Annotated in this window: 222 protein-coding genes, 3 tRNA genes and 1 pseudogene (2 of these 226 cut by a window edge); 113 read left to right on the top strand and 113 right to left on the bottom strand. The window is 65.4% G+C overall.

Annotated elements, in window-relative coordinates; all coding sequences use genetic code 11:
- Nucleotides 1–1,039: the 5' portion of an LPS-assembly protein LptD gene (locus tag SBA_RS07690; RefSeq protein ID WP_390902401.1), read on the bottom strand. It extends 1,244 nt beyond the left edge of the window; 1,039 of the gene's 2,283 nt are visible here — the first part of the coding sequence; the start codon lies at nt 1,037–1,039; its stop codon lies off the left edge, out of view.
- Between the two features lie 185 nt (nt 1,040–1,224).
- On the opposite strand from SBA_RS07690, the gene SBA_RS07695 reads away from it, so the two are divergent.
- The 3 genes from SBA_RS07695 (at nt 1,225) to ndk (ending at nt 3,644) form a co-directional block, all read left to right on the top strand.
- Complete coding sequence (locus tag SBA_RS07695) at nt 1,225–2,670, top strand: leucyl aminopeptidase (RefSeq protein WP_261936432.1); 1,446 nt, start codon at nt 1,225–1,227, stop codon at nt 2,668–2,670.
- Between the two features lie 23 nt (nt 2,671–2,693).
- On the top strand, nt 2,694–3,131 hold the full coding sequence (locus SBA_RS07700; RefSeq protein ID WP_224547191.1) for a DNA polymerase III subunit chi: 438 nt from the start codon (nt 2,694–2,696) through the stop codon (nt 3,129–3,131).
- A 90-nt stretch (nt 3,132–3,221) separates the two neighbouring features.
- Nucleotides 3,222–3,644 carry a nucleoside-diphosphate kinase gene (ndk, locus tag SBA_RS07705; RefSeq protein ID WP_224547189.1) on the top strand — a complete coding sequence of 141 codons (423 nt, stop codon included), beginning with the start codon at nt 3,222–3,224 and terminating at the stop codon, nt 3,642–3,644.
- 61 nt (nt 3,645–3,705) lie between these two features.
- Here ndk and SBA_RS07710 read toward each other — a convergent pair whose 3' ends face one another.
- The 19 genes from SBA_RS07710 to SBA_RS07800 form a co-directional block, all read right to left on the bottom strand.
- Nucleotides 3,706–4,551, bottom strand: a complete 846-nt coding sequence (locus SBA_RS07710) for a sulfite exporter TauE/SafE family protein (protein ID WP_224547414.1) — start codon at nt 4,549–4,551, stop codon at nt 3,706–3,708.
- Nucleotides 4,552–4,665: 114 nt separating this feature from the next.
- Nucleotides 4,666–5,316, bottom strand: coding sequence for a hypothetical protein (locus SBA_RS07715; protein ID WP_261936433.1), 651 nt, complete (start codon nt 5,314–5,316; stop codon nt 4,666–4,668).
- A 4-nt stretch (nt 5,317–5,320) separates the two neighbouring features.
- On the bottom strand, nt 5,321–5,995 hold the full coding sequence (locus SBA_RS07720) for a glutathione S-transferase family protein (protein WP_261936434.1): 675 nt from the start codon (nt 5,993–5,995) through the stop codon (nt 5,321–5,323).
- A 298-nt stretch (nt 5,996–6,293) separates the two neighbouring features.
- Nucleotides 6,294–7,625 (bottom strand): sensor histidine kinase, encoded by a 1,332-nt coding sequence (locus tag SBA_RS07725; protein WP_261936435.1) that lies wholly within the window; start codon nt 7,623–7,625, stop codon nt 6,294–6,296.
- Entirely contained in the window at nt 7,622–8,296 is a 675-nt protein-coding gene (locus SBA_RS07730; protein ID WP_224547184.1) for a response regulator transcription factor, read from the bottom strand. Before SBA_RS07730 ends, SBA_RS07725 begins: the two co-directional genes overlap by 4 nt.
- Before the next feature lie 8 nt (nt 8,297–8,304).
- Nucleotides 8,305–9,699, bottom strand: coding sequence for an efflux transporter outer membrane subunit (locus SBA_RS07735; RefSeq protein ID WP_261936436.1), 1,395 nt, complete (start codon nt 9,697–9,699; stop codon nt 8,305–8,307).
- On the bottom strand, nt 9,696–12,806 hold the full coding sequence (locus SBA_RS07740; protein WP_261936437.1) for an efflux RND transporter permease subunit: 3,111 nt from the start codon (nt 12,804–12,806) through the stop codon (nt 9,696–9,698). Before SBA_RS07740 ends, SBA_RS07735 begins: the two co-directional genes overlap by 4 nt.
- Nucleotides 12,806–13,783, bottom strand: a complete 978-nt coding sequence (locus tag SBA_RS07745; protein WP_261936438.1) for an efflux RND transporter periplasmic adaptor subunit — start codon at nt 13,781–13,783, stop codon at nt 12,806–12,808. Before SBA_RS07745 ends, SBA_RS07740 begins: the two co-directional genes overlap by 1 nt.
- Nucleotides 13,784–13,884: 101 nt before the next feature.
- Nucleotides 13,885–14,379, bottom strand: coding sequence for a phosphatase PAP2 family protein (locus SBA_RS07750; protein WP_261936439.1), 495 nt, complete (start codon nt 14,377–14,379; stop codon nt 13,885–13,887).
- Between the two features lie 145 nt (nt 14,380–14,524).
- Complete coding sequence (locus tag SBA_RS07755) at nt 14,525–17,560, bottom strand: efflux RND transporter permease subunit (protein ID WP_261936440.1); 3,036 nt, start codon at nt 17,558–17,560, stop codon at nt 14,525–14,527.
- Entirely contained in the window at nt 17,557–18,567 is a 1,011-nt protein-coding gene (locus tag SBA_RS07760; RefSeq protein ID WP_261936441.1) for an efflux RND transporter periplasmic adaptor subunit, read from the bottom strand. The genes SBA_RS07755 and SBA_RS07760 overlap by 4 nt, the downstream gene beginning before the upstream one ends.
- Entirely contained in the window at nt 18,564–19,997 is a 1,434-nt protein-coding gene (locus tag SBA_RS07765; protein ID WP_261936442.1) for a TolC family protein, read from the bottom strand. Before SBA_RS07765 ends, SBA_RS07760 begins: the two co-directional genes overlap by 4 nt.
- A 7-nt stretch (nt 19,998–20,004) precedes the next feature.
- Nucleotides 20,005–20,211, bottom strand: a complete 207-nt coding sequence (locus tag SBA_RS07770; RefSeq protein WP_261936443.1) for a hypothetical protein — start codon at nt 20,209–20,211, stop codon at nt 20,005–20,007.
- Nucleotides 20,201–21,376: a glycosyltransferase gene (locus SBA_RS07775; RefSeq protein ID WP_261936444.1), complete on the bottom strand. Its 1,176-nt coding sequence runs from the start codon at nt 21,374–21,376 to the stop codon at nt 20,201–20,203. The genes SBA_RS07770 and SBA_RS07775 overlap by 11 nt, the downstream gene beginning before the upstream one ends.
- A 4-nt stretch (nt 21,377–21,380) precedes the next feature.
- Nucleotides 21,381–21,890 carry a DUF2141 domain-containing protein gene (locus SBA_RS07780; RefSeq protein WP_261936445.1) on the bottom strand — a complete coding sequence of 170 codons (510 nt, stop codon included), beginning with the start codon at nt 21,888–21,890 and terminating at the stop codon, nt 21,381–21,383.
- Nucleotides 21,887–22,846: a hypothetical protein gene (locus tag SBA_RS07785; protein WP_261936446.1), complete on the bottom strand. Its 960-nt coding sequence runs from the start codon at nt 22,844–22,846 to the stop codon at nt 21,887–21,889. Before SBA_RS07785 ends, SBA_RS07780 begins: the two co-directional genes overlap by 4 nt.
- 55 nt (nt 22,847–22,901) lie before the next feature.
- Entirely contained in the window at nt 22,902–24,053 is a 1,152-nt protein-coding gene (locus tag SBA_RS07790) for a glycosyltransferase (RefSeq protein ID WP_261936447.1), read from the bottom strand.
- Nucleotides 24,041–24,805, bottom strand: a complete 765-nt coding sequence (locus SBA_RS07795) for a polysaccharide deacetylase family protein (protein WP_261936448.1) — start codon at nt 24,803–24,805, stop codon at nt 24,041–24,043. Before SBA_RS07795 ends, SBA_RS07790 begins: the two co-directional genes overlap by 13 nt.
- Nucleotides 24,802–25,587 carry a hypothetical protein gene (locus SBA_RS07800; RefSeq protein WP_261936449.1) on the bottom strand — a complete coding sequence of 262 codons (786 nt, stop codon included), beginning with the start codon at nt 25,585–25,587 and terminating at the stop codon, nt 24,802–24,804. The genes SBA_RS07795 and SBA_RS07800 overlap by 4 nt, the downstream gene beginning before the upstream one ends.
- A gap of 144 nt (nt 25,588–25,731) precedes the next feature.
- On the opposite strand from SBA_RS07800, the gene SBA_RS07805 reads away from it, so the two are divergent.
- Nucleotides 25,732–26,784, top strand: a complete 1,053-nt coding sequence (locus SBA_RS07805) for an endonuclease/exonuclease/phosphatase family protein (protein ID WP_261936450.1) — start codon at nt 25,732–25,734, stop codon at nt 26,782–26,784.
- Here the strand turns inward: SBA_RS07805 and SBA_RS07810 are convergent.
- From SBA_RS07810 to SBA_RS07820, 3 genes are read right to left on the bottom strand one after another with little or no spacing between them, the layout of a single operon-like run.
- Nucleotides 26,756–29,071 carry a TonB-dependent receptor gene (locus SBA_RS07810; protein ID WP_261936451.1) on the bottom strand — a complete coding sequence of 772 codons (2,316 nt, stop codon included), beginning with the start codon at nt 29,069–29,071 and terminating at the stop codon, nt 26,756–26,758. The two genes, SBA_RS07805 and SBA_RS07810, sit on opposite strands and share 29 nt — an antisense overlap.
- The gene (locus SBA_RS07815; RefSeq protein ID WP_261936452.1) at nt 29,055–30,008 is read right to left on the bottom strand and encodes a FecR family protein; all 954 of its coding nucleotides are present in this window, start codon (nt 30,006–30,008) and stop codon (nt 29,055–29,057) included. Before SBA_RS07815 ends, SBA_RS07810 begins: the two co-directional genes overlap by 17 nt.
- 57 nt (nt 30,009–30,065) lie before the next feature.
- The gene (locus tag SBA_RS07820) at nt 30,066–30,593 is read right to left on the bottom strand and encodes an RNA polymerase sigma factor (protein ID WP_261936453.1); all 528 of its coding nucleotides are present in this window, start codon (nt 30,591–30,593) and stop codon (nt 30,066–30,068) included.
- A gap of 179 nt (nt 30,594–30,772) precedes the next feature.
- Here SBA_RS07820 and SBA_RS07825 point away from each other — a divergent pair, with 179 nt between their 5' ends.
- The gene (locus SBA_RS07825; RefSeq protein ID WP_261936454.1) at nt 30,773–30,991 is read left to right on the top strand and encodes a hypothetical protein; all 219 of its coding nucleotides are present in this window, start codon (nt 30,773–30,775) and stop codon (nt 30,989–30,991) included.
- Nucleotides 30,992–31,081: 90 nt separating this feature from the next.
- On the opposite strand, the gene SBA_RS07830 is transcribed toward SBA_RS07825, so the two are convergent.
- Nucleotides 31,082–31,155 (bottom strand) — tRNA-Cys (locus tag SBA_RS07830).
- A gap of 191 nt (nt 31,156–31,346) precedes the next feature.
- Here SBA_RS07830 and SBA_RS07835 point away from each other — a divergent pair.
- The 6 genes from SBA_RS07835 to SBA_RS07860 all read left to right on the top strand — a co-directional run bounded on the left by SBA_RS07835 (nt 31,347) and on the right by SBA_RS07860 (nt 40,694).
- Nucleotides 31,347–31,979 (top strand): protein-L-isoaspartate O-methyltransferase family protein, encoded by a 633-nt coding sequence (locus tag SBA_RS07835; RefSeq protein ID WP_261936455.1) that lies wholly within the window; start codon nt 31,347–31,349, stop codon nt 31,977–31,979.
- A 19-nt stretch (nt 31,980–31,998) separates the two neighbouring features.
- A complete protein-coding gene (locus SBA_RS07840; protein WP_261936456.1) occupies nt 31,999–33,489 on the top strand; it encodes a TolC family outer membrane protein in 1,491 nt (496 codons plus the stop codon).
- A 70-nt stretch (nt 33,490–33,559) separates the two neighbouring features.
- Complete coding sequence (locus SBA_RS07845) at nt 33,560–34,027, top strand: DUF2497 domain-containing protein (RefSeq protein ID WP_261936457.1); 468 nt, start codon at nt 33,560–33,562, stop codon at nt 34,025–34,027.
- A gap of 103 nt (nt 34,028–34,130) precedes the next feature.
- Complete coding sequence (locus SBA_RS07850) at nt 34,131–36,185, top strand: S9 family peptidase (protein ID WP_261936458.1); 2,055 nt, start codon at nt 34,131–34,133, stop codon at nt 36,183–36,185.
- 43 nt (nt 36,186–36,228) lie between these two features.
- Nucleotides 36,229–39,084: a valine--tRNA ligase gene (locus tag SBA_RS07855; RefSeq protein ID WP_261936459.1), complete on the top strand. Its 2,856-nt coding sequence runs from the start codon at nt 36,229–36,231 to the stop codon at nt 39,082–39,084.
- A 158-nt stretch (nt 39,085–39,242) separates the two neighbouring features.
- Nucleotides 39,243–40,694, top strand: a complete 1,452-nt coding sequence (locus SBA_RS07860) for an MATE family efflux transporter (RefSeq protein ID WP_261936460.1) — start codon at nt 39,243–39,245, stop codon at nt 40,692–40,694.
- A 9-nt stretch (nt 40,695–40,703) separates the two neighbouring features.
- On the opposite strand, the gene SBA_RS07865 is transcribed toward SBA_RS07860, so the two are convergent.
- Nucleotides 40,704–42,359: an ATP-binding protein gene (locus SBA_RS07865; protein ID WP_224547754.1), complete on the bottom strand. Its 1,656-nt coding sequence runs from the start codon at nt 42,357–42,359 to the stop codon at nt 40,704–40,706.
- A 188-nt stretch (nt 42,360–42,547) separates the two neighbouring features.
- Between SBA_RS07865 and SBA_RS07870 the strand changes: the two genes are divergently transcribed.
- Nucleotides 42,548–43,723, top strand: coding sequence for an acyltransferase family protein (locus tag SBA_RS07870; protein WP_390902402.1), 1,176 nt, complete (start codon nt 42,548–42,550; stop codon nt 43,721–43,723).
- Here SBA_RS07870 and SBA_RS07875 read toward each other — a convergent pair.
- The 11 genes from SBA_RS07875 to SBA_RS07925 form a co-directional block, all read right to left on the bottom strand.
- A complete protein-coding gene (locus SBA_RS07875) occupies nt 43,693–44,697 on the bottom strand; it encodes an LLM class flavin-dependent oxidoreductase (protein WP_261936462.1) in 1,005 nt (334 codons plus the stop codon). The genes SBA_RS07870 and SBA_RS07875 overlap by 31 nt on opposite strands.
- Before the next feature lie 103 nt (nt 44,698–44,800).
- Entirely contained in the window at nt 44,801–45,241 is a 441-nt protein-coding gene (locus tag SBA_RS07880; RefSeq protein ID WP_261936463.1) for an Hpt domain-containing protein, read from the bottom strand.
- Between the two features lie 95 nt (nt 45,242–45,336).
- Nucleotides 45,337–45,513, bottom strand: coding sequence for a sulfurtransferase TusA family protein (locus SBA_RS07885; protein ID WP_390902403.1), 177 nt, complete (start codon nt 45,511–45,513; stop codon nt 45,337–45,339).
- 40 nt (nt 45,514–45,553) lie between these two features.
- Complete coding sequence (gene der / locus SBA_RS07890) at nt 45,554–46,921, bottom strand: ribosome biogenesis GTPase Der (protein WP_224547747.1); 1,368 nt, start codon at nt 46,919–46,921, stop codon at nt 45,554–45,556.
- Nucleotides 46,922–47,047: 126 nt separating this feature from the next.
- Nucleotides 47,048–48,415 (bottom strand): outer membrane protein assembly factor BamB family protein, encoded by a 1,368-nt coding sequence (locus SBA_RS07895; protein WP_390902404.1) that lies wholly within the window; start codon nt 48,413–48,415, stop codon nt 47,048–47,050.
- Nucleotides 48,412–49,110 carry a tetratricopeptide repeat protein gene (locus SBA_RS07900; protein ID WP_261936466.1) on the bottom strand — a complete coding sequence of 233 codons (699 nt, stop codon included), beginning with the start codon at nt 49,108–49,110 and terminating at the stop codon, nt 48,412–48,414. The genes SBA_RS07895 and SBA_RS07900 overlap by 4 nt, the downstream gene beginning before the upstream one ends.
- Nucleotides 49,111–49,200: 90 nt before the next feature.
- Nucleotides 49,201–50,073, bottom strand: coding sequence for a 3-methyl-2-oxobutanoate hydroxymethyltransferase (gene panB, locus SBA_RS07905; protein WP_261936467.1), 873 nt, complete (start codon nt 50,071–50,073; stop codon nt 49,201–49,203).
- 119 nt (nt 50,074–50,192) lie between these two features.
- Nucleotides 50,193–52,661: a TonB-dependent receptor gene (locus SBA_RS07910; RefSeq protein WP_261936468.1), complete on the bottom strand. Its 2,469-nt coding sequence runs from the start codon at nt 52,659–52,661 to the stop codon at nt 50,193–50,195.
- Nucleotides 52,662–52,834: 173 nt separating this feature from the next.
- Nucleotides 52,835–53,035: a YezD family protein gene (locus SBA_RS07915; RefSeq protein ID WP_224547743.1), complete on the bottom strand. Its 201-nt coding sequence runs from the start codon at nt 53,033–53,035 to the stop codon at nt 52,835–52,837.
- A 102-nt stretch (nt 53,036–53,137) separates the two neighbouring features.
- Entirely contained in the window at nt 53,138–53,806 is a 669-nt protein-coding gene (locus SBA_RS07920; protein WP_224547742.1) for an RBBP9/YdeN family alpha/beta hydrolase, read from the bottom strand.
- Between the two features lie 189 nt (nt 53,807–53,995).
- Nucleotides 53,996–54,361 (bottom strand): PRC-barrel domain-containing protein, encoded by a 366-nt coding sequence (locus SBA_RS07925; protein WP_224547741.1) that lies wholly within the window; start codon nt 54,359–54,361, stop codon nt 53,996–53,998.
- Nucleotides 54,362–54,449: 88 nt separating this feature from the next.
- On the opposite strand from SBA_RS07925, the gene SBA_RS07930 reads away from it, so the two are divergent.
- The gene (locus tag SBA_RS07930; RefSeq protein ID WP_224547739.1) at nt 54,450–54,884 is read left to right on the top strand and encodes an OsmC family protein; all 435 of its coding nucleotides are present in this window, start codon (nt 54,450–54,452) and stop codon (nt 54,882–54,884) included.
- On the opposite strand, the gene SBA_RS07935 is transcribed toward SBA_RS07930, so the two are convergent.
- The 12 genes from SBA_RS07935 to SBA_RS07990 all read right to left on the bottom strand — a co-directional run bounded on the left by SBA_RS07935 (nt 54,853) and on the right by SBA_RS07990 (nt 68,478).
- Complete coding sequence (locus SBA_RS07935; protein ID WP_390902437.1) at nt 54,853–55,692, bottom strand: DMT family transporter; 840 nt, start codon at nt 55,690–55,692, stop codon at nt 54,853–54,855. The two genes, SBA_RS07930 and SBA_RS07935, sit on opposite strands and share 32 nt — an antisense overlap.
- Before the next feature lie 133 nt (nt 55,693–55,825).
- Nucleotides 55,826–56,626 (bottom strand): class I SAM-dependent methyltransferase, encoded by an 801-nt coding sequence (locus tag SBA_RS07940; RefSeq protein WP_261936469.1) that lies wholly within the window; start codon nt 56,624–56,626, stop codon nt 55,826–55,828.
- Between the two features lie 112 nt (nt 56,627–56,738).
- Nucleotides 56,739–58,268 carry a CpaF family protein gene (locus SBA_RS07945; protein WP_224547733.1) on the bottom strand — a complete coding sequence of 510 codons (1,530 nt, stop codon included), beginning with the start codon at nt 58,266–58,268 and terminating at the stop codon, nt 56,739–56,741.
- A 97-nt stretch (nt 58,269–58,365) separates the two neighbouring features.
- The gene (locus SBA_RS07950) at nt 58,366–58,950 is read right to left on the bottom strand and encodes a hypothetical protein (protein WP_261936470.1); all 585 of its coding nucleotides are present in this window, start codon (nt 58,948–58,950) and stop codon (nt 58,366–58,368) included.
- Nucleotides 58,947–60,926: a hypothetical protein gene (locus SBA_RS07955; protein WP_261936471.1), complete on the bottom strand. Its 1,980-nt coding sequence runs from the start codon at nt 60,924–60,926 to the stop codon at nt 58,947–58,949. The genes SBA_RS07950 and SBA_RS07955 overlap by 4 nt, the downstream gene beginning before the upstream one ends.
- A gap of 286 nt (nt 60,927–61,212) precedes the next feature.
- On the bottom strand, nt 61,213–61,467 hold the full coding sequence (locus SBA_RS07960) for an ATP synthase F1 subunit epsilon (RefSeq protein WP_224547729.1): 255 nt from the start codon (nt 61,465–61,467) through the stop codon (nt 61,213–61,215).
- Nucleotides 61,468–61,647: 180 nt separating this feature from the next.
- Nucleotides 61,648–63,093, bottom strand: coding sequence for a F0F1 ATP synthase subunit beta (gene atpD / locus SBA_RS07965; protein WP_224547728.1), 1,446 nt, complete (start codon nt 63,091–63,093; stop codon nt 61,648–61,650).
- A gap of 24 nt (nt 63,094–63,117) precedes the next feature.
- Nucleotides 63,118–64,002 carry a F0F1 ATP synthase subunit gamma gene (locus SBA_RS07970; protein ID WP_169570857.1) on the bottom strand — a complete coding sequence of 295 codons (885 nt, stop codon included), beginning with the start codon at nt 64,000–64,002 and terminating at the stop codon, nt 63,118–63,120.
- A gap of 3 nt (nt 64,003–64,005) precedes the next feature.
- Entirely contained in the window at nt 64,006–64,629 is a 624-nt protein-coding gene (locus SBA_RS07975) for a LysE family translocator (protein ID WP_261936472.1), read from the bottom strand.
- A gap of 6 nt (nt 64,630–64,635) precedes the next feature.
- The gene (gene atpA, locus SBA_RS07980; RefSeq protein WP_261936473.1) at nt 64,636–66,165 is read right to left on the bottom strand and encodes a F0F1 ATP synthase subunit alpha; all 1,530 of its coding nucleotides are present in this window, start codon (nt 66,163–66,165) and stop codon (nt 64,636–64,638) included.
- A gap of 3 nt (nt 66,166–66,168) precedes the next feature.
- On the bottom strand, nt 66,169–66,723 hold the full coding sequence (locus SBA_RS07985; protein ID WP_261936474.1) for a F0F1 ATP synthase subunit delta: 555 nt from the start codon (nt 66,721–66,723) through the stop codon (nt 66,169–66,171).
- Nucleotides 66,724–66,906: 183 nt separating this feature from the next.
- Complete coding sequence (locus tag SBA_RS07990; protein WP_261936475.1) at nt 66,907–68,478, bottom strand: S1C family serine protease; 1,572 nt, start codon at nt 68,476–68,478, stop codon at nt 66,907–66,909.
- Nucleotides 68,479–68,589: 111 nt separating this feature from the next.
- Between SBA_RS07990 and ada the strand changes: the two are divergent.
- Nucleotides 68,590–69,662: pseudogene (gene ada / locus SBA_RS07995) on the top strand (bifunctional DNA-binding transcriptional regulator/O6-methylguanine-DNA methyltransferase Ada).
- A gap of 83 nt (nt 69,663–69,745) precedes the next feature.
- Nucleotides 69,746–71,263 carry a hypothetical protein gene (locus tag SBA_RS08000; protein ID WP_261936476.1) on the top strand — a complete coding sequence of 506 codons (1,518 nt, stop codon included), beginning with the start codon at nt 69,746–69,748 and terminating at the stop codon, nt 71,261–71,263.
- Here SBA_RS08000 and SBA_RS08005 read toward each other — a convergent pair.
- Nucleotides 71,184–71,390 (bottom strand): DUF1289 domain-containing protein, encoded by a 207-nt coding sequence (locus SBA_RS08005; RefSeq protein WP_315975802.1) that lies wholly within the window; start codon nt 71,388–71,390, stop codon nt 71,184–71,186. The genes SBA_RS08000 and SBA_RS08005 overlap by 80 nt on opposite strands.
- 223 nt (nt 71,391–71,613) lie before the next feature.
- Between SBA_RS08005 and SBA_RS08010 the strand changes: the two genes are divergently transcribed.
- Genes SBA_RS08010 through SBA_RS08020 form a run of 3 tightly spaced genes read left to right on the top strand, consistent with a single transcriptional unit; the run spans nt 71,614 to nt 73,816 of the window.
- The gene (locus SBA_RS08010) at nt 71,614–72,078 is read left to right on the top strand and encodes a YfiR family protein (RefSeq protein ID WP_224547717.1); all 465 of its coding nucleotides are present in this window, start codon (nt 71,614–71,616) and stop codon (nt 72,076–72,078) included.
- A 3-nt stretch (nt 72,079–72,081) separates the two neighbouring features.
- Nucleotides 72,082–73,308 (top strand): diguanylate cyclase domain-containing protein, encoded by a 1,227-nt coding sequence (locus SBA_RS08015; protein WP_261936477.1) that lies wholly within the window; start codon nt 72,082–72,084, stop codon nt 73,306–73,308.
- A 16-nt stretch (nt 73,309–73,324) separates the two neighbouring features.
- Nucleotides 73,325–73,816, top strand: coding sequence for an OmpA family protein (locus SBA_RS08020; protein WP_261936478.1), 492 nt, complete (start codon nt 73,325–73,327; stop codon nt 73,814–73,816).
- Between the two features lie 3 nt (nt 73,817–73,819).
- Here SBA_RS08020 and SBA_RS08025 read toward each other — a convergent pair whose 3' ends face one another.
- Both SBA_RS08025 and SBA_RS08030 read right to left on the bottom strand, forming a co-directional pair.
- The gene (locus SBA_RS08025; RefSeq protein WP_261936479.1) at nt 73,820–75,991 is read right to left on the bottom strand and encodes a primosomal protein N'; all 2,172 of its coding nucleotides are present in this window, start codon (nt 75,989–75,991) and stop codon (nt 73,820–73,822) included.
- Nucleotides 75,992–76,029: 38 nt separating this feature from the next.
- Nucleotides 76,030–76,683 carry a DUF2490 domain-containing protein gene (locus SBA_RS08030; RefSeq protein WP_261936480.1) on the bottom strand — a complete coding sequence of 218 codons (654 nt, stop codon included), beginning with the start codon at nt 76,681–76,683 and terminating at the stop codon, nt 76,030–76,032.
- Nucleotides 76,684–76,814: 131 nt separating this feature from the next.
- Between SBA_RS08030 and fsa the strand changes: the two genes are divergently transcribed.
- Both fsa and SBA_RS08040 read left to right on the top strand, forming a co-directional pair.
- Complete coding sequence (fsa, locus tag SBA_RS08035; RefSeq protein WP_224547708.1) at nt 76,815–77,468, top strand: fructose-6-phosphate aldolase; 654 nt, start codon at nt 76,815–76,817, stop codon at nt 77,466–77,468.
- A 67-nt stretch (nt 77,469–77,535) separates the two neighbouring features.
- Nucleotides 77,536–77,877 (top strand): antibiotic biosynthesis monooxygenase family protein, encoded by a 342-nt coding sequence (locus tag SBA_RS08040; RefSeq protein ID WP_261936481.1) that lies wholly within the window; start codon nt 77,536–77,538, stop codon nt 77,875–77,877.
- A 99-nt stretch (nt 77,878–77,976) separates the two neighbouring features.
- Here SBA_RS08040 and SBA_RS08045 read toward each other — a convergent pair.
- A tRNA-Arg gene (locus tag SBA_RS08045) sits at nt 77,977–78,053 on the bottom strand.
- A 112-nt stretch (nt 78,054–78,165) separates the two neighbouring features.
- On the opposite strand from SBA_RS08045, the gene SBA_RS08050 reads away from it, so the two are divergent.
- Together SBA_RS08050 and SBA_RS08055 are read left to right on the top strand one after the other, a co-directional pair.
- Nucleotides 78,166–78,885 carry a queuosine precursor transporter gene (locus SBA_RS08050; RefSeq protein ID WP_261936482.1) on the top strand — a complete coding sequence of 240 codons (720 nt, stop codon included), beginning with the start codon at nt 78,166–78,168 and terminating at the stop codon, nt 78,883–78,885.
- Between the two features lie 60 nt (nt 78,886–78,945).
- On the top strand, nt 78,946–79,929 hold the full coding sequence (locus SBA_RS08055) for a GGDEF domain-containing protein (RefSeq protein ID WP_261936483.1): 984 nt from the start codon (nt 78,946–78,948) through the stop codon (nt 79,927–79,929).
- Here the strand turns inward: SBA_RS08055 and truA are convergent.
- Both truA and fmt read right to left on the bottom strand, forming a co-directional pair.
- Nucleotides 79,922–80,677 carry a tRNA pseudouridine(38-40) synthase TruA gene (gene truA / locus SBA_RS08060; protein ID WP_261936484.1) on the bottom strand — a complete coding sequence of 252 codons (756 nt, stop codon included), beginning with the start codon at nt 80,675–80,677 and terminating at the stop codon, nt 79,922–79,924. The genes SBA_RS08055 and truA overlap by 8 nt on opposite strands.
- Before the next feature lie 72 nt (nt 80,678–80,749).
- A complete protein-coding gene (gene fmt, locus SBA_RS08065; protein WP_261936485.1) occupies nt 80,750–81,658 on the bottom strand; it encodes a methionyl-tRNA formyltransferase in 909 nt (302 codons plus the stop codon).
- 53 nt (nt 81,659–81,711) lie between these two features.
- Here fmt and recR point away from each other — a divergent pair, with 53 nt between their 5' ends.
- The 5 genes from recR (at nt 81,712) to SBA_RS08090 (ending at nt 85,428) form a co-directional block, all read left to right on the top strand.
- Nucleotides 81,712–82,308: a recombination mediator RecR gene (gene recR / locus SBA_RS08070; protein WP_224547702.1), complete on the top strand. Its 597-nt coding sequence runs from the start codon at nt 81,712–81,714 to the stop codon at nt 82,306–82,308.
- 229 nt (nt 82,309–82,537) lie between these two features.
- On the top strand, nt 82,538–83,068 hold the full coding sequence (gene def, locus SBA_RS08075; protein ID WP_224547701.1) for a peptide deformylase: 531 nt from the start codon (nt 82,538–82,540) through the stop codon (nt 83,066–83,068).
- A 93-nt stretch (nt 83,069–83,161) separates the two neighbouring features.
- Entirely contained in the window at nt 83,162–83,836 is a 675-nt protein-coding gene (locus SBA_RS08080) for a ferritin-like domain-containing protein (protein WP_261936486.1), read from the top strand.
- 2 nt (nt 83,837–83,838) lie between these two features.
- Entirely contained in the window at nt 83,839–84,297 is a 459-nt protein-coding gene (locus SBA_RS08085; protein WP_224547699.1) for a GtrA family protein, read from the top strand.
- A gap of 3 nt (nt 84,298–84,300) precedes the next feature.
- Nucleotides 84,301–85,428: a glycosyltransferase family 4 protein gene (locus tag SBA_RS08090; protein WP_261936487.1), complete on the top strand. Its 1,128-nt coding sequence runs from the start codon at nt 84,301–84,303 to the stop codon at nt 85,426–85,428.
- A gap of 81 nt (nt 85,429–85,509) precedes the next feature.
- Here SBA_RS08090 and phoB read toward each other — a convergent pair whose 3' ends face one another.
- The 7 genes from phoB to SBA_RS08125 all read right to left on the bottom strand — a co-directional run bounded on the left by phoB (nt 85,510) and on the right by SBA_RS08125 (nt 92,809).
- A complete protein-coding gene (phoB, locus tag SBA_RS08095) occupies nt 85,510–86,211 on the bottom strand; it encodes a phosphate regulon transcriptional regulator PhoB (protein ID WP_224547695.1) in 702 nt (233 codons plus the stop codon).
- A 3-nt stretch (nt 86,212–86,214) separates the two neighbouring features.
- On the bottom strand, nt 86,215–86,910 hold the full coding sequence (gene phoU, locus SBA_RS08100; protein WP_066600774.1) for a phosphate signaling complex protein PhoU: 696 nt from the start codon (nt 86,908–86,910) through the stop codon (nt 86,215–86,217).
- 17 nt (nt 86,911–86,927) lie between these two features.
- Nucleotides 86,928–87,725: a phosphate ABC transporter ATP-binding protein PstB gene (gene pstB / locus SBA_RS08105; protein WP_390902409.1), complete on the bottom strand. Its 798-nt coding sequence runs from the start codon at nt 87,723–87,725 to the stop codon at nt 86,928–86,930.
- Complete coding sequence (gene pstA / locus SBA_RS08110) at nt 87,725–88,969, bottom strand: phosphate ABC transporter permease PstA (RefSeq protein WP_261936489.1); 1,245 nt, start codon at nt 88,967–88,969, stop codon at nt 87,725–87,727. Before pstA ends, pstB begins: the two co-directional genes overlap by 1 nt.
- Complete coding sequence (pstC, locus tag SBA_RS08115) at nt 88,966–90,360, bottom strand: phosphate ABC transporter permease subunit PstC (RefSeq protein ID WP_224547691.1); 1,395 nt, start codon at nt 90,358–90,360, stop codon at nt 88,966–88,968. The genes pstA and pstC overlap by 4 nt, the downstream gene beginning before the upstream one ends.
- A gap of 7 nt (nt 90,361–90,367) precedes the next feature.
- Nucleotides 90,368–91,423: a substrate-binding domain-containing protein gene (locus tag SBA_RS08120; RefSeq protein ID WP_224547690.1), complete on the bottom strand. Its 1,056-nt coding sequence runs from the start codon at nt 91,421–91,423 to the stop codon at nt 90,368–90,370.
- A gap of 102 nt (nt 91,424–91,525) precedes the next feature.
- Entirely contained in the window at nt 91,526–92,809 is a 1,284-nt protein-coding gene (locus tag SBA_RS08125; RefSeq protein ID WP_261936490.1) for an ATP-binding protein, read from the bottom strand.
- Between the two features lie 100 nt (nt 92,810–92,909).
- On the opposite strand from SBA_RS08125, the gene SBA_RS08130 reads away from it, so the two are divergent.
- From SBA_RS08130 to SBA_RS08165, 8 genes are all read left to right on the top strand, one after another.
- A complete protein-coding gene (locus SBA_RS08130) occupies nt 92,910–93,335 on the top strand; it encodes a hypothetical protein (RefSeq protein ID WP_224547688.1) in 426 nt (141 codons plus the stop codon).
- Between the two features lie 95 nt (nt 93,336–93,430).
- On the top strand, nt 93,431–94,591 hold the full coding sequence (locus tag SBA_RS08135) for a glycosyltransferase (protein WP_261936491.1): 1,161 nt from the start codon (nt 93,431–93,433) through the stop codon (nt 94,589–94,591).
- A 66-nt stretch (nt 94,592–94,657) separates the two neighbouring features.
- A complete protein-coding gene (locus SBA_RS08140) occupies nt 94,658–94,945 on the top strand; it encodes an HPr-rel-A system PqqD family peptide chaperone (RefSeq protein ID WP_224547686.1) in 288 nt (95 codons plus the stop codon).
- A complete protein-coding gene (locus SBA_RS08145; protein WP_261936492.1) occupies nt 94,942–95,805 on the top strand; it encodes an HprK-related kinase A in 864 nt (287 codons plus the stop codon). Before SBA_RS08140 ends, SBA_RS08145 begins: the two co-directional genes overlap by 4 nt.
- On the top strand, nt 95,802–96,791 hold the full coding sequence (locus tag SBA_RS08150; RefSeq protein WP_261936493.1) for a nucleotidyltransferase domain-containing protein: 990 nt from the start codon (nt 95,802–95,804) through the stop codon (nt 96,789–96,791). The genes SBA_RS08145 and SBA_RS08150 overlap by 4 nt, the downstream gene beginning before the upstream one ends.
- Before the next feature lie 140 nt (nt 96,792–96,931).
- Nucleotides 96,932–98,011, top strand: a complete 1,080-nt coding sequence (locus SBA_RS08155) for an endonuclease/exonuclease/phosphatase family protein (protein WP_261936494.1) — start codon at nt 96,932–96,934, stop codon at nt 98,009–98,011.
- Nucleotides 98,011–99,177, top strand: coding sequence for a TonB-dependent receptor (locus SBA_RS08160; protein ID WP_261936495.1), 1,167 nt, complete (start codon nt 98,011–98,013; stop codon nt 99,175–99,177). The genes SBA_RS08155 and SBA_RS08160 overlap by 1 nt, the downstream gene beginning before the upstream one ends.
- A 58-nt stretch (nt 99,178–99,235) precedes the next feature.
- On the top strand, nt 99,236–100,057 hold the full coding sequence (locus SBA_RS08165; RefSeq protein ID WP_261936496.1) for a YncE family protein: 822 nt from the start codon (nt 99,236–99,238) through the stop codon (nt 100,055–100,057).
- Here the strand turns inward: SBA_RS08165 and SBA_RS08170 are convergent.
- The gene (locus SBA_RS08170; protein ID WP_261936497.1) at nt 100,054–100,647 is read right to left on the bottom strand and encodes a TetR/AcrR family transcriptional regulator; all 594 of its coding nucleotides are present in this window, start codon (nt 100,645–100,647) and stop codon (nt 100,054–100,056) included. The genes SBA_RS08165 and SBA_RS08170 overlap by 4 nt on opposite strands.
- A gap of 71 nt (nt 100,648–100,718) precedes the next feature.
- Between SBA_RS08170 and bdcA the strand changes: the two genes are divergently transcribed.
- Nucleotides 100,719–101,432 carry an SDR family oxidoreductase gene (gene bdcA / locus SBA_RS08175; protein ID WP_261936498.1) on the top strand — a complete coding sequence of 238 codons (714 nt, stop codon included), beginning with the start codon at nt 100,719–100,721 and terminating at the stop codon, nt 101,430–101,432.
- 10 nt (nt 101,433–101,442) lie between these two features.
- On the opposite strand, the gene SBA_RS08180 is transcribed toward bdcA, so the two are convergent.
- The gene (locus tag SBA_RS08180) at nt 101,443–101,832 is read right to left on the bottom strand and encodes a hypothetical protein (RefSeq protein ID WP_261936499.1); all 390 of its coding nucleotides are present in this window, start codon (nt 101,830–101,832) and stop codon (nt 101,443–101,445) included.
- 91 nt (nt 101,833–101,923) lie between these two features.
- Complete coding sequence (locus SBA_RS08185; RefSeq protein ID WP_261936500.1) at nt 101,924–103,267, bottom strand: amidohydrolase; 1,344 nt, start codon at nt 103,265–103,267, stop codon at nt 101,924–101,926.
- A 258-nt stretch (nt 103,268–103,525) separates the two neighbouring features.
- Here SBA_RS08185 and SBA_RS08190 point away from each other — a divergent pair, with 258 nt between their 5' ends.
- From SBA_RS08190 to SBA_RS08200, 3 genes are all read left to right on the top strand, one after another.
- Entirely contained in the window at nt 103,526–103,765 is a 240-nt protein-coding gene (locus SBA_RS08190; protein ID WP_224547674.1) for a hypothetical protein, read from the top strand.
- A gap of 103 nt (nt 103,766–103,868) precedes the next feature.
- Nucleotides 103,869–103,997: a hypothetical protein gene (locus tag SBA_RS08195; RefSeq protein WP_261936501.1), complete on the top strand. Its 129-nt coding sequence runs from the start codon at nt 103,869–103,871 to the stop codon at nt 103,995–103,997.
- A gap of 2 nt (nt 103,998–103,999) precedes the next feature.
- Nucleotides 104,000–104,287: a hypothetical protein gene (locus SBA_RS08200; protein WP_224547673.1), complete on the top strand. Its 288-nt coding sequence runs from the start codon at nt 104,000–104,002 to the stop codon at nt 104,285–104,287.
- A 45-nt stretch (nt 104,288–104,332) separates the two neighbouring features.
- Here SBA_RS08200 and SBA_RS08205 read toward each other — a convergent pair whose 3' ends face one another.
- Together SBA_RS08205 and SBA_RS08210 are read right to left on the bottom strand one after the other, a co-directional pair.
- On the bottom strand, nt 104,333–105,139 hold the full coding sequence (locus tag SBA_RS08205) for a 3-hydroxybutyrate dehydrogenase (RefSeq protein ID WP_261936502.1): 807 nt from the start codon (nt 105,137–105,139) through the stop codon (nt 104,333–104,335).
- Nucleotides 105,136–106,329: a DUF3734 domain-containing protein gene (locus tag SBA_RS08210; protein WP_261936503.1), complete on the bottom strand. Its 1,194-nt coding sequence runs from the start codon at nt 106,327–106,329 to the stop codon at nt 105,136–105,138. The genes SBA_RS08205 and SBA_RS08210 overlap by 4 nt, the downstream gene beginning before the upstream one ends.
- 146 nt (nt 106,330–106,475) lie before the next feature.
- Here SBA_RS08210 and ypfJ point away from each other — a divergent pair, with 146 nt between their 5' ends.
- Nucleotides 106,476–107,360, top strand: a complete 885-nt coding sequence (gene ypfJ / locus SBA_RS08215; protein WP_261936504.1) for a KPN_02809 family neutral zinc metallopeptidase — start codon at nt 106,476–106,478, stop codon at nt 107,358–107,360.
- 3 nt (nt 107,361–107,363) lie between these two features.
- On the opposite strand, the gene SBA_RS08220 is transcribed toward ypfJ, so the two are convergent.
- The gene (locus tag SBA_RS08220; RefSeq protein WP_224547668.1) at nt 107,364–107,738 is read right to left on the bottom strand and encodes a hypothetical protein; all 375 of its coding nucleotides are present in this window, start codon (nt 107,736–107,738) and stop codon (nt 107,364–107,366) included.
- 64 nt (nt 107,739–107,802) lie between these two features.
- Nucleotides 107,803–107,928 (bottom strand): hypothetical protein, encoded by a 126-nt coding sequence (locus SBA_RS08225; RefSeq protein ID WP_261936505.1) that lies wholly within the window; start codon nt 107,926–107,928, stop codon nt 107,803–107,805.
- Between the two features lie 151 nt (nt 107,929–108,079).
- On the opposite strand from SBA_RS08225, the gene SBA_RS08230 reads away from it, so the two are divergent.
- The 7 genes from SBA_RS08230 to SBA_RS08260 all read left to right on the top strand — a co-directional run bounded on the left by SBA_RS08230 (nt 108,080) and on the right by SBA_RS08260 (nt 114,759).
- Nucleotides 108,080–110,767 carry a bifunctional [glutamine synthetase] adenylyltransferase/[glutamine synthetase]-adenylyl-L-tyrosine phosphorylase gene (locus SBA_RS08230; RefSeq protein WP_261936506.1) on the top strand — a complete coding sequence of 896 codons (2,688 nt, stop codon included), beginning with the start codon at nt 108,080–108,082 and terminating at the stop codon, nt 110,765–110,767.
- On the top strand, nt 110,767–111,228 hold the full coding sequence (locus tag SBA_RS08235) for a peroxiredoxin (RefSeq protein ID WP_261936700.1): 462 nt from the start codon (nt 110,767–110,769) through the stop codon (nt 111,226–111,228). The genes SBA_RS08230 and SBA_RS08235 overlap by 1 nt, the downstream gene beginning before the upstream one ends.
- Nucleotides 111,225–112,034, top strand: coding sequence for a ferritin-like domain-containing protein (locus SBA_RS08240; RefSeq protein WP_261936507.1), 810 nt, complete (start codon nt 111,225–111,227; stop codon nt 112,032–112,034). The genes SBA_RS08235 and SBA_RS08240 overlap by 4 nt, the downstream gene beginning before the upstream one ends.
- A gap of 108 nt (nt 112,035–112,142) precedes the next feature.
- The gene (locus SBA_RS08245) at nt 112,143–112,868 is read left to right on the top strand and encodes a M23 family metallopeptidase (RefSeq protein WP_261936508.1); all 726 of its coding nucleotides are present in this window, start codon (nt 112,143–112,145) and stop codon (nt 112,866–112,868) included.
- A gap of 79 nt (nt 112,869–112,947) precedes the next feature.
- Nucleotides 112,948–113,274 (top strand): iron-sulfur cluster insertion protein ErpA, encoded by a 327-nt coding sequence (erpA, locus tag SBA_RS08250; protein ID WP_224547663.1) that lies wholly within the window; start codon nt 112,948–112,950, stop codon nt 113,272–113,274.
- A 113-nt stretch (nt 113,275–113,387) separates the two neighbouring features.
- On the top strand, nt 113,388–114,164 hold the full coding sequence (gene xth / locus SBA_RS08255; RefSeq protein ID WP_261936701.1) for an exodeoxyribonuclease III: 777 nt from the start codon (nt 113,388–113,390) through the stop codon (nt 114,162–114,164).
- A 64-nt stretch (nt 114,165–114,228) separates the two neighbouring features.
- Nucleotides 114,229–114,759, top strand: a complete 531-nt coding sequence (locus tag SBA_RS08260; protein ID WP_261936509.1) for a DUF2239 family protein — start codon at nt 114,229–114,231, stop codon at nt 114,757–114,759.
- Nucleotides 114,760–114,922: 163 nt separating this feature from the next.
- Here SBA_RS08260 and SBA_RS08265 read toward each other — a convergent pair whose 3' ends face one another.
- Nucleotides 114,923–115,891 (bottom strand): diacylglycerol/lipid kinase family protein, encoded by a 969-nt coding sequence (locus SBA_RS08265; protein ID WP_261936510.1) that lies wholly within the window; start codon nt 115,889–115,891, stop codon nt 114,923–114,925.
- 9 nt (nt 115,892–115,900) lie between these two features.
- Nucleotides 115,901–116,395, bottom strand: coding sequence for a DUF2141 domain-containing protein (locus SBA_RS08270; protein ID WP_261936511.1), 495 nt, complete (start codon nt 116,393–116,395; stop codon nt 115,901–115,903).
- A gap of 130 nt (nt 116,396–116,525) precedes the next feature.
- Here SBA_RS08270 and lptF point away from each other — a divergent pair, with 130 nt between their 5' ends.
- Complete coding sequence (gene lptF / locus SBA_RS08275; RefSeq protein ID WP_224547653.1) at nt 116,526–117,734, top strand: LPS export ABC transporter permease LptF; 1,209 nt, start codon at nt 116,526–116,528, stop codon at nt 117,732–117,734.
- Between the two features lie 3 nt (nt 117,735–117,737).
- Complete coding sequence (gene lptG / locus SBA_RS08280; RefSeq protein ID WP_224547651.1) at nt 117,738–118,838, top strand: LPS export ABC transporter permease LptG; 1,101 nt, start codon at nt 117,738–117,740, stop codon at nt 118,836–118,838.
- 181 nt (nt 118,839–119,019) lie between these two features.
- On the opposite strand, the gene SBA_RS08285 is transcribed toward lptG, so the two are convergent.
- A complete protein-coding gene (locus SBA_RS08285) occupies nt 119,020–120,087 on the bottom strand; it encodes a fatty acid desaturase family protein (protein ID WP_261936512.1) in 1,068 nt (355 codons plus the stop codon).
- 152 nt (nt 120,088–120,239) lie between these two features.
- On the opposite strand from SBA_RS08285, the gene SBA_RS08290 reads away from it, so the two are divergent.
- Nucleotides 120,240–121,397, top strand: coding sequence for an N-acetyltransferase (locus SBA_RS08290; protein WP_261936513.1), 1,158 nt, complete (start codon nt 120,240–120,242; stop codon nt 121,395–121,397).
- An 84-nt stretch (nt 121,398–121,481) separates the two neighbouring features.
- Nucleotides 121,482–121,664, top strand: a complete 183-nt coding sequence (locus SBA_RS08295) for a CsbD family protein (RefSeq protein WP_224547645.1) — start codon at nt 121,482–121,484, stop codon at nt 121,662–121,664.
- Nucleotides 121,665–121,767: 103 nt separating this feature from the next.
- On the opposite strand, the gene SBA_RS08300 is transcribed toward SBA_RS08295, so the two are convergent.
- A complete protein-coding gene (locus SBA_RS08300; protein ID WP_261936514.1) occupies nt 121,768–123,135 on the bottom strand; it encodes an alanine/glycine:cation symporter family protein in 1,368 nt (455 codons plus the stop codon).
- A gap of 100 nt (nt 123,136–123,235) precedes the next feature.
- On the opposite strand from SBA_RS08300, the gene glmM reads away from it, so the two are divergent.
- The 4 genes from glmM to SBA_RS08320 are packed head-to-tail and all read left to right on the top strand — an operon-like array spanning nt 123,236 to nt 126,276.
- Nucleotides 123,236–124,576 carry a phosphoglucosamine mutase gene (glmM, locus tag SBA_RS08305; protein ID WP_224547641.1) on the top strand — a complete coding sequence of 447 codons (1,341 nt, stop codon included), beginning with the start codon at nt 123,236–123,238 and terminating at the stop codon, nt 124,574–124,576.
- The gene (locus SBA_RS08310) at nt 124,576–124,800 is read left to right on the top strand and encodes a DUF1272 domain-containing protein (protein WP_224547639.1); all 225 of its coding nucleotides are present in this window, start codon (nt 124,576–124,578) and stop codon (nt 124,798–124,800) included. The genes glmM and SBA_RS08310 overlap by 1 nt, the downstream gene beginning before the upstream one ends.
- Nucleotides 124,797–125,684 (top strand): bifunctional hydroxymethylpyrimidine kinase/phosphomethylpyrimidine kinase, encoded by an 888-nt coding sequence (thiD, locus tag SBA_RS08315; protein ID WP_261936515.1) that lies wholly within the window; start codon nt 124,797–124,799, stop codon nt 125,682–125,684. The genes SBA_RS08310 and thiD overlap by 4 nt, the downstream gene beginning before the upstream one ends.
- Complete coding sequence (locus SBA_RS08320) at nt 125,677–126,276, top strand: ribonuclease HII (protein ID WP_261936516.1); 600 nt, start codon at nt 125,677–125,679, stop codon at nt 126,274–126,276. Before thiD ends, SBA_RS08320 begins: the two co-directional genes overlap by 8 nt.
- Here the strand turns inward: SBA_RS08320 and SBA_RS08325 are convergent.
- Nucleotides 126,273–127,688, bottom strand: a complete 1,416-nt coding sequence (locus SBA_RS08325) for an APC family permease (RefSeq protein ID WP_261936517.1) — start codon at nt 127,686–127,688, stop codon at nt 126,273–126,275. The genes SBA_RS08320 and SBA_RS08325 overlap by 4 nt on opposite strands.
- Nucleotides 127,685–128,728: an agmatinase gene (gene speB, locus SBA_RS08330; RefSeq protein WP_261936518.1), complete on the bottom strand. Its 1,044-nt coding sequence runs from the start codon at nt 128,726–128,728 to the stop codon at nt 127,685–127,687. Before speB ends, SBA_RS08325 begins: the two co-directional genes overlap by 4 nt.
- A 107-nt stretch (nt 128,729–128,835) precedes the next feature.
- On the opposite strand from speB, the gene SBA_RS08335 reads away from it, so the two are divergent.
- The gene (locus tag SBA_RS08335) at nt 128,836–129,891 is read left to right on the top strand and encodes an Ldh family oxidoreductase (RefSeq protein ID WP_261936519.1); all 1,056 of its coding nucleotides are present in this window, start codon (nt 128,836–128,838) and stop codon (nt 129,889–129,891) included.
- A 38-nt stretch (nt 129,892–129,929) separates the two neighbouring features.
- On the opposite strand, the gene SBA_RS08340 is transcribed toward SBA_RS08335, so the two are convergent.
- From SBA_RS08340 to SBA_RS08385, 10 genes are all read right to left on the bottom strand, one after another.
- A complete protein-coding gene (locus SBA_RS08340; RefSeq protein ID WP_261936520.1) occupies nt 129,930–130,850 on the bottom strand; it encodes a response regulator transcription factor in 921 nt (306 codons plus the stop codon).
- Complete coding sequence (locus SBA_RS08345) at nt 130,847–134,203, bottom strand: hybrid sensor histidine kinase/response regulator (RefSeq protein ID WP_261936521.1); 3,357 nt, start codon at nt 134,201–134,203, stop codon at nt 130,847–130,849. The genes SBA_RS08340 and SBA_RS08345 overlap by 4 nt, the downstream gene beginning before the upstream one ends.
- The gene (gene ureG, locus SBA_RS08350) at nt 134,203–134,844 is read right to left on the bottom strand and encodes an urease accessory protein UreG (protein WP_261936522.1); all 642 of its coding nucleotides are present in this window, start codon (nt 134,842–134,844) and stop codon (nt 134,203–134,205) included. Before ureG ends, SBA_RS08345 begins: the two co-directional genes overlap by 1 nt.
- Complete coding sequence (locus SBA_RS08355) at nt 134,841–135,548, bottom strand: urease accessory protein UreF (protein WP_261936523.1); 708 nt, start codon at nt 135,546–135,548, stop codon at nt 134,841–134,843. The genes ureG and SBA_RS08355 overlap by 4 nt, the downstream gene beginning before the upstream one ends.
- Nucleotides 135,511–136,008: an urease accessory protein UreE gene (gene ureE / locus SBA_RS08360; protein ID WP_261936524.1), complete on the bottom strand. Its 498-nt coding sequence runs from the start codon at nt 136,006–136,008 to the stop codon at nt 135,511–135,513. The genes SBA_RS08355 and ureE overlap by 38 nt, the downstream gene beginning before the upstream one ends.
- Before the next feature lie 13 nt (nt 136,009–136,021).
- Nucleotides 136,022–137,734 carry an urease subunit alpha gene (ureC, locus tag SBA_RS08365; protein ID WP_224547629.1) on the bottom strand — a complete coding sequence of 571 codons (1,713 nt, stop codon included), beginning with the start codon at nt 137,732–137,734 and terminating at the stop codon, nt 136,022–136,024.
- A gap of 1 nt (nt 137,735) precedes the next feature.
- Nucleotides 137,736–138,041, bottom strand: coding sequence for an urease subunit beta (locus SBA_RS08370; RefSeq protein ID WP_315975803.1), 306 nt, complete (start codon nt 138,039–138,041; stop codon nt 137,736–137,738).
- The gene (locus tag SBA_RS08375) at nt 138,038–138,340 is read right to left on the bottom strand and encodes an urease subunit gamma (RefSeq protein ID WP_066600864.1); all 303 of its coding nucleotides are present in this window, start codon (nt 138,338–138,340) and stop codon (nt 138,038–138,040) included. Before SBA_RS08375 ends, SBA_RS08370 begins: the two co-directional genes overlap by 4 nt.
- A gap of 4 nt (nt 138,341–138,344) precedes the next feature.
- Nucleotides 138,345–139,202, bottom strand: a complete 858-nt coding sequence (locus SBA_RS08380; protein ID WP_261936525.1) for an urease accessory protein UreD — start codon at nt 139,200–139,202, stop codon at nt 138,345–138,347.
- A 105-nt stretch (nt 139,203–139,307) separates the two neighbouring features.
- Nucleotides 139,308–140,801, bottom strand: a complete 1,494-nt coding sequence (locus tag SBA_RS08385; RefSeq protein ID WP_261936526.1) for an agmatinase family protein — start codon at nt 140,799–140,801, stop codon at nt 139,308–139,310.
- Between the two features lie 330 nt (nt 140,802–141,131).
- On the opposite strand from SBA_RS08385, the gene SBA_RS08390 reads away from it, so the two are divergent.
- The 6 genes from SBA_RS08390 (at nt 141,132) to SBA_RS08415 (ending at nt 148,023) form a co-directional block, all read left to right on the top strand.
- Nucleotides 141,132–141,713 (top strand): thioredoxin domain-containing protein, encoded by a 582-nt coding sequence (locus SBA_RS08390; protein ID WP_261936527.1) that lies wholly within the window; start codon nt 141,132–141,134, stop codon nt 141,711–141,713.
- A 60-nt stretch (nt 141,714–141,773) separates the two neighbouring features.
- A complete protein-coding gene (locus SBA_RS08395) occupies nt 141,774–142,244 on the top strand; it encodes a (2Fe-2S)-binding protein (protein ID WP_261936528.1) in 471 nt (156 codons plus the stop codon).
- The gene (locus SBA_RS08400) at nt 142,241–144,424 is read left to right on the top strand and encodes a xanthine dehydrogenase family protein molybdopterin-binding subunit (RefSeq protein ID WP_261936529.1); all 2,184 of its coding nucleotides are present in this window, start codon (nt 142,241–142,243) and stop codon (nt 144,422–144,424) included. The genes SBA_RS08395 and SBA_RS08400 overlap by 4 nt, the downstream gene beginning before the upstream one ends.
- A 232-nt stretch (nt 144,425–144,656) precedes the next feature.
- On the top strand, nt 144,657–145,460 hold the full coding sequence (locus SBA_RS08405) for a peptidyl-prolyl cis-trans isomerase (RefSeq protein WP_224547621.1): 804 nt from the start codon (nt 144,657–144,659) through the stop codon (nt 145,458–145,460).
- On the top strand, nt 145,457–146,461 hold the full coding sequence (locus SBA_RS08410; protein WP_224547619.1) for a HupE/UreJ family protein: 1,005 nt from the start codon (nt 145,457–145,459) through the stop codon (nt 146,459–146,461). Before SBA_RS08405 ends, SBA_RS08410 begins: the two co-directional genes overlap by 4 nt.
- A complete protein-coding gene (locus SBA_RS08415; RefSeq protein WP_261936530.1) occupies nt 146,458–148,023 on the top strand; it encodes a tetratricopeptide repeat-containing sulfotransferase family protein in 1,566 nt (521 codons plus the stop codon). The genes SBA_RS08410 and SBA_RS08415 overlap by 4 nt, the downstream gene beginning before the upstream one ends.
- 254 nt (nt 148,024–148,277) lie before the next feature.
- Here SBA_RS08415 and SBA_RS08420 read toward each other — a convergent pair whose 3' ends face one another.
- Complete coding sequence (locus SBA_RS08420; RefSeq protein ID WP_261936531.1) at nt 148,278–150,719, bottom strand: TonB-dependent receptor; 2,442 nt, start codon at nt 150,717–150,719, stop codon at nt 148,278–148,280.
- Between the two features lie 321 nt (nt 150,720–151,040).
- Here SBA_RS08420 and SBA_RS08425 point away from each other — a divergent pair, with 321 nt between their 5' ends.
- From SBA_RS08425 to qhpE, 10 genes are all read left to right on the top strand, one after another.
- Complete coding sequence (locus SBA_RS08425) at nt 151,041–152,525, top strand: agmatinase family protein (RefSeq protein WP_261936532.1); 1,485 nt, start codon at nt 151,041–151,043, stop codon at nt 152,523–152,525.
- Entirely contained in the window at nt 152,525–153,874 is a 1,350-nt protein-coding gene (locus SBA_RS08430; protein WP_261936533.1) for an agmatinase family protein, read from the top strand. The genes SBA_RS08425 and SBA_RS08430 overlap by 1 nt, the downstream gene beginning before the upstream one ends.
- A 16-nt stretch (nt 153,875–153,890) precedes the next feature.
- Nucleotides 153,891–155,363 (top strand): agmatinase family protein, encoded by a 1,473-nt coding sequence (locus SBA_RS08435; RefSeq protein WP_261936534.1) that lies wholly within the window; start codon nt 153,891–153,893, stop codon nt 155,361–155,363.
- Nucleotides 155,364–155,494: 131 nt separating this feature from the next.
- Complete coding sequence (gene peaA / locus SBA_RS08440; RefSeq protein ID WP_261936535.1) at nt 155,495–157,222, top strand: quinohemoprotein amine dehydrogenase subunit alpha; 1,728 nt, start codon at nt 155,495–155,497, stop codon at nt 157,220–157,222.
- Nucleotides 157,219–158,667, top strand: coding sequence for a quinohemoprotein amine dehydrogenase maturation protein (gene peaB / locus SBA_RS08445; protein WP_261936536.1), 1,449 nt, complete (start codon nt 157,219–157,221; stop codon nt 158,665–158,667). Before peaA ends, peaB begins: the two co-directional genes overlap by 4 nt.
- Nucleotides 158,664–159,026, top strand: coding sequence for a quinohemoprotein amine dehydrogenase subunit gamma (gene qhpC / locus SBA_RS08450; protein WP_261936537.1), 363 nt, complete (start codon nt 158,664–158,666; stop codon nt 159,024–159,026). Before peaB ends, qhpC begins: the two co-directional genes overlap by 4 nt.
- Nucleotides 159,027–159,034: 8 nt before the next feature.
- On the top strand, nt 159,035–160,126 hold the full coding sequence (locus SBA_RS08455; RefSeq protein WP_261936538.1) for a YncE family protein: 1,092 nt from the start codon (nt 159,035–159,037) through the stop codon (nt 160,124–160,126).
- A gap of 112 nt (nt 160,127–160,238) precedes the next feature.
- The gene (locus tag SBA_RS08460) at nt 160,239–161,222 is read left to right on the top strand and encodes an NAD(P)/FAD-dependent oxidoreductase (protein WP_261936539.1); all 984 of its coding nucleotides are present in this window, start codon (nt 160,239–160,241) and stop codon (nt 161,220–161,222) included.
- A complete protein-coding gene (locus SBA_RS08465; RefSeq protein ID WP_261936540.1) occupies nt 161,219–162,922 on the top strand; it encodes an ABC transporter ATP-binding protein in 1,704 nt (567 codons plus the stop codon). Before SBA_RS08460 ends, SBA_RS08465 begins: the two co-directional genes overlap by 4 nt.
- The gene (gene qhpE, locus SBA_RS08470; RefSeq protein WP_261936541.1) at nt 162,915–163,631 is read left to right on the top strand and encodes a subtilisin-like serine protease QhpE; all 717 of its coding nucleotides are present in this window, start codon (nt 162,915–162,917) and stop codon (nt 163,629–163,631) included. The genes SBA_RS08465 and qhpE overlap by 8 nt, the downstream gene beginning before the upstream one ends.
- Here the strand turns inward: qhpE and SBA_RS08475 are convergent.
- Together SBA_RS08475 and SBA_RS08480 are read right to left on the bottom strand one after the other, a co-directional pair.
- On the bottom strand, nt 163,565–164,563 hold the full coding sequence (locus SBA_RS08475; protein WP_261936542.1) for a HupE/UreJ family protein: 999 nt from the start codon (nt 164,561–164,563) through the stop codon (nt 163,565–163,567). The two genes, qhpE and SBA_RS08475, sit on opposite strands and share 67 nt — an antisense overlap.
- A complete protein-coding gene (locus SBA_RS08480) occupies nt 164,550–165,392 on the bottom strand; it encodes a peptidylprolyl isomerase (RefSeq protein WP_261936543.1) in 843 nt (280 codons plus the stop codon). The genes SBA_RS08475 and SBA_RS08480 overlap by 14 nt, the downstream gene beginning before the upstream one ends.
- A gap of 159 nt (nt 165,393–165,551) precedes the next feature.
- Here SBA_RS08480 and urtA point away from each other — a divergent pair, with 159 nt between their 5' ends.
- The 5 genes from urtA to urtE all read left to right on the top strand — a co-directional run bounded on the left by urtA (nt 165,552) and on the right by urtE (nt 170,267).
- Nucleotides 165,552–166,766 (top strand): urea ABC transporter substrate-binding protein, encoded by a 1,215-nt coding sequence (gene urtA, locus SBA_RS08485; RefSeq protein WP_261936544.1) that lies wholly within the window; start codon nt 165,552–165,554, stop codon nt 166,764–166,766.
- A 124-nt stretch (nt 166,767–166,890) separates the two neighbouring features.
- Complete coding sequence (gene urtB, locus SBA_RS08490; RefSeq protein ID WP_261936545.1) at nt 166,891–167,778, top strand: urea ABC transporter permease subunit UrtB; 888 nt, start codon at nt 166,891–166,893, stop codon at nt 167,776–167,778.
- Nucleotides 167,771–168,799 (top strand): urea ABC transporter permease subunit UrtC, encoded by a 1,029-nt coding sequence (gene urtC / locus SBA_RS08495; RefSeq protein ID WP_261936546.1) that lies wholly within the window; start codon nt 167,771–167,773, stop codon nt 168,797–168,799. Before urtB ends, urtC begins: the two co-directional genes overlap by 8 nt.
- On the top strand, nt 168,796–169,554 hold the full coding sequence (gene urtD / locus SBA_RS08500) for an urea ABC transporter ATP-binding protein UrtD (protein ID WP_261936547.1): 759 nt from the start codon (nt 168,796–168,798) through the stop codon (nt 169,552–169,554). Before urtC ends, urtD begins: the two co-directional genes overlap by 4 nt.
- Nucleotides 169,551–170,267 (top strand): urea ABC transporter ATP-binding subunit UrtE, encoded by a 717-nt coding sequence (urtE, locus tag SBA_RS08505; protein WP_261936548.1) that lies wholly within the window; start codon nt 169,551–169,553, stop codon nt 170,265–170,267. Before urtD ends, urtE begins: the two co-directional genes overlap by 4 nt.
- Here the strand turns inward: urtE and SBA_RS08510 are convergent.
- The 8 genes from SBA_RS08510 to SBA_RS08545 all read right to left on the bottom strand — a co-directional run bounded on the left by SBA_RS08510 (nt 170,264) and on the right by SBA_RS08545 (nt 177,871).
- A complete protein-coding gene (locus tag SBA_RS08510) occupies nt 170,264–170,686 on the bottom strand; it encodes a DUF2147 domain-containing protein (RefSeq protein WP_224547585.1) in 423 nt (140 codons plus the stop codon). The genes urtE and SBA_RS08510 overlap by 4 nt on opposite strands.
- Before the next feature lie 128 nt (nt 170,687–170,814).
- On the bottom strand, nt 170,815–171,804 hold the full coding sequence (locus SBA_RS08515) for a type II secretion system F family protein (RefSeq protein ID WP_224547584.1): 990 nt from the start codon (nt 171,802–171,804) through the stop codon (nt 170,815–170,817).
- A 19-nt stretch (nt 171,805–171,823) separates the two neighbouring features.
- Complete coding sequence (locus SBA_RS08520; RefSeq protein WP_224547772.1) at nt 171,824–172,822, bottom strand: type II secretion system F family protein; 999 nt, start codon at nt 172,820–172,822, stop codon at nt 171,824–171,826.
- 53 nt (nt 172,823–172,875) lie between these two features.
- Nucleotides 172,876–174,168 carry a pilus assembly protein CpaE gene (locus tag SBA_RS08525; protein ID WP_224547583.1) on the bottom strand — a complete coding sequence of 431 codons (1,293 nt, stop codon included), beginning with the start codon at nt 174,166–174,168 and terminating at the stop codon, nt 172,876–172,878.
- Between the two features lies 1 nt (nt 174,169).
- The gene (locus tag SBA_RS08530; protein ID WP_224547582.1) at nt 174,170–174,832 is read right to left on the bottom strand and encodes a CpaD family pilus assembly protein; all 663 of its coding nucleotides are present in this window, start codon (nt 174,830–174,832) and stop codon (nt 174,170–174,172) included.
- A 17-nt stretch (nt 174,833–174,849) separates the two neighbouring features.
- Nucleotides 174,850–176,331, bottom strand: a complete 1,482-nt coding sequence (locus SBA_RS08535) for a type II and III secretion system protein family protein (protein WP_261936549.1) — start codon at nt 176,329–176,331, stop codon at nt 174,850–174,852.
- 1 nt (nt 176,332) lies between these two features.
- Nucleotides 176,333–177,346, bottom strand: a complete 1,014-nt coding sequence (gene cpaB, locus SBA_RS08540) for a Flp pilus assembly protein CpaB (RefSeq protein WP_261936550.1) — start codon at nt 177,344–177,346, stop codon at nt 176,333–176,335.
- Between the two features lie 51 nt (nt 177,347–177,397).
- Nucleotides 177,398–177,871 carry an A24 family peptidase gene (locus SBA_RS08545; RefSeq protein ID WP_224547577.1) on the bottom strand — a complete coding sequence of 158 codons (474 nt, stop codon included), beginning with the start codon at nt 177,869–177,871 and terminating at the stop codon, nt 177,398–177,400.
- A 42-nt stretch (nt 177,872–177,913) separates the two neighbouring features.
- Here SBA_RS08545 and SBA_RS08550 point away from each other — a divergent pair, with 42 nt between their 5' ends.
- Genes SBA_RS08550 through SBA_RS08560 form a run of 3 tightly spaced genes read left to right on the top strand, consistent with a single transcriptional unit; the run spans nt 177,914 to nt 180,189 of the window.
- Nucleotides 177,914–178,876 carry an alpha/beta fold hydrolase gene (locus tag SBA_RS08550; RefSeq protein WP_261936551.1) on the top strand — a complete coding sequence of 321 codons (963 nt, stop codon included), beginning with the start codon at nt 177,914–177,916 and terminating at the stop codon, nt 178,874–178,876.
- Complete coding sequence (locus tag SBA_RS08555) at nt 178,873–179,976, top strand: NAD(P)/FAD-dependent oxidoreductase (protein ID WP_261936552.1); 1,104 nt, start codon at nt 178,873–178,875, stop codon at nt 179,974–179,976. The genes SBA_RS08550 and SBA_RS08555 overlap by 4 nt, the downstream gene beginning before the upstream one ends.
- 36 nt (nt 179,977–180,012) lie before the next feature.
- Nucleotides 180,013–180,189, top strand: a complete 177-nt coding sequence (locus SBA_RS08560; protein ID WP_224547574.1) for a YegP family protein — start codon at nt 180,013–180,015, stop codon at nt 180,187–180,189.
- A 9-nt stretch (nt 180,190–180,198) separates the two neighbouring features.
- Here SBA_RS08560 and SBA_RS08565 read toward each other — a convergent pair whose 3' ends face one another.
- Nucleotides 180,199–181,503 (bottom strand): lipopolysaccharide biosynthesis protein, encoded by a 1,305-nt coding sequence (locus SBA_RS08565; protein WP_261936553.1) that lies wholly within the window; start codon nt 181,501–181,503, stop codon nt 180,199–180,201.
- Nucleotides 181,504–181,674: 171 nt separating this feature from the next.
- On the opposite strand from SBA_RS08565, the gene SBA_RS08570 reads away from it, so the two are divergent.
- Nucleotides 181,675–182,445 carry a phosphocholine cytidylyltransferase family protein gene (locus SBA_RS08570; RefSeq protein WP_261936554.1) on the top strand — a complete coding sequence of 257 codons (771 nt, stop codon included), beginning with the start codon at nt 181,675–181,677 and terminating at the stop codon, nt 182,443–182,445.
- 12 nt (nt 182,446–182,457) lie between these two features.
- Here the strand turns inward: SBA_RS08570 and SBA_RS08575 are convergent, their stop codons facing one another.
- Both SBA_RS08575 and SBA_RS08580 read right to left on the bottom strand, forming a co-directional pair.
- Complete coding sequence (locus SBA_RS08575) at nt 182,458–184,071, bottom strand: bifunctional GNAT family N-acetyltransferase/carbon-nitrogen hydrolase family protein (RefSeq protein WP_224547571.1); 1,614 nt, start codon at nt 184,069–184,071, stop codon at nt 182,458–182,460.
- 159 nt (nt 184,072–184,230) lie between these two features.
- Entirely contained in the window at nt 184,231–185,451 is a 1,221-nt protein-coding gene (locus SBA_RS08580) for an NADP-dependent isocitrate dehydrogenase (RefSeq protein ID WP_224547570.1), read from the bottom strand.
- Between the two features lie 160 nt (nt 185,452–185,611).
- On the opposite strand from SBA_RS08580, the gene SBA_RS08585 reads away from it, so the two are divergent.
- Both SBA_RS08585 and SBA_RS08590 read left to right on the top strand, forming a co-directional pair.
- Nucleotides 185,612–186,346: a phosphatidylserine decarboxylase gene (locus SBA_RS08585; protein WP_261936555.1), complete on the top strand. Its 735-nt coding sequence runs from the start codon at nt 185,612–185,614 to the stop codon at nt 186,344–186,346.
- A gap of 53 nt (nt 186,347–186,399) precedes the next feature.
- The gene (locus tag SBA_RS08590; protein ID WP_261936703.1) at nt 186,400–187,128 is read left to right on the top strand and encodes a CDP-alcohol phosphatidyltransferase family protein; all 729 of its coding nucleotides are present in this window, start codon (nt 186,400–186,402) and stop codon (nt 187,126–187,128) included.
- A gap of 27 nt (nt 187,129–187,155) precedes the next feature.
- Here SBA_RS08590 and SBA_RS08595 read toward each other — a convergent pair whose 3' ends face one another.
- Nucleotides 187,156–187,383, bottom strand: coding sequence for a hypothetical protein (locus SBA_RS08595; protein WP_261936556.1), 228 nt, complete (start codon nt 187,381–187,383; stop codon nt 187,156–187,158).
- A 257-nt stretch (nt 187,384–187,640) separates the two neighbouring features.
- Here SBA_RS08595 and rpsB point away from each other — a divergent pair, with 257 nt between their 5' ends.
- The 12 genes from rpsB to rpmE all read left to right on the top strand — a co-directional run bounded on the left by rpsB (nt 187,641) and on the right by rpmE (nt 199,038).
- The gene (gene rpsB / locus SBA_RS08600) at nt 187,641–188,399 is read left to right on the top strand and encodes a 30S ribosomal protein S2 (protein WP_120250538.1); all 759 of its coding nucleotides are present in this window, start codon (nt 187,641–187,643) and stop codon (nt 188,397–188,399) included.
- A gap of 96 nt (nt 188,400–188,495) precedes the next feature.
- Nucleotides 188,496–189,422 carry a translation elongation factor Ts gene (tsf, locus tag SBA_RS08605; protein WP_224547565.1) on the top strand — a complete coding sequence of 309 codons (927 nt, stop codon included), beginning with the start codon at nt 188,496–188,498 and terminating at the stop codon, nt 189,420–189,422.
- Nucleotides 189,423–189,630: 208 nt separating this feature from the next.
- On the top strand, nt 189,631–190,356 hold the full coding sequence (pyrH, locus tag SBA_RS08610) for a UMP kinase (RefSeq protein WP_224547564.1): 726 nt from the start codon (nt 189,631–189,633) through the stop codon (nt 190,354–190,356).
- A gap of 2 nt (nt 190,357–190,358) precedes the next feature.
- Nucleotides 190,359–190,916, top strand: coding sequence for a ribosome recycling factor (gene frr / locus SBA_RS08615; RefSeq protein ID WP_224547561.1), 558 nt, complete (start codon nt 190,359–190,361; stop codon nt 190,914–190,916).
- A gap of 43 nt (nt 190,917–190,959) precedes the next feature.
- Nucleotides 190,960–191,700, top strand: coding sequence for a polyprenyl diphosphate synthase (gene uppS / locus SBA_RS08620; protein WP_261936557.1), 741 nt, complete (start codon nt 190,960–190,962; stop codon nt 191,698–191,700).
- A 6-nt stretch (nt 191,701–191,706) separates the two neighbouring features.
- A complete protein-coding gene (locus SBA_RS08625) occupies nt 191,707–192,486 on the top strand; it encodes a phosphatidate cytidylyltransferase (protein ID WP_261936558.1) in 780 nt (259 codons plus the stop codon).
- Nucleotides 192,483–193,640 (top strand): 1-deoxy-D-xylulose-5-phosphate reductoisomerase, encoded by a 1,158-nt coding sequence (locus SBA_RS08630; RefSeq protein ID WP_261936559.1) that lies wholly within the window; start codon nt 192,483–192,485, stop codon nt 193,638–193,640. The genes SBA_RS08625 and SBA_RS08630 overlap by 4 nt, the downstream gene beginning before the upstream one ends.
- A complete protein-coding gene (gene rseP, locus SBA_RS08635; protein WP_261936560.1) occupies nt 193,637–194,770 on the top strand; it encodes an RIP metalloprotease RseP in 1,134 nt (377 codons plus the stop codon). Before SBA_RS08630 ends, rseP begins: the two co-directional genes overlap by 4 nt.
- 88 nt (nt 194,771–194,858) lie before the next feature.
- Nucleotides 194,859–197,540, top strand: coding sequence for an outer membrane protein assembly factor BamA (gene bamA, locus SBA_RS08640; protein ID WP_261936561.1), 2,682 nt, complete (start codon nt 194,859–194,861; stop codon nt 197,538–197,540).
- A complete protein-coding gene (locus tag SBA_RS08645; protein ID WP_224547551.1) occupies nt 197,540–198,199 on the top strand; it encodes an OmpH family outer membrane protein in 660 nt (219 codons plus the stop codon). The genes bamA and SBA_RS08645 overlap by 1 nt, the downstream gene beginning before the upstream one ends.
- 5 nt (nt 198,200–198,204) lie before the next feature.
- Nucleotides 198,205–198,681 carry a 3-hydroxyacyl-ACP dehydratase FabZ gene (gene fabZ, locus SBA_RS08650; protein WP_066603792.1) on the top strand — a complete coding sequence of 159 codons (477 nt, stop codon included), beginning with the start codon at nt 198,205–198,207 and terminating at the stop codon, nt 198,679–198,681.
- A 132-nt stretch (nt 198,682–198,813) separates the two neighbouring features.
- Nucleotides 198,814–199,038: a 50S ribosomal protein L31 gene (gene rpmE / locus SBA_RS08655; protein WP_007709952.1), complete on the top strand. Its 225-nt coding sequence runs from the start codon at nt 198,814–198,816 to the stop codon at nt 199,036–199,038.
- Nucleotides 199,039–199,487: 449 nt separating this feature from the next.
- Here rpmE and aroB read toward each other — a convergent pair whose 3' ends face one another.
- Nucleotides 199,488–200,597, bottom strand: a complete 1,110-nt coding sequence (gene aroB / locus SBA_RS08660; protein ID WP_261936562.1) for a 3-dehydroquinate synthase — start codon at nt 200,595–200,597, stop codon at nt 199,488–199,490.
- Entirely contained in the window at nt 200,588–201,136 is a 549-nt protein-coding gene (locus SBA_RS08665; RefSeq protein WP_261936563.1) for a shikimate kinase, read from the bottom strand. The genes aroB and SBA_RS08665 overlap by 10 nt, the downstream gene beginning before the upstream one ends.
- A gap of 95 nt (nt 201,137–201,231) precedes the next feature.
- Between SBA_RS08665 and SBA_RS08670 the strand changes: the two genes are divergently transcribed.
- The 5 genes from SBA_RS08670 (at nt 201,232) to SBA_RS08690 (ending at nt 206,800) form a co-directional block, all read left to right on the top strand.
- A complete protein-coding gene (locus tag SBA_RS08670; protein WP_224547543.1) occupies nt 201,232–201,420 on the top strand; it encodes a hypothetical protein in 189 nt (62 codons plus the stop codon).
- 5 nt (nt 201,421–201,425) lie between these two features.
- Nucleotides 201,426–203,249, top strand: a complete 1,824-nt coding sequence (locus tag SBA_RS08675; protein ID WP_261936564.1) for a hypothetical protein — start codon at nt 201,426–201,428, stop codon at nt 203,247–203,249.
- A gap of 2 nt (nt 203,250–203,251) precedes the next feature.
- Complete coding sequence (locus tag SBA_RS08680; protein ID WP_390902411.1) at nt 203,252–204,199, top strand: tyrosine recombinase; 948 nt, start codon at nt 203,252–203,254, stop codon at nt 204,197–204,199.
- 10 nt (nt 204,200–204,209) lie between these two features.
- On the top strand, nt 204,210–205,154 hold the full coding sequence (locus SBA_RS08685) for an acetyl-CoA carboxylase carboxyltransferase subunit alpha (RefSeq protein WP_261936566.1): 945 nt from the start codon (nt 204,210–204,212) through the stop codon (nt 205,152–205,154).
- Nucleotides 205,155–205,315: 161 nt separating this feature from the next.
- Entirely contained in the window at nt 205,316–206,800 is a 1,485-nt protein-coding gene (locus SBA_RS08690) for a M48 family metalloprotease (RefSeq protein ID WP_261936567.1), read from the top strand.
- A gap of 65 nt (nt 206,801–206,865) precedes the next feature.
- On the opposite strand, the gene SBA_RS08695 is transcribed toward SBA_RS08690, so the two are convergent.
- Entirely contained in the window at nt 206,866–207,027 is a 162-nt protein-coding gene (locus SBA_RS08695; protein ID WP_056687935.1) for a Flp family type IVb pilin, read from the bottom strand.
- 141 nt (nt 207,028–207,168) lie between these two features.
- The gene (locus SBA_RS08700; RefSeq protein ID WP_224547533.1) at nt 207,169–207,354 is read right to left on the bottom strand and encodes a Flp family type IVb pilin; all 186 of its coding nucleotides are present in this window, start codon (nt 207,352–207,354) and stop codon (nt 207,169–207,171) included.
- A gap of 82 nt (nt 207,355–207,436) precedes the next feature.
- Between SBA_RS08700 and SBA_RS08705 the strand changes: the two genes are divergently transcribed.
- Nucleotides 207,437–207,844 (top strand): (deoxy)nucleoside triphosphate pyrophosphohydrolase, encoded by a 408-nt coding sequence (locus tag SBA_RS08705; protein WP_224547532.1) that lies wholly within the window; start codon nt 207,437–207,439, stop codon nt 207,842–207,844.
- Between the two features lie 61 nt (nt 207,845–207,905).
- Here the strand turns inward: SBA_RS08705 and bfr are convergent, their stop codons facing one another.
- The 3 genes from bfr to SBA_RS08720 all read right to left on the bottom strand — a co-directional run bounded on the left by bfr (nt 207,906) and on the right by SBA_RS08720 (nt 210,005).
- Nucleotides 207,906–208,385 (bottom strand): bacterioferritin, encoded by a 480-nt coding sequence (gene bfr, locus SBA_RS08710; RefSeq protein ID WP_224547531.1) that lies wholly within the window; start codon nt 208,383–208,385, stop codon nt 207,906–207,908.
- 148 nt (nt 208,386–208,533) lie between these two features.
- Entirely contained in the window at nt 208,534–208,704 is a 171-nt protein-coding gene (locus SBA_RS08715) for a (2Fe-2S)-binding protein (protein ID WP_066603762.1), read from the bottom strand.
- 59 nt (nt 208,705–208,763) lie between these two features.
- Complete coding sequence (locus SBA_RS08720; RefSeq protein ID WP_261936568.1) at nt 208,764–210,005, bottom strand: DUF418 domain-containing protein; 1,242 nt, start codon at nt 210,003–210,005, stop codon at nt 208,764–208,766.
- A gap of 60 nt (nt 210,006–210,065) precedes the next feature.
- Here SBA_RS08720 and SBA_RS08725 point away from each other — a divergent pair, with 60 nt between their 5' ends.
- The gene (locus SBA_RS08725; protein WP_224547529.1) at nt 210,066–210,845 is read left to right on the top strand and encodes a methyltransferase domain-containing protein; all 780 of its coding nucleotides are present in this window, start codon (nt 210,066–210,068) and stop codon (nt 210,843–210,845) included.
- A 37-nt stretch (nt 210,846–210,882) separates the two neighbouring features.
- Entirely contained in the window at nt 210,883–211,419 is a 537-nt protein-coding gene (locus SBA_RS08730; protein ID WP_261936569.1) for a GNAT family N-acetyltransferase, read from the top strand.
- A 33-nt stretch (nt 211,420–211,452) separates the two neighbouring features.
- Here the strand turns inward: SBA_RS08730 and purL are convergent, their stop codons facing one another.
- Entirely contained in the window at nt 211,453–213,675 is a 2,223-nt protein-coding gene (purL, locus tag SBA_RS08735) for a phosphoribosylformylglycinamidine synthase subunit PurL (RefSeq protein ID WP_261936570.1), read from the bottom strand.
- Nucleotides 213,676–213,994: 319 nt separating this feature from the next.
- On the opposite strand from purL, the gene SBA_RS08740 reads away from it, so the two are divergent.
- Entirely contained in the window at nt 213,995–214,150 is a 156-nt protein-coding gene (locus tag SBA_RS08740; RefSeq protein ID WP_261936571.1) for a hypothetical protein, read from the top strand.
- A 75-nt stretch (nt 214,151–214,225) separates the two neighbouring features.
- Here SBA_RS08740 and SBA_RS08745 read toward each other — a convergent pair whose 3' ends face one another.
- A complete protein-coding gene (locus tag SBA_RS08745; RefSeq protein ID WP_261936572.1) occupies nt 214,226–214,606 on the bottom strand; it encodes a hypothetical protein in 381 nt (126 codons plus the stop codon).
- 254 nt (nt 214,607–214,860) lie between these two features.
- On the opposite strand from SBA_RS08745, the gene SBA_RS08750 reads away from it, so the two are divergent.
- The 5 genes from SBA_RS08750 (at nt 214,861) to queA (ending at nt 218,441) form a co-directional block, all read left to right on the top strand.
- A complete protein-coding gene (locus SBA_RS08750; RefSeq protein WP_261936704.1) occupies nt 214,861–215,061 on the top strand; it encodes an exodeoxyribonuclease VII small subunit in 201 nt (66 codons plus the stop codon).
- A gap of 20 nt (nt 215,062–215,081) precedes the next feature.
- Nucleotides 215,082–215,996 carry a polyprenyl synthetase family protein gene (locus SBA_RS08755; protein ID WP_261936573.1) on the top strand — a complete coding sequence of 305 codons (915 nt, stop codon included), beginning with the start codon at nt 215,082–215,084 and terminating at the stop codon, nt 215,994–215,996.
- A 4-nt stretch (nt 215,997–216,000) separates the two neighbouring features.
- Complete coding sequence (coaD, locus tag SBA_RS08760) at nt 216,001–216,513, top strand: pantetheine-phosphate adenylyltransferase (protein WP_224547519.1); 513 nt, start codon at nt 216,001–216,003, stop codon at nt 216,511–216,513.
- Between the two features lie 95 nt (nt 216,514–216,608).
- Nucleotides 216,609–217,376, top strand: coding sequence for a peptidylprolyl isomerase (locus tag SBA_RS08765; protein WP_224547517.1), 768 nt, complete (start codon nt 216,609–216,611; stop codon nt 217,374–217,376).
- Between the two features lie 24 nt (nt 217,377–217,400).
- Nucleotides 217,401–218,441: a tRNA preQ1(34) S-adenosylmethionine ribosyltransferase-isomerase QueA gene (gene queA / locus SBA_RS08770; RefSeq protein ID WP_261936574.1), complete on the top strand. Its 1,041-nt coding sequence runs from the start codon at nt 217,401–217,403 to the stop codon at nt 218,439–218,441.
- Here queA and SBA_RS08775 read toward each other — a convergent pair.
- The 3 genes from SBA_RS08775 to SBA_RS08785 form a co-directional block, all read right to left on the bottom strand.
- The gene (locus SBA_RS08775) at nt 218,438–218,620 is read right to left on the bottom strand and encodes a hypothetical protein (RefSeq protein ID WP_261936575.1); all 183 of its coding nucleotides are present in this window, start codon (nt 218,618–218,620) and stop codon (nt 218,438–218,440) included. The genes queA and SBA_RS08775 overlap by 4 nt on opposite strands.
- Before the next feature lie 318 nt (nt 218,621–218,938).
- The gene (locus SBA_RS08780) at nt 218,939–219,277 is read right to left on the bottom strand and encodes a DMT family protein (protein WP_261936576.1); all 339 of its coding nucleotides are present in this window, start codon (nt 219,275–219,277) and stop codon (nt 218,939–218,941) included.
- A 117-nt stretch (nt 219,278–219,394) separates the two neighbouring features.
- Nucleotides 219,395–220,354 (bottom strand): DUF2171 domain-containing protein, encoded by a 960-nt coding sequence (locus SBA_RS08785; protein ID WP_261936577.1) that lies wholly within the window; start codon nt 220,352–220,354, stop codon nt 219,395–219,397.
- A 261-nt stretch (nt 220,355–220,615) separates the two neighbouring features.
- Between SBA_RS08785 and SBA_RS08790 the strand changes: the two genes are divergently transcribed.
- From SBA_RS08790 to SBA_RS08800, 3 genes are all read left to right on the top strand, one after another.
- Nucleotides 220,616–220,691 (top strand) — tRNA-Ala (locus SBA_RS08790).
- 66 nt (nt 220,692–220,757) lie between these two features.
- Nucleotides 220,758–221,543, top strand: coding sequence for an NUDIX hydrolase (locus SBA_RS08795; RefSeq protein ID WP_261936578.1), 786 nt, complete (start codon nt 220,758–220,760; stop codon nt 221,541–221,543).
- A gap of 3 nt (nt 221,544–221,546) precedes the next feature.
- Complete coding sequence (locus tag SBA_RS08800) at nt 221,547–222,272, top strand: extensin-like domain-containing protein (RefSeq protein WP_261936705.1); 726 nt, start codon at nt 221,547–221,549, stop codon at nt 222,270–222,272.
- Between the two features lie 34 nt (nt 222,273–222,306).
- Here the strand turns inward: SBA_RS08800 and trpE are convergent, their stop codons facing one another.
- Together trpE and SBA_RS08810 are read right to left on the bottom strand one after the other, a co-directional pair.
- Nucleotides 222,307–223,830, bottom strand: coding sequence for an anthranilate synthase component I (gene trpE, locus SBA_RS08805; RefSeq protein ID WP_261936579.1), 1,524 nt, complete (start codon nt 223,828–223,830; stop codon nt 222,307–222,309).
- Between the two features lies 1 nt (nt 223,831).
- Entirely contained in the window at nt 223,832–225,787 is a 1,956-nt protein-coding gene (locus tag SBA_RS08810; protein ID WP_261936580.1) for a peptidylprolyl isomerase, read from the bottom strand.
- A 215-nt stretch (nt 225,788–226,002) separates the two neighbouring features.
- Here SBA_RS08810 and tpiA point away from each other — a divergent pair, with 215 nt between their 5' ends.
- Nucleotides 226,003–226,466, top strand: the 5' portion of a protein-coding gene (gene tpiA / locus SBA_RS08815) for a triose-phosphate isomerase (protein ID WP_261936581.1). It continues 298 nt past the right edge of the window; the window shows 464 of its 762 coding nt (coding positions 1–464); the start codon lies at nt 226,003–226,005; its stop codon lies off the right edge, out of view.

Here is a 226,466-nt window from a genome sequence, read left to right on the forward strand (position 1 = left end):
CGGTGGCGAAGCGGAGCGACCCGTCGAGGCTCCATTCGGGCGACAGCTGCATCTTGCCGCTGGCGTCGAGATAGCCGCGAATATCCTTTTCGGCTGTCGCCGGGGTCGTCCCCGTGCTGCTGTCGCTGGTCGCGACGCGGCTGCCATGGGTGATGTAGCCGGTGACCTGATAGGCGCCGCGATCGTAGAGGTGGCGGTAATTGGCCTCCAGCATCGGCAACGTATCGGTATAGACATGCGGCGTGATGGTAATGTCGCGATTGGGCGCCAGCTTGAAATAATAGGGCAGCGCCACTTCGAAGCCGTTATTGCGGTCATAGCGCAGATTGGGCATCAACAGGCCGCTGCTGCCGCCATCGCCGACCGGATGCGACAGGCCGGGCAACGGGATCAGCGGCAGGCCGAACAGCTCGATATTGGCGTTCTTGTAGGTGACGCGCTGGCGCGTCGGGTCGTAGATGACCCGGATGGCGTTGATCTGCCAGGTAGGTTCCTTGGGACAGCCATGGCTGTCCTCCACCGCGCAGCCGGTATAGGTGGCGCGATTGAGCGTGTAGACCCCGTTGGCGCGCGTGCCCTTCACCGACGCCAGGCGGCCGCCCGACTGGAGCACCAGCAGCATATTGTCGACCGCGCCGTCCTTGAGCGTATCGGTGACGTCGAAGCGGTCGCCATAGGCGATATTGCCTTCGGGATCGATGACCGAGACATTGCCGATCGCCTCCACCTTGCCGCTGTTGCGGTCCCATATGACCTTGTCGGCGCGCAGGCGGTTGCCGTCGCGCAGCAACTGGACATTGCCGTTGGCGGTCACGACTTCGCTGTTGCTGTCATATTGCAGCGCGTCGGCGGCAAAGCCGATCTGGTCGTCATTCTCCGGCATCGGCGCGTCGGGCGCGCTGATGGGCGTAGCGGGCTCGTTGAGCTGCTGCGCCAGTGCCGCGGGCGCCAGCAGGAAAGCGGGCAGCGTCGCGCCAGCCAGCAGGGCATTGCGAACGGACGAAGGGAACGGGACGGTTTGCAAGCGGTGGGGCCTCATCAACGGGGCGCATCTTGCCGTCCCGCCTATCGCACTGATTGCCCGTCCGCAATCGCCCGTCGCGCATCTTTGCCCGGAAATCGGTCGAACGGCTTTGCCAGACGGAGAAAGCCGCACTATCTGGCAGATAAGAGAGCGGCCGGCTTGGCCCCCCGCCCCGAACGAACAAGAGGACAAGAACCCCGATGGATATCCAGTTCAGCCCGACCCGTCCCGATGCCGACACGCTGGTGTTCGCCGTGCCCAAGGGCGGTTTCGACGCGCTGCCCCTGTCGGCCGCGCCCATTTTGGCGGCGGGCGCCGCCGCATCGCGCTTCACCGGCGAGACGGGGACGAGCTTCGAAAGCTTCGTGTCCGAAGGCGGCAAGACGCTGCGCGTGCTGTTGCTGGGCATCGGCGCAGGTAGCGAACAGGACGTGGAAAAGGCCGGCGCGGCGCTGACCGCAAAGCTGTCGACCAGCGGCGCGATCCATGCTGCGGTGGAATTTTTCGGCGGCGCGAGCGGCGAACTGGCGGCGCATCTGGCGTTCGGCGCATTGCTGCGCGGCTGGCGGATCGACACCTATCGCACCCGTCAGCCCGAAAAGGCCAAGCCGACGCTGAAGACGATCACGCTGGTTGCGGCCGGCACGGACGCGGCGTGGGACCGGCTGGCTGCGGTCGCCGCAGGCGTCGCCTTCACCCGCGAACTGGTGTCGGAGCCGGCGAACATCCTCTATCCCGAAAGCTTCGTCGAGCGTTGCCAGCATATGGCCGAACTGGGCGTGAAGATCACCGTGCTCGACAAGGCGGCGATGGAAAAGCTGGGCATGGGCGCGCTGCTGGGCGTGGCGCAGGGGTCCGTGCGCGAGGCGCGGCTGCTGGCGCTGGAATGGGACGGCACCAATGGCGCTGTCGAAAAGCCGGTCGTCTTCGTCGGCAAGGGCGTGACCTTCGACACCGGCGGCATCTCCATCAAGCCGGCGGCCGGCATGGAAGACATGAAGTGGGACATGGGCGGCGCGGGCGCGGTCGCCGGCGCGATCAAGGCGCTGGCCGGGCGCAAGGCAAAGGCGCGCGTGGTCGGCATTTGCGGTCTGGTCGAAAATATGCCGGACGCCAATGCGCAGCGCCCCGGCGACATCGTGACGTCGATGTCCGGACAGACGATCGAGGTGCTGAATACTGACGCCGAGGGGCGGCTGGTGCTGTGTGATGCCATCACATGGGCGCAGAAGACTTACGCGCCCGAAGTCATGATCGACCTCGCCACACTGACCGGCGCGATGATTGTCGCGCTGGGCGATCAATATGGCGGCCTGTTCGCCAATGACGACGGACTGGCCGAAGACCTGACCGCAGCGGGCAAGGCGAGCGGCGACCAGTTGTGGCGCTTCCCGCTGTCGGACGCCTATAACAAAATGATCGACAGCCCGATCGCCGACATGAAGAATATCGGCGGGCGTTACGCTGGATCGATCACCGCGGCGCAGTTCATCAAGCGCTTCGTGGACGATGGCGTGAAGTGGGCGCATCTCGACATCGCCGGCATGGTCTGGTCCGACAAGCCGGGCGCGACCTGGGACAAGGGCGCCACCGGCTATGGCGTGCGCCTGATCGACCGGCTCGTTGCGGACAAGTTCGAGCATTGACCCCAATTCGCTAGAGGAAAGCCGTGCAGGTCGATTTCTACCAGCTCAGCCGCGATCCGGTGGACCAGGTGTTGCCCGCGATTGCGGTGCGCATCCTGGACCTGGGCGCGCGGCTGCTGGTGGTGGCGCAGGAACCGGAGCGGCTGGAGCGGATTTCGGCGGGGCTTTGGGCCGGTCCGCCTGAAAGCTTCCTGGCGCATGGCCGGGCGGGCGATGGCGGCGAGGCGCAGCAGCCGATCCTGCTGAGCGAGGCTTGCGAGGCGCTGAACGGCGCGGCGCATATCGCGCTGGCGGACGGTATCTGGCGCGACGCGGCGCTGGGGTTCGAGCGGGCCTTCTACTTTTTCGACGAGGATACGGTCGACGGGGCGCGCGCCAGTTGGCGGGTGCTGTCGAAGCGCGAGGAGACGATTTCGCGCTACTTCAAGCAGGACGGGCGCAAATGGGTGCAAATGGCCTGATGTTCGGTCAGGGTTAAGCCCCTTGCGGCCCGGCCCGGCCGCGTCTAAAGGCGCGCCCAGCATTCCCAACAATCTGGAGTTTCGAGGGCCATGGCCGTCACGCGCACCTTTTCGATCATCAAGCCCGACGCGACCCGTCGCAACCTGACCGGCGCCGTCACCAAGCTGCTGGAAGAAGCCGGGCTGCGCGTCGTCGCATCCAAGCGCATCCGCATGAGCCGCGAGCAGGCCGAAGGCTTCTACGGCGTTCACAAGGAACGGCCTTTCTTCGCCGACCTGGTCGCCTTCATGATTTCCGGCCCGGTCGTCGTCCAGGTGCTGGAAGGCGAGAATGCCGTGCAGCGCAACCGCGACATCATGGGCGCCACCAACCCCGCCAATGCCGACGCCGGCACGATCCGCAAGGAACTGGCCGAATCGATCGAAGCCAATTCGGTCCATGGTTCGGACAGCGAAGAAAATGCCGCGATCGAGATCGCCTATTTCTTCAAGCCGGAAGAAATCGTCGGCTAAAGCCGCGATCCTTCGATCTGAAAAGCCCGGTCCTCGTCCGCGAGGGCCGGGCTTTTTGATGTCAGTGCGATTTGGCCAGAGCGGGCGCCTCGACCTTCACCGGGTCGGGCGTGCGGGCCTTGACGAACAATTGCCAGGAGGACAGCGCCAGCACCGCGGCGAGCAGGGGTTGCAGCACCTTGTCGGGGGCATGGGACGACAGATAGCTGCCAACGATCACGCCGGGTATCGACCCGATCAACAGGTTCATCAGCAGTACGCCGTTGACGTCGCCCATCAGCCAGTGGCCCGTCCCGGCGATCAGCGCCAGCGGCACGGCATGGGCGATGTCCGACCCCACGATGCGGGCAACCGGCAGGCGGGGATAGAGGATGAGCAGCACCGTCACGCCGATCGCGCCCGCGCCGACCGAGGAGAGCGTGACCGCCGCGCCGATCAGCGCCCCGAGCGCCGTGGTGCCATAGAAGGTGGCGTCGGCCGAGTGGCCCGATCCCAGCTCGTCCCGATGGCGAAACAGCCATTTGCGGCCGATGACCGCGATCGACGTCAGCGCCAGCAGCGAGGCGAGCGACAGCAGGATGATATGTTCGGTCGTTTTGCCGACGTCGCCGATCCAGCCGAGCACCAGCAGCGTGACTAGCGCGGACGGCACGCTCCCCGCCGCCATGCGCCGCACGATCGGCCATTCGATCGTGTCGCGCTTGCCATGGACCGCCGATCCGACGATCTTGGTCAGGGCGGCGAAGAGCAGGTCGGTGCCCACCGCGGTCTTGGCGCTGACGCCGAACATCAGCACCAGCAGCGGCGTCATCAGCGAACCGCCGCCAACGCCGGTTACACCCACCAGCACGCCGACCAGCAGGCCGGCAATGGCGTGGAAGAGGTCGATCGATCCCATCAGGCTCATGGCGCCCGTCTTGTCCTTATCGTCATATTGCGCAACCCTGCGCGCGCCTTGCACCCGTTTCATCGCCGCAAGACAAGCGGCTTTCCTGTTTCAGGCGGAAAAGCAGGGCTTGGGCTATTTTTGACTGAGGCGCGCCCAGCGGGCGTCGACCCTCATCTGGGCGCTGTCGGCCTTGACCGTTTCGACCCGCGACAGGCCGCGCAGCGCCAGGCTGTGCCCGGCGATCCAGCGGCCTGCAATGCCATAGCCTATGTCGTAGAGCGCGACATTCTCATGCGCATCGCCACCCACCACAAAACGAGTGGTGATGACCACCGGCAACCGCTCGTCGCCCACGCTGTCGTCGGGCAGCTTCGCCCTGGCCCGCGCCTTCTTGAGCGCGCTGTCGAACCAGCCGGCCTCGATCCGCGGATCGCCGGTGGTATCGACCGCCGCGATGCCGAGCGCGCGGGGGAAGAGGATGGTCTGGCTCTGGATGATCTGGTCGGGATCGGCGGTCCTGAGCGCGATCCGGTCGTCCTTCACCGAATCGGCATTGAGCACCAGTACGGCGGCGCGGCCGGACGCCTTGCGGCTTTCCGCCGCCTTTTCGGCGCGTTCGTCCTTCTTGTCGGCCCAGTTGAGATAGAGGGTGAGCGCGGAGATACCCACCGCCAACACCGCCAGCACTTCGCCCAGGGTGATCCAGCGACGACGAATCGCGGCGGCTTCCGCTGCCCGCTCTTCCTTGGCTGCCTCTCTGGGCGTTTCGGGCGTGTCGCTCATGGCCTCACACCGACTGTGGCGGAACTTCGAATCGGTCGATCACCCAGTCCTCCGCCTGCGCGCCGCCGATCCATTCCTGCATCCAGGGATGGGCGATGATGGCTTGCATATAGGCTTGCGCAAAGCGGGCGACCGGCAGTTGATAGGTGATGAAGCGAGTGACGACGGGCGCGAACATGACATCCACCGCCCCGAAGGCACCGAACAGGAAGTCGCCTTCGCCGCCATGGCGGGCGCGGGCCTGCGCCCAGAGCTGCATGATTCGGGCGATATCCTGCGCCACTGGCTCGGATGGCGGCACGGCGGGATAGATCTGCCGGATGTTCATGCTGTGCTCGCGGCGGAGCGCGGCGAAGCTGCTGTGCATTTCCGCCGCCATCGACCGGGCCATGGCGCGCGCGGCGGGATCGACCGGCCAGAACAGGTCGCCACTGGTCTTTTCGTTCAGATATTCGACGATGGCCAGGCTGTCCCACACGACGACGTCATCGCCGTCCCACAGGATCGGCACCTTGCCGGAGGAGGGAGCGAACTCGTCGCCCTCACGCCGTTTCTCCCAGGCTTCCTCATAGAGGGGGACGACCACCTCCTCGAACGGGAGGGCGGACAATTTGCACGCCAGCCAGCCGCGCAGCGACCAGCTCGAATAGGCCTTGTTGCCAATGAACAGCTTCATCATATCGTCTTCTTAGACGGGAGCGACGGAACAAGTCGAGCGGGAAGACGTGTCGGAATCCCATTAAAGATGATCCCTTCCTCCTTCGGAATACTGTACTTTTTGCCGTTCGGATCATTTCCGCTTTTCCCCTGAAAACGAATGCAAATTCGAACATGGCGGTTGAGTTGATCGCAGGCCGAGGTCGGCCTGCGATAGTTCATCTCCCGGCATGGCGCGGTCGGTGCTCTTGGCGGGCAGATCCTCGCTCTGCTGGCGCGGCATGACATGGACCGATTGCACCATGTCGACCAGGGAAAGGTCAGCGCGCCAGACGCACCTCTACGCCAAAGCCGGGCGCGGGCAGGATCGACGCCGATCCGCCGTGTATCCTTGCGACAGCCGCGACGAGGGCGAGCCCCAGGCCGTGGCCGTCGGTGGACCGGCTGGCTTCGGAGCGGCTGAACCGGTCGAACAGGCGGGGGATATCCGCTTCGGGGACGCCCGGACCATCGTCGCGCACGCATAGCAGGAGGCAAGCGTCCTGCGAGGAAAGCGTCACCGAAACCCGAGTGCCGGGCGGAGTATGACGCAGGACGTTGTCGAGCAGATTGGCGACCAGTTGGCGCAACAGGCGGCGGTCGCCATGAAGATGGTGGCCGGGCGCGACAGCGGATGAAAGCCGATGCCCCGAAATCTCGAAATCGGGGTCGTAGGAATCGATCAGATCTTCGACGAGGTCGGTCATGGAAAGGTCGCGAAAATCGCGACGCAGCGTTCCGGCCTCGACCTCGGAAATGCGCAGGATCGCCCCGAACAGTTCCAGCAGTTCCTGCGATTCCATCGTCGCCGCTTCGATGGCGACCTTTCTCTCGTCCCCCTCGCGCGTCAGCGCCTCATGCAGTTGGTTGCGCAGGCGGGTCAGCGGCGTGCGCAGGTCGTGGGCGACGTCGCTCGACACCTGACGCAGATTTTCGACCAGCGCGGCATTGCGGTCGAGCATGTGATTGAGGGTTTGCGCGACCCGGTCGAACTCGCTGCCCGACCCGTCCAGCGGCATACGCTGGCGCGGGTCGCCCGCGATGATCGCCTGGGCGGCGTCGTCGAACCGGCGCAGCCGGCGCTGCGTGACGACGCCCACCGTCCAGGCGCCGCCGATTGCGAGCAACAACATGGTGGCGAACGCCGCCAGGAACAGCTTCAGGATCGTGATGTCCATCTCGTCGATCACTTGGCGGTCGACGGCGACCAGCAAGCGGCCACCATCGGGCAGGCGTGTCGTCAGCGACTGGGCGATGCCGCCTTCCCGGCCATAGGGGAGCAGTTCGACATAGCCCGACATTGCAGGCACCTGCGCATCGAAAGCACCCGCCAGTCGCCGTCCCTGCGGATCGAGCAGGATATAGCCCAGGCTGGCGGTGCTATGGGCGGCGTCGCGTTGATGGATCAGCGCTGCGAGCCGCGCCGTGCCGCCATCGCCCGTTCGGGCCAGCAACGAGCGGGTTTCGGTCGCAATACGCTGATCGAGTTGCACCTCCATCGCCTCATGCACCACGACATAGGCCAGCACGCCGATCACCAGCGTCGCCAGCGCGAAGACCAGGCTGACGAGCGCGGTGAGGCCGAATGTGGTGCGCCAGGGACGGCGCATCATTCGCTGCGGATCATATAGCCCGCGCCGCGCACGGTTTCGATCGCGTCGACATCGAACCCGGCGTTGAGCTTCGACCGCAGGCGGCTGAGATGGGTTTCGACGATGTTGGTCTTCGGCTCGAAATCAAAGTCCCAGACGCGTTCCAGCAGCATCGTGCGGGTCATGACGCGATGGCGGTTGCGCATCAGTTCGGCCAGCAGCGCAAATTCGCGCGGCTGGAGCGCCACTTTCCTGCCCGCGCGATGGACGGTGCGGCGATGCAGGTCGATCTCTATGTCGCCGACCGCCAGTTTCGCCGTCTCCATTTGCGGCGCCGGGCGGCGGCCGAGCGCGTTCACGCGCGCCACCAGCTCGGAAAAGGCGAAGGGCTTGACCAGATAGTCGTCGGCGCCCGCTTCCAGTCCCTCGACCCGGTCGGCGATCCGGCCGATCGCGGTCAGCATCAATATGGGGCTGCTGTTGCCCGCGGCGCGCAGCATCTTGACCAGCGACAGGCCGTCCAGTCCCGGCAGCATCCGGTCGACCACGACCGCGTCGAATCCGCCATCGGTCGCCTGGAACAGGCCATCGCGCCCGTCGGCGGCCACACTTACGGCATGGCCGATCTCCCGTAGACCCCGTGCGACGAAGTCGCGGGTTTCGCTATCGTCTTCGATGATGAGGATGCGCATGATGCGTCCTAACCGATCGGGCGGGCGGGATCGAGTGGCTGCGGCGCGTTCTGCCAGCCGCCGCCCAACGCCCGGAAGAGCGCGACATAGGATTGGCCAAGCAGCAGGTCGGATTGCGCACGGGCCAGTGCGGCGGTCGCCCGCGTGCGCTCCGCGTCGATGACGAGCAGCGGCGACACGTCGCCCAGCCGCGCGCGTGACGCCGTGCGGCGGGCATAGAGCGCGGCTTCCTCGGTCGCCCCGGTCAGGGCGACATTGCGCTGCGCTTCGGCCTGCGTGGCGGCCAGCGCGCTTTCCACGTCGCGCAGCGCCCGCAGGATGGCGCCGTCCCAACCGGCCAGTGCGCCGCGCTCCTTGGCCTGGGCCTGGGCGATCCTGGCGCGCGCTGGCCCCTGATTGGGGAAAGCCCAGGACAGGAGTGGCGATGCGGTCGCGGCAAAGCCGCCGGACAGCAGGCCGATCGCGCCGCCCAGATTGACCTTGGGATAGAGCTCCGCGCGGGCGACGCCGATTCCGGCGGTGGCGGATGCCAGCTTGCGTTCCGCCTCGCGAATGTCGGGGCGGCGCAGCAACAGCGCCGCGCCATCGCCGACCGGGGCGGCGTCCTTCAGCCGGGGCGGCGCCGCGCAGGTGATGGCGGCGATGCGCGGATCGGTCGGCGGCAGTCCCTGAAGCGTGGCGAGGCGATAGCGCGCGCCGTCGCGCGCGGCGTCGAAGGACGGCAGCATCGCGCGGGAAGAGGCGAGCAGGCTGGCCGCTTGCGAGACTTCCAGCGGAGACAGTTCTCCGGCGCGATATTGGTCCTGCACGCCCTGGAGGGCGCGCGCCTGCGCCGCGACGATCTCGCGCGCGATCCGGCCGTTTTGGATGGCGCCGCACAGGTCGACATAGGCCAGCACCGTGTCGGCCGCGACGGCGACGCGAACACCGTCCAGCGCGGCGGCCTGCGCGTCCGCATCGGCGCGCGCGGCGAGCGCACCGGACCGCAGCCGTCCGAACAGATCGATGTCCCAGCTGATCGTCGCGGCGGCGTCATAATCGCTGGCGGAGACATTGGCCGCGCTTGGCTGGCCGGATGGATTGTCGAGGCCCAGGCTGCTTTCGATGATCGGCTGGGGCAGCCGGGCGGCGTCGGCCTGCCGGATGGCGGCGCGGGCCGCGTCGAGATTGGCATAGGCGACGCGCAGATCGGCATTGGCGGCAAGGCTCGCCTGCACCAGCGCATCGAGCTGGGTATCGTCGAACAGGCGCCACCATTGGTCGGGCACCGGGGCGATCAACGTGGCGGCCCGGCTGGTGAACGGGGCGTTCGCCGTTGGCGGCGCGACGAGGGCAGGCGGGGGCGATGCGGCCATGCAGCCGCCAGCGAGCAGCGCGGCCAATGCGCTGAAACGGCGGATCATGCCGCGTCTCCCGTCGCTGCCGTGCCCGGTTCGTTCGGTCCCTGCGCATCCTCGCCGAAACGGGCATAAAGGGCGGGCATCAGAAACAGGTTGAGCAGGGTGGAGGACACCAGCCCGCCCAAGATCACGATCGCCATCGGATGTTCGATCTCATGCCCCGGTGCATTGCCCGCCACGATCAGCGGCACCAGCGCGAGGCCCGCGCAGGCGGCCGTCATCAGGATCGGCACCAGCCGCTCCTCCGCCCCGCGCAGGATCAGGGCGGGGCCGAACGGTTCGCCTTCATGCACCCGCAGATGATGATAATGGGACAGCAGCATGATGCCGTTGCGCGCGGCAATGCCGATAACGGTCACGAAACCCACCAGCGAGCCGAGCGACAACAGGCCGCCGGTGAGCGCCACTGCGATCACGCCGCCCACCAGCGCAAAGGGCAGGCTCACTGCGACGAGCGCGGTGATCCGGCCGGAACGGAACTCCAGCCAGACCAGGATCAATATGCCGATCAGGCACAGCAGGCCTGTCGTCCAGAGCCGCTGGCGCGATTCCTTCAATGCAGCATATTCGCCCAGCACCTTGGCATGATAGCCCTGCGCGAACGGCGTTTGCGCGACGGCCTGCTCCACGGCGCGGGCCACGGTGCCCAGGTCCGAACCGCTGACATTGAGCGTCACGTCCAGCCGGCGCTGGCCGTTCTCGCGCTTGACCTCATTAGGCGCGGGCTGGACGCGCACGTCGGCGACATCGCGCAGCCGCACCGGCGCGCCCGTCGGCGTCTGGATCATCAGCTCTTGCAGGGCATGGAGGTCGCCCCGGATCGCCGGTTCGCCCCAGATCGCGAGGTCGAACGCCTTCTGGTCGCGATAGATTTCGCCCAGCTTCTGTCCGGCGACCAGGCTTTGCGCCTGCCGACGGACCTCACCGGGCGTCAGCCCCAGCGTTGCCATGGCGGCGGGGCGGGGCCGGATCTGGATTTGCGGCACCAGCACCTGGGATTCGACCTTGAGGTCGGCCACGCCGTCTATGCCCGCGACCCTGGCCTTCAACCGGTCGGCCGCAGCGCGCAACTCGGTCTGGTCTGGGCCGAAGATGCGTATGACGACCGTCGCGCCCGCGCCCGACAGCACTTCCTTGATCCGTTCGCGCAGATAGGTGAGGACGTCGCGGAACAGGCCGGGATAGCCCTCGATGACTTCCTTGATCTTGGCCACGCTGCCGTCATAGTCGGCGCTTTCGTCCAGACTGATCCACAATTCGGTGAAGTTCGGTCCGACCACTTCGTCGGCGGCTTCGGCGCGGCCGATATGCGCGCCGAAATTGCGCACGCCGGGGATCGCCCGCAATTCTTTCGACACCTTGATGGTGATCCGGTCCATCGCCTCGATCGAGGCGCCGGGCTTTTCCAGCCAGTGCATCAGGAAATCGGTTTCGCGGAAATCGGGCAGGAACTGGTCCTTGAAGTTCGCATAGCCGATCCCCGCCAGCAGCAGCCCCCCGGCCACCACCGCCATCACCGCGCGCGGCGCGGCGATCAGGCGGGGCACGGCGGTCGCATAGCGGCGCTTGAGGGCGGCCACGAAGCGCGTATCCCGTTCCGCCTTGAGCGGTGCATTGGGCAGCAGGAACAGGCACATGGCGGGCGTCACCACCAGCGCCACCAGCAGCGATGCACCGATTGCCAGCACATAGGCGATCGCCAGCGGCTGGAAGAAGGTGCCGGCCACGCCGCCGAGGAAGAAGATCGGCAGGAACACCAGCATCACGATCAGCGAGGCGAAGACGACCGCCGACCGCACCTCCAGCGAAGCCCCCAGCACCACGTCGAAGGCGGAGCGGGGATGGTCCGCCTCCCGGTTCAGCCGCAGGCGGCGGGCGATATTCTCGACGTCGATGATCGCATCGTCCACCACTTCGCCCAGCGCGATGACGAGGCCGGCGATGACCATCGTGTTGATCGTCGCCCCGCTCCACAACAGGACGAGGCCCGCGCCGAGCAAGGACAAGGGGATCGCGACCAGGCTGATCGTCGCCTGCCGCCAGTCGCGGGTGAAGAGGAACAGCACGACCGCGACGAGGAAGCAGCCGATCGCCAGCGCACGGGTGAGATTGTCGATCGACCGTTCGATGAAGGTGGCGGGGCGGAAGATCGTGCTGTCAATCCTCACGTCCTTCAGGCCCGGCTTGATTTCTTCCAGCGCCGCCTCGACCGCGCGAGTCAGGTCCAGCGTGTTGCCGGTCGGCTGTTTTTCCACGATCAGCATGATGCCGGGGCCGTCGTCGATGATGGCGTTGCCGATCGGCGCGGCGAATCCTTCGGTCACGCGCGCGACATCGCCGATCCGCACCGGCGCGTCGCCCGCCAGCTTGATGACGGTGCGGGCCAGATCGTCGGGGGTCTGGATCGCGCCGGGCTGTTGCACCGCCATCCGCTGGTTGGCGGTGTCGACGAAGCCGCCGCCGCCGACCAGCACGGCGTCACCCGCCGCCGCGCGCAGTTCGTTCAGCGTCACGCCTGCGGCGCGGAGCTTGTCGGGATCGACCAGTATCTGCAACTGCCGGTCCCGCATCCCCCACATGGCCACATTGGCGACGCCCGGCACCGCCATCAGGCGCGGCCGGATGGTCCAGCGCACCAGTTCGGAGAGCTGCATCTGGTCCAGCTTTCTGGACGAAATGCCGATCTTCATCGCCCGGCTGGTGGAGGATAGCGGCGGCAGCATCACCGGCGGCCGGGCGGCGGTGGGCAGCCGTCCCTGCACCTGCGCAACCCGCTCCTGCACCATTTGCCGCGCGCGCATGACGTCGGCGCCGCGATCGAGGAGGATCACGACAGACGACAGGCCCAGCACCGACTTGGACCGCAGCGTGGCGAGGTGCGGGATACCGTTCACCTGCGTCTCGATCGGCACGGTGATCAGGCTTTCCACCTCCTCGGTGGACAGGCCAGGCGCTTCGGTCTGGATCTCCACCATCGGTGGCGCGAATTCGGGAAAAACGTCGAGCGGGACGCTGGTCGAGGCGCGCAGCCCCAGCACGACCAGCAGGGCCGCCAGCGCCAGCACCAGCACACGCTGGGTCAGCGCGGCGCGAACGAGCCATGCCAGCATCAGTGTGCGACCCCGAATTCGGTGCCGAACAATTCCATCGCGCCTGTGGTGACGACACGCATACCGGGTTCAAGCCCGCGCGCCAGGATCACGCCATCCGTTCCGGTCGATGCGATCTCCACCCGCTGGCGCACATAATGGTTGGGCGCGGTCTGGGCATAGACCCATTCCCCGCCATAAATGTCGCGCACGACCGCGGAAGCGGGCACCGTCAACCCTTGCTGCATCCGCCCCATTGGCAATTGCACGGCCACCCGCTGGCCCACGCGCCACCTGTGGTCGCGATTGTCGATGGCATAATAGAGGTCGATCGTACCGGCGGCGGCATTGGCCGAAGGCGGAGCTTGGACTGGTCGCGCTGGTTGGCCGGCGTCGGTCCCGCCCAAGGCGCGGACCGACGCCGGGGCCAACCGGCTGATCGCCGTCACGTCCGTGCCCGATACCGATGCCCGCACCCATAGCGTCGATTGGCGACCAAGCGTGGCGACAGAGGGGCCGAGCAATCGCCGTTGTTCAAGGGCGACATGCGCCTGCGCCTGCGCGGTGGCGAGCGCCGCGGCCGCCTCGTCGCGCGCGCGGACGCTGCCCGCTTCCTCCGCGACCAGTTGGCTCGCCCGGTCCAGCGCGATGCGCGCGAGGCGGGCCTGCGCGCGGGTTCGCGCGACCTCGCCATCGGCGGTCGCCTGCGCTGCGCCGATCTGGGCGAGGTTGCTGAGCGATCCGGTCGGCACGCCGCCCGAGCCATTGGGCACGACGATCTCGCCGCTCGTCTCGCGGATCATGCCGGTCCGGCCAGTGCCGACGGTTATCGTGGCGATGCCAAGACGCTGGACGGCTTGCGGCGTCAGCGTAAGTCCGAGCAGTTCGGTTTCATGGGCGATCACCTCTGTTTTGGCCGGAGCCGCAGCAGGCGTCTTACCCTTTTCACCGCACGCCGGGAGCAGCAGCAGGACGCAGAGAAAGGAAATGCGGTGCATGGAGACTCGCCATCAGGACAATATGGCCGTGTCTCTATCGGCCCACGCTGGAACCCTGCTTTCCGCAACTATACCATTTGTCCATCCCGGCCCGCAGCCGTTCAGAACCGGATCGCCATGGCGACGCCGCCACCCTTGCTGTCGCCCCAGGGCAGGATGCGGACATCGGTGTCGCGCCGCGTCGTGATGAGGAAACCCGACGCTTCGCCGATGGCCGCGCCGGCGACGACATCATACCAATGATGCTTGTCGGCCTTCACCCGGGCCAGGCCAACAAACGCCGCGACGAGTTGCGCGGGAACGCCGACCTTCCAGCCATAGCGGTTATGCAGGCTGGCCGCCGCGGCGAAGGACGTCGCGCTATGGGACGAGGGAAAGCTTTTCCGGTCGCTGCCGTCGGGGCGCATTTCCGGGAAGCGTTCCTTCAGGCCCAGCGACAGCAGGGTGGCGGCGCCGATGCTGCCGCCGGCTTGCAGCGTGCCGGTCCAGTCTTCCTGCACTGTCGGCAGGGCCAGCGCGCCGGCGACCAGCAGGTCGCGACCGATGTTGCTGGCGTTACGCCAGTCTTTGTCGGATGCATGAGCCGTTCCCGCCATCAGCGATGTGCATGTCATGGCGATCAAAGAAATGCAGTGCTTCACACATTGTCCCCCCGCGCGAGCGGGAGGCTCGCGGCAGGACGACGATGTTATTTCCGCCGCACCTCAGTCGGGTCGTGTCGCCTCCGGGAAAATCAGGAGATCAGACTTTGCCACGCGATGGCCAGCAGAGCAGGATTGCAGGCAGGAACAGCAGCACCAGCGGCACGGTGGCGACCAGTCCGAATATGATTGCGGTGGCCAGCGGTTGCTGGAGGCCAGCGCCCCGGCTGAGGCCCAGCGCCAGCGGACTGAGCGTCAGGATCGCGATCAATGCCGACATCAGGATCGGGCGCAGCCGCTTGGACCCTGCTTCACGCAGCGCGGCCAGCGTCACGCTTGCGCCACTTTCGATCTCCGCGAGGTAGAAGATGACCAGTTCGGTCACCATGCCGACGACCATGGTCAGGCCCATCAGCGCGGAGATGTTGAGTTCCGTGCCGGTGACCCACAATCCCAGCAGCGCAGCGCCCGCCACCAGCAGCACCGTCGCCATCGCCGACAGGGTCCAGGCCAGATTTTCGAACAAATAAGTCAGAAGCAGCGCGCTGAGCAGCAAGGCGGCCGCGAACACCATCGCCATGTCGGCAAAGCTCTTCTGCTGTTCGGCATAAAGGCCGCCATAATCGACGCGCACCGAACCGGGGAGGTGAAGCCCCGCGACCTTCGCCTGCACCGCCTGCATGGCCGATCCGAGGTCACGGCCCTCCAGCCGCGCGGTGACGGCGATGAAGGGGGCGAGATTCTCGCGCGTCAGTTGCTTCTGCCCGCCATCGATGCCGACCTGCGCGATCGATCCCAGCCGCACGCCATGCCCATCGGGTGCGGTCAATGGCAGGTCGGCGATCTGGTTCGCGCGGCTGCGCAGATCCTGCGCGCTACGAACCCGGACCGCGACCAGTTGTTCGCCGAAGCGGATGTTGGTGGCGATGCTGCCGCCGACCAGCGACTCGATCTGGCTGGCGACCTGGTCGGGGTCCAGCCCCTGTTGCGCGGCCAGGCCATTATCGATCTTGACCGAGATGGCGTCGCCGGTGACCCGCAGCCCGTCGACGATTTCGACAACGCCGGGGATGGTCGCCAGCGCTTTGCCCACACGCCCGGCGGACGCCTCCAGTGCGGTGGCATCGTCGCCGAACAGCTTGACCTCGATCGGCTGGGGCACCGCGGTCAGGTCGCCGATCAGGTCTTCCATCAGTTGCACCAGTTCGACCTGCAATCCGGGCACCTTCGCCTCGACCTGCCGGCGGATGTCGGCCATCACCGCGTCGATCGGGCGGCGCGAACCATCCTTGAGCCGTACGAAGAAATCGCCTTCATCGGCTTCGGTCAGTCCGCCGCCCAGTTGCACGCCCAGCCGGCGCGAATAGCTGGCGACCTCGGGCGTTGCAGACACGATCGCTTCCACCTGCTTCACCAGCCGGTCGGTATCGGCGAGGGATGAGCCGGGCTTGGCGGTATAGTCGAGGACGAAACCGCCTTCGTCCATCACCGGCATGAAGCCGGAGGGCAGGCGATACCAGGACAGGGCGCCGGCGATCAGGAAGACGCCGCCCATGATGGCGGCGGCCAGACGGGGGCGCGCAAACAGGCGGTCGCCTGCGCGGGTATAGACGCGGTCGAGCCGGTGCATGACGCGATCGGCCTTTTCCGCCGCCTCCGCATCGCTCTGCCGCAGCCAGCGTGCGGCGATCAGGGGAATGACGAAGCGGGAGAAGAGCAGCGAGAGGGTAAGAGCCGTGACGATGGTGATCGCCAGCGCCTTGAAGAAACCGCCGCTGACCCCGCTGATGAAGCTCAATGGCAGGAATACGACGATCGTCGCCAGGGTGGAGCCGACCAGCGGCCGGCCCATCTCGGCAGCGGCCGCGAGCCGGCTTTGCACGTCGGGCGCTGCCCCTTCCTGCATACGCCGCATGATATGTTCCAGCATGACGACCGCATCGTCCACCACCAGCCCTACCGCGGCGGCCATGCCGCCCAGCGTCATCATGTTGAAGCTGAGACCGAGCGGATAGAGCAGCAGGCAGGTGCCGGCGAGGACGGCGGGCAGCATCAGCCCGGTGATCAGCATCAGCCGCCCCGATCGCAGGAACAGGAACAGCACCAGGCCCGCCAGGACGGCCCCCAGCAGGATGGCGTCGCGCACGGCATTGGCTGCGCCCGTCACCAGTTCCGACTGGTCGTAGAAGGGCGTTACCGTCACGGTCGCGGGCAGCCCCAGGGCGTGCAGTCGCGCGTCGACGGCCTTGACGATCGCCACCGTATCGCCGGTCAGCGCCTGCCGGACGTTGATGAGGACGGCGCTGCGCCCGTCGGAAGCGATCCGGACATAGGCGGGTTCCGCCGCTGGATGCACGGTCGCCACCTGCCGCAGCGTGACGACCGCCGCGCCGTTTCCGGTCGCGGCGCGGATCGGCGTGGCGAGCAGGTCGGCGGCCGACGTCGCCGTGCTTTGCACCAGGACCAGATACAGGCGATGCCTGTCCTCGATCCGCCCCGCGCCGCGGATCGTGTTGGATTTGGTAAGCGCGTCGGTGACGTCGGTGATGCCGAGGCCGAAGGTGCGCAGCCGGGCCGGATCGATATCGACCGCCAGTTCGCGCGGCGTGCCGCCCAGCACATCGACCGCCGCGACGCCCTGGACGGCGGTCAGCGCAGGGCGGACCTTGAGTTCGGCCAGTTGCCGCAGGGACTGCTGGTCGAGCGAGGGGGAGGTCAGCGCGATGCCCAGAACCGGGAAAATGGTGGGATCGGACCGGCGCACATCGAATCGCGTGCCGGCGGGCAGGTCGGGCAGCAAGGTCGCCAGCGCCCCCTGTGCCGCCAGCGTCGCCGACACCATATCTTCGCCCCAGGCGAAATTGAGCGCGACATCGGCCGTACCCCGGCTGGTGGTCGACCGGACGCGGGTGACGCCGGGGACGCTGCGCAGCGCGATTTCGACCGGACGGCTGATTTCCGCCGCCATTTGCGCCGCATCGCGGTCGCCCGCGTCGATGGTGACGACCACGCGCGGATAGTCGATATGGGGGAACAGGCTGACCGGCATGGCCCGCGCGGCCAGCACGCCGCCCAGCGCCAGCAACAGGACAGCCAGCCAGATCGATCGGCTGTGCCGTTCCAGCAGGGCGGTCATCGCAGACGAACCTTCATCCCGTCGTCCAGCGCCGTCCCGCCCTCGATCACGACCTTGTCGCCGGGAGACAGGCCCTTCGTCACGACAATCGCCGCACCGTCGCTTGGCCCCGTCACGATGTCGCGGCGATGGGCCGTTCCCTTCACCACCACGAAGACGAAAGGCTGGCCGGCATCGTCGAGCAGCGCGGTATAGGGAATGGCCAGCGCGTCCCCGGCGCCTTGCATCGTCGCCTCGCCGGTCAGTGCCTCACCCGGCCGAAGCGCTGCGCCTGCGGGCAGGTCGGCATAGGCGGCGGCGAGCTTCGTTTGCGGGTCGACCATGGGATCGACGGCGGACAGACGGGCAGGGATGGTGTGACCGCTGCCCGCCGTCGAAATGGCTATTGCGGTGCCTGCGCGCAGATTGCGGACCAGCGCCGGATCGATGCCGAAGTGCGCCCTGATCGCGCCGGCGCCGCCGATCGCGACGATGGATGTGCCTGCCGGGATCAGATCGCCCGGCGTCCCGGTGATGGATTCGACATAGCCCGCGCGCGGCGCGCGCAGGATCAGGCTGCGGCCGGTCAGGCTGGCCAGGGTCGCGTCGGCGCTGGCCTTTGCGGCGCGTGCGGTTTCGACATCGGCGTCGCTCATCAGCCCGTCGCCGCGCATACGGACGGCGCGGGCATAGGCCGCATCGGCGGCCTGCGCATCGCTGCGCGCCTTGGCCATGTCGAGCATCGCGGTCGGGCCGGGGGCGAGGCGGATGATCGCCTGGCCCTGTCGCACGGCGGACCCGACCGGCGCATCGATGGCGACGAAACGCGCTTCGATCAGCGCGAACAGGTCTGCCCGCCCGCCGGGGCCGCTGTCGGCCACGCCATAGAGGCGGATGGTTTCGCCGACCGCCTGTCGCCGGACTGTGGCCAGCTTGACCAGAGCCTGCGGCTCCGTGCCGTCCTCCTGCGGGGCGGAGGAGCAGGCCGCCAGCAGCGCCAGCGCCATGACCGTCACGATCGTCTTCACTTCCATTGCTCCCGCGTTGCGCCTGTCAGTAATTCCAGGGCGATGGCCTGTTCCGCCATGTCCTGCGCGCTGTGCAGGCGCAACAGTTGGCGATCCCGCAATATCTGTTCCGCCGCGCGCGCTGTTGCATCGGGCAGATCGCCGCGTGTCGCCGCGCGACGGCTCGCCTCGGCCTGCCGCGTCGCTTCGGCAAGGCCGCCATCGAGATCGGTATATTGCCTACGGGCAATCGCCAGTGCGGCGACGGCCGCTGCGATTTCCGCCCGCGTCTTGAACAGGCGCGCCTCATATTCCGCTTTCAGGGCGGCGCGCGTCGCCTTTTCTATGGCGATTCCGCCCCGATTGCGGTTCCACAGCGGCAGGGTGAAGCCGATCGCCGGTCCCAGCGTGACGTTCCGGCCTGTGTCGCGCCCGCCATTGATGGTCAGGTCCAGCGTCGGAAACTGATCGAGGATCGCCTTGCGCAGCGCCGCTTCCTGGGCGTCATACCCCTCGCGCAAGGCGCGCAGGTCCGAGCGCTCCTGCCGCGCCAGCGCGAATAGCTGATCGGCGTCGGGTAACGGCGCAAAGGCGGCGACGGGCGCGATACGTAGCCGGTAGGTCGGCGGCAGGCCAAGCAGGCGATTGAGTTCGAGCCGCGCGGCGGCCAGGTCTTTTTCTGCCTGACGCGCGACCTGTTGCGCATCTAGGGCCGCGATCCGGGCGCCTTGCAGCGGATCGGCCGACACGTCGCCCCGGCCGGCGGCGGCGCCATAGCGGGCAAGAAGATGCTCCGCCGACGCAAGGCTGTCCCGCGCCACCACGCTCTGGGCTTCCAGCGCGGCGATGCGCACGGCCTGAAGCCGGGCCTGTCCCGCCGTCTGCCATTCGGCCCAGACGAGATCCATGCGCGCCTGCCGCCGCTGCGCCTGCGCCTGTTGCCGGGCGACGGCGCGAGTCCGCAGGGCATTGAGATCGAGGCCCAGCGCAGATGCAAGTCCAGCGACCGGATCGGCGCCTGACAGGATCGGATCGATGCCCAGCGAAACAGTCGGATCGGGCATCAATCCCGCGCTGAAGACCTGGGCGTCGTTGACGCCATTGCGCGCACGCAGCGCCTTGAGGTCGGGATTGGCCGTCACCGCCAAAGCGGCAATGGCATCTTCGTCGAGCGGCCCAGACAGATTGATGGCCTGTGTGGGGGGGCTGGATGCACGTCCATAGGGACGGACCAGCGATACGGCGGCAGGCGCGGCCAATATGTCTGGCGTATCGATCAGCGGCTCGGGCGCATAATGCGCGCAACCTGTCATCATCAACATTGTCGGCAGCAGCCTGAATCGACCGAGGGAGGGACGCGACACGAAACCGCCGTTCTGCAAGAGGAATGCCGCGACGATAAAGCCGATGGAGGCGATTGCCCAAGATATTTCCTGGATGGTGGCGGTCAAGGACGCTTCATGAACGCCGATCGCTCAGCGCCCACCAGATGATCCGCACCATCAGCGGCCAGCAACGGCAACTGCATTGACGGGTATAGCCTGCGCTGTTGTCGCGGCGGCGGCCCGCCTCCGCTATGCGCGCGCGCCGTTGCATCCGCTTTTGTGCCCAGGTGCCGGGCCGGATATGGGGCGGATCGATCGACAAGGTCGCGTCAGGCGGCATGACGACGCCTCCCGACGAGCCCGGCATAGGTGGCGAACAGACGATCGAAATGACGGTCCATCGTGCCGACCTGTGCGGCTGCATCGCTCGCCCGTCGCCGCCATAGCACCGGATCGGTCACGGCCAGATGATCGATCGCCTGCGCGAGGCTGGCGGGTTGCCCGGCATGATAGCGCAAACCGAGGCCGGGGGCGGCATGATCCGCGGCGCCGCCTTCGTCGGGGACGATGACGGGCAGACCGCTTGCCCGCGCTTCCGCTGCGACCATGCAGAAGGTTTCCGCCTCGCATCCATGGACGAGAGCATCGGCGCTGGCCAGCAGCGTCGCCAGCGTCGCGCGATCGCTCGTCGGCGCCAGCAGGTGGATGTGCGGATTATGCGCCGCGGCCCGGCGCACGCGCGCGCTGTCCCGCCCGTCGCCGATCAGGACCAGTCCCACCGACTGGCGACAGCCCGCCATCGTGACGGCCTGGATCACCTGCGGCCAGCGTTTCTCCGGCGCATGGCGGCCCGCGCCGATCAGCAACAGGCTGTCGGGACCAAGGCCGCAGCATTGCAGCAGATGGCGTCTCAGGGCTTCGTTGCGAAGGGTGGGAGAGAATATGCCCGGTTCCACGCCCATGGCTATGGTTCGTGCGCCGACGACGCCACCGTCGCGCAGTCTTGCCGACAGGCTGTCATTGGCGCTGACGATCAGGTCGAATGCGGCGTCGAGCCTGCGCAGGTGCCGCCAATACCAGTCGAAGCCGCGATCGATTGTCGCCCGTCGCGCGACCGGGCCGAACCAGCGATAGGCATAGGCCGACAGGGGATCGGCATGCATGATCAGCGCGCGGGGCGCATCGCCCCGCCAGCGACCGACCATCGCCGCGCTCGACCATGGGGAAGACGCCTCGACCAGATCAGGCTGCAAATCGTCCAGCATGGCGTGGAGCGAGGCTTCGTCATCGAAATAATGATAGCGGCGGTCCAGCGGGAAGCGCCGCGCGGGCAGCAGGACGATCCGTCCGTCGCCACCCGTCGGCAGGACCGCGCTGCGTTCGCCGGGCGCCAGGATGATGACCTCATGCCCGGCCTTCGCGCCAGCCTTCAGCTTGCGTTCGACATAGGTTTTCACCCCGCCGCCCTGCGGTGCGTAGAAGGCGCAGACATCGACTATACGCATGGCATCAACGCTCCAGGGGGCCGAAGGAAAACAGACTGCGGCGATAGTTGAGGGTGATGGCGATCGGCGTCGGCCCGGTGAGCGCGCGGGCGCTTGCGGCGCTGGCCGACGGCTTGCTCATGCCCAGTTTCGGATTGCCGGCAAAACCGATGCCGTCAACCGACAGCGCGAATTTGCGATTGGCGTCCCGGTCGTGCAGCAGGCTGAGCGCATAGACGCCCGGTCCCGGCGCACGGATGCAGAGCTGGATTGGCCCCGACGCCGGGACGGCTGTTTCGACGCGCCGGAATGGCTTGCCAGCGGCCACCAACATATTGTCGTCGGCCAGGAAATCGGCGTCGTTCGCCGGATACAGCTCCAGCTTGAGCCGGCCCTTGCGATCCTTGATGCCATTGACGGTGACGAGGAAGGACGGGCCATGCTCGTCCGCGCGGCACTGGCCTTCCGCCTTGCCCAGATCGGGCGAGGAAGGCAGCGACGTCGCCGCCGCCCAGAGGAGCAACGGCGCGATCATGCCCGGTTCCCGCGCCACAGGCCGCTGGCGCCCAGCGCGATGCCCACCACCAGATGGGCAGCCATGATGAGTGTTGCCATCAGCGCCATGGCCGACACGATCTCGCTGTCGCGCCCGATCAGGAACGCGGCCATGCCGGCAAAGACGACATCCTTGTTGGGCAATAGCGGCAGGCGGGAAATCAACTGACGCAAGGTGCCCAGCAATATCCAGGTCCCGACATCCACTGACGGCAGCAGGATATGCCACATGCCGGCCGCCAGCAGGGTCGTCGCGACGATGCGCAGCAGATGGACGGCCGACACGAACCAAAGGTCGGCGCGCGGCAGGGCAAAAAGCTTATGGCGCAGCAACATCGCCGCCAGCGAGGTGGCCAGCACGAAAAGGATGGACCCCGTGATTTCCCAGTGGGTGGCGCCGATGGGCAGCGCATCGAACAGGGGGATGGCGATCACCAGCATCGCCAGCGTGACGAGATTGCCGACCAGCGCGGACAGGATCGTCACATCCTTGAGCGCGCCGAAAGGGGCCGCCTTGATGGCGGCGCTGCGCCGCGCCCAGGCATAGAAATAGACCTCGCCCAGATAGCCGAGCAATATCTCGTTGCTGACCAGCTTGCGCAGCAATGCGCCGAACCCGCTGACGGGGATGGCCCATAAACGGCGGAAGATCGCCCATTCCGATACCGGCCCGGCGGTGTAATAAGCGACGAAGGCCAGCCAGAAGAGGGGCGATGTGGGCATGAGCGCCCAAAGGCTGGCCCGGTCGAGGTCGCGGAACTGATGGAGGGCGACCGCCAGGATCAGGATCGACACCAACGGCCCCGCCCATAGCGTCCAGTTGCGGCCTGAGCGGATCAGCGGCTGGGGATCGATGACGGTGGCGAGGGGAGCGGCAACCTCTTGATAGAGGGGATGGGATCGAAGGACTGAACCGGCGGATGTCTGGTCCGTCATAAATATCTCGTCATTGTTGCTTCGGACGCTCTGACGGCGCGTGGCGCACGGCACCTCAGTCGGAGGGGGCGAAATTATTCCGGCAGGCGGGGGCATGTCGTCGGATGGATTGGAAACGGGCGAGATAGGCGTGTGATGCCTGTTCGACGGTGAAACGTCGGGCCTGCGCCAGGCTGGCCGCGCGATCCTGACGCAGGCGGCCTGCATCGCGGATGGCCGCGCTGAATGCGTCCAGATCACCCGTGTCGACGAGATGGGCCAGAGCGCCGTGGCCGGTCAGGGCGGTCATGCTGACGCTGCACCGGGTGGCGATGATCGGCAGCCCGGCGGCCAGGGCTTCCACGACGACGGCGGGCACGCCTTCATAGTCCGACGACAGAAGGAACACGTCGAATTCCGGGAGGCGGCTTGCGGGGTCGGGCACATGTCCCGGCCATGTCACGCGATCCGCGATGCCCAGATCCTGGCACAAAGCCGTGAGCATGGCGCGTTCCGGGCCTTCGCCATATATGGTCAGGCTATCCAGCGCCGCAGCGCCGCGCGCAAAGCCGCGGAGCATCAGGGCGACATTCTTCTGGGTCGCCAGCCGTCCGACGCCGACGAAGCGCAGCCCCCCTGTCCGGGCTTTGCGCGCCGGCCGGGGGGCATGATGCAGCCGCATCACCTGCGCTTCGTCCAGCGCCGGGTCGGGAATGATCGATATGCGCCGGATTGCGGCCGGAATGGCGGCCTCAATTTCGCCCGCCATCGGCTCTTCCATCCCGATGAAATGATCGATGAAAATACCGTGCAGGCGCAGCCATCGGTGATAGAGCCAGCGTATCGGCGCGACCATGTCCCGGCGCTCCAGATCATTGCTGATCTTCGCCAGGATGGGCGGACAGCGACGCCCCAGCAGCAGCTTCATCGCCAGCGCGACGATCGTATAGCTGTTCCCAGCGCAGAAGAGCGCGTCGGGCCGGAGCCGGACGATGGCGCGCGGCAGCATCGCAATCATCCACAGCGTCTCGATCCAGCCCGTCGAAAAGGGTTGGCGGGGGACGTCATAGGCAAGGTGGGCGGCTATTTCCTCGCGCATCGCGCCGTCTGTCCGTCCCATGAAGAGCGGCGCATCGACGCCTTGCGCCCGCCACGCCCGCACGAGCCGCAACGCGACGCGCTCGACGCCGCCCGGTTCGAAACTGTGAAGGAAGGTCAATATGCGCATGGCGTGGGCGGCGCGGTCAGCAGGTCGCCATAGCGTGCCGGCGCATGGCTGCGCCGCACCCGTCGCAGCGCATCGTCGATGCTGCGCATCAGGGACGGAACATGGGCGTCGCCCGGATGCACCGCGATCCGAACCACTGGCGCAAAATGCAGCAGCGGCGGCAACAGGCGCGCGACGGCCAGCGACGATGCGATGCGCGCCCGGCTGCGGCTGGCCCAGGTAATCACCGGCCCGCGCGCCAGCGTGGCGCCGCTCTGGGGCGACCAGACCTTCATATGATCCTCCGCCAGCGCGAAGCCGGCCTGCCCCAGCGCCGCAAGCGCCGGCGCACCATAGAGCCATGCAGGCGCGACGAAGCCTGCAACGGGCTTGCCGCTGATATCCTCGATCAGCGCCCGGCCATCGGTCATGCGTTGCAGTGCGGTCCTATGGTCGAGACCCAGAAACTCGCCTTCGCCCGCCGTCATGTGGCGGGCCTTGAACCGTGAGGCTGCTCCGGCGTGGCGGCTGTCGTCGCGATGATACCAGCCATGGGCGAAGAGGCTGACACCCCGGTCGGACCAGTCGCGCAGGCGCGATGCGAAGGGCGACCCTGCGATCAGGGGATGGGCGCCCCAATGATTGGGCACCACCAGCATGGCCAGATGATCAGGAGCGACGTGGCGCGACACATGATCCACCAGCCGATCGACTTCGGTTTCGAAGCGGGGACCGACATCGTGAAGGGACAGCAGCAGGCGGCGCTTGGTCATAGGTGGAAGCGCAGGCTGGCCATGGCGCGCCGGTCGGTGTGGAGCGCCGTCTGGTCGACAAGGCCAAGATCGGCGGCGGGCCGCTGCATCGCACCCAGTGAAAGGCGCCAGTCGATTCCCCCCGTCGCCGCGGAGGCGGCGGTTGCGAAAGCGAGTTCCAGGCCATGGCCCGTCAGCGGCGCGCCGCCGATCGTTTCCGCCAGACGCGTCAGATCGTCGTGCCGCGCCGAGCGCGCGACCGAGAGATAGTCGAGCGACAGACGGCTTTCGTCGCCAAAGGCCAGGGCCATGCCGGCCCGCGCCATCCGGGTCGCCAGTCGACGCGAATTGACGTCGACAATCTGCAGCCGCCGGCTCATGCGGGCATAGTCGGCTCCGATAATCAGACCGAGGTCCGAAACGAGGGGGATGGCCGCCGAGAGGCCGATGCCCTTCGTCGACCAGCGATCGCTGTCGAGTCCGCGACTGCCTTGATCGGCGCCATTTGTGGCGCGGGTGGCTGACAGCGATAGCTCCAGCGCACCGACCGACAGACGGGAGACGCGGGACCGGACCTGGGCGAGATCGAAACGATCGGCGAGGCTGAGCATCGTTGCATAGGGGGGCTGCGAACGCGCTTCAGGCGCCGGCGGGGCAGCCGTGCGCGCCAGTCGGGCGGCGCTTGCGACCAGCAGGTCGGTCATCCGCATCGGCGGTCCGGCTGCCTGCGCCATTGCCGTCACCGGATAGCAAGCGGCCGTCGCCAGGAATATCGCTGCAATCTGTCGGTGATTTTGCATCATGCCCGCTTTCCTGTTTTCGCAGAGACGACGCCGCCCGCTGCAACCGCAGTCGGGACGATCCCGGAAAATTCCTGTGCGGGTGGACTGTGGTCGCCGCATCGCGATGCCGTCCAACGGCGGACAAGCGGGAGACGGATCTTGCGAATGAAGAGACACATTGCCCTGGCGATGATCCTCGCCACCTCGATCGGTGCGGCCGCTCCCGATCTGCCGGTCAGCTATCGCGGCCCGCGCCTCTCGCCTGGGTTCGATGGGCGATTGTCGGTCATGACCTATAATATTCATGGTCTGCCCTGGCCGGTGGCATGGGGGCGTTCCAGCGCGTTTGCGCAGATGACCCGGCAGCTTGGGGCATTGCGGGCGCAGGGGCGGCAACCGCATGTCGTACTGCTCCAGGAAGCCTTTACGCAGCAGGCGCAGGCCATCGGCCATGCTGCGGGCTATCCCTATGTCGTCGAAGGGCCATCGGCTGACATGGGCAGTACGGAACCCGCCGATGCGACCGACGCGCGCTATATGGCGGCCGGCTCCTGGGCGCGCGGGGAGGGGCTGGGCAAATATGTCGGCAGCGGGCTTCAACTGCTGTCCGACTTTCCCATCGTCGGCGTGCGCAGAATGGCCTTTCCGGCTTTCGCCTGCGCAGGCTATGATTGCCTCGCCAACAAGGGCGCATTGATGGTGAGCCTTCGCTTGCCGGGCCGGGCCGATCGCGTCGATATCGTTACGACGCACCTCAACAGCAGACATGCGTCGGGGGTAGCCGACGACCGGTCGTTGCAGGCCTATCGCCTGCAGGTGCGCTATCTTTCCGACTTCATCCGCAAGGCGCACGACCCGGCCCGTCCCCTGATCGTGGCGGGCGACTTCAATGTCGGGAGCGTGGTGCCCCGGCGCGCAGCCTTGCTATCGCATGTGCGCACCGACTGGAGCCAGAATGGCGACATTGACGACGCATTCGGGGACGCGGTTAGGCATCATATGCCTCTGTCGGACGACGCTCGCTATGCCCATTGGCGGGCGCGGGATTGGCAATTCTACACGCCGGGCCATTCGACGGATATCGAGCTGGAGCGGCTGGACGTTCCGTTCGGCCATGCTCCTGATGGCAGCATGTTGTCCGATCATGTCGGCTATACCGCGACGTTCGACCTGAATCCGCGCCGGGCCATTACCAGGATCGCGCAACCGAGAGCATGAGCGTGCGGGGGCGCAGCGGCGTGTATTGGGGCGCGGCGCGGATGGAGAAGGGGTTTCCGAACGCAAAGCTGTCGCCGCGCACGTCCATCAGATTGTCCATGCGAACACCCAGCGTCCATGCATCGCGCGACAATTCGGCATTGGCTGACGCCACGGAGTAATTGCCCATGTTCCGGTCCAGGTCCTCATCGAAGGACAGTCGCGCCTTGCCGATATAGTTGGCCTGGACCGCCGCCTGTCCGCGCCATTCGTTCGGCAGGATGAAGCGCTTCGCCAAAGTGATGCGTCCGGCCAATGCGGGCGCGACCGGCAGGCGACGATCGTCCAGTTCCCCGCCGTCCGACGCCCGCGTTAGCCGTGCCGACTGGGCGTTTCCGCCAGCCGACAGGGTAAAGCCCTTGCCGATGCTCCATTCGGTCGTGATCTCTCCGCCGATGATCGCGCCGCGTCCGGCATTGCGTGTCGACACCAGGCCGCTGGCCAGCAGATAGTCGGACTGAATTTCGTCCCACCTTGTATGATAGAGGCTGGCGGACAGCGAAAGGCGCCCGTCGTGCGAAGACCTGCGCATCCCAAGGTCGATGGTGCTCAGTTCGTCGGCGTCGAACTGACGCGACGCAGCCATATCGGCCGGGGCCAGTCCGCCTGGCCGCATCGCCCGCGCATAGCGCAGATAGACGAGGCCGCGCCCGCCCAGGTCCAGCGAAAGCGCCGCGCTGGGTGACAGGATGGTCTTGCTGATCCGCACCGGGGTGACCATCGGGTCGTCGCCCGTTCCATCCTGTGCGATGCTGTGGAACAGGCGCGCGCCCAATGTCAGCTTCAGTCGATCCGCGATCCGCAGGGTGCCTTCGCCGAAAGCCGCATATTCGATCACCCGACGATCATAGGTCTCGACCGTCTGCACGGCGCCGGCGTCGTTCATGACCTGCGCGGCGCCCCGGGTCGCCGCCTGAAGATAGGACAGGCCCACCAGCCAATGATCCGGGCCGCCCGATGCGAGCCGGAGTTCCTGGTTGAAAACGGCATAATGTCGCTGATCCTCGAACCGGACCGGGCCGGTGAAACCGAAGGCGTCGGCCGCTTCGCTGGCATCCAGGACATAGTCGAAGCCATGATCGACATAGCTGGTGGCCGATGTCAGCGTCAGCGCGCCGATCGCGCCCGTGACGGTGCCGTGCCACAGCTTGAAATCATTGTCGGTGGGCTCCGCAAAGCTGTTCCCCCGGCGCAGCGTGTCGTCGGACGCTGTCACATATTGGCTGTCGCGGGAATTGATGTCTTGCAAGGCGAATCCCGCGTCCACCGTCCAGTTATCGGTCGGACGCCAGCGAATGCCGAGGCGCAGTCCCACCGTTTCAGCCGAATTGCTACCGCGCTTCGCGTTGCTGGTGCTGATCCACCCGCCATTGGCGAAACGATAGCCCACGGCGCGGACCGCCAGCCGGTCATCCACCAGCGGCAGGTTGAGAACCGCTTCGGCGCCTGTGCCCGGCCGGCCATGCTGCACCGCTTCGGCTGACAGCCGGGCCGATCCGGATACGCCTTCGAAGTCAGGCTTGCGGGTCACGATATGATAGATGCCCCCCAGCGCGCCGGAGCCGTAGAGTGGCCCTTGCGGTCCCTTCAACAACTCGATCCGGTCCACGTCGATGAGGCGCAGGTCGGGGTCTGGCGCGTTGAAGGTTACGCGCGCCTCGTCCACCTGGACCGCGACGGTCGACTGGCTGAGACCGTTGAACGGGCTGTCGGCGACGCCGCGGATGAACTGTCGATTGCGCCCCGGACCCATATTGGTCATTGCCAGTCCCTCCAGATCGAGGCTGATGTCCCGGCTCGACGGCGTGCGCGACCGGGCGAGCGGCGCGAAGGAAAGGACCGAAACGGACAGCGGTACGTCGCGCAGCATCTGCGTCCGTTTCTGGGCGGTGACGATGATGGTGCCCGGCGGCGGCGCGACCGGCGGCGGTGGGGGCGAAGGCGCGGGGCGAGGCGCGCGGGCCTTGGGCGCGCGTTCGATGCGATAGAGCGTCGCGCTGATCTGCACGGCGCGCAGGCCGGTTCCGGCCAGCAGTTCTTGCAGGATCAGGCCGGGGGCCATGTTGCCGGCCACCCGTCGCGTCATCACATGCGGCATATCCCCCGGCAGTCCGACCGAGATCCCGGTAGCGGCTGAAAATCGATCGAGCGCGTTGCTGAGCGACCCGGCCGGTATGTCGACCGATCGGGCCGGTTCGCGCGCCTGCGCCGTCGAAGTCAGTAAGGCAGGTTCAGCGCACAGCGCCAAGGCGCACAGCATCCCCCGCCGATTGCGCTTCGATCCCCATGACGCCGACCAGATCGCCGACCAGTTTCGATCCGTCGCCGATGACCAGACTGCCCGAAAAATGTTTCTTCTCCACGGACGGATCGACGATGATCGCCTTGCCGGAATAGCGGCTTATGTCCGCCGCGACGAGGGCCAATGGCGCATCCGTATAGGATAGGCGACCACTGCGCCAACTGCCGATCTGCGCGACATCGACCGGCGCGAGCGTGAGCGCGCCGCTGCCTCCGACAAGCTGATGCCCGGCGTCAAGGCGCACCGGCTTGGCGATGCCCGGCGTCTCGACCGACACCACGCCCTCGGCGACGCCGACACGGAACGCCCCGCCTGCCAGATTGACGGAGAAGCGCGTGCCGATGTCGCTGATCCGATAGGTGCCCGCCGATACCGTCAGCGTGCGGCCGGGGTCGTGGCGTACGTCGAAATAGGCTTCGCCGCGCGCCAGCTCGATCGCGTCGGCCGCCTTGCCCGTTACGACGATCCGGCTGGATGGGGCGAGGATGACGCTGGTTCCGTGCGCCAGAGCCAGGCTGCGATTCGCCGGTCCGCTATTTTCGTAGACGACGGGATCTGCATTGGATCGAAGGATCGGGCCGGCAACCAGAATCGCCAGACTGGCGGCGATGGCGCCACCCCATAGCAACCGGGCGCGCCATCGGTTGGGAAGGGGAGCGGCCGGAACGCGCAGGTCGGGCGCCAGCAAAGGCCTGATCTGCTCCCTGTTGTCCGCGATGGCGGCATCCAGCAGGGCAACGGAATCGAACGCGTCGCGGTGGCGCGGGTCGGCTTCCAGCCATGCCAGATAGGCGTCCCAGTCGGCATCGTCCTGCTCAAGCGCAGTCTGCCAGGCAATCGCCTGGTCCAGAATCCGTTCATCCATTTCCGGTCGCGCCGTCATGGCGTGTGTCTCTCTTCCCTTTTGGTCCTTCTGTGACGATAGCGTGACAGCATAACCTCAGTCCTGCAGCGCACGGCGCAGATATTTCATCGCCACGGCCATATGTTTCTCGACGCCGCTCTTGCTGATGCCAAGCCGTGTGGCGACGTCCGCGTGACTCAGCCCCTCGATCTTGTGCAATTCGAATGCCTTGCGCGCGCCGTCGGGAAGGTTGCCAATGGCCGACACCAACGTCGCGACTTCCTCACGCGCTAAAATCGCCTCTTCAGCGTTCTGGCTTCGATCGGAGGGTTCGACACCCGCAACGGCAAAGTCGGTCGCCTGATCGCTCCAGCGCCGCTCCCGCTCCATGCGCCGCTGCTTTTCCCGCAGCCTGTCAACGACGAGATTTTGCGCCATGCGGTAAAGATAGGCGCGACCATTCTCGATCGGCCCGGCCTGAATGTTTCGCGCCTTCAGCCAAAGTTCCTGCAGCACATCGTCCGCATCGGCCGCATCGCCGGTGCGTGCGATCAGAAAGCGCCGAAGGTCGGCCCGGTGAATGCCATACAGGGTTTCCAGGCCGCTGTGATCGTCCAGGCTCATGCGATATGGTTTGCCGACAAGCCGGCTTGACGGGAAGCGGTTTTTTGCGGCCGCATATCGCTGCCCGACAACTCCGGGGCGTCCATAATAATTCGCATCGCCAGCAATTCGATTTTCGTTGGGCCGCGTATGAATGGACCAGTTGTGCGTCGATTGCTAGTGATCCGACTCCGAAGTGCATGGCGCTGTTGAAAGAGGCTCCGCAAGCCGCCGCCATATGGACTATTCAAATCCACGACGTGGAGACTGGTCGATTGCAGTCGGAAATGACGGCCGGCGTGCAGGTGATGGTGGAAGAGGGCCATCGGACAGGTGCCGCGCGACGCCTGAACGAATCTCGGTGCGGTTTCTGCATTTTTAGCGGTGTTGCCGGTTCGGGCCATATGCCCATGGGATGACACTGCCCGCGGGTTGCACAGGGAGCAGATGGCCGCCTGACAATGGCGCCAACAATTGAATTTTAATCTTGAAAATCAATTGTTTGGCGATGGAGGCCCGAGCCGGAATCGAACCGGCGTGCAAGGATTTGCAGTCCTCTGCGTAACCACTCCGCCATCGGGCCATCCGCTGGTGGGTGGCCGCAAATGTGCGGCTTTGAACGCAAAGTCAAGCGGGGGATGGCGCAGGCGCCTCAAGATTCTTGCCGACCGTCGCGCAAAGCCGCTTGGCGCGGGCCGCCCGCTGATTTAGAGGTCCGATGATCCCCTTAGTGTATTGCATTGCCAATACAGTTGTGCCAAGCGAGGAACTATCGTGACCGAGCAGAATTATTCTTCGATGCGGGCCGCTATGGTCGAAAGCCAGTTGCGCACCAGCGACGTCGGCGACCAGCGGGTTATCGCTGCGATGGCGAAGGTGCCGCGCGAGGATTTCGTGCCCGCGCAACGCCGTGCCATGGCCTATATCGACCGTCCCATTCCGCTGGCCGGGGGGCGTTCGCTCAATCCGCCGCTGGTGACGGGGCGGCTGCTCAATGAAGCGCAGGTCGCGCCGGGCGACAAGGTGCTGCTGATCGGCGCGGCGACCGGCTATGCAGCGGCGCTGCTGTCCGAACTGGGCGCACAGGTGACGGCGGTCGAGGAAGAAGGCGGTCCGGCGATCGCGCTGCCCGGCGTGACCGTCGAGCGCGGCGCGCTCAACGCCGGCGCCGCCGATGGTGCGCCCTATGACCTGCTTTTCATCGACGGCGCGGTGGAGGAAGTTCCCGCGGCGCTCGTTCAGCAGCTTGCCGAGGACGCCCGCGTGGTGACGGGGATCGTCGATCGCGGCGTTACGCGCCTGTGCGGCGGCCGGGTGGTTGCGGGAGTGCTGGGCCTGAGCAGCCTTGCCGATATCGAAATGGTGGTGTTGCCCGGTTTCGGCGCGCCCAAGGGATTTGTGTTCTGAAAATGATGGGCGGGGACAGATGACGGCGAAGCGCACCTTTTATCGGCATCATGCCGCAGCCGCTTTGCTGTTGCTGTCCTCCGCCCTGACCAGCGGCGCGCAGGCGGAGACGCTGCAAGGCGCGCTGGCCAAGGCCTATGCGTCCAACCCGACGCTGACCGGCGCACGCGCGGGCCAGCGTGCGACCGACGAGAATGTGCCGATCCAGAAAGCGGCGGGCCGGCCCGGCGTCGACGTGACGGGCAGTTTTTCCGAAAGCATCCTCAAGCCCACGATCAGCTTCACTTCTCCGCAACGGACGGTGAATGCGCAGGCGCAGTTGAACGTGCCGATCTATTCGGGCGGTGCGGTGCGCAACGGGGTGAAGGCGGCCAAGGTGCGCGTGGAGGCCGGGCAGGCCAATTTGCGTGGAACCGAAGCCAGCATTTTTTCGCAGACCGTCGGCGCCTATATGGATGTGATCCGCGACAGCGCGATCGTGTCGTTCAACCAGTCCAACGTGCGGGCGCTGGAGGTCAATCTCCAGGCGACCAACGACCGGTTCGAAGTCGGCGACCTGACCCGCACCGACGTCGCCCAGTCGCAATCGCGCCTGGCGCTGGCGCGGTCCGACCTGCAGATAGCGGAATCCAATCTGATCGCCAGCCGTGAAAATTATATCGCGCTGGTGGGGGACGCCCCCGATGCGCTGGAGCCGCCGCCCGCGCTGCCGGGCCTTCCCGCCACGCCGGTCGCCGCGGTCCAGGTCGCGCTGAACGACAATCCGGACATATTGGCGGCCAAGAAGAACAGGATCGCCGCAAGCTATGACGTGAAGGTGGCGCGCGCTGGGCGGCTGCCGACGCTGTCGGGCTTCACCACGGCGGGCTATACCAATTATCTGCATACGCTGGGCGGAACCGCGTTGGATGCCGATGGCAATAGCGTGGAAGGGCCGCAGATCAACAAGCAGGCGTCGGCAGGCGTCCAGCTGACCATTCCCTTGTACCAGGGCGGACGGCCCGCTGCGCAGGTGCGCCAGAATCAGGCGCTCGAATCGCAGGCGATCGAGCGCGAGATCGAGGTGGAACGCAGCGTCATTTCCCAGACGCGGGCGGCCTATGCGAGCTGGCAGGCGTCGCTGGAAAGTATCGAGTCGAATCGGAAAGCGGTCGAGGCCGCTAATCTGTCGCTGGAAGGCGTGCAGGCGGAAAATTCGGTCGGCAGCCGGACCATCCTGGATATCCTCAACGCCGAACAGGAAGCGCTGAACGCCAAGGTCCAGCTCGTGACGGCGCAGCGCAACGCCTATGTCGCGGGTTTCAGCGTGATCGCGGCGATGGGCCATGCCGAGGCCGACGATCTGGGCCTGGACAGCGGCACCCTCTATGACCCGATGGTCAATTATGAACGGGTGAAGGGCAAGTGGCTGGACTGGAGCTTTGATCCCAAGCCGACGCCCGTCGCCACGCGGACCGTTGACACGCCCGCGCAAAACGCCAATGTCGAGCGCGCTTCGCAGCAGCCTTAACCGCTTGTTAACCCGGCCGGGTAATCTTGGAGCTTAAGGATGCGCAATGGATTTTGGACGGGGACTATCCATGGGTGACATGACCAAGGAACCCTCGATGGAAGAGATACTCTCGTCCATCAAGCGGATCATCGCCGAAGAAGGCGAGGACGCGGTGCAGGCCGCGCCCCGTCGTACACGGGGCGAAGCCAAGGCGGCTGCGGCGCCGGTGCCCGTTGCGGTCGAAGAAGTGCTGGAACTGACCGACGAGGTCGCGGAGGAGAATAGCATGCCTGCTCCCAAAGCTGCCGCAGCCGTAGGCGCGAGCGTGCCCGGCGACGACTCGATCCTGTCGGTCGAAAGCGAAGTCGCCGCGCGCCATTCGCTCTCTGCCCTCTCGTCCATGCTGGTCGCGCCCAAGGACGGGCAGGACAATACGCTCGACGGACTGGTCCGCTCGATGCTCAAGCCGATGCTCAAGGACTGGCTGGACCAGCGCCTGCCAGCTCTGGTCGAAGAGATGGTCGCCAAGGAAATCGCGCGTATCACCGGCCGCTGAGGCTGTGCTTGCGATGGCCTTTGCACAGGTCTAGACCCCTCGCATCCTGACGACGCCGCGGCGATGGGCCGCGCGTCGCGATCCGATCCGAGGGTGCTTTTTCATGAAAAATCTTCTGCTTGCCGGGCTTGGGTTGATGGCCCTGGCGACGGCGCCTGCGCTTGGCCGGCCCTTTACGCCCGCTGATATGGTGACGCTGGACCGCATCGCCGCGCCGACCGTGTCGCCGGACGGCAAATGGCTTGCCTATCAGCAGCGCAGTACCGATCTGGCCGGCAATAAGGGGCGCATGGACCTCTATCTGCTCGACATCAGCAAGGCGGGGCAGACGCCCAGGCTGATCGCGTCGAAGCCTGACAAGAATGAGACGGTGCCGGTCTTCTCGCCCGACGGGTCGTCGCTCTATTTCCAGTCGAACGCCAGCGGCGACGACCAGTTGTGGCGGGTGGCGCTAAGCGGCGGCGACCCGGTGCAGATCAGCAAGGCGCCCGGCGGCATTGCCGGTTTTCTGCTTAGCCCCGACGGCAGCAAGGTCGCGCTTTGGGCCGACCGCCCGGTCGGCGCGAAGACGATCGAAGTCGTGAAGCCCGATGCCCCCCAGGAGGCCGGCAGCGGACGCATCTACGACCAGTTGTTCGTGCGCCATTGGGATACATGGTCCGATGGCCAACGGTCGCAGATTTTCGTGATGCCGGTCGCGGGCGGCCCGGCCGTGTCGGTGATGGGCGCGCTGGTCGGCGACAGCCCGTCCAAGCCATTCGGCGGCGCGGAGGAAATCGCCTGGAGCAAGGACGGCAACACGCTCTTCTTCGCGCTGCGCGAGGCGGGGCGGCCAAAGAATCCGATCGAGCCGCTGTCGACCAATCTCGACATCTTCTCGGTTGCGGCGGACGGCAGTGCCGCGCCGGTCAACCTGACCGATGCCAATGACGCGACCGACACGCTGCCCACCGTGTCGCCGGACGGCCGGTGGCTGGCCTATGTCGCGATGAAGCGCCCGACCTATGAAGCCGACCGGCAGGTATTGATGCTGCGCAACATCGCCAGCGGCGAGACGAAGGCGCTGACCGAGGGCTGGGACCGGTCGGTTGCGTCGATCGCCTGGGAAGCCAATGGCAAGGGGCTGCTCGTCACCGCCAATGACGTGCTCGACAATCCGGTGTTCCGGGTTGATGCGGCGTCGGGCAAGGTGGTGCGGCTGACGCAGAAGGGTCATGCCGGCAGCGTCGTGCCGCTGCCCCAGGGCGGCTTCGTCTATGCGCTGGACAGCATCCAGTCGCCCGCCGATTTCTGGAAGATGCCTGCAAAGGGCAAGCCGGTGCGGCTGACCAGCGTCAATGCGGCCAGGCTGGCGGGTGTCGATGACGTGTCGGTCGAGCGCTTCAGCTTCAAGGGCGCCAACGGCGACACCGTCTGGGGGCAGATCGTCAAGCCGCTGAATCCGTCGGCCAGCGGCACGGTCAATAAGCTGCCCGTCGCCTTCCTCGTCCATGGCGGGCCGCAGGGCAGCTTCAACGATTCATGGTCCTATCGCTGGAACCCCAAGGCGTTCGCGGCCCATGGCTATGCCGCGGTGATCGTCGATTTCCATGGGAGTACGGGATATGGCCAGGCCTTCACCGACGCCATCAACAAGGATTGGGGCGGCAAGCCGCTCGAAGACCTGAAACTGGGTCTCGCCGCCGCCGCGGCGAAGGATGCCGAGGTCGATGCCGGCAATGCCTGCGCGCTGGGGGCCAGCTATGGCGGCTACATGATGAACTGGATCGAGGGCCAATGGGCCGACGGGTTCAAGTGCATCGTCCAGCATGACGGCGTGTTCGACGCCCGCGCCATGGCCTATGAGACCGAGGAATTGTGGTTCGACGAATGGGAACATGGCGGCCCCTATTATGAAAAGCCGGAAGAATTCGAGAAATGGAATCCTGTCAACCATGTCGCCGCGTGGAAGACGCCGATGCTGGTGGTGACGGGCGAGAAGGATTTCCGCATTCCCTATACGCAGGGGCTGGCCGCCTTCACCGCGCTCCAGCGTCGCGATATTCCGTCCAAACTGCTGGTCTTCCCGGACGAAAATCATTGGGTCTTGAAGCCGAAAAACTCGCTGCAATGGTATGGCGAGGCGCTGGGCTGGCTCGACCGGTGGACCAAGCGGTAAAAGCGCTGGAATGGTATGGGAAGGCATATTAAGGCGCCTTCCCATGACCGAATTGCCCAAAACCTTCGACCCCGCCGATATCGAATCCCGCTGGTACGCCCATTGGGAGGCGAACGGCCTGTTCCGCCCCGAACGGCCGGACGCGACGCCCTTCACCATCGTGAACCCGCCGCCGAATGTGACGGGGAGCCTGCATATCGGCCATGCGCTCGACAATACGTTGCAGGATATCGTGATCCGCTACGAACGGTTGCGCGGCAAGGATGCCTTGTGGGTGGTCGGCACCGACCATGCGGGCATCGCGACGCAGATGGTGGTCGAGCGGCAACTCAACGCCCAGCAGCAGAAGCGGACCGACTTCACGCGCGACGAATTCGTCGCGAAGGTGTGGGAATGGAAGGCCGAAAGCGGCGGCACCATCACCGGCCAGTTGCGGCGGCTGGGCTGTTCCATGGACTGGGCGAACGAACGCTTCACCATGGACGAGGGATTCTCGAAGGCGGTCGTGAAGACCTTCGTGGAACTGCACAAGCGCGGCCTGCTCTACCGCGACAAGCGGCTGGTGAACTGGGACCCGCATTTCCGCTCGGCCATTTCGGACCTGGAGGTCGAGACGGTCGAGACGAAGGGCGGCTTCTGGCGCTTCCGCTATCCGCTGGCCGATGGCGTCACGCTGGCGGACGGCAGCGACCATATCGTTGTCGCGACGACGCGGCCGGAAACGATGCTGGCCGATATGGCGGTCGCGGTGCATCCCGATGACGAGCGCTACAAGGCGGTCATCGGCAAGGAGATTCTCCAGCCGATTACGGGCCGCCGGTTCAAGATCGTGCCCGACGAACATGCCGATCCGGCGCTGGGGTCCGGCGCGGTCAAGATCACGCCGGGCCATGATTTCAACGACTTCGACGTGGGCAAGCGCGCGGGCTTCAAGGCCGGCGAGATGCTCAACATGTTCGATGCCGACGCCAATGTCGTCCAGACCGCCGACGGCCTGATCCCCGATCGCTTCCTGGGGCTGCACCGTTTCAAGCGCGATGGCGTGGACGGGGCGCGCGAAGCGGTGGTCGCGGAGATGAAGGCGCTGGGCCTGCTGGTTCCGCACGTCACCAAGGACAAGGAAGGCGAGCCGGTCGAAGCCGATTTCGAGCCGCGCACGATCCAGACGCCGTTCGGGGATCGCTCCAACGTCGTGATCGAACCCTGGCTGACCGACCAATGGTATGTCGATGCCGAAAAGCTGGCCGTGGCGCCGATGCAGGCGGTGCGCGACGGCGCGATCGAGATCGTGCCCAAGACATGGGAAAAGACCTTCTTCAACTGGATGGAGAATATCCAGCCCTGGTGCGTGTCGCGTCAGCTCTGGTGGGGGCATCAGATTCCGGCTTGGTTTGGGCCGAAAAGAGGGTTTGATAATGAAATTGCTGACATTTCTTGGTCAACCGAAGACGTTCCGTTTGTCGCGTTAGATGAAGACGATCTTCGTGCTCAACTCAAAGAATATTATGGCGAGGCGGCAGAGTTCGTCATCGTAGGTGACGAAGAGGAATATCTGGAGCGCGACACTGCAATCAGCGGCAATCAAAAATTGGCCGACGAGAATGCAAATAGGATTGCCCTTTATCGCGATCCCGACGTCCTAGACACATGGTTCTCCTCTGCGCTCTGGCCCTTCGGCACGCTGGGCTGGCCGGAGCAGAGCGACAAGCTGTCGCGCCATTATCCCAATGATCTGCTGATTTCCGGCTTCGACATCCTGTTCTTCTGGGACGCCCGCATGGCGATGCAGGGGATGGAGTTCATGGGCGAGGCCCCATGGAAGAAGCTCTATCTCCACGGTCTGGTCCGCGCGGCCGACGGGCAGAAAATGTCCAAGTCCAAGGGCAATGTGGTCGATCCGCTGGGCCTGATCGACAGGTTCGGCGCAGACGCGCTGCGTTTCTTCATGGCGGCGATGGAGAGCCAGGGCCGCGACGTGAAGATGGATGAGAAGCGGGTCGAGGGCTATCGCAACTTCGCGACCAAGCTGTGGAATGCGGCGCGCTTCCTCCAGTCGAACGGCGTCACCGCATCGACCAGCCATGAGGCGCCCGCCGCCGCTCTGCCGGTCAACCGCTGGATCATCGCGGAGACGGTCGCGACCGTACAGGCGATCGACACGGCGCTGGCCGAACTGCGGTTCGATGCAGCCGCCAACGCCATCTATCACTTCGTCTGGGACCAGTTTTGCGACTGGTATATCGAATTGACGAAAGGCGCGATGGACGATGAGACGCGCGCCGTCGCGGGCTGGGCGTTCGACCAGATATTGGTGATGCTGCATCCCTTCATGCCGTTCATAACCGAAGAGTTATGGCATTTGACGGGCAACCGCGCGAACGCCCTGATCGTCGCGCAATGGCCGCAGGCGCTGGCCGCTGTCGACACCGATGCGCAGGCCGAGATCGACTGGCTGATCCGGCTGGTGAGCGCGATCCGCACCGCGCGGACCGAACTCAACGTGCCGCCCGGCGCGAAGCTGCCGATGGTAGTGCGCGACGCAGCGGAGGAAACCCATCGCAGGCTCGACCGTCAGGGCGTGGCGCTGGCCCGCCTTGGTCGCGTCGAAAGCCTGACCTTCGGCGAACCGCCGGCGGGCGGCGCGGCGCAGATCGTGGTGGACGAGGCGACTTTCATCCTGCCGCTGGCAGGCGTGATCGACATCGCGGCGGAAAAGACCCGCCTCGCCAAGGCGCTGGCGGCGGCGGAGAAGGAGCGGGATGGTCTGGGCGGTCGCCTGTCCAACGCCAGTTTCGTCGAGAAGGCCAAGCCCGAAGCCGTCGCCAAGGCGCGCGAGGACCATGCCGAGAAGACGGCCGAGGCGGAACGGTTGAAGGCGGCGCTGGAGCGGCTGGGGTAAAACGGCCCGGATAAACCGGCATAAGCGCCGCTATCATGCGCAGGCTGCTTGTCGAAACTCCGTTCTTTCTGCAAGAAAGAGAAGGGCTTCGACAAGCTCAGCCCGAACGGGGGCATAGGGTGCCACACAGGCGCGCGGTTTTGAATGGGGACAGGCGAGTGGCAGCGAGCAGACCGGGCGCAAAAGACCTGACGCAGGGGCCGATCGCATCGACCCTGCTGATGTTCGCCATTCCCACGCTGGCGTCGAATATTCTCCAGTCCCTGAACGGATCGATCAATGCGATCTGGGTCGGGCGCTTCCTGGGCGCGCAGGCGCTGGCGGCGACGGCCAACGCCAATATCATCATGTTCCTGATGTTCTCGGTGGTGTTCGGCTTCGGCATGGCATCGACCGTGATGATCGCGCAGGCTGTCGGCGCCCGCGATCTGGACGCGGCCCGGCACGCCTTCGGGTCTGCGGTCGGCTTCTGTTCGATGCTGGGGCTGGGCGTCGCTCTGGCGGGCTGGATCGGCGCGCCGGCACTGCTGCGCCTGCTGGCGACGCCGGCGGAGGCGTTCGACCTCGCGCTGGTCTATCTGCGCGTCATCTTCATCGCCATGCCCGCGACCCTGCTCAGCGTCATGATGATGATGGGGCTGCGCGGCGCGGGGGATGCACGCACGCCGCTCATCTTCATGATCGTCAGCGTCGCGGTCGACCTGATCCTCAATCCGGTGCTGATCCTGGGGCTGGGGCCGATCCCGGCCTTCGGCATCGCCGGGTCGGCGGCGGCGACGGCGGCGGCGGGCTTCGTCAGCCTGATCGGGCTGGTCGCCTTCACCTATGCCAAGGATTTGCCGCTGCGGCTGCGGGGCAAGGAACTGGCCTATCTCTGGCCCGCCGCCGACCAGATGCGCGTGCTGGTGGGCAAGGGGCTGCCCATGGGGTTGCAGATGATCGTCATGTCCGCGTCGGGCCTGGTGATGATCGGGCTGGTCAATCGCGAAGGCCTGCTGGTGACGGCGGCCTATGGCGCGGCGCAGCAGATCTGGACCTATCTCCAGATGCCCGCCATGGCCATGGGCGCGGCGGTCAGCGCCATGGCGGCGCAGAATATCGGTGCAGGGCGCTGGGACCGGATCAGCCGCATTACCGGCTATGGCATCGGTTATCTGCTGGCGATCACTGGCGCGATGATCGTCATCATCCTGCTTTTCCACGAACTATTGCTGTCGCTATTTTTGGGCAGCAACCAGGCGGCGATCGACGCGGCGTGGAACATGCAGTTGCTGGCGAGCTGGAGCTTCATGATGTTCGGCTGCACCATGATCCTGTTCGGCGTGATGCGCGCCAATGGCGTGGTGGTCGCGCCTTTGGTCATCCTGTGCTTCACCCTGTTCGGCGTGCGTCTTGGGTTTTACGAGCTAGGCTATCCGCACTGGGGCGCGGACGCGCTTTGGCTGAGTTTCCCGGCAGGATCGGCGGTGGCGCTGCTGCTGGCATGGGCGGTCTATGCGCGCGGCGCATGGCGCACGACGCGCCTGCTGGTGCCGGTGCATGAGGAACAATGCCGTGAGACGGTGAACAGCGATGCCGAACCGGCCGGCCGGATCGCGCCGGCGGGTTGACGGCGGGCGTTAGCGCCCCTGGTTGCGCCAGCGGGTGATGGTGCGTTCCAATATGTCGGACTCGCTGCCGGCCTGACGCCACAATTCGGTGAAGCTAGGGTCGCCCGATGCGGGGCGGCGATGCTCTTCCAGATTGTCGAGCGCGACGCGGATCGGCACCGCGACGCCCTCGCCGCAGATGATCGCCTCCCGGTTGCGCAGGGCGGGAATCGAATCGAGGAAACCGCGCGCGCCTTCGGGCATGGCGGCCTTGACGAAGGCCTGGTCGCGATCGTTGTTGAGGCGCATCGAAATGATCGTGCCGCATTGCGACAGCACGCCTTCGGCAAGGTCGGACGGACGCTGGGTGATGAGGCCCAGCGAAATGCCGTATTTGCGGCCTTCCTTGGCGATCCGCTCCAATATCTTGCGCACCGCCTGTCCCGACCCGGTTGTCGTGTTGGGGATATAGCGATGCGCTTCCTCACACACCAGCAGGATGGGCCGCTGCGGCTCGTCGCGCGCCCAGATGGCATAGTCGAACACCAGCCGCGACAGCACCGACACGACGGTCGAGGTGATGTCGGACGGCATGGCGGACACGTCGATGATCGAGATGGGCTTGCCGTCGGACGGCAGGCGGAAAATCTTGGCGAGGAACGCCTGCATCGTGTCGGCGACCAACATGCCGGAGAACATGAAGCTGTAGCGCGGGTCGGCCTTGATCTCCTCGATCTTGGTCTTGAGACGCATATAGGGCAGCGAATTGGTGCCCTTGTCGAGCTTGCCCATCTCATTCTGGAGGATGGTGGTGAGGTCGGACAACAGATAGGGGATCGGCGAATCCACCGTCAGGCGGCCGATGCTTTCCGCCAGCCGGTTCTTCATCCGCGCGGCCAGCAGGCATTTGGCGAGAATGTCGCTGTCGACCGTACGTTCGGAGCCGGACGACGTGACGAACACTTCGCAATGCTCCTCGAAATTCATCAGCCAATAGGGCAGGGCCAGGTTGCTGACGTCGAACACCGCGCCGTTGCTGGCGAAGGCTGCGCCATATTCGCCGTGCGGATCGATCATCACGATATGCCCCTGCGGCGACAGGTCGCAGATGCGGTGCAGGATCAGGGCGGCGCTGGTCGACTTACCCGTACCGGTGGACCCCAGCAGCGCGAAATGCTTGCCCAGCATCGAATCGACATAGAGGGCCGCGCGCGTGTCCGTGGTGGGGTAGACGGTGCCGATCTCCACATTCGCCCGGTCGTCCGCGGCGTAGATTTGCTGCATGTCGTGGCTCGACACCGGGAAGATGTCGGTGCCGGGGGTCGGATAGCGGGTGACGCCGCGGCGGAAGCGGTAGATGCGGCCGGTCAGTTTTTCCTCATCGCCTTCGCCCAGGAAATCGATGTCGGCGACGATGCCCTTGCTCGCCTGGTCCAATGTCATCGCACGGACGCTGGCGACCAGCCAGCTATTGCCGACGCGCATCTTCACCTGGCTGCCGACCTGGCCTGCCATGGCGGTGCAGGGGTCTTCATCCTGCTCCAGCAGCGCCAGGCGCTGCGCGTCGATCAGCACCTTGGAACTGGACCCGGCGATCTGGAACACCATTCCCATGGACTGGACCGAAGCGAGATGCACGGGCGTCGCGGGGGATGAAAAATGTTGTGCGCCCGGCATATGGGTCATGAGCCTTTGTCGTCCCTCGGACCGGAATGGCTTCCGGTTAACAGGATGCTTCTAGGCAAAAGAGGTAAAGATTGGCTTAGCTTCCACCGCTTCATGGCTGGCAAAGCCCCGCTTTAGGGTGAAGCTTCAAGGTTAAGAGACGTTGAACCGGGGTCCGATCTGGACCAGTTGCAGCGCGGCACAGGAACATGGATCAACTTCGGGCATTGGGTTTAGCAAACAATCAGGATGGCCGCGTGTCCGATATTCCCAAGAGAGATGGCCGAACAGATGGAGCACGTCGCTCCGCCGCGATCGCGATCGCCCGCGTCATCTGTATATTGGGTGTGGTCTATGTTCATGCCTGGACCGGCCTGAATGGCGAGGCGCTCAAGGCGCTGCGTGGCAGCGGCCAGGATAATCTGCGCTGGCTGCTGATGGAATTGTTCGGCCGCAGCGCGGTGCCGCTGCTGGGCCTGATCTCCGGCTGGCTGGTTGCCCGATCGCAGACGACGCGCGATTGGGGCAGGCATGTGCGGCGCAAGGCGCGCACCATCCTGCTGCCCATGGTGCTTTGGAACATCATCGCCATCATTCTGGTGTCGGGCGCCGCCTGGCGGCTGGGCCTGTCGGCGCCGATGCCGCAATCGGGATGGTGGGCGATCGATGAGATATTCATCCTGACCCGCAACCCGGACATCAACGTGCAAATGCCGTTTCTGCGCGACCTGTTCCTGTGCATGGTCGCTGCGCCCTTGCTGGTGCGGATGCCGAACTGGTCGCTGGGGCTGGTCGCAGCGGTGGCGGCGGGGTGCCACATCGCCGGCTTCGGCCCACCGGTGCTGATGCGGGCGTCGATCCTCGTCTTCTTCACGCTGGGCATATTGGCGCAGCGCGGTGGCTGGGCCGAGCGCGTAGCGAGCAGGCCGATGCTGCTGATGGCGGTGCCATTCGCCTTGCTCATGGCGGTGCAACTCTATCATGCCGTGACCGTCGGCGACGACGCCTGGCCAGTGGCGCAGCGGGCGCTCGACCTGACGCTGCGGGTGGCGGCGGCGGTGGCTTTCTGGCGGCTGGCCTGGGCGCTGGCGGACAGCCCGGCGCGGCCCATGCTGCTGCGGATCGAGCCTTATATGTTCTTCCTCTTCTGCGCCCACCTGATCCTGATCTGGCTGCTGGGGCCGGTGCTGGGCGGGCTTTTCGGGAAGATGGGCACGCCCTTCTATCCCTTCTACCTGATCCTGCAGCCTGTCATGGTGCTGGGCGCGACAGTGGCGATCGGCGCGGGATTGCGCCGTGTCGCGCCCGGCACGGCGGCGCTGCTCAGCGGTGGGCGGTTGAAGCGGCCGGAGCCTCAGGCGGTTTCCCGGGTCGTGACCGTCTGAGCCGCCGCCATGGCGATGGCGAAGCTGTGCTTGCGCGCGGCCGGGTCGAAAATCTGGCCCGTCAGGATCAACTCATCGACCTGTGTCCGGCGCAGGAAGGCGGCGATGTCGCGTTCCACATCCGCCTGCGTGCCGATGCTGGAGACGCTCAGCACATCGGACAGCATCGCCTGGGCCTGACCGGGCAGATCGGCATAATAGCCCGGCACCGGCGGTTGCAGCTTACCCGGCTGGCCGGTGCGCAGCCGCACGAAGGACTGCTGCATCGAGCTGGCAAGCAAATGCGCTTCCTCCGCCGTGTCCGCAGCGAAGACATTATAGCCCGCCATCACATAGGGATATTTGAGATGGGCCGACGGGCGGAAGTCGCGGCGATAAATGGCGATCGCTTCGTCCAGCGCGGCGGGAGCGAAATGGGACGCGAAGGCATAGGGCAGGCCGAGCATGGCGGCGAGTTGCGCGCCATAGAGGCTGGAGCCGAGTATCCAGATCGACACATCTGCGCCCGCGCCCGGCGTCGCCTGGATGCTGAGCCGCTCGTCCTCGCCGAAATAGGCCTGTAGCTCCATTATGTCGCGCGGGAACTGGTCTGCTCCGCCCGACAGGTTTCGGCGGATCGCCTGGGCCACCCGCTGGTCAGAACCGGGCGCGCGGCCCAGGCCCAGATCGATGCGGCCGGGAAAGAGCGCATCGAGCGTGCCGAACTGCTCCGCGATCACCAGCGGGGCGTGATTGGGCAGCATGATGCCGCCCGCGCCGATGCGGATGGTCGATGTCGCCTGGCCGATATGCGCCAGTACGACCGCCGTCGCGGCGGATGCGATGCCCGCCATGCCGTGATGTTCGGCGACCCAAAGCCGGTGATAGCCAAGCCTTTCGGCATGGGCGGCAAGATCCGCGGCGTGGGCGAGCGCCGTGGCGACGGTGTCGCCTTCACGAACGGGGACGAGGTCGAGCAGGGAAAAACGGGTCATGTCCGCCATATGGGGGCATGGTCGGTTTTACTTCAAGACTTATAATATAGCCAAGGCGACCGTTTGCGATCAATGGCTCGACAATGCGGCGCCAGGCTCCAACTCAGACCGCCCGGCCAAATCCCTGTGCGGGCGCTTCGGCGCGGCGGCTGAAGGTGGCGGGCCGGCGAGCGACCAGCGGGTTGGCGTCGCGATCGAGCAGCGCCATCGTCTCGGTAAAGCAGGGACGTAGCGCGACGACGACCTCGATCAACTCGTCCGGGCCTTCATGCGTTTCCACGCAGCGGCGGGCGACCATCTCGATCTCTTCGGCCATGGCGCTCAGGCGATAGGCGCCGAACTGCGCCGATTCGCCCTTGAGCGTATGGGCGGGCGTGACCAGCGCGGCGGCGTTGCGGGCGCGGAATGCCTCTTCGATGGCGCCGATGGATTTGGCGCCATCTTCCCGGAAATAGCCCAGGATACGAAGAAAAGCGGTGCCCAGCTCGCTGCGGGTCCGCGTAAATTCGCTCCAACTGACCAGTTCGGTATCTTGATAGGACACCCACGCCGCTCCTTCATTCTAGCGAAGCCAAAATAGACGCGGCGCGTAAACAGCAGGTTAAAGCGTGGCGGAAAGCCACCCATTGTGGAGGATAATCACTCGGTCCGGGATAGGGCGAACCGATGCTCGCCCAGCGCCGCGAAGGTCCAGCCCTGCGCCTGGGCGAGCGCCTCCAACTCGGCGGCGGCGATCGGGTCGTCCGCTTCGATCACGATCGCACCGGCGTCGCGCATCGCCCGCGCGGCGCGTAACGCGGGCCAGGGACATTTCATGCCTCTGGCGTTCACGGGAACGGGATCGGCCGCCATCGCTCTATTTGGTCGCGTAGGGGTTCTTCTGGCTGCGCAGCGTCAGGCGCACCGGCACCGCGCCGAAACCCAGTTCCCGGCGGATGCCGTTTACCAGATAGCGGCGATAGCTTTCGGGCAGGTCGTCCAGCCGGGTGCCGAACAGCACGAAGGTCGGCGGACGGGTCTTGTTCTGGGTGATATAGCGCAGCTTGATCCGCTTGCCGCCCGGCGCGGGCGGCGGGTTGGCCTCCAGCGCGGTTTCGAACCAGCGGTTGAGGACGCCGGTTGATACGCGCTGCGACCAGGCGGTGCGCGTTTCGAAGGCGACGTGGATCAGGTCGTCCAGACCCTTTCCAGTAGCCCCGGAAATGGTCATGATCGGCACGCCGCGCACCTGCGCCAGGCCTTCGTCCAGCGCCTTCTTTATGCCTTGGTAGAGCGCCGAACCATGTTCGACCGTATCCCATTTGTTGAGTGCGACGACGAGGGCGCGGCCTTCCTCCAGCACCCGGTCGGCGATGCGCAGATCCTGCGCCTCCAGCCCGCGGGTGGAATCGATCATCAGCACGACGACTTCGGCGAAGTTCACCGCGTTGATGCCGTCGGAAACGGCCAGCTTTTCCAGCTTTTCCTGCACCTTGGCCCGCTTGCGCATCCCCGCCGTGTCGATCAGGCGGACGGGGCGTTCCAGCCCGTCGCGGCTGGTCCACATCCAGTCGACGGCGATGCTGTCGCGGGTGATGCCCGCTTCCGGCCCGGTCAGCAGGCGGTTTTCGCCCAGCAGCCGGTTGATGAGCGTGGATTTGCCCGCATTGGGGCGGCCGACGATGGCGAGCTTGAGCGGGGCGCTCTCGTCATCCTCGTAAAATTCCTTTTCGTGCGGCTCGTCGCCCTCCCGCTCCAGGTGGGGGAGCAGCGCCTGGAACAGGTCAGCCAGGCCCTGGCCATGTTCGGCGGAAAAAGGGACAGGCTCACCCAGGCCAAGGCTGAACGATTCCATGACGCCGTCATCCGCCGCCTTGCCCTCGGCCTTGTTCGCGACCAATATGACAGGCGCGTCGTTGGCGCGCAGCCAGCGGGCGATTTCCTCGTCCAGCGGGGTGATGCCAGCGCGCGCGTCGATCATGAACAGGGCGACGTCGCAATTTTCCACCGCCGCTTCGGTCTGCATCCGCATCCGGCCGGGCAGGGTATTGGCATCCTCATCCTCATAACCGGCGGTATCGACGATCGTGAAGTCGAGGCCCAGCAGATGCGCCTCGCCCTCGCGCCGGTCGCGCGTCACGCCGGGCTGGTCATCGACCAGCGCCAGCTTCTTGCCGACCAGACGGTTGAAGAGTGTGGACTTGCCCACATTGGGACGCCCGACAATGGCTACTGTGGGCAACATGGAGGCCCGTTCCTTCCAAAATTCAATAATCGATAAACGCGATACTCCCGCGCAGGCGGGGGCCAGTCCAGACGGAGGAACTGGACCCCCGCCTGCGCGGGAGCACGCTTAGCATATTTTCCCGGCTTAACGGTACGCCGTCAACTTCCCGTCATCCGCCAGCAGATAGAGTATGTTGTTGGCGACGATCGGCGACAGCGACATGGAGCGCCCCACATCGACCGTCGATTGCACCGATCCGGTGGCGGGATCGACATAGACCATCTCGCCGCGTGTCGACACGACGATCAGGCGGCCGCCGGCCAGCACCGGGCCGGTCCAGCGGATCGCCTTGTCCTTCTTCTTTTCCTTCTGCCAGCGGCGGAGCTGGCTGACCCAGCGGATCTTGCCGGTGGCGCGCGCGACGCAGAGCAGCCGGGCGTCGCTGGTCACCGCGAACACCCATTCGCCGACCACGGCCGGGGTCGAGATGCCCGCAATATTGATTTCCCACAGGCGCTGGCCGCTGGTCAGTTCATAAGAGGCCATGCGGCCGCCCTGGCCGATCGCAAAGACGCGGCCACGGTCGATCACCGGATCAGCATCGATGTCGGTCAACGAGGCCACGGCGGTCGAGATGCTGGTCCGCGAGAGGGCGTCGCCCCACAGCGTGCGCCCATTTTCATAGCGATAGGCATTGATTTCGCCCGAACTATAGCCGGCGATCACGGTTCCCTGCGCGGCGGCGGGGGCCGCGACGCCGAAAATGCCGGTAACCTGCAAGGTGCCGCTATCGGTCCACTGGGTTTCGCCGTCCGACTGGTTGAGCGCGAACACCTGATTGTCCTGGCCCATCACATAGACATGACCGTTTTCCAGCGTCGGCGCGCCGCGCAGCGGGCCGGACAGATGCTTCTTCCAGACGATCGCGCCATCGGCGACATTCAGCGCGAAGACGTCGCCGAAGCCGGTGCTGGCGAATACCCGGTCGCCCAGGACGCTGACGCCGCCGCCGAACAGCACGCGGCCATTGCCCTTGCCTTCGGAGGGCAGGTTGGTCTGCCACAATTTTGCGCCGCTGGCGGCGTCGAAGGCGATGACATGCGCGCCTGCGTCTGTCACGAACAGCTTGCCGCCCGCCACGACGGGGGAGGCGGCCAGCCGCGCCTGGGGCGAGCTGCCCTCGATCGAAGCGGTCCAGACCTGCGAGGGCGAACCGCCCAGCGAGACATGGCCCATCGCCTTGGACGGGTCGCCGCCCGGCTGCGACCAGCTATCGTTGACATAAGGGGCGGGCAGGGTGACCTGCACATCGGCCAGGCTGGGTTCGACCTCGACACCCTGTTCGTTGCTCAGGATCGACGTGCGGTTGCCGACGACCGGCGTCTTGGGTCCGCCCTTCTTGCCGCCGACGATGCCGCAGCCCGCGAGCAGGGCGACCATCGCCGCCATCGTTACCATGCGGCCCATCGGCGCGAATGCTTTCATGCTCGTCATTCCCATCCGCTCGGTCATCCTTCGCTCGGCTCGGCCGGAATCTCGACCGCGTCGATACCCATTAATCCTGCCATCTGTCGCGCGCGTGAACGGATCGACTGCGGCACATTGGCGTCCTTGGCCATCGCGGCGAAGATCGGGCCGGCCAGGTCGGTCTTGCCCATCTTCATATAGGCGATCGCCACCAGTTCACCGGCGCTGCCGAACCAGGGCGCGCCCTCGACGGCCAGCGGCTTTAGCCGGTCGACCACCTGGTGGGGCTTGAGCGTATCGAACTCCAGCGCGGTCTGGCGGATCAGCGCCAGGTCGCGATAGGGCTGGTCCAGCTTGGTATCCGCGGCCATGGCGGCGTAGAGGGCGGTCGCAGCCTTGGCGTCGCCCTTGCGCGACGCGACGCCGGCCTGCGCCAGCAGGGCGGACGCGCGGTAGCCCGGCTGGTCGGCCTTCGTCAGTGCATCGAGCTGCTTGGCGTCGGGCGTGCCGCCGCCGGCCGCCGCCGTCAGCACCGTGTCCATCTGCTCCGACACCGCTTCCGACTGTATCTTGCTATAATGCTGCCAGTAGAGCCAGCCGCCAAAGGCGGCCAGGCCCAGTACGACGGCGACCAGAATCCAGCGCCCATAGCGCTGCCAGAAGCCCAGAAGCTGGTCCTGTCGGACGGCTTCGTCCACCTCGCGCATGAAGGCTTGGCTATTTTGCGGCGTCAGGGCCACGGGATTCTCCGAGAAATGGATCAGAAACTATGGGCAGAAGGCGCGATCAATAGCGACGCTTATGCCACAGGCAAATCAAATTTTGGCCAATTAGATTTTAGGGCGATACACCTGATCGTCGGTAGGAAAGCCGCGTGTCCGCACTTCGGCGGCGTAGCGGGCCGCCGCGCCGTCGATGGTTTCCGCGATATTCTCGTAACGTTTCACGAAGCGCGGGACGCGATCGAACATGCCCAGCATGTCTTCGGTCACCAGCACCTGCCCGTCGCAATGGGCCGATGCGCCGATGCCGATCACCGGCACGTCGACGCTGTCGGTGATGGCGACGGCCAGTTCCTCCATCACCCCTTCCAGCACCATGGCGAAGGCACCGGCCTGCGCCACGGCGCGGGCGTCGGCCATGATCTTGGCATGTTCCTGCTGGCTCTTGCCGCGCGCGCCATAGCCGCCCAGTGCGTTCACGGCCTGCGGCGTCAGGCCGATATGCGCCATCACCGGGATGCCGCGCTGGCTGAGGAAGGAAATCGTGTCCGCCATCGCCTCGCCGCCCTCCAGCTTGACGGCGGCGCAGCCGGTTTCCGCCATTATCCGGCTGGCGCTGGCGAAGGCCTGTTGGGGCGAGGATTCATAGCTGCCGAACGGCATGTCGACCAGCACGACGCTGTGATAGCTGCCGCGCACGACCGCCGCGCCATGGGCGATCATCATGTCGAGCGTGACGGCGAGGGTGGAGGGCAGGCCGTAAATCACCTGGCCCAGCGAATCGCCGACCAGCAGCATGTCGCAATGCGGGTCGAGCAACTGCGCCTGGCGCGCGGTATAGGCGGTCAGCATGACCAGCGGTTCCTGCGTCTTCCCCTCGAACTTGCGCCGCTGGATGGCGGGCACGGTCAGGCGCTTCATCGGCGCGGGCGTGGGGTTGGCGCGGCTGGTCGCGGTGTCGAGCGTGAAGGTCGTGGACATGGACGCGCTCTACCGCAGCGCGGCGCGGCGCGCAAATGGATGGGGAGCGGCATGGATATGCCGCTCCCCATTCTTCGCAGGTTGCGGATACGGCAAGCCGCCTCCGCAGGGGTGAGTGGTCAGAAGGAGACTTTGATCGTGCCGCCCCAGGTCTGGGGATCGCCGACCTGACCGGCGATCAGGCCGGTGTTGCCCGGCGCGACCTGGAGGTTTTCGATATAGTTCACGTCGAACGCGTTGCGGACCCAACCGAAAATGTCGAACCATTCGCCGCGGAAGCCGGCGCGGAAGTTGGTCAGCGCATAGCCCTTCACCTCGGTATAGATGGACGGCGAGGCGTTGGAGTTCCAGTGCGAGCGGTAATTGCCGTCGACGCCCAGATAGGCCTGGCCCTCCTTCGCCAGTAGCGTAACCGGAATATTATATTCCGCGCCGTAGGAGAAGGCCCATTTCGACACGCCGGGCAGATCCTGGCCGGAAATGTCGCACTGGCGAGGGCTGAGCGCGCCGGGGACGCCCGGCTGCGAATAATCCGCAGGCTGTCCCGAAGGCTGCAACGTGCCGCCCGACAGTTCGGGCGGGCAGGGCGCGTTGGTGAACTTCTTATATTGGGCGTCGGTATAGGCGCCATTGGCATAGGCGGTGAAACGGTCGCTGGCGACGACCTTGAAGTCCGCCTCGATCCCTTGCGACCGCACCTTTTCCGCGTTGGCGAGGTAACCGCGCACGGTGCCGAACTGGCCGCCATTCACGGTCGCCTGGAAATTCTTGATCTCCGTGCGGAAGGCGGTGAGGTTGAAGGTGGCCCGGCGGTCCCAGAACTGGGTCTTGAGGCCGATTTCATAATGATTGACCGATTCCGGCTTCACCGTGCTGGCGTCATAATTGACGCTATTGTCGGCATTGAGCGGCAGGCCGTTCTGGTTGATGCCCAGCGTCTTGAAGCTCTTGGCATAGGTCGCATAGGCCAGCACGTCGCGGGCGACCTTGTAATTGACGTTGAAATCGTAGGTGAAGTTCCAGGCGCTGTCGGACGGGGCACTGACCTGCGGCTGGTAGACGCCGCACTGCTGGGTCGTGCCCTTGATGGTGCCGGGTTCCGCGACCGTGGTGCAACTGATGGCCTGGCCCTGCGCGTTGGTGACGACGCGCTGATAGAAGCCGGACTTCTTGTCATAGTTGAGCCGCACGCCCGGCTGGATGGTCAGCGCGTCGGTCACCTTCCAGCTAAGCTGGCCGAACAGGGCCGCGCTGTCCGCCTTCAGATATTGCGTATTACTGGCGGTCAGGCCGGACAGCGTCGCCGGGATATTGGCGGGGTTGGTCGGATCGGTGGAGGGCGCAAGGCTCCACTGGGCCGCATCGTCGCCCTGCTGTTCGGTGCCCTGGGTGTCGATCCGCTGCTTGAAGCCGAACAGGCCGACGACGAAGTCAACATCCTTGCTTTCGTAGTTGTAGCGGAATTCCTGGCTATACTGGTCCTGCTGCGACGGGTTCTGCGATTTGGACACGATCGACAGACCGGTGAAGTCGCGGTCATTTTCCGGCTTCCAGTCCCAGAAGCGCCAGGCGGTGACGGAGGTCAGGGTGCCGGGGCCGACATCCCATTTGATCTTGGCCGACACGCCGCCGATCTTGTTACCGGCGTTCAGGTTGGAATCGAGGTCGGTCAGACGGTCATAGGGGTTGCGGCTGGGCACGACATAGCCCTGCGCAGCGGCCAGCGCGTCATATTGGCGATTGAGCGGACGCTGGGTCTTGCCGACGCGCACGAAGGTCGTGCCGCAGCATTCGGGATCCTGCTTGCTGTAATCGCCGGACAGGGTGACGCTGAAATCGTCATTGGGCTTGAACAGCAACTGGCCGCGAATGCCCAGATTATCCTGCTCGTTGATCCAGCGCTGGCTGGTCACATTGTAGAGCGTGCCCCGGCGCGTGGTGGCGGCGACCGCGATGCGGGCGGCGATGGTCTCGGACAGCGGGCCGGACACGGCGGCCTTGGCCTGCTTGTAGTTGAGATTGCCGACGGTCAGTTCGGCGCGGCCCTCGAAATCGAAGGTCGGCTGGTTGGTCGTGATGTTGATCGCGCCGGCCGTGGTGTTCTTGCCGTAAAGCGTACCTTGCGGTCCGCGCAGCACTTCCACCTGCGCCACGTCGAGAAAGTCGAAGGTCGCGGCGGCGACGCGCGAGTTGTAGACGTCGTCGACATAGATGCCGACGCCTTGTTCGAAGCCATCGCTGGTCAGGCCGAACGGCACGCCCAGGCCACGGATATTGACCGAGGTGTTGCGCGGGTTGGTGGTGTAGACCTGCAACGTCGGCGCGAGTTGCTGGAGCTTCACGATGTTGAAGTTGCCGGTTGCCTCGATGCTGTCGCCGCGGACCACGGAAATCGCCAATGGCACTTCCTGCGCGGTTTCCTGGCGACGGCGGGCGGTAACGACGATCACGTCGCCGCGCACGTTGGTTTGTCCGGCGACCTGTTCGGCGCCGTCCGCAGGCGGCTGAACCGCATCCTCCGCAAAGGCGTTGGGCGTGATGATGGAAGCGCCCGCGACGCTCGCGAGCAACAGGAAACGCGCAATCATGATATTCCCCTTTATCCGGCTGTCCGGTGCCAATCTGGTTGTCTTGTGATCGCGGCACTTCCGGTGATCCGGTCAACGCCGATATTGGGGATGAAGATCGGAACGGCGGCCCATCCCCTGCCGCCTGGGCCGCTCGTTGCAGCCCGAAATATATGGCGCCCCCGCCTGATCGTTCAGTTGGTCAGGCGCGTCTTTTCCGTCACGTCGATCTGGACCACGCGCGCGTCGTGGACGGTCAGCGTGATCGATCCGAAACGCAGCGCTTCCAGCACGTTGCGCACCTTGTCGACGCTCGCGGCGATATCGGGCCGCAAGTCTGTGCGGGCGCCGTCGATACGGGCGTGACGGAGTTCGATCGGTTTATGTTCGCTCATGGACACCTCTGGCTCGTCTAATATCTCAACTACAAAGATAGACAAAAAAGCAAATATAAGGGGCGCGCAAGTTTGTCTTGTCGCGCCCCTCGGGGGTGAGCCTTATGGGTGCAGGGTCGGGCGCTGGGCCTTGCGCTCCTGCTGGGCCATGGGCAGCGCAGGGCGCATCTGGCGCATGGCGGACGCCTGTTCCTGCGCATTGTCGATCAGCCGTTCGAGCAGGGATTGCCCAAACTGCCAGTCGCCGAGACCCGAATCTGCGTTGATATGACCGGCATGGCCCGCATCGACAAATTGACTGCCCCAATTTTTGCCGACGCTATGGGCGCGTTCGAAGAAGATATAGGGATCGTCGCGGCTACCCACCAGAATCGAGGGGAAGGGGAGTTGCGCGCGGGGCGTGGGGCCGAATCCGCCGATCGTCTCGGGCGTTTCCATCCGGTCGCAATCGGGCGGCGCGACCAGCAGCGCGCCGGTCACCGGCCAGCCATAGGCCTGGCTTTGCAAAGCGCCCCACCAGGCGACGGCCAGGCAGCCCAGGCTGTGCGCCGCCAATATGACCGGCCCGTTCGCTTCGCGGATGGCGGCGTCGAGCCGCGTCACCCAGGCATTGCGGTTGGGGCTGGCCCAGCTGCCCAGGTCCACCCGCTCGCAATCGCCGCGCGTTTCTTCCCAGATTGTCTGCCAGTGGCCCGGCCCGCTATTGTTGAGGCCGGGGATGGTCAGCACGACCGGCTGGCGCGTGTCACCCGAAAAACCGAATCGCTCCATGGTCTGATCCTCATCCTTGCTGTCGAGGCTCCGACAATAATTCTATTCATATGGTAGACAATGGGCAAGCGGCGAAATGTGGTGAAATCTAGGCAGCCGGAAAGACGCCATCACAGCGGGATCGTCAACAGCAATGCGGCCGGGCCGGCATGATGCCGGCCCGGCCGATCGGTCACGCCTTCGGACGCCTTACCAGGGGTAGATCAGGCCATAATATTGGTAGACGTTGCGGCCATAGCCATCGTCATAATCCGGCCGCTTGTCCGCGCCGTAGCGCGGCGCATTGTCCAGCAACTGCTTGTCGAGATCGACCACATAGCCCTGTTGCCCGGTGTCGTAGGTCAGCATCGACCAGGGCAGGGGATAATGGTCGTGCCCCATGCCCAGAAAGCCGCCGAAGGACAGCACGGCGTAGCGCACCTGGCCGCTGCGCTTGTCCACCATGAAGTTGGATATCTTGCCCAGGCGTTCGCCCTGGCGGTTGTAGACGGCGGTGCCTTCGACCCGGTCGGAGGCGATGAGTTCGCCGTGATTTTCCATCGTCAGGTCAGTCATGTCACGCTCCTGTGAGAAATGCAGCTATGATGATGCAACCATGGGGGACCGCCGGGGTTCCTCCGGCTCATCACAAGGAGCATAGGCCATGAAGATCAATCGCAGCGGTTCGGCAGTCTGGAGCGGTGGCCTCAAGGACGGGAAGGGCGCCATCTCTACCCAGAGCGGCGCGCTGGACGCCTATCCCTATGGTTTCGCCACCCGGTTCGAAGGGCAGCCGGGCAGCAATCCGGAAGAGCTGATCGCCGCCGCCCACGCTTCCTGCTTCACCATGGCGTTGTCGCTGATCCTGGGCGAAGCGGGGTTGACGGCGGAGAAGATGGACACGACCGCGGTCGTGACGCTGGAGAAGCTGGACGACGGTTTCGCGGTGACCGCGAGCAAGCTGACGCTGAAGGCGACGATCCCCGGCACCGACGACGCGACCTTCCAGGAACTGGCGGGCAAGGCCAAGGCGAATTGTCCGATCTCCAAGCTGCTGAAAGCCGATATCAGCCTTGAGGCGGAACTGCTGAACGGATGACCGGACGCCTGGCGCGGACATGTTCGCGCCAGGCGATATAGAGGCCGCTGCCAACGATCAGCGCCGCGCCGGCCCAGGTCGTCGCCATCGGCCAGTTTTCGCCGATCGCGACGCCTAGCAGGGTGGTCCAGATGATCGTGCTATAATCCATCGGCAATACCACCGACACCGGCGCCCAGCGCAGCGCGGCGGTCAGGCACAATTGCGCGATTCCGCCGAACAGGCCGATCACCAGCAGCAATCCCCATGTCAGCGCATCATGCGCCTGCGCGACGAAGGGCATGGCGATGCCCAGCGGGATCATCGACAGGACGGTGAACCAGAAGACGACCACGCCCGCCGCTTCGGTCCGGCCCAGTTCCCGCAGCACCAGGCTGACGCTGGCGGTCACCAGCGCGGCGGCAATGGCGACCGCGACCCCCTGGATCGGGAAATGGCCCGCGTCCGGCCGAACGATCACCAGCACGCCGATAAAACCGACCAGCACCGCGCTCCAGCGGTGAATGCCGGTCGCCTCCCGCAGGATCAGCGCCGACAATATCGTGCCGAAAATAGGCATGGTGAAACCGATCGTCGCGGCTTCCGCGGGGGGCAGCAGGATGTAGGACAGGAAATTGAGCAGCATTCCCGTCAGCCCCATCATCATGCGGCTGGCGTGGACGCCGATCCGCCGGGTGCGCACGGTGCGCAGGCCGCCCGCCAGCGCGACCCAGATGAGGATCATCGGCAGCGCCAGAGCCTGCCGGTAAAAGAGCGATTCGATGACATGGACGCCATGTTCGCTCGCGACCCGCACGGTCACGAACATGACCGACAGGCACAGGACGGCGACCAGGCGCAGCCCGATGGCGAAGAGCGGACGATGGGGACGGGCGGTTGCGGTCACGCTGCCGCCTTAGCCCGGTTGCGCCACGACGCAACCGGGCGGGGTCGATATTGTCCTACTTGGCCGGCTTGCGGAATTTCAGTGTCATCCGGTCGCTTTCGCCGATCGCCAGATATTTGTCCCTGTCGACGTCCTTCTGGCTGAGCGAGGGGGGCAGAGTCCACACGCCCTTGGGCCAGTCGGCCGTATCCTTGGGGTTGGCGTTCACCTCCGACGCGCCGACATAGTCGAAGCCCGCCGCCTGCGCGATGCGGCGAATGGTTGAAACCTTCAGATAGCCGCTGCTCTTTTCCAGTGCGCTGTCGCGATCTTCGGGCAGGCGATGATCGACCACGCCCAGCGTGCCGCCGGGCTTGAGCATATCGAAAAACGCCTTGAAGGTCGCGGCCTCGTTCCCGGCCATGACCATATTATGGACGTTGCGGAATGTGAGCACCGTGTCGATGCTGCCGGCCGGGATGTCGGCGGCTTCCTCGGGATAGGCGGCAACCTTGACCTTGTCATAGACGGCCGGATTGGCCGCCAGGAAGGTCCTGTAGCCGTCCAGATAGCGACCGGTGGGTTGCAGGGCGTAGAAGGTGCCATGGTCGCGCAACAGCGGAGCCAGGACTTCGGTGTACCAGCCGCCGCTCGGGCTATATTCCACAACTGTCTGGCTCGGTGTCACACCGAAGAAGGCGAGCGTCTCGGCCGGGTGGCGATAGGGATCGCGCGCGACATTCTTGGGCGTGCGGCTGGGCGCGGCGATGGCGGCGGCGATCGGGTCGGCGGCCTGATTGTGGCCGGCATGTTGGGCGACGGCGACGCCGGCGGGCAGGATGGCGATGGCAGCGGCGATCAGGGCGAGACGGTTCATCTGGGATCCTCTCTCTTTCAGGGAGAGCGAGGTGTGGCCGTCTAGCGCAGGGCGCGCAAGGGGCGGCGGGAGAGAAATCCCCCGCCAGCCACAATAAGTTACGAACCGGCGGTTACAGGCAGGCTTCCAGGAACGGCTGGTCGAAGCCGAACATGCGCGCCTTGTCGAGCGTGTAGGGACGCAGGCCCATCGAGCGATATTCGCCGATGATCTTTCCGCTGTCGTCTTCATCATGATATTCGAACTTGAACAGTTCCTGGGTGACTATGACGTCGCCTTCCATGCCGATCACTTCGGTCACGTTGGTGATGCGGCGCGACCCGTCGCGCAGGCGCTTCACCTGGATGATCAGATCGACCGAATCGGCGATCTGCTTGGAAATCGCTTCCTTGGGAATCTTGATGTCGCCCATCAGGATCATATTTTCCATACGGCCCAGGCACTCGCGCGGCGAGTTGGCGTGGAGCGTACACATGGAGCCGTCATGGCCGGTGTTCATCGCGGCGAGCAGGTCGAAACATTCCGCGCCACGAATTTCGCCCAGGATGATGCGGTCAGGCCGCATACGCAGGGCGTTCTTGACCAGGTCGCCGATCGTGATCGCGCCATGCCCCTCCAGGTTCGGGGGACGGGTTTCCAGCGGCAGCCAGTGCGGCTGCTGCAGGCGCAGTTCGGCCGCATCCTCGATCGTCAGCACGCGCTCGCCCGGATCGATCATCTTCGACAGGGCATTGAGCATCGTCGTCTTGCCCGAACCCGTGCCGCCCGAAATGACCACGTTGAAACGGCAGGCGCCGGCGATCTTCAGCGCCGTCGCCATCTTCGGACTCATTGCGCCCCATTGGGCGAGCATGTCGATCGTGATCGGCTTGGCGGAGAATTTACGAATCGAGATCGCCGTGCCCTTCAGGCTGAGCGGCGGCACGATCACGTTGACGCGGCTGCCGTCGGGCAGGCGGGCGTCGGCCAGTGGCGTGGTCTGGTCGACGCGGCGACCGACCTTGTTCACGATCCGCTGCGCGATCTGGAACAGGTGCTCCTCGTCGCGGAACTTGATCGGGGCGATGACCAGCTTGCCCTTCTTTTCGATATAGGTCTGTTCCGGCCCGTTCACCATGATGTCGGTGATGTCCGGGTCGTTCAGCAATTCTTCGAGCGGGCCAAGGCCCAGCAATTCGTCGACCAGCACCTTTTCCAGCGCGAACTGTTCGCGGCGGTTGAGGGTCAGCTTCAGTTCCGCCAGCACTTCCATGATGATCGGGCGGAATTCCTCCGCCAGCTCATCCTTGGTCAGCGTCGCGGCGGCCTCGGGATCGACACGCTCGAGCAGGCGGGGAAGTACCTGTTCCTTGATCTTGTGGACGCTGGCCTCGAACCCCTGTGGCCCGGCGTCGGGCACATGTTCGGCATTGGCGCGGTCCGACAACCGCGCCATGGCGTCCGAATTGCGCTGCATCTGGCTGGTCGGCGCCGCCAACGGGTCGAAGGCGACTTCGCCCGGCAGCGACGCGATATCGAGCGGCGGGAACTGATCGCCGCCACGCGGCGCTTCTTCCTTCGGGCTGCCGCCCTGCATCGGGCGGGCAACGCCAAAGCCGGGCTTGATGCCGGCGGGTCCATTTTTCCGTCCAAAGGCGCTCATATTTCTCCGCCACTATTTTCGCGACTGGCCCGGTCCAAAGGTAAGGACCGGTCCGTGGGATGATGAAGGTGAATAGGCTGGAAACTTTGATAAATGCCTAATGGCGCGGCGGCGCAGGTTCCGGCGCCGTCACGAAGCGCGGATCGGCTCCGAACCAGCCGCCGATCTGCCGGGCGCTCGACAGCAGCCGGCGCCCTTGCGGCGTCAATGCGATGCGGCCATCGTCACGCTGGACGATGTTGCCCGACAACGTCTGTTCGCTGACCCGTCGATCAATCTGCCGCAGATCGCCCAGATATTCGCGTATGAACACATTCTCCAGCATGGGCGGCGTCAATTGGCCGTCCTGCCGCTCGATCCGGGCCAGCAGGAACATGGTGATCGATCGGTCGAACGTGACCGGGAAGACGATCAGGAAGCTGATGTTGAACGCTAGCGACAATGCGACCGCCCCGACCCCGGTCGACAGATCGAGGGCGGGAGCGCGGCGCCCCGCGATCGCCAGCAACAGCCCCAGCAGAAGCGCGCCGATGAAGGCGATCAGCACACCGCGATAGAAGAGCAGCGGGATCGCCCCCAGCAGCGGCGACGCGATCAGCGCCAGATAGAGGAGGAACCCGCCCGCCAGCACCAGCAGATAGATCAGAGCCAGGCCGGCCAGGCGACGGAACAGGGCGTTCATGGCTGGATTTCCTTCACCGAAACGAGGCAGGCAAGCGGTTCGCGGACGTTGCAGCGCAGGCCGGGCGGAGGACCGCCGGCCTTGCCCGAGACGGGATCGTCCGAAGCGAACAGCAGATGATCGATGCCGGCGGCTTGCGCGCGAATGCGGATGCTGGCTGGCGGCAATGGCGTGTCGAAGATCGGGCGGACCAGGGAGATGCGCTGTTCCACCGCTCTTGGCGAAGCGCCGAACAGATTGGCTTCCACATCGGCAACGCCCGTCCGTTGCACGCCATACAGGCCGAAATTGAACGCGCGCCGCTTCAGCACGGGATTATGCTGGATGACGTCATGCGCGGGCAGGTGGATGGCGGCCCATCGATAGATGCCGCGTTCGCTTTCATCGCTGGCGCGCGCCGTGAAGATGGTGCCGAAGCCCGCGACCGGCGCATAGGGCGCACGGATGAGCCGCAGCCCGACAATATCCCAGATCACGGCCGCCAGGCCCAGGATCAGCAGCAGTTTGAAGCTGAGGGCGCGTTCGCGGAACCAGTGGGGGCGATCATGCAGCCAGGCCGCCGTCCAGATGATGGCGGCGCATTGCGCGAACCAGATCGCGCGCCAGCCCAGATCATTGCTGATGATGGTCGATTTGAGGAAGCTGCTGATCAGTAGGGAAAACAGGGCGCTGGCGAGGAGCAATATCTGAACCGGATGTCGCGGCCAGCGCAAATCCCGTTTCCACCACATGATCGCGCCCCAGGCGAAGATGCCGAACTCCGCGGCATAGTTCAGTGGAAGCAGCGCCAGGTTGAACAGCGCTCCGTCTCCTCCGTCAGGAAAGAAGAGGGCGAAGGGGCGAATGGCGAAGGCGATGGGCAATGCGCCATCGTCGCGAAATGCCAGAAGGTCGGCAATCTGGATCGAGGCGCCCAGCAACGCGACGATTCCCGCCAGGAGCAGGGTCATGTCCCGCCGGAAAAGGCTGATCGCGCCCCATATCGTCAGGACCGGCGCAATGGTCAGCATGATCCACACGGACGACCCGAAGCATGTCGCTATGCCAAGCCCGGCGGCGACAGCCAGCGGCCATCGCGCCGTGGCGTCCCGCTCGCCAGCCCGCACCAGAAGCAGCATCGCCGTCCACGCCGCGATGACGGCTGTCATATGATGCGGCACCCACAGCATCGAATGGACGGCAAAGCCGATTTCGCAGTTCCACCAGTCGCTTTGGCCAGTGACGGTGCCGGTCCAGAGGAAGCGGAAGCCCATCGCGATCAGGTCCGCGCCCGACAGGAAGCAGAAGAGCAGGATGAGGGCCGTGAAGCGGCGCATATGGCCTTGGCGGATCAGTCCGCTATCGGCCCCGATGCGCCACAGCAGCGCGGGAAAGGCAAGGCCGGCCCAAAAGGTCGCTGCGCCGAAAGCCATGCGGCCATCCAGGAAGGACGGGCCGAAATGCTGGATCGCGGCGGGCCAGAGATAGAAATAATAATAATAGCCCACGGCTGCGGGGCGAGCGAAGAAAGGGTCCGTGAAAGGCAGGTTCTGATGAGCGATGGCGCTGGTTATTGCGGCATGTTTGACCAGGTCATATTCGAGCATCGATTTGTTCAGCATCCCGCCGACCTTCATGTCGACGAAGGCGAAAATGACGATGAACAGCCATATCAAAAGCAGTGGCGCCGCTATTCGCCAGCCTTCGGCACGGGGCTTCAACCATGTCGCGCGTCGCAACGCGAGTAACGCAAGCACGGCATGACAACCCGCGACTGCATTCAGGCCGCCCGCCCGCGCGACGAGTGCATCAACCGCCGGCAGGATGGTGAAGGCCAGAAGCAAGGCCCAGCCCAGCCTTTGCCAGCCACGTCCCCAGCGATCAGCGCCCACGTCAAAAAGGTGCAAAAGGCCTGCGCCCGGCAACATTATCCAGATCAGGCCGCCTGCAATAGCGACGAGGAGCGCGACCAGATCGCCAAGAAAGGGATCGGACATCTTAACGGCGCTTTGCCGGCCAGAAGCGTGGATCGCCATTCAGAATAGTGGAACGCTTTGTCATCCGATATTCTCTCGACGTCGCTCTGCACTGCGCGACCTAGGATAATATGGTAAACAAGTGATTGCGTGGCGCGCACCTGCGTTGCGAGGAGCCGCCATTATGGCATTGGTTCGATTGCCGGAGGCGGTGCGACCTTCCGGGCGATGCGTTGATGTTCCAACAAAAAGAGCGGCGCCATGCGACGCCGCTCTCGATATATCCTGCTTGTCCGCGGGAAGGGGGTCAGCCGGCCTTTTCGGCCAGTACCGTCAGGCCCTTTTCATTCACTTCGGCAAAGCCGCCTTCGACCGGGATGATTTCCGGCGCGGCGCCGGCCGTCGCGAAGATCTGGATGCTGCCGTCGCGCACGGTCGACATGAAGGGCGCATGACCCTCCAGCACGCCGAAGTCGCCATCGGTGCCGGGCACCACGACCTGCCAGACTTCGGCCGAGCGGACCAGCTTTTCCGGGGTTACGAGTTCGAAATGCAATGCCATCTGTAACTCTCCACCCTCCCGTTCAAGTCTTAGGAGGGGCGCGTGACCCTCCTAAGAGGGCCGGGGGTGGGTGAGATTGCGCAGCAATCGCCTGCAATCCGTCGGGATGGATTGATGCTCGCTTCGCTCGCGACCCACCCCCAACCCCTCCCTTGGAAGGAGGGGCAATATTTATCTGGCTTACGCCGCTTCGGCCGCCAGCTTCTTGGCTTTTTCGACCGCTTCGTCGATGCCGCCGACCATGTAGAAGGCGTTTTCGGGCAGATGGTCATACTCGCCATCGACCACGGCCTTGAACGACTTCACCGTGTCTTCGATCTGGACGAACTTGCCGCTGATGCCGGTGAAGACTTCGGCGACGTGGAACGGCTGCGACAGGAACTTCTGGATCTTGCGCGCGCGGGCGACGGTCAGCTTGTCCTCTTCCGACAGCTCGTCCATGCCCAGGATCGCGATGATGTCCTGCAACGACTTATACTTCTGCAGGATCGACTGGACCGCACGCGCGGTGTCATAATGTTCCTGGCCCACGGTGCGCGGCTCCAGCACGCGGCTGGTGGAGTCGAGCGGATCAACCGCCGGGTAGATGCCCAGCTCCGAAATGGCGCGGTTGAGAACGGTCGTCGCATCCAAGTGCGCGAACGAAGTCGCCGGCGCCGGATCGGTGAGATCGTCCGCGGGGACGTACACGGCCTGCACCGAGGTGATCGACCCCTTGTTGGTGGAGGTGATGCGCTCCTGCAACTGGCCCATGTCGGTCGACAGGGTCGGCTGATAGCCCACCGCCGACGGAATACGGCCGAGCAGAGCGGACACTTCCGCGCCCGCCTGGGTGAAGCGGAAGATGTTGTCGACGAAGAACAGCACGTCCTGATTTTCGACGTCGCGGAAATATTCGGCGATGGTCAGGCCCGACAGGGCGACGCGCGCGCGGGCGCCCGGGGGCTCGTTCATCTGGCCATAAACCAACGCAACCTTCGAGCCTTCGCTGATCGCATTGCCGTCGGCATCCTTGGCGATGACGCCGGCGTCGAGGAATTCGTGGTAGAGATCGTTACCCTCGCGGGTACGCTCGCCGACGCCTGCGAAGACCGAGGTGCCGCCATGGCCCTTGGCGATATTGTTGATCAGTTCCTGAATGAGAACCGTCTTGCCGACGCCCGCGCCACCGAACAGGCCGATCTTGCCGCCCTTGGCGTAAGGAGCGAGCAGGTCGATGACCTTGATGCCGGTGACCAGGATCGCGCTTTCGGTCGACTGGTCAACGAACTCGGGGGCCTTGGCATGGATCGGCGAACGCATGTCGGTGGCGACCGGGCCGCGCTCGTCGATCGGCTCGCCGACGACGTTGAGGATGCGGCCGAGCGTCGCGGGGCCGACGGGAACGCTGATCTGCGCGCCGGTGTCGGTCACTTCCTGGCCGCGGGTAAGGCCTTCGGTCGAATCCATCGCGATGGTGCGAACGGTGTTTTCACCCAGATGCTGGGCGACTTCCAGCACCAGGCGCTGGCCGTTGTTGCTGGTTTCCAGCGCCGACAGGATCGACGGGAGCGCATCGGGGAAGGTCACGTCGACGACGGCGCCGATGACCTGCGAGATGCGGCCTACATTGTTGGTGGTTGCCATGACTGCTTCCTTGCGTGCGGGGTCTTAGAGGGCTTCAGCGCCCGAGATGATTTCGACGAGTTCGGTGGTGATCGCGGCCTGGCGGCTGCGGTTATACTGGATCGTCAGTTTGCTGATCAGGTCGCCTGCGTTACGCGTGGCGTTGTCCATCGCGGTCATCGACGCGCCCTGTTCGGACGCGTTGTTTTCCAGCAGCGCCTTGAAGAGCTGGATCGAGATGTTGCGCGGCAACAGGTCGTCCAGGATCGCCTCCTCGCTCGGCTCATATTCCACCGTGGCGGGGATGGCGTTGCGGTCGGCGTCGGCCGGAATCTTGACCGGGATGATCTGCTGTTCGGTAGGAATCTGCGCCAGTGCCGACTTGAAGCGCGAATAGAAGAGGTGCGCGATGTCGAACTTGCCGTCGAGGAACATCTTGCTGAGTTCCTGCCCGATTGCCTGCGCCTGGTCGTAGCCCGGCTGCTTGGCGCCGGTGGTGTCGAACTGGGCAACGATCTTGCCGGGATAGGCGCGATTGATGACCGGACGACCCTTGCGGCCGATCAGGTAGAATTGCACCTTCTTGCCGTCCAGCTCCAGCGCGCGTGCCTTCGCGAGCGCGGCCTTCACGATATTGGCGTTAAAGGCGCCGGCTAGACCACGGTCGCTATTGGCGACGACCAGCAGATGGACTTCGTCCTTGCCGGTGCCGGCGAGCAACGGGGAAGCCCCTTCGCCCGTGCCGCCCGCGATCTTCGACGCGAGGCTGGCGACGACCGCTTCGAGGCGGCTGCTATAGGGGCGTGCGGCCTCGGCCGCGGCCTGCGCCTTGCGCAGCTTGGCGGCGGCGACCATCTGCTTCGCCTTGGTGATCTTCTGGGTCGATTTCACCGACCCGATCCGGATCTTCAGTTCCTTGAGGCTAGCCATAAATCACACGTTCCGAGCAAGGGCCAGACGGCCCGCGAGACCAAAGAAACCGACGCCCATGGCGCCTTCGAACCAGCGCATCGCGCTGCTCTGCCCGACCGAGCGACCAGCCTTCGTGGCCAGCAGCGCGAGCAGGGCGCACCAGACGAAGCCCAGCGCATAGACGATCGCGATCAGTGCCATCCCCTGAAAGGGCGCGGCCGGGCCGGTGCCGACAAACTGCGGCAGCGCGGCCAGGAAGAAGATCGCGACCTTCGGGTTCAGCACGGTGCTGATGAACCCTTGCGTGAAGGGCGATCCGCCGATCCGCAGCTTTTCCGCCGTCACCTCTACCGGCTTGATCGCGCCGCGCAGCAGGCCAAGACCCATCCAGGCGAGGTAGAGCGCGCCCGCGATCTTCACCGCCATGAACAGCCCCGGCACCGCGTTCAGCACGCTGAGGAAGCCGAAGCCGCACAGCAGCATGTAGAACAGGCCGCCGAGCTGGATGCCGCCGATCGCCGCCATGCCGGCCTTCAACCCGCGGCGCGCCGCGTGGCCGGCCACCAACATGGTGTCCGGTCCCGGCAGCAACACCAGACCGATCGACATCACGGTCCAGGCAAGAAGGCTATGGGCGGTGAGCATCGTGCCTTACGCGAAGGTCTTGCCGAATGCGTCGAGCGCCGCCTTCAGCTTGCCCTTGGCGTCGTCGCCCAGATCCTTGCTGTCGCGGATCGCGGTCAGCACTTCGGGGTGATCGTGACGCAGATAGGCGAGCATCAGCTCTTCATAGCGGGTCACGTCCTTGACGGCGACGCTGTCGAGATAGCCGTTGGTGCCCGCGAAGATCGACGCGGTCTGCTCTTCGAACGGCAGCGGCGAGAACTGACCCTGCTTGAGCAGCTCGGTCAGGCGCGCGCCGCGGTTCAGCAGCTTCTGGGTCGAGGCGTCGAGGTCCGAACCGAACTGGGCGAAGGCCGCCATTTCGCGATACTGGGCCAGCTCCAGCTTGATCGAGCCGGACACCTTCTTCATCGCCTTGGTCTGCGCAGCGGAACCGACGCGCGACACCGAGAGGCCTACGTTGATGGCCGGACGGATGCCCTGGTAGAAGAGGTTGGTTTCCAGGAAGATCTGGCCGTCGGTGATCGAAATCACGTTGGTCGGGATGTAGGCGGACACGTCGCCCGCCTGCGTTTCGATGATCGGCAGGGCGGTCAGCGAACCCGATCCATTGTCCTTGTTCATCTTCGCAGCGCGTTCCAGCAGGCGGCTGTGGAGATAGAAAACGTCGCCGGGATAGGCTTCACGGCCCGGAGGACGACGCAGCAGCAGCGACATCTGGCGATAGGCGACGGCCTGCTTGGACAGATCATCATAGACGATGACGGCGTGCATGCCATTGTCGCGGAAATATTCGCCCATCGTCACGCCGGTGTACGGCGCAAGATACTGGAGCGGTGCAGGCTCAGAAGCGGTCGCGGCGACGACGATGGAATATTCCATCGCGCCATTTTCTTCGAGCTGCTTGACGATCTGCGCGACGGTCGAGCGCTTCTGGCCGATCGCGACGTAGATGCAATAGAGCTTCTTGCTCTCGTCATCGCCGGCGTTGGCGGCCTTCTGGTTGATGAAGGTGTCGATCGCGACGGCGGTCTTGCCGGTCTGGCGATCGCCGATGATCAGTTCGCGCTGACCACGGCCGACGGGAACCAGCGTGTCGATCGCCTTGAGGCCGGTCTGCACGGGTTCATGCACCGATGTACGCGGGATGATGCCGGGCGCCTTGCGCTCGACGCGCATGCGCTGGTCGGACACGATCGGACCCTTGCCGTCGATGGGATTGCCCAGGCCATCCACGACGCGGCCCAGCAGGCCCTTGCCCACAGGCACGTCGACAATGGTGCCGGTGCGCTTGACGGTGTCGCCTTCCTTGATCTCGGCGTCGGAGCCGAAGATCACGACGCCGACATTGTCGGCTTCCAGGTTCAGCGCCATGCCCTGCACGCCATTGGCGAATTCGACCATTTCACCGGCCTGGACATTGTCGAGGCCATGGACGCGGGCGATGCCGTCACCCACGGTCAACACGGAACCGACTTCGCTGACCTGCGCTTCGGTGCCGAAATTGGCGATCTGGTCCTTGATGACCTTCGAAATTTCTGCGGCGTTGATATCCATGACTTAGCCTTTCATCGCCTGGGCGAGCGTATTCAAACGTGTGCGGATGGAGCTGTCGATCATCTGGCTGCCGATCTTGACGACCAGCCCGCCCAGGATCGCGGGGTCGACCTTTGCATCGAGCGTAACCTCGCGGCCGACGCGCGCCTTCAGGCTTTTGGCCAGGGCGCCGATTTGGGTCTTGGTAAGCGGGTGGGCGCTCGTCACTTCGGCGCGCGCTTCACCCTTGTGATTCGACAGGAGCGTTTCATAGGCACGGATGACGGCGGGCAACTGGCCCAGGCGACGGTTCTGCGCGAGCACGCCCAGAAATTTTGTCGTCAATACATCGGTCCCCATGGAGGATGCGACGGCGGCGATCGTCTTCCCGCTTGCATCCCGGCTGAGCACGGGGCTGTTGATCAGGCCCTTGAAATCGGGGGATTGGGCGACGGCCGCCTTCAACCCGGCCAGGCTGTCCGCCACCGTGTCGAGTGCGTTCGCGTCGCGGGCCAGATCGAACAGCGCCACCGCGTAGCGGCCGCTGAGGCTAGCCTGAATGCCGCTGTTAATCTCCACGCGCTTGCCGTCCTCCGTAATTGCGGGTCATGCAAAAAGAGGGCGCGGTCTGATCCCGTCCCGAGCCCCTGTTGCCCGGCCGGTTAGCAGCGGGATTATGACTATGCAAGTCATGTGACGCGATTCCATCGATAGTGCGAAATCACGTCTATTTGACTGAGTATTTCAGCCGCGACGAATCGGTTATTCGGCAGGATCGGCCGGGGCAAGCCGTCCCTTTTGGCAATGATAGACAATCCGCTCGTTGGGCTGGGCGGGCAACAACGCGCCAAGGTCGGTCTGGAGCGTGGCGATCCGGGCGAGCAGGGCGGAGTCGGCGCCGCAGCCCTTGATCGTCCCCTTACCGGTCTCGTCCTTCAAAAGCGCGCGCGCTTTGTCCATCGTATCCAGATCGGGCAGCCAGCGCTGCACCCGCAGCGTGCCGGTCGCCGGGTCGAACTGGCTGGTGGACACATAATTGGCCTCGTCGGGCACGCTCGCGCGCTGCCACAGGGTGCCGGATGCGACATATTGGGTGTCGCCGTTGACGCAGCCGCCTTCCGCCCAGTTGAGGCCGATATCGTTGGGCTGCGATATGGTCAGCCGGCTGCGCGCCAGATCGACCTTGCAGACATTCTCGCCGCTCCAGGCGAAGGCGCTGTTGCCCACGATAGACTTGTCCGCAGGCAGCTTCACCCGCTCGTCGATGCTGGCAAAGCTGGGCTTGAAGAAGAAGAGGCCCAGCGCCGCGAACAGCAGCACGCCGCCGCCCGCCAGGAACCAGGTCGACTGTTTTTCCTTGCCCTGCGTGTAGAACAGCCCGCCCGCACCCAGGCCCAGAACCGCGAGCGCCAGCAGGACGGCGGCGCCCGCCATCGCATTCTCGCGCGCGGTGATGACGTCGCGTTCCGCCGCATCGCGGGCACGGGTCATGGCCTGTTCGCGCGCATCGGCGCTGGCCCGGCTCTTCTGCTCGGTCGCCTGCGATTCGCGCTGGGTGATGCTGGCCTCCGCCGCATCGGCCTCCGCCATGGAGCGGCAGGGCACGACGGTATGGAGCGACGACACGCCGGCCTGGCGCAAGAAGGAGGCGATTTCGCGCCACGATACGGCGAAGCCGAATTCCGCATCATTGCCGTCCGATACCGACCCGAAGCTGTTGACGCCCAGCACCCGGCCGCAATCGTCGGTCAGCGGCCCGCCGCTGTTGCCGGCCGCGAGCGGGGCGGTGTGCAGCAGCGTGTCGAAACTCTGGCTGGCGCGGCCGGACGAGATGTTGCCGCTGGTCTTCACCGTCGCGAGCGGCTCGACCATCTGCTTGAGACCCAGGCCCTGCGCCCGGTCGACCGTGCCGGGATAGCCGATCGCTGTCACATGCTGCCCGTCGGTCACGGCCCCGGCGTAGAAGGTCGACACCGGCAGGCGGCCTTCCTCCAGCTGGATCAGGGCCAGGTCGTTGCCCGGCGAATAGGCGATGATTCGCCCGCCATAGGTCTTGCGCCCTTCCGACGGGATGACGCCGATGACGAGATTTTTCTCCTCGCGCGCCAGTTCGACGACATGGGCGTTGGTCAGCACCTTGTCCGGTGCGACGGCAAAGCCGCTGCCATGGCCGACGAAGTAGGCGTCCGATCCATCTGTCGCGACTAGCGCGACGCGCACGACCCCGCGGGCGGCCGCAGCGATGTCCTGCTGTTCGGCATGAAGCGACGCAGGCGCAAGCAAGGCGATCAGGCAGCCTAGGGCAGGGGCGAAGCGGCGGGATAGGGCGATCATCGTGGCGCATTCATATGCGATGCCGGGCGCGGCGCAATCGGGAAATGCCGCGGCGCCTTTGACAGCAAGGCGCGGGAAGCATGGTCAAGCGCGCCGGGCTATCCCATATGCATGAACCAGATGACTCGCTTTAAACCCGCCCCAAACCGCGTTGACGCCGCGATGCCGGACGATGACGCCTGCTGGGACGCCTTCCTGGCGCGCGACCGGGCGATGGATGGTCGCTTCGTCGGCTGCGTCGCGACGACCGGCATCTATTGCAAGCCCAGTTGCGCCGCGCGGCACCCCAAGCGGGAGAATATGGCCTTCCTGCCCGATCCGGCGGCGGCGCGGGCGGCGGGCTATCGCGCCTGCCTGCGCTGCCATCCCGACGCGGTCGGGCGTGACCGGCTGGCGGTGGCGGCGGCGATCGCCTTCATTGAAGCGGCGGAGGAGGCCCCCGGCTGGACGCGATCGCCGCTCATGCCGGCTATGCGCCGCATCATTTCCACCGCCTGTTCAAGCGCGAGACGGGGCTGACCCCCGCGGCGTATGCACGAGGATTGCGAACGGAGCGGCTGAAGGCGGCGCTGGCGCAGCCGGGCAACGTGACCACCGCCATTTACGAGGCGGGCTATAGCGCGCCAAGCCGCGCCTATGCTGACGCCGAGCAGCATCTGGGCATGACGCCCAGCGCCTGGAAGGATGGCGGGCGAGGCGCAGCGATTCGCTGGCGCGTGGTGGACAGCAGCCTGGGTCCGATGCTGGTGGCGGCGACGGACAAGGGCCTGTGCCGGATCAGCTTCGGCGAAGGCGAAGCCGCGTTGCGCACCCGCTTCCCGCACGCCGCTTTGCTGCCTGCGGACGCGGCGCTCGACGCGATGGCGGAGCGGGTGGCGGCTCTGGTCGACGATCCCGCAGCGGGCGCCGACCTGCCGGTCGACATGCGCGGCACCGCCTTCCAGCAGGCGGTCTGGGCGGCGTTGCGCGCGATCCCGCCGGGCGAGACGCGCAGCTATGCCGAGATTGCCGCCGCGATCGGTCGCCCCGGCGCGGTGCGAGCGGCGGGGACGGCGTGCGGCGGCAACAATCTGGCTGTCCTCATCCCCTGCCACCGCGTCGTGCGCGGCGATGGCGGGCTGGGCGGCTATGCCTGGGGCGCAGACCGGAAGCAGGCGCTGCTGGCGCATGAAAGGCGCAAGTGAAGGTCAAAGTCCGGAGATAATGCATCTTTTCATTCGCAGCGGGCTCCGCCACCTTGGGATGAGGCCTTGGGGGACGGATGGGAATGATGCGAATCTGGATGAAGGCGCTGGCCGGGTTGGCGCTGGCGTTGGGCAGCATGGGGACGGCGCAGGCCGCCTGGTGGCAGGCGCAGACCCGGCATTTTACGGTGTATCGCGAAGGCAGTGACGACAAGCTGCGGGATTTTGCCGAACGACTGGAGAAGTTCGATTTTCTCCTGCGGGCGATCACGCAGGTCACCGATCCGGAACGCGGCAGCCCGGTCAAGGTCTATCTCCTGTCCAGCGAGGACAAGGTGCGAGCGCTGGCGGGCAATCCCAATATCGGCGGCTTCTATACCACCTCCGATCGCACCGCCTATGCCGTGCTGTCGCGCGGCGCCAAGACCAGCCAGTTCGATTTCGGGGCGGAGGAAATCCTGTTCCACGAATATACCCATCATTTCATGCTGCATCATTTCCCGGCCGCCTATCCGGCCTGGTATGTGGAAGGTTTTGCCGAATTTTTCTCGGTCGTGAAATTCCCGAAGGACGGGTCGATCGAGTTCGGCCATGTACCCCTGGCGCGGGCGCCCGGCCTGGTGCTGGGGTCGCCTTATCCGGTGAAGAATCTCTTTGCCCGCGACGCCAATGGCCTCAGCCTGCGCGACGGCGATCGTTATTATGGGACGGCCTGGCTGCTGACCCATTATTATCGCTACAAGGCGGATCGGCGCGAAGAGATCACGCGCTATCTCCACGACTTGGCCGAGGGGGTGAAAGACATGCAGCCGGACAGCTATTTCGCCGGCGGGCTGGCGGGACTGGAAAAGGACTTGAAGGCCTATATGCGCCACAGCCTGTCGGCTTCGCGCCTGACCCCGAAGGAACTGACCATCGGCGAAATCCTGGTCAGCCCGGTCGATCCGGCGCAAGCGGCGCTGATCGGGGAGGAATTGGAACTCATGGGCGATCCGGGCAAGGAGGACGCGCCCAAGCTGGCCGCCTCGATCCGCGCCATTGCCGCCAAATATCCCGCCAGCCCCTATGCTGCTGCGTTGCTGGCCGAGGCGGAATGGACAGCCGGGCAGGCGGACGCGGCGCTGGCCGACGCCGACCGGGCGATTGCCCTCGACCCCCAGTCGGCACGCGGCTATGCCGCGCGTGCGCGGGTGTTGTTGGAGCGCGCGCATGACAGTGACAGGGCGGAAGACTGGAAGGCCGCACTGACCTCGATCGTGCGCGCCAATCGGGCCGACACCGAAGACCCGGTGCCGCTGTCGCTCTTCTACCGTTATCATGCGATGCGGGGCGGCAAGATGCCGGACCTGGGCTATGACGGCCTTTACAAGGCGTTCACCCTGCTCCCGCAAAGCTCGGATTATCGCTTCGCGTTGGTCCATGCGGTTGCCGCGCGAGGCGATTACAAGAGCGCGTCGATCCTGCTCGATCCGATCGCCTATTCGCCGCATGGATCGGAAATGCGTGACTCCGCACTCAGGCTCAAGGCCGAATTTGACGCCCAGGCGGCGGAAAGGGAGAAGGCCGGTCCGGCGGCTGAAAGTCCTTTACCCGCTTCATGACGGCGGCGCGCGCGGCGTCGGTCATGCTGCGCCAGTGGACGATTTCATCGATCGTTCGGCCGCAACCCGTGCAGGCTGCGCGGTTGCGATCGAGTGCGCAGAGGTTGCGGCACGGACTGTCCATCATGGCGATCTATCCTGCAATCCGGGTTTCGGCCAGCAAGGTCGCAGTAACAAGGCGTCTCATGATCGCAGGTGAAACGATTTTTGCTGCTTTTTACATCTGATTAACTATAAATGGCGGCAAGCCTTCGGGCATGGGGGTGTAGTCGGGCTTGCGGTGTTTGTTGTTCTTGTTGCTGCTGCTGACACCGACTGCCCTTTTGTCGGCACCCGCGATTCAGCCCGTCATGATGCCCCTCGGCCCCGGTCCCGATGCCGTGGCGGATAGCACTGCACGCATGGTCGGGGCGATCCTCGACTATACGCGCTGGCCCGCTCCCCGGACGATGGTGCGGCTCTGCCTGACAGGGGCGCCGCGTCACGCCGGGCGGATGGGCGACATCATTCTGTCGAATGGCGCACGCGTCGCAGCGTCCAGCCTGGACGAGGCGCAGGAAGGAGCGTCCGATCGCTGCGATGCCCTCTATATAGGCCCGATGAACGGGGCGGCGATGCGTCGACTGATCGCGGGCGCGGGCGGCCAGCCGGTGGTGACGATCGCGGAGGATGACCCGACCTGCCGCAGCGGCGCGATGTTCTGCCTGCTCTACACGCCGCAATCCCTGTCCTTCCAGCTCAGCATCGACGCCGTGTCGCGATCTGCCGTGCGCATCGACCCGCGTGTCCTGCGCCTGTCGAAAGGAGGCTACTGAACCATGAGAGCCTCGAACCGATCCGCCATGCCGACTTTGCGTCAGGTGCTGGCGCGCGGGCATATGCGCCTGATCTTCGTCGCGGTGCTGACGGCCGCCATCACCCTGATGGTCACGGGCGTGCTGGTCATCCGCGGCTATGCCGACCGCAACCTCGCCCTCATCGCCCGCACCGTGGCCTATACGGTCGAACCTGCGCTGGTGTTCGAGGATAGGGATGCGGCACAACGCGGCATCGTGGCGGTGGCGGCGTCGGAAAGCGTCCATCATGTCGCCGTGCGCGATACGCGCGGCCGCACGCTGGTGGAATGGCGCCGGCCTGCGGAAGGGGCGATGGCGACGGTCGAGCGCGGCATCGCCGATCTGATTGCGCCTTCGCCGGCGCTGGCCGATATCCGGCGCGGCCCGGCCGTGATCGCGCAGGTGCAGATTTATGGCGGCGCGGACGGCCTGGGTCGGTTCATCCTGTCGGGGCTGGCGACCGCGCTCGCCTGCCTCGTTCTCACATTGGTAGCGACCTGGACCTTGTCGCGCCGGTTGCAGCGCGACGTGACCGAGCCGCTGGGCCGGATCGCGGACGTCGCCCATGCCGTTCGCGCCGACCGCCAGTTCGACCGTCGCGTGCCGACATCCGACATTCAGGAAGTGGATCAGCTCGGCCGCGATTTCAATGCGTTGCTGGACGAGCTTCATGACTGGCACAAGGGTGTCGTCACGCACAACCGGATGCTGGAGCGGCAAGCGACCCGCGATGTGCTGACGGGGCTTGGCAACCGCGCGATGTTCGAACAGCTGCTGCCTGCCGCGGTGGCGCAGTCCGATGCGCAGGCGCGATCCTTCGCCATCCTCTATATCGACGTCAACCGCTTCAAGCAGGTCAACGACACCCATGGCCATGACGCCGGTGACGCGCTGCTGATCGTCATCGCCGCCCGGCTGCGCGCCGTGCTGCGTCCCGAAGACGAAGCCTTTCGCCTGGGCGGCGACGAATTCGCGCTGATCCTGGCGCCGGGCCTGTCGGCGGATCAACTGGCCGCGATCAAGGCGCGCATCGCCGATGGCATGGCCCAGCCGATCATGCTGCCCAATGGCGAACGCGTCGATGCGTCGCTCAGCATCGGCAGCGCCTGCTATCCGGAGGACAGCGCCGACGCGCGCGACCTGCTGCGCCATGCGGATGCAGCCATGTATGCGGCCAAGGCGGGTCGCGCCATCCATCGCGATCGCTGACATCATAGGGACCAGAATGCGCCACCATCTGCTTTTCCTCTCGCTGTTTCTGCTGGCCGCCTGCCAGACGGTGCAGCCGCCGCGAACGGCCGCTTTCACCCCGCAACAGGTGGCCGCGCTCCAGCAGCAGGGCTTCGAACCGTCGGGCGACGACTGGCAGTTCGGCATGGCCGACCGGCTGCTCTTCGCTACGGAGGAAAGCACGCTGATCCCGGACCAGAAAATGGCGATCGGGCGCCTGTCGGCTGTACTGGCCGGGGTCGGCATTCGCGGGGCGCGTGTGGAGGGACATACCGATTCGACGGGATCGGCCAGCTATAATGATGCGCTGTCGCTGCGGCGCGCGCAGGCGGTGGCCGATGCGCTGGTCGGCGGCGGCATGGCGCGGCCGGCGATGCGGGTTGCCGGCATGGGCGCGCGCATACCTGTGCAAAGCAATCGGTCGGCCAGCGGGCGGCGGGAGAATCGCCGCGTGGTCATCATCGTTTCACCCGCCGATGCGGGCTGAGCGTTACATGAAGCTGTAGGGATCGACGTCCACCGCTACTCTGGTGCCTGATTTCCAGGCCAGATTGCCCAGCCATTCGCGGATCGCCGCCTGAATGTCCACTGCGCGCGTCGCGTGGATCAGCAGGCGATGACGATGGCGGCCGCGTAGCACGGACAGTGGCGCTGGCGCAGGACCATAGACGCGCATCCCTTCGATCACCGGCGCCGACTTGCCGATCAGCCGTGCGGTCTGCGCCGCCTCGTCGGCATTCTCGCTGGAAATGATGATCGCGGCGAAGCGGCCGAAGGGCGGGGCGTTGGCGCGCCGCCTGTTCTCCGTCTCGACCGCGTAGAAGCGCTCGGTATCCCCCTCGATCAGCGATTCGATGACCTCGCTGGTCGGCATCCGCGTCTGGATGAACACCTTCCCCGGCTTCTCGCCGCGTCCGGCGCGGCCGGCCACCTGCACGATCTGCTGGAAGGTGCGCTCGGCCGCCCGCAGGTCGCCGCCCTCCAGCCCCAGATCCGCGTCGATGACACCGACCAGCGTCAGGTTGGGGAAATGATAGCCCTTGGTGACCAATTGCGTGCCGACGATGATGTCGATGTCGCCTGCCTCCACCGACTTCACGAAATCTGCGGCGCGGGCAGGGGAACTCAGCGTATCGGACGTTGCGATGGCGGTGCGCGCCTGCGGCCACAGCGCCTTCACCTCGTCGGCGATGCGCTCGACGCCGGGGCCGCAGGCGACCAGGCTGTCCTCCTCCTTGCATTCCGGGCAGCGTCGCGGCGCGGGGACGACGTGGCCGCAATGATGGCAGGCGAGCCGGTGCGTCAGCCGATGCTCGACCATCCAGGCGGTGCAATTGGGGCACTGGAACCGATAGCCGCAATGGCGGCACAAGGTCAGCGGCGCATAGCCGCGCCGGTTGAGGAAGAGCAGGCTCTGCTCGCCCTTCGCCATCACCTCGTCGATCGCCTTGACCAGAGGCGGCGCGATCCAGCGGCCGCGCTCGGGCGGGTCTGTCAGCAGGTTGATCCCCTCGATCGTGGGCATCTCCGCCCCGCCATAGCGCGATGGCAGCTTGATCTCCGCATAACGGCCCAGTTCGACCTGATGCCGCGTCTCGATCGCCGGGGTGGCCGATGCCAGGACGACCGGAAATTTCTCGATCAATCCGCGCATCACCGCGACGTCGCGGGCATGATAATGGACGCCGTCTTCCTGCTTGAAGCTGGCCTCATGCGCTTCGTCCACGACGATCAGGCCGAGATTGGGATAGGGCAGGAACAGCGCGGACCGTGCGCCTACCACCACCTGCGCTTGGCCCGTCGCGATGGCGCGCCACGCCCGCCGCCGCTCGCTCTGGCGCAGGCCGCTATGCCAGTTGACCGGCACCGTGCCGAACCGCTTCTCGAACCGTTCCAGAAAGGGTTCGGTCAGCGCGATCTCGGGCAGCAGCACCAGCACCTGCCGGTCGGCCCGGATCGCGGCGGCAATCGCCTCGAAATAGACCTCCGTCTTGCCCGATCCGGTGACGCCGTCGAGCAGGAAGGGCGCGAAGTCATGCGCCCGTACCGCGTCCGCCATGGTCGTCGCGGCGCTGGTCTGCGCCTCCGACAATATGGGTTGCGCATGGCCGGGATCGGGCATGGGGAAGGGCGTGTCGACGCTCACCTCCACCGCTTCGAATATGTCCTGCTTGATGAGGCCGCGGATCACCGCGTCGCTCACCCCGCCGATCATCGCCAGTTCGCGGATCAGCCCCTGCCGCTCGCCGATCCGTTCCAGAGCCTGCGCGCGCTGTTCGGTCATCCGGTCGGGCGCAGCCCCGGTGGCGCGATACTCGATCACCGTCCGCGCCCCTTCCAGCGCAGCCATGGAGGAGAGCGCCATGCGCAGCACCGCGGCGGGCGGGGCGAGATAATAGTCCGCCGTCCATTCGATCAGCCGGCGTAGCGGTTCGGGCAAGGGCGGGGCGTCCACCACCTCGACCAGATTGCGCAGTCGATTGTCGCCCACGGTCTCGACATCGGGAAAGCTTTCCTCTTCCCACACTACGCCGACCAGTTGGCGCGGCCCCAGCGGCGCGACGACGATGCTGCCGGGCTGCACGGTCATGCCGTGCGGCACGCGATAGTCGAGCGGCCCCAGGGCGGCGTTGAGAATGAGGACACGGGCGCGCGAAGACATGGACCGTCCTTAGCGCGCCGGGCGCGCCAGGCAAATCGTCAGAGCCGCCAGCTCAGCGTCAGCCAGGGAATATGGGCGACCGTATCGGGCCGTCCGTCGCGAAAATTCTGCTGGCGCATATAGAGCAATTGCGCGTCCACGGTCCTGGCGATCGGATGGCGCAGGCCGACCTGGTTGCGCATCGTCGCCAGTCCGGTCTGGTCGTTCGGCCGTGCGCGGTTGAGGTGGAAGAAGATTTCGGTCGCTGCGATCACCGTCCATCGCTTCGCCCGGTCGATCGGCGCCGCCACCTGCACCCTCTGGCGCAGCCGCCAGCTCGCATGGTCGGCATTGTCGAAGAAACGCTGCTCGATCCGGGTTCGGCTCGTCCAGATGCCGCTGGCCAGCGTCGCCTGCTGGAACAGGCGCATTTCCTGGTCCACCTCGCTGCGCAGATAGGCGATGCCGCCGCCCAGTTGGAGCGCGGGGGTTATCCTGTGGTCGATGACGACACGGGCGAGAAACTGTTCGCCGCCGCTCTTGCCGTCAGACCGCAGGCGCTGGCTCGAATCAATGGTGATGATGTTCGACTCGCCCGCATGAAAGATCGCCTGTTCGGTGCTCCATGCCTGTGTTTCTTCCGTCGCCGCTCCCGCCGGCGAAGCGCCCAGCACGCCCAGGGGAATCGTCAGCAAACGGGCGGCGCGTTTCATGCTCGGTCCTTTGGAAAGGTGCGTCGGCCTTAGTCGCGCCCGGCAGGCGATGCAATTCATGCCGCCGGCATGGTGAATCCGGTCGCCAGCCGCTAAAGGAGCGCGATTCGCCCTATCCCCGGAGTCCCCCCATGAAATTCTTCGTCGACACTGCCGACACCGCCGAAATCCGTGAACTGGCCGCCACCGGCCTGCTGGACGGCGTCACCACCAACCCGTCGCTGATCCATAAATCGGGCCGCAAGTTCCTGGAAGTGGTCGAGGAAATCTGCGGTATCGTCGACGGCCCGGTGTCGGCCGAAGTCGTCGCGCTCGACCATGAGACGATGATGAAGGAAGCCGCCGTGTTGCGGAAGATCGCCGACAATGTCTGCATCAAGGTGCCGCTGACGATAGATGGCCTCAAGACCTGCAAGGCGCTGACCGACGATGGCGTGCTGGTCAATGTCACGCTCTGCTTCTCGGCCAACCAGGCACTGCTGGCGGCAAAGGCCGGCGCAAGCTTCATCTCGCCCTTCGTCGGCCGCCATGACGATAATGGTTTCGACGGCATGGCGCTGATCCAGGATATCCGCCTGATCTACGACAATTACGGCTTCGACACCGAAATTCTGGTCGCGTCGGTTCGCCACCCCATCCATGTTCTGGAAGCCGCCCGTATCGGCGCGGACGTGATGACCGCGCCGCCCGCCGTCATCAAGATGCTGTCCAAGCATGTGCTGACCGACAAGGGTCTCGAAGGCTTCGCCGCCGACTGGGCCAAGACCGGGCAGACCATCCTCTGACTTGTCCGGCCGGGGGCAGGAACCTGCGCCCGGCCCATTCATTCTCCTTGGGTAAAGGAGATGGGCGATGTTCGTCGCGGTCTATTGGTGGCGGGTCCATCCCGGCAAGGAGGATCAGTTCTGCGCAGCCTGGCGGCGTGGCACCGACTTGATCCGGGAAAAATATGGCAGCTACGGTTCCCGGCTGCATCGCGACGCCGACGGTCGTTTCGTCGGCTATGCCGAATGGCCTGACGAGACGACCTGGCGGGCGGCATTCGAGCAGAAGATGATCTACGACGATCCCGCGACGCGGGCCGCGTTCGTCGATGCCATCGCCGAGGTGCCTGCGGACGCCGATCCGATTTTCACGATGACAGTCGTTGACGACCGGCTGGTGCGCCGCGTCGACGCCGAACAGGTAGACTAGCCGATGCGCGATCCAGACAAGCCCGATTTTGGTTTCTTTTGGTTTGCCCTGCTGCTCACCATATTCGGCCTGCTATTCATGATGTTCTACCGCTGAATATGGCGACCCCGGCTGGATTCGAACCAGCGACCATTCGCTTAGAAGGCGAATGCTCTATCCAACTGAGCTACGGGGCCATGCGGATGCCGCGATAGCGGGCGGGAATGCAGCTTGCAACAGGGCGGCTTGCAACAGGAGGGCTTGCCCGGCCGACTTGCAATCATCCAACCACGCGATATGCAGTATCGCATGGACAATGGGGCGGTTCACAAGGTCGATGCAGCGGCGCTGGGCGCACGGCCGCTGCGCTATTACGACTTTTTCATGGCGGCGTTCGTTGCCATCCTGCTTCTTTCCAATCTGATCGGCGCGGCCAAGCTCTCGACGCTGGGCGGCTTCACCTTCGGCGCCGGCATCCTCTTTTTTCCGCTGGGTTATGTTATCGGCGACGTGCTGACGGAGGTCTATGGCTATGCCCGCGCCCGCCGCTGCGTCTGGGCGGGGTTCGGCGCGATGCTGTTCATGGCGTTGATGAGCTGGGTGGTCGTCGCGCTGCCGCCCGCGGATGGCTGGCCCGACCAGAAAGCCTATGAGGCGGTGTTTGGCAGTACGTGGCGCATCGTCTTCGCTTCGCTCGTGGCCTTCTGGGCGGGTGAACTGGCCAACAGCTTCGTCCTTGCCCGTATGAAGCTGCTGACGCAGGGTCGGCATTTGTGGATGCGGACCATCGGCTCCACCGTCATCGGGCAAGGTGTGGACAGCCTGCTCTTCTACCCGCTGGCTTTCTGGGGCGACTGGAGCAATGCGCAGGTGCTGACGGTTATGGTCACCAACTGGGCGATGAAGGTCGGCTGGGAAGCGGTACTCACGCCGGTCACCTATATGGTGGTCAACGGCCTCAAGCGGCGCGAGGGGCTGGACGTCTATGACAGCGGCACCAACTTCACGCCCTTCCGCACCCGCCTCTGAATTTTACGACTGCGCGGCGGCGTAATCACCTGTTTACCATTTTCCGTGCAAGAGCGGACGATGAGCAGGCAGTCGCACCGACAGTTCACGGGAACATTTTCAGGCAAATCTTTTTCCACGTCGGTGCCGGCTCCTTCGGCGCCGGCTCAGGTCGTGGGGGTGGACGGGCAGATCGCCGCTGCTCTCGCACTGGAGCAGCGCCGGTTCGAGGCGACCTTTCTTCATGCACCGGTCGGCATCGCCCATGTGGGGCTTGATGGCGCTTTCCTGCTCGTCAATCCGCGTTTCTGCGAAATCAGCGGCTATGACGCGGAAACGCTGATCCGCACCGGATTCCAGCAGATCACCCATCCGGACGATCTCCATGCGGACGAGGCGCTGCTGGCGCGGCTCAACGCCGGCGAATTGCCGCGTTACGCGATGGAAAAACGCTATATCCGTGCCGATGGAACGATCATCTGGATCAACCTGACGGTCGCGATGGTGCGTGACGATGATGATCGCCCCGAACTCTATGTGGCGGTGATAGAGGATATGTCGGACCTGCGGCAGGCCAGTTTCGAGGCGATGCATGATCCGCTGACCGGCCTTCTCAATCGCCGGGGGTTCGCGTGCCGGGCCAAGGATGTGCTGGCCCATGCGGCGCACGCCCGGCTGAGCACCAGCTTGCTGTTCCTGGACCTCGACGGGTTCAAGCAGTTGAACGACGGTCAGGGCCATGCCGCGGGCGACGGCTGCCTGACCGATATCGCCCAGTTGCTGAAGGCGCAGGCCGACGCGGGCGATGTCGTCGCGCGGATCGGTGGCGACGAATTTCTGGTCCTGCTGGCGGATCGGGACGCGCAGGCGGTACAGGCCTTTGGCGAGGACGCACGGCAGGCGCTTGCATCCTATGGCATGGGCGTCAGCGGCAGCTTCGGCCTCGTCACCGTCGACACACCCGATCCGGCCGATCTCGACCGGCTGATTGCCTGCGCCGACGACGCGATGCGTGCGGCCAAGCGCGCCGGCAAGAATCAGGTCTGCACCGCCGCCTTCATCTGACGGCCGCGGCGGGATAGGTCGCCTGCACGAAATATAGTCCGTCCGGCGGGGCGTTGAGGCCCAGCGCCGCCCGATCCCTGGCCTCCAGTGCGGCGCGCAGATCCCCTGCACTCCATCGCCCCATGCCGACCATCGCCAGGCACCCGACCATCGATCGCACCTGGTGATGAAGGAAGGAGCGCGCCGCCGCGTGGATCGCGATCCGGTCGCCGTCGCGTTCGACATCCAGCCGGTCGAGCGACTTGACCGGGCTTTGCGCCTGGCAATGGGCCGACCGGAATGTGGTGAAGTCGTGCCGCCCCACCAGTATCTGCGCTGCATCCTGCATCGCCGGCACATCGAGCGGCTGGATCACCCGCCACGCCAGTCCTTGCTCGAAGGTCAGCGGCGCACGGCGGTTGGCGATCCGATAGACATAGGACCGACCGATACAGGAAAAGCGCGCATGCCAGTCGTCGGCGACCGGCTGGCACGCCAGGATGGCGACCGGATGGGGCCGCATCCTGGCGTTGATCGCCTCCATCAGCCGAAAGGGCGCGATGACCTTGTCGATCTCCGCATGGGCGCGCATGGCCAGGCCGTGGACGCCCGCATCGGTGCGACCGGCGGCATGGATCACGGCGCGCTCGCCCGTCACGGCGAAGATCGCGTCCTCGATCGTCTGCTGCACGCTGGGGCCATGGGCCTGGCGCTGCCAGCCCATGAAGGGGCGGCCGTCAAATTCGACGGTGAAGGCGAACCGGGTCATATCCCGCCTCCGTTCGTTTCGAGCGAAGTCGAGAAACGTTTCCCGACACGCCCGAACCGAACGGCGTTCCCCTTATCCATCCACCCGGCTCCCCGCCGGCATATCGTATCCGCGCAACAATTCGCCGGGCGACATCGCCGCCTTGCCCGCGCGCTGGATCAGCGTCGGGCGGATCGAGTCATGGCCGCAGCCGATCAGCAGGCTGTCGTCCAGCAAATCTCCCGGCATTCCGGCATGATGCTCGACATGAGCGGCGAGAATGCGGAAGCGTTCGCCGCGATATTCGAAAAAGGCGCCGGGGAAGGGGTTGAAGGCGCGCACCTGTCGTTCGACCTGATGGGCGGCGCGGCTGAAATCGATCCGCGCCTCCGCCTTGTCGATCTTCGACGCATAGGTGACGCCCTCTTCCGGCTGGGGCATGGGGGGATGCTGCGCAATGTCGTCCAGCACCTCGACCATCAGTTCCGCGCCCGCCTGCGCCAGTTCGGCGGTCAGCAGGCCTGCGGTCTTGTCCTCGACCGGCGTCACATGTTTGGCGCGCATCGGTCCGGTGTCCAGGCCCGCTTCCATGTCCATGATCGTCACGCCAGTGACATTGTCGCCCGACAGGATCGCCCGCTGGATGGGCGCCGCGCCGCGCCAGCGCGGCAGCAGCGAGGCGTGGATGTTCATGCAGCCATGGCGCGGCGCGTCCAGCACGGCGCGCGGAAGAATAAGGCCATAGGCCGCGACCACCGCGACATCGGCGTTCAGGGCGGCGAAGGCGGCCTGCACGGCGCCGTCCTTCAGCGACGCGGGCGTGCGGACCTCTATCCCCATCTCCTCGGCGCGGGCGTGGACGGGGGAGGGGCGCAACGCCTTGCCGCGGCCGGCGGGGCGGGGCGGCTGGCTGTAGACCGCGACGATGGCATGACCCGCCTTCGCCAGCGCGTCGAGCGCCGGAACGGCGAAATCGGGGGTGCCCATATAGATGATACGCATAGCGGATGCTCAAACCCCTTGTCTCTCCCGGTTGCAACCCCTTATCTTATGATATGGCTTCACCTGAAATCGAGACGCTGACCCAGGCGCTGTCCCGCCTGCCTGGCCTTGGCCCCCGTTCGGCCCGGCGGGCCGTGCTGCACCTGCTGAAAAAGCGGGAGGGCGCGATGGAGCCGCTGCTGCGCGCGCTGGAGGCGGTGAACGAACGGCTGGTCAACTGCCACATCTGCGGCAATGTCGATACGGTCGATCCCTGCGGCATCTGCGCCGATCCGCGGCGCGACGCTCGCGCGCTGTGCGTGGTGGAGGATGTCGCGGACCTGTGGGCGCTCGACAAGTCGCGCCTCTTTCCCGGGCGCTTCCATGTGCTGGGCGGGCGGTTGTCCGCGCTGGAGGGGGTGCGACCCGAAGACCTGACCATCGATGCGCTGGTCGCACGGCTGGAGCCGGGCGGCGTGGACGAGGTGGTGCTGGCGATGAACGCGACGCTGGAGGGACAGACCACCGCCCATTATCTGGCCGAACGGCTGGAGCGCTTTCCCATCCGCCTGACCCAGCTCGCCCATGGCGTGCCGGTCGGCGGTGAGCTGGATTATCTGGACGAAGGCACGCTGGCCCAGGCGCTGCGGGCGCGGCGGCCGGTGGGCTAGGGTGAACAAGGATCTTATGTCCTACAGGTGCATTTTGCTATACTCAGGCAAGCGGGGCCACGACGTGATTTATGGTTTAATGTCCTATTCTTGATCGGATATTTCAAGATGGGCGGGAAATGTGCGAAGTTAAGTCCCATCCGGGCGCTTACCCTGCGTCGCGGTCGAAGGCGCGTCTCTATCCGCCCGCTGGCTTGAAATATCGCGCCGTTCCATCTATGTTCGACATATGGCAATCCTACCGATCCTTGAGGCGCCCGACCCGCGCCTGCGCACGATTTCGACCCCCGTCGATGCGATCGACGACGATCTGCAACGGCTGATCGACGACATGTTCGAAACGATGTACGACGCGCCGGGCATCGGTCTGGCCGCGATCCAGGTCGGCGTCCCCAAGCGGGTGCTGGTGATCGATCTGCAGGAACCCGAATCCGACGAAGAAGACGCCAAGCCGGTCAAGAAGCCGATGGTCTTCATCAACCCGGAGATTCTCAAGGGTTCGGAAGAATTGTCCGTTTATCAGGAGGGCTGCCTGTCGGTCCCCGATCAATATGCCGAGGTGGAGCGCCCCGCGGTGATCCGCGCCAGTTGGATGGACCGCGACGGTCGCATTCATGAGGAGCAGCTCGAAGGCCTGCTGGCCACCTGCCTGCAGCATGAGCTGGACCATCTGGAAGGGGTGCTGTTCATCGATCATCTGTCGCGCCTGAAACGAGACATGCTGCTCAAGAAACTGAACAAGGCCCGCCGCGCAGCCTGAGGCATTTTGCATCGCGATGTAGAACCGAATATCGCAGCGCATATTATTGTTGTAGCCAGGGGCGTCCTGACTCGGTCAGGGCCGGAGAAATCTATGCGCGCTTGGTTCGAACGACGTTATCTCGATGTGCTGGGCAGCATCTATATCTACAACGAGCATCGCGGCTATACCGCGATCGACCGGGTGATCGAATCGGTCGTGAAACGCTCTCCCGACGATGCCGTCCTCATCGCGCGGCTCCAGGCGCATCGGGCGGATGAGCGGAAACATTATCTCATGTTCCGCCGCTGGTTCGAACGGCGCGGCATCATGCCCTTTGCCGTGGGATCGACATTTGGCCACATCGACCGCTTCGTCGAAATCATGTTCGGCACGTCTATCGCCCGGCTCAAGACACAGGATGTCGTCGAAAGCGACAGGCTGTTCGCGCGCCTGTGCCGGGTCATCGCGCTGACCGAACGGCGGGGATATGTGCAGGTGGAAACCCTGCTGACCAACCGGATCATCCTGTCGGACCCGATTCTGACGCGAATCTTCAGCATCATTCGCAAGGACGAACCCAGCCATTGGGCGCCCTATGAGGATTGGCTCGATGCCCATGCGCAACGCAATCCGACATGGTGGGAACATATTGTAGATGGCGTCGTACATGCCGAACTTCTCTTCCTGAAGCTGCCCTTTCTGTTTCTCAACCCCTGGGCCAGGGCCCGCGACGATTGGCCCGACGAGGCGGATGAAGGCCTGGATGGGGCATCGGCCGCAGGATGAGTTTGGACGCCGAAGCGGATGGTAACAGCCTGTTGCCGGTACAATCGTTCAGTGCGGGCATCATGAGTCGGGTATTTTCCCTGCGCGCCGGGGCGATGTTGTTTCGCAACACGGTTGTCAGTTGTTCGGTTTTCGTGATCGGCCTGGGTATATTGTGGGGTCTGGTGAACCTCGGCGTCGGCAAGGTTATGGCTGCGGGCATTGGTTTCATCATCGCCAACAGCCTGCATTATATCCTCGGGCGGAGCTGGATTTTCCGCGGAACGGACAGAGGCGTCGGCGCCGGCTATGTGCTGTTCCTGGCGAATTCCGCTGTCGGCCTCCTCATCACCATGGGCCTCTATGCGCTGTTCCTGCATCTGACGTCGGTGAATTATCTTGTGACCCGCGCCGTCGTTTCGCTGTTCGCGGGCCTGGTCGTGTTTCTGCTGAATGCGCTCCTGAACTTCAGGCAGGTCTGATCGATGCGGATCGCGCTGTTTTCCGGTAATTACAATTATCTGCGCGAAGGCGCGAACCAGGCGCTGAATATGCTCGTGCGCTATCTGGAAACGGCGTGCGGCTTCACGGTGCGGGTCTATTCCCCGGTCACGGACACGCCGGCATTCGCGCCGGCGGGGACGTTGGTGCCGGTTCCGTCGATCGCTCTGCCGGTGCGCAGCGAGTTCCGCCTGGCGCTTGGCCTTCCGCGCAATATCCGAAACGACATCCGCGATTTTGCGCCCGACCTGGTGCATGTGTCTACGCCGGATATATTGGGAACGCGTGCGCAGACCTTCGCCAAGCGGCTCGGTGTCCCGATCGTTGCGAGTATGCACACGCGGTTCGAAACCTATCTGCGTTATTATGGGATCGACTGGGCGCGACCCGCACTCGATGCACATCTGCGGCGCTTCTATCGACGCAGCGATCATGTGCTCGCACCGACCGGCGCGCTGGTCGAGGAATTGCGCCTGTTGCGTGGCGACGATCGGGCGAGCGTCTGGAGCAGGGGGATAGACGCCGCGCTCTTCCATCCCGGCCGACGGGACATGCACTGGCGCCGCATACAGGGGCTGGACGATGGCGACATCGCCATATTGTTCTTCGGACGCGTAGTGCTCGAAAAGGGCGTGGACCGGTTCATCCAGGTGGTGCGGCAACTCCAGGCGCAATCGCCGCGCGTCCGGGCGCTCGTCGTCGGGCATGGCCCCGCGGTCGACCTGTTCAAAACGCTGCCCCGAACGATATGCGCAGGACATCTGGCGGGGGATGATCTGGCTCGGGCGGTTGCGAGCGCGGATGTGTTGCTCAGTCCCAGCACCACCGAAACATTCGGCAATGTCATCGTCGAAGCCATGGCCTGCGGCTTGCCTGTCGTGAGCGCCGACGCCCAAAATGCCCGCAGCATCCTGACCGACGGTCAGGACGGGTTTCTTTGCCGGCCGACGGGTTGCGGACATTATGCATCGGTCCTGGCCAAGCTTATCGAAAGTCCGGATTTGCGACATGCGATGGGCTTGGCGGCGCACCGCACCAGCCGGCTCTATTCCTGGGACAGGGCGTCGGAAAGCGTCGCGAATGTCTACCGTGCTCTGACCGTCGGCGTTTGAACGGATCGGCCCGCAATCGCAAAAGCCTCCCCATATCTTTGGAGAGGCTTCGCTTGAACCACAATTGCCGGGTTGCGCGCCTCAGCCCACGCCCTCGGTGTCGAGCGCATAGCCCGCCGACCGCACCGTGCGGATGATGTCCTGATATTGGCCATCGCCGTTGATCGCCTTGCGCAGGCGGCGGATATGGACGTCCACCGTGCGCAGTTCGATATCGCTGTCCTGACCCCATACGCTGTCCAGCAGCCGCTCGCGCGAGAAGACCCAGCCGGGATGCTCCAGGAAATGCTTGAGCAGGCGGAACTCGGTGGGGCCGAGCGGGATCACTTGCCCGCTGCGGCGGACCTTGTGGCCGACCGTGTCCATCTCCACGTCGGAGAAGGTGAGCGTCTCGCCGGCCAGCGCCGGACGCACGCGGCGCAGCACCGCGCCGACGCGCGCTACCAGCTCGCGGGGGCTGAACGGCTTGGTCACATAATCGTCTGCGCCGGTTTCCAGCCCGCGGACCCGATCCTCTTCCTCACCGCGCGCGGTCAGCATGATGATGGGGATATTGGCGGTGCCGTTCATGCGGCGCAGCCGGCGGCACACCTCGATCCCCGACAGGCTTTCGACCATCCAGTCGAGCAGCACGATGTCAGGCACATTTTCCTGCGCCATCAGCAACGCTTCCTCGCCGTCGACCGTATGGGCGACCTCGAAATCCTCGCGCTTGAAATGCCAGATCAGCAGTTCGGCCAGTGCTGCGTCATCCTCGACCAGCAGCATTTTCGCTCTTGCCATGGTCTAGTCCTCCGGCTGCATGTCGGCGCCGCGCTCGCGCTCTGGCAAGGTCTGGCCGGTGGCGGCATAATAGACCATTTCCGCGACGTTGGTCGCATGGTCGCCGATCCGCTCGATATTCTTGGCGATGAACAGCAGATGCGCGCACTCGCTGATCGTCTTGGGGTTTTCGACCATGAAGGTGACGAGCGTGCGGAACACGCTGTTGTAGAAATCGTCCACCACCGTGTCGCGCTCGACCACCGCCAGCGCCAGGTCGGCGTCGCGCGCGGCGAAGGCGTTCAGCGCATCATGCACCATCTCGCCCGCGACCTGCCCCATGGAGGGCAGCAGGGAAATGGGTTCGAGGATGCGGGTGTTGGTCGCGATCAGCGGCACGCGCTTGGCGATATTCTTGGCATAGTCGCCGATGCGTTCCACCACGCTCACGATTTTGAGCGCGGCGATCACGTCGCGCAGGTCGTTCGCCATCGGCGCGCGGAGCGCAATCACCTGGATCACCAGCTTCTCGACCTCCGCCTCGATCGCGTCGATGCGCTTGTCGCCCTCGACGACATCGGCGGCCAACACTTTGTCCTGCCGCTGCAACGCCAGCATCGCATTTTCGATCGCCGCTTCCGCTCTGCCGCCCATTTCGGCGATCAGTCCGCGCAGCCGGTCGATTTCCTCGTCAAATGCCTTGATCGTATGTTCTGCCATGATCTCTCTCCCCCGGATCAGCCGTAGCGACCGGTGATATAATCCTTGGTCCGCTCCTGGCGGGGATTGGTGAAGATATCGGACGTCACGCCATATTCGACCAGGTCGCCCAGGTGGAAGAAGGCGGTCCGCTGCGACACGCGCGCGGCCTGCTGCATGTTATGCGTCACGATGACGATCGCATAGCGGCCGCGCAGTTCGTGGATCAGCTCCTCGATCTTGGCGGTCGCGATCGGATCGAGCGCCGAGCAAGGTTCGTCCATCAGGATGACTTCCGGTTCGACCGCGATCGCCCGGCCGATGCACAGCCGCTGCTGCTGTCCGCCCGACAGCGCCGTGCCGCTGTCATGCAACCGGTCCTTCACCTCGTCCCACAGGCCAGCGCGGCGCAGCGATTTTTCGACGATCACGTCCATGTCCGCCTTGCCCGCGGCCAGGCCGTGGATGCGCGGCCCATAGGCGATATTTTCGTAGATCGATTTGGGGAAGGGATTGGGCTTCTGGAACACCATGCCCACCCGCGCGCGCAACTGCACCACGTCCATCGAGGGGGCGTAAATATTCTCCCCGTCCAGCGTGATCTCGCCCTCGACCCGCGCCGACGCGACGGTGTCGTTCATGCGATTGAGCGTCCGCAGGAAGGTCGACTTGCCGCAGCCCGACGGGCCGATGAAGGCGGTGACATGGTCCATGCCGACGTCGATCGACACGCCCTTGATGGCCTGCTTCTCGCCATAGAAAACCTTGACGTCGCGGGCCGACATCTTGGGATTGTCGATGGTCAGGTTGATTTGGTCTTCTGTCATGGGTGTCATTACCACCGTGTTTCAAACTTGTTGCGCAGGTAGATGGCGAGGCCGTTCATCGCGAGCAGGAACGCCAGCAGAACGATGATCGCGGCGGATGTCTTTTCGACGAAGCCCTTGGAAACTTCATCGGACCACAGGAATATCTGCACCGGCAGGACGGTCGCCGGATCGGTGATCCCGCCCGGCGGGGTGGCGATGAAGGCGCGCATGCCGATCATCAGCAGCGGCGCGGTTTCGCCCAGCGCGCGGGCCATGCCGATGATCGTGCCGGTCAGGATGCCGGGCAGGGCCAGCGGCAGCACATGCTGGAACACCACCTGTACCGGGCTTGCGCCGATGCCGAGCGCGGCGTCGCGGATGCTGGGCGGGACGGACTTGATCGCGTTGCGGCCGGCGATGACGATGACCGGCATCGTCATCAGCGCCAGTGTCATGCCGCCCACCAGCGCCGCGGATCGCGGCAGATGCGCGAGGTTCAGGAAGATCGACAGGCCCAGCAGGCCGAATATGATGGAAGGCACCGCCGCCAGATTGTTGATCGACACTTCGATGATGTCGGTCCACCAGCTCTTGCGGGCATATTCCTCCAGATAGAGCGCCGTGGCGACGCCGATCGGGAAGCTGAGGATCAGCGTCACCAGCATCGTCAGCAACGATCCCTTGAACGCCCCCCAGATGCCGACCTGGGTCGGATCGGTGCCGTCGCTGGCGGTCAGGAAGCTCAGGTTGAAGCCGGTCGACAACAGGCCCTGCTGTTTCAGCCGCGTGACCGCGGCCTCCATTTCCGGCGATCCCTTGCTCTTGGCGGCCAGGTCAAGCGCGGTCGAGGCCGGCACGCTGATCGTCTCGCTCCGGCTCAATATCTTGGGGTCCGCCTTGATCGCGTCCCGGATGCTGATCCAGGCGGTCGGCGATAGCAGCGCGTCGGCATCTGCGCCCAACAGCTTCTTCGCGACCGAGTCGGTCACCATCGGCAGATTGGCCTGGCTCAGCGATTCGTCGGTGATGGCGGCGGGATCGAGCAGCAGCGGGGAGGCCGGGAAATCGATCTTGAGCGCAATCTCGGTCCGGGTGAAGCCACGCAGGCCGTTGCCCATCATGGTGACGAGCAGGAAAGCCAGGAAGGACGCGGACAGCAGCACGGCGAAAAGGCCGGCGAATTTGAAGCGGCGCTCGGCGGCATAGCGCCCCGCAATCCGCTTGCGCATGGCCTCCGACTTCCAGTCGGTCGGGTTGCGAGCAGCAGTCATTCGTAAGCCTCGCGATATTTCTTCACGACCCGCAGGGCCACGATGTTGAGCAGCAGGGTGACGATGAACAGCACCAGGCCCAGCGCGAAGGCGGCGAGCGTCTTGGCGCTGTCGAATTCCTGGTCGCCGGTCAGCAACTGGACGATCTGTGTCGTCACTGTGGTCACGCTGGCGAAGGGATTGACGGTCAGGTTCGCGGCGAGGCCCGCGGCCATGACCACGATCATCGTTTCACCGATGGCGCGGCTGACGGCCAGCAGCACGCCGCCGACGACGCCGGGTAGCGCGGCGGGGATCAGCACCTTGCGAATCGTCTCGCTGGTGGTCGCGCCCATCGCCAGGCTGCCGTCGCGCATCGATTGCGGCACGGCGGCAATGCTGTCGTCGGCCATGGAGGACACGAAGGGGATGATCATGACCCCCATGACAAGGCCGGCGGCCAGCGCGCTTTCGGAGGATGCGCCATGGATGCCGATCGCGACCGCGAAGTCGCGGAGCGCCGGGGCGATGGTGAGCGCGGCGAAATAGCCATAGACCACCGTCGGCACGCCTGCGAGCATCTCCAGCGTCGGCTTCATCCATTTGCGGACGGTCGGGCTGGCATATTGGGTCAGGTAGATGGCGCTCATCAGGCCCAGCGGGATGGCGACGATCATGGCGATGATCGCGCCGATGAAGATGGTGCCCCAGAACAGCGGCACCGCGCCGAACGCATCGTCATTGCCGTAGCCCATGGCGGCCGACTGCGGCGACCATTTGGTGCCGAACAGGAAATCGATGGGATTGACCATCGAGAAGAAGCGGAAGCTTTCCCACAGCAGCGACGCCACGATACCGACCGTCGTGACGATCGCGATCAGGGATGCGATCAGCAGCGACGCCATGACCAGCCGCTCGACCCGCGTGCGCGCCCGGAAATCGGGGCGCACGCGGGTGAAGGCATAGGCCCCCCCGGCGAAGGCCAGCACCAGCGCCAATACCGCGCCGGCCACGCCATATTTGTTGAGCGCGTGTGCGTAGGGTTCGACCAGTCCCTGGGACAGCGGATTGAACGCCCCCGCCTGATCGCCGTTGGCGATCGCCCGCGCTTCGCCGAGGATGGCGGAGCGGGAGAAGCCGTCGAGCGGCAGGCTCTGCGCCGCCGGGTCGGCCAGCACGCTTTGCGTGACCAGGCCCGGCGCGACATTGGCCCAGACCGCCAGGAAGATGGCGGCCGGGATCAGCGTCCACAGCGCGACATACCAGCCATGATAGCCGGGTAGCGAGTGGACGGCGTCGCGCCGCCCCGTCGCCCGCGCCGCGGTCTGGAGCCGCAGCGCGCGGGCGCGGGCGCTGACCCAGGCGATCGCGCCCAGGCCCGCCAGCAGCAGGAGGATTGCAGGACCGGTCATGTCGCCCTTACTTCAGCTGCGAACCGTCGAGGACGGTCAGCGCCTTGACGGTTTCGGCGCTCTTCTTGCGCACGTCTTCGGGCGCCGCGACCATGCCGCGCTTGGTCAGCGCACCGTCGGGGTTCCAGTTGGCGGCGAAGGTGTTCAGGAAGCCCTGAAGGCCGGGGATGGCCGTCATGTGCGCCTTCTTCACATAGATGTAGAGCGGACGCGCGCCGGGATACTGGCCGGTCGACACGGTTTCATAGGTCGCTTCGACGCCGTTGATCGGCACGTCCTTGAGCGTGTCCTTATTTTCCTCAAGGAAGCTGTAGCCGAACACGCCGACCGCATTGGGATTGGCGCCCAGCTTCTGCACGATCAGATTGTCGTTCTCGCCCGAATCGACATATTTGCCGTCTTCGCGAATGCGGGTGCAGGTCGCCTTATATTCGTCTTCGTTCTTTTCCTTGAGCGCCTTCATCGCCTCGTCGCTCTGGCAGCCTTTCTCCAGGATCAGTTCGGCCAGCGAATCGCGCGTACCGCTGGTGGACGGCGGGCCGAAGACGGAAATGGCGATCGCGGGCAGGCTGGGGTCCACATCTTTCCAGGTCTGGGCCTTGTTCGGACCCTTGCCGTACGGATTGGCGGCGAGCGCTTCATAGACGATCTTGGGGGTGAGCTTGAGGCCCGGACCCTTGTTCGATTCGGCGAAGGCGAGGCCGTCGACGCCGACCTGGATCTCGACGATGTCCTTCACGCCATTGGCGGCGCACTGTTCGAACTCCGCCTTCTTCATGCGGCGCGATGCGTCGGCGATGTCGGGATGCTGGGCGCCCACGCCCGCGCAGAACAGCTTCATGCCGCCGCCGGTGCCGGTCGATTCGATGATCGGCGACTTCATGCCGGCATTGCCCTGTACGAACAGTTCGGCGACCGCCGTGGCGAACGGATAGACGGTGGAAGACCCGACCGCACGGATCTGGTCGCGCGTCTGGCCTGCGCCGCCGCCGGACTGGTCGCCGCAGGCGGCAAGGCTGAGAACGCTCACGGTCGTCGCGGCGAGCAAGGCGAATGTCTTCACGGGAACCTCCAAACAATAGAGCCGCGATTCGCTTGTCGCCGCCCCCTCGGGAAGCGCCCTAGTCGCGGACCATCGCGCCTTTGTGACAGTCAGGTTTCATTTTCATGACATCGTTCCGGAAAGCGCCGACGGGCGCCTTTTCTCGTCGCTTTTATTTGGCGCCTCTTCCATCGGCGGGGGCAGCAGCACGGTGATGGTGGTGCCTTTGCCCAATGTGCTGGCGATGTCGAAGCGCCCGCGATGCCGCTCGACGATATGCTTGACGATGGCGAGGCCCAGGCCCGTGCCGCCCATCGCCCGGCTGCGCCCCGAATCGACGCGGTAGAATCGCTCGGTCAGGCGGGGCAGGTGATCGGGGCCGATCCCTTCCCCTTCATCGGCGACCGTCAGCCGTGTCATGCTGCTCGGCCCTTCGTTCAGCGTGACGCGAACCGGCGTGCCGGGGCGGCCATATTTGATCGAATTGCCGATTAGATTGTGGAGCAACTGCGAGAGCTGCGCCCGGTCGCCCTGAACGCTGGGCAATTGCGGTGCGATCTCCATTTCCACTTCGCGACCGCGGTCGCCATGGCTGGAGCGGAAGACGCCGACCACCTCGGCGGCCAGTTCCGACAGATCGACCAGCGTGTCGGGTGCGCGATATTTCTCCGCCTCGATCCGGCTCAAGGAGATGAGATCGTCGATCAACCGCTGCATCCGACGCGCTTCGCCGTCCATGATTTTCAGGAAGCGCTGGCGGGTTTCGGTATCCTTGCCCAGTTCGGGATCGGCCAGCGTCTCGATGAAGCCCAATATGCCGGCCAGCGGCGTGCGCAATTCATGGCTGGCATTGGCGACGAAATCGACGCGCATCCGCTCGGCGGCATGAGTGCCGCTATGATCGACCAGATGGACCAGCCGCCGCATGTCGGCGACCTGCCCCACCGGCGCGATCCGCATCTGCCAGCGCTGGTCGCGGCTGCCCAGGCCGACCAGTTCGACCATCACAGGTTCGGCGAGCGGGGCGGTGCTCGCCAGCCGTTCGGCGGCGGCGGGGTGGCGGATTGCAATGCGCGCATCCTCGCCCTCGATATGCGTGCCCAGCAGGCGTTGCGCGGCCCGGTTGGCGCGGACGATGCGGCTGCGCTCGACCAGCATCAGCGGATCGGAAATCCCTTCCAGCAGGCTGGCGAAATCGGGATGGCCTAACAGGTCGGGCGCATCCAGCGGAGCGGGCGCAGGCTGCCGCGTCGATACGCCCTCGGCGCAGATCAGCAGGACGAGCAGGCCGCCCAATATCGGCAGGGCGATGGCGATGGGCGATGCACCCAGCAATAAAGCGCCCCCGGTGCCAAGCAACAGCATGGCGAGGGAGGCGGTAATCTGCGAAATTGTCAGTCGATTCATGGTTACCGCGCTGGATTTGTCGCGCAATTGCTGCGATGGCTTATCCCAATAGCGTGCAATCTTTACGCTTTGGCAAGCGTGACGAGCGGATCAGGACGATATGAGCGACCCGAAGCCCGGACAGGATAGCCCCGAAACCGGCGATGACGCGCCTTCGCTGGCCGTCCCGTCGCGTCGGCAGTTGTTGATGGGCGGCGCGGCGGCGGCATCGGCGATCGTGTCGATCCGCCCTGCGCTGGCCAACACCGCCGCGTCGGTGCTCAACTGCACCATCCCGGTGCCGGACCAAGGCCGGGCGGGCAATTTCATCGCCCCCAACGGCCAACTGGTCCCGGCCGGCACGCCAGGCGCCTATCCCGGCACCGGTCGCAGCTTCACCGGTGAGCAGGTCAAGCAGGCGTTGCGCGGCCGGCCGCTGCCCGGCACCGGCTATGAACAGAACCAGGCCTATCTCAACTATATCCGCCGCTTGCAGCGCGGGACGAGCGGTTTCACCTGCTACGCCTCACTGCAGATGCCGCGCTGAACCGATCGTCGCAACCGTAACGATTTGAACGGATACGGGTTATCCGCGTTGACGGCGTCGAACCTGATATGGTTCGACGTTCGGCGAGGCGTTTCATGTTTCACACCCGCCGCCCCACAGGGCGTGCATTTTCAGTGGCGGTCTATCTCTACCAGCCCGGCGACGGTGGCCTTGATCGCGTCGCCATATTGCTCGCCAATCATCTGCTGCAGCGCGGCGTCCCGGTGGAATTATGGATGGCGCGAACCGATGGTCCGGCGGCCCATCTGATCGACTCCGCGCTGACCGTGCGCCGCGTTCCCGCGCCCGGTGGCATCCGCCGCCTCTCGATGATCGCGCAATTCCCGGCGCTGGCCGGGATGGTGCGGCGTTATCGGCCCGACATTCTTTATTCGGCCGGCAACCAGAGCAATATGCTGGTCGCGCTGGCGGCGCTGGGGACCGACACGAAGGCAGTCGGCCGCATCTCCAACCCCATCGTGCGACCCGGCCAGCGCGGTCCCGGTGCCTGGGCCCGGCTGATGCGTTTCCGCGGTATCGCGCGCCTGAGCGACCTCACCATCGTCATGGGCGAGCATGACCGCACCCTGCTGGCGCAAAGCGGCGACGTTCGCCTGCTGCCCCGCCCGACGGTGACGCGCGCGATGGAACAGGCCCGCGCTGCCCGGACGCCGCGCGGGTCCGGCGATCCCTGGCGATTGCTGATGGTCGGGCGACTGACTCGGCAAAAGGATCAGGCGACGGCGCTCGCCGCGCTGGCGCGCCTGCGCCATATCGACTGGCGACTGACCATCGTCGGCCAGGGGCCGCTTCGTGCGAGTCTGGAGCAGCAATGCGCGGCGCTGGGCATTGCCGATCGCGTCGATTTCGCGGGCTATATCGGTGATCCCGGCGTCCTTGCAGTGTTGATGGCCCGCACTGACCTGCTGCTCCAGCCGTCGCGCTGGGAGGGGCTGTGCGCCACGCTGATCGAGGCGCTGGCCTGCGGCGCGGGCGTGGTGGCGACCGACAGCACGCCCAATATCCGCTCGCTTCTGGTGGAGGCCGGCCAGCATCCGGCGGTGCGCGTAGGCGATGCGGCCGCTTTTGCACAGGCCATCGAACGCGCTTTGGCGCATTCGGCGTCGCCCGCGCTGCTGGCGGCGGCGACGCGCGACCATGGCGTCCAGCGCGCGCTCGACCGCTATCTGCGCGCGTTCGAGGGTCTGGCCGGGGCGCCTGCGCCGCAATCCGTCCGGTCGCCAGCGATGTCCTGATGCGTTAGGCACTTGGCTACGTCTTTCGCGCTACAGCGACATGGACAGTAGTATGGGATGCCGAATTTGGACGGAGCGACAGCCTATCGCCGGGACGAGGCGGACGCGGTGGCGACCTGCGTCCTCGACGATCTCGTCCTGCTCTACCATCATCGGTCGGGCCAGACCCATATGGTCATCAGCCCGGTGCCGGAGATATTGGCGCGCATGGCCGACGGCGCGCCGGTGAGCGCGCAGGCGATGCACGACCGGCTGGCGCGCGACTATGATCTGGGTCCGGTAGCCGACGCCGTGGCGGAGATCGGTGCGCATCTCGACGCGCTGGTCGCGCTCGGCCTGGTACGCCCGGCATGAGGCACGCCATCACCCTGCGCATCGGCCCGGCGACCTTCCGCATCGGCTCCGCCTGGCCGCAGCCGATAGCGGATCTGGCCCGGCTCTATACCGCCTATCCCGACGTCCGCGGCGCGATCGCCGACTTCACCGTCCGGCTCCAGCCCACCAGCCTGGCGCGGCGCTGGGTGCGGCCGTCCATCTTCATCACCGGCGACCATGGCCTGGCCGACGCTGCGCCGATGAGCTTGGCCCACGGGCTGCTGGCGGCCGAAATGGGCATGAACCTGCAAATGGCGCTGGGCTGGCGTCGGCACCTGCTTCTCCATGCGTCTAGCGTGGAGAAGGACGGGCGCGTGCTGGTGATGACCGGCGAATCGGGGTCGGGCAAATCGACCCTGGCGGCCTTGCTCGGCGAGCGCGGCTGGCGTTTCATGGGCGACGAGTTCGCGCTGCTCGACATGGATAGCGGCGCGATCCTGCCTTTCCCGCGACTCGTCAGTCTCAAGAACCGGGCGATAGACGTGGTGACGCAGGCGGTCGGCGAAGCGCGCATGGGGCCGCTGCTGGCCGCAACGGCGAAGGGCGACATCCGCCACATGGTGCCGCGCACCGATGCCGTGGCGCGCATGGGCGAGGGGGGAATGCCCGCTTTGCTGCTGTTCCCCCGTTTCGGCCATGACGCGGCGGTGCGGCTGGTGGGGCAGGGCGAAATCTTCATGCGACTGACCCAGGCATCGACCAATTATGTCGCGCTGGGCGAGCCGGCCTTCACCGCGCTCACCCGCTTCGTCGCCAATGTCCCGGCGCGGGCGATCGATTTCCCCTCCGGCGACGATGCCATCGCCATGGTCGATCAGCTGTGGGAGCAACTGGCATGAGCGCGGCACTGCTGGTGCGCACGCTGCGCGATCCGGCGTCGGCCGGGGCGCTCGACGCGGATGGCTGGAACCGCCTGCTCGCCGCAGCGCGGGCGGAGCGGCTGATCGGGACACTCGCTTATCGACTGGAGAGCATCGCCCTGCCGGACGCGGTATGGCCGATCCTGGACGACGCCCGGCGCGACAGCGGGCGGGAGGCGCAGCAGGCGCTGTGGGAGGCGGACCGGGCGGCGCAGGCGCTGCGTGGCCTGGACGTCAAGCTCATATTGCTCAAGGGCGCGGCCTATGTGGCGGCGGGCCTGCGCGCCGGGCAGGGGCGGTTCATCGGCGATCTCGACATATTGGTGCCGCGCGACGCGATGCCTGCGGTCGAGCGCGCGCTGATCGCGGCGGGTTGGGAATGGGTCAAGGAAGACCCCTATGACGACGCCTATTATCGCCAGTGGATGCACGAACTGCCGCCGATGATCCATGTCGAGCGCGACCGGATGATCGACGTGCACCACACCATATTGCCGCTGACTGCGCGCCAGGCACCCGATGCGGGGGCGATGATCGCCGACGCCGTTCACATAACCGATGGATTATATATTCTCTCGGTCGAGGACCGCATCGTCCATTCGGTGGCCCATATGCTGGCCGATGGGGACATGCAGGGCGGCCTGCGCAACCTGTGGGACATATATTGCCTTCTGCCCGATGCCGATCGTGCAACGCTGGAGGCGCGCGCGACGCGCCACGGTCTTGCCCTCCATGTCCGGCAGGCGCGGCGACTGGCGGGGGCGATCTATGGGGCGGGCGCGCGCCTCACCCTGTGGGACCGGCTGGTGCGCGCGCGCTTGCTGGCGCGCGACGGCTGGGGCCGCGAAAGCCGCAAGCTGCTGGTCTTCGCCTTCTTCGTGCGATCGCACTGGCTGCGGATGCCGCCGCTGATGCTGGCGCGGCACCTGTTCACCAAATGGCGCAAGGGGCACCGCCCCCAATAGGGGCGCAATAGACCTTCGCAATAATGACAGAAGCGGGTCAAGGTGATGACGAACGCTGACTTGCAACTTTAACCGTACCGCCATGGTGCGGACATGGCCATGACCCACGGCCCGGCTAGAGCGCGGCGGGGGTCTTCATCATGTCAAAGCCAGCGCGCGCCTTGTTCTTTGCGAGCCTGACGGCATTACTTGCCGCCAGTTCGTCCAGCGTCAGTTCGTCGGCCGCGCCCGATGCTGCATCCGCCCGACCGCAGGGCGCAACACTGCCTCTTTCGATCATGACCTATAATGTGATGGGCCTGCCCTGGCCGGTCGCCTTCGGTCGGGACGAGGCGCTGGGCCGCATCGCCGACCGGCTGGCCGTGCTGCGCGGGGAGGCGCGGCAGCCGCATGTCGTCCTGTTGCAGGAAGCCTTCATCGCCGATCCGGCGCAGTTCGCCCGTCGCGCCGGCTATGCCCATGTCGCGGCCGGGCCGGACGCCAACGTCCGCACGCCGGTCGCCCGCACTGCCGCCGACACTGATTTTCTGCGCGGTGCGCGCTGGGACAGGGGCGAAACCCTGTCGAAACAACTGGGCAGCGGTCTGCTGATCCTGTCCGACTATCCGATCATCGGGATCGACCGGCTGGCCTATCCGGCCTTCGCCTGCGCGGGCTTCGACTGCCTCGCCAACAAGGGTGCCTTGATCGCCCATCTGCGCGTGCCGGGCGTCGCCGCGCCGGTCGCGGTGGTCAACACCCATCTCAACGCGCGCAAGGCGGCGGGCGTGCCGGTCGCCCGGTCGCTGGTCGCGTTCGACCGGCAGGCGCAATTATTGAGCGGCTTCGTGGCCGCCCATGTGCCGCGGGACCGGATGATGATCCTGGGCGGCGATCTCAATATCGGGCGCGATCCCCGGCGGGTCGAGGCTTTCTTCGGCCGCTGGCGCAGCGCCGGTCTGGGCTTCGTCGCGGCCGCGTTGGGCGGCGGGCGACGGGCGCTGGCCGGTGCGTCGGTCGTTGATCCCGCCCAGCGGCGCGACCTGTCCGAAGCGGTGGCGCGGGGCAAGGACTGGTTGTTCGCCCGCGATGGCGACGGCGCGCCGATGCGGGTCGCCCGCGCGCATGTCCCCTTCGGCGGGGAAGCGCAGGCGCGGCTGTCCGATCATGTCGGCTATGCGATCAGCTATGCGCCGGCCGCCGGGCAGGCCGTGCGCTTCGCCTACGCAGGAGGCCGCTGATGCGGACCCGTACGCCGTCGCTGGCGCTGCTGCTGGCCTCTCTTGCGACTCCGGCGGCGGCCGAACCTTTCTGGCCCGACCATGCCCGTTTCGCGCTCAAGCCCCGCCTCATCCTGCGGGTCCAGCCCGCGCCGCCTGCGCCGCCGCAGCGGCAGGCCCGCATCTACGCCATCGAACTGGCCCCATCACCTGCCGATCCGGCCGACCTGCGGCTGGCCCTGCAACGGCGGCGCCAGCGTTTTGGCGGACTGCCCCTGGTGCGCGCCGCCCAGTCGCCCGGCGCGGATATGCAGCCGCGCAGCAGCGTGATGCTGGCGGATGCGCGGGTCGACCTGCCGTCGGAGATGCTGCCATGGGGCGATCGTCTGTCCGCGACCCTGGGGTGGCAAGCGGTGAAGATCAGCAACCGGGCGGTCAATGCGACGTCGCCCTACACCCGCGACGATCTGCGCGCGCGCGACGGCTTCCTGCCCTCGGCCCGACTGGCGCTGGCGGCGACGTCGAGACTGGATCTGCGCGCCGACTATCGCGAAACCATCCGCGCCTATGCCGACAGCGGCACGATCGGCGCGCTGGGACTGGACCAGCCCGGCTTTCGGGCGTTGCGAGCGGCATTGCGGCCCGAACGCGACAGCCTCAGTCGGATCGGGCTGCGCTGGGCGGCAGTCCCCGCGCTGCGCCTCGCGATCGACGCTTATGATGGGCAGGTGCGCAACCGGCTGTCCTTCATCGACCATGGCTATCTGCCGCGGACCATGGGGTCGGCGCAGGCGCATGGCGTGGCGATCGAGGCCGTGCACAGCCTGTCCCCGACGCTGCAATGGCGCCTGCGCTACGACCGGGCGCGGATGGATGTGGAGCATGGCGAGCGCCGCACCGAAACGCGCCTGGCGGTGCGGGGCGAATGGCGGCGCGGGCCGTGGCGCGGCGCGCTGTCTGCGGCTCGGACCAGCGCGCCCTTCTGGGCGGAGCCGGGCCATCGACTGCGGATCGAGGGCGGCATTGACTATATGCCGGACGATCTGTTCGGCGTGCGGCTGGGCCTGCATCTGGCCGATCCCGACCGGCTGGCGGTCACGCGCCTCGCCGACCAGCCGCAATCCGGGCCGGTGCGGGCCGCCGATCAGGCGCGCGCACTGATGTTCACTGCGGCGCTGCGTTTGTAGCGCCGCCATTTTTCTGTAGCATTCCCCGCCTATCCGCACGCATTTCCGGTGGAGATGAATGATGCGCTACGCGACGATCATGCTGGCGATGACGGGGCTGCTGGCCGCAAGCGCGGGCAGGGCGCAGGACGCCGATGCGCCGTCCCCGTCGCCCGCGCCCGTCGTGCATCGTCTGCCTGCCCCCGAAGCACGGCAGGGGGTGGCGTCGGACGGGGTGCATGTCTACGCGATCGACAATGACCGAATCGGCAAATATCGCATATCCACCGGTCAGCGGGTCGCCTCTTGGCAAGGGGAGCGCCGCCTCTTCCCCCATATGAACAGTTGCACCGTGGCGGGGCGCGAACTGGTCTGCGCCGCATCCAACTATCCCGCCGTGCCGCAGACCAGCGCGGTCGAGATTTTCGACACCCGCACGCTGCGCCATCTGCGCACGGTCAGCCTGGGCTTCGGTCCCGGATCGCTGACCGTGCTCGATCGCCATGCCGGCAAATGGTGGGCGGTCTACGCCAACTATGCCGGCAAGGGCGGAGAGCCGAACCGCGACTATCGCTACACGCTGCTGGTGCAGATGGACGACGCCTTCCGGCAGGAGGCGGCCTGGACCTTCCCTCAACAGGTGCTGGCCCGCTTCGCCCCTTTCAGTTGCTCGGGCGCGAGCTGGAGCGCGGACGGACGTCTCTACGTCACCGGCCACGACCGGCCCGAAATGTACGAACTGGCGCTGCCCGATGCCGGATCGTTGCTGGAATGGCGGCGCACCATCGGCATCGCGTCGCCGGGGCAGGCGATCGACTGGGATCCGGTCGTTCGCGGCCGCCTCTGGTCGGTCGATCGCAAGGACACCGCGCTGGTCGCCAGCGATATCGCCGGCGATTAACGTTCGGCCAGCACGGCGGCGATCGCCAGTTCCGCCATGTGCGCGACCGCGACCAGCCGATCAGCGGGCGTTCCCGCGCGCGCATCTGCAGACAGGCCGGACATGACCGTCACCATGTAATCCGCCACGACTTCTGCCTTGTCGGCATGGGTCGGGGTGAGGAAGTCACGCACCCGCTGCGCGCTCGCAGCCTTCCAGTTGCGGGCGCAGCAGGCCGCTTCGGCATCCGCGCCGCGCGCGCCCTCCAGCACCATGCAGCCGGCCGTCTGCGGGTCGGCGGCATAGATGCGTGCGGCTTCGTGCAGCAGTGCGCCGAGTGCGGCGGCGGGTGGCGCGCCGGGTGCCAGCAACATGTCGATCGGCAGGCCGTTGCGGGCGTAACGGCCCAGCACCTCGTCGAACAAGGCGGCCTTGCTGCCGAAGGCGGCATAGAGGCTGGGCGGATTGACGCCCATCGCCTGCGCCAGCGCGGCCACGCCGACCCCGTCATAGCCCTGCGCGTGGAACAGCGCCTGCGCCTGATCCAGCGCGGCTTCCCGGTCGAAGGCGCGGGGGCGGCCGCGGCCTTTCGATTTTTCTTTAACAGTCACTACAAAATTCCTTGACCCGATCGATCTTCAATTTATATAGCGGTCATTACAAAAATACAAGGAAGACCGACATGACTGATTTCACCTCGAAGAAGACCCTCGTTCTCGGCGGCAGCCGCGGCATCGGCGCCGCCATCGTACGGCGTTTCGCGGCCGACGGTGCGCAGGTGGCCTTCACCTATGCCGGGTCGCATGACGCCGCGCAGGCGCTGGCCGCAGACTCCGGGGCCAGCGCGATCCGCTCCGACGCGGCCGATCGCACGGCGGTGATCGATGTCGTCGCAGCGCAGGGGCCGCTCGACATATTGGTGGTCAACGCCGGCGCCGCCATCCTGGGCGATCCGCTGGAACAGGATGCCGACGCGATCGACCGGATGATCGACCTCAACGTCCGCGCGCCTTACCACGCCGCGGTCGAAGCGGCGCGGCGCATGCCCGACGGCGGGCGCATCATCGTGATCGGATCGGTCAATGGCGATCGGATGCCGTTCGAGGGCGGGGCGGCCTATGCGCTGACCAAATCGGCGCTGCAGGGCATGGCCCGCGGACTCGCCCGCGATTTCGGCGCACGCGGCATCACCGTCAACGTCATCCAGCCCGGCCCGACCAATACCGACATGAATCCGGCCGATGGCCCGATGGCCAGCCTGATGCATGGCTTCATGGCGATCAAGCGTCATGCCACGGGGGAAGAGATTGCCGGCCTGGCGGCCTATCTGGCGGGACCGGAAGCTGGCATCATCACCGGCGCGATGCATACGATCGACGGCGGCTTCGGCGCCTGAACACCGCGCGTCAGGCGGCGACGATGCCCGGCGGCTGCAGGTCGTCGGACATCAGCCACATCTCCGCCGGCAGTTGCGACGAAAAGGCGGCGACGATCGCCTCGCCCAGACGAGCGCGGACGTAAAGCTTGTCCGCGACATTGGCGACCAGGATCGCAACCCGGTCGGTGGGCAGGTAGGTACGATCCATATGCCACAGGATGCGGGCTTCGATATCGGGCGCCTGTCGCTCCGCTTCGGTCACGTCGGACAGGATGCGGATCGGCAATCCGTTGCGCCGCCGGTCTGCGATGATGAGCCCGAGATGGCTATAATGGCGATCGACATCTGCGATCGTCCACACGCCCGTCGCGTGCACGAAGATGATTCCGTCCGGATCGTCCAGTTCGCAAGCAATCATCGCGCGAATATAGTGCTTGGTAAGTTTCGTTAGCAAACGACTTTAGCGAAACGATCGCGGAAAATGCATTCCGCGATCGTTTTTCCATAATTCACTGTTTCTTCAATATGTCGAGCGCCAGCACGGTCATGGCTTCGCTGGCGGTCGCGATCACCTTGTCGGCTTCCGGCGCCCAGAAGGGGCTGTGCAGCGAGGGCAGGCTGGTCTGCCCTGCCTGCGCCGCCGCCAGCTTGTCGGCCGGGACGCCGCCGACCCAGAATATGAAGCTGTTGATGCTCTTGTCGGCGCGGTAGAAGCGGCTGAAATCCTCGCCGCCCATCACCGCGCTCGTCTTGACTACACGGCCGTCGGGGAAATGGCCTTTGAGCAGGCCGGCCATCTGTTCGGCGAATTCCGGCGGGTTGAAGGTGGAGGGGGTGAACTCGTCCTTCACGCTCACCACCGGCATCCGGTCCTCCGGCACGCCCGCCGCGATCGCCTCGCCGCGACTGATCCGCCTGATCCCTTCGATCAGCTTGGCGCGCGTCTCGTCCGAATAGCTGCGGATGGTCAGCAGCAGCTTCGCTTCGTCGGGGATGATATTATGCTTGGCCCCGGCCTGGAAGCTGCCGACGGTCACGACGGCGGGGTCTTGCGGGTCTTGTTCGCGGCTGACCAGAGTCTGGAGCGAAGTGACGATGCGCGACGCCAGCACGATCGGGTCGCGGGTCGTCTGCGGATAGGCGCCATGACCGCCCAATCCCTTCACCAAGATATCGACGCTGTCGACATTGGCCAGCGCATAGCCGGGCGTATAGCCGATCTGGCCCGCCGCCATATTGGCCGCGTCGTGAAAGGCGATGGCATGGGTCGGCTTGGGGAAGCGGGTGTAGAGTCCGTCCTCCAGCATCATTCGCGCGCCCTTGCCCACTTCCTCGGCCGGTTGCAGGATCATGACCAGTGTGCCTTTCCACGCATCCTTGCGGGCGGCGAGCAGCTTGGCCGTCTCGATGAAGGCGGTCATATGGGTATCGTGGCCGCAGGCGTGCATGACGCCGGTCTCGACCCCTTCGGGCGTCTTGGTGCGGACCTTGGACGCGAACTCAAGCCCCGTCTGCTCGACCACGGGCAGCCCGTCCATGTCGGCGCGGATCAGCAGCGTCGGGCCGGACCCGTTTTTCATCACCGCAACGACGCCGGTGCCGCCGACCTTTTCGGTGACGTCGAACTTGAGCGCCTTCAGGCGCTTGGCGAGCTTGGCCGCGGTGTTGACTTCCTGCAACGACAGTTCGGGATTGGCGTGCAGGTCGCGATAGAGCGTCATCAGCCCGTCCATGTCCTTGGCCACCGCCGCGCCGATGGCGCTCTGCGCGGGCGGCGGGGTCGGCACGGTCTGGGCGGTGGCGATGGACGAAAGGCTGGCTGCGGCCAGAACGGCCGTGAGCGCATGGCGCATGTTGATAATCTCCCTTGCTGGACGCGAGCATAAGGGGATTTTACGACTGTTAAAGGGGGAGTTTCTCCTGTCGTCGGGCGCGTCCTTGAAATCGGCATGCCGCGACACCATTTCACAAGTGAAAGGAACGATTCGGCGCGTCATGCGTCCTTATGATCGTCCGACCTGTTGCGGCGCGGCCGCGTCTGCGCTGATTTTCATGCGCCTCTTGCCGCCGCTCCGTTTCCATTCTTTAGCTCGAAAAAAGGAGCCTGTCCCATGGCCCAGACATCCGCATTCTGCCTTGCGCAGCAATCGTTGCACCAGGCGCGCGCATCGTCCGAAACCCTGCCCAATGCGCGCCAGATCGCGCAGCGGGCGGCCAATGCCTGGGGCCGCGAGGCGGAACTGGCCGCGGGCGCCGAGCGTCGCCGCGCCACGCGCGCGGTCCTGTCCGAAGATGAGGCGATCGTCGCCGAATTCCGCGCCGAAGACGAGGCGGCGCGCGCCGCGTTGTAATATTTATGCGATTTGCCTCTCATGGCCTGCGGCTCCGAGGCGGCAGATGATTCCATAGGATGAAAAATCGCTCTTATCTGCCGATCTTCAGGAAGGACTAACCATGGCCAAGAGCCAGAAGAAATCAAATCGCGAAGTGCGCAAGCCGAAGGCGGAGAAGCCGCCCAAGGGTAATGCTTCCAACCCCTCGACCAAGCCGGGCGTGGTTGGCATCGTGACGTTGAAAAGCTGATCATGGCGATCGATACGCCGGCAGATCCGGCCCAGCCTTCGCCCAATGGCGGCCGCAGCATGTCCGGGCGGCGCTTCACCCCGCGCAACGCCGTCCGCCTGGCCCCCGACGCCGCCGAGCGGCAGGGCCGCATCACCCGCATGGCGATCGATGCGCTTGGCGCATCCGACGCGATCCTGTTCCTCAACAGCCAGCATGACGGCCTGGCCGATCGCCCGCTCGCTCTGGCGACAACCAGCGAGGACGGGCTGCAATCGGTGCTACGCCTGCTGAATCCGACGTCGATATGACAAAATCGCCCATCGGCCGGTCAACGGCCGATGGGCGTTTCTATCCTATTGTGCGGTCCAGCCGCCATCGATGCTCATATTGGCGCCGGTGATGTTGGCCGCGGCATCGCTGCACAGGAACAGCGCCATGGCGGCGACCTGCTCGACCGTCACGAACTGCTTGGTCGGCTGGCCGGCCAGCAGCACGTCGTTCATGACCTGCTCGCGCGTCATGTTCCGCGCCTTCATCGTATCGGGGATCTGGTTTTCCACCAGCGGCGTCCAGACATAGCCGGGCGAGATGCAATTGGCGGTGATGCCGTCGGTCGCCACTTCCAGCGCCACCGTCTTGGTGAAGCCCGCCAGCCCGTGTTTCGCTGTCACATAGGCGCTTTTGAACGGCGATGCGGTCAGCGAATGGGCCGATGCGGTCTGGATGATGCGTCCCCATTTCTTCGATTTCATATAGGGAATGGCGAGCCGGCTGGTGTGGAAGGCGCTGTTGAGGTTCAGCGCGATGATGAGGTTCCACTTGTCGACCGGGAAATCCTCCACCGGTGCGACATGCTGCATTCCGGCATTGTTGATCAGGATGTCGACCCCGCCGAATGTGTCGGCGGCGTCCTTCATCATCGCCTCGATCTGTTCCACCTTGGTCAGGTCGTGGCCCGAATAGAGCGCCTTGGCGCCGCTCAGCGCCTCCAGCCCGACGCGCTCCTTCTCGATTCCATCGGCGTCGCCGAACCCGTTGATGACGACATTGGCGCCTTCGCCGGCCAGCGCCTTGGCATAGGCCAGGCCGATGCCGGATGTGGACCCGGTGATCAGCGCGGTCTTGCCCGCCAAGGACTTTCCAGACTCCGACTTGCTCATGCCTTTTTCTCCTTGAGATGATCCGGTTCGTCGAGGTCGAATGTCGCGCTCTTGCCGTCGAGGATATTGCGCGCGATCAGGTCGCCCTTGTGCATCACTTCCTCCACCGCGTCGCGGCCCTGGCTCCAATGGTCGAGCATGGTCGCGCGGGAAAATTCGAAATCCTTCGCGCCGCTTTCCCAGGCGCGCGATCGGTAGATGAGGTGGACGATGTTGACCGATCCGCCATCCAGCATCTCGCGCAGGCGCTGGGCTTCCGTTTCGCCCTGCAATTCGGGCGGCAGCTTGTCGAGCAGCGCCTTGATCGCGCCATGCTCGCGGCGCAGGCGCAGATACTGGTCCGTCACCTGCCGGGTGCGGCTGCTATACTGGATGTCCTTCATGCGCGAATAGACGTCGGTCATCTGCCGCGGCATCGGCCCTTCGGCGGGGAAGAGGTCGACCTGGAACACCAGCATATCCTCGGTCTGGTGATTGAGGACATGGGCCAGCGGGGTATTGGACACGATGCCGCCGTCCCAATACCAGCGCCCGTCAATCTCGATCGGGGGCAGGCCGGGGGGCAGGGCGCCCGACGCCATGATGTGGCGCGCGTCGATCCGGGTATTGCCGCCGGGGCCGCGCGTGTCCCAATAGGCGAAATTGCCCGTTTCCACGTCGACAGCGCCCACCGACAGGCGGACGGGGCCGTCGTTGAGCAAATCCCAGTCGACGCAGGCGTCCAGCGTGTCCTTCAATGGCGCGCTGTCGTAGAAGCTGATCGCACCCGGCGTGCCTTCGGGCATCAGGGTGGCGGGCCAGAGGCGCGGACGGAACATGCCCGGCACGCCGAATCCGGCGACCACGCTCGCCGCGCCCAGATGCATCGCTTCGCGAATATGGTCGATTTCCGGCAGGATCATGTTGGGCATCCCGCCCGACACGGTGTACCAGAATTTCTTGAGCCGGCTGAGCCGCCGATGCGGCAGATTGCCCGCGATGATCGCCGCGTTGATCGCGCCGATCGATATGCCCGCGACCCAGCTGACGTCGACACCCAGTTCGTCCAGCCGTTCATAGACGCCGGACTGAAAGGATCCCAATGCCCCGCCGCCCTGCAGCAGCAACGCGACTTCGCGGGGGAGGGGGAGGGGTGTGCGGGCGCGACGAAGCGGTTTCGCCTCGGTGCCCAAGGGTTCGGTATCAGCCATGTCGCAGTGCAATATAGTCTTTGACGCCGCTATTCCAACTTAATGTCTCGTAACAAATCACGGCCCGCCGCAACCTTCGCGTCGGCGGACTGTTCCCCGAACGCATTGAATCGCGTAGGCAACGATCAAGAGAAAGGGAGGGCGCCATGCGGCTCGACGACGAACAGGAAAGCAGTCATTACGAGGTGCAGGACGGCCGTAGCGGCGGCGGCCTGGGCGGCGGTGGATTGGGTGGCGGACTGGGCATGTTGCTGCCGCTGATCGGCAGCCGTTTCGGCTGCGGCGGGATCGTCGTGGTGCTGATCATCATGGTGGTGATGGGGATCAACCCGCTCAGCCTGATCGGCGGCGGCGGAGGAGGACAGCAGGTCCAGACCGAGCGACCCGCGGCCGGCCAGCTCACCGATGTCCAGCGCACCTCGCTCAAGGTGCTGGGATCGACCGAACGCCGCTGGACCGACATCTTCAAGGCGGAAGGGCAGCAATATCCCCCGCCGACTTTGGTCTTCTACAGCCAGAACGGCCAGTCGGGCTGCGGCGCGGCGCAATCGGCCATGGGGCCTTTCTACTGCCCGGCGGACCAGCGCATCTATCTCGACACCGATTTCTTCAATGAGATGGAAACCCGCTTCAACGCGCCCGGCGATTTCCCGATCGGCTATATCATCGCGCATGAGGTCGGCCATCATATCCAGACCATCACCGGCGAGGCGGACAAGATCCGCAAGGCGCAGCAGCGCGCATCCGAGGCCGAAGGCAATGCGCTTCAGGTGAAGATGGAATTGCAGGCCGACTGCTATGCCGGCGTATGGGCCGCGCGCGACACCAATTTGATGGAGGCGGGCGACCTGGAGGAAGGGATGCGTGCGGCCGAAGCGATCGGCGACGACACGCTCCAGAAATCGGCCGGCCGGCGGCCGGTGCCCGAAAGCTTCACCCATGGCACCAGCGCGCAGCGCATGGAATGGCTGCGCAAGGGGCTGTCGACCGGCGATCCTGCCCAGTGCGACACGTTCCAGGGTGCAATCTGACCCTTATTCCGCGTTTGGCGATCCGGCGGGGGCATCCTGCGGCGAAAAGCCGGGGGCCATGCCACCGCTGATCGGCGGCGCGGACGTGTCGGGCAGACCGGCGCCGGGGGCCAGCGCAGGCTGGTCCGCCCCGGCCATGGGCTGGCCGAAGGACGAGGCGGCATCGACCGTCGGCGCGCCGGGCGTCACGACCGGCGCAACCGGTACGGGCACGGGCGGCGGTGGCACGTCGGCTATGATGGCGGACTGGCCCTGCGGTGCGGGTTCGTGCTTGGGCAAAAGGGCTTGGGTGGCCATCACGATCAGGGGGGCGGCCAGCAGCGTAGCGATGGCGAAATTGCGATAGAGCATGGACGTGCGACTTTTCTGGAATGACAAGCGCCGACTTCTATCCAAAATGGGTAAATAAAGCCCTGCCATCATTTGGCGAAGGCGTGGCCGGTCAGTGCCGGTCCAGCTTCGCCAGCAGCGCCATCATGTCGTCGGGCACCCCGTCACGGCCGGGCGCATAGGTCGCGCGCAGGGCATTGCCGACGCCTTCATATGGTTCCGGCACATCGACGGTCACGATTCGACCGCTGCCGCTTTCGCGCCCCGCTGCCGATCGGCCTGAAGATTTGTGCTGGATGTCCATAAGGACTGAACGGCTTTGTAACCCAAAAGTTTCTGGCATTCGTCGCAAGCCCAAGCGATAGCGCCCGAAGATAAGGGAGAGCAATGTGACCGACTGGCTGCAAACCGAAACCCGCATCAGGGGCCATTCGCCCTTTCTGGCGCGCGCGCTGGACCGTTTCCCGGCCGTGACCGAGCGGCTGGCGGCCGGCGACCATGACGGCGCGCTCGCCGCGGCGCAAGCGGCGGGCAGCCCGGAAGACGGTGTCGCCCGGTCGCTTCGCCGCCGTCGCGGGGCGATCGCGCTGGCGGTGGCCGCCGCCGACCTGGCGGGCGCCTGGGACATGGATCGCGTCACCCGCACCCTGTCCGACTTTGCCGACCAGGCGCTGGAAGAAGCGCTCGCGGCCGCGATGCAGGAACGCTATCCAGACGCCGACCATCGCGGCTTCGTCGTCCTCGCGCTGGGCAAGCATGGCAGCCGGGAGCTGAACTATTCGTCGGATATAGATCCGATCCTGCTCTACGATCCCGCCACCCTGCCGCATGGCGAGCGGGAGGATGTCGCCGACGCGGCTGTCCGCATCGGCCGCCGCATGAGCGAACTGCTCACCGCCCGCGACGGCGACGGCTATGTCTTCCGCGTCGATCTGCGCCTGCGGCCTTCGCCCGAAGCGACGCCGATCGCACTGCCGGTGGAGGCGGCGATCGGCTATTATGAATCGACCGCGATGGGCTGGGAACAGGCCGCCTTCATCCGCGCGCGCCCCGCCGCCGGCGATATCCCGCTCGGCGATTATTTCATGCGCCAGATTCGCCCCTTCGTCTGGCGGCGCAGCCTGGATTTCGGCGCGATCGACGCGATCGTCGACATCAGCCGCCGCATTCGCGACCATTATGCGCAGGGGCAGGCGTTCGGGCCGGGCTATGACCTCAAGCGCGGACGCGGCGGCATTCGCGAAGTCGAATTCTTCGCCCAGGTCCATCAGCTCATCCATGGTGGTCGCGACCCGTCGCTGCGATCGGGCAATACCCGCGAGGCGCTGGCCGCGCTGGCCGCGGCGAATGTGATCGAGACCGACGTCGCCGCGCGGCTGGACGAGGCCTATATCCTGTTCCGCACGATCGAGCATCGGCTCCAGATGGTGGAGGACCGCCAGACCCACGAACTGCCCAAGGCGGCGGCCAGCCTCGACAATGTCGCGCAACTGCACGGCCTCCCCGACGCGACGGCGCTGCTCGACCTGTTGCGCCCGCATGTCGAATGGGTCGGCCGCAACTATGACCGGCTCAGTCCCGAAAAGGATGATGCCGCGCTGTCCCAGGACGAGGAGCGGCTGAAGGCGCAACTGGTCGAGATCGGCTTTGCCGACGCGGAAACCCCGCTCGCCCGCATCACGCGCTGGCGCGGCGGCACGATCCGGGCGCTGCGCAGCGCGCCCTCGCGCGAGGCGCTCGAAGCGCTGCTGCCCGGCCTGATGCGCACATTGGCCAAGGCGCCCGACCCCAGTCGCGCGCTCAATCGCCTCGACGACATGATCGGCCGGCTGCCGAGCGCGATCAACTTCTTCAAGCTGCTCGCCGCACGTCCCGCGCTGGTCGAACTGCTGGCCGAGATATTGAGCCACGCCCCGACCCTGGCTGACGCGCTGGGGCGCCGCGCCGAACTGATCGACGGCCTCATCGACGCCTCCGCCTTCGATCCGCCGCCGTCCGTGCCGCAACTGGCCCGGCAACTGGGCGCATTGGAACCGGGCGAGGATTATCAGGCATTGCTCGACCGGGTGCGCCAGCGTGTGGGCGACCGACGCTTCGCGCTGGGTGCGCAGATCATTCGTGGCGGCGATCCGCTGGAGGCGGGCAGGGGCTATGGCCGCGTCGCCGAAGCCGCGATCGAGGCGCTGGCCGCCGCCACCGTGGCCGAATTCGAAACCGCCCATGGCAAGGTGCCGGGCGGCGACATGCTTATCCTGGCGTTGGGCCGCATGGGCGGCGAGGTACTGACCCATGCCTCGGACCTCGACCTCGTCTATCTTTTTACCGGCGATTTCTCGACCGAATCGGATGGGCCGCGACCGCTGGGCGCGACCCAATATTTCAACCGCCTTGGCCAGCGCATCACCAACGCACTGTCGGTCCATACCGCGTCCGGCCCGCTCTACGAGGTCGATACGCGGCTGCGCCCGTCCGGCGCGCAGGGATTGCTGGCGGTCAGCCTCGACAGTTTCGCCAAATATCAGCGGGAAGAAGCCTGGACGTGGGAGCATCTGGCGCTCACCCGCGCCCGGCCGGTGTTCGGTTCGCCGCAGGCGCGGGCCGCGCTTGACGAGATCCTGGCAGAAACGCTCCGGCGCCCGCGCGATTTCGACGATCTCGCGCGCCAGGCGGTGAAGATGCGCGCGGACATCGCCCGGCATAAGCCGCCGGCCAGCGATCTGGACGTCAAGCTGGTGCCAGGCGGCCTCGTGGACCTGGAATTCCTGATCCATGTGAACCAGTTCCGCCACGGCATGGCCTTCGACCCCGATCTGGGCCAGGCGCTCGCCGAACTGGTCGCGGCCGGCCACCTGCCCGAGGAGTTGATCGCGGCGCATGACCTCATCACCCGCTATCTGGTGGTGTCGCGGCTGGTGTCGCCCAAATCCACCGAGCCGGCGGAGGCCACCCGGTCGCTGGTCGCGCGGGCCTGTGGCGCGGCCGATTGGGACGGGCTGCTTGCAAGCTACGCCAAGGCGCGGCAATGCGTGGGCGAAGCCTGGGCCGCGCTCGCCGCGCCCTATCAGGAGAAAGCATGATGCTGGAGCAGGGTATGTCCGTCCCCGCCGTGACGCTGACCGACGCCGACGGCGTGGATTTCACGCTGGACGCCTATCAGGGCAAGCCGCTGGTCGTCTATTTCTATCCCAAGGCGGACACGCCCGGCTGCACCAACGAGGCGAAGGATTTCACCGCGCTGGCCGATGATTTCGCCGCTGCTGGCGTGCCGATCGTGGGCATTTCCAAGGACAAGGCGGGCAAGCTCAAGAAATTCGCCGACAAATATGGCCTGCGCGTCATCCTCGCCTCCGGCGAATCGGGGGCGGCGTGCGAGGCGTTCGGCACCTGGGTCGAAAAATCGCTCTATGGTCGCAAATATATGGGGATCGAGCGCGCCACCTTTCTGGTCGGCGCGGAAGGCGCGATCCTGCGGGTCTGGCCCAAGGTGAAGGTCAAGGGCCACGCCGCAGAGGTGCTGGAGGCGGTGCAGGCGCTTTGACCCTGCCGGCAGCCGTAACCAGCGTGGGCGCGGGTTGCGCCCATGTCCTGCTGACCCCCGATCCGCGCGCCAAGCTGATGGCCGCGCGCGCGGTCGCGCGGGCCTGGCGACAGGGGCGGCTGGCGCATCGGTTCGACGTCGTCCTGCCGGATCGTCCGGCGCGGCCCGCCACGCCTATATTGCTGCCGCCCGGCCAGATGCCCCGACGCGGCAAGATCGGCTCGGATCGGGCGCGGATCGCCATGCTCCATGCGATCGCCCATATCGAATGCGTCGCGATCGATCTCGCCTTCGACCTGATCGGCCGGTTCGGTGGGCAATTCCCCGCGGCCTTCACCGATGAATGGATGCAGGTCGGCGCGGAGGAGGCGATGCATTTCGCTTTGCTCGAACGCCGGCTGCGCCAGATGGGCAGCCATTATGGCGCGCTCGCCGCCCATGACGGCCTGTGGCAGGCGGCGGAGGAAACGGCGGGCGATGCGCTCGCCCGGCTCGCCATCGTGCCGATGGTGCTGGAGGCGCGGGCGCTGGACATCACGCCGGCCACGATCGAACGGTTCGAGGCGGTGGGTGACGTAGCATCCGGCCGTATGCTGCGACGCATCATGGCCGACGAAATTCGCCATGTCGCGGCAGGGACGAAATGGTTCGTCGCGGCGACGAACCGATTGGGCGTAGATGCCGCCAATCATTACCAAATGCTTGTGAAACGCCACTTTAGGGGCAGCGTTAAGCCTCCGTTCAACGACTCGGCGCGTCGGCAGGCCGGTCTGACGGAAGAATTCTACGTCGCGCTTGCAACATGAGCCGCGATTTGCAGTCTGCATCCGGCGGGGGCGATCCAGGTCGCCAATAAGTTAAACACGGGAAGCGCCGAGGGGCATCAAGCCTCCGGTGACATAGTCGGGGTCTGCATGTCGGTTCTTCACATGGTAAATGCTCGCGGGTCGCGTTTGTTCCAGACGAGCAAGGTTAAGACGATTTTAGCCAGCATCGGGATTGTCGGCGCGCTTTGCGCGACCGCCCCGGTCCACGCCACCGAAAGCGACGATCCCTATGGCGATGCGTCGGAAATCAACACCAGCCCGCTTGGGCCATCCGACGTCGGCTTCTCCAACCTCTTCTCCAGCCTGCAGCGCCTGGACGGCAATGCCAAGACCGCGGCCTATATCCCCTCGGGCCGCCCGGTCGAAAAGCTGACCCTGACCTCGAACTTCGGCGTCCGTTCCGATCCGTTCAACCGCGCCGCCCGGATGCACAAGGGCATCGACATTCCCGGCCCGATCGGCACCCCGATCCACGCGACCGCCGACGGCATCATCAGCCGCGCCGGCTGGGCCAGCGGCTATGGCAACCTCGTCCAGATCTCGCACGGAAGCGGCATGGAAACGCGCTACGGCCACATGTCGAAGCTGCTGGTCGCCGAAAACAGCTATGTGAAGCGCGGTCAGATCATCGGCCTGATGGGTTCGACCGGCCGCTCGACCGGCAGCCACCTCCATTATGAAGTCCGTGTCGATGGCGCCGCGATCAACCCGCTGCCCTTCGTCGCCGGCCCCGACTATCTGGTCGCGATGAACACCAAGCCGCCGCTGGCCATGGGCGGCCCGACCAAGGCGGAAGAAAAAGCCGCCGACTAAGGCCGGTTTCCCGGAAATTCGCCAAAGGCCCGGCACCCTATGGCTTGTCGGGCCTTTTGCTTGCCCCTATCTAGGCAGCATGGCCGACATTGATCTCACTCCTTCCGCTGCCGCGCGTGTCGCTGCGATCGCCGCCAAGCAGGGCAAGCCTGCGATCCTGCGGCTGGCCGTGGAGGGTGGCGGCTGTTCCGGCTTCCAATATCGCTTCGGCTTGGCCGATGGCGTGGAAGCGGACGATCTGTCGGTCGAGCGCGATGGCGTGACCCTGGTGGTCGATGATGTCAGTCTGGATCTGGTGCGCGGTTCGGCGGTCGATTTCGTCTCCGACCTCGGCGGCGCCGCCTTCAAGGTGACCAATCCCAACGCGACCGCCGGCTGCGGTTGCGGGACCAGCTTCTCGGTCTGAATCCTTCCGTTTGAAAATCCGCGTGCTCCTGCGTAGGCAGGAGCCCAGACCGAACCTTGGAACTGGGCTCCTGCCTGCGCAGGAGCACGCATAGATTGAACGGATTGCCAGCCATGCGCATCGCCACCTTCAACATCAATGGCATCAAGGCGCGGCTGCCGCGCCTGCTGGAATGGCTGGACGAAACCCAGCCCGACATCGCCTGCCTGCAGGAAATCAAGACCAGCGACGAAACCTTCCCGGTCAAGGATATCGAGGCGGCTGGCTATGGCGTGATCTGGCACGGGCAAAAGGGGTTCAACGGCGTCGCCATCCTCGCGCGTGGCGAAACCCCTGTGGAGGTGCGCCGCGGCCTCGCGGGCGAGCCGGAGGATGAGCATAGCCGCTATCTGGAAGCCGATGTGAAGGGCGTGCGCGTCGCGTCCATCTACCTGCCCAACGGCAATCCGCAGCCCGGTCCGAAATTCGATTACAAGCTGCGCTGGATGAAGCGCCTGCGCGACCGCGCGACCGAAATATGGGCGGAGGAAATCCCCGCCATCCTGGCTGGCGACTATAATGTCATCCCGCGCGACGTAGACACTTTTTCGGTCAAGGCGATGCAGGACGATGCGTTGATGCAACCCGAAAGCCGCGAGGCCTATCGCCGCCTGCTGGGCGACGGCTGGACCGACGCGCTTCTCGCCCGCCATCCCACTGGCGGCGTGTGGACCTTCTGGGACTATCAGGCGAACAGCTGGCCGCGCGACGCCGGTTTCCGCATCGACCATCTGCTGCTCAGCCCAGCCGCCGCCGACCGCCTGGTCGATGCGCAGGTCGACAAGGCATTTCGCGGCCGGGAAAAGGCCAGCGACCATGCGCCGACCTGGGTGGCGCTGCGTCCGGAATAATTATCCGGGTAATATTGACTAAATTTATTCCGGGTAATAATGGCCATGTCGAAGGAGATTCGACATGGAACGGACATTGACGGCTTTTGCAGGCGATCTGTGGATCGCTACCGGCGACGACGGGGAAGTGCGCGAGGCACTGCGCGCCATGGGCGACGACGCCCAGGCCGTCCTGCTGTTCGACGACGCCACCGGTCGTCAGGTCGATATCGACCTGCGCGGTCCCGCGGTCGACGCGCCACGGGGCAGGGGCCGCCCGAAGCTGGGCGTACAATCCCGCGAAATCACCTTGCTCCCCCGCCATTGGGACTGGCTCGCGACCCAGCCCGGCGGCGCCTCCGCAACGGTGCGCCGACTGGTCGAAGCGGCGCGCAAGGCCGATACCGAACAGCCCAGCCCCCGCGCGGCGATGGACGCCGCCTATCATTTCATGACCGCGATGGCGGGCGACCGGCCCGGCTATGAAGCCGCGATCCGGGCGCTGTTCGCGAAGGACGCACAACTGTTCAACTCGTTGTCGCAGGACTGGCCGTCAGGCATCCGCGACCACGCCCGCGCGTTGGCAGGACCGGCCTTTGCGCAGCAGGTCTGCTAACGACCAGAATCGGACATATAAGCATCGTCACCCTGAACTTGTTTCAGACTCCATTCCTCTGGATAGAGCAATGGTTTATTCGGCTCGATGGATGCTGAAACAAGTTCAGCATGACGCCGTGGGGAATGTCGCCTTCCCACCCAAAGCAGTCGCAACTCAGCCCTTAAGCCGCCAGCCGCAAAAACGGCACCGGCTGGGTCGATCGCAGCACGATCGGCTTGCCTTCCGACGCTTCGAACAATTCGCCGTCCAGGATCACGCTGCTGCGGTCGCCCTCGATCCGGATGGTGTCGCCCTGTTCCAGATGGATGCCGTGCATCTTGTGCTTACCCACCCGCTTGAACAGGCTGGCCCATACCAACCGCAGCAGGGCGGGCAGGTTCTGGTCCACCGCCATCAGCTTCATATTGCCGCGCCGGCTGTCGCCCGGATCGACGCCCAGCAGCAGCCGTTCCAGCGTGGTCACGATCAGCACGGCGAAGCGCCCGACCAGCTGGCCATCCCGGATCAGCGATATGCTGACCGGCCGGCTCGACGGTGGCAGGAACTTGGCGCGGATGCCGAACAGCAGCGAAAACACCACCGCAACGGCGGTGATGACATGGCTCAGGCCATTGGACAGGCCCAGCGGATAGATCTGGTTGCGGCAATAGAGCATGTAATCGGCCAGCCCTGCGCCGCCCAGAAACATGCCCAGCACCGGGCGGCTGCCGACCGCGCCGTCGGACAGGGCGATCAGTTCGCGCGCGACGACATGGTCGTCCACGCCTGCCTTGGCGATCTGCACGATCCGCTCCAGCGCCTTGATCGGGTCGCCATGAATGCCAAGGTCCAGCGCGATCAGGTTGGTCTTGCCATTGGGCAGCACCGCGATCGGCGGCACCCGGCCCTTGAAATGCTCGCCCTGGTAAAGCTCGGTCAGCGAGGCCTGCACCGTGCCGTCGCCGCCATTGATGACGATGACGACCGGATCGACGCGGGCGATCGTCTGGAACGCCCGGCCGATCTGGTCGACCTGTTCCACTTCATAATGGAAGATGTCGGGGTTGCTGGCGCAATAGCTGCGCACCAGCGGAAGGGTCTGCCGGTTGCCCGTGGACTTCGGATTGGACAGGAGCGCGACGCAGACCATGGCTTTGGATCACATATATTTGAGGTTGATCGTGATTTTCGTCACGCCTGGCCCGGCATGAAAGGCCGCCTTCTCCACACCCGGCTTGCCCAGGTTGAAGATGCTGATCGCCGGATTGTTGGAAAATCCGCCGCCGTCCCGCGAAATATCGGTCTTGCCATTGCCGTCGCGATCGTGCCGCACGGCGATGCCATATTCGCCTGCCCTGGGCACCGGCACGCAGAATCGCATTGTGCCATTGGACGGCCTGACCGCCGTGTCGATGCGATTGATCCATTCGCCCTTGGCCAACCACGCCGCCTTGGTGGCGGGATAGGACTGGACGCGCACCTTGCCGGTGGCGGCGGCGAAACCGCGGACGTCGACCAGCACGGCCGGTCCCTTGGCGCTGCTCTCGCACCGCCCCAGATCGTTAGCGATTTCCTCGCCATGGGCCATGGCCGGTATCGCCGCGACCAGCGCTGCGACCGACATCAGACCCATTGCAACTTTTACCATGACCATCAGACTCCTGGAAGCTATAGCCGCCGATATGCATCGGACGGCGAGCCCCTGTTCGCCCCGCATTTTTACCTGACTCGCATATGGGCGGGGTTTGCGGCCAAAACATGGTGATGGGACGACGACTTAGAGAATGCTGACCGCCACCGACCGTTATCTCGCCCGCCTGATCGCGGTGCCCATGCTCGGCACGCTCGTGATCGCCGCGATGCTGCTTGTCCTCGACAAGATGCTCAGCCTGTTCGATTTCGTCGCAGCGGAAGGGGGGCCGGTCAGCGTCGTGTGGCGGATGCTCGCCAATATGCTGCCCGAATATCTGTCGCTCGGCATCCCGATCGGGCTGATGCTCGGCATCCTGCTCGCCTTCCGCAAGCTCGCCCTGTCGTCGGAACTGGACGTGATGCGCGCGGTCGGCCTGTCCTACGGCCGGCTGCTGCGCGTGCCCTATATGTATGCGATCGCGCTGGCTCTGCTCAATTTCGGCATCGTCGGTTTCGTCCAGCCCTTGTCGCGCCACGCCTATGAAGCGCTGCGATTCGAATTGCGCTCCGGCGCGCTCGGCGCCTCGATCAAGGTCGGCGAATTCACCAATCTGGGCAAGCGCATGACGCTGCGGATCGAACGCAGCCTGGACGAAGGCCGCAACCTGCAGGGCATCTTCGTGCGGGCGGTCAGCCGCGACGGCCAGTCGGTCGCGGTCACGGCGGCGCAGGGCACCTTCCTCGCCACCGATGATCCCGACGTCATCATCTTCCGCCTGCGCAACGGCGTGCTGGTGAACGACGCGCCCAAATATAAGACGCCGCGCATCCTCTCCTTCTCCAGCCACGACCTGCCGATCGACCTGCCGCAGATCGAGAATTTTCGTGGCCGCGACGTCGATCGGGAAAAGACGATTCCCGAACTGATGGTGATCGGCCGCAGCCCGGCCACGCCCGACAAGCTGAAGGCCGAAGTGCGCGCCAATTTCCATTTCCGCATGGTCGAGGTGGTGTTCATGTTCCTGCTGCCGCTCGCGGCGCTGGCCTTCGCCATTCCGCCCAAGCGATCGACCTCCGCGCTGGGCGTCTTCCTTTCGATCGTGTTCATCGTGACCTATCACAAGGTGAACCAATATGGCGAAAGCATCGGCGCGCTGGGCAAGGTGGACCCGATCATCGCGTTGTGGGGGCCGTTCATATTGGCGTCCGGGTTGGTGCTGTGGATGTATCATGTGATCGCCAATCGACCCGGCGGGCAGCCGATCGGCGCCCTCGAAGTTGCCTTCTCCAAGCTCGGCAAGCAGATCCTCCGGCTGCTGCGCTTCGGCCGACGCCGACCCGCCGCGGAAGGAGCGGCCTGACCCATGCAGTTCAATTTCTTCCCGTCGCGCCAGATCAGCTGGTATATGGCGCGCCTGTTCCTGACCCGGACCTTCGCCGTGCTGGCGCTGCTGGTCGTCGTTCTCCAGACGCTCGACCTGCTCGGCAATTCGGGCGACGTGCTGGCCTATCCCGGCAATGGCGACCCGGAATTGTGGCATTATGTGGGACTGCGCGCGCCGCAGATCGTCGCGCGGTTCCTGCCCTTTTCGGTGCTGCTCGGCACGCTGGTCATGCTGGCGACGCTCAACCAGAATAGCGAGATCATCTCGATGAAGGCGGCGGGCCTGTCCGCGCACCAGATATTGGCGCCGCTGATCGTGACGGCGCTGGGCGTGTCCGCCATCAGCTTCGTCTTCAACGAACGGATCGTCGCTCGCTCGACCGCGGCGCTCAGCGCCTGGCAGGCGGTGGATTACGGTCCGATCCCGCGCGACAGCGGGGTCAAGAGCAATCCCTGGGTGCGCGACGGCAACAATCTGGTCAACGCGGCGATCGTGGCAGGGCGCGGGACCGAGGTGCAGTTGCGCAAGGTCCAGATCTACAATCGCATCAACAACAGCCTGACGACCATCGTCCAGGCGCCCAAGGGCCATTATGACGCCGCCAGCAAGAGCTGGCTGCTGGAAGGCGCGCGCCAGTTCGACGTGGCGCGCGGTACTGTCCGCAATGTCGGCACCGTCCGTTTCGGCCGCGACATCCGCCCGGACCAATTCACCCTGGCGAAGGTCGATCCCGACGCGCTGACCTTCCGCGAACTGGAAGCGGCGATATCGGACTTGCATGACGCCGGCCGACCGACCGCGGAGCTGGAGGGCAGCCTGTGGCACAAGCTGTCGGGGCCGCTGTCTGCGCTGCTGATGCCGATCCTGGGGTCGGTCGCCGCCTTCGGTCTCGCCCGGTCGGGCCAGTTGTTCATGCGCGCGGTGCTGGGGATGGCGCTGGGCTTCGCCTATTTCGTCGCCGACAATTTCTCGCTCGCGATGGGGAGTCTCGGCGCCTATCCGCCGGTGCTGGCCGCCTGGGCGCCCTTCTTCCTGTTCCTGCTGGTCGGCGAAACCGTGTTGTTCAGGACCGAAGAGTGATGGCCGCGAGGCGGGAACCGGCGGCCAGATAAAAAGGCCCCGGCGACCAAGGGGTGTCGCGCGGGGCCTCCAGAGGGGGCGTTCCGATCCTCATAGGGGGAGGGGAAAGAGACCGGAACGACCCCGATATAGGCCGCGCCAAATCAGGTTTCAACAGGCAACGGAAATTAATCGATCCGCCTCAGCGCGCCACCATCGTGCTGCGCGCGATCTTGCCGACCAGCGGCAGCATCCCCGGATAATTGCCGCGATGATAGGGCGATTCCCCGTCCAGCGTGGCGATCAGCCGGGCATGGGCCTTGCCCAGCGCATGATAGGGGACGCTGGGCAACAGATGGTGTAGCGCATGATAGCGCAGGCCCACCGGTGCCCAGAGCGCGGGCAGCGTGCCGGGCGGGGGCACGTTGACCGAATCGAGATATTGCGCCGTCACCGTCATCGGCTCGCCCTCATTCTCCCACAGATGCGCGACCAGTGTGCGCAACTGGTTGATGACGGTCATGGCCGAATGGATCGCCATATAGACGAGCAACGGCTTCCAGCCGAAGGCGAAGACGCTGCCGACCAGCGCCAGCGCGAACAGGGATGCGCCCGCTTCCTGCCACATCCACATGCGGGCGAAATCGCCTTCGGGCGCACGGCGACGATAGGATGGATTGATCGACAGGGTCGACAGTTCCGCCACCACCTTGGCGCGCAGCGGCGGGATCAGCAGCGACAGCGGCGTCAGCACGCCGAAGCGCAGGATCAGGCCCACCGGCGCCAGCGAGGCGACGAGGATGAACAGCGGCAGCGACCAGGGCTTCATGAGCGCCAGCGGCAGATATTCCGGGTCTTCGGCAGTGCCATAGCGGGTGCGGGCATGATGCTGGGTATGAACCCCTTCATACATGAAGGAGGGGATCATCAGCGGAATGCCGACGATCAGGTTCCAGCCCAGGCGAAAGCCGGGCAGCGCGCCCTTGCGGATGTGGGTCAGCTCATGGATGAAGCTGGCCGCGCGGTAGAGCGCCAGCATGGCAACGAACGCGCAGGCGATCGCCACGGCCACATTCTCCGCCAGAATCGCGCCGGCCAGCGCGCCCCAGCCCAGCAGCGCGGACGCCAGCAGGTCGGGCCAGTAGATGCGTGGATTGGCGACCGCATAGTCGCGCGTCAGTTCGGCCGCGGCACGCAGCATCGCGCTGTCGTCGGGGATCGCGGCGCGCGCGCGCTGGGCGGCGGCCAATATGGGATCATGCACAGTCATGCGGGCGGTCCTAGCCTCCAAATGCGCTGAGATCATGGCAGCACCATGACATATTCACCATGTTGTCGCCCCGCCCGGCGCACCTGATTGACATTCCGGCAACAAGGGGCGAACTGCACATCCATCCCGTAATTTCCTCGAAGGCGGCATAAGTGGCGCAATCTGATCTGGTCATCACCCCCGTTTCCGGCAAGGCCGATTTGAAGGCCTTTATCGACCTGCCCTGGCGCCTCTATGCCAACGATCCCGCCTGGGTGCCGCCGTTGAAGGCGGAGGTGAAGGAACTGCTGACGCCGGGTAAGAACCCCTTTTTCGGCCATGCCGAGGCGCAATATTTCCTCGCCCGCCGCGGCGGGACGGTGGTTGGCCGCATTTCCGCCCATATCGATCATCTCGCGCTGGAACAGCCGGTCGAACAGGGGATGGGGCCGGGCACCGGCAATTTCGGCCTGTTCGAAGCGGAGGACGCGGAGACCGGCAAGGCATTGATCGCGACGGCGGAGGATTGGCTGCGCGCAAAGGGCATGACCCGCGTGCTGGGGCCGATATCGTTGTCGATCTGGGAAGAGCCGGGCCTGTTGATCGCGGGGCACGACCATCCGCCTACGGTGATGATGGGGCATAACAGCCCGGCCTATCAGGCGATGATCGAGGGAACGGGCTACGTCCCGGTCAAGCAGCTCAAAACCTATGAACTGGACATCACGCGCGATTTTCCACCGCTGATCCAGCGCATCATCAAGTCGGGAGAGAATAACGACCGCATCCGCATCCGCCGGGTCGACAAGTCGAAATTCGATGCCGAGGCCGCGACCATCCTGGCGATCCTGAACGACGCCTGGGGCAATAATTGGGGCTTCGTGCCGATCACCGACGCGGAAATCGCGCATACCGGCAAGAAATTAAAGCCGATCGTGTTCGAAGACCTTATCATGGTCGCCGAACTGGACGGCGAGCCGGTCGCGTTCATGATGACGCTGCCGGACCTCAACGAAGCGACCAAGTCGCTCAATGGCGCGCTTTTCCCCTTCGGCTGGATCAAACTGCTGCGCTGGCTGCGCAAGCCTCAGGCGCGCACCATGCGGGTGCCGCTGATGGGCGTGGTGCAGCGCCTGCAAAGCTCGCGCATGGCGGGCCAGCTCGCCTTCATGATGATCGAAACCATCCGTCGTCAGGCGATCGCCGATTATGGATCGACGCGGGGCGAGATCGGCTGGGTGCTGGACGACAATCAGGGCATGAACGGCATCGCCGAGGCGATCAACAGCACCGTTAACAAAATCTATCAGATTTACGAAAAGCCCCTGTAAAAGCTTCGTTTCGCCTGCGTATCGTCGGCAACCCTTTGTGCGGTGCATCGTTGAAACTTGCAACCACCCTGAAGGAGTAATGACATGGGCGAAGCAACCGACAAGCTGAAGGCCGCAGGCAACAAGGCGGCTGGTGCCGTCAAGGAAGGCATCGGCAAGGCGACCGACAATGAACGGCTGGAAGCCGAAGGCAAGGCGCAGAAGGCCAAGGGCACCGTCCAGGACGTGTCCGGTTCGGTCAAGGGTGCGCTCGGCGACAAGATCTGATCTGATCCCTGGCCGTGAAAAAAAGGCCTCGCTCCGGAAGGAGCGGGGCCTTTTGCCGTTCAGAAGATGCGCGGCTGAAACCAGGGCTGAATGTTGATGGTCCTTAGGCCTCTTTCGCCAGATAGGCCCGGACGTCCCGCCGCAATTCCCCGGCGCACAGATACAGCGCAATGACGTTGGGGATGGCCATCAGGAAAAAGCTGCTGTCGACGATGCCGACCACGCGGCCCAGGTCGATCGCGGCGGCGGGGGGCAGGGCGACGACATAGAGGATCTTGTACGTCCATTGCGCCCGCGGCCCGTTGCCGAACAGATAGCCCCAGGCCTGCAAGCCATAAAAGCCCCAGGCGACCAGTGTCGAATAGGCGAACAGAAAGACGACGACCGCCAGCAGCCAGGGGAACCAGGGCGACACCTGGGCGAAGGCGGCCGATGTGATCGCGATCCCTTCCAGCCCCGTATTCCACGTTCCCGCGACCACCAGCGCCAGGCCGCCCAGCGCACACACGATCATCGTACCGAGCAGCGGCTCCAGCAGCGCGACCAGCCCTTCCGATACCGGATGCTGGGTCCGCGCCAGGCTGTGCGCCATGACGGCGGACCCCACGCCCGCCTCGCTGGCGAAGACAGCGCGCCGCATCCCCGCGACGAAAGCGCCGACCGCGCCGCCGGTCGCGGCCTGTCCGCTCCATGCGCCATTCCAGATCAGCGCCAGCGCGGCGGGTATCTCGCCAAGATGCAGGATCAGGATCGCCACGACGCCCAGCAGATAGACGCTGACCTTGAGCGGGGTCAGCCGCTTGGCCACCTCGCCCAGCCAGGCCGCGCCGCCCAGCGTCACCAGCGCCACCGCGCCGGCCAGGAACACGCCATAGGCCCAGCCGTTGGTCAGGCCGGTGACGACCTTCACCTGCGCGAAGCTCTGGTTGACCTGCACCATCGGGATCGCTCCGAACAGCGCGAAAAAGGCGTAGGCGCCGCCCAGCACGAGCCCGACCTTGGGCCAGCCGCGCGCCGCGCCCACGGCTTTGAGCACATACATCGGCCCGCCATGGACATGGCCCTGCGCGTCGAACACGCGATATTTGAGGCCCAGCGTGACCTCCGCCATTTTCACCGTCATCGCGAACCAGCCGATGATGAACATCCACAAGATCGCGCCGGGCCCGCCCATGGTCAGCGCCACCGCGACGCCGGCGATATTGCCGAGGCCGATCGTACCCGACAGCGCGGTGGAGAGCGCTGCCCACTGGCTGACATCGCCCTTCGCCTCGCCTTCCTGCGGCTGCGTGCGCAGGATATGGATCGCGCGCCCGACCTGACGGATGTTGGGAAAGCCCAGCCAGAGCGTGAAGAACAGCATCGGCAGCGCCAGATAGAGCACGATCAGTTCGATCTGCGCGCCAAAGAGCGGCACCTTGAAAAAGACGGCGGCGGACAGGCCGTCGACAAAGGCGTTGAAATTTTCCATCACCCCCGGATGCCGCCGGATGCATGGAAAGTCGATTAAAGATTGCTCATGCGATCGCGGCGGGTTGATCGGGCGGCCCCGATGGGTGCAAGGAAGTGGCATGAGCAGGCAATATTTCGGCACCGACGGCATCCGCGGCCGCACCAACCAATGGCCGATGACGGCGGAACTGGCGATGAAGGTCGGCATGGCCGCCGGCACCCATTTCCTGCGCGGCAGCCATCGCCATCGCGTGGTGATCGGCAAGGATACCCGCCTGTCGGGCTATATGGTCGAAAATGCGCTGGTCGCGGGCTTCACCGCCGTGGGGATGGACGTGGTCCAGTTCGGGCCGATCCCGACGCCGGCGGTCGCGCTGCTCGCCCATTCGATGCGCGCGGACCTGGGCGTCATGATCTCGGCCAGCCACAATCCCTATTTCGACAATGGGATCAAATTGTTCGGGCCGGACGGCTATAAGCTGTCGGACGAGGATGAGCTGAAGATCGAGGCGCTGATCGGGCAGGATATCCCGCTTGCCGCATCCAAGGATATCGGGCGCGCCCGCCGGGTCGAGGATGCGCGCGGCCGCTATATCCATGCGGTCAAGTCCAGCTTTCCCGCCGACCTGCGCCTCGACGGGCTCAAGATCGTGGTCGATTGCGCCAATGGTGCCGCCTATCAGGTCGCGCCGTCGGCCCTGTGGGAACTGGGCGCGACGGTCGTGGCGATCGGTGTGACGCCCAACGGCACCAACATCAACGACGGCTGCGGATCGACCGCGCCTTTGCTGTTGCAGGAAACCGTGGTGTCGTCCGGCGCCGACGTCGGTATCGCGCTGGACGGCGACGCCGATCGGCTGATCGTCGTGGACGAACAGGGCCAGATCGTCGACGGCGACCAGATCATGGCGCTGATCGCCGCCAATTTCATGGCCGAGGGCACATTGCGCGGCGGTGGGCTGGTCGCCACGGTCATGTCGAATCTTGGCCTCGAACGCTTCCTGGCGGCCAGGGGCATCGCGCTGGAGCGCACCAAGGTCGGCGACCGCTATGTGCTGGAACGGATGCGCGAGGGCGGCTTCAATCTGGGCGGCGAACAGTCCGGTCACATGATCCTGTCCGATTACGCCACCACCGGCGACGGCACGGTCGCGGCGTTGCAGGTGCTGGCGGCCTTGGTGCGTTCGGGCAAGCCCGCCAGCGAGACGCTGCACCAGTTCGATCCCGTGCCGCAACTGCTCAAGAATGTCCGCTTCTCCGGTGGCAAGCCGCTGGAGCATGACGAGGTCAAGCGCGTGATCGCGCAGGCGGAAGCGGAACTGGACGGCACCGGCCGCCTCGTCATCCGCCCGTCCGGCACCGAACCGGTGATCCGCGTGATGGCGGAAGGCGACAAGGCGGATCAGGTCAAGGATGTGGTGGAGCGCATCTGCGCGGCGGTCGAGAAGGCGGCGGCGTGATGCTTGAGATGCGCCCCGATTGCGAACGCTGCGGCACGGACCTGCCCGCCGACGAACCCGGTGCGTTCATCTGTTCGTTCGAATGCACCTTTTGCGCCCCCTGCGCCGAGGCGCTGGACGATCGCTGCCCCAATTGCGGCGGCGAACTGATGGACCGGCCCAGCCGCGTGGGCAAGGCGCTGGCGAACAATCCCGCCTCGACGGAGCGGCACTTCAAGGGATGAAGCCTGGGCGCATCCTCATCATCGCCGGTTCCGACAGCGGGGGCGGCGCGGGTATCCAGGCGGACATCAAGACCGTGACGATGCTGGGCGGCCACGCCATGACTGCAATCACCGCGCTCACGGCGCAGAACACGCTGGGCGTGCAGGGTGTCCATCCGGTGCCGACCGCCATGGTGCTGGCGCAGATCGAAAGCTGCATCAGCGACATCGGCGTGGATGCGGTGAAAATCGGCATGATCGGCAGCGCGCAAACGGCGGCGGCCGTGGCGGCGCTACTCGCGCAACTTGATGGCGTTCCGATCGTCTTCGATCCGGTCATGGTCGCGACCAGCGGATCGCTGCTGGCGGACGAGGCGACCGTCGTCGCATTCGATTCGCTAATGCAGGTGGCGAGCGTCATCACCCCCAATGTGCCGGAGTTGGAAGCGCTGACCGGCATGGCGATCGGCGATATCGGCGGGCTGGAGGCGGCCGGACAGGCGCTGCGCGATCGCACCGGCGCGGTCATCTTCGCCAAGGGTGGGCATCTGCCGCAGCAGGCCGACGACGATCGCCCGTTGATCCACGATCTGCTGATCGATGAGGATATGGTCGCGGACTATGCGGTCGCGCGGATCGAAACCCGCAACAGCCATGGCACCGGCTGCACTTTGGCCAGCGCCATCGCGACCGGCTTGGGCGGTGGCCTGTCGCTGGCCGACGCGGCCGACCGGGCGGAAGCCTTCGTCGCGGCGGTTCTGGCCGCTGCGCCGGGGCTGGGGCAGGGCCATGGTCCGATGGGCCATGCGCTGGGTCTGACGCCCTTCTACCATCTGTTGGCGGCGGTCGACCCGACCGGCTGGGACGCAGCGGCCTTGGCTGCGCGCTATTCCGACCATGCCTGATTTTTGCCACGAGATGCGCTATCATCCAGGCCTGGTCGCCGGCGTGGACGAAGCGGGGCGTGGTCCGCTGGCGGGACCGGTGGTCGCCGCCGCCGTCATCCTCCGCGCGGAGGATTGCCCCGACGGCCTCAACGATAGCAAGCAATTGACGGCCAAACGCCGGGCAGCGCTGGAGGTCGAGATCAAGGCGCGCGCACTCTGCTGGGGCGTCGGTGTCGCCAGCGTGGAAGAGATCGACCAGATCAACATTCTCTGGGCGACGATGCTGGCCATGACCCGCGCGGTGGAAGCGTTGAGCCATGATTGCGCGCATGTGCTGGTGGACGGCAATCGCTGCCCGACATGGCGCTGGGCCTCGACCGCGATCGTGGAGGGCGACGCCAAATGCCTGTCGATCGCGGCCGCCTCGATCATCGCCAAGGAAAGCCGCGACCGGATGATGGTGGAGGCCGCCGCGCAGCATCCCCATTATGGCTGGGACACGAACAAGGGCTATGGCAGCGCCCGGCATCTCGCCGCCTTGCGCGAACATGGGCCGACCCCGCTGCACCGCCGCAGCTTCGCGCCGGTCGCGCAATTGATATTGCTTTAAGCCGGCTGCACCGTCGGCGCGCCCATCAGCAGCCGCTGCGCCATCACCATCCCGCCGCCCAGCGCCAGCCAGCCGAGCATCAGCCAGATTTCGACCGGCATCCCGTCGCTGACGCCGAACGGCGTGGCGATGGCGGCGCTCGCCACCACGGCGGCGCCGATGCTGATCGCGACCAGCAGCGGACTGCCCCCTGCCAGCACGAAAGCGGGCGGAGTCGCGCCCTTGTCGCGGCTGCGCAGCCGCATCAGCGCGAGCATCGCGACCGCGGCGATGGCGGTGGTGCACATCGTCCCCATGGAGATGATCGGGCCGATCGCCCCGCGCCCTGCCAGCACGCCAAGGCAGGTCCACAGCCCCACCAGCAGCGCGGCCCGCCGCGGCGCGCCGGTGCGCGCGTCGATATGGGCGAGGCTGGCGGGCAGGAACCCCGCCCGCGCCTGCGCCAGGATGACGCGCGTCGCGGACAGGTGCATCGCGTTCCACGTCTTGAGCAGGGACGCCATGGCGACCAGGATGATCCCCTTGGTGGCCAGCCCTCCCGCCAGCGCATGGTCGAAGGCGGCAGCGACCGGCAGCGCGCCCGACGTCAGGTCGCGCCATGGCGCCAGCGATGCCGACGCCAGGATGATGAGGCTGTAGAACAAAGCCGCGACCGCCACCGCCGCCATCATGGCGCGGGCGACCGTGTGGAAACTGGTGCCGGGCGCGCGTTCCTCCACCGCCGACGCGGCGGTCTGGAACCCCGACAGCCACATGCCCGCAACGCCCAGCATCACGAACATGCCGCCGGCGAAGCTGCGATCCTGCGCCGATTCGAACAGCGGGTGCCAATTCCCCGTATCGCCCTGCGCGAAGCCTAGCAGCACCAGCACGGCCGACGCGGTGAGGAAGGCGAAGGTCACGATCTTCTGGAAGCCCACCGCGATCGTCGCGCCCGATGCGTTGAGGATGGTCATCACCACCGCGCCCGCCAGTCCGACGATCAGCTCCATCGCCGTGATCGGCCGGCCGAGCAGCGTATAGAGCGGGGCCTGCCCGCTCAGCGACGGCGCCAGATTTTCCAGGAACCAGGACAGGGCCAGCCCCTCGAACGCAGCGATACCGACGAAATAGAGCGTCAGATACCATCCGGTGACGAAGCCGGGCCATGGTCCGAACGCCTTTTCGACGAAGACGAACTCCGCCCCTGCGCGCGGCACGCGAGCGACCAGTTCGGCATAGGCGGCCGCGACCGGCACCATCAGCAGGGTCATGCCCAGAAAGGCCAGCACCGCGCCGCCCGGTCCCGCGGGCGCGACCCATTCACCCATCAGCACCATCCAGGCGGACCCGACGATCGTGCCGAAGGCGAGCGCGAAATAGCCCGGTCCGGTGACGCCGCGCTTCAGCGCTGGCTCCGCCGCAACATTCATCGGCGCAACTGCACCAGGCAGAGCAACTGGAACAGCATCTGGGCAGCGGCCTGCGCCGTCACCGTGGTCGGATCATATTCGGGCGCGACCTCCACCACGTCGCCCCCGATGATGTCGATCCCCGCCAGCCCGCGCAGCAGGTGCAGCGCCTCGCGCGTCGACAACCCGCCGATTTCGGGTGTCCCGGTGCCCGGCGCATAGACCGGGTCCAGCCCGTCGACGTCGAAGGTCACATAGGTCGGCCCGTCGCCCACGACCTCCAGCGCTTTCGCGACGACGGCGTCCATGCCCATCGCCGCGCAGTCCTCGGCATGGATCACGGTCATGCCGCTGGCGTAGGAAAATTCCCACAGATATTCCGTCCCGCCCCGGATGCCGATCTGGATCGATCGCCTTGGGTCCAGCACGCCTGCCAGCACGGCTTCGCGAAAGGGCGCGCCATGGTGGAATTTGGAACCTTCATAAATGCCGCCGGTGTCGCAATGGGCATCGAAATGAACCATGCCCATCGGCCCTTTGGCGGCGGCCAGCCCCTTCATGATCGACCCGGTGATGCTATGGTCGCCGCCGACCGATAGCGGGATTGCGCGGGTGGCGCCGATCATCGCGTAACATGCTTCGATGTCCGCATGGCAGAGCGCCAGGTCGTAGCGGCTCTGCATCGCGACATCGCCCACGTCCGCAACCGTCAGCGCGTTCATCGGCGCGACGCGCAACTGATGTTCATAGGGACCGATCCGGTCGATCGCCCGCACCGCCCGCGGGCCATAGCGCGCGCCCGGCCGGTTGGTGACGCCCAGGTCCATCGGCACGCCGACCAGCGCGACGTCCAGCCGGTCGAGCGTCTCCGGCGCCAGCCCACCGGCGATATAGGGCGCGTCCAGCAGCGTGGAGGGCTGGGCGAAGGGCCAGCGGCGCTTGTCGCCGTTCTTGAACTGCAGCCCGGCCACCTCGCGGAAATGGGGGTCGTGAATGTCTGCCCCGCCACCCCCGGCATAGAGGCGGCGGAGTGCATCAAGGTCGATCGGATCATGGGCCATGACCGTCAGTCTGGACGGCGGCCAAGGGGCGGCAATGGGGTGAAGGACGTATGGCCTGCCGCGTTCCGGCCGTTGCGCTGCGCGGCAAAGCGGGGGAGGGTGGCGCCATGACCCCTATGGATTTCGACGCGCTGGTGGCGCTGCTGGCCCGCATCTTTCTCGCCAATGGCACGTCACCGGGCGTGGCGGATATCCTTGCCCGCAATTGCGCCGGGGCGGAGCGCGACGGGGCGATGAGCCACGGCCTGTTCCGGATGCCGGGTTATGTCGCGACGTTGCGCAGCGGATGGGTCGACGGGCGAGCGCAGCCGGTGGTCGAGGATGGCGGCGCGTCCTTCCTGCGCGTCGATGCCGCCAACGGTTTTGCCCAGCCCGCGCTGGCGGCCGCCACGCCGATGGCCATGGCAAAGGCGCGTGCGACCGGAGCCTGCGTCGTCGCGATCCGGCGATCGCATCATTTCGCGGCGCTCTGGCCCGATGTCGAACCCTTTGCGGAGGCGGGGCTGGTTGCGATCGCCATGGTGGACAGCATGGCCGTCGTGGTCCCGCCCGGCGCGAAAAAGCCCGTCTATGGCACCAATCCGCTCGCCTTCGCCGCGCCGCGCGCGGGCGGGAAGATCGTCGTGTTCGACCAGGCGGTGAGCCTGCTGGCCCATGGCGACGTACAGATCGCCGCGCGGGAAAGGCACGCCCTGCCCGAAGGTGCAGGCGTCGATGCGGCGGGCCGGCCGACCCGCGATCCCCGCGCGGTGCTGGACGGTGGCGCGCTGCTGCCCTTTGGCGGGCATAAAGGGGCAGCGATCGCGATGATGATCGAGATCATGGCCGCCGCTCTGACCGGCGGGCTCTATGCGCATGAGGTCGACTGGTCGGGGCATCCCGGCGCGCAGACGCCCTGCACCGGGGAGTGTGTGATATTGATCGACCCGGCGCGCGGCGGATCGGCGGCGGGGTTTGCGGCGCGGGTCGAGCAACTGGTCGAAGCGTTGCGGGCGGCGGGGCAGGAGCGGATGCCCGGCGACCGTCGTTTCGCCGCGCGGGAGAAAGCGTTGCGGGAGGGGGTGGCGGTGAGTGCTGAGATGCTGGCGCGGCTGGGGGGACTTGTTGCGAACGGAACGTCGCCTTCCCCTCTCCCGACTTCGCCTGACGCGCTGCGCGATTAAGGCTGCATATCCTTCTCTCCCTGGGGGAGAGGGGGGGCTCAATGCGCGATCACCCGCACCGCGAAGGCGGCCGCCGCGGCCCGCGTTTCCACGCCCAGCTTCTCGAAAATCTGCTCCAGATGCTTGTTCACGGTGCGCGGGCTGATGACCAATATCTCGCTGATGACCCGGTTGGGCTTGCCGTAGCTGATCCATAGCAACACTTCGGCCTCGCGCTGGGTCAGGGCAAAATGGCTTTGGAGCCGGCCGATGTCGGCCTGCGGGTCGATATGGTTGAGGCGGATCAATATCTCGTCGCGGCGCGGCCGCCCGACGATGATGAGTTCGACCGTATCGCCCTGGCCGCTGTCCGCCTTCGCCGTCGCGCCGGGGGCGAGATCGTCGGCCAGCAGCCGTCCGACGGCGTTGCGCAGCAGCGCAGGCGGCGCGGCGTCGCCGCGCGACCAGCCCGGCGCCAGCGCCTCCATCAATTTCTCCGCACCCGGCGTGCTCCAGCTCAGCCGCCCGTCGGTTGCGACCGCGATCAGGTTCCGCCCGGTGGCGTCGAGCGCGAACTGCCCGCCCTGGGTCTGGCGCGCATTGGCCATATGGACGCGCACGCGGGCCAACAGCTCCTCGACCACGATCGGTTTGCGCACATAATCGACGCCGCCCGCCTCCAGCGCATGGACGACATGCTCGCTTTCGGTGAGGCCGGTCATGAAGATGATCGGAATCGGCGCGCCCGCGGGCATCTGCTTGATCGCGCGCGTCGTCTCGAACCCGTCCAGCCCCGGCATCACCGCGTCCATCAGGATAAGGTCGGGGGCGACATGGTCCAGCAGTTCGATCGCCGCGTCGCCGCTGGTGGCGATCAGCACGGAGATATTGGCCGCCTCCAGCGTGTCGGTCAGGAAGCGCAGCGATTCGGGTGTGTCGTCCACGACGAGGACGGTATCGGTGTGGGAAGGCGTGGTCATCGGGCGGCCCTTATGGTTCTGATCAGCCCCTTGAGGTCGAAACGGTCGAGATGGGCGAGGAGGCGTCGGGTCAGCGGCGCGGCGTCGGGCACGGTTTCCTCCAGCGTGCGGATGCTGGATTCGATGCCGCGGACATGGCCGATGATCGCCTTCTGCTCGATATCGGCCAGGATCGGCGCGGCTTCCTGCGGCAGCGGCGGCAGCGCTTCGTCCCCGATGGCGGGGACGGGTGCCGGCAGCGCGTCGCCGGTCCAGCGGATGCGCAACTGGTCCGCGATCGCATCGAGCAACGCGTCGAGATCGACCGGCTTCATCAGGAACATGTCATGCGCCGCGCGGCCATCGCCACCGCGATGGAACTCATGCGCATTGGCCGACACCATGACGATGCGGACCGCGCCGCCCAGCGTCTCGCGCAGCGCCCGGCACACGTCCCAACCCGATTCGCCGGGCATGGAGATGTCGAGCAGGACGATGTCGGGCTGTTCGCGTGCGGCGATCTCCATGCCGGTGCGTCCGTTCAGCGCCTCGAACACGATGAAGTCGAGCGGCTCCAGCAGCCCGCGCAGCACCGCCACCTGGACGGCGTCATCGTCGATCAGCAGCACTTTGCGCCGGTCGCCTTCATAGCCTCTGATCGTTTCGACCGGCTGGCTGTCGGCCACGCCCGCGACATGGCCCAGCATCAGCCGCACCGTGAATTGCGTGCCCTGCTCCGCGGTGCTGACCACGGACAGGTCGCCGCCCAATATCTGCACCAGCGCCTGGGTGATGGCGAGGCCGAGGCCGATGCCCTTCTGCTTTTGCGCGTCGGGATTGGAGCCGCGCTCGAACGGATCGAAGATGCGTTTGAGGTCATCGGCGGCGATGCCGATGCCGGTGTCGACGATGTCGAACGTCGCCATCTGGCTGCGATACTGGACGCGGAAGGTGACGGCGCCGGACCGGGTGAACTTGATCGCGTTGGACAGCAGGTTGATGAGGATCTGGCGCAGCCGCTTCTGGTCGGTCCGCACGAAATCGGGCAGCTTCTCGGGCCGTTCGTAGAGGAAGTCGATCCCCTTGGCCTGCGCCTGCGGCCGGAACATATTGGCGATCTGGTCGACGAAGGGAGACAGGCGCACCGTTTCGCTGCTGATGCGCAGTACGCCGCTTTCGACCTGGCTGATGTCCATCAGCCCTTCGACCAGATTGGTCAGATGCTCGGCGCTGCGGCGAATGACCTTGGCCGCTTCGATCGGGGCGATCTCGTGACCGCGCTCCATAAGCTGGGCATAGCCGTAGATGCTGTTGAGCGGGGATCGGATTTCATGGCTGACGCTGACCAGATAGCGGCTCTTGGCGGCGTTGGCGGCTTCGGCCGCCTCCTTGGCGCGTTGCAGTTCCGCGCCGGTCACGTCATGGGCGATCACCTCTTCCATCAGTTTCTGCACATGATGCTCGCTTTCCTGCATCGCCGACCGGCGGCTCTGGTGTGCCAGCACGATCATCCAGGCGATGACCCCGCCGAACAGCGAAAAAAGCAGGAACAGGCCCAGCATCAGGCTGGATGTCTGCGCGGCGATGGATGGCGCACCCCGCGCCACTTGCCAGCCGATGCCGCCCAGCACCGCGCCGTTCGCCAGGGTGATGATGCTCATGACGGCGATGAAATGGCCGACGGGCGTATGCACATGTTTGGCGATGGCGCGGGGCAGCAGCCGTTCCAGCCAGCGCGCGGCCTGCTGCGTCGCCCGGCTGTCGGTCTTGCACCGGTCGTGGCAGCGCGCCTCCAGCGTGCAGCAGAGCGAGCAGATCGGCGCAGCATACATCGGGCAATGCGCCATGTCGGCATGCTGGAACGCGTTTTCGCAGATGATGCAGGTCTTTATATCGCTGCCTGCGGGCCAGTGGGACCGGCGGGCGATATAATAGCGGCCATGGGTGACAAGCGCGATGATCGGGGCGGTGGTGAAAGCGACCGCCATGCCGATCACCGGGGCGAAGGCGCGGGCTATGTCGCCCATCAGGCCGAAATGGGCGAGAGCGGATACCGCGATGGACAGCAGCATCGCGCCAATGCCCACCGGATTGATGTCGAACAGATGCGCCCGCTTGAACTCGATTCCCGCAGGCGACAGGCGCAGCGGCTTGGAGATCATCAGGTCCGCGGCCAGCGCCCCGATCCAGCCCGCCGCGACCGTGGCGTAGAGGATCAATATCGCCTCGATCGCGTCGAAAATGCCGACTTCCATCAGCAGCAAAGCGAGCAGCACGTTGAAGATCAGCCATACGACGCGGCCGGGATGGCTGTGCGTCAGGCGGGCGAAGAAATTCGACCAGGCGATCGATCCGGCATAGGCGTTGGTGACGTTGATCTTCAATTGGCAGATGATGACGAACAGGCCGGTCAGGATCAGCGACAGGCCGGCATGGCCCGACATGGCGGTATAGATCGCCTGGAACATCGCGGTCGGGCTGGACGCCTCGCTCTGCAAGGCGGCGCTCTTGACCAGGAAATGCGCCAGCCATGACCCGAGCAGCAGCTTCATGCCGCCGATCAGGGTCCATCCCGGTCCGCCCGCCAGCATCGCCGCCCACCATTTCCCCCGGCCGATCGTCGCCTTGTCCGGCAGGAAGCGCAGATAGTCCGCCTGCTCCCCGATTTGCGGCAGAAGGGAGAGGAGGGTGGACAGCGCGAAGCCGAAATAGAGCAGGCTGACGCTGCCGTCCCTGGCGCCCAGTTGCCCGGTGAAATGGCTCCATTCGGCCAGCGCGGCCGGGCCGGACCAGAGGATATAGGCGATCGGCGCGACTTGTAGCGTGATCCAGACCCATTGGGTCGCGTTCTGGAACCGGGTGATGGCGCTCATGCCGTAGAGTGCGATCGGGATGACCACCAGCGCGCTCGCCAGATAGGCGAGGCTCATCGGCATCCCGGTCATCGCCCGCAGCGCGACCGCCATGATCGTCGCTTCGACCGAAAAGAGCAGGAAGGTGAAGCTGGCGTAGATCAGCGAGGTGAGGGTGGACCCCAAATAGCCAAAGCCGGCGCCGCGCGTCAGCAGGTCGATGTCCAGACCGTGCTTGGCGGCGTGATAGGCGATCGGCAGGCCGATGACGAACATCAAAGCGACCGCGGCGGCGATCGCGGCGACGCTGTTGGCGAAGCCGTAGGTCAGGGTGATCGACGCGCCGATCGCTTCGCAGGCGAGGAAGGCGGTCGCGCCGATCGCGGTGCCCGCCACCTGTCCCGCCGTCCAGCGCCGTGCGCTGTCGGCGGTGTAGCGCAGGGCATAATCCTCCAATGTCTGGCTCGCGACCCATTTATTGTAGAGCCGCTTTTCGCGCAGGACATAGGCGGCGCGGTCCATCAGATCGCGGCGGTATCGGCGGGCCAGGGGCGCAGGCCGCCGGTCGCGACGATGAAGGCGATGACGGCGGGCAGGCCGATATTGTCCTTGAGGTTGGTGAAGAGGAAGGGGCGCTGCCCGCGCATCTTCCTGGCGTCCCTGTCCATGACGCCCAGGTCCGCGCCCACCAGCGGGGCGAGGTCGATCTTGTTGATGAGCAGCAGGTCGGACCTCGTGATGCCCGGCCCGCCCTTGCGCGGGATCTTGTCGCCGGCCGACACATCGATGACGTAGATGGTGATGTCGGCCAGTTCGGGGCTGAAGGTCGCGGCGAGATTGTCGCCGCCGCTTTCGATGAAGATGACCTCCAGGCCGGGGAATTTCCGGCTCATTTCGTCCACCGCAGCCAGATTGATGCTGGCGTCCTCGCGGATCGCGGTATGCGGGCAGCCGCCCGTCTCCACGCCCATGATCCGTTCCGGCACCAGCGCGCCGGAGCGGGTGAGAAATTCCGCATCCTCGCGGGTGTAGATGTCGTTGGTGATAGCGGCGATATTATAATGGTCGCGCATCGCCTTGCAGAGCCGGTCGGTCAGCGCGGTCTTGCCGGAGCCGACCGGGCCGCCGATGCCGACGCGTAAGGGACCGTTACGAGAGGTCATGAGCGGAAGAGCCTTGTGTAGAGGGTTTCATGGGCGAGGCTGGCGAGTTCAAGGTCGGGCGCGGCGGTGCCGAGATCGTCGAGCGACGTAATCATCGCTTTGGCGGCGATGGCCGGAATGGCGTGGGAGAGGGCGGCCAGCGCCAACTGCCCGTCGGTCTGGCCGAGCGGCACGAGGCGCACCCCGGCCGATACCAGATTGGCGGCGGTGGCATGAAGCCAGCCGTGCAGCGCGGGTTCCAGCGGGATGGCATGGGCGGCGCAGGCCAGCGCCATCACGACCGTATGCGCCATCGGACGCCCTTCCCAGCGCGCCGCAAAGGCGTCGAGCGTCGGATGGGGCCAGGCCTTGCGCGTGACCGACAGGAAGGAGCCACCCTGCTGTCGGCTTTCCAGCGCCGTTTCGCTGCTGCCCCGGAACGCGCCCGCCAGTTCGGCGATGGCATCGAACGCTGCGGCGTCGCCTGCCGTTTCATAAGCATGGACGAACAGCACCGCATCCACCCAGCCGCCGCCGCGCGCCAGCACCGCCTCGACATAGGCGGCGACATCGGTCGCGGTGCGGACGCGGCCGTCCTCGACCGCGGTTTCCAGGCCATGGCTATAGGTGAAGCTGCCCACCGGATAGGCAGGCGAGGTCCAGGCCAGAAGGCGGTGGAGGGCGGCGTCAGCCAGCATGGTGGTGGTGATCGTGGCCATGGTCATGATCGTGCGCATGACCATGATGATGGCCGCCACCCGAATAGGCGCCGCCTTCGGGGGTGAAGGGCGCCTCGATCTGCGTCACCGTCGCGCCCAGCCCTTCGAGCATGGCGTTGATGACATGGTCGTCGCGCAGGCGGATGGCGTGGGGATGGAGTTCGGCGGGCAGGTGCCGGTTGCCGATATGCCAGGCGAGCCGCATCATCGTCGACGCGCTGTCGGCGGTGACCTCGACCAGCGCTTCGGGGGCGGCAAGAATTTCAACCAGCCGCCCGTCCGACAGTTGCAGCGCGTCGCCATGCCCCAGCACCGTGGCGCGGGCCAGGTCGAGCAGGAACATGGTGCCATGGTCGGCGGTGTAGACCCAGCGCCGACGGTGCCGCGCGTCATGATCCAGCATGATATGGTCGGCGGCTGGACCCGACCAGTGGCCGTGGGGGATGACGTCATGGGCGGTCAGCATGATCGGGCCTTCATCAGAACAGGAAATAGCGCTGCGCGAACGGCAGCACGCTGGCCGGTTCGCAGGTGAGCAGTTCGCCGTCGGCCCGCACTTCGTAAGTCTCGGGATCGACCTGGATGTCGGGCATCGCGTCGTTCAGGATCATCGACGCCTTGCCGATCCCGCTGCGCGTATTGCGCACGGCTTCGAGCGGCCGGGCGAGGTGCAGCCGCTCGCCGATCCCGTCCGCAATCCCCGCAGCCGACACGAAATGCACCGCCGACAGCGCGCCTGCCCGGCCCATGCCGCCGAACATCGGGCGGTAATGGACCGGCTGGGGCGTGGGGATGCTGGCATTGGGGTCGCCCATCGGCGCGGTGGCGATGCTGCCGCCTTTGATGACCATGTCGGGCTTCACCGCGAAGAAGGCGGGCGACCAGAGAACGAGATCGGCCAGCTTGCCGACGGCGATCGATCCCACAATATGGCCGATGCCATGGGCGATCGCCGGGTTGATCGTATATTTGGCGATATAGCGTTTCGCGCGGAAATTGTCGCTGTCGGCATCGTCCGATCCCAGCGACCCGCGCTGCTGCTTCATCTTGTCCGCACTCTGCCAGCAGCGGATGATCGTCTCGCCCACGCGCCCCATCGCCTGGCTGTCCGACGACATCATCGAAAAGGCGCCCAGATCGTGGAGAATATCCTCCGCCGCGATCGTCTCCTTGCGGATGCGGCTGTCGGCGAAGGCGACATCCTCGGCGATGCGCGGGTCGAGATGGTGGCAGACCATCAGCATGTCGAGATGTTCCTCGATCGTGTTGACGGTATAGGGCCGGGTCGGGTTGGTGGAGGAGGGCAGGACGTTGGGCAGGCCCGCCACCTTGATGATGTCGGGCGCATGGCCGCCACCCGCACCCTCGGTATGAAAGGCGTGGATGGTCCGCCCCTTGAACGCGCCGACCGTGCTTTCGACGAAGCCCGCTTCGTTGAGCGTGTCGGTATGGATCGCGACCTGGATGTCATAGTCGTCGGCGACCGACAGGCAGCAGTCGATCGCGGCCGGGGTCGTGCCCCAATCCTCGTGCAGCTTGAGGCCGCAGACGCCCGCGCGGATCATCTCCTCCAGCGCCTGGGGCTGGCTGGCATTGCCCTTGCCGAACAGGCCGAAATTCATCGGCATGGTTTCGAGCGCCTGCAACATGCGTCCGATATGCCAGCCGCCGGGCGTACAGGTCGTCGCCAGCGTACCGTGCGCCGGGCCGGTGCCGCCGCCCAGCATGGTGGTGATGCCCGCATTCAGCGCCTCGTCCACCTGCTGGGGGCAGATGAAATGGATATGGGCGTCGATCCCGCCCGCGGTCAGGATGCGGCCTTCGCCCGCGATGATCTCCGTACCTGGCCCGATGGGAATGGTGACGCCGGGCTGGACGTCCGGGTTGCCCGCCTTGCCGATCGCAGCGATCAGGCCGTCGCGGATCGCCACGTCGGCCTTCACGATACCCCAGTGATCCAGGATCAGCGCATTGGTGATGACGGTGTCGGGCGCGCCGTCCGCGCGGCTCATCTGGCTTTGCCCCATGCCGTCGCGGATCACCTTGCCGCCGCCGAACTTCACTTCCTCGCCATAGATGGTCCGGTCTTCCTCGACCCGGATGAAGAGCGAAGAATCACCCAGCCGCACGCGGTCCCCGGTCGTGGGGCCGAACATCCCGGCATAGGCGCGGCGGGTCATGGTCACGGGCATGTCAGAGCTTCCCCATCACATCGCCGCGGAAGCCGATGACGATCCGGTCGCCGGCATAGGGGATGAGCTGCACGTCGCGCGTCTGGCCAGGCTCGAAGCGGACGGCGGTGCCCGACGGTATGTCGAGCCGATAGCCGCGCGCCGCTGCCCGATCGAAGACCAGCGCCGGGTTGGTTTCGGCGAAATGATAATGGCTGCCGACCTGGATCGGCCGGTCGCCGCTATTGGCGATAGTGAGGGTGACGGGGACACGCCTCTCGTTGAGCAATATGTCGCCGCTGGCGGGGATGATCTCGCCGGGGATCACCGGATCGGCCGATGCACGGTGACCAGCTTCGTGCCGTCGGGGAAGGTCGCCTCGACCTGTATGTCGTGGATCATCTCGGCTATGCCCTCCATCACCTGATCGCGGGTCAGCACATGGCCGCCGCTCGCCATCAATGCGGCGACCGACTGGCCGTCGCGTGCGCCCTCCACCACATGGTCGGTGATGAGCGCGATCGCTTCGGGATGATTGAGCTTCACCCCGCGCGCCAGCCGGCCCCGCGCGACCATCGCGGCCATCGCGACCAGCAGCTTGTCCTTTTCCCGCCCCGTGAGATTCATGGCCCTAGCAGTAACAGATGGTTGGCATGGTTGGCGACAATCCGAAAATGGCGGCGCGCAATATGCCCGCCGCGCGCATCACATCCTTGCGCAGCGCCTGCGGATCGGCGGCGGTCAGGCGCAGGATCAGCAGGCCGTCGAAACTGGTCGCGCCCGCACCCGGCCCCTCGAACAGGCTGCGCGCCAGGTCGAGATAGTCGCCCGCATCCGCTCCGGCATAGACCAAAGTGGCGATCGCGGTCGCATCGCCGAAGCCGAAAGGCGCGCGGCCCTGGTTCGCGAAATCGCCTTCGACATGGAGCGTGTCGGCCCAGACCAGCCGCCCGTCGCGCCGGATGCGCCAGGCGTCGTGGATCAGGCCGCTGGTGTAGCTTTCCCCCATCGCGCCGCGCCCCAGCACCAGCGTCTCCATCGCCAGCATCCGCGCGTCGGGCGCAAGGTTCGCGTCGAGCGTGCGCCGCATCCGGCTGCGGTCGAACAATATCGCCTCCTGCGCCAGCCATTCGCAGGTCGCGCCCGCGCCGATGGTGATGCGGGTGTCAATGCGGGTCGGTTCGTCCTCGTCCAGCGCGCGGTACAGCTTTTCGGCTGCCTGCGGCACGATCGTCGCCGCCGCGCCGGGATCGACGATGACGTCGAGCGCCAGCCGGTCGCCGCCGGTCAGCCCGCCGCTGGTCGTGACGGTGACGGCCAGGGGAAAATCGCCCTCGCGCCCATCGGGGAACAGCAGCCGCGCCGGCGCCACCTGCATCATGTCGCGGACGCCGCGCGGGGAAAAGGCGACCATGGCGCGCCCGTCCACCCGCTGGTGCCGGGACTTGGGCGGCACGGTGATGGCGCTTTGCACGGTCATATAAGACATGTGGTTAGCGCAGGCAGGTCGCGACATGGGGCATATGACGTATGTAACGAAAAGGGTGGCCCGCGTCCGCCAGCTACCCCTCCGCATTCCTTCGCAATAACCCGATCAGTTCGTCGGCCGACGACCGCCCCGCGCGAAACCGGGATCGACCTTCTCCGCCTTGCCGTCCTTGGCCGCCTTGTCGCCATAATAGGGCTGGCCATGTTCGGTGGTCAGGTCGGACAGATAGCCCGCCTGCCTGATCCCCTTCTTGCGCATCGCCACCCCGGTCAGGCAGGCGTGCATGATGAAATTGGCGTTCAAGGCGCTGCGATAGGTCGGGTCCAGCACTGGGGCGAGTTCCACGATCTCGAAACCGATCAGATCATTTTCGGCGCACAGGCGGCGCACGATCGGGATCGCCTCCCGCATCGTCAGCCCGCCGGGGACCGGGGTGCCGGTGCCGGGGATGAAGGCGGGGTCGAGCACGTCCACGTCGAAGGAGACGTAGAGCTTCTTGCCGCTCTCCCGCGCTTCCTTGAGCGCGCGTTCCATCGTCGCGGCCCATCCATTCTTCTCGACCTCCGGCATCGCATGGTAGCGCACGCCATTGTCGCGCATCCATTCGAAGCCTTCCTTCTCCGGCCATGGCCCGCGCAGGCCCACCTGGATATAATTCTTGCCCAGCACATGGCCTTCCTTGACCGCGCGATAGACCGGGGCGCCATGGGTGATGAAATGGACACCGCCCTTGCCCGCATCATAGTGGGAATCAAAATGGACGACGCCGAAACTGCCCTTGCCATGGACGTCGGCGATTCCCGCGACGTCGCTATATTCCAGGCTATGGTCGCCGCCGACGATGAAGGGGATGGCACCGGTGCGCGCGATTTCCGCTACCCGCTCGCGCACATGGGCGACGGTGCGCTCGGTCGACATATTGTCGACGGCGATGTCGCCATAATCGACGATCTTCAATTCCTTGGACGGATCGACCATCGTGTACATGTCGATGCCGCCCGCGCCATATTGGGTGCGCATCGCGGACGGCCCGCCCTTGGCCCCGCGATAGCCCGATCCCATGTCCAGCGGGGCGCCGACGATCGCGACGTCGACCTTGCCCGCGACCAGATCCTCCGGGAAGATCGCGACCGGCGCGCCGGCGAAGGTCGCGATGCCGCCGCCATAAACGCCGCCGCCGCGACCATGGGCGTAATAGCTGAGTTCAAACGGCCCCGGTTCGCGCTTGGGGTCCAGGCCGCTGGGCCGGCGCAGTTTCCAGCCGTTGAAATTTTCATTGTCAGTATCGAGCGGGATAGCCGCCATGTCGGTCTTGGCGTTGAACTTCGATGCTGCCACCGCGTCCATCATCGCCTCGATATAGGCGCTGATTTCTTCCGGCGTCTTGGTCGCCAGCCGCTCGAACAATTTGTCGTAGGAGCCGGCGAACATCTCGGCCGGGTCGGAAGTCAGGAAATCGCGCTTTTCCTTGGACAGTGTCTTGATCTTGGCTTCCAGCGCGGCGGGCAAGGTGGGCTTGTCATTCTGGGCGACGACCGCCGCCGACGAAATCACCGTGGCGGCGAGCAAAGCGCCCAGCAGCGCATGTTTCGGCCTCATCGCATTACCCCCTTTGACACCCTTGACCTTTGTCACGGAAGCTAGGGGCGGGCGGCGGAGCGGCAATGGGGTGAACGACGTAGCATTGCGCGCTTACCCCAATATGACGGCCCGGACCCACAAGGAGTCCGGGCCGGAGCAAGCCGCTATGGGAGAGGCTTTTTGCGTGCTTGCTGCGAGGCGGCCTGCACCGCCCAAAGGGTTCCTGCGAACGACCCTGCGTCCGGCATAGCGGGACGCCCGGCCGAGGCCCTACGTCAAACGCCCTATCGAGCGGCGCGGATCGCCGGGTTAGCGCCATGCTCCAATGTCTGTGAGCATGACCGCCTGGTGCTGATCGCGTCTCTCTTCCTTCTCTGGATCATCGTCATCCTGCTGGTCGTGGCGGTGGTCGCGCTGGCGCGCCAGGTGCGGCTGTTGCAGGATCGCGCCATGCCGATCGCGCAGCGCGCCGGCCTGCCCGGTCCCGGCGGCGCGGCCCCGGTGGTCAGCGCGCCGACCCTGGCCGGGGACATGCTGACGATCGGCGGGCCGAGCGCGGACGGGCGCGCGCTGCTGCTGCTGTTCATCCGCCCCGATTGCCCCGCCAGCCGCGCCGCGATCCGCGACGCGCTGGCGCTGACCGATCGCAAGCGGCTGCGTCTGCTTTTCCTGGGGGAAGGACGGGCGGAAGACTATGGCGACATGCTGCGCCAGCATCATATCCGCGACACCGACGTCATCATGAGCGCCGAGGTGATGCGCGATTTTCGGTCCGGCGACCGACCGTCCGCCGCGCTGATCGACGCGCGCGGGCGGCTGCTGGCGCGCGGCATGGTGGAGGCGCGCGACCAGCTCGACGCGTTGCTGGTCCATGTCCAGCCGCGCCCGATCGCGCGCGACAGCGGGGATGTCGTTCCGCTGCTGTCATGACGACTGGACAGACGCGTGCAGATGCGCCTCTATTGGCGGCAAAAGAGACGGGGTAGACATATGGCGATCAGCTTCACGGTCAATGGTCAGAAACGACAGGTCGATGGCGACGCCGCCAAGCCCCTGCTCTGGGTGCTGCGCGAGGATCTCGACATGGTCGGCACCAAGTTCGGCTGCGGCGCGGGGCTGTGCGGCGCCTGCACGGTGCATGTCGGCGGTGACGCGGTGCGATCCTGCCAGACGCCGCTTGGCGATGTCGCCGGCAAGGCGATCACCACGATCGAAGGCGTGCAGACGAGCGATCCCGGCAAGCGCATCGCCGCCGCCTGGGTGAAGCATGACGTGCCGCAATGCGGCTATTGCCAGGCCGGGCAGATCATGAGCGCCACCGCTTTGCTCGCGACGACGCCAAACCCCAGCGATGAAGAGATCGATGCGGCGATGATGGGCAACCTCTGCCGCTGCTCCACCTATGTGCGCATCCGCGCCGCGATCAAGGACGCCGCCGGCATCCAGGACGTGCAGGCATGAGCGCCGCCATCCTTTCGCGCCGGGGCTTCATTTCCGCCTCGCTGCTGGCGGGCGGCGGCCTGTTGTTTGACCTGAATGTGCCGCTGGCGCGGGCGGCCGACGGGACACCGGTGATCCTGACCGCCTTCATCCGCATCCTGCCAGACAATCGCGTCGTCATCGGCGCGAAAAATGCGGAGATCGGGCAGGGCGCCAAGACGATGCTGCCGATGATGATCGCCGAGGAACTGGGCGTCGACTGGAGCCAGGTCACGATCGAGCAGACCCATGCCGACGCCAAGGTCTTCGGCGGCCAGAGCGCGGGCGGCAGCCGCACGACGCCGCGCGAATGGCTGCCCACGCGGCAGGCGGGCGCAGCGGCGCGGGCGATGCTGGTCGCGGCGGCCGCGCAGGGCTGGGGCGTGGCGCCGGAAACGCTGAAGACGTCCGCCGGCACGGTCAGCGATCCCCAATCCGGCAAGTCGGCGACCTATGCCTCGCTCGCGGCGGCGGCGGCGAAACTGCCCGCGCCTGATCCGGCGACGCTCAAGCTGACGGAACCCGCCGATTTCCGCATCATCGGCCAGTCGGTTGTCGGCGTCGATACACCCGCCATCGTCGCGGGCAAGCCGCTGTTCGGCATCGATTTCAAGCTGCCGGGCATGCTTTATGCCGTATTGGAAACCTGCCCGGCCTTCGGCGGCGCCATTAAGTCCGCCAATCTGGACGAAGTGAAAGCGCTGCCCGGCATTGCCCATGTGCTGACGATCAAGGGCGACGGCACGCCGGAATCCGGCTTTGAGGGTATCGCCATCCTCTCGAAAAGCTGGTGGAGCGCCAACCAGGCGCGCGACGCGCTCAAGATCGACTGGGATGTCAGCGCGGTCAGCGGGTTTTCGACCGAAAGCTATGCGAGCCAGGCGGCGGCCAAGCGCAAGGGCAAGGCGGATGCCGACATCGCCCGCACCGGCGATATCGATGCCGCCTTCGCCAGCGCGGCAAAGACGGTCTCCGCCGATTACGACTATCCCTTCCTCGCCCACGGCACGCTGGAGCCGCAAAATTGCACTGCCCTGTTCAAGGACGGCGCGGTTGAAATCTGGGCGCCGACGCAGAACCCGGAAAATGGGCGCGGGCTGGTGGCCAAGGCGCTGAACCTGCCGCCCGACAAGATTCGCATCAACTTCACCCGCATCGGCGGCGGCTTCGGTCGGCGGCTGATGAACGACTATATGGTACAGGCGGCGTCGATCGCCGCGCAGGTGCCGGGCGTGCCGGTCAAGCTGCTGTGGAACAGGCAGCAGGATATCCAGCGCGATTTCTATCGCCCCGCCGGCTGGCACGGTTTCCGCGCCGCGCTCGACAAGGGCGGCAGGCTGACCGCCTTCCACGATCATTTCGTCACCTTCGGCAAGGACGGCAAGCCGGTGCGATCGGCGGAAATGCCCGCCAGCGAACTGCCCGCCGGTTTGATCGACAATGTCCTGCTGGAACAGAGTTTCCTTTCCACCAACATGCCGACCGGCTGGCTGCGCGCGCCCGGCTCCAACGCGCTGGCCTTCGTCACCCAGGCCTTTCTCGACGAGGTCGCGCAGGCGGCGGGCAAGGATCTGCCGACCCTCATGCTGGAGCTGCTACGCGATCCAAAGGAACTGCCGCGCGGCCCCAACCAGCCGCCCTTCGTTACCGCCCGCGCGCAAGGCGTGATCGAAAAGGCGCTCGCCATGGGCGGCTGGGCGACGCGCGAGGCGCTGCCCAAGGGCACGGGCAAGGGCTTCGCCTTCTATTACAGCCATATGGGCTATTTCGCCGAAGTGCTGGAAGTGGCGATCGTCGATGGGATGCCCAAGGTGAAGACCGTCTGGGTCGCGGGCGATGTCGGCAGCCAGATCATCAACCCGATCAACGCGCTGCATCAGGCGCAAGGGTCTGTGATCGAGGGGCTGGGTCAGGCGCTGGCCGGTCAGCAGATCACCCAGGTCGCTGGCGCAGTGGAGCAGGCCAATTACGATACCCACCCCTATCTGCGCATCGCCGATGCGCCGCGGATCGTGGTGGAGTTCGTGAAGACCGATTATCCGCCCACCGGCCTGGGCGAACCCGCGCTGCCGCCGGTCATCCCCGCCCTGGTCAACGCCATCCATGCCGCGACCGGCAAGCGCATCCGCACCCTGCCGGTCACGGCGGAGATGCTGGCTTAGCAGGGGGCATGATAGCTTTTAAACATGCCGGCGAATGCTGGCATCCCGCCTCCTTGTTCGTGGCGCAGGCAGGCAGTGCGATCCCGGCCTTCGCCGGGATGACGGCAGGGGGCCAGGAGGCGTGGTCCGACCCATGCGTCATTTGACGTAGAGGGGCGCGGTGGCAGGATCGTCATAAGCTGGGCGAAGAACGTCCGCCCCGCCGGGCGGCTGTGAAAGGATGTCCGCGCTGATGCGCCGTTTGACTGCCCCGCTGCGCGCTTTGGCGGCGCGCGATCCCTTCCTCGTCTTCCTGGCCGTGTCGGGCGGGATCTTCCTGCTCTATTGGGCCGTCAGCGCCCGGCACCAGACGATCGACGTGCCGCTGTCCGTCCAGAAAAGCCTGTCCGACGATTATGAGATGATGGCGGGCAGAAAACCCGATGCGCAGGCGAAGGCCAAGCTGATCCACGATTATGTCGCCGACGAACTGCTGTTCCGCAACGCGGTGGAGCGGGGGATGCACATGACCGACAAGACCACCAAGCAGCGGCTGATCGACCGGGTCCGCTTCATGATCGCAGGCGCCCCGGCCGATCCGAGCGAGGACCAGTTGATGGGCTATTATGCCGCGCATCGCGATCTCTATCGCGCCGAACCGCGCATGTCGCTCGACCATGTCTTCTTCGAGCGCAAGCCCGCCGATGCCGCCGCCCTGCTCGCGAAGCTGCAAGCGGGCGGCTCGGTCAAGGGTGACGATTTCTGGATGGGCCACGACCTCCCCAATTACGGCGAATCGATGGTGCGCGGGATGTTCGGCCAGCCCTTCACCGACGCGCTGAAAAAGGCGCCGACCGGCCAATGGATCGGCCCGCTGCCATCGACCCGCGGCTGGCATTTCGCGCGGGTGCGCGATCGCGGCCCGTCCGCGATGCTGCCCTATACCGATGTGCGCGATCAGGTCAGCCAGGACTATCTGGCCGCGCAAACCGGCGCGCTGGTCGAACAGGAAGTGCGCAAGCTCGAAAGCGGCTATCGCATCCAGGTGGAGCAATGATGGTGCGCCGCCTGTTGCTGATCCTGACGCTGCTCTTGGGCTTTGCCGCCCCGGCGCAGGCGGACGTGTTCCGCGTCGGCGACTTCACCATCCAGCAGGGCGCCGACCCCGGCAGTTTCGAATTGAGCGCCTCGGTCCCCTCGGTCCTGGCCAGCGACCGGCCGCTCGGCCTGCCCGAAGGGTGCCGCGAAACGAGCCGGGATAAGCTGACCGAAACGGTGATGACCCGCTATGCGATCGGCATCGCCTGCGACCGGGCGCTGGCGGCCGACGATGCGATCGTCACCCCCTGGGCGGTCGATGGCGGTACCTTCCTGTCCACCGCCACCGGCGCGCGGGTGCAGCAGGCGCTCCAGCCCGATGGCGACAGCCTGTCCCTGCCGATCGGCGAAACGGCGGCGCGCAGCCGTGCCCTGCCCGAAATCGCGGTCGAATATACGGGACAGGGCATCGTTCATATATTGGGCGGCTGGGATCATCTGGCCTTCGTCCTGTGCCTCTGCCTGCTGGCGCGCGGGCGCTTCCTGCTGGGGCTGGTGACGACCTTCACCCTCGGCCATTCGCTCAGCCTGGCGCTCGCCTTCTTCGACATCGTCACCGTGCCGGTGCCGCCGGTAGAGGCGGTGATCGCGCTTTCCATCGCCTTCATGGCGCGCGAAGCGATCCGCGCGAAGGCGGAGGACGGGACCGATCCGGCCAAGCGTCGCCGGCAACTGGCGGTGGTGGCGGGTTTTGGCCTGCTCCATGGGCTGGGCTTCGCGACGGTGCTGCGCGAACTGGGCGTCGCGCCGCAGGAACGGCTCTCGGGCCTGCTCTTCTTCAACGGCGGGGTCGAACTGGGGCAGTTGATCTTCGTCGCCTGCGTGCTCGGCGCCCTGAAGCTGGCGGCGATCTTCGACCGCGACCAGTGGGTGCGGCAGGCCGCGCTCTATGGCGCGGGGATTATCGGCTGTTTCTGGGCGATCGAGCGGGTGGCCGGCTTCACCCTGGGGATGGCATGAGCCTGGAGGCGCTGGCGCGCGCGGCGCTGGCGCGGGGCGACCTGCCCGCCGCGGCGCAGGCGGCGCAGCGGCTCGCCATGGCGCAGCCCGAACGTCCCGCCGGTTTCTTCCTGCTGGGCATGGCCGCCGCCGAAGCGGGGCAGGTGGCCCAGGCGCTGCCGATGCTGGAACAGGCGGTGGCGCGCGGCGGGCAGGCCGAACATCTCGCCCAATATGCGCGCCTGCTGATCCTGCTGCGCCGCGATGGAGAGGCGGGCCGGGCAGCGCGCGCGGCGCTGGCGGCCGGGCCGGAAGACGCCCTGACGCATGACACGATCGGCTGCGTGCTGGCGCGGCTGGGCGATCATGCGGCGTCGGTCGGGCCGTTCGAGGGGGCGGTCGCGGCCGAACCGGATAATCTGAGCTATCGCTACAATCTCGCTGCCGCCTGCGGCTTCACCGGTCGGGTCGATGCGGCGCGGGATCATTATGAAGCGATATTGCGCGCCGATCCCGGCGATGCGCGGGTCCATTATGCGCTGGCCATATTGTCGCGGCAGACGGCCGAGGCGAACCATGTCTCCCGCCTGGAAACCATACTCGCCGCTGCGACAAAGCCCGAAGACAGGCTGCGTATCCGCTATGCGCTGGCCAAGAGCCATGAAGATATGGGCAACGCCGCCCAAGCCTTCGCCCATCTGTCCGCCGCCAATGGCGCGCACAAGCAGGCCATCGGCTATGATGGCGCGGCCGATGCGGCGATCTTCGATGCGATCGAACGGCTGTTCGCGGACGGCGCGCCGCAGGGCTGGGGGGCAGGGCTGGAGGAACCTGCACCGATCTTCGTCACCGGCATGCCGCGCACCGGCACGACCCTGGTCGACCGCATCCTTTCCTCCCATCCGCAGGTCGGGTCGGCGGGCGAGTTGCAGGCGATGCCGCTGGCGGTGAAGCAACTTGCCGGCACGCGATCCCGCCTGGTGATCGACCCGGACACCATTGCCGCCAGCGCCGCGTCCGATCCGCGGGCGCTGGGACAGGCCTATATGGCGCGCGCAGGCCATCACCGGGCCGATGGCAAGCGGCGCTTCATCGACAAGCTGCCGGCCAATTTCCTGTATATCGGGCACATGTTGCACGCGCTGCCGCAGGCGAAAATTATCTGCCTGCGCCGCCAGCCGATGGATACGGTGTGGAGCAACTACAAGAATCTCTTCGCCAGCCAGTCGGCCTATTATGCCTATAGCTACGACCTGATGGACATTGCGCGCTATTATGCGCGGTTCGACCGGCTGCTGGCGCTGTGGGACCGGCTTTTCCCCGGCCGGGTGCTGCAACTGTCCTATGAAGCGCTGGTCGCCGATCAGGAGGGCGAGACGCGCCGCCTGCTGGCGCATGTCGGGCTGGCGTGGGACGCGGCCTGCCTGTCCTTCCACGAAAACCAGGCCGCCGTCGCGACGCCGAGCGCGGCGCAGGTTCGCCGCCCGCTCAATGCCGATGCGGTGGCGCGCTGGAAACGGCATGAAGGGGCGCTCGCCCCGGTTCGCGACTGGCTGGCGGGGCAGGGAATCGCGATCGACTGACCTTTCCTACACCGGAACTGTCATGATAAAGCCTTGATATCAAAGGCTCTTATCCATCGGAAAATCATTCGCAATAGCGCATATGCATGAAGTTCGGGAAGTTCCAGGCAGCGTGCGCGCCATTTATGCTGCCAATTCAGCCCCTTGGCGTCAGGCGCCCTTTGGACGTCGCACAGGGGACGGCGGGCCGGAACGGGCAAAAAAGGCGCCTTCCGCTGGGGAAGACGCCCTTTTTACGTCATGCAGGTGCCGGATCAGAACTTGACGCGGCCCTCGACGCCCATGGTGCGCGGCTGCGCGACCGACTGGGCATAGCCGCGATAGATGATGCCGTCATTGACCTGGCCATAGCGGGTCAGGTCGTTCGACACGCCGGTCAGGGCATATTTGTCGAAGATGTTGTTCGCGAACAGGCTGATTTCCCAGACGTCCGTGCTGTATGTCGCCGATGCGCGATGCATCACATAGGACGGCAGGCGCTCGCCACCGCCGCGCGCGCCCGGACGGGTCAGGATGCCGCCGGTATAGGTCGCGGTCCAGCTCAGGCGCAGGTCGTTGTCGCCCATCGGCATGGTGTAGACCGCCGACGCAGCACCCGAATTTTTCGCCGATCCGGGCAGGCGATCGCCGGAGAACAGGTCGGCGCTGCCGGTCGCGGTCGACAACAGGCCTGGCACGTCCTCCGTCAGCTTCGCATCCAGATAGGAATAGTTGCCGCGGACGGTGAACTGGTCGGTGATGCGGGCGTTGAAGGTGAAATCGACGCCCTGGGACTTGGCCTTGCCGCCATTGGCGGTGATGCCGATCGCGCCGTTTACCGTCTGGCTGGCCAGCTGGATGCCGTCCCATTTGATCTGGAAGACGGAGATGCTGGTGGACAGGCGCCGGTCGAACAACTGGGCGCGCATCCCCAGTTCCAGATTCTTCACCTTGTCCGGTCCGAATGTCAGTTCGTTCGGCAGGGCGCACAGATTCTGGCCGGCGGGCAGGGGCTGGATACAGGGTACGACGCGGTTCACGCCGCCGATGCGATAGCCCTTGCTGTAGGTGGCATAGGCCATCAGGTCTGGCGTGAAGTTGAACGACGTGTTGAACTTCCACACGAAACCGTCGTCCCCCGCCTGTCCGCTCCGAACCCGCGACGGATCGATGGTCAGGCTGGGATAGGGCATCCGTCGGCGCCCCGAACGGGTCATAGGCGTATCGGAACCGCCGGTGATCGACGTATCGTAGCGGAAATAGCGGCCCCCGGCGGTGATCTGCCATTGCGGGATCGGCTTGAAGCTCAATTCGCCGAACACGGCCTGCTCCTCCGTCTTCGACCGGGTGAAGGAGACATATTCCGCGCCATCCGGGCGGACGAGGCCATCGTAGAAGCCGCCGTAAATTGCGCTGCCGGTCGGCGAGGCGGCGAATTCTGCAAAGCCCGGCAGTCGTTCCACGCTGTCGGACCGGAACTTCATGCTGTTGTAAAAGCCGCCCACGACCCAGCTAAACGGGCCGCCATGGGTCGAAACCAGCCGGATTTCCTGGTTGAACTGCTTGCGGGTGTTGATACCCGTCGTATAGCCGGCAAAGGCCGGGAACAGCTCATAATCATAGTCTAGATCGAGCAGCAGGTCGGTCACGTCGCCGACGGTATTGTTCTTCGTCTTGGTGAAGGCCGATGCCCAGACAGCCTGCGCAACATCGCCCAGTTGCGCTTCCATCTCCAGGCTGATCAGCTGCGACCGGCGGGTCGACGGTTCGGCATAGCGTCCCGCCGCTTCATATTTGCCTTCGCCCACGACACCGGCGGTGGTCGCCTGCCGGCCGGCCGTCCGCGTCTTCTGATAGGCATAGGTCAGATAGGCGTTGAAATCGGGGACGGAAATGCCGAGCTGGTTGCGGGTCGTGAACGTCTTTTCGAAGTTCAGATCCTTGCGGCCGGCGAAATTGGCGTCCTGTTGCGCCTGGGTGCCGAGCGGATTGTCCACGCCGCCCGGCTGGGCGATCGACACGCCGGGCTGCGCCACCAGGAACGGATAGTCGATGAAGCCGGGATCGTAATAATAGCCGGTCGCCGTGCGGAACGCTAACACGTCCTTGATGATCGGAATGTTCAGCGTGGCGTCGCCGACATATCCGACGCCCTTGCTGTGGGCGACGTCATAGGCGCGACCATGGACTTCGCCGCTGAAACGGGTCGGATCGGGCCGGTTGGGAATGTAGCGGATCGCGCCCGCCAGCGTGCCCAGGCCATAGAGAGTGCCCTGCGGACCCAGCAGGGTTTCCACGCGCTCGATATCGATGAACTTGAAGTCCAGGTAGAGCGGGATTTCACCCAGATAGGTACCGATCGCATTGTCGTAGTTGGCGCCGGACGCGCCACTGTCATCGGCGGAAAGGCCGCGCATGACGATGGTGGCCGCGCCGCGCGGGCCGGTGTCGGTGACGGTGATGCCGGGCGTGAACGCGCCCAGGTCGCGGACGTCGTCCAGCCGTTCGCTGGCCAGTTCGGCAGCCCCGATGGCCGAAATATTGATCGGCGTTTCCATCAGCGTGGTGCTGCGGCGGGTGCCGGTGACGACGATCATGTCGCCTTCCGCTTCGGCCGCCGCCGCGGCGGTCTGGGCCATGGCGGGCATGGCCGCGACGACGCCGGATATGATCGTCGCGGACAATAGTCCCAGCTTGAGCTTTGCGCGATACGACATGGTGTTCCCCTTCTTTTGCAATTTTTCCCCGGTCGTAATCCTCTGCCTGGATCGGCCATGATGCGTCGGTGATGCAGCAATGGCGCGGCGGGCGGCGTGATCCGCCACCTCCTTTTCTGGCATGGGGGAAGGCTATGGAGCGCGCAGGCACTCAGACATGGGGCATTTGACGTAGCTTATCCGTCTCTCCCGCCATGGACCGGTCCTACGTCAAATGCCCCATTGGGATGCGGTGCGTCGCCCGCCTACCCATGGCGCGATCAGCAGGATTTCCTGCCCTTTCCTGACGCCTATGCCCGCTTGTGGGGCTGGAGAACATGCATGCCGTCAATGACCGCCATCACCGGATGGAGCATGGCCGGGATCGCGGCGATCGGTGCTGCGGTCGCTGGCGACCTGCCTTATCATGCGCCCGACCGGAACGCGGGCACTCCCGCGATGCAGACGCCGCTGGAAGACGATATGGGCCGGCCCAAGCCGCTGGAATTGCCCAAGGATGTCGAGGCGAAGCTGGGCGGCATCGAAAAAGCGAAGGTCGATTTCCTCAAGAGCGGAGTCACTGGCCGCTACGTCGAGAAGGACGCGCTGTTCGACCGCATCCGCAAGGGCGACGCACAGGAGATCAGCGCCTATATCGCCGCGATGCAGGCGCTGCACGCGCAGGTCGAATATAAGGCCGGGCGCGACGCCGCATCGATCCCGTTGGATACGCGATCGCCCTGGTTCAACGCCTGGAAGGCGAAACGGTCGGGCGCGCTCGACCCCAGGCGGGCGGCCGGCCCGATCGAGCTGACCCGCTATGTCGGCGGTTGGGGCGGCGGCTTCGCCACCTTTGCAGGCGCGCCGGTGGCGATGACGCCGGAAGATCTGAAGGCGGGCAAGGTCGATGTCGCGATCGTCGGCGCGCCGCTCGACATGGGGTCGGGCTGGCGCAATGCGATCGACGGGCCGCGCGCCATGCGCATGACCGGCGGCGCGGCGGGCAACGATATGTATTCGATGATCAACCCCAACGCCGCGCTCAAGATCGTCGACTATGGCGACATCGCCATCGACCAGAACAGCACGGAGCGCAGCGTCGACCATGTCCGCGAGATGGTGGGCGAGATCGCGAAGACCGGCGCTATCCCGATCGTCATCGGCGGCGACCATAGTCTGGAATATCCCAATGTCGCCGCGGCCGCCGACGTCCATGGGAAGGGCAATGTCAGCGTCATCCACTTCGACAGCCATTATGATATCGGACGCGGTCGCGTGCACCTGCTCGACCATGGCCAGCCAGTCTATCGTGTCATCAGCGAGGGCCATGTGCGCGGCAGCGACTATATCCAGGTGGGATTGCGCGCGCGCGGTCCCGACCTCGAAACCTTCGGCTGGATGCGCAACAAGGGGATGCGTTATCACACGATGGTCGAAGTCGAGAAATGGGGCTGGGACAAGGTGATGGCCCGCGCGCTCAAGGAAGCGCGCGAGAACACCAAGAAGCTCTGGATCAGCTTCGATGTCGACGTTCTGGACCCCGCCTTCATGCCCGGCACCGGCACGCCCGTTCCCGGCGGCCTCACGATGCGCGAAGCACAGCCGATCATGCGCAACCTGTGCGCCCAGAACGACATCGCCGGCATCGATATCGTCGAAGTCGCCCCCTATCTCGACACCAGCTACAAGACCGCGCTCAACAGCAATTTCCTGCTGAACGCCTGCCTGGCCGGCATCGCCATGCGCAAGAAGGGCCTCAAGCCCGGCTATCTCAACCCTGTCTCGGTCGATCATGGCCTGGACACCTATTATGGGAAGAAGAATTGATGGCTCGCTCCACCCTGCCGGCACGGTGCGCGGCCGCCTGCCTGACCCTCGCAACGCTGTCCGCCCCCGCCTTCGCGCAGGGCGATGCGCTCGCCAGCCTCTCGCCCGAAAAGAAGGCGTTCCTGTCAGATCCGGCTACACTGGAGCGGTTCGGCCTGACGCCGGAGAAATTGCAGGTCACGATGGCTGGCCGCCCGGCCGCCGATGTCGATGCCTATGCCGCCGCGCTGATGGCGGTGGTGGAGGACAGTAAATATAAGGCAGGCCGCGACCCTGCGGAAATCGCGCTTAACCCGCAGGCGCGCGGCTGGAACGCCAGCACCGTCGTCCGCCCCAAGATGTTCGACAAGCTGGCGCGTGATGACGGGCCGTTCAGCCTGAAACGCTATATGTTCCAGAAGGGCGGCATTCCGACCTTCGCCGATGCGCCGGTCGCGATTCGCAAGGAGGATCTGGTCGCGGGCAAGGTGGAGGTCGCCTTCGTCGGCGTGCCGCTCGATTTCTCCTCGGGCTGGCGCGACGCCAAGCATGCGCCGATGGCCTTGCGCGGCATGGATGGGCTTGTCGGCGCGGATGCCGATGGCGGGGTCGATCCGGGCCTCGTCCTCTCGATCGCCGACTATGGCGACCTGACGCCCGACTATATGGCGCCTGATCGCGGCCTCGACCATATCCGCGCGATGATCGCCGAAATGGCGAGCGTGGGCGTGGTGCCGTTCATCGTCGGCGGTGACCATACGATCATGTTCCCCGATGTCGCTGCGATGGTCGACATCTATGGCGCGGGCAAGGTCGCGCTGGTTCAGTTCGACGCCCATGCGGACGCTGAACTGAACGGAGATCATCTGATTTCCGATAACCAGACGCTGACCCGCCTGCTGGAGCAGAATCTGCTCCGCGGTAGCGACGTGACGCTGGTCGGCCTGCATGGCCGCGATGCTGGCCCGGCGACGCAGAAGCGATTGACCGACGCAGGCGCTAAGATCGTGCCGACGGCGGCGATCCAGGAACGGGGTTGGCAGGCCGTCACGACCGATCTGGTTGCGGGCCTGAAGAAGGGGCCGGAAAATGTCTTCGTCTCCTTCGACATGAGCGTGCTCGATCCGGGTGATGCGCCCGCGTCCGGTCGCCCGGTGCCCGGAGGCATCACCATGCGCGAAGCCATTCCGATGGTCCGCCAGATCTGCGCCCAGACCAAGGTGGTGGGCTTCGACCTGCTCGACGCAGCGCCGATCCTGGACCCGACCTATGTCAGCCGGATGAGCGCCAATTACATATTGCACGCCTGCCTCAGCGGCATCGCGATGCGCAAGACGGGCGTGACGCCGGTCCAGACCGCCAAGCGCTGAACCGGGGAGAACCGACATGCCATCGATCAATGCGATAAGCGGATGGGGCATGGCGGCGGCCGCGGCGGCCTCCGCCGTGGTGGCGGGCAATGGCTTCGACACGCCCAACCCGCCGCCGCCTCTGCCGCAGGAAGATATCATGGGCGAACCCAAGCCCATCGAGATTCCCGCCGATGTCATGGCGAAGCTTTCTGGCATTGCACCGGAGAAAGTGGCCCTCATCAAGCAGGGGCGCACCGGCCGTTATGTAGAAAAGGATGCATTGTTCGACCGCATCCGCACTATGCCGGCGGCCGAACTGACCGCCTATATCGACGCGATCGCCGCCCTCCACGCGCAGGTCGAATATCAGGAAGGGCGCGACGCCAAGACGATCCCGCTCGACACCCGGTCGGCCTGGTTCAACGCCTGGAAGGCCAAGCGCCCGCTGGTGATGGACCCCAAGCGCGACGCTGGCCCCATGGACCTTGGCCGTTACGTCGGCGGGCGGCGTGGCGGTTTTGCGACTTTTGCGGGTGCGCCCGTCGCGATGACGCCGGAAGATTTGAAGGCGGGCAAGGTCGATGTCGCGATCGTCGGCGCGCCGCTCGATATGGGATCGGGCTGGCGCAACGCGATCGACGGGCCGCGCGCGCTGCGCATGACCGGCGGCGCGGGCGGCAACGACATGTATGCGATGATCAACCCTGGCTCCGTGCTGGAGATTGTCGACTATGGCGACATCGCCATCGACCAGAACAGCACCGAACGGTCGGTCGCCCATGTGCGCGAGATGGTGCGCGAAATCGCCCGCACCGGCGCGATCCCGATCGTCATCGGCGGCGACCATAGTCTGGAATATCCCAATGTCGCGGCGGCGGCGGACGTCCATGGCAAGGGCAATGTCAGCGTCGTCCATTTCGACAGCCATTATGATGTCGGGCGCAACGGCGTTCACTGGATCACCCACGGATCGCCCGTCTATCGCGTTTTGCACGAAGGCCATGTCCGGCCGCAGGATTATATCCAGGTCGGCCTGCGTGCGCGCGGCCCGGATCTCGAGACCTTCGGCTGGATGCGCAACAAGGGGATGCGCTACCACACCATGGTAGAGGTGGAGAAACATGGCTGGGACAAGGTGATGGACCGCGCCATCGCCGAAGCGCGCCAGAATGCCAAGAAACTGTGGATCAGCTTCGACGTCGATGTGCTGGACCCGGCCTTCATGCCGGGCACGGGAACGCCGGTTCCTGGCGGCCTCACCATGCGGGAGGCGCAGCCGATCATGCGGCGGCTCTGCGCCGAAAACGATATCGCCGGCATCGATATCGTCGAAGTCGCCCCTTATCTCGACACCAGCTACAAGACCGCGCTCAACAGCAATTATCTGTTGAACGCCTGCTTGACTGGCATCGCGATGCGCAAGAAAGGCCTGCCGCCGCGCTACTGGAGCCCTGTGTCGTCCGAACATGGGCAGGACGATTATTACGGTCCGAAAAAGAAATCATGACACTCGTCAAGATTCCCATGGCGGATTGCGCAACCGCCATACGTCATTTGGGCAATGGCGTCGCACGAGCGCCTGCCTAGGCTTTCGACATGCGCCAAGGCAAAGGCCGGGCGCCAAGGGGGACATATAGGGTGAAGCGGCTTCCCGTCACGAAATTGGGCCTGTTGGCGCTCTTCTCCGCGTCGGTCGTGTTCGCGCAGGCGGATGGCGGACCCGATGGCGCGACCATGAAGGAAACGGAGGCGGGCATCCCCGTCACCGATCCGCTCGTCACCGAAAAATGCAGCGCCTGCCACACCGCCGACGCCAAGGGCAATTTATCCCGCATCAGTTGGGTCCGCACCACGCCGGAGGGCTGGGCGCAGGCGATCAAGCGGATGGTGCGCCTCAATGGCCTGGCGATCACGCCGGAGGAAAGCCGGACGATCGTAAAGTCGCTCTCCGCTTCGCACGGCCTTGCGCCCGAGGAGGCCCGCCCGGTCATGTATCTGCCGGAGAAGAGGATCATTGACGAGAGCATCATCCCTAACGACACCATGCGCGGCGCCTGCGCCAGTTGCCACAGCTATGCGCAGCCCATGTCCTGGCGCCGGTCGAAACTGGAATGGAAGACGCTGCAGGATCTGCATGTCGCCCTCTATTCGCAGGCCGACGCCCAATATCGTCGCCCGGCCGAAGATGCCGAACAGCCTGCCGGTCGCGATCCCAAGGACAAGCTGACGCGCGGCGACTATGCATTGACCTACATGCCCAAAGTGGCGGGGCTGCACACGCCCGAATGGGCCGCCTGGAGCGCGCGCCAGCGCAATCCGCGCCTCGCCGGCGAATGGCTGGTCGTCGCATCGGTGCCGGGCAAGGGCCGCTATGTCGGCGAACTTAGCGTCTCACCGGGCAAGGCTGCGGATGAGTTTACCACCCGTTCCACCCTTCGCTCCCTCAGCGACGGCGGCACGATCAGCCGCACCGGCACCGGCATCGTCTATGCGGGCTATAGCTGGCGCGGGTCGTCCACCGGCGCAGGCACTACCAAGCCGGATGACCTTGGCAGCGCCGCGCGTGAAGCCATGTGGTTCGCGCCCGACCAGCAAAGCGCGCAGGGCCGCTGGTTTTGGGGCGACTATCAGGAATTCGGCTATGATGTGAAGCTGGTCCGCGCGACTGCCGCACCCGCGATCCTGGCGGTGACGCCGGGGCCGGTAAAGGCGGGGGCGAAGGGCGTGCAGCTACGCATATTGGGCAACAATCTTCCGGCCTCACCCAGCGCCGCCGACATCGATCTGGGCGCAGGCATCACCGTGACGAAGATCGTTTCGGCCAGCCCGAAGGAGTTGGTCGTCACCGCCGATGTCGCACCCGCCGCCTCGTCCGGCCAGCGCGACGTCGCCATCGCCGGCGCGGTGCTGGAGCAGGCCTTCCCGGTCTTCCACAAGATCGACTATATCAAGGCGACGCCCGAAACCGCGCTGTCGCGGCTGGGCGGCGTCAAATTCCCCAAGGGCTATCAACAGTTCGAGGCGATCGGCTACGAAAACGGCCTCGACGGCAAGCCCAATACGCCCGACGACATCGCGGTGGGTCCGGTCGCGGCCGACTGGACGATGCAGGAATTCATGTCGGTCTATTATGACGACGACACCAAATATGTCGGCGCATTGAGCCCCACCGCCTTCTTTACGCCCGCCGAGGAGGGGCCGAACCCGGCCCGTCGCTTCGGCCGCAACAATTATGGCGAAGTCTGGGTCGTCGCGACCGCCAAGACGGAGAAGGACAAGTTCGGCAAGCCGCTGAGCGCCCGATCCTACATGGTCGTGACCGTGCCCGCCTATCAGAAATGGGATCAGCCGGAGGTGTCGCGATGACCGTCATGCAGGCACCCGCCTACCGCCGGGCCGAATATCATGGGTTCGAAGCGGGTGGCGGCCACTTCATCTATCTGGTGAGCGCGGGCGCGATCTTCGAGATCGACGCGGATGTCCGCACGGTGCTGACCCGTCTCGACGGGCAGGAACTGACCCATGCCGCGCTGGTCCGCGAACTGGCGAGCGATGGCCGCGATACGGCCGAAGCCGAAGCGCTGGTCCGCGAACTGCGCGTCGCCCGACTGATCCAGCTTGGCGCCGCGGCCCCGGTCATGCCGCAGGCGCCACCGGCCGATTTTCCGCTTCAGGCGCTGGTGCTGAACGTCACCAACCAGTGCAACCTCGCCTGCACCTATTGTTACGAATTCGGCGCGGACAAGATCGCGACGCCCGCGGGCAAGCCCAAATATATGACGCTGGACACGGCCAGGGCCTCGGTCGACCTGCTGATCGCCGAAGCCGTGGGCCGCAAGGCGGTGCATATCACCTTCTTCGGCGGCGAAACGCTGATGAACTTCAAGCTGCTGCGCGACGTGGTGGACTATGCGAACGCGGCGACGGCGGCGGCGGGGAAGGCGATCACCTACAGCCTCACCACCAACGCCACGCTGCTGACGCCGGAGATCGTGACATTCCTCTCCGATAATCGCATCGGCGTCACCGTGTCGATGGACGGCCCGCCCGAGATGCAGGACAAGCATCGCGTCTACAAAAATGGCAAGGGCAGCTATGCGGTGATCGAACCGCGCCTGCGCACGCTGATCGCGCACCACAAGACCCGCGCCATCACCGCGCGCGTGACGCTGACCGAAGGCGTCACCGACGTCGTGCGCATCTTCCGTCATCTGAAGGACGATCTGGGCTTCCACGAAGTCGGCTTCGCGCCGGTGACGACCGGGGAGGAGCGGGCCTATTCGCTGGATGACAATGGCATGGACAGCGTGCTGGCGCAGTTCAGCCTGCTCGCCGACGAATGGCTGGAATATGCCCTGCGCGGAGAATCCCACGGCTTCACCAATGTCAGCGAGACGATCAGCGAGCTGATTTCCGGGGTCAACAAGTCGCATCCCTGTGGCGCGGGTCTGGGTCTGATGGGGGTCAGTCCGTCGGGCGACCTGTCCCCCTGCCATCGCTTCACCGACGCCGACACGCACACGATGGGCCATGTCTCCAGTGGTATCGACCGGGCCAAGCAGGGCGAGTTCCTGAAAAAGGGCCATGTCGAGGCGAAATATGACTGCCAGAGCTGCTGGGCACGGCCGCTCTGCGCGGGCGGATGCCATCATGAGGCGTTTGTGCGCTATGGCGACACCGGCCACGCCAACCTCCATTATTGCGACTGGATACGGCAATGGACCGACACCTGCCTGCGCATCTACGGCGTGCTGGCGGTGCAGAATCCCGGCTTCCTCGAACGCTTCGCTGAACGAAAGGGCCTGTCATGAAGCATCTTCGTGCCATCAATAAAAAGGCGCGCGCGATCGGCGAAGCGGTGGCGCAGGTCGAGGCGGCGTCCGCCGGAACGCCTACCGATATGGATGAGGATGTCGTCGCCCTCCAGCAGCAGCCGCGGCCCCACGTGCCGATGGGCTGCACCCTGTCTTTTTCGCCCGGTTGGGAAGTCGATGCGGGCGGCGGCACGGCGGGACTGTGCCAGCCGGTCGAGCGCGACATATACGACTGCTACGTCACCTGCTTCTGGCCCGTCCAGGTGCCCGACCATGTGAATTATTCGCCCGACTGGGCCAGCAACTGCGCCACCGCCACCAAGGACTGGCGCAGTCTCGATCTCGTTTTTCCATGAGGCGCGCCATGTCGATCTATCGCACCATCGTCGCAGCGGGGTTTGCCGCACTGGCCGCGCTCCCGGCGTCCGCCTCCACCCTCTTCATGGGGTCCTATCCCGACCAGCTGCTGATCTTCGACGAAGGCAAGGCGGCGGTGACGGGCAAGATCAAGCTCGACACCGGCCTGCCGACATCGATGCTGCTGTCGGACGACGGCAAGCGCATCTATGTCACCACCATCACCACCAGCGGGATCGAGGTGATCGACACCGCCACGCGCAAGGTGATCAACAAGTTCAGCCTGAACGACGGCGTCACCCGCTACCGCTTCTGGGGCGGCGCGGCGGACCCGACTGGCCGCTATTTCTATACGGTCATCAGCCGCTTCGACAAGGAAGTGGACCGCTACAAGGTTAGCAAGCCGATGTACGGCGTGATCGACCTGAAACTGCAGAAGGTCGTCCGCACGGCTGAAATCGACAAGGAAGACGAGAAGGCCGGCGGCGGATACCGCGCCGCCTATAAAGTGTCGCAGGACGGCAAATATCTTTATGTCTTCGGCGACAAGGTGCTGATCCTGAACCTCGCCGACCTCAAGGTGATCGACCGCATCGATCTGGCCAAGCCCGAAGGGACGGGGCTTGAGAATGTCGGTTTCGGCGGCGCGATCGACACGATCCGCACGCCCGGCCAGTTCGTGTCGCTGTTCAACGCGGCGGACCCCTATATCCATAACAAGATGTTCGGCCTCGCCCGCTTCGACCTCAACAGCCGCCAGTTCGACTTCACCCCGATCGGCCCCGCGCCGGACAATATGGCCGGCCTGCAAATGACGCCCGACGGCAGCCAGGCCTATACCGTCGTGACCAACGGGAAGCTGGGCAACAAGCGCTGCGAATTCTGGCATATGGACATGAAGGCCAATACAGTCGTGGACAAGGCGGAGTTTCCCTGCCGCTCCCGCTTCCGCTTCGGCATGTCGATGGATGGCACCAAGCTCTACATCTACGGCGCCAGCTATGATGTCGAAGTCTATGATGCCAAGACGCTGAAGCTCGAAGCAACCTGGGATCTGGGGAATGACACCACCGGCGCAGGCATGGTCGCGGTGGAATGAAGACCTTCGGGCCTATTGGCAAATTCCTGGTTCATCTCGACTTTGGTCGAAAAAGAAGCGTTACTTTTTGTCGGCATATGGACTTGATCCGCAACGAACGGCAGGGCGGCAGATGAAGAGCATCGCCATCCGGGGCAGCGGCATCGCCGCCACAGGATGCGCGCATATATTGGCTGGCGCGGGCTTTCGGGTCGCAATCGAAGAACGCCGCCGCCTGTCCGTGCCGACGATCATGCTGAGCGATCCGGCCCTGCGCCTGATCCGCGGCGTGTTCGATCGGCCGGACCTGTTTGCCGACCAACCGCGCGTGACGCGACGGCTGGTCGCTTGGGGCGGAGCAGCGGTGATGGTGCCCCATGGCGCGGCGCTGGCATCGGAGGATCAGGTCCAGACGGCGCTGCCATCCATCCCGTCATCCCAAGCCGGCCCTGCCGATTTCACCATCCATGCCGCGCCACTGGGGAATATGCGCATTTTCGGCGAACGCAACGCCGTTGCGGCCAGGGTGAAATTGCGCGATCCCACCTGTGTCGAAGAGGCGCGGATCGAGGCCGTGGCGGCGGGCTGGCTCTATCTGGTGCCGGCGGAACCGGGCTTTGGCTGGCTGCTGGGCGTGGGCGATTCGGTCGACAGGCTATTGGGTCAGAGTGCGCTGATCGCGCCGGTCGTGGACGCCCTGGGAGCGATTTCCATGCCCTTTCCCGCTGCGCCGCGCCTGCAATGGCCGCTTCATGGCGATGACTGGCTGGCCTGCGGCACGGCAGCTCTGAGCTTCGACCCGATCTGCGGCGACGGCACGGCGCAGTCGGTGCGGGAAGCGATATTGGCGGCAGCGGTCGTCACGGCGATCGCCGAAGGTGGGGATCGCGCCGCGCTGCTTACCCATTATCGATCGATGCTGATCGCGGCGATGCGTCGGCATCTGCTGCTCTGCGCCCAATTTTACGGCAATGGCGGGCAGGGTGACTGGTGGCGCGCGCAGCATGAGGCGCTGATGGCGGGGCATCATATGTGCACCGGCCTGCTGGCCCGGCTGCCCGAGCCGCGCTTCCTGCTCGACGGCTTCCGGCTGGTGTCCCGGCCGGCCGCGGCATGAGCGCTCCGACCCCGCCTCCGGTTGCCGATTGGGGCACCTACAAGCGGCTGATGCCCTTCCTGCGTCCCTATCGCGGCGCGTTGCTGGTCGTACTGGCGATCAGCCTCGTCTCGACCATGCTGGGCCTAGCGCAGCCCTATCTCTCCAAGCTGATGATCGATCAGGCGCTGCTCAAGCGCGACATGACCGCGCTGGTGGACATCGCGGCGATCATGATCGCCGTCACCATCGCGGGCTTCGCGGTCAACATCCTCGCCAGCTATCGCTATGTCGCGCTGTCGGCGGCGATGCTCTACGATATTCGCGCGGCGCTGCTGCGCCATCTCCAGACGCTGTCGCCGCGCTTCTATGGCAGCTTCCGCCTGGGCGATCTCGTGTCGCGCATGAACAGCGACGTCAGCGATGTGCAGCGTATCGCGTCGGACACATTGCTGTCGGTGGTCAGCAACCTGCTCTTCTTCGTCGGCTGCGTCGCGATGATGCTGTGGCTCGACTGGCGGCTCTTCCTGGTGAGCGTCGTGCTGGTCCCGGCCAGCCTGGCGACCTTCAGCTACTATCAGCGCCGCCTGACCGCGCTGACCCGCGACATGCGGGAACGGGGGGCGGATCTGGGCAGCCTGCTGGTCGATACGGTGATGGGGATGCGCGTCGTCGCCTCGCTCCGCGCGGGCGAGCATGAGGTGGGCCGATTCAAGACCAAGAACGACGCCTTCGTCGCGTCGATGCTGCGGATGCAGGTCGCGTCCTTCATGACCGGCGCGCTGCCCGGCACGCTGATGACGGCGGCGACATCGGCGGTGATCCTCTATGGTGGCTGGCGGATCATTCATGACGGCATGAGCATCGGCACACTCGTCGCCTTCATGACCTATCATATGCGACTGCTCTCGCCGATCCAGACGCTGATGGGGCTGACGTCCGGGCTGGCGTCGGCGCGGGTGTCGCTGGGGCGCATCTTCGAACTGTTCGATACCAAGCCTGAAGTCGTAGAGCGCAACGAGGCGCTGCCCATGGCGCGGGCAGGTGAGATGCGCTTCGAACAGGTCGCGATGCGCTATGATCGCGATGCGGTGTTGCGCGATGTCGACCTGACGATCCCGGCGGGGAGCCTTTGCGCCATCCTTGGCCCCAGTGGCGTGGGCAAATCGACCATGGCCGACCTGATGGTGCGCTATCTCGATCCGGACAGCGGGCGGATCACGATCGATGGCCGCGACCTGCGCGACTTTCGGCTCGACGATCTGCGGCGGGAAATCCTCCTCGTCGATCAGGCGCCCTATCTGTTCAACGACACGATCGCGGCCAATATCGGCTTCGCCATGGCCCATGTGTCGCAGGAGGCGATCGCGGCAGCGGGCCATGCCGCCGGGCTGGACGCCTTCGTCGCGACATTGCCGGAAGGCTATGCAACGCGGGCGGGCGAACGCGGCATGGCGCTGTCGGCCGGTGAGCGGCAACGGGTCGTGCTCGCCCGCGCGCTGCTGCGCCGACCCAGCATCCTGATTCTGGACGAGCCGACATCGGCGCTGGACGGGGACACCGAGCAGCTTGTGGCGGGACGCCTGCGCGATGCGCTGCCCCATGCCACGATCATCGTCATCACCCATAAGCCCGCACTGGCGCGGATGGCCGACGCCATCATTACGCTGGAGCAGGGGCGGGCGCTGCTGACGGCGCGCGCAGAGCCTGTCGATGCCTGATCCGATCCGCCCTGATCCCATCCGCATCGCCGTCATCGACAGCGGTGTCCATCCCGATCACCCGCATATCGACGCAGCCCGGCTGTTGCCCGGCGTTGCGATAGCGGGCGACGGCGCGATCAGCGAGTGCGACACCATCGACGCTCTTGGCCATGGCACTGCGGTCACCGCCGCCATCCAGGGGCAGTCGTCCGACGCGCTATGCCTGCCGATCCAGGTATTCCACAATGCGTTGCGCACCACCGCGCGCGCCTTGGTGGCCGCGATCGATCGGGCCGTGGCGGCGGAGGTCGACATTATCAACCTCAGCCTCGGTACGGTGAACCCGGCGCATCGCGACCTGTTCGCGGCGGTCGCCGATAGGGCGCTGGCGGCGGGCGTGCTGATCGTGGCCGCGCGAGAGACGGAAGGGACGCCTTGCTATCCCGGCGGCCTGGCTCAAGTGCTGGGCGTATCGCTGGACTGGGACTGCCCGCGCGAAGACTATGCCATACGGGACGGAATCGTCTTCGCCTCCGGCCATCCCCGGCCGATCCCCGGCGTGCCGCCAAGGCGCAACCTCCATGGCGTCTCCTTCGCTGTCGCCAATATGAGCGGCATCGTGGCGCGGGGCGGGCGATTGGCGATCGCCCGCCATCTCGATCAGGCGACGCCGAACGCCGCGATCCGCTCGACCATCCAGAAGCAGCCGATCGCGCCCACGGCATAGAGCGCCGCGACCCGGACCGGCGTCGCCAGCGACAGCGCGCGCAGCCCCGCCAGCGTCGCCAGGATCGCGCCGACGAAGACCAACTGTCCCGCCTCCACGCCGATGTTGAAGAAGACCAGCGCCGGCAGCTTCTCACCCGCCTGCACGCCCAGTTCGCCCAGCGCCGTCGCGAAGCCCAGACCATGGAGCAGGCCGAACAATGATACGACGATCGCCTGCCGCCGGAAGGCGAACGCCCGTTCCCCCTTGCCGATCAGCAGCGCCTCACGCGCCATGAAGGCGATGGACAGGGCGATGGCGGCTTCCACCGGCGGCACCGGCGCACGCACCAGTTCGAAGAAGGCGATGGCGAGCGAGATGGAATGGCCCGCGGTAAAGGCGCTCACCAGCCAGAGCAGGTCGCGCCCGCGCGCCAGCAACGCCAGGCACAGGACGAAGGCGAGGTGATCCCAGCCCAGCCAGATATGCCAGACGCCCTGCGCCAGAAATTCCGGGGCGATCTGGGTGATCGGCCGCGCCGTTGCAGCGGTTTCGCCGACCGGCACGGAAATGCCGTGCGCGTCGCCGGTCAGGCTGCGATCGACCTGGGCGCCCATGACATTGGTGACGAAGCGGCCGCCATCGGCCTTCCACGGCGTCTGGATCATGTCAGTGGCGGCAAAGGGCCGGTCGCAGGCGAATTCAAAGGCATATTGCGCTCGCCCGCCGCCGGTCTGGCGGCTCATGCCGGTCTGGCGGCAGCCGTCGGGCAGGATGATGGGCGCAGGCTGGCCTACTGCCTCCGGCACGGCGGCGGTGAATTCGTACGTGTTCGGGTCTTCGCCGCGCGTCAGGGCGAAGTCGGCGGACAGGAAGATATCGGCCATCGCCGTACCTGGCGCCAGCGCCGCCAGCGCAAGCATCAGCAGGGCGAACAGCTTATTCTTCGACATCGAACTTCTCCTTCAGGCCCGCCAGCGCTTGGCTGATGGCGGCATTGCTGTGGGTGATCATATAATCCTGCCGCACCTGATCCTTGATCGCGGGGAAGGGGATCATGGCGGATGCGATGCGCTCGCTCTTCTTCACGAAATGCCAGCCGCGCGGGGATGGGATCGGCCCGATCCAGCGGCCCTCCGGCGCGGTCTTGAGCGTGTCGACGAAGGGTTGGCCGAAAATGCCCCGCACCATGGAATCGCCGTAGCGGGGGAAGTCGCGGCCCAGCCAGAAATCCTCGCCCCCGATCGTCTCGCCCGCGTTGAGCCGGGCCAGCAGGACGCCCGCGTCGGCGGGCTTTTGCTGGCGGAAAATCTGGGTAAAACTGGTGCGCGGTTCGGCGCGGTAGAGGTTCAGATGGGTCGCATAATGATCGACCAGTTCCTCCTCGCTCGGTTCGGGCGGGGCGCCCGCGATCAGGTAGCGGACCTTGTCGACCAGCCGTTTGCGCGTCTCGCCGTCGGTCAGGTGCATGTTACGGTCGATCGCCTCGCGGAACAGCAGCTCCTCGGCCAGATATTCGGCCTTCAGCCGGGCGCGATCCTGCGCCGTCGCCTTGCGCCCGGTCAGCGTCGCCAGGTCCGCGACCTGCGCCTGCTCGATCTCTGGCGTAAAGATGACGGGCGGCTTTTCGAAGTGCTGGACGACCTGATAACCGCCGAACAGCGCAACGCCGGCGAGTAGAAAGGCGAAGAGCGGATCGCGCGCTGCGCGGCTGGCTACGGGCATCGGATTGCGCCACGGTCGCGGCGATGCCGCCACCTGCCGCGCCGCCGAAAGATCCATGGATTCCGTCCCGTTCGCCATGCCCGCAATATTAGGGGGAAGCGGTGCGCCACAGCCTACGTCAAATGACGCATACGGGCGTTTGCCGCCTTTCCATAGCCTTTGGGAGACCGATTTGCTGCAGCGCCGCACATGGGCTGCCAGGGAGACTTTCTCATCATGATCCGATCCAAGCTGCTCGTGCTTGCCACTTCCGTCTGCGCGTTGGCGCTGGCTTCCTGTTCGGGCGGCGGCGGCAATACCGGCGCGCCTGCGGGCGATACTGTCTCGGTCGGTGTCCTCCAGTCGTTGACGGGCACGATGGCGATCAGCGAGATTACGGTGAAAAATGCCGAGATGCTGGCGATCGAGGAGATCAACGCGGCTGGCGGCGTGATGGGCAAGAAGATCAACGCCCTGGTCGAGGACGGCGCATCCGACCCGTCCACTTTCGCGCAGAAAGCGTCCAAGCTGATCGAAAGCGACGGCGTATCCACCGTGTTCGGCGGCTGGACCTCGGCGAGCCGGAAGGCAATGCTGCCGGTGTTCGAACGGACGAAGAACCTGCTCTGGTATCCGGTCCAGTTCGAGGGCAATGAATGTTCACCCAATATCATGTATTCCGGCGCGCAGCCCAACCAGCAGGCGCTGCCCGCACTCGAATGGGCCGTTGCGCAGGGGCATAAGAGCTTCTTCCTCGTCGGCTCCGACTATGTCTATCCCCGCACCGCCAACCTGATCCTGAAAAAACATATCGAAAAGCAGGGCATGAAGGTGCTGGGCGAAGCCTATGTGCCGTTGGGCGGCACGGACTTTTCAGGCGTGATCGCCAAGATCGCGCAGGCCAAGCCCGCGATCATTATCAATACCTTGAACGGCGACAGCAATGTCGCTTTCTTCAAGCAGTTGCAGGCGGCCGGTATCAGCACGAAGACGATGCCGGTCATGTCCTTCTCGATCGGCGAGCAGGAAGCGCAGGCGATGGGGGCGAGCCTGGTCGAGGGCAGCTATGCCGCCTGGAATTATTTCCAGAGCCTGCCCGGCGACGCCAACGCCAAGTTCATCGCCGCCTATAAGGCGAAATTCGGCAAGGATGCCGCGATCACCGACCCGATGGTCCATGGCTATCTCGACGTCTATGCGTGGAAGGCGGCGGTGGAGAAGGCCAAGAGCTTCGATCCCGATGCGGTGCGCAAGGCGGCGGCGACGCTCGGCGGCTTCGACTCGCCAATGGGCAAGGTCAGCTTCGCGGCCAACCAGAGCCTGGTGCAGAAGGCCTATATCGGCAAGCTGAAGGCCGACGGCCAGTTCGAGATCATCGCGGACAGCGGCAAGGATATCGCGCCGGAACCCTATGACGGGCTCGCCTTCCCCGGCAAGACCTGCAAGCTTTGAGGCACGTCCCACCTTCCGTTCGCCCTGAGCGAAGTCGAAGGGCTTTGCTGCGCGGATGCGAAGCCCATTTCGCTTTGCTCGATGGACGGCTTCGACTTCGCTCGGCCCGAACGGATGTTGGATAATGGACGCGCTTTTCCTCAACCAGCTGTTCAACGGCGCCTCTTTGGCATCGCTGTACCTGCTCGCCGCGCTGGGCCTTGCGCTCTCCTTCGGCCTGATGCGCGTGATCAACATGGCGCATGGGGAAATGCTCATGTTGGGCGGCTATCTCGCCTGGATGACGCTGCTCGCCGTGCCGGGCGCGCTGGGCATCATCCTCGCCATTCCGGTCGCCTTCATCGGCGCGGCGGCGATGGGCGGCCTTATCCAGTCCACCCTGATCCGCCGCCTGTCCGCGCGGCCGCTCGACACGCTGCTCGCGACCTGGGGCGTCAGTTTGATCCTGCAACAGGGCGCGCGCGACCTGTTCGGTGCGGTCGGCGTGGAGGTGCGCGCGCCCGAATGGCTGACCGGCAATTTTGTCCTGGCGGGCGTAACCTTGCCGTCCGCGCGCCTCTTCATCATCCTGATCGCAGCCCTCGTGCTGGGCGGCCTGGCGCTGCTCCTGCTCAAGACCCGGATCGGCCTGCTGGTTCGCGCGGTTAATCAGGACCGGATGATGGCTTCGGCCTCCGGCATCGACGTCAGGCGCGTCGATTTCACCGTCTTCTGCCTTGGCTCCGGCGTTGCGGGGCTGGCCGGCGTCATGCTGGCATTGCTCGGCCCGGTCACGCCCAATGTCGGGCAAAGCTATATCATCCCCGCCTTCCTCGTCGTGGTGATGGGGGGCCTCGGTAGCATCGTAGGCACGACCGCATCGGCGATCATTCTCGGCCTGTTCGCTGCGCTGGCGCAGATCTTCGTCGATGTCAGCGTCGCGCAGATGCTGTTGCTCGTCTTCGTCATCCTCTTCATCCAGGTCCGCCCGCAAGGGGTGATCGCCGTAAAGACCCGCCAGCTCGATGCCTGACCTGTCCCGCCTCGACCCCTTGAAACCGATCCTGCCCTGGCTGCTGCTGGCGCTCGGCCTGGTCGCGCCTTTCGCGCTGTCGGGCTATGATCTCAACCTGCTCGCCCGCTTCATGGCGATGGGCATATTGGCGCTCGGCCTCGTCCTCATCTGGGGTCATGGCGGGATATTGAGTTTGGGGCAGGGGGTGTTCTTTGGCCTGGGTGGCTACGCCATCGCCCTGCACATGAAGCTGGCGGATCTGCCGTCGGGCGAAATTCCCGATTTCATGGTCTGGAGCGGCCGGGACGGCTTGCCCTTCTGGTGGACGCCCTTTGCCAGCCCCGCCTTCACCATCGCCGCGATCCTGATCGTGCCGGCGCTCGTGGGTGCGCTCTTTTCCTGGGCCGTTTTCCACCGGCGGGTCGGCGGCACCTATTTCGCGCTCATCACCCAGGCGCTGGCGCTCGCCTTCGCCACCCTCATCATCAGCCGTCAGGATGTGACCGGCGGGTTCAACGGCCTGACGGACTTCTACTCGGTGTTTGGCTTCGGCCTGTCCAGTCCGGGCACCGGATCGGGCCTTTATTGGGTGACGCTGGCGGTTCTGTGCGTCGCCTTCGTGGCGCTCCGCTGGTTGCTGTCTTCGCGCTTCGGCATATTGCTGCGCGCCGCGCGCGATGGCGAAAACCGGGTGCGCTTCCTCGGCTACAGCCCCACGCCGTTCAAGGTTGTCGCCTTCGCCATCGCGGCGATGCTGGCGGGGGTCGGCGGCGCGCTCTTCACGCTCCATGCCGGGGTCGTGTCGCCCGCCTTGATCGGCGTCGTCCCATCGATCGAAATGGTCGTGTGGGTCGCGATCGGCGGCCGCTACAGCCTGGCGGGCGCGATCGTTGGCGCGCTGCTCGTCAACCTGGCGCGCGATGCCGTGTCCAGCGCTTTCCCGGAACTCTGGCTCTATCTGATGGGTGCGCTCTTCATTTTTGTCGTCACCCTGCTGCCGCGCGGCCTTGCCGGTCTGGTCAAGGGGAAGGCGGCATGAGCGGGTCCGCCGTCTCCGACCTGCTGCTCAGCGTCGATGGCGTCACCATCGACTATAGCGGCTTCAAAGCGCTCGACAATTTCAGCATGACGCTCAATCGCGGCGAAACTCGGGTGGTGATCGGTCCGAATGGTGCAGGCAAGTCGACTTTGTGCGACACGATCATAGGCCGCGTCCGCCCCAGCAGCGGCCGAATCCTGTTCAAGGGCGAGGAAATACAGCACCTGCCCGAACAGCAGATCGTGTCGCGCGGCGTCTGCCGCAAATTCCAGGCCCCCGGCGTGCTGCCGACGCTCAGCGTGCGCGACAATCTGGCGCTCGCCGCCCGCAACGATCGACGCTGGTGGAAGAGCTTCGGCACCGGTATCCCGGCGGAAGAGAAGCTGGCAGTCGAGGAAGCGCTGGAAAGCGTAGGCCTCGCCCATCGCGCCGAGGTGGAGGCGGGCACGCTGGCCCATGGCGAGAAGCAATGGCTGGAAATCGCGATGGTGATGGCGACCGGGGCGGAACTGCTGCTGCTGGACGAGCCGACCGCCGGCATGGGGCCGGCCGAAACCAGCCGCACTGCCGAACTCATCCACGGACTGGGGGGGAGCCGCACCGTGCTGGTGATCGATCATGACATGAGCTTCGTCGAACAGCTCGCGGCTCCCGTCACCGTCATGCATCAGGGCCGGTTCCTGAAGCAGGGGAGCATCGCCGATGTCCGCGCCGACCCGGAGGTCGCCGCCGTCTATCTGGGGCACAGCGCATGAGCGCGCCGCTGATCGAAATCGCTGCCCTGTCGAGCGCCTATGGCCAGAGCCAGGTGTTGTGGGACGTCGACCTGACTCTCGATCGAGGGCAGGTGATGGCTTTGATCGGTCGCAACGGCGTCGGCAAGACGACGCTGCTGCATGCGATCATGGGCACGCGCCCGTTGGCGGGGGGTACGATCCGTTTCGACGGGCAGGACATCACGAAGCTGCCCGCGCACAAACGCTCGCGCGCCGGCATCGGTTTCGTGCCGCAGGGGCGCCATGTCTTCCCGCAACTGACGGTCATGGAAAATCTGGAAGCCGGGCGTTCGGCGCTGGCGGGGCGTGGCGAGGGCGGGGCAAAAGTGCCGCAGCATATCTTCGACCTTTTTCCCAAACTCTACGATATCCGTACCCGCGCCGCCGGCTTCCTGTCCGGCGGCGAACAGCAGCAATTGGCTATCGGCCGCGCACTGGCAGGCGAACCCAGCCTGCTCCTGCTCGACGAACCGACCGAGGGCATCCAGCCCAATGTCGTGCAGCAGATCGAGGCCGCGCTCGTCCATGTCCGCGACGAACTCGGCATGACCATGCTGGTGGTCGAACAATATCTCGACTTCGTCTGGCGCTTCGCCGACCGCTATTGCGCGATGCAGAACGGCCGGATCATCCGCCAGGGCAGCGTCGCGGACGAAAGCGCGAGGGATGTCGCGCATCTGGTCCAGATTTAGCGCACCGGCGTCCAGGTCTGGGTCTTGCACAGGAAGGATGCGATGCAACCCTGCACCTTCAGCGTGCCGTCACCGTTGCGGGTCAGCTTGGACGTATAGCTTTTGCCGCTTTCGGGATCGTAGATCGTCCCTTTCCATTGATCGCCGGCATCCTCGAACCCGGTGAGTAGGGCGAGGCCCACCAGCGGCTTTGATCGGAGCGCGGCATCCGGGTTCTTGATGTCGGTCTGCGGGCGGCCGGGCGTAGGCTTCACGATCTTCTCGATCTTTCCGCACAAATGCCTGCCGCAGGGCGCGATCTGGACGATCGCCTTGCCATCGACGGTCGCCCAGCGGCCGGTGACCGGTTGGGCGGCCTGCGCGGGCATGGCGGCGAAGGCTGCGCTCAGGGCTGCGGTGGCGAAAAGGGCCAGCTTCATGCGATCCACTCCTTGTGTTTGACGGACAGATAAGCATGAAAAAGTCGGCCCGCCACCGCCTTTTTGAGGCGGGGCGGGCGGATCTTTCGGGCGACGTTACGGCAGCGCCAGTCCCGTTCTCCAATTTTTTAGAAGGCGGTGCTGATCGAACAGGCCGCCGGACCCAGAATAACGACGAACAGGGTCGGCAGGATGAACAGAATCAGCGGCACCGTCATGATCGCGGGCAGGCGCGCGGCCTTTTCCTCGGCGCGCATCATGCGTTCATGGCGGAACTCGGCAGACAGCACGCGCAGCGCGGAAGCGAGGGGGGTGCCGTATTTCTCGGTCTGGATCATGGTCGTGACCACGCCCTTGATCGCGTCCAGCTTCACGCGGGTCGCCAGATTCTCGAACGCCATGCGCCGTTCGGTCAGGAAGCTCAGCTCGATCGCGGTCAACTGGAACTCGTCGCCCAGCTCGGGATAGGCCTTGCCCAGTTCACGCGACACGCGATTGAACGCGGCATCGACGGTCAGGCCGGCCTCTGCGCAGATGACCAGCAGGTCGAGTGCGTCGGGCAATCCCTTGCGGATCGCAGCGGCGCGCTTCTGTACCTTATTGTCGATATAAAGGTCGGGGGCCTTATAGGCGAGCAGCAGCGCCACGGCGAAAGCGAAGAAGCGCTTCATCGGGCCCCATTCGGGTTCGATTCCGACGCCATAGAGCATGATCGCCGCAAAGCCGCCGATCACGATCGGCATGATCATGCGGCCGAAGATGACGGCGACGGCCCAATCCTTGGACCGGATGCCGGCCTGCGCCAGGCGGATCTGCGCGTCTTTCAACTGGTCGTCCTGCAAGACCTTCAGGCTCGACAGGAAGGACCGCATATTGTCGGTCGTCTGGTTCTTGCGGACCAGCTTGGCGCGGCGCTTGGCGGTCGACGCGGTGATGCCCGCCTTCAACTGCTCGCGCCGGTCGTTGAGCGCCTTGACGCGCTTGGCCATGGGATCGCGCACGGTCATGACCGCATAGAGCGCGAAAAGTATGGCCAAGGTGGCGAGCGCGGCCAGCAGCGTGCCGAAATCGGTCGCTGTCAGGCCAAAGAGCGTGCCGGCTGGGGTCGGAGCGTCCATAATCTCTTATCCCTCCCGATCAGATTTCGAAGTTGACCATCTGGGCCATGATGAAGGCGCCGATGCCCATCCAGCACATACCGCCGATGCCGATCACCTGCATCGTGCTGAGCCCGAAAATACCCGCCGGATCGGGGGTGAAGAAGGGGGTCATATAGTTGAAATTGATGTAGCAGATCATGCCGAACACCAACGGAGGCAGTGCACCGATAATGTAGGCGGACGCCTTGGATTCCGATGACATGGCACGTATCTTCAACTTCATCTGCGCGCGCTGACGCAGCACTGTGGCCAGGTTGGACAGGGTTTCGGCCAGGTTGCCGCCCGTTTCGCGCTGGATGGCCAGGGTGATGACGAAGAACTGGAATTCCGGCGTGCCCAGGCGGTCGGCGGTTTCCTGCAACGCCTGCTCCATGGTCCGGCCGATCTTGATGCGTTCGGTGATCAGCTTGAATTCCTCGCCCACCGGCCCTGGAATTTCGCTCGACACGATGCCGAGCGTTTCGGCGATGGGCAGGCCCGACCGCAGGCCGCGAGTCAGCAATTCCAGCGCATCGGGAAATTTGGCGTTGAACTTCTGGACGCGCTTGTTGATCAGCCGACCTACCCACCAATGGGGCAGGCCAAGCCCTGCGGCGAGGCCGAACATCATGGCGAACAGGAAGGGGAAGCCGCGGACCATCAGCAGCGCAGACAGCAGCAGGAATATGCCGGCGCTGGCCGTCATATACTGGCTGAGCGTCCACTTCTTGCCGGTCATCTTCAGGCGCTTGGTCAGATTTTCCGGGTTCGGGATCAGCGACACCAGCATCTTGGCTTCGACGCCGGTCGCACGATTGGAGATCGCCTTGCGCATCCGCGCTTCCAGCAGGGCTTCGGCCGACTCGCTATGGCGGCCGCGGATCATCGCGACGCGCCGTTTGCGCGCCTTGTCCGGCGACGGACCGGCGAACGCGACCACGCCCAGCCCCATCAGGGTCGCGATCAGCACCATTATCAGGATGAAATTGCCGTCCATCTCGTCGCCTGTCTTGTAGGAAGCGACGCCGCCCCTGGGGGCGGCGTATGCGATCAATTGTCCAGCGCTGCCTTGTCCTTGCGGCGCGACGGCATCATCGATCGGAAGTCGCCGATCTTGCCGAGCAGGGAATCGCCCTTCTTGCGCGCGCCCTTGGCCACGCCAGCCTCGTCATCGGACTCGGCGGCGCCCAGCACTTCGTCCAGCAAGCTGGCGCAGGCCGCACCGACCTTGCTGCCCTTGGCAGTCTCGGCCAGCGTCTTGCCCAGTTTCGCCGCCTGCGACGCGATGCGCAGGTCGAATGGCACGATCACGTCCACCTTGCGTTCGATCGACTGTTCGAAATCCTTGCGGCTGATCTCAGGCGCGCCGGGATGGACCCGGTTGGCGACTACCAGCACGCGCGTCTGCGGCGCGTTGGTCTTCAGCCAGGACAGGATGCGAATTGTGTCGCGCGCCGCCGCCAGCGTCAGTTCCGTCACGACCAGCGTGACGTTGACGTCGGCCATCAGGTGCGGATGCTGGATCAGCATGTTGCGCGGCAGGTCCATGACGCTGCATTCGAAGGCGAGGCGGAATTCCTCCAGCAACTGGTAGAAGGCGCCGCCATCGGTCATCATCGGCTGGCTGATCGGCGCTTCTGCCGACAGGATCGCCAGCGTGTCGCTCGCCCGCACCATGGCGCGTTCGATGAACAGGCCGTCGATGCGGCTTGGGTTTTCGATCGCGTCGGTCAGGCCGCGGCCCGGCTCCAGGTCCATGGCCAGTGCATTGGTGCCGAAATGAACGTCGAGGTCGAGCAGCGCAGTCGGGCGCTTCTTCTTTTCCGACAGCATCCAGGCGAGCGAGGTTGCGATGCTGGACGCTCCCACGCCGCCGCGGGTGCCGATCACGGCCATGGTGGCGTGCGGGCGTTCCGGCGCGGCGTCGCGCGGCGCCATGAACACGGCCTGCGCCTGCGCCAGCGCGTCGCGGAGCTGGTCTGCGCCGAAGGGCTTGAGCAGATAGTCCTGAATCCCGCTGGCGACGAGGTCGCGATAGAGGCGCACATCGTTCACCTGTCCCGCGGCGATCACCACCGTGCCGGGTTCGCAGACTTCCGCCAGGCTGTTGATGTCGTTCAGCGGATCCCCGCTTTCGGACATATCGACGAACAGGATCTGCGGCGATGCGGTGATCGACAGGCTCTGGACCGCGTTGCGCATGCCGCCCTTGTTCACCTTTTCCGGCGCCCAGCCCAATTCGGCCGCGACGGCGCGCAGCATGTCGAAACTATGGTCGTCGCAGACGAAGGCGTGGAACGGGTCACGCTGCCCACCGCTGCCGGGTTTCCAGGGTGCGTTCATCTTATTGCCCTCCCGCAGTCATTTGCTTGAGGTCGCCCGCACCGGTCGGGGCCTTGTCGCGATAGGTGGAAATGGCGCGGTTCGACGTTGCCGTGCGCAGGTCGCTGTCGGTGCCCTGGCCGCGGACCAGATCTTCCGGATTGGCGACCATGGCGGCGAGGTTGCTGTTGACGCCGCAGCCGAAATTGGAGCTGGTGCCGAGATTGGGATCGGTTTCCTGCTTGCCGCTCCAGTCGGGACAACCCGGCACGCTGGCGGTGGCGCGACGTACGATCAGGCGTACGCTGCCCGCCGGCGCGGCGCCGGCGACGGCCGAGCTGTCTTCGGCGACCAGCAAGCCGTGTCGGGCGACGATATCAGCGACGCCATCGCGCATGGTCGGGCTGAAATAGGCGCCGTCGGTGACGATGGCCACCTGGTCACCATAGCCGAGGCCGATCGAGCCGAACCAGTCATTGAGGCGGTGGGCTTCATAGGCGGTCAGGCCGCCATCCGACCCGGCCTGCACGTCGAACGTGTAGGCGGCGTAGCTGACGACCGGCTGATGGATCGATTCCACGCTGCGGTTGGGCGTGTCGGTGACGCATCCGGCGAGCGGCAGGGCCAGCATGGCCAATGCGCTCAGCGCTTTCATGGACAGACGGGTCTGGAGAGGGGAGGTCATATTATGTCGTCCTTCCGTCAGAAGCTGAAGCCAGGGGCCACGGTGCCGGGCTTGCCCGGCTTTGTGGCGACCGGGGGCAGGGCGGCTGCGGCTTGCGGGCCGGGTGTCGGCACCGGCGAACCGGGCGCGCGGGTCGGCATATGGCCGCGCGCGCCGCTGACGCCGTCATTACCCTGTTGCAGGAGCAGGCCCTGTCCTTCGTTGGCGGTGCGGAAGCCGTCCGTAGGCATGTGCACGTCGGACGCATTCATCGGCTTCACCAGATAAGGCGTGACGACGATGACCAGTTCGGTTTCCGAACGTTGGAAGGAGCGCGACTTGAACAGGCTGCCCAAGATCGGCAATTCGCCCAATACCGGCACCTTGTTGATGGCATTGCCGGTTTCGTTGTTAAGCAGGCCAGCGATCATGAAAGCCTGGCCTGAACCCAGTTCCACCGTTGTTTCGGCGGTGCGGCTCTTCAGCGCGGGGACATTGGCGTTGATCGAAAAGTCCAGGCTCGACACGGTCGGGCGGACGCGCAACGAAATGCGGCCGTCGGCCAGCACGGTCGGCGTGAAGGCCAACTGCACGCCATATTGCTTGAATTCGATGCTGTTGCCCTGCGTGCCGTTGCTGACGGTATAGGGATATTCGCCACCGGCCAGGAAGCTGGCGGTTTCGCCCGACAGGGCGGTCAGATTGGGCTGGGCCAATGTGGTCGACAAGCCACTCGATTCCGCAAGATCGAGCACGCCGGCGACATCCATGCCCAGCAGGCGAGCGACGCCGCCGATGCTGTAGGAGCCATCCGCCGGCTGGGTAAAGTCCCAAAATCCTTCGTCACGGTTGTACGTCGCGAAAGCGCGATTGCCTCCGCCGACGACGCCAAAGGACCGACCGGTATCGACACTGTTGAAATTGGTCCCGATCTTGTGGCCCAGATCCTTGCTGACCTCTGAAATCTTGACCTGCAGCATCACCTGCAACGGCGTCGCCATGCGCAGGCGGCTCACCACGGTCACTTCCTTGCCGACGAAGGCCTGCGTCAGCCGTTCGGCCTCCGCTGCATCCTCCGGTGCCTGGATCGTGCCGGTCAGGAGGACCATGCCGTTCATCTTGTTGACCGCGATGTTCGCGCCGGGCATCGCCAGGCCGAGCATGTCGTCGATGCTGGTCAGGTTGTTGCCGACGCGGACCGTTCCCGAAAACAGCACCTTGCCGTTGGGCGCGGTGGCGAAGACCGTGGTTTCGCCCGCCTTTTTCGCGATCAGGTAAAGCTGGTTCTGCGAGCGGACATGGACATCGACGATATTGGGATCGGCGATCACCACATCCGACATCTTGGCCGACAGGTTGACCACCCGGCTGCCGCCGACCGACATCAGGATCGCATTGTCCTGGCTGCTGGAAGGGGCGGCGTTGAGGGCAGTGGTGGGCGCGGCGATCGTGGCGACCGCAAGGCCCAGGGCGATTGCCGGAGCGGCAAGCCGCGGAGCGCGTTTGTGCAAGCTCTTCATCTCACTTCCCCCCGACCGGAACTTCGGTCACGTTGACGCCACGGGCCACGCGGATGACCGGCCCCTTGAAGGCGACGGTTCCCATCGGCGCGCCGTTGGCGGCCACCATCGGCGGCATGGATGCTTCGGCCTTGGCCGGAACCGAGCTGCGCTGGTAGCGCGACACGTCGGCGCCTGTCGAATAGGTGGAGCCGCGATCGACCGGGCGCGAGGCGAGCTTCGCGATGATCGACTTTTCGGCGTTCGGATTGGCGCCGTCGGGCAGATCGACGTCGGTGCCGGCGATGGCGGCATCAAGGTCCGACGCCGTGTCCGCGATCGAGCGGAGCGACATGGAAAGCGACCCGATGGTCTGCGATACCGCGATCTTCTCAGCGATCTTCGGCGTCACTTCGATCGTGACGTTGGAATAGGTGCGAACCTCCGGCTTGCCGTCCGCGCCCATCGCATCCATGCGCTGATCGGTGGCGAGCACGCGCAGGTTGCGCAGGATGGTTTCGGAAACCTTGAGGGGATCGCCGTCGCCGCCGCCCGAGACGCTCTGCGTCAGGACAAGGTCGATGCGGTCGCCGGGGAAGACGAAGCCTGCGACCGAGCTTTGCGCCGATACAGGCACCGTCACGGCGCGCATGCCGGGGCCAAGCGCCGCAGCGAGGAAGCCGCGATCGCCGGGCTTGACGATGCCGCCCTGCGTCAGCGGCTGGCCGGCCGTGATGGCGGAGCGCACGACGCTTCCGGCCAGCTTGGCGGGATCGGCCTGACCCTTGAGATAATAGGCCTGTTCGATGAGATCTTTCGGCCAGGGCTGAAAACGGAAGCTTTCCGCATCCAAAATGGTGCCCACGGGGAGAGCCTTGGTCGCCACCAGTACATGGGGCTGGTCGGCTTCATTCGGCATCGCCGCAGCGTTCACCTGTGGTGCGCTCGACGAACTCAACATGCTGCGCGCAAGCAAGGCTGTAGTGACCGCTATGATAAGCGCCCCCACCAGCAGCACGATCTTCTTAGCATCCATGACGAAATTCGCCTCCCTCAAATGGGTGCACTGCCCCCAGTGCCCCACTCATCACGCAAAATGGTTAAGATATCGTTCGCCAAGCAACCACAGGGCTGCGATCGAGATGGCGACTCCGTAAGGTATTTCAGGCTGTCCCAGCCTTTTGGTCATCCGGTGGTGGATGACCGTGACGATTGTGACGAGGCCGCCCAGCATCGCCATCAGGACGATGAGCGACAGCACGGCCTGCCAGGGGAACCACAGCGCCAGCGCGCCGAGCAGCTTGACGTCGCCGCCACCCATCATGCCGGCTGCGAACAGCGCGGCGAAGAGAATGAAGACGATTGCGCCGACCAGCAGTTGCACGGCGATGCCGGGCCAGAGGTCGAGGCCGCTGGCCAGCCACCACAGCGGCGCCAGTGCCGCGACCGCCAGGTTCAGGCGGTTGGAAATGATGCGGGATCGCAAATCCGTGATCGCCGCCGCAATCAGCAGCGCGCCCAGGGCGCCTATCAGCGCCAATCGGAAAATTTCCCCGTTCATGGGGCTTATTCCCTAGACCATATGGCTTACCAAAGCGTAACCATGGGGCCAATGGATTCACCCGATTTCCCGACTGCCGCTTTCGACCGGCGCGCCTGGCCGATGGGCGGGCGGCTGGACTATTGGACGGCGCCCGATGGCTGGCCGATCCGGCGCTACCGGCTGGGGTCCGGCGCGCGCGGGCGGATGCTGGTACTGGGCGGTCGCGGCGACATGATCGAGAAATATCTGGAGGTCATCCACCATTGGGCGGCGCGCGGCTGGGCCGTGACCAGCTTCGATTGGCGCGGCCAGGGCGGATCGGGGCGGCTGACGGACGATCCGTTGTGCGGTCACATCGGCGATTTTGCGGAATGGATCGCGGATTTGAACGCCCTGGCCGCCGAGTGGCGGGCGGAGGGCGAAGGGCCGACTGCGATGGTGGCGCATAGCATGGGCGGCCATATGCTGTTGCGCTCGCTCGCCGAAGGGATGCCGTCGCCCGATGCGGCCGCGGTGGTTGCGCCCATGCTTGGCGTCCATAGCGCGCCGCTGCCGCGCTGGCTGGCGGTGGCGATCGCCCGGCTGATGGTAAGTTCCGGTCGGGGCGAACGCGCCGCCTGGACGCAGAAGGAGCAGTCGGAGCGGCAGCGGCGGATGCGTCAGAAGCGACTGACCCACGATCCCGATCGCTATGCCGACGAAATCTGGTGGCGCGATCATAGCCGGGACATCGCGCTGGGACCGCCGAGCTGGAATTGGGTGTTGCAGGCGCTGGAATCGACGAAGGTGCTGGCGGAGGGCGACGCCATTGCCGGCATCTCCACGCCCCTGCTGATTCTCGCGACAAAGGCGGACCAGCTTGTGTCCACGCCCGCCATCCTCAACGTCGCGGGACGGATTGCGGGTGCGCGGTTGCATGTCTATGGCCGGGAGGCGGCGCACGAGATATTGCGCGAGCTGGATCCGGTGCGGCGCGATGCGTTGCACCGGATCGATGCTTTCCTGGACAAGGTTGCCTGTTGAATCATCCCGACATCGTCATCATCGGCGGCGGCATCGCCGGGGCGAGCCTGGGCGCCCATCTGGCGGCCGACGCCAGCGTGCTGATCCTGGAAATGGAAGATCGGGCGGGCTATCACGCCACTGGGCGTTCGGTCGCCTTCTGGGAGGAAACCTATGGCGGGACGGTGGTGCAACCGCTGACCACCGCGTCGGGACCGTTGCTCGCTGCACCGGACCCTGATTTTCATGACGGCGCGTTCCTGTCGCCGCGGCAGACGCTCCATATAGGCCGGGCAGGGGACGAAGCGCGGTGCGATGCGCTGCTCGCCCGGTTCACCGGCAAGGTCGATCTGCAACGCGTCGATCCGGCTGCAATGGTGCCGGGGCTGCGGCCCGGGTGGACGCTGGGCGTGTTGGAGGCGAGCTGCCAGGACATCGACGTGGCGGCGCTTCATGCCGCTTATCTCCGCCGGTTCCGGCGATCGGGCGGCGACGTCCGCCTCTCCACCCGGCTTGTGGCTGGCCAAGCCAATGCCGATGGCTGGCGGATCGAGACGAGCGAGGGGGCGATCCAGTGCGGTCTGCTGGTTGACGCAGCGGGCGCCTGGGCGGATGATGTCGCGATCGCCTGTGGCGTCGCCCCGATCGGTATCCGGCCATTGCGGCGGACCGTGGCGCAACTGCGCGTGCCCACGATGCCCTCCGCCGACCTGCCGCTGGTCATGGACCTGTCCGAACGCTTCTATTTCAAGCCGGAAGGGCAGGGGCGGTTGTGGTTGACCCCGCATGATGAGGAATGGTCGCCGCCCTGTGACGCCGCACCGGAGGAGCTGGCGGTGGCGCAGGCGATCGCACGCTTCGAGGAAGCGGTCGACTGGCCGATCGCGGCGGTCGAGCGGAAATGGGCTGGATTGCGCAGTTTTGCACCCGATCGCGCGCCCGTCTATGGCTTCGATCCCGATGTTCCCGGCTTCTTCTGGTTTGCCGGGCAGGGCGGCTTCGGCATCCAGACCGCGCCCGCTGCGGCGCTGCTGGCGAGCGCGCTGGTGCGTGGCGAAACGCCGCCGGCGGTTCTTGCCAGTCTCGATTCGTGCGCCTATTCTCCGGTCCGGTTTCGCTGACGAAACGAGTCCAGCGGCCCAGTCTGGAGATAAGTCATGGCGCATAAGTTCGTGATCGAGAAGAACAAGGCCGGTGAGTTCGTCGCCAAGTTCAAATATAATAGCGAAGTGATCTTCTGGACCGAAGGCTATGCCAGCAAGGCCGGCGCGAAGAATGCGATCGAATCGGTGTTGAAGAACGGCCCCGGCGCACCGGTCGAAGAAGCCGAATGATCGACACGGTCAGCCGCGCATGGCGCGACGGCTGGCCAGCCCCATCATCGCAAAACCGGCAAGCGCGGCGAGGACATTGGCAATCGCCGCGCCTCGGGTGCCATAGAGTGGCAGCAGCGCCGACTGCAGGCCCAGCAAGAGCAAGGTCGAGACGAAGGTGATGCGCAGCGACAGGCCCGCCCGGTCGGTCGCCATCAGCAGCGGGCGATAGCTGACTCCCACCAGGTCGATGCAGGCCGCGATGCCCAGCAGCAGCAGCAGCGGATAGGCGGGCAGGAAATCCTTGCCCGCGATCAGGCCCAGCAGGGGATGGCCGATCGTCACGATCAGGCCGATGATTACCGCGCCTGCTACCAGCGCCAGCCGGTTTGTCCGGCGAAACAGGGCGCTCAAGGCGTCTTTCCCGTGCGTGCTGGTGCGCGCCAGTTCGACGAAGATGCTGCGCGACAACAGGCTGCTGATCTTGGTCAGCGAATTGGCGAGCTGGTTGGCGAGGCGATAGAGGCCTGCGCCAGCCGGGCCGACGAAGCCACCGACGATCAGCACCGCCACCTGCTGGCCGATCGAGGACAGGCTGGTCTGCAAGTTGGTGGCGGTCAGGAAGCCGACGATGCCGGGATTTTCCGCCCGTGCATCCAGCGCCCGGCCCGCACGCCAGCTGCCGATCCGTCCGTGTCCGACCTTCAGCGCGAGTTGCCAGTAGCTCAGGGCGCAGAGCAGTTCGGCAAAGGCCCAGGCGATCAGGAAGCCGCTGATGTCAGGCATGACCGCCAGCGCCACGCCGGCGCCGATCATCCGTCCGACGGGGATCATGGTTTCGGCAAAGGCGGCCGAATCGAAGCGGTCGAACAGGCGCAGCACCCCGGTCGGGCTGGAGCGGATGGTGATCATCATCACCATGCAAAAGGCCCAGACCTGCCACCCCATGTCCGGTCCGATGCCGAGCAGGTCGCCGAACAGCAGGATGATGGCCGCGGCGATCAGTCCGCCCGCGACCGCCGAGGCGAGGTCGATCAGGATGCAGAAGCGCAGCACGCGGTTCAGGGCGTCGCCATTTTCTTCCGCCAGGTGCGGCTGGCCGTAGCGCACCACGATCTGCCAGCTGTCGAAGCTGACCAGCGTCTTGATGACGTTGGCGGCGCTCAGCACCAAAGCGAAACGGCCGAAATCGGCCACGCCCAGCGTGCGGGTGACGATGGCGAGATAGGCGAGGCTGAGTACTGCGCCCACGCCCTTGCCGCCCAGCAGCCAGCCGGTATTGGCCAGGATGCGGGCGAAACCGTCCCCCGCCGCGCCCGATCCGCGCTTGAACATCGTGACTCCGTCTAGCCAAAAAACCGTTCGTCCTGAACCTGCCGAAAGAAGGCGGCTTCGACAGGTTCAGCCCGAACGGGCGTGGTGCTATTGCAGCGGCCTTTAGGCGAGCGACCGAACTAGTGCAAACGCCGCCTTTTTTTCGGCCAAATTGGCTTCTAAAGCGCGCCCATGACGATCACCAAAGCCATCATCCTGTCCGCCGGCCAGGGTTCGCGCCTTCTGCCGTTGACCCGCGACGTGCCCAAATGCATGATCGAGTTCAACGGCCGCACCCTCATCAGCTGGCAGATCGCGGCGCTGGTCGCCAATGGCGTGACCGACATCGTCGTCGTCACCGGCTTCCGCACCGAACGGGTCGAAGATCATGCGCTGCAACTCTATCGCGAGACGGGCGCGCGCATCCGCTGCGTGTTCAATCCCTTCTTCCAGGTCGCCGACAATCTCGGCACCTGCTGGATCGTGCGGGAGGAAATGGACCGCGACTTCATCATCCTCAACGGCGACACCATCATATCGGACGAGATCGTCGCACGCCTGATCGCAGGTGCGCGGGACGCCATCACTGTCACCGTCGATGTGAAGGCCGACGGCGACTATGACGATGACGACATGAAGGTGAACCGCGATAAGACCGGACGCCTGCACCATATCGGCAAACGGTTGCTGCCACCCGACACCAATGCCGAATCGATCGGGATGCTGGCCTTCACCGGTGAAGGCCCGGCGATCTTCCGCAACCAGATCGACCAGATGATGCGTACGCCCGAAGGCGTCGAACGCTGGTATCTGCGCGCCATCGACATCATCGCAAAGGGCAACCGCGTCGGCACCGCCTCGATCGAGGGGCTGGAGTGGCAGGAGGTCGATTTCCATCAGGATGTCGACGCCGCCAGGGCGTTGACGGCCAAGTGGGTTGCCGAGGATCGCTACGGACGATAGGCGGCGCGTTTTTTAGCCGCCGCCCGGCGAATTATGTCCGCCCGCCGGCACAGGTCCGCCGCTGGGCGCATGGCTGTGGTCGGGGTTGCTGTCCCATTCGATATGATAGAGGTCGAAGCGGCGGTCGCGCAGGTTGCGGACGGTGCCTTCGGCCCGCGCCCAGCTGAGGTCGGCGAGGTTGACGTCCGCCATCGTCAGCGTTTCGACATTCTCGGTTGATTCCGCGGCGATGCCGTCACGCGCGAAGGGCAGGTCGCAGGGGGTCAGGATTGCGCTCTGGGCGTACTGAATGTCCATATTGTCGACGTTCGGCAGGTTGCCGACATTGCCCGACATGACGACATAGCACTGATTTTCAATCGCGCGGGCCTGCGCGCAATAGCGCACGCGCATATAGCCCAGGCGCGAGTCGGTGCAGAAGGGGACGAAGATGATGCGGGCACCCTGATCGACCAGGCGGCGGGCGAGTTCGGGAAATTCGCTGTCGTAGCAGATCAGCACGCCGATCGGGCCGCAGTCGGTCTGGATCACGTCGAGGGAGTCGCCGCCCTTGATGTTCCACCAAAAGGCTTCGTTGGGGGTCGGGTGGATCTTTTCCTGGGTATGGACCGAACCGTCGCGCAGCGCGACATAGGCGATATTCTGGATATCGCCATCGTCGGCGCGGGTCGGGTGGGAGCCGCCGATGATGTTGATATTATATTCCAGCGCCATCCGCGTCAGTTCCTTGGTCAGGCGCGGGGTGTAGCCGGTCAGCTTGTCGATCGCCTCCATGGGATTGAGCTTCTTGGTTTCGAACGACAACAGCGGCAGGGTGAAAAGTTCGGGGAAGATGATGAAGTCAGACCGATAATCGGCGGCGACATCGACGAAATATTCGATGTTGCGGATGAATTCGTCGAAATCCTGCACGGCGCGGGCCTGAAGCTGGCAGGTGGCGAGGCGGACGCTTTCGACGCCGCGGGGGACGCGCATTTCGGGCGCTTCGTCGGGGTCCACATAGGGGTTGCGCCAGACCAGATGGGCGGCATGGCCGTCCGACTGCTTGTCTTCGGGCAGATAGTTTTCGAGGACGCCCAGTGGTTCGAACTGGTTCTTGAGCTGGAAGCTGACGACCTGGTCGCGAATCTTGCCCTGGACGACCTTGTCCAGATAGTCCTTGGGCCCTTCCACCTTGCGCTTGGTGCGCAGATAGCCTGGCATCCGGCCTGCGATCACGATGCCGTGCAGGTCGAGCTGTTCGGCCAGTTCCTTGCGTTCGTCATAGAGGCGCTGGCCGATGCGCAGGCCGCGCAATTTGGGATCGACCGCCATTTCATAGCCATAAAGCCATTCGCCCGCGGCGCTGTGGCGGGTGCCGAAGCCGTTGGCGGTGATCTCCTCCCAGTCATGATGGGCAAAGGCCATGCCCTTGCTGACCCGCATCGTCGCGCAATAGCCCACGACCTTGGCGTCGTAGAGGGCGACGAAACAGCCGTCGGGGAAATTGTTGATCTGGCCGCGGACGGTGGCGGGGGAATAGTTGGGCATGCCGGGATAGACGCGGGCGATCAGCCGCAGGATCGCGCGCACGTCGGTCGGGACGGCCGTGCGGACCTCCAGGCGTTTGCGGGTGGCTGTCGTCATCGGGTCGTCTCCTGCTATTTTACCCGGAATAGATCGCAACCGCTATGTGGTTGGCTTCCGGCCCGGCGGCTGGATATGGAAAAGGCGACGCCGGGTGTCCGGCGCCGCCTCGTTCCGTTTCCGTACTGAAAGCCTGAGCGGCTTAACAGTTCCCGTCTTTTAGGCCCAGCTGGCCATTTCCTTCTCCAGGTTGACGCGGATCTGTTCGAAGAACTGTTCCGTGGTCATCCAGGCCTGATCCGGGCCGATCAGCAGCGCCAGATCCTTGGTCATCGCGCCGTCCTCGACGGTCTTGATACAGACGCGCTCCAGGGTTTCGGCGAACTTGGTGACGTCTGGGGTGTCGTCGAACTTGCCGCGGAAGGCCAAGCCCTGCGTCCAGGCGAAGATCGAGGCGATCGGGTTGGTCGAGGTCGCCTTGCCCTGCTGATGCTGCCGATAGTGGCGGGTGACGGTGCCGTGCGCCGCTTCCGCCTCGATCGTCTTGCCGTCGGGCGACATCAGGACCGAGGTCATGAGGCCGAGCGAACCGAAGCCCTGCGCAACGGTGTCCGACTGGACGTCGCCGTCGTAATTCTTGCAGGCCCAGACGAACTTGCCGCTCCACTTGAGCGCGGAGGCGACCATGTCGTCGATCAGGCGATGTTCGTAGACGATGCCCGCCGCCTTGAACTTGTCGGCGAATTCGGCGTCGAACACTTCCTGGAACAGATCCTTGAAGCGACCGTCATAGGCCTTGAGGATGGTGTTCTTGGTCGACAGGTAGAGCGGCCATCCACGGTCGAGCGCATAGTTCATGCTCGCCTTGGCGAAATCGCGGATCGACTGGTCCAGGTTGTACATCCCCATGGCGACGCCGGCCGAGGGGAAGTCGAACACTTCCTTATCGATCTTCTGGCCATCTTCGCCGTCCCATACCAGGCGCAGCTTGCCGGGGCCGGGGACCAGGAAGTCTGTCGCCTTATACTGGTCGCCGAACGCATGACGGCCAACGACGATCGGGTCGGTCCAGCCGGGCACCAGGCGGGGCACGTTCTTGATGACGATCGGTTCGCGGAAGACGACACCGCCCAGGATGTTGCGGATGGTGCCGTTGGGCGACTTCCACATCGACTTGAGGTTGAATTCCTCGACGCGCTGTTCGTCGGGGGTGATGGTGGCGCACTTCACGCCGACGCCATATTCCTTGATCGCGTTCGCGGAATCGATCGTGATCTGGTCGTTGGTTTCATCGCGCTTCTGGACGGACAGGTCGTAATATTTCAGGTCGATGTCGAGATAGGGGAGGATCAGGCGCTCGCGGATCCATTCCCAGATGATCCGGGTCATTTCGTCGCCGTCAATTTCAACGACGGGGTTTTTCACCTTGATCTTGGCCATAGCGCCTGTTTGCCTTCTTGCTGCTGGGTGGAATATGGGGACGCCCTAGGCAAAGCGGCGGCAATGTTCAACCGTGGAAGGGCAGGAATCTGCCGCGCATGGAGCCAGCGGCGGGATCGGTCGTTGTCACGGCATTAGTCTCTCCCTAAAGACGGTGGCCATGAACAATGAAGAGATCCCGATTGCCGCGGGCGGCAATGTCAAATGGCGCTTTCCTTCGGTCCATCCGGAGGGGATGAAATTCGGCCTGATCGCGGTTGCGATCACCGGCGTCCTGTTCCTGCTGGGATGGGAAATCGTGGGTTGGCTGATGGTGCTGGTGACGATCTGGGTCTTCGCCTTCTTCCGCGATCCGGTGCGCGCGGTGCCACAGGATGAAGGCGCGATTATCGCCCCCGCCGACGGCCTGGTGACTCTCATCCAGCGCGTGCCGCCGCCGCGCGAGATGGCCGGCGTGAACGGTTTGGGCGACCAGCCGATGATCCGCGTATCGATCTTCATGAGCGTGTTCGATGTGCATATCAATCGCACGCCGATCGGCGGAACGATCAAGTCGGTCGTCTATATTTCAGGCAAGTTCCTGAACGCGGACCTGGACAAGGCGAGCGAGGATAATGAGCGCCAGCATATACTGGTCGAGCGCCATGACGGTGTGAGCATCGGCTTCACCCAGATTGCGGGCCTGGTGGCGCGCCGGATCGTGCCGTTCGTCAAGCCCGGCGACATGGTCGCGGCCGGGCAGCGCATCGGCCTGATCCGCTTCGGCAGCCGGGTTGACGTGTATCTGCCCGCCGGGACCGCGCCACGCGTGACCCTGGGCCAGCGCACGGTCGCGGGCGAGACGATCCTGGGCCAGATGGGCGACGCGCGGGTTATTGCGGGTATCCAGCAGTGAGTCGCCAGCGGCGCGCCGTGCCGCGCGGGTTGCGCCGGGGCATCACCTTGCGGATGCTCGCGCCCAATGCGGTCACGGCGATGGCTTTGTGTTTCGGCCTGACCGGGGTGCGATACGGCATTTCGGGGGAATGGGAGCGGGCGGTGCTGTCCATCCTGTTCGCGGGCGTGCTGGACGGGCTGGACGGGCGGATCGCCCGGCTGTTGCGGGGGGAGAGCCGGTTCGGCGCGGAACTGGATTCGCTGTCCGATTCGATTGCGTTCGGGGTCGCTCCGGCGCTGATCCTCTATCTCTGGTCGCTTTACGCCATGCCGAAATTCGGCTGGATCTTCGCCCTGGCCCATGCGCTGTCCTGCGCGCTGCGGCTGGCGCGGTTCAACGCGGCGATCGATGCGGACGAGCAGCCGCACAAGTCGGCGGGCTTCCTGACCGGCGTGCCTGCGCCTGCGGGGGCGGGGCTGGCCTTCGTGCCGCTCTATCTGTGGCTGGTGACGGGCGAGGATATTTTCCGCGCCTGGTATGTGGTGGCGCCCTGGGCAGCCTTTGTCGCGTTCCTGATGATCTCCAACATCGCGACCTATAGTTGGTCGGCGCTGCGGCTGCGCAAGCGCATCCGACTGGAAGTCATCGCCTTCGCCGGACTGCTGGCGGCGCTGCTGGTGACCGATCCCTGGCTGACCTTGCTGCTGATCTGCGGCGTCTATGTCGCGCTGATCCCGTTCGGGATTATGTCCTACGCCAAGGTCAGGCGGCAGCGCGAGAGCGCTGCAGCGACGCTGTAAGAGCGGGGCTGGCTACGTTCCTGCGTTTCAGGCGGCGAGGGCCGAACTCGTCAAGATCGTCGTGGTCCGACGGATGGGCTGTGCGGCACGGGGCCGGCGCACACGCAGATGATAGACCGGCGGATTATGAGGGATGGGCTCGAACTGGAGCGCAGCCACCATCTTGTCATGATAATGGGCGAACATCCAGACGATGGTGCCCATGGCCAGAAGGAAGGCGGCGGAGAACAGGGTCGCTGCAACTAGAGTGAACATCGTCGATCACTTTCCATCTTGCCATTTGCACGGCAGGCCTCATTATGACGGTGTAAACAGGCGTTAACCGTATTTGTTCCGTCTGTTCCCTTTATGTTCCATTTTTGGAACGTCGTCAACCCTTGCAATTGCTTTTTTCCGCGTCTAAAGGCGCGACCATTCCACATGGGAATCGACATATCCGGTGCCGGAGACGCCTTTGAGGCTGTTTTTCGCGTTCCTGATTCCCAGAGGTCAAACCGGAAGGAGACACTATTATGGCGGCACCTGTCGTCACCATGCACCAATTGATCGAGGCTGGCGCCCATTTCGGCCACCAGACCCACCGTTGGAACCCGCGCATGAAGCCGTACATCTTCGGCGAGCGCAACGGCATCCACATCCTTGACCTGTCGCAGACCGTGCCCCTGTTCGGCCGCGCGCTTGACTTCGTGTCGGGCACCGTCGCCGCCGGCGGCAAGGTGCTGTTCGTCGGCACCAAGCGCCAGGCGCAGGACCCCATCGCGGACGCCGCCCGCAAGTCGGGCCAGCATTTCGTCAACCATCGCTGGCTGGGCGGCATGCTCACCAACTGGAAGACCATTTCGGGTTCGATCAAGCGCCTGAAGACCCTCGAAGAGAAGCTGTCGGGCGACACCCACGGCTTCACCAAGAAGGAAGTGCTCCAGATGACCCGCGAGCGCGAGAAGCTGGAATTGTCGCTCGGCGGTATTCGCGACATGAACGGCATCCCCGATGTCATGTTCGTGATCGACGCGAACAAGGAAGAGCTGGCGATCAAGGAAGCCAACACGCTGGGTATTCCGGTCGTTGCGATCCTCGATTCGAACGTGTCGCCCGACGGCATCGCCTTCCCGGTTCCGGCCAACGATGACGCCAGCCGCGCCATCCGCCTCTACTGCGATGCGATCGCCGCCGCCGCCACCAAGGGCAATCGTGGTGCGCAGCAGGCGTCGGGCGTCGATCTGGGCGCGCTGGACGAGCCGGCCGCCGAAGAGATCGTTGCCGAAGCCTAAGAGCGTCGCACGACTGCAAGAATGACAGGCTAGGGCGCGCTCTTCGGAGACGCGCCCTCCTGCATATTTTGAAACATCCCTATTAGGAGCCGAAACATGGCCGAGATTACCGCTGCCGCCGTCAAGGAACTGCGCGACCGTTCGGGTGCGGGCATGATGGATTGCAAGAAGGCGCTCACCGAAGCCGGTGGCGACATCGAAGCGGCAACCGACTGGCTGCGCGCCAAGGGCCTGGCCGCCGCGCAGAAGAAGTCGAGCCGCACCGCCGCTGAAGGCCTGGTCGGCGTCGCCGTCGCCGGCACCAAGGGCGTCGCCGTCGAAGTGAACAGCGAAACCGACTTCGTGGCCAAGAACGATCAGTTCCAGGACTTCGTCCGCACTGTTTCGGCGATCGCGCTGGACAATGGCGCGGCCGATGCCGAGGCGCTGACCGCAGCGGCCTATCCTTCGGGCGGCACCGTTGCTGAAAAGCTGGTCGCCAACATCGCCACCATCGGCGAGAACCAGAATGTCCGCCGCGTCGCACAGGTCGAAGTGTCGCAGGGCGTCGTCGTGCCTTACGTCCACAACGCCGCGGCGCCGGGCCTGGGCAAGATCGGCGTGCTGGTCGCGCTGGAAGGCGACGCGCCCGCCGACGTGCTGGAGCCGCTGGGCAAGCAGTTGGCCATGCACATCGCGGCCGCTTTCCCGCTGGCCCTGTCGGCCGCCGACATCGACCCGGCGCTGCTGGAGCGTGAACGCGCCATCGCCGCCGAAAAGGCCGCCGAATCGGGCAAGCCCGCCGAGATCGTCGCCAAGATGGTCGACGGTGCGGTCGCCAAGTTCGCCAAGGAGCAGGCCCTGCTGTCGCAGCTGTTCGTGATGGACAACAAGACCCCGGTCGCCGACGTCGTCGCCAAGGCGGCGAAGGATGCCGGCAAGTCGATCACGCTGAAGAGCTATGTCCGCTTCCAGCTGGGCGAAGGCATCGAGAAGGAAGTCAGCGACTTCGCGGCGGAAGTCGCGGCCGCCGCCGGCGTCTGATCACAAGCCAAGCATTATCGAATGAGGGAAGGGGAGTGGCCACGGGGCCGCTCCCCTTTTGCTTGCGCCGCGCACGTGCGACATCCATTCTGCACATATTCTCCATCGGGCAGGCGGCATTCCGGCAACAATCGCCCTTCACATCGCGGCTTTGCGCCCCTAATGTCCGGCCGCTTTCCCTGCCAATGATCAAGGATTCTTGCCCCGCATGACCCGGCCTGCCTACAAGCGTATCCTGTTGAAATTGTCCGGCGAAGTGCTGATGGGGCAGGGGCAGTTCGGTATCGAGCCCGAAACCGTGGCCCGTGTCGCCGGCGAAATCGCTGCGGCCAAGGATGCCGGTTTCGAGATCTGCGTCGTCGTGGGCGGCGGCAACATCTTCCGCGGCCTGGCTGGGGCTGCGGCGGGGTTCGACCGGGCGAGCGCCGACTATATGGGGATGCTGGCCACCGTCATGAACGCGCTGGCGGTGCAGAACGGGCTGGAGAAGCTGGGGTACGACACCCGCGTCCAATCGGCGATCCCGATGGCGTCGGTGTGCGAGCCCTATATAAGGCGCAAGGCCGAGCGGCATATGGAGAAGGGCCGGATCGTCATCTTCGCCGCCGGCACCGGCAGCCCCTATTTCACCACCGACACCACCGCAGCGCTGCGCGCGGCCGAGATGAACTGCGATGCGCTGTTCAAGGGGACCAGTGTCGATGGCGTCTACAACGCCGATCCCAAGAAGGTCGCCGATGCGGTCCGTTACGACAGCATCAGTTTCGACCAGGTGCTGAACGATAATCTCAAGGTGATGGACGCCAGCGCCATCGCCCTGTGCCGCGAAAACAACATTCCCATCGTCGTGTTCAACATCCGCGAAACCGGTAATCTGGCCACCGTGCTGGCCGGGCAGGGTGTCGCGACGATCGTCCAGAATCAGGAGAGCTAATCATGGCCCAATATGACAAGTCCGACCTTGAACGCCGCATGGCCGGCGCGATCGAAGCGCTGCGCGGCGACCTGACCGGCCTGCGCACCGGGCGCGCCAATGTCCAGTTGCTCGATCCGGTGATGGTCACCGTCTATGGCGCGAACATGCCGCTGAACCAGGTCGCGACCGTGTCCGCGCCGGAACCGCGCATGCTGTCGGTCCAGGTATGGGACAAGATGAATGTCGGCCCTTGCGACAAGGCGATTCGGTCGGCGGGCCTGGGCCTCAACCCCATCGTTGACGGGCAGACGCTGCGCCTGCCGATCCCCGACCTGACCGAGGAACGGCGCAAGGAACTGGCCAAGCTCGCCAGCAAATATGCCGAAGGCGCGCGCATCGCGGTGCGTAATGTCCGCCGCGACGGCATGGATAGCCTGAAGGCCGACGAGAAGAAGGGCGAAATCAGCGAGGACGAGCGCAAGCGCAAGGAGACCGAGGTCCAGAAACTGACAGACGGCGTCATCGCGGATATCGACGCGCTGGCGACATCGAAGGAAAAGGAAATCCTCGGCCAGTAAGCCGGGGCTTTCCTTTCGCGGCCAAAGCACGCATGTCTTCCTGATGGCCACACAAGCCAAGCCCGATCTGACCAGCGTCGCGCCTGCCCATGGCGCGCGTCATGTCGCGATTATCATGGACGGCAATGGCCGCTGGGCCAAGAAACGGCTGCTGCCGCGTGTCGCGGGGCATCGGGCGGGCGTGGAGGCGGTGCGCCGGGTGGCGCGGGCGGCGCAGGAACTGGGGCTGGAATGCCTGACGCTCTACGCCTTTTCGTCCGAAAACTGGAAGCGGCCGGCGAGCGAAGTCGCGGACCTGATGGGGCTGCTGCGACATTTCATCCAGTCCGACATCGATGAAATGCACGCCAATGGCGTGCGATTGCGGGTGATCGGCAATTATCGCGCGCTGGAGCCGTCGCTGGTCGACCTGATCGAGGGGGCGATGGTGCGCACGGCGGGCAATGGCGGGCCGATCATCGCGATCGCGCTCAATTATGGCGCGCAGGACGAGATGGTGCAGGCGGTGCAGGCGCTGGCGGCGCGGGCAGCCCGTGGCGACATCGCACCGCACGACATCGGTGCGGCGGATATCGATCGCGCGCTCTACACCGCCGACCTGCCGCCGCTGGACCTGTTAGTGCGCACGTCGGGCGAACAGCGGTTGAGCAATTTCATGCTGTGGCAGGCGGCCTATGCCGAGCTGTATTTCACCGACATGCTGTGGCCCGATTTCGACGGCCGGGCATTGGCCGCGGCGCTGGACGCTTTCCGATTGAGGGACCGCCGGTTCGGCGGATTGTGATCTGACATGAGTAGCGAATTGCGGACCCGCAGTATCGTGGGCGTCGCGCTGATCGCGGTGGCGCTGGGCGCGCTGCTGGCGGGCGGCCTCATCTTCTGGACGCTGCTGGTGGTGGCGGGCGTGCTGATGCAGGGCGAATGGGGCAACCTGACCGGGGCGACCCAGGAGCAGCGAAAGGCCGCGATGTTCGCCGTATCGATCCCGCTGGCGCTGTTATGCCCGCTCGCGGCGGGAATCGACTGGCCGGTGCTGATCGCCGGGGCGGCCGCCTTCTTCTTCGTGCTGTTCACCAGTCGCAGCCTGAAGCTGGCGCTGGGCATCGTCTATATCTGTCTGCCGATCGTGGCTTTGCTGTTCCTGCGCGGGCAGGTGCCCTATGCGTTCGGGCTGCTGCTGGCTTTCTGGACGTTGGGGCTGGTGTGGGCGACCGATATCGGCGCCTATTTCGCCGGCCGGTCGATCGGCGGGCCGAAGCTGGCGCCGCGGGTCAGCCCGTCCAAGACCTGGGCGGGGCTGGCAGGGGGCGTGCTGGCCGCGCTGGTGCTGGGCTTCCTGCTGCATCGCTTTGCCGATCTGCCGATCCAGCTGGCGGCGGCGAGCGGCGTGCTGGCGGTGGCGGCGCAGTTGGGCGACTTGCTGGAAAGCCATATGAAGCGCCGGGCGGGGGTGAAGGATAGCGGCACGCTGCTGCCCGGCCATGGCGGGGTGATGGACCGGCTGGACGGGGTGGCGACCGCTGCGCCGCTGGCGGCCTTGCTCTATATCCTGCTGGGGCAGGGCGGATGAAGCGGGTTTCGATCTTTGGCGCGACCGGGTCGGTCGGTCTGTCGACGCTGGACCTGATCCGGCGGGAGCCGGATGCCTATGCGGTCGTGGCGCTGACCGCGAACAGCGATGTGGACAGTTTGGCGGCCTTGGCGCGCGAGACGGGCGCGCAGATGGCGGTGATCGGGCAAGAGCGGCTTTACGGCGCTTTGAAGGATGCGCTGGCCGGGTCCGGCATAGAAGCGGCGGCGGGCGAGGCAGCGCTGGTCGAGGCGGCGCAGGCGGACGCGGACTGGACCATGGCGGCGATCGTGGGCTGCGCCGGGCTGCGGCCTACCATGGCGGCGCTGAAGGCCGGGCGGACGGTGGCGCTGGCGAACAAGGAATCGCTGGTGTCCGCGGGCGGGCTGATGATGGAGGCCGCGGCGGCGTCCGGGGCCACCTTGCTGCCGGTCGACAGCGAGCATAATGCTATTTTCCAGTGCCTTGCCGGCAGCAGTTTGGACGATGTGGCAAGGATCACCCTGACCGCGAGCGGCGGGCCGTTCCGTACCCGCAGCCGGGCGGAGATGGCCGATATCACCCCGGCGCAGGCGGTGGCGCATCCCAACTGGTCGATGGGCGCCAAGATCAGCGTCGACAGCGCGACGATGATGAACAAAGGGCTGGAACTGATCGAGGCGGCGCATCTTTTTCCCGTCGGCCTCGACCGGATCGAGATTCTCGTCCACCCGCAATCGGTGATTCACTCGATGGTCGAATATCGCGACCGGTCGACGCTGGCGCAGCTTGGATCGCCCGACATGCGCATTCCGATCGCCCACGCGCTGGCGTGGCCGCAGCGGATCGCGACGCCGTGTCAGCCGCTGGACCTGGCGCGCATTGGCAGGCTCGATTTCGAAGCGCCTGATATGGAACGCTTTCCGGCATTGCGCTTGGCGCGGGCGGCGGCAGAGGTGGGCGGGGCGACGCCGGCCATATTGAACGCCGCCAATGAGGTGGCGGTCGCCGCTTTCCTGGCGGGGCGGATCGGCTTCCTTGATATCGCCATGATTGTAGAGGATGTGTTGAACCGTTATAGCGCGGCCAGCCCCTCTGCGATCGACGATGTGCTGGCGGCGGACGGACAGGCGCGTGAAGAAGCGGGCCTAGTGATGGAAAGATTGACGGCTTGATCCACAATCCCGGTTTCCTGTTGACCGTGCTGGCCTTCGTGGCGGTCATCGGACCGCTCGTCTTCGTTCACGAGCTGGGCCATTATCTGGTCGGGCGCTGGTGCGGGGTGAGGGCGGAGGCGTTCTCGATCGGCTTCGGGCCGGAGCTGTTCGCCTGGGTCGACAAGCGCGGCACCCGCTGGCGCGTCGCGGCGTTGCCATTGGGCGGCTATGTCCGCTTCAAGGGCGACATGAACGCGGCGAGCATGACCGATCCGGCCTGGCTGGAAATGTCGGCCAAGGACCGGGCGGAAAGCTTCCCCGCCAAGCCGCTGTGGCAGCGGGCGGCGATCGTCGCGGCCGGGCCGGCGATCAATTTCCTGTTCGCAATCCTCATTCTGGCGACCTTCGCCTTCGTCCATGGGGAAAGCCGCACGCCGGCGGTGGCGGGCGTCGTCCAGCCGGGCAGCGCGGCGGCGGCGGCGGGCCTGAAGGCCGGCGACCGGATCGTGTCGCTGGGCGGGCGCGAGATGGCGACCTTCGACGATATCCGCCTCTATGCGCAGATTCGCCCCGGCGAGCCGGTGGCGATGGTGATCGAGCGCGACGGCAAGACCTTCGCGCGCGACGGCAAGATCGGCAGCGTCACAGAGGATGACGGTTTCGGCAACAAGTTTCAGATCGGCCGTTTGGGTCTGGCGCCCGGCGATCCGGTGATCGAGCCGGTAAGTCTGCTGCGCGCGCCCGTCGTCGCGGTCGAGCGCACCGGACAGATCGTGCGCACGATGGTCGAGACGATGGGCCAGATCTTCACTGGCGGCCGTTCGGTTAAGGAACTGGGCGGGCCATTGAAGATCGCGCAGGTTTCCGGGCAAGCGGCGACGCTGGGCATCGAAAGCTTCATCTTCTTCGCCGCGCTCATCTCGATTAACTTGGGGTTCATCAACCTCTTGCCAATTCCCATGCTGGATGGCGGGCATCTGCTCTTTTACGGGATCGAGGCGGTGCAGCGGCGCCCGGTTAGCGCGCAGGCGCAGGAATGGGCCTATCGGTCCGGTCTGGCGGTGCTGATGGCGATGATGCTGCTGGTGACTTTCAACGATTTGTCGTCTTTCGGGCTTTGGAAGAGCCTGTCCGGCTTGATCGGTTGACGCGCATCGGGCAGGGAAGCCCGGTTTGGCGTCGTCTGTGTCGGCGGAAACATTGTATCGGAATTTTGAGGTGAAGCGGGTGACAGCGATGAAGAGCAGCTTGAGGCAGCGCCCGGTCGTGGCCGCCCTGTTGGCGACGACCATGATCGCAGGACTGCCCGCAGTCCCCGCGATGGCGCAGCAGGCGTCCGCGCCCGCCGCCCCGCTGGCGGCGCCGGCATCCACCCCGGCCCCGGTCGTGGCCGCGCCGCAGGGCACGATCCGCGCGATCACCGTCACCGGCACGCAGCGGCTGGAGCCGGACACGGTCCTGTCCTACACCAAGCTTCGCATCGGCCAGCCCTACAGCCAGGAAAGCCTGGATCAGGGCCTGCGCGACCTGTACGAGACGGAGCTGTTCGCCGACGTCCAGATCCGCAACGACAATGGCAATCTCACCGTCGAGGTGAAGGAAAACCCGGTCATCAACCGTATCGTCCTGGAAGGTAATAAGCGCCTCAAGGAAGACAAGATCCGGCCGGAAATCAAACTGGCCCCGCGCCAGATTTACACCCGGTCCAAGGTGCGTGCCGACGTCGCCCGCATCGTCGAGCTGTATCGCCGGCAGGGCCGCTTCGCTGCGACGATCGAGCCGAAAATGGTCCAACTGGACCAGAATCGCGTCGACATCGTGTTCGAGATTTCGGAAGGGCCCAAGTCCAAGGTCCGCCAGATCAACATTATCGGCAACGACAAGTTCAAGGACGGCGAACTGCGCAGCCAGATGGTGACCAAGCAGTCGCGCTGGTTCCGCCTGTTTTCGTCGGGCACCAGCTATGATCCCGATCGCCTGGCTTATGACCAGCAGAAGCTGCGCCAATTCTACCTGACCGAAGGCTATGCCGATTTCCGCGTGATTTCCGCCGTGGCGGAGCTGACGCCGGACAAGCAGGACTTCATCATCACCTATGTGGTGGAAGAAGGCGACCGCTACAAATTCGGCGACGTGAAGGTCGAATCCGACATTCGCGACCTGTCGGGCGACCTGCTGACCAAGCGCCTGCCGATGAAGAAGGGCGACTGGTACAACGCCAAGCAGGTCGAGGATACGGTCGATACGCTGAGCGAGACGGCCGGCCTGTTCGGCTATGCCTTTGCGGACGTGTCGCCCGATTTCAACCGCGAGAAGGAATCGCTAACGATGGGGATCAACTTCCGCATCGCCAACGCCCCGCGCGTCTATGTCGAGCGGGTCGACATCAACGGCAATACGCTGACGCAGGACAAGGTCGTGCGCCGCGAGTTCCGCCTGGCCGAAGGCGACGCCTTCAACAGCTTCCTGGTGAAGCGGTCGAAGGACCGGATCAATTCGCTTGGCTTCTTCCAGGAGAAGCTGGACGTCGAGCAGAAGCCCGGTTCCGCGCCCGACCGCATCATCCTTGAAACCAATGTGCAGGAAAAATCGACCGGCGAATTGTCGCTGTCGGCGGGTTTCTCGTCGCTGGAACGCTTCATCGTGTCGGCGTCGATCACCCAGCGCAACTTTCGCGGCAAGGGCCAGGAACTGCGCACCTCGGTCAATTATTCGGCCTATAGCAAGTCGGTCGAGGTCGGGTTCACCGAACCCTATTTCATGGACAAGAATATCGCGCTGGGCGGCGACATCTATCGTCGTGACCTCAACAGCTTCCGCTATCTGTCCAACAATGATCGTGACACCACCTACGAACAGACGACCACCGGCTTCCAGATCCGGGCGGGCGTGCCGATCACCGAATATATGTCGCTGGCGCTGCGCTACAGCCTCAATTTCGACGATGTGACGCTCGACAAGGCCACCTATTATTCGGACACGGACGGCGATGGCGACACCGAGTGCGATCCGCTGCTGGGTGGACGTTATCTATGCGATGCGATCGGTAAGCGTACCACCTCATCGCTCGGCTATTCGCTGATCTACGACACGCGCGACAACCGCATCCGCGCAACCCGCGGTCAGAATGTCACGTTGAGCCAGGATTTCGCCGGCCTTGGCGGTGACGTGAAATATGTTCGCACCCGCTTGTCCGCGTCCAAATATATACCCTTAGGCGGCGGCTTCATCTTCTCGCTGACCGGAGAAGGCGGCTATATTCACAGCCTGGAAGGCGAGCGTCGGGATTCGACCGGAGAGCTGGTCGACAAGGTGCGTCTGACCGATCGCTTCTTCCTGGGTGAACCGCAGTTCCGCGGCTTCGACATTCGTGGCGTTGGCCCGCGTGTTGTTCGCCGTTATTACACCACGACCGTGAGCAACGGGACGGTCACCGGAACGGAGACGACCGGCAATAACAACCGGACCGATGACGCGCTGGGTGGTAAGATTTACTATCTTGCGCGAGCTGAGGTCGAAATTCCGTTGGGGTCGGGTGCGCGCGAAATGGGTTTGCGTCCGTCGATCTTCATGGATGCGGGCGCGGTTGCCGGCCTGAAGAATCCGGGTCTGATCAACGGAAATGGACAGTTTGCCGGTTATTGTTCCGCCACTGGTCTGACGACTATCAAGGCCACGGGAACGGCTGCCAATCCCATCTGCCCTACCAATTATGTGACGGGGCAGGATTTTGCCGTGGGTAACGGTTTCGTGGAAGAATATCTCGGCGACACGCTCAAGCCGCGTCTGTCGGTGGGCTTTGGCGTCAACTGGAACTCGCCCTTCGGCCCGTTCCGGATCGACATCGCCAAGGCCCTGTTGAAAGAACCAGGGGACGACAACAAGCTCATTACCTTCAACGTAGGGACTCAATTCTGATGAAGACGATTTTCAAGGCCGCGGCGCTCGTTTTCGCGCCCATGACCGCTATTGCGCTGACTGCCGTTCCGGCCGTCGCCCAGACCAAGCAGGGTCTGGCCGTGGTCGACCTGGAGGAAGCCGTCGCCAAGAGCGCGGCCTTCACTACGGCGATCAGCCAGATGCAGACCACCTACAAGCCGCAGATCGACGCGCTGAACGTGCGCCGCACCGCGATCGAAACCGATCTCAAGACCAAGGGCGACGCGCTGCAGGCTGCTTTGAAGGCCGCCGGCAACAAGCCGACCCCGGCGATTGAGACCCAGTATCAGCAATATCAGCAGGCACAGCAGAACGGCCAGGCCGAATTGCAGCGCATGGGCCAGCCGATCGGCCTGGCGCGCGCCTATGTCGAGGAACAGATCGTCGCCAAGCTGGACGACGCGCTGAAGGCCGCGACGGCGAAGACCAAGTCGGAAATCGTGTTCAAGAAGGCGGCGACCGAAAGCTTCGGCGCTGGCGCGGACATCACCCCCGCGGTCATCACCGAGCTGAACGCGCTGGTCCCCAGCGCTTCGATCACCCCGCCGGCCGGCTGGCAGCCCGGTGGCCGTCAGGGTCAGCCGGCAGCCGCCGCGCCCGCCCCGGCGACCCCGGCGCAGGCGCCCAAGTCGCGCTGATAAGAATGACGGGAGAGGTTGAAACGACCGCGCGTGGCCCGATGGATGTCCGTCGGGTCATGGCCGCGCTGCCGCATCGTTACCCGATGCTGCTGATCGATCGTGTGGTGACGCTGGTGCCCAGCCAGTCGATCCACGCGATCAAGGCGGTGTCGGTAAACGAGCCCTTTTTCCAGGGCCATTTCCCCACCCGGCCGATCATGCCCGGCGTGCTGATCGTGGAAGCGATGGCGCAGGCGGCGGGCGTGCTGGCGGTGGAATCGATGAACCTGGCCGATTCGGGCAAGCTCGTCTATTTCATGAGCATCGACGGCGCCAAGTTCCGCACGCCGGTAGAGCCGGGCTGCCTGCTCGACCTGCATGTGGAAGTGACGCAGAACCGTGGCGCCATCTGCAAGTTCAGCGGCAAGGCGATGATCGAGGGCAAGCTGGCGGCGGAAGCCAATTTCGTTGCGATGATCAGCGATCCGCCCAAGGATTGATTACGCCCAGCGCCCCGGTTCGCGCCGGGGCTTTATTCTTGCCAAGGCGCGCCGAACCCGCTAACGGCGCGCCTTCGCTATTTTACACGCATCCACAGCCGGTCGGAACCGGCACATTACGGAGCATATGCCATGAAGGCCGATACCCACCCCGATTACCATCTGATCACCGTCCAGATGACCGACGGCACCACCTTCCAGACGCGCTCCACCTGGGGCAAGGAAGGCGACACCATGGCGCTCGACATCGATCCCAAGTCGCATCCGGCCTGGACCGGCGGTAACCGCCAGCTCGACACCGGCGGCCAGGTGGCGCGCTTCAACAAGCGTTTCGGCGGCCTGACGCTGAAGAAGTAATCGGCCTGTCAAGGTCGAACGAAAGGGCGCCTGTGGGCGCCCTTTTTTGTGTCCGCGCGGATCGGGAGCGGCGGGCGGACAAAAAAAGGCCTCCAGCTAAAAGCTGGAGGCCGAGGTTCAGGGGAGGATCAGCGGCGACAGAAGGGGGGCTCTGTATGGGGGCCGCTGACAAGGACGGGTTTAGGCGTCGAATGATGCAGGCGAATGTCAGGGATGTTGCCGGGGGCGGGGCGGGTGAAATCTTTGGGCAGGGAGGTCTGCTACCGACCAGAGGTGGACATTGGCCGACCCTGGCAATCCGTTGGCCCCTGAGCGAAGTCGAAGGGCATTGCTGAGCGGAGGCGAAGCATTTGACCTCGCTCCGCTCGGCAGAGGGCTTCGACTTCGCTCAGCCCGAACGGATTTCTTATGTCCGCAATCCACCCATTACAGCGCCAAAATCATTGATCTTAGGCCGTCGCGCGATCCTCGTCCAAAAACGCCGCCACGTCGTCCAGCACCACGTCCTTTGACAGGAAGGTCTGGCCGATGCCGCGGGCGAGGAGGAAGGGGAGGGTGCCCGCCGCCATTTTCTTGTCATGCAGCATGTGGCCGACCAGTTCCGCGCCGCCCGCCCGCACATGGGCGGTGGCGAGGTCGTGGGGGAGGCCGACGGCCCTGAGATGCGCGGTGACGCGGTCGGCATCGGCCTGCGAACAGAGGCCCAGGCGCGCGGAATAGCGGAAGGCGAGCGCCATGCCGGCCGCGACGCCCTCGCCATGGAGCAAGGTATCGGAAAAGCCGGTATCGGCCTCCAGCGCATGGCCGAATGTGTGGCCGAGGTTCAACAGGGCGCGACGGCCCGAGGTTTCGCGCTCGTCATCGGCGACGATCGCGGCCTTGGCCTGCACGCTTCGGGTGATGGCGATGGTGCGGGCGTCCGGGTCGCCGGCCAGCAGCGCCTGGGCGTTGGCGTGGCACCAGTCGAAGAAATCGGGGTCGTCGATCAGGCCATATTTGACGACTTCGGCATAGCCGGCGCGGGTTTCGCGGGGTGGCAGGCTGTCGAGCGTCGAGGGATCGATCAGGACGAGGGCGGGCTGGTAGAAGGCGCCGATCAGATTCTTGCCGGCCTTGGCATTGATCGCCGTTTTGCCGCCGACCGACGAATCGACCTGGGCCAGCAGGGTGGTGGGCACCTGGATGAAGTGGCAGCCGCGCTTGAGGATCGAGGCGGCGAAGCCGACCAGGTCGCCGATGACGCCGCCGCCGAGCGCCACGATATGGTCGCCGCGTTCGATCTCCAGGGCCAGCAGCGCGTCGAGCAGTTGCTCCAGATGGCGCCAGCTCTTGGTCTGTTCGCCCGGCGGCAGGATGATCGGTTCGACCGCGATGTTTGCGGCGCGCAGGCTGGCGTCGAGGCGCGGCAGTTGCGCGGCCGCGACATTGGCGTCGGTGACGACGACCAGCCGGCCCTTGCGCGCATAGGGCGCGAGCAGCTCGCCGGCACGGTCGAGCGCGCCCTGTTCGATCACGATATCATAGCTGCGCGCACCCAGCGCGACGCGGACTAATGCCATGCGGTCAATTGCTCCATGATGCGTTCGACGGCGACTTCATGCGGGGCGGCGATGCTCTTCACATGAATGGGCGCGAGCGCGTAGATCGGGTTGCGCACCGCGGCCAGTTCCGTCAGCACGACGCGCGGGTCGCGATTCTTGAGCAGCGGGCGGCTTTCGCGGCGGGCCACGCGGTCGACCAATATGTCGATATCGGCGTCCAGCCAGATGGCGGTGGCGACCTCCAGGATCAGGCGGCGGGTGTCATCCTGCATGAAGGCGCCGCCGCCGGTGGCGATCACCTTGGGCGCGCCGTCCATCAGCCGGGCGATGACGCGGCGTTCGCCGTCGCGGAAATAGGATTCGCCATAACGTTCGAAAATCTCCGCCACGGACATGCCGGCGGCCTTCTCGATTTCTTCGTCCGCATCGACGAAGCTGAGGCCCAGACGCGCGGCAAGGCGGCGGCCGACCGTGGATTTGCCCACGCCCATCATGCCCACCAGGACGATGGGACCGCGCCGGGCCTGGCTCTGCGGGATTTTGCTGTTTCGCTGCATGGCTTGCGGGGCTATACAGCCAGCCGTCACAGAGGCAAATCGCATCTTTCTTTGTCGCCCGGCCTTCAACGCCCGGCCAGCTAAGCCAAGGACCTATGAAGAATAATCGCAACTTCAGCAGTTTCGAGGGCGGCTCGCGTCGTCGCGGCTCCAGCCTGCCGATCATCCCCATCGCCCTGGCCGTGCTGGTCGTCGCCCTGTTGGCCTTTTTCTGGTCGCGCGGAGGCGAGCAGCCGCAGCAGCGGGTCGAGAAGGTTATCCCCGCCGAGAAGCTGGGCCAGTAAGGCGGATGCGCTGGCCGCGCGCTAATATGAAATGGGCGGTGGGCAGCTTCGCGCTCGCCCTGACTCTGCCTGTCGTCGCGCAGCAGGCGCCCGAATCGCTGCTGCCGCCCGGTTTCGGCGATGCGCCCGAAACGCCTGCGCCGCCGCCGGTGCGGCCGACGCCCGGTGCGCCTACGGTGTCAGGCGCGCCAGCGGCGCCCATGGTGCAGCCGCTCAACCCCGCGACGCCGCCCGACCTGTCGCTGGCGCAGGCGACGCAGAACGCCGCCGAGGCCGAACTGACGCCCGAAGAGCTGGCAGCGCAGAAGGCGAAATATGACCTGCCCGACACGGCGCGACGGTCGCTGGATCGCATTGGCCCCCTGACGCCGCAGACGCGCGGGTTCGAGCCGGATGCCTTCGGCGGCGAATCGGGCAAATATCTGGCTGCGCTGATGAAGGAGACGCACGCGCCGATCGTGTCGCGCTGGGCCTCCATCCTGCTGCGCCGGACATTGCTCAGCGCGGTGAATACGCCGCGCGACATCGACGGGGCGGACTGGGCGGCGGAGCGCGCCTGGCTGCTGCTGCGCATGGGCGAGGCGGACAATGCCAGGCTGATGGTCCAGAGCGTCGATCCCGACCGCTATTCGCCGCGCCTCTATGCGATCGCGATGCAGACCTATCTGGCGACGGCCGATCCGGCGGGGCTGTGCCCGCTGTCAGCCGGGGCGCTGCGGTTCAGCAAGGAGCCGGGCTGGGACATGACGCGGGCGATCTGCCCGGCGCTGTCGGGCGACCAGGGGACGTCGAGCGGCGCGCTCAACCAGGCGCAGCGCAAGGGCGTGGTGCGCGGCATCGATTATCGGCTCGCCGAAAAGGTGGTCGGCACGGGGTTCAACGCGCGCCGTTCGGTCAAGATCGAATGGGACGGCGTGGATCGGCTTACGGCGTGGCGATTCGGGTTGGCGACGGCGCTGAACGTCGAGATACCTGACGCATTATATGGCACGGTCGGGTCGCATGTCCGCGCATGGGAAGCGCGCGCGCCGGCGTTGAGCGCGGTCAAGCGGCGGCCGGGCGTGGATATCGCGGCGCGTCTGGGCGTGCTGTCGAGCGCGGCGCTGGTCGGCTTCTATGGCCAGATGGGCACTGACGGCGATGCGCCCGCGGATGCCGCCGACCGGATCGATTCGCTGCGCACCGCTTATGCCGGATCGACCGTGGGCGACCGGATCGGCGCGATGCGGACATGGTGGCAGGATAGCGCGAAGCCCGATTATCTGGGCCTGATCGCGACGGCGCGGGCCGCCGCGGCGCTGCCGGTGGCCCAGGCCGATGCGCAGGATGCGGCCAATCTGGTCGCGGCGATGCTCGCGGCCGGATACGACCGCAACGCCGCGCGCTGGGCGCGGGCGATCGGGCAGCTGGACGGCGCGGGCACATCGCAATTCTGGGCCTTGCTGGCAGTCGGCGCGCCGAGTCCGGTGGTGGATATCAACAGCGGCCGGGTGTCGAGCTATGTCGGCGACGTCGGGGCCGAGAAGGGACGGATGCTGATCGCGGCGTTGGCCGGTCTGTCGCGCTTGTCGGCCGATGATGCCGCGTCGCTGGCGCAGGATAATGGCTTCGCATTGGGCGCGAACAGCCGCTGGGCGCGCGCGATCGGCGCGGCGGCGCAGCGGGGCGAGAAGGGCACCGTGGCGTTGCTGGCGGCGGTCGGTATGCAGGGCAATGACTGGAGCCGCCTGCCGGCCGGGCATCTCTATCATGTCGTGGCTGCGTTGCACCGCGTCGGGCTGGACCCCGAAGCGCGGATGATCGCGGCCGAGGCGATCAGTCGCACCTGAATATGGGACAGGATGACGTGGGACAGGGTGACGCTGGCCTGATCGACCGCTTTCTGGAGATGATGGCGGCGGAGCGGGGCGCGTCGCGCAATACTTTGCTCGCCTATCGCGCCGATTTGACGGGCGCGGGCGACCTGCTGGGCGGGCTGGCAGGCGCGGGCAAGGATGGACTGGGGACGCTGGCGGCGGCCTGGGCCGATCTCGCCGCATCGTCTGTGGCGCGCAAAGTGTCGGCGCTGCGGGCCTTCTACGCCTTTCTGGAGGAGGAGGGGCTGCGCGCCGACAATCCGTCCGCTGCGCTGCCGCGGCCGACGACGCGCCGGGCGCTGCCCAAGATATTGTCGGTGGCGGAGGTGGATCGCTTCTTCGCGCATATCGCCGAGCGACTGGACATCGAGCATCCCGCGCCGGCGGACCTGCGGCTCGCGGCCTTGATCGAACTGCTCTACGGGTCGGGGTTGCGGGCGACCGAATTGATGTCGCTGCCGCGCCGGGCGCTGGCGGCGGATCGGCCCTTCCTGATCCTGAAGGGCAAGGGCGCGCGCGAGCGGCTGGTGCCGATTTCCGACCGGGCGCGGGCCGCCGTCACCGCCTGGCTCCCGCATGTGCCGGCAGATAGCGCGTGGCTGTTCCCGTCGGGCAAGAGCCATTTGAGCCGCATTCGCCTCTATCAGTTGGTCAAGGCGCTGGCGGCGGCCAGCGGCATCGCACCGGAACGGGTCAGCCCGCATGTGCTGCGGCATGCGTTCGCCACCCATTTGCTGGAAGGCGGGGCCGATCTGCGCGCGTTGCAGATGATGCTGGGCCATGCCGATATCGGCACCACGCAAATCTACACCCATGTCGACAGCCGGCGGCTGGTCGAACTGGTCAACAGCCGCCACCCGCTGGCGGGCATGACGCCCAGGATCGCGCATCCGCGCGTTGACGGCGACGCGCCAGCGCCTTAACGCACGGGCCATGGTAAGCTTTCTGGAATTCGAAAAGCCGATCGCGGAGCTGGAAGCGCGCATCGTCGAACTGCGCGCCACCGCCAGCGTGGGGGACATCAACATCGACGACGAGATCGCGACGCTGGAAAGCCGCGCGGCCAAACTGTTGTCGGATACATATGCCAAGCTGACGCCCTGGCAGAAGACGCAGGTGGCGCGGCACGCCGAACGCCCGCACTTCAAGGACTATGTCGCGGGCATGTTCGACAATTTCATGCCGCTGGCCGGCGACCGCGCCTTTGCCGACGATCAGGCGATCATCGGCGGTTTCGCGACGCTGGGCGAGCGCAAGGTCATGGTCATCGGCCATGAAAAGGGCGACGATACGGCGAGCCGCGTGCGCCACAATTTCGGCATGGCCAAGCCCGAAGGCTATCGCAAGGCGATCCGCCTGATGGAACTGGCCGATCGCTTCGGCCTGCCGGTGGTGAGCCTGGTCGATACGTCGGGCGCTTTCCCCGGCGTGCAGGCGGAAGAACGCGGCCAGGCGGAAGCCATCGCCCGGTCGACCGAGGCCTGTCTGAAGCTGGGCGTGCCGATGGTCGCCGCAGTGGTGGGCGAAGGCGGATCGGGCGGCGCGATTGCGCTGGCGGCCGCCAATCGCGTGCTGATGTTCGAACATGCGGTCTATTCGGTGATCTCGCCTGAAGGCTGCGCCTCTATCCTGTGGCGCACCGCCGACAAGGCGAGCGATGCGGCGACCGCGATGCAGGTGACGGCGCAGCATCTCAAAGGGCTGGGCGTAATCGACCGGATCGTCCCCGAGCCGATGGGCGGCGCCCATCGCGAGCCGGTACAGGCGATCGCCAGCCTGGGCGCGGCGATCGAGGCGGAACTGGAGTCGCTCGACGGGCTGAGCGCCGACGCGCTGCGCACCGATCGCGCCGACAAATTTCTCGCGATCGGGGCTTGAGCGCGCCAGCCTGAACTTTCGTCATTGCGAGCGCAGTGAAGCAGCCCATGGTGCGCGCGATGACGGATCGATTGCGCGTCCGAAGGCCTAACCTCTCGCTTTTTGCGGAACGGCGCGCCATTTTCCTCGTTACGTATAAGTAACGTCGAGGGTGGAGAGTTATGAACTGGAAGATGAAGCTGGGCTGTGCGAGCGGCGTGCTGGCGGTAGCTGTCAGCGCACCCGCGGTGATCGGGCAGCAACGGGCGATTCGCACCGTGTCGTCGATCAGCGCGCAGGACAAGGCCACCGGCGCCAAGCAGCATCCTGAACTGTTGAAGGAATTTGGCGGCGCCTATGTGGGGCCGCAGGCCAAATATGTGGAAGGGGTCGGGCGTCGCATCGCGGTGCAGTCGGGCCTGTCCAATGCGCAGGGCGATTTTACCGTCACCTTGCTCAATTCGCCGGTGAACAACGCTTTCGCGATCCCCGGCGGCTATGTCTACGTCACCCGCCAGTTGATGGCGCTGATGAACGACGAAGCCGAACTTGCCGGCGTGCTGGGCCATGAGGTTGGCCATGTCGCGGCCCAGCATGGCCAGCGCCGGCAGAAGGCGGCGCAGCGCAATGCAATCGGCGGTGCGCTGCTGGGCGCGTTGGCGGGGGCGCTGCTGGGCGATTCGGGCTTTTCGGGGCTGATCCAGAAAGGGATTGGCACGGGCAGCCAGTTACTGACGCTCAAATTTTCCCGCAGCCAGGAATATGAGGCCGACGATCTGGGAATCCGCTACCTGGCGACGGGCGGTTATGATCCACGCGCCCTGTCGGGAATGCTGGCGTCGCTGGCGGCGCAGAGCAATCTCGACGCGCGGGTGGCGGGCAGCGCACGCTCTATGCCCGAATGGGCGAGCACCCATCCCGATCCCGGCGCGCGTGTGCAACGGGCCGCCAACGCCGCCGCGGCGACTCGTGCCACCAGCACGGTGCGCAACCGAGATGCCTTCCTCAATGCGCTCGACGGCGTGCTGTATGGCGATGATCCCAAGCAAGGGGTGATCGACGGCAATCGCTTCCGCCATCCCGACCTGCGGCTGAGCTTCGCCGCGCCGAGCGGGTTCGGCATGGAAAATGGCGCGGATGCGGTGTCGATCACCGGGTCGGGCGGGCAGGCGCAATTTGGCGCGGCCCCCTATTCGGGCAATCTGGCCGCCTATATCGACAGCGTGTTCGCGAAGCTGGGTGGGGGTGAAGGGGCAGGTGGCGTGCCCGCGGGCGAGGTCAGTCGCACGACCGTCAACGGAATCGCGGCCGCCTATCGCACCGTGCGGGCGACCAGCCAGTCGAGCCAGGTCGATGCGACCGTGTTCGCCTATGATTTCGGCGGCGGAAAAGCCTATCATTTCCTGTTGCTGACGCCGGCAGGGCAGGGGATCGGCCCCTTCACCGCGATGGTGCAGTCGGTCCAGCGGCTGAGCGCGCAGGAAGCGGCGGCAATCAAGCCGCGCCGCGTCGATGTCGTCACCGTCAAGGCGGGCGACACCGTGCAATCCCTGGCCAAGCGCATGGCCTATTCGGACTATCAGCTCGACCGGTTCCTGACCATCAACGCGCTGAACGCCAATGCCGCGCTGCGACCGGGCCAGCGGGTGAAGATCGTCACCTGGTAAGCGCGCGAACGAAAAGGGGCGGCGGAATCGCTTCCGCCGCCCCCTGTTCCGACAAGCGTCTGGGCTTACTTCAGGTTGCCCGAAACGTTGTTGAAGGTCGAACCCAGCTTGGTGCCCAGGCTGGTCATCGCGCCGATGGCGGCGACGGCGATCAGAGCGGCGATCAGGCCGTATTCGATCGCGGTGGCACCCTTTTCATTCTTCAGCATCTTACGGATGAACTGCATGTGACGTCTCCCTAGAAATAGATTTCAGCGTTTAACTACCCGGCCGCCCCGCATGGATATTTGTGGTCAGCAAGGATGGGATTAGACGAGGTCGGTTGAAAAACTATTAATGCGGTAAAAGTGACTGTCAGATAATGATGGTTAATATTTTGTTACTTCCGTCGCGACGTTATTCCACATGCCGGTGGTCTTGTTCGCAACGTTGTTGAGGGCGGCAATCATGGCCAGAACGATCATGGCGATGATGAGCCCATATTCGACGGCGGTAGCGCCGCGCTCGCACCGGAACAGGCCCAGTCGGGCAAGCATTTCGACAAGCGCGCGCATAGAATCCCCGTTTCGCTACAGACAGTCCCCGATCAACATGTAAAGGAAGCAGGGTTAACAAAGCCCTCCCGACTGGACCGATATGCCCTCTTTTTCTCCCCTGCTGGTGGTTGCCGTAGCGTTAGTCGACGCCGATGGCAGGGTGCTGTTGCAACAGCGCCCGCCCGGCAAGGCGATGGCCGACCTGTGGGAATTTCCCGGTGGGAAGGTGGAGCCGGGCGAAACGCCCGAAGCTGCGCTGGTGCGCGAGCTTGAGGAGGAGTTGGGGATCGAAACCCATGCCAGTTGCCTGGCCCCTGCGACCTTCGCCAGCGAGGCTCTGGGCGAGAAGCATCTGCTGCTGCTCCTCTATGTCTGTCGCAAGTGGAAAGGGATGCCGGAGGCGCGTCACGCGACGGCCCTGCAATGGCTGCGACCGGCGCAAATGTATGCGCTGGACATGCCGCCCGCGGACTTGCCGCTGATTGGCCTGCTCGAAGCGCTGCTATGATGCAAAAGGGGCGCCCCATACAGGACGCCCCTTTTTCACAAGCGCGTGCAGATCGGAACGATCAGTCTTCCTTCGCCTTGCTCTGCAACTGGACATAATTCTGGATGCCCATGCGCTCGATCATTTCGAACTGGGTTTCCAGCGTATCGACATGCTCTTCCTCGCTTTCGAGGATATATTGGAACAGGTCGCGGCTGACGAAATCCTTGATCGATTCGCAATAGGCGATCGCTTCGCGCAGGACGGGCAGCGCCTCATATTCCAGTTCGAGGTCGGCCTTGAGGATTTCCTCGACCGTTTCGCCGATCTTCAACCGGCCGAGCAGCTGGAAGTTGGGCAGGCCATCCAGGAAGAGGATGCGCTCCGCAACCTTGTCCGCATGCTTCATCTCGTCGATGGATTCGGCATATTCGAACTTGGCGAGCTTCTCGATGCCCCAATGATTGAGAACGCGATAGTGAAGAAAATACTGGTTGATCGCGGTCAGCTCATTCTTGAGCACCTCGTTCAGATACTCGATGACTTTCAGATCGCCTTTCATGGCGCTTTACTCCGGCAATGGGGGGACGCCGGCTATATATCGTTTAGGACGTGCGCTGTTAAGCTGAAAACCCTTGGGAATCAGGGGTTTTTTCGTGCGCTATTGCGTGGAGATCGCGATTGCCGACTGAGGCTCATTCGCAATGTTTTCAAGCCGAGGCGCGTTCCGCGGCGATGATGGTGCGCGCGAAGGAGACGCACTGGCCGCATTTGGGGCGGCGACCATATTGGGCATAGGCGCTGCAGGGCGTGTCCGCCCCGTTGCGCGCGGCTTCCCGCAGATCTTTTTCACGAATCGCATTACAAACGCAGACGACCATCGAAGACACTCTCCTGATGCAGGGGAGATAGCGTGTCTGATAATGGGTCGCAATAGTAATCAATCGCTTTTGCGAATCTTTTGCGGCCGGCCGTTGACCAGGCTGCGCCAGAGCCATTCGGCCGGACCCAGGGCGAATCGCGCCGAATAGGCTTTCGACCAGGCGAGCATCAGTGTCCAGCCGCCCAGCACGAACAGCGGGAGCGCCGCCGGCGGCACCTGCGCGAAGAGGCCGAGCCCCCAACCGTAGAAGAGCGCGGTCATGACGAGGCTGGTGGCGAGATAGTTGCTGAGCGCCAGCCGTCCGGCTGCGGCGAGGCGATCGACCAGCCAATGGCTGCGGTGGCGCGCCAGCAGCCAGAGAATGAGTGCGGCCCAGCCGACCGTCAGCGGGATACGGAAAGGCAGCGACCAGGCGAGCGCGACGCCATAGGCGGGCAACGGAGCGAAGCCGCTCCAGGCCACCCACAGCGCCAGTGCGGCCATGGGTGGCAGGCCGATGAGGAAGCAATGGCGGGCGGTGCGGCGATATTGCTCCGCGTCCCAGCGGCCGGTGAGAAAACCACCCTTGAGCATCGCCATCCCCAGCAGCATGAAGCCCATGGTTTCGAAGGCGGTGAACAGGAAACCCCAGAGCCATTCGCCCGGCACGTCGGCCAGCTTGTGCTGGACGATGGTTGGGAAGCCGCTGCGATAGGTGGCGATCTCCGCCTGGGTGCCGGGGCTGGCGGGATCGGACAGGGCGGTCATGAAGGCGGCATAGCCTTCGCGCAGTCCCGACTCCGCGCCGGGCGCCGCGGCGGCATGCCCCCAGGCGTAGAGGCTGGCGATGAAGGCGGCGACCAGCAGGAACTGGAGCAGGAAGAAGAGCAGGGCGCGCTTGACCAGGGCGAAGGGTTCGAGGCCGACGAAAAGCAGCGCGAACAGGCCGACCAGCGCATAGACGCGCAATATGTCACCCCACCAGAGCAGCAGGAAATGCGCGCAACCCAGAACGAACAGCCAGCCGGAGCGGATCATTTGCGCCCGGCGGCCGTCGCGCCCCGCCATCTCCTCCCGGTCGATCAGCAGCAGCATCGACGCGCCGAACAGCAAGGCGAACAGGCCGCGCATCTTGCCGTCGACCAGCAGCAGGCTGGTGGCCCAGACCGCGATGTCGGCGGCTGAAGGCGGGCCGGCCACCGCCGGGTTGAAATAGGCGTTTTGCGGCAGGGCGAAGGCGGTGATGTTCATCCACAATATGCCCAGCACGGCGCAACCGCGCAGCACGTCCATGGCGGGTATGCGGGAAGAGGCGGTCATGGGGCGGCGGTTCCTTGAAAGGACTGGTCAGGCAGTCGAGGCTCTGCCATGCGCCTAGCCATGAACGACCGCTCCAGGCAATGGCGCAAGCAACGAATAAGCGACGCATTCGGCGCGGCGGCGGCGCATTATGACGCCCATGCCGGGCCGCAGCGACTGGCCGCGACGCTGGTCGCCGACCTCGCCTATCGCCAGAAACCCGACGGAGCGGCGCGCATATTGGAGATCGGGTGTGGCACTGGATTCCTGACGCGCGACATCCAGGCGCGCTGGCCAGGTGCGGAACTGGTGGCGACCGACCTGTCGCCGGGCATGTTGGAGCAGGCGGCGTCGCACGGGCTGGTCGCGGGCCGGTTCATGACGATGGACGGGGAAGCGCCGCCGTTCGAGGGGCCATGGTTCGACCTGATCCTGTCCAGCCTGGCCTTCCAGTGGTTTGATGATCTGGATGGCGCGATCGCGCGGCTGGCGCGGCTGTTGCGGCCGGGCGGGAGCCTGATCTTCTCGACCATGGGGCAGGGCAGTTTCGCCCGCTGGCGCGCGGCGCATGATGCGTGCGAGCTGGTGGCGGGGGTGCCGGACTATCCCTCGCTGGGTGATTTGCGCCGTTTGCTGGCGAGCTATGACGACGCCTTCGCCTTCGACGAGGATTATGCGCTGGCGTGCGGCGGCGCGCGCGGGCTGATCGCGCACCTCAAGGGGATCGGCGCGGTGGTGCCGAGCGAAGGGCGCAAGCCGCTGACCCCGCGCGACCTGCGCCGGGTCATGGCCGCGTTTGAAGAGAGTGGCGGCGCGGACGCCTATCAGGTCTTGTTCGGACGGGTAACGCGCGGCGGGTGAGATTGTGCGGCGACCGGCAATATGCAATCCGATCGCCATGGCCGTTTCCTCTTTCACCATTCGCCCTGCCGTCCCGGATGACGTCGCTGCATTGTCCGCGCTCAAGCTGACGGCTTTCCGGGAGACTTTCCTTGACGGGTTCGCCATTCCCTATCCGCCAGCCGATCTCGCTCTGTTCGAAGCGTACAGTTATGGCCCGGCGACGGTAGCGGCGGAACTGGCCGATCCTGCGCATGCGACCTGGGTAGCGGAAACGGCGGACGGTCAATTGCTGGCCTATGCGCATGTCGGCCCGTGCAAATTGCCGCATCCGCAGGCGTCAGCGGCGCAGGGTGAACTCTACCAGCTTTATGCGATCAATGCGGCGCAGGGGCAGGGAATCGGGCGCGCACTGATGGATGTGGCGCTGGGCTGGCTGGAGGAGAGGATGCCGGGGCCGGTGTGGCTGGGCGTCTGGTCGGGCAATGACCGCGCGCAGGCCGTGTATGCGAAGCGCGGTTTCGTGAAGGTGGGCGATTATGGCTTTCGCGTCGGTGCATGGACCGACGCGGAATATATCTACCGCCGGGGATAGGATGGAGCGGGCGTTGCGCCCGCTCCTTGTCCTTTATAGTTCGCTGTCCATGAGGGCGGGGAAGAAGCCTTCATGGGCTTTACGTAAATCGGCTAGGGGGATGCTGTACCCCTTGTCGAAGGCGATAACAGTGCCACAGGTATAGCCGGCCTGAAGAAGGACAATATCTTCCTCTTCTGCGCGCTGACGAATAATCGCGGCATTTTCGTTGGTGGCGGTGACAATGTAGCGACCCTGATCTTCACCAAAGGCTTCGCCAGCAGTCTGCCCAAGAAGGCTGACGAAGCCGATGCCGCTGGCCAACGCCATTTCGGTTGCGGCGACCAGCGGGCCACCGTCCGATACGTCATGCACGGCGCTCGCCAGTCCGTCTGTGACGAGGCCGCGAACAAAGTCGGCATGTTTGCGTTCTTGCGCAAGATCGACCGAGGGAGCGTCGCCAGCTTCGCGGCCATGCACTTCGCGCAGCCAGATTGATTGGCCAAGATGGCTGCTCTTCCCACCGATCAGTATGAGTTGCTCGCCTGCATTCTTGAAAGCCACGGTCGCCATCACATCGACGTCGGTCAGCAGGCCGATGCCGCCGATCGCCGGGGTCGGCAGGATGGCCGAGCCACCACCGGTCGCCTTAGATTCATTGTAGAGCGAGACGTTGCCCGACACGATCGGGAAGTCGAGCGCGCGGCAGGCGTCGCCCATGCCTTCCAGGCAGCCGGTCAACTGCGCCATGATTTCGGGGCGCTGCGGGTTGGCGAAGTTGAGGCAGTTGGTGACGGCGAGCGGGGTCGCGCCGACGGCGGAGAGGTTGCGATAGCATTCCGCGATCGCCTGCTTGCCGCCTTCATAGGGGTCAGCATAGCAATAGCGCGGCGTGCAGTCGGTGCTGATCGCGATGCCCTTGTTGCTGCCATGGACACGCACGACCGCAGCATCGCCACCGGGGCGCTGGACGGTGTCGGCGCCGACCATATGGTCGTACTGTTCCCATATCCAGCGGCGGCTGGCGATGTCGGGGCTGCCCATCAGCGTGACGAGGTCCGCGCCGATGTCGGCGCTTTCGGCAATCTCGCCGAGCGGCTCGACCTTCGACCAGATCTTATACTCGTCCTTCGGCATGGAGGGACGGTCGTAGAGCGGCGCGTCGTCGGCCAGCGGGGCGAGCGGAATGTCGCACACCGTTTCGCCCTTGTGGATCAGGACCATGCGGCCGGTGTCGGTGACATGGCCGATGACGGCGAAATCGAGTTCCCACTTCTGGAAGATGGCTTCGGCGAAAGCCTCGCGGCCGGGCTTCAGCACCATCAACATGCGCTCCTGCGATTCGGAGAGCATCATTTCATAGGTGGTCATGCCGGTTTCACGCTGCGGCACATCGTCCATGTTGAGCTGGATGCCGACGCCGCCCTTCGACGCCATTTCGACGCTGGAGGAGGTGAGGCCGGCCGCGCCCATATCCTGAATGGCGACGATCGCGTCGGACGCCATCAGTTCCAGGCACGCTTCGATCAGCAGCTTTTCGGTGAAAGGGTCGCCGACCTGCACGGTCGGGCGCTTGGCGTCGGCGTCGTCGCCGAAGTCCGCGCTCGCCATAGTCGCGCCGTGGATGCCGTCGCGGCCGGTCTTCGACCCCACATAGACGATCGGGTTGCCGATGCCGCTGGCGGCGGAATAGAAAATCTTGTCGGTGTCGGCGACGCCTACGGTCATGGCGTTGACCAGGATATTGCCGTCATAGGCGGGGTGGAAATTCACCTCTCCGCCTATGGTCGGCACGCCGACGCAATTGCCGTAGCCGCCGATGCCGCGCACCACGCCGCTGATGAGGTGGCGCATCTTGGGATGATCGGGGCGGCCGAAGCGCAGCGCGTTCATGTTCGCGACCGGACGCGCGCCCATGGTGAAGACGTCGCGCAGGATGCCGCCGACGCCCGTCGCCGCGCCCTGATAGGGTTCGATATAGCTGGGGTGGTTGTGGCTCTCCATCTTGAAGATCGCCGCCTGCCCGTCGCCGATGTCGACCACGCCGGCATTTTCGCCGGGGCCGCAAATGACCTGCGGACCCTTGGTCGGCAGCTTCATCAGATGGATCTTGGAGCTTTTATACGAGCAATGCTCCGACCACATGACCGAGAATATGCCCAGTTCCGTCAGGTTCGGCTCGCGGCCGAGGGCGTTCAATACGCGGTCATATTCTTCCGGGCTGAGGCCATGTTCGGCGACGACTTCCGGGGTGATCTGGGGGACGGTGCTGGACATGAGCGCGCCTTTAGCGGGGGCGTGCGCGAATCACAATGGCGGCGTTCGGGGGAACGAGGAAAGGGTGTTCGGGAGTGAAGCGTGGCGATTCCTCGGCTGATCCTCTGGATGGGGAAATGCGCCACCTTCCCTCACCACGCCTTGGGCGTTAAGGAGGCTTTCGCGTCCGCAAAAGCTTCGGTCCGATCATGCCGTCCGGCATCTGTCCGATCGCCTTCTCGCTTCGTCCCTGCGCAAAGATTTCGTTAACGTTCGCGCTCGACATTTCCCAAACGGGGTGGCGATTCGACGGAGAGCGGGTGCCGCAGAGAGGTGCAGGATGAAGGGGAGTGACTTCTTCTATTTTTCCAGCCGTTGCCGCAAGCAGCGCATGATGGCGCTGGCGTCGAAATCGGAACGGGCCAAGGAAGCGCATCTGCGGCTGGCGAGCGCCTATGCCGATCGCGCCACGGTGGCGATGCTCAACGGTGAGTGAGAATGCCACCCCAAGAAAAAGGCCGGACCTTTAGGGGAGGTCCGGCCTGGTAGAGACAGATGGGAGGTGCCCGGTTCAGACGTGGCATGCCTGGGCGCTCTTGCCCGGAACGGTAATGGTCACGTCATTGCCCTGGCCGCTGACGGCAAAGCCTTCGGCGGTGAAGGGCTGGCCGGCTTCGGCCGCCTTCAGCGAGGTGGCCGTTCCGCCCTTTTCGGTGCGCAGCAGGGCGGTCTTGTCGTCGCTCATGAAGTCGACGAAGATCAGGCTGTTGTCCTTGCAGCGGTACTGCTTGTTGGCCTTGACCGACGGCGGCAGCTCGACGGGCGCGGCGTTGGCGAGCTGTGCCGCCATCGGATCGGCCGGGCCGCCCACGACTTCGGGTTCGTCATTCTTGTTACAAGCCGACAGCAAGGCAACGCTGGCGACGGCGATCAGGGGGAGATAATATTTCATAGCGATCCTTTTATGTGCATGTGCAACATGGTGCGTCAACGCAAAACTGTGATGTTCCCGCCATGTCCCCTGAAATGGCGTCATGACGATATCATGACGCCATGTTGATGAACGGCGGATTGCGGGGCGGTCGCGCACCGGTAGGCTATAATTGGCGGCCGCGGGCTTGACCGGGACCGAGGCGGCCGCCAATGCAAGGACATGGCTGAGGAACTTTCCCCCCCGATACCGCACCCCTCTCTTTCGAGGATGCGCTGCGCGCGCTCGAAACGATCGTTCGCCGGCTGGAAAGCGGCGATGTGCCGCTGGACGAGTCGATCTCGCTCTATGCGCAGGGCGAGGAACTGCGCAAGCGCTGCGCCGAGCGGCTGCAGGCGGCCGAGGCGCGGATCGCCAAGCTGACGGTCGACGCCAATGGCGCGGTGATCGGCGCCCAGCCCTTCGGCGCGGACTGATCTGCGTGAACGGGGGCGACATGAACGGGGGAGGGGGCGCCTCCGCGGCATCGTTGGTCACCCGCCGTGCCGCCGATGTCGCGCGGGATATCGACGCCGCCTTCGACAGGCTGCTGGCGGTGCCCGATGACGCCCGCGCCCGCCTGTATGAAGCGATGCGCCATGCCGCGATCGGTGGCGGCAAGCGGCTGCGTCCGCTGCTGGTGCAGGCGACCTGCGACCTGTTCAATATTTCATGCGAATCGGCGGTGCGCGTCGGCCTCGCGATCGAGTGCATCCATGTCTATTCACTGATCCACGATGATCTGCCGGCGATGGACGATGACGACCTGCGCCGTGGCAAGCCGACCGTCCACAAGGCCTATGACGAAGCGACGGCGATCCTGGCAGGCGATTGCCTGCACGACCTGGCGTTCGAAGTGCTGGCCGACGAACAGACGCACCCCGATCCGTTCGTGCGGATCGAACTGGTGAGGGCGCTGGCCGTATCGAGCGGGCCGGCCGGCATGGCGGGCGGCCAGATGATGGACCTGGAGGCGGAAAAGACCCGCTTCGACCTGGCGACCGTTACGCGGCTCCAGAATCTCAAGACCGGGGCGCTGATCGCCTTTTGCGTGGAGGCTGCCGCGATCATGGCGCGGTTGCCGCATGAGGCGCGCACGGGGCTGCATGGCTATGCCCGCGATATCGGCCTCGCCTTCCAGATCGCCGACGACCTGCTGGACGTGGAGGGCGACGCGGCGCTGGCGGGCAAGGCGCTGGGCAAGGATGCGGCGGCGGGCAAGGAGACGTTCGTGTCGCTGCTGGGCGTGGAGCGGGCGCGCGAACAGGCGCATATGCTGGTCGCCCAGGCCAAGGCGCATCTGCGCGGGGCTGGCGCGGAGGCCGACCTGCTGCGCGCGATCGCCGACTATATCGTGGAGAGGGACCGCTAACGTCATGAGCAAACAGCGTATCGGCGTCTATCCGGGCACGTTCGACCCCATCACGCTCGGCCATATGGACATCATCCGGCGGGGCGCGAAGCTGGTCGACAAGCTGGTGATCGGCGTCACGACCAACATCAGCAAGTCGCCGATGTTCTCCGACGAGGAACGGCTGGAGATGGTGCGGCGCGAATGTGCCGGCATCGATACCGAAATCGTCGTCACCGGCTTCAATTCGCTGCTGATGGACTTTGCCGAATCGCAGAGCGCCAGCGTCATCATCCGGGGGCTTCGTGCGGTGGCGGACTTCGAATATGAATATCAGATGGCGGGCATGAACCAGCAGATCAATGGCCGGATCGAGACGGTTTTCCTGATGGCGGACGTGTCGTTGCAGCCGATCGCGTCGCGCCTGGTCAAGGAAATCGCGCTTTATGGCGGGCCGATCCACAAATTCGTCAGCCCGACCGTGCGCGATGAAGTGGTCGCACGGGTCGAGAAGATCGGGCGCAAGGGCGGGGTTTGAGTTTTACTCAGCCTGCGTTCAGTTGCCAATCGCGATCAGCGCGCTATCAGGGCGGCTTGCCCCGTCGGCCTAAGAGATCAAGGAAGTCCTACCCCATGCGTTTCACCTGCGCGCTCAAGACCGTTGCGATCGGCGTCGCCCTTACTGCGTCCGGCCTGGCCTATGCCCAGGGCGGCGGCGGGGGCGGCGGCGCGGATGCGAAGAAGGCGGAGGCCGCCGCGCGCGCGCAGGAAAACGCCAAGTCGCTGGACACCAATCTCAAGCCCCAGTTGCCGCCCGCCACCGTGCCGGCCGATCCACAGAATATCTGGGATCTGGACCTGTCGAGCGGCGGCCGCGTCCGCATCCAGTTGCGCCCCGACATCGCGCCGGCCCATGTCGAGCGGATCAAGGAACTGACGCGCCAGGGCTTCTATAACGGCCTGAAATTCCACCGTGTCATCCCCGGCTTCATGGCGCAGGGCGGCGATCCCAAGGGGGATGGCACCGGCGGTTCGACGCTGCCGGACCTGAAGGCCGAATTCAACCCGATGCCGCATCTGCGCGGCACCGTGTCGATGGCCCGCGCCCAGAGCGAGGATAGCGCCAACAGCCAGTTCTTCATCGTGCTGCTGCCGCGGATGCAGCTCGACAAGAAATATACCGTCTTCGGTCGCGTCATCGAAGGGATGAACTATGTCGATGCGATCGCGCAGGGCGAGCCGCCGGCCAACCCGACCGTGATCCTGCAGGCGTCGATCGACAGCGATGGCAAGCCGCCGGTGACCGCCGCGCCGCCGCCGCCCGCGCCGCCGGTGTCGATCATCGATACGCCCGCACCCAAGCCCGCTGCGGCGAAAAAGCCCGCGCCCAAGAAGAAATAAGCCGGTTCGTCCGGCGGATTGCCCATGCGCGTAGACCTGTTCGATTTCGACCTGCCGCCCGAGAATATCGCGCTGCGGCCCGCGACACCGCGCGACAGCGCGCGGCTATTGCTGGTGCCCTGCGAGGGGGCGATGGAAGACCGGATCGTGCGCGACCTGCCGTCGCTGCTGCGCGCGGGCGACGTGCTGGTGTTCAACGATACGAAGGTCATTCCTGCCCAGTTGGAGGGGAAGCGCGGCGAGGCGCGAATCGGCGCGACACTGCACAAAAGGCAGGGGCTGCGCCAGTGGCAGGCCTTCCTGCGCAATGCCAAGCGGGTGCGGGCGGGGGACCGGATCGATTTCGGCGCGGGCGTCACCGCCATTGCCGGGCCACGCGACGAGGATGGCGGCGTGACGCTGGACTTCGAGGGCGATGAGTCGGTGGAGCTGTTGCTGGAGCGGGCCGGGCAGATGCCGCTGCCGCCCTATATTGCCAGCAAGCGCCCGACCGACGAGCGCGACCGCAGCGATTACCAGACCATGTTCGCGCGGGAGGATGGCGCGGTCGCCGCGCCCACCGCCGCGCTGCATTTCACGACCGATCTGATGGCGGCGCTGGCCGGGGCGGGCGTCGCGACCGAGACGCTGACCCTGCATGTGGGCGCGGGCACATTCCTGCCGGTCAAGGCGGACGATACCGACGACCATCGGATGCACGCCGAATGGGGCCGTATCGATGCAACGACCGCGGAGCGGTTGAACGCGGCGCGTGCTGCGGGCGGACGACTGATCGCGGTCGGCACCACGTCGCTACGGTTGCTGGAAAGCGCCGTCGGCGACGATGGTATCATCCGCCCCTTCGCGGACGAAACGCGCATCTTCATCACGCCCGGCTACCGCTTCAAGGCGGTTGACGGGCTGATGACCAATTTCCACCTCCCCAGATCCACGCTGTTCATGCTTGTGTCGGCGCTGATGGGGACGGAGCGGATGCGCGACGCCTACGACCATGCGATCGAGGCGGGCTATCGCTTCTATTCCTATGGGGATTCGTCGCTCCTGCTGCCGCCGCGCAGCATTTAGGCACGCCGACGCCGGATCAGGTTGACCATGCCATATCCGATCGCGGCCAGCAGGCCGAGCTTGCCTGCGGTCTTGGCTGCGCCCGACGCGGCATAGCCCAAGATCGCGCCCTTAACGCCGCTGTCGCCGTCCTTCCGATCGATCGCCGCGCCGATGGCCGTGCCTGCCAGATTCTTCATGTCTAAACTCCGTTATTGCAGCAGGGGAGCGTTCCACGGCGGGCAAAGTTCCGCCGGGCGATTGGGACGGCAAGTCGGTTCGCGGTTGGTTCATGCGCCTCATGCCGTGTGTCGACGGTCAATAGGAGGAGCAGGTCCATGGGGACCGCGTCCCGCACAGCGCAGTCGCCCTTCGCAACCGGTTATAGTTATCACACATCGGCCGCTGACCGCTGACCGCTGACCGCTGCCAGTCTTGCACGAGCCGGCCCGCGCGTCGCCTGTCAGGCACCAGGCGGTGACGAGGGGCCGTAAGCGTTGCGCGCGCTATCTTGACTGTCAGCCTTTGCCGACGAACAGGAAGCCGACCGCACCCATGATGCAGGCAAAGGCGGCGAGGTGGCGCCAGTGCAGCGGCTCGCCCAATACCGTCACCATGAACCCACCGAAGATGACGAGGGCTATGGCTTCCTGCGCGACCTTGAGCTGGCCCGCGCTCCAGCCGTTGGCAAAGCCGATGCGGTTGGCGGGGACGGCCAGGCAATATTCGAACAGGGCGATGCCCCAACTGATCAGGATGACCAGCAGGATCGGCTTGTCCATGCCGCCTTTCAGGTGCCAGTACCAGGCGACGGTCATGAACAGGTTGGAGACGATCAGCAGCAATATGGTCGGCATGGCAGCCTCGAACGCGATGGGGCCGCAGCCTTGGCACCGTCTGCGGGGGTGGCGCAAGCGGGCATGAAAAAAGACCCGGTCGCGTGACCGGGTCTTTTCCGCTTTCATCCATCCAGCTCAGCGATAGCGGGTGCCGCTATAGCTGGCGCTGCTGCTGCCTGAACTGCTTCCGGAACCGCTGGACGCGCTTCCGCTGCTCCAGCCATCCTGATCCCGGTCGCGATCGCCGAACAGGGCGTTCTGTTCCCGCTCGGTGCGCCAGGCGTGCTGCGCCTGCTCGGCGGTCTTTTCCAGCGTCACCTTGGTCGCGTCCACCGACTTGATCCAGCTCGAAGGGACCGAATGGTGGACGCCGCCCGCATCGCTGTCGCTCTTGGTCAGGATGATGCGGTCGCCGCGCAGCTTGTCGACGGTGCCGACATGCTCGCCGTCGCTGCCGACTACCTCATGATGTTCGCGCACCTGGCTGATCGCCTGGCGCTGTTCGCCGCGGCGGGTGCGCCAGGAGCCGAATTCGCTGTTGAAGCGGTCGCGATGTTCGCGCTGATATTCGGCATAGTCGCGGTCCAGTTCATCCACGCGCTGCTGGCGCCAGGCCTGGTAATTGCTGTCGTGGTGCGCGCCATAATCCTGCTGCGGACCATAGCCGTAGACGCGGTTGCCGTGATCCTCGTTGCCATAGCCGCTGCGTTCGCCGCTATAGGGGGCAAAGCCGCGGTTGGGCAGATAGTCGCTGCGGGCAGCCGAGGCATAGCCGAGCCGGCTCGACTGGTCGCGCGGATCGCCATAGGGGCGGTTATAATATTCGTCATATTCCCGGCGGCGCTCGGCTTCCTCGTCGCCGAACCAGCTGCGGACCTCATCCCCGGCGCGGTCGAAGAAACCGCGATCTTCGGGATCATAATCGCTGGGCGGGCGGCGATAGTCGGGGCCGCCGAACTGGCCGCGCGTGCCGTAGCGATAGCCGCGATCGTCGCGTCCATAATCGCCCGGCCGGCGATAGCGGTCGCCGCCGCGATCCCAGTTGCTGCCATATCGATCTTCGCCACCATAGCGGCGTCCGCCTTGGTAACCCATCGTCCTTCTCCTTCTTCTCATCGGGCGACGCCTGCGCGGCATCGACGGGGCATCAATGACCGGAAAAGGGCATCGTTCCGGGCGTTACGCAGGAGTAATGTCGTGCCTGTCGGGCGGTCTGCCGCGCCTGAAACTGGCCCTTTGCCAGTGGCTTGATCCAGATCAGCCGGTGACGCGCTTTTTTGTGCAAAAGGACGCGCTTTTTTGTGCAAAAGACGGTTGCATGGGCCAAATCGCTCGCTTATAGGCAGCGCTCCTTCGGGGGCCTTAGCTCAGCTGGGAGAGCGCGTCGTTCGCAATGACGAGGTCAGCGGTTCGATCCCGCTAGGCTCCACCAACCCCTTCCCAGGGTTGAACCGCAAGGACTTTACCGCTGGCGCCGGACGTGCGTAGAGCGGTTTCCATGAATATTGAAACAGATGCCGTTGAAACGGACATGGGCCGCCCGGCCGCCACGGTCGTCATCGTGCGCGACCGGCACGATGGCCCGCCAGACTTGCTGATGGTGGAGCGCGCGTCGACCATGGCCTTTGCGGCAGGCGCACTGGTCTTTCCCGGCGGCGCGGTTGACGAGGGCGATCATGCGCTGGCGCGCCGGATCGATCACGGGCTGGAGCCGGACGAGGCGGCCGGGCGCATCGCCGCCATTCGCGAGACGATCGAGGAAAGTGGGCTGGGGATCGGTCTGCGGGGCATGGTGGACGCCGCCACGGTGCTGCGGCTGCGCGATGGGTTGCATGACGGGCGGACTATGGGCGAGATGCTGGACCGGCTGGGACTGGACGTCGCACTGGATGCGCTGACGCCCTTTGCGCGCTGGCACCCTGCGCCGTTCGAGCGGGCGCGGCGGGTGTTCGATACGCGATTCTATCTGGCGCGTGCGCCGGAGGGGCAGGTGGCGAGCGTCGATACGACCGAGAATGTGCGCCTGTTCTGGAGCAGCGCGGCGGACACGCTGGCACGGGCCGATGCGGGCGAGGCGCAGGTCATCTTCCCGACGCGGCGCAATCTGGAGCGACTGGCGCTTCATGCGGATCACGATGCGCTGGTCGCCCATGCGCTGGCCTATCCGGTGGAGAAGGTGCGGCCGTGGCGGGAGGAGCGCGACGGGGAAACCCACCTCTGCATCCCCGATCATCTGGGTTATCCCGTCACCTCGGAACCGATGCGGCAGGTCCGGCGTGTTTAGGTGGTGCGACGCCTTCATCTGACCCTGCGCCGCCTGCTCTGGCTGGCGGCATCCCTCGTCCTGATCCTGCTGGCTTATGTCTGGCTAAAGCAGCGACCGCAGGATCTGCCCTGGACCGATCTGGACCTGGGGCAGCCGATCGGCCTGTTCACCGGGCGCAAGCTTGCGGCGCTGACCGGCGATGCGGCGCAATGCCGGGCGCTGCTCGACCGGGCGGGCGTGGACTATGTCGCGATGGAACCGGGCGGGGCGGACCAGTGTCGCCATGCCGATGCGGTGCGGTTGCGCGCCGACAAGGATGCCATCGCGATGGCGCCCGCGGCGGTCGCGCCGTCCTGTCCGGTGGTCGCCGCGCTCAAGCTGTGGGAATGGCAGGTGGTGCAGCCGGCCGCGCAACGCATCTATGGCGCGCCGGTGCGCAGCATCCGCCATTTCGGCAGCTATAGCTGTCGGCGCATCTATGGCCGCAGCCGGGGCGATTATAGCGAACATGCCACCGCCGACGCGATCGACATCGCCGCCTTCATGTTGAAGGACGGGCGGCAGGTCAGCGTGCTGAACGACTGGAAGGGCGAGGGGAAGGACGCCGCATTTTTGCGCGCGGTGCGCGACGGGGCATGCGGGCTGTTCTCGACCGTCTTGTCGCCCGACTATAATACCGCGCATCGCGACCATTTCCATCTGGATCAGGCGGAGCGGGGGGCGATGGGCGGACGGGCGTGTCGCTAGTATAATTCTCCCCAAGCTTGTCTTGGGGAAGAATTTACTGTCCGAAGCCTGCCTGCCGCGCGAGCGTCACCGCTTCGCGGGCGGCCGCCAGCAGCGCGCCGCTCTTGGCCTCGCATTCGCGCTGTTCATATTCGGCGGTCGAATCGGCGACGATGCCCGCGCCCGCCTGCACATGCATGACGCCGTCCTTGAGGACAGCGGTGCGCAGGACGATGCAACTGTCCATATTGCCGTCCGGCCCGAAATAGCCGACGCCGCCGGCATAGGCGCCGCGGGTTTCCGGTTCCAGTTCGGCGATGATCTCGCAGGCGCGGACCTTGGGCGCGCCCGATACGGTGCCGGCCGGGAAGCCCGCGAACAGCGCGTCGATCGCATCCTTGTCGTCGCTCAACCGGCCCACGACGTTGGACACGATATGCATGACATGGCTGTAGAATTCGACGGTGTAGCTGTCGGTCACGGTGACGCTGCCCGCCGTCGCCACGCGGCCGACATCGTTGCGGCCCAGGTCCAGCAGCATCAGATGCTCGGCCCGTTCCTTCGGATCGGCGAGCAGGCTTTCGCGATTCGCCGCATCCTCCACGGCATTCTTGCCGCGTGGGCGGGTGCCGGCGATCGGACGGATCGTGACTTCGCCGTCGCGCGCGCGAACCAGGATTTCCGGGGACGAGCCGATCAGCGCGAAGCCGGGCAGGTCGAGATAATAGAGGAAGGGCGACGGGTTGATGCGTCGCAGCGCGCGATAGAGGGCGATCGGCGGCAAAGTGAAGGGGCTGGTGAAGCGCTGGGCCAGCACAACCTGAAAAATGTCGCCCGCAACGATATAGTCCTTCGCCCGGTCCACCATCTGCGCATAGCGGCCCGGTTCCAGCACCGGCGTGACCGCGACGTCGGCGATTGCGGCTGGGGCCGGTACCGCGGGCAGGGGCGCGGCGAGGCGCGCGGCGGTGGCGTCGATCCGCTCCAGCGCTTCCGCGATGGCCCGGTCTGCATCGGTGAAGCTGCCTTTCCAGACCGGCGCGACCAGATAGAGCGCGTCGGCGAGGCGATCGAAGACGAGTATCACGGTCGGCCGCACGAACAGCATGTCGGGCACGCCGATCGGATTGGCGGCGGGGCGGGGCAGTTTTTCCACCAGCCCGACCGTCTCATAGCCGAAATAGCCGACGAGGCAGGCGAGCGCGGCCGGCAAAGCAGGGTCCATATGGGCGCGACATTCGGCGACCAGGTCGCGCAGCGTGTCGAGCGATCCCTTTTGCTGCGCGACGAAGGCGTCGCGATCGGTCGCCCATTGGCGGTTGATCTCCGCGCTTTGGCCGTTCGCGCGGAAGACCAGGTCGGGGGCGAGGCCGATCAGGCTGTGGCGGCCGCGCACCGCGCCGCCCTCCACCGATTCCAGCAGATAGTCGCCGCGATCGGGTTCGAACAATTTCAGCGCGGCGGAAATCGGCGTGTCGGTATCGGCGATCTGCCGCCGCCACACCAGCGCGGACTCGCCACGCATGAGCGCCGCGCGCGCAGTCGCTACGCCGTCTGCCGTCCCGCCGATCGCCGTCATCTTACTGCTCGCCGCTATTGGTGGCGGCCAGCGCGCTGCGGACCTGCTCCACGGCCTTGGCGTTGCGGGTGACGCCCAGTTCCTTTTCGACCGCGCGCTCGAACTGCTGGCCATATTCCTGGCCGACTACTTCGGCGAGCTGGGTGCGGACCTGGTTCAGCAAGGCCGGCTGATTCTTGGCGTCGCCGCGCTCGATCTTGTTCAGTTGCACGACGAAATAGCCGCGATCCTGGCCGATCGGCAGCGTCTTGACCGTGTTCGCCGCCATCGCAAAGAGGATGGCGACTTCGGCCGGGGGACGCTGCTCGCCGCGCATGATGTCGGCGCGGCGGCCGCCCAGCATCTGCGGCGCGGGCAGCTTGACGCCGGCCTGGGCGATGGCGTCGGCCAGTTTCGCGCCCTTGGCGACCTTCGCCTGGATCTGCTCGGCCAGCGCCTTCGCCTTCAGATTGCCGGCATTCAGCTTATATTGCGCCAGCACCAGTTGCTTGACTTCGGCCAGCGGCGGCGGTGCGGCCGTGATGATTTCGCCTGGGGCGGCGAGCGCATAACGCTTGTCCGCGGTGATCGGGATGAGCTGCGCGTCGTCGTCCGCACTCATCGCGAAGACCGGGGCGAGCAGCGGCTGGATATCGGCCGGTGCGGCATAGGCCTGGTCCTTCACCTGCTTGCCGGTGGCGAGCAGGGGCGGGCTGGTTTCCAGCTTGAGGCCGTTATCCTTCACCACTTCCTGGAAGCTGTCGCCATTGGCGATCGCATCCTCGATCTTGCCGGTGAAGTCGGACAGCAGTTGCTTTTCCTTCTGCGCGCGCAGCGCCGTGACGATCTCTCCGCGCACCGCGTCCAGCGTGCGGGCAGGGGTTTCCTTCGTCGCGGTAACGCGCAGCAGCAGCCAGCCCAGCGGTCCGCGTACCGGACCGATCAGGTCACCCTGCTTGCCAGCGAACACGCTATCGGCGACGGCCTTGCCTGCCGTGACGGTCAGCGCCTCGCGACTCTGGTCGGCCAAGGAGGATACGGCGAGGCCGGCACTCTGGGCCGCGGCGGCGAGCGACTTGCCGCCCTTCACCTGATCGGCGATCGCCTTGGCGCCCGCCTGGGTCGGCAGCACGAGCTGCTCGACGCTGCGGCTCTGCTTGGCGGCGTAGCTGGCCTTGTTCTGATTGTAGCTTGCGCTGATCTCCGCTTCGGTCGGCTGGGCCGCCTGGGCGAAACGCTCGGCATCCACCACGGCGTAGCGAATACGGCGCTGTTCCGGGATGGTGAAGCGGCTGGCGTTCTTCTTGTAATAATCGGCCAGTTGCGTGTCGGTCGGGTTCTTTTCATCGAGGAAGGCGATCGCCGGGATCGCCGCGACCGTGCCTTGACGCGCTTCGAGCAGCAGCGAGGCGTAAGGCAGGACCATGCTGTCGGTCAGCTTGACGCCCAGGCCCACCGGGGCGAGCAACTGCCGCTGGAGGATTTCGCGGCTGATGTCGTCGCGCAGCGCCTGTTCGGTCAGCCGTTCGCGGACGAGGAGGGCGCGGAAATTATCATTGCTGAAATTGCCCGCCGCGTCCTGGAAGGCGGGGATTTGCGCGATCTGCGCATCGACCAGCCGCTTGGAGATATGCACGCCCTGATCGTCGGCGAAGGCGCGCAGCGTCAGCGACGCCACCAGCTGGTCATAGACTTGGCTCCCGCCGCCCTGCGCGAAGAAATCGCCGATCTGTAGGCCGGGATTGGACCGGCGCGCATTTTCGAACACGCGCTGCACCCGGTCCTGCAATTCGGTCTGGCTCAGGGTCTGGCCCTTCGCCTTGGCCGCGGTGCCGCCGCCGCCCAGCATCGATCCCGAGCCGAACTTGCCGCTGGTGACGTCGCCCAGGATGAAGGCGCCAGCGATCACCCCCAGGAACAGGATGGCGAAAAGCGCGCCGAATTTGGATCGGATGAAGCTGCGAAAGACAGAAAGCATGGGGGTTCCGGAACTGCGGCTGTGTGGCGGCCCGCTTTAGGCGCGGATGCGCGCGGCGGCAAGGCTTGGACTGGACAAATGCGCGATCGCCGTTCATCGGCTTTTGCCAGCATCGGGACGATCCGAGGAGGCGCGATCCCATAAGGGACGCGGCGGATCGGCGCCGGGGCATCGTGCAGCAATAACCACACCTTACATACAGGGGAAACGGTCAGATGAGCAGGCGCAAGCTGGTTGTCGGCAACTGGAAGATGAACGGGATGCGCGAGCATCTGGATGAAGTGGAGGCGATCGGCGATCTGGCCGCCGCGCATCCGGCCGTCGAGGTCGGGCTGTGCCTGCCCGCGACGCTGATCATGGCCGGGTCGGAAAAGCGCGGCGCGGCGTTCATCGGCGCGCAGAACTGCCATATGGACATGAGCGGCGCCTATACCGGATCGCTGTCGGCCGAAATGCTCGCAGAAGCGGGCGCGACCTGGGTCATCACCGGGCATAGCGAACGGCGCGAGGCGCGGGGCGAAACGAACGCCGACATCGCGGCCAAGGCGCTGGCGGCCAAGGCGGCGGGCCTGAAGGTCATCTTGTGCGTGGGCGAAAGCCTGGACGTGCGCGACGCGGGCGACGCGGAAGCCGTGGTGTCGGCGCAGTTGCTGGCGTCGCTGCCCGAAGGCGCGGCGGC

Source organism: Sphingomonas bisphenolicum (assembly GCF_024349785.1).
Taxonomy (GTDB): Bacteria; Pseudomonadota; Alphaproteobacteria; order Sphingomonadales; family Sphingomonadaceae; genus Sphingobium; species Sphingobium bisphenolicum.

Coding starts and splice junctions, on each gene's coding strand:
- SBA_RS07695 (WP_261936432.1), top strand. CDS start 1,225: ATGGATATCCAGTTCAGCCCGACCCGTCCCGATGCCGACACGCTGGTG.
- ndk (WP_224547189.1), top strand. CDS start 3,222: ATGGCCGTCACGCGCACCTTTTCGATCATCAAGCCCGACGCGACCCGT.
- SBA_RS07710 (WP_224547414.1), bottom strand. CDS start 4,551: ATGAGCCTGATGGGATCGATCGACCTCTTCCACGCCATTGCCGGCCTG.
- SBA_RS07715 (WP_261936433.1), bottom strand. CDS start 5,316: ATGAGCGACACGCCCGAAACGCCCAGAGAGGCAGCCAAGGAAGAGCGG.
- SBA_RS07720 (WP_261936434.1), bottom strand. CDS start 5,995: ATGATGAAGCTGTTCATTGGCAACAAGGCCTATTCGAGCTGGTCGCTG.
- SBA_RS07725 (WP_261936435.1), bottom strand. CDS start 7,625: ATGATGCGCCGTCCCTGGCGCACCACATTCGGCCTCACCGCGCTCGTC.
- SBA_RS07730 (WP_224547184.1), bottom strand. CDS start 8,296: ATGCGCATCCTCATCATCGAAGACGATAGCGAAACCCGCGACTTCGTC.
- SBA_RS07735 (WP_261936436.1), bottom strand. CDS start 9,699: ATGATCCGCCGTTTCAGCGCATTGGCCGCGCTGCTCGCTGGCGGCTGC.
- SBA_RS07740 (WP_261936437.1), bottom strand. CDS start 12,806: ATGCTGGCATGGCTCGTTCGCGCCGCGCTGACCCAGCGTGTGCTGGTG.
- SBA_RS07745 (WP_261936438.1), bottom strand. CDS start 13,783: ATGCACCGCATTTCCTTTCTCTGCGTCCTGCTGCTGCTCCCGGCGTGC.
- SBA_RS07750 (WP_261936439.1), bottom strand. CDS start 14,379: ATGGCGGGAACGGCTCATGCATCCGACAAAGACTGGCGTAACGCCAGC.
- SBA_RS07755 (WP_261936440.1), bottom strand. CDS start 17,560: ATGACCGCCCTGCTGGAACGGCACAGCCGATCGATCTGGCTGGCTGTC.
- SBA_RS07770 (WP_261936443.1), bottom strand. CDS start 20,211: ATGCCGCCTGACGCGACCTTGTCGATCGATCCGCCCCATATCCGGCCC.
- SBA_RS07775 (WP_261936444.1), bottom strand. CDS start 21,376: ATGCGTATAGTCGATGTCTGCGCCTTCTACGCACCGCAGGGCGGCGGG.
- SBA_RS07780 (WP_261936445.1), bottom strand. CDS start 21,890: ATGATCGCGCCGTTGCTCCTCTGGGCGGCGGCGACGTCGCTGCCTTCC.
- SBA_RS07785 (WP_261936446.1), bottom strand. CDS start 22,846: ATGACGGACCAGACATCCGCCGGTTCAGTCCTTCGATCCCATCCCCTC.
- SBA_RS07790 (WP_261936447.1), bottom strand. CDS start 24,053: ATGCGCATATTGACCTTCCTTCACAGTTTCGAACCGGGCGGCGTCGAG.
- SBA_RS07795 (WP_261936448.1), bottom strand. CDS start 24,805: ATGACCAAGCGCCGCCTGCTGCTGTCCCTTCACGATGTCGGTCCCCGC.
- SBA_RS07800 (WP_261936449.1), bottom strand. CDS start 25,587: ATGATGCAAAATCACCGACAGATTGCAGCGATATTCCTGGCGACGGCC.
- SBA_RS07805 (WP_261936450.1), top strand. CDS start 25,732: ATGAAGAGACACATTGCCCTGGCGATGATCCTCGCCACCTCGATCGGT.
- SBA_RS07815 (WP_261936452.1), bottom strand. CDS start 30,008: ATGACGGCGCGACCGGAAATGGATGAACGGATTCTGGACCAGGCGATT.
- SBA_RS07820 (WP_261936453.1), bottom strand. CDS start 30,593: ATGAGCCTGGACGATCACAGCGGCCTGGAAACCCTGTATGGCATTCAC.
- SBA_RS07825 (WP_261936454.1), top strand. CDS start 30,773: ATGGCGCTGTTGAAAGAGGCTCCGCAAGCCGCCGCCATATGGACTATT.
- SBA_RS07840 (WP_261936456.1), top strand. CDS start 31,999: ATGACGGCGAAGCGCACCTTTTATCGGCATCATGCCGCAGCCGCTTTG.
- SBA_RS07845 (WP_261936457.1), top strand. CDS start 33,560: ATGGGTGACATGACCAAGGAACCCTCGATGGAAGAGATACTCTCGTCC.
- SBA_RS07850 (WP_261936458.1), top strand. CDS start 34,131: ATGAAAAATCTTCTGCTTGCCGGGCTTGGGTTGATGGCCCTGGCGACG.
- SBA_RS07855 (WP_261936459.1), top strand. CDS start 36,229: ATGACCGAATTGCCCAAAACCTTCGACCCCGCCGATATCGAATCCCGC.
- SBA_RS07865 (WP_224547754.1), bottom strand. CDS start 42,359: ATGACCCATATGCCGGGCGCACAACATTTTTCATCCCCCGCGACGCCC.
- SBA_RS07870 (WP_390902402.1), top strand. CDS start 42,548: ATGGATCAACTTCGGGCATTGGGTTTAGCAAACAATCAGGATGGCCGC.
- SBA_RS07875 (WP_261936462.1), bottom strand. CDS start 44,697: ATGACCCGTTTTTCCCTGCTCGACCTCGTCCCCGTTCGTGAAGGCGAC.
- SBA_RS07885 (WP_390902403.1), bottom strand. CDS start 45,513: ATGAAATGTCCCTGGCCCGCGTTACGCGCCGCGCGGGCGATGCGCGAC.
- der (WP_224547747.1), bottom strand. CDS start 46,921: ATGTTGCCCACAGTAGCCATTGTCGGGCGTCCCAATGTGGGCAAGTCC.
- SBA_RS07895 (WP_390902404.1), bottom strand. CDS start 48,415: ATGACCGAGCGGATGGGAATGACGAGCATGAAAGCATTCGCGCCGATG.
- panB (WP_261936467.1), bottom strand. CDS start 50,073: ATGTCCACGACCTTCACGCTCGACACCGCGACCAGCCGCGCCAACCCC.
- SBA_RS07910 (WP_261936468.1), bottom strand. CDS start 52,661: ATGATTGCGCGTTTCCTGTTGCTCGCGAGCGTCGCGGGCGCTTCCATC.
- SBA_RS07915 (WP_224547743.1), bottom strand. CDS start 53,035: ATGAGCGAACATAAACCGATCGAACTCCGTCACGCCCGTATCGACGGC.
- SBA_RS07920 (WP_224547742.1), bottom strand. CDS start 53,806: ATGGAGCGATTCGGTTTTTCGGGTGACACGCGCCAGCCGGTCGTGCTG.
- SBA_RS07925 (WP_224547741.1), bottom strand. CDS start 54,361: ATGACTGACCTGACGATGGAAAATCACGGCGAACTCATCGCCTCCGAC.
- SBA_RS07930 (WP_224547739.1), top strand. CDS start 54,450: ATGAAGATCAATCGCAGCGGTTCGGCAGTCTGGAGCGGTGGCCTCAAG.
- SBA_RS07935 (WP_390902437.1), bottom strand. CDS start 55,692: ATGTTCGTGACCGTGCGGGTCGCGAGCGAACATGGCGTCCATGTCATC.
- SBA_RS07940 (WP_261936469.1), bottom strand. CDS start 56,626: ATGAACCGTCTCGCCCTGATCGCCGCTGCCATCGCCATCCTGCCCGCC.
- SBA_RS07945 (WP_224547733.1), bottom strand. CDS start 58,268: ATGAGCGCCTTTGGACGGAAAAATGGACCCGCCGGCATCAAGCCCGGC.
- SBA_RS07950 (WP_261936470.1), bottom strand. CDS start 58,950: ATGAACGCCCTGTTCCGTCGCCTGGCCGGCCTGGCTCTGATCTATCTG.
- SBA_RS07955 (WP_261936471.1), bottom strand. CDS start 60,926: ATGTCCGATCCCTTTCTTGGCGATCTGGTCGCGCTCCTCGTCGCTATT.
- SBA_RS07960 (WP_224547729.1), bottom strand. CDS start 61,467: ATGGCATTGCATTTCGAACTCGTAACCCCGGAAAAGCTGGTCCGCTCG.
- atpD (WP_224547728.1), bottom strand. CDS start 63,093: ATGGCAACCACCAACAATGTAGGCCGCATCTCGCAGGTCATCGGCGCC.
- SBA_RS07970 (WP_169570857.1), bottom strand. CDS start 64,002: ATGGCTAGCCTCAAGGAACTGAAGATCCGGATCGGGTCGGTGAAATCG.
- SBA_RS07975 (WP_261936472.1), bottom strand. CDS start 64,629: ATGCTCACCGCCCATAGCCTTCTTGCCTGGACCGTGATGTCGATCGGT.
- atpA (WP_261936473.1), bottom strand. CDS start 66,165: ATGGATATCAACGCCGCAGAAATTTCGAAGGTCATCAAGGACCAGATC.
- SBA_RS07990 (WP_261936475.1), bottom strand. CDS start 68,478: ATGATCGCCCTATCCCGCCGCTTCGCCCCTGCCCTAGGCTGCCTGATC.
- SBA_RS08000 (WP_261936476.1), top strand. CDS start 69,746: ATGATGCGAATCTGGATGAAGGCGCTGGCCGGGTTGGCGCTGGCGTTG.
- SBA_RS08005 (WP_315975802.1), bottom strand. CDS start 71,390: ATGATGGACAGTCCGTGCCGCAACCTCTGCGCACTCGATCGCAACCGC.
- SBA_RS08010 (WP_224547717.1), top strand. CDS start 71,614: ATGATGCCCCTCGGCCCCGGTCCCGATGCCGTGGCGGATAGCACTGCA.
- SBA_RS08015 (WP_261936477.1), top strand. CDS start 72,082: ATGAGAGCCTCGAACCGATCCGCCATGCCGACTTTGCGTCAGGTGCTG.
- SBA_RS08020 (WP_261936478.1), top strand. CDS start 73,325: ATGCGCCACCATCTGCTTTTCCTCTCGCTGTTTCTGCTGGCCGCCTGC.
- SBA_RS08025 (WP_261936479.1), bottom strand. CDS start 75,991: ATGTCTTCGCGCGCCCGTGTCCTCATTCTCAACGCCGCCCTGGGGCCG.
- SBA_RS08030 (WP_261936480.1), bottom strand. CDS start 76,683: ATGAAACGCGCCGCCCGTTTGCTGACGATTCCCCTGGGCGTGCTGGGC.
- fsa (WP_224547708.1), top strand. CDS start 76,815: ATGAAATTCTTCGTCGACACTGCCGACACCGCCGAAATCCGTGAACTG.
- SBA_RS08040 (WP_261936481.1), top strand. CDS start 77,536: ATGTTCGTCGCGGTCTATTGGTGGCGGGTCCATCCCGGCAAGGAGGAT.
- SBA_RS08050 (WP_261936482.1), top strand. CDS start 78,166: ATGGACAATGGGGCGGTTCACAAGGTCGATGCAGCGGCGCTGGGCGCA.
- SBA_RS08055 (WP_261936483.1), top strand. CDS start 78,946: ATGAGCAGGCAGTCGCACCGACAGTTCACGGGAACATTTTCAGGCAAA.
- truA (WP_261936484.1), bottom strand. CDS start 80,677: ATGACCCGGTTCGCCTTCACCGTCGAATTTGACGGCCGCCCCTTCATG.
- fmt (WP_261936485.1), bottom strand. CDS start 81,658: ATGCGTATCATCTATATGGGCACCCCCGATTTCGCCGTTCCGGCGCTC.
- recR (WP_224547702.1), top strand. CDS start 81,712: ATGGCTTCACCTGAAATCGAGACGCTGACCCAGGCGCTGTCCCGCCTG.
- def (WP_224547701.1), top strand. CDS start 82,538: ATGGCAATCCTACCGATCCTTGAGGCGCCCGACCCGCGCCTGCGCACG.
- SBA_RS08080 (WP_261936486.1), top strand. CDS start 83,162: ATGCGCGCTTGGTTCGAACGACGTTATCTCGATGTGCTGGGCAGCATC.
- SBA_RS08090 (WP_261936487.1), top strand. CDS start 84,301: ATGCGGATCGCGCTGTTTTCCGGTAATTACAATTATCTGCGCGAAGGC.
- phoB (WP_224547695.1), bottom strand. CDS start 86,211: ATGGCAAGAGCGAAAATGCTGCTGGTCGAGGATGACGCAGCACTGGCC.
- phoU (WP_066600774.1), bottom strand. CDS start 86,910: ATGGCAGAACATACGATCAAGGCATTTGACGAGGAAATCGACCGGCTG.
- pstB (WP_390902409.1), bottom strand. CDS start 87,725: ATGACACCCATGACAGAAGACCAAATCAACCTGACCATCGACAATCCC.
- pstA (WP_261936489.1), bottom strand. CDS start 88,969: ATGACTGCTGCTCGCAACCCGACCGACTGGAAGTCGGAGGCCATGCGC.
- pstC (WP_224547691.1), bottom strand. CDS start 90,360: ATGACCGGTCCTGCAATCCTCCTGCTGCTGGCGGGCCTGGGCGCGATC.
- SBA_RS08125 (WP_261936490.1), bottom strand. CDS start 92,809: ATGAATCGACTGACAATTTCGCAGATTACCGCCTCCCTCGCCATGCTG.
- SBA_RS08130 (WP_224547688.1), top strand. CDS start 92,910: ATGAGCGACCCGAAGCCCGGACAGGATAGCCCCGAAACCGGCGATGAC.
- SBA_RS08135 (WP_261936491.1), top strand. CDS start 93,431: ATGTTTCACACCCGCCGCCCCACAGGGCGTGCATTTTCAGTGGCGGTC.
- SBA_RS08145 (WP_261936492.1), top strand. CDS start 94,942: ATGAGGCACGCCATCACCCTGCGCATCGGCCCGGCGACCTTCCGCATC.
- SBA_RS08150 (WP_261936493.1), top strand. CDS start 95,802: ATGAGCGCGGCACTGCTGGTGCGCACGCTGCGCGATCCGGCGTCGGCC.
- SBA_RS08155 (WP_261936494.1), top strand. CDS start 96,932: ATGTCAAAGCCAGCGCGCGCCTTGTTCTTTGCGAGCCTGACGGCATTA.
- SBA_RS08160 (WP_261936495.1), top strand. CDS start 98,011: ATGCGGACCCGTACGCCGTCGCTGGCGCTGCTGCTGGCCTCTCTTGCG.
- SBA_RS08165 (WP_261936496.1), top strand. CDS start 99,236: ATGATGCGCTACGCGACGATCATGCTGGCGATGACGGGGCTGCTGGCC.
- bdcA (WP_261936498.1), top strand. CDS start 100,719: ATGACTGATTTCACCTCGAAGAAGACCCTCGTTCTCGGCGGCAGCCGC.
- SBA_RS08180 (WP_261936499.1), bottom strand. CDS start 101,832: ATGATTGCTTGCGAACTGGACGATCCGGACGGAATCATCTTCGTGCAC.
- SBA_RS08185 (WP_261936500.1), bottom strand. CDS start 103,267: ATGCGCCATGCGCTCACGGCCGTTCTGGCCGCAGCCAGCCTTTCGTCC.
- SBA_RS08190 (WP_224547674.1), top strand. CDS start 103,526: ATGGCCCAGACATCCGCATTCTGCCTTGCGCAGCAATCGTTGCACCAG.
- SBA_RS08195 (WP_261936501.1), top strand. CDS start 103,869: ATGGCCAAGAGCCAGAAGAAATCAAATCGCGAAGTGCGCAAGCCGAAG.
- SBA_RS08200 (WP_224547673.1), top strand. CDS start 104,000: ATGGCGATCGATACGCCGGCAGATCCGGCCCAGCCTTCGCCCAATGGC.
- SBA_RS08205 (WP_261936502.1), bottom strand. CDS start 105,139: ATGAGCAAGTCGGAGTCTGGAAAGTCCTTGGCGGGCAAGACCGCGCTG.
- SBA_RS08210 (WP_261936503.1), bottom strand. CDS start 106,329: ATGGCTGATACCGAACCCTTGGGCACCGAGGCGAAACCGCTTCGTCGC.
- ypfJ (WP_261936504.1), top strand. CDS start 106,476: ATGCGGCTCGACGACGAACAGGAAAGCAGTCATTACGAGGTGCAGGAC.
- SBA_RS08235 (WP_261936700.1), top strand. CDS start 110,767: ATGCTGGAGCAGGGTATGTCCGTCCCCGCCGTGACGCTGACCGACGCC.
- SBA_RS08245 (WP_261936508.1), top strand. CDS start 112,143: ATGTCGGTTCTTCACATGGTAAATGCTCGCGGGTCGCGTTTGTTCCAG.
- erpA (WP_224547663.1), top strand. CDS start 112,948: ATGGCCGACATTGATCTCACTCCTTCCGCTGCCGCGCGTGTCGCTGCG.
- xth (WP_261936701.1), top strand. CDS start 113,388: ATGCGCATCGCCACCTTCAACATCAATGGCATCAAGGCGCGGCTGCCG.
- SBA_RS08260 (WP_261936509.1), top strand. CDS start 114,229: ATGGAACGGACATTGACGGCTTTTGCAGGCGATCTGTGGATCGCTACC.
- SBA_RS08265 (WP_261936510.1), bottom strand. CDS start 115,891: ATGGTCTGCGTCGCGCTCCTGTCCAATCCGAAGTCCACGGGCAACCGG.
- SBA_RS08270 (WP_261936511.1), bottom strand. CDS start 116,395: ATGGTCATGGTAAAAGTTGCAATGGGTCTGATGTCGGTCGCAGCGCTG.
- lptF (WP_224547653.1), top strand. CDS start 116,526: ATGCTGACCGCCACCGACCGTTATCTCGCCCGCCTGATCGCGGTGCCC.
- lptG (WP_224547651.1), top strand. CDS start 117,738: ATGCAGTTCAATTTCTTCCCGTCGCGCCAGATCAGCTGGTATATGGCG.
- SBA_RS08285 (WP_261936512.1), bottom strand. CDS start 120,087: ATGACTGTGCATGATCCCATATTGGCCGCCGCCCAGCGCGCGCGCGCC.
- SBA_RS08295 (WP_224547645.1), top strand. CDS start 121,482: ATGGGCGAAGCAACCGACAAGCTGAAGGCCGCAGGCAACAAGGCGGCT.
- SBA_RS08300 (WP_261936514.1), bottom strand. CDS start 123,135: ATGGAAAATTTCAACGCCTTTGTCGACGGCCTGTCCGCCGCCGTCTTT.
- glmM (WP_224547641.1), top strand. CDS start 123,236: ATGAGCAGGCAATATTTCGGCACCGACGGCATCCGCGGCCGCACCAAC.
- SBA_RS08310 (WP_224547639.1), top strand. CDS start 124,576: ATGCTTGAGATGCGCCCCGATTGCGAACGCTGCGGCACGGACCTGCCC.
- thiD (WP_261936515.1), top strand. CDS start 124,797: ATGAAGCCTGGGCGCATCCTCATCATCGCCGGTTCCGACAGCGGGGGC.
- SBA_RS08320 (WP_261936516.1), top strand. CDS start 125,677: ATGCCTGATTTTTGCCACGAGATGCGCTATCATCCAGGCCTGGTCGCC.
- SBA_RS08325 (WP_261936517.1), bottom strand. CDS start 127,688: ATGAATGTTGCGGCGGAGCCAGCGCTGAAGCGCGGCGTCACCGGACCG.
- speB (WP_261936518.1), bottom strand. CDS start 128,728: ATGGCCCATGATCCGATCGACCTTGATGCACTCCGCCGCCTCTATGCC.
- SBA_RS08335 (WP_261936519.1), top strand. CDS start 128,836: ATGACCCCTATGGATTTCGACGCGCTGGTGGCGCTGCTGGCCCGCATC.
- SBA_RS08340 (WP_261936520.1), bottom strand. CDS start 130,850: ATGACCACGCCTTCCCACACCGATACCGTCCTCGTCGTGGACGACACA.
- SBA_RS08345 (WP_261936521.1), bottom strand. CDS start 134,203: ATGGACCGCGCCGCCTATGTCCTGCGCGAAAAGCGGCTCTACAATAAA.
- ureG (WP_261936522.1), bottom strand. CDS start 134,844: ATGACCTCTCGTAACGGTCCCTTACGCGTCGGCATCGGCGGCCCGGTC.
- SBA_RS08355 (WP_261936523.1), bottom strand. CDS start 135,548: ATGACCATGGCCACGATCACCACCACCATGCTGGCTGACGCCGCCCTC.
- ureE (WP_261936524.1), bottom strand. CDS start 136,008: ATGCTGACCGCCCATGACGTCATCCCCCACGGCCACTGGTCGGGTCCA.
- ureC (WP_224547629.1), bottom strand. CDS start 137,734: ATGCCCGTGACCATGACCCGCCGCGCCTATGCCGGGATGTTCGGCCCC.
- SBA_RS08375 (WP_066600864.1), bottom strand. CDS start 138,340: ATGAATCTCACGGGGCGGGAAAAGGACAAGCTGCTGGTCGCGATGGCC.
- SBA_RS08380 (WP_261936525.1), bottom strand. CDS start 139,202: ATGTCTTATATGACCGTGCAAAGCGCCATCACCGTGCCGCCCAAGTCC.
- SBA_RS08385 (WP_261936526.1), bottom strand. CDS start 140,801: ATGAGGCCGAAACATGCGCTGCTGGGCGCTTTGCTCGCCGCCACGGTG.
- SBA_RS08395 (WP_261936528.1), top strand. CDS start 141,774: ATGGCGATCAGCTTCACGGTCAATGGTCAGAAACGACAGGTCGATGGC.
- SBA_RS08400 (WP_261936529.1), top strand. CDS start 142,241: ATGAGCGCCGCCATCCTTTCGCGCCGGGGCTTCATTTCCGCCTCGCTG.
- SBA_RS08405 (WP_224547621.1), top strand. CDS start 144,657: ATGCGCCGTTTGACTGCCCCGCTGCGCGCTTTGGCGGCGCGCGATCCC.
- SBA_RS08410 (WP_224547619.1), top strand. CDS start 145,457: ATGATGGTGCGCCGCCTGTTGCTGATCCTGACGCTGCTCTTGGGCTTT.
- SBA_RS08415 (WP_261936530.1), top strand. CDS start 146,458: ATGAGCCTGGAGGCGCTGGCGCGCGCGGCGCTGGCGCGGGGCGACCTG.
- SBA_RS08420 (WP_261936531.1), bottom strand. CDS start 150,719: ATGTCGTATCGCGCAAAGCTCAAGCTGGGACTATTGTCCGCGACGATC.
- SBA_RS08425 (WP_261936532.1), top strand. CDS start 151,041: ATGCCGTCAATGACCGCCATCACCGGATGGAGCATGGCCGGGATCGCG.
- SBA_RS08430 (WP_261936533.1), top strand. CDS start 152,525: ATGGCTCGCTCCACCCTGCCGGCACGGTGCGCGGCCGCCTGCCTGACC.
- SBA_RS08435 (WP_261936534.1), top strand. CDS start 153,891: ATGCCATCGATCAATGCGATAAGCGGATGGGGCATGGCGGCGGCCGCG.
- peaB (WP_261936536.1), top strand. CDS start 157,219: ATGACCGTCATGCAGGCACCCGCCTACCGCCGGGCCGAATATCATGGG.
- qhpC (WP_261936537.1), top strand. CDS start 158,664: ATGAAGCATCTTCGTGCCATCAATAAAAAGGCGCGCGCGATCGGCGAA.
- SBA_RS08455 (WP_261936538.1), top strand. CDS start 159,035: ATGTCGATCTATCGCACCATCGTCGCAGCGGGGTTTGCCGCACTGGCC.
- SBA_RS08460 (WP_261936539.1), top strand. CDS start 160,239: ATGAAGAGCATCGCCATCCGGGGCAGCGGCATCGCCGCCACAGGATGC.
- SBA_RS08465 (WP_261936540.1), top strand. CDS start 161,219: ATGAGCGCTCCGACCCCGCCTCCGGTTGCCGATTGGGGCACCTACAAG.
- qhpE (WP_261936541.1), top strand. CDS start 162,915: ATGCCTGATCCGATCCGCCCTGATCCCATCCGCATCGCCGTCATCGAC.
- SBA_RS08475 (WP_261936542.1), bottom strand. CDS start 164,563: ATGTCGAAGAATAAGCTGTTCGCCCTGCTGATGCTTGCGCTGGCGGCG.
- SBA_RS08480 (WP_261936543.1), bottom strand. CDS start 165,392: ATGGATCTTTCGGCGGCGCGGCAGGTGGCGGCATCGCCGCGACCGTGG.
- urtA (WP_261936544.1), top strand. CDS start 165,552: ATGATCCGATCCAAGCTGCTCGTGCTTGCCACTTCCGTCTGCGCGTTG.
- urtB (WP_261936545.1), top strand. CDS start 166,891: ATGGACGCGCTTTTCCTCAACCAGCTGTTCAACGGCGCCTCTTTGGCA.
- urtC (WP_261936546.1), top strand. CDS start 167,771: ATGCCTGACCTGTCCCGCCTCGACCCCTTGAAACCGATCCTGCCCTGG.
- urtD (WP_261936547.1), top strand. CDS start 168,796: ATGAGCGGGTCCGCCGTCTCCGACCTGCTGCTCAGCGTCGATGGCGTC.
- urtE (WP_261936548.1), top strand. CDS start 169,551: ATGAGCGCGCCGCTGATCGAAATCGCTGCCCTGTCGAGCGCCTATGGC.
- SBA_RS08510 (WP_224547585.1), bottom strand. CDS start 170,686: ATGAAGCTGGCCCTTTTCGCCACCGCAGCCCTGAGCGCAGCCTTCGCC.
- SBA_RS08515 (WP_224547584.1), bottom strand. CDS start 171,804: ATGGACGCTCCGACCCCAGCCGGCACGCTCTTTGGCCTGACAGCGACC.
- SBA_RS08520 (WP_224547772.1), bottom strand. CDS start 172,822: ATGGACGGCAATTTCATCCTGATAATGGTGCTGATCGCGACCCTGATG.
- SBA_RS08525 (WP_224547583.1), bottom strand. CDS start 174,168: ATGAACGCACCCTGGAAACCCGGCAGCGGTGGGCAGCGTGACCCGTTC.
- SBA_RS08530 (WP_224547582.1), bottom strand. CDS start 174,832: ATGACCTCCCCTCTCCAGACCCGTCTGTCCATGAAAGCGCTGAGCGCA.
- SBA_RS08535 (WP_261936549.1), bottom strand. CDS start 176,331: ATGAAGAGCTTGCACAAACGCGCTCCGCGGCTTGCCGCTCCGGCAATC.
- cpaB (WP_261936550.1), bottom strand. CDS start 177,346: ATGGATGCTAAGAAGATCGTGCTGCTGGTGGGGGCGCTTATCATAGCG.
- SBA_RS08545 (WP_224547577.1), bottom strand. CDS start 177,871: ATGAACGGGGAAATTTTCCGATTGGCGCTGATAGGCGCCCTGGGCGCG.
- SBA_RS08550 (WP_261936551.1), top strand. CDS start 177,914: ATGGGGCCAATGGATTCACCCGATTTCCCGACTGCCGCTTTCGACCGG.
- SBA_RS08560 (WP_224547574.1), top strand. CDS start 180,013: ATGGCGCATAAGTTCGTGATCGAGAAGAACAAGGCCGGTGAGTTCGTC.
- SBA_RS08565 (WP_261936553.1), bottom strand. CDS start 181,503: ATGTTCAAGCGCGGATCGGGCGCGGCGGGGGACGGTTTCGCCCGCATC.
- SBA_RS08570 (WP_261936554.1), top strand. CDS start 181,675: ATGACGATCACCAAAGCCATCATCCTGTCCGCCGGCCAGGGTTCGCGC.
- SBA_RS08575 (WP_224547571.1), bottom strand. CDS start 184,071: ATGACGACAGCCACCCGCAAACGCCTGGAGGTCCGCACGGCCGTCCCG.
- SBA_RS08580 (WP_224547570.1), bottom strand. CDS start 185,451: ATGGCCAAGATCAAGGTGAAAAACCCCGTCGTTGAAATTGACGGCGAC.
- SBA_RS08585 (WP_261936555.1), top strand. CDS start 185,612: ATGAACAATGAAGAGATCCCGATTGCCGCGGGCGGCAATGTCAAATGG.
- SBA_RS08590 (WP_261936703.1), top strand. CDS start 186,400: ATGCTCGCGCCCAATGCGGTCACGGCGATGGCTTTGTGTTTCGGCCTG.
- SBA_RS08595 (WP_261936556.1), bottom strand. CDS start 187,383: ATGTTCACTCTAGTTGCAGCGACCCTGTTCTCCGCCGCCTTCCTTCTG.
- rpsB (WP_120250538.1), top strand. CDS start 187,641: ATGGCGGCACCTGTCGTCACCATGCACCAATTGATCGAGGCTGGCGCC.
- tsf (WP_224547565.1), top strand. CDS start 188,496: ATGGCCGAGATTACCGCTGCCGCCGTCAAGGAACTGCGCGACCGTTCG.
- pyrH (WP_224547564.1), top strand. CDS start 189,631: ATGACCCGGCCTGCCTACAAGCGTATCCTGTTGAAATTGTCCGGCGAA.
- frr (WP_224547561.1), top strand. CDS start 190,359: ATGGCCCAATATGACAAGTCCGACCTTGAACGCCGCATGGCCGGCGCG.
- uppS (WP_261936557.1), top strand. CDS start 190,960: ATGGCCACACAAGCCAAGCCCGATCTGACCAGCGTCGCGCCTGCCCAT.
- SBA_RS08625 (WP_261936558.1), top strand. CDS start 191,707: ATGAGTAGCGAATTGCGGACCCGCAGTATCGTGGGCGTCGCGCTGATC.
- SBA_RS08630 (WP_261936559.1), top strand. CDS start 192,483: ATGAAGCGGGTTTCGATCTTTGGCGCGACCGGGTCGGTCGGTCTGTCG.
- bamA (WP_261936561.1), top strand. CDS start 194,859: ATGAAGAGCAGCTTGAGGCAGCGCCCGGTCGTGGCCGCCCTGTTGGCG.
- SBA_RS08645 (WP_224547551.1), top strand. CDS start 197,540: ATGAAGACGATTTTCAAGGCCGCGGCGCTCGTTTTCGCGCCCATGACC.
- fabZ (WP_066603792.1), top strand. CDS start 198,205: ATGACGGGAGAGGTTGAAACGACCGCGCGTGGCCCGATGGATGTCCGT.
- rpmE (WP_007709952.1), top strand. CDS start 198,814: ATGAAGGCCGATACCCACCCCGATTACCATCTGATCACCGTCCAGATG.
- aroB (WP_261936562.1), bottom strand. CDS start 200,597: ATGGCATTAGTCCGCGTCGCGCTGGGTGCGCGCAGCTATGATATCGTG.
- SBA_RS08665 (WP_261936563.1), bottom strand. CDS start 201,136: ATGCAGCGAAACAGCAAAATCCCGCAGAGCCAGGCCCGGCGCGGTCCC.
- SBA_RS08670 (WP_224547543.1), top strand. CDS start 201,232: ATGAAGAATAATCGCAACTTCAGCAGTTTCGAGGGCGGCTCGCGTCGT.
- SBA_RS08675 (WP_261936564.1), top strand. CDS start 201,426: ATGCGCTGGCCGCGCGCTAATATGAAATGGGCGGTGGGCAGCTTCGCG.
- SBA_RS08680 (WP_390902411.1), top strand. CDS start 203,252: ATGGGACAGGATGACGTGGGACAGGGTGACGCTGGCCTGATCGACCGC.
- SBA_RS08685 (WP_261936566.1), top strand. CDS start 204,210: ATGGTAAGCTTTCTGGAATTCGAAAAGCCGATCGCGGAGCTGGAAGCG.
- SBA_RS08690 (WP_261936567.1), top strand. CDS start 205,316: ATGAACTGGAAGATGAAGCTGGGCTGTGCGAGCGGCGTGCTGGCGGTA.
- SBA_RS08695 (WP_056687935.1), bottom strand. CDS start 207,027: ATGCAGTTCATCCGTAAGATGCTGAAGAATGAAAAGGGTGCCACCGCG.
- SBA_RS08700 (WP_224547533.1), bottom strand. CDS start 207,354: ATGCGCGCGCTTGTCGAAATGCTTGCCCGACTGGGCCTGTTCCGGTGC.
- SBA_RS08705 (WP_224547532.1), top strand. CDS start 207,437: ATGCCCTCTTTTTCTCCCCTGCTGGTGGTTGCCGTAGCGTTAGTCGAC.
- bfr (WP_224547531.1), bottom strand. CDS start 208,385: ATGAAAGGCGATCTGAAAGTCATCGAGTATCTGAACGAGGTGCTCAAG.
- SBA_RS08715 (WP_066603762.1), bottom strand. CDS start 208,704: ATGGTCGTCTGCGTTTGTAATGCGATTCGTGAAAAAGATCTGCGGGAA.
- SBA_RS08720 (WP_261936568.1), bottom strand. CDS start 210,005: ATGACCGCCTCTTCCCGCATACCCGCCATGGACGTGCTGCGCGGTTGC.
- SBA_RS08725 (WP_224547529.1), top strand. CDS start 210,066: ATGAACGACCGCTCCAGGCAATGGCGCAAGCAACGAATAAGCGACGCA.
- SBA_RS08730 (WP_261936569.1), top strand. CDS start 210,883: ATGGCCGTTTCCTCTTTCACCATTCGCCCTGCCGTCCCGGATGACGTC.
- purL (WP_261936570.1), bottom strand. CDS start 213,675: ATGTCCAGCACCGTCCCCCAGATCACCCCGGAAGTCGTCGCCGAACAT.
- SBA_RS08740 (WP_261936571.1), top strand. CDS start 213,995: ATGAAGGGGAGTGACTTCTTCTATTTTTCCAGCCGTTGCCGCAAGCAG.
- SBA_RS08745 (WP_261936572.1), bottom strand. CDS start 214,606: ATGAAATATTATCTCCCCCTGATCGCCGTCGCCAGCGTTGCCTTGCTG.
- SBA_RS08755 (WP_261936573.1), top strand. CDS start 215,082: ATGAACGGGGGAGGGGGCGCCTCCGCGGCATCGTTGGTCACCCGCCGT.
- coaD (WP_224547519.1), top strand. CDS start 216,001: ATGAGCAAACAGCGTATCGGCGTCTATCCGGGCACGTTCGACCCCATC.
- SBA_RS08765 (WP_224547517.1), top strand. CDS start 216,609: ATGCGTTTCACCTGCGCGCTCAAGACCGTTGCGATCGGCGTCGCCCTT.
- queA (WP_261936574.1), top strand. CDS start 217,401: ATGCGCGTAGACCTGTTCGATTTCGACCTGCCGCCCGAGAATATCGCG.
- SBA_RS08775 (WP_261936575.1), bottom strand. CDS start 218,620: ATGAAGAATCTGGCAGGCACGGCCATCGGCGCGGCGATCGATCGGAAG.
- SBA_RS08780 (WP_261936576.1), bottom strand. CDS start 219,277: ATGCCGACCATATTGCTGCTGATCGTCTCCAACCTGTTCATGACCGTC.
- SBA_RS08785 (WP_261936577.1), bottom strand. CDS start 220,354: ATGGGTTACCAAGGCGGACGCCGCTATGGTGGCGAAGATCGATATGGC.
- SBA_RS08795 (WP_261936578.1), top strand. CDS start 220,758: ATGAATATTGAAACAGATGCCGTTGAAACGGACATGGGCCGCCCGGCC.
- trpE (WP_261936579.1), bottom strand. CDS start 223,830: ATGACGGCGATCGGCGGGACGGCAGACGGCGTAGCGACTGCGCGCGCG.
- SBA_RS08810 (WP_261936580.1), bottom strand. CDS start 225,787: ATGCTTTCTGTCTTTCGCAGCTTCATCCGATCCAAATTCGGCGCGCTT.